Here is a 227821-nt window from a genome sequence, read left to right as displayed (position 1 = left end):
ACACCGTCGATCGCCGTCGCTCGGGTCTTTCCTGGCGATCAGGCAGGCTCGCTTATCAAGGGTTACAAAGTGCCGCGCGGCACCACACTCACCTCCGCGGTTGCCGAAGGCGAGAAGACTGCCTGCACTTTTACAAGTGGTCAGGATGTCACCGTCTGGCCGGTGCGCATCAGGGAGGCCCGCCTGACGGGCGTGCCGCCCGATATTCCATCGTTGAGCCGCTATGTGCCACCCGACCGGCAGGTGCGGGGAGCACTGCGTCTTAAGCTCGAGACCACAGGCGAAATGAGCTTCTCGGACATCGCGGGTCTCGACCGGCTTCCGGTGTATCTCGCCGGTGACGAACAGGTCGCATCGCATCTTTACGAGTTGGTGCACGTGTCCAGTCTGGCGACCGTAATCGCGGCGCCCGGCCAATTCGGATCGACGTCGCATCGTCCGTGCTTCGTGACGGAGAACGCCGTCGAGCACGACGGCTTGGGCACTGATCAGAACCTGCTGCCGCTGACCTGGGCGAAATTCCACGGCCACAATTTGCTGCACGAGTACTTCGCATGCCCGGCGCGTTTCTGGTTCTTCGCCCTCAATGGATTGGCGCGTGGGCTTTCGAGCATCGACAAGCGCGAAGCGGAGATCGTGATCCTCCTCGATCGCCCGCCGGGCCATTTGGCCAATCTGGTCGATGCATCGCGTTTCGCGCTGTATTGCACGCCGGTCATCAATCTGTTCCAGAAGCATACGGACCGCGTCAGGCTCGAGCCAGGCGACACGGAATGCCATGTGGTGCCGGCGCGCCTTGCGCCGCTCGACTACGAGGTGTACTCCGTGCAGACCGTCTTTGGGCAGGTTGGCATCAATTCGGAAGAACTGTCCTTCAGACCGCTCTATCAAACGCTGAATAACGACGAGGGCAACTACGGCCGCTACTTTTCGATCCGCCGTGAACGAAGGCTTCACTCCGATTCCGCGCGCCGCTACGGGACACGCACGCCGTATATCGGCACGGAGCTATTCCTGTCGCTGGTGGATCAGAAAGAGGCGCCGTATCCTGAGGGTATCCGCTATATATCGGTCGATGCACTGGTGACGAATCGCGATCTCGCGACGCTCGTGCCTCGTAACGGCGAGAACGATCTGGACGCAGGCGAGTCGTCCGGACCGATCGCGAGCATCGGGCTGATACGCGCGCCGAGCGCGCCGCGTCCGCCGTATGCGGATCGAGAGATGGCGTGGCGATTGATCCGGCAACTCAACTTCAACTATCTGGCGCTGGAAGATCTGGATCACCGCCCTGGTGGACAGGCGCTGCGCGACCTGCTGCGTCTGTACGTGATGGACGACGACAGCGATTATCAGCGTCAGATCGAAGGACTCGTCGGCGTGAAGACGCGACCGGTGACCCGCAAGCTGCCCGGCAAGGGACCGATGACCTTCGGACGCGGTATCGAGTGCGCGTTGACGATCGATGAAAGCGGCTTCTCAGGCGCGAGTCCGTATCTGTTCGGGTTGATTCTCGAGCAGTGGCTCGCGCGCCATGTGTCGATCAATAGCTTCACGCAAACGGAACTTCATTCCATGCAGCGCGGCCTGATCCACACGTGGCAGGTACGCACCGGCACGCGTGGGGTGTTGTGATGAAGCGCGTAACGCTCCCTGATCTGATTCGCGACAATACGCTGTCGTCCGAAATGCTCGAAACGCTGGAGGCCGAGCCGTGGCGTCATGGCTTTCTGGCCCTGTTGCGCAGGATCGCCGCGCATCCTGGCCTTGAAGCGATCGGGACCGCACGGCGCCCGGGCACCGAGCCGTTTCGTCTCGGACAGACGCCGACGCTCGCCTTCGCGCCGCGTGACATCGCGGGTGTCGATCGATGCGGCGAGCATCTGCGGATCAGCTTGTTTAGCTTAGGCATGCTCGGGCCGAACGGCCCGTTGCCTCTCCATGTAACGGAAATGGCGCGTGATCGTCAACAGGGACGCAACGACACGACCACCGTCGATTTCTTCGATATCTTTCATCACCGCGCGCTGGCGCTGTTCTATCGGGCATGGGCTTCAGCGCAAGCGGCTGCTGGTCTCGACCGGGTCGACGACGAAGGTTTCTCGTTCTATATCGCGAGCCTGTCAGGTCAGGATGCCAACGAGATGCGTGAGCGGGCCTTGCCGTCGCACGCGCGGCTGGCTGCGTCGGCGCATCTGGTGCGGGAGTCGCGAAATTCCGAAGGCTTGCGCGCCACTCTCGCACACTACTTCTGCGTGCCGGTCGAGATACAAGAGCGAATTTTTCACTGGATCGACATCGATACGAAGGACCAGGGCCGTATAGGTGCTGCCGGGCCGGGCGCGATGATGGGACGGGGCGCGATGCTCGGGCGCGTCGCGCCAGATCGGCAGCACAGGTTTCGAATCGTGATCGGGCCCGTGGATCTGCAGTCGTACCTGCGTTTCACGCCCAAAGGCGCGGATCTGCCGCATCTGGTCGAATGGGTGCGTGCCTTTGTCGGAAGAGAACTCGGATGGGAACTCGAGTTGCGCATCAATCCCGCGAGCGCACCGCCTGCGCAGATGGGACGCGAGCAGCAGATGGGCTGGTCCGGCTGGCTCGGCCGCCCGAATCCCGATCGGCCAATCAAGGGCATGGTCTTCGAGCCCGAACGTTATGCGCATCAGTTCAGGCGTCGCATTCCGACATACAGGTAAATCAAATGATGCCTCATACGGTGGACAAGAATCCGGCCGCCAAACAGAAGCGGCACCGCACGGACGCCGTGCAACCAGAGGACGTGCCCTGCGAATGGACGACGCCCGTTACGGACGTCGAACCGTGCGGGCCGGACCTCGAATACGACCACGACTTCGTCGTGCTGTTCGCCAGCACGGCGGCCAGGCAGGACGTGCAGTACGGGTCGTTCGTCGGCGCCGCCGATCCGATCAACTGGGGCGATATAGGTCGCGATTGCCAGCGTTTGCTTCGCCGCACCAAGGATATCCGAGTAGCCGTCCTGCACGCGCGCTGCCGGACACGCCAGGCGGGTGTGACTGGGTTGGCCGAAGGCGTGGGTCAGCTTGCTGCCTGGCTCCAGACGTACCCTGAGCAAGTGCACCCTTGCGAGGGGAAGGATTACGGGCGCGACGAAGTGCAGGAAATGCGCATGAACGCGCTGCTGGGATTGGTCGATCCGGAAGGGCTGATGGCCGACGTGCGCGAAATCGTGCTAGTGAATTCGACAGTTGCGCGTTTGCGCGTGCGTGATGTCGAGCGCGCCTTCGCCGTTCCGCGCCCGGCTGACGCGCTTGCGCTGGATTCCGTCGTGCTGCAATTGCGAGAATTGCGGATGCAGCAGTCCGCGACGATGACCGCGTTCGAAGTGACTTTGGCGCATCTCGACACGATCGATAAGTGGTGCGGTGAGGAGTTGGGTGACAATCGGCCCGACCTTGCGCCGTTGGTGAGGCTCTTGGATCTGTTCCGGCTTCCGATCGCCGACGAGGCAGAGCCCGCGACTCACGACGAGCCGCTCCCAACCGAGGTTTTGACGGCCGGAGTGGACGACGCGGACTCCGGCGTGTCAGACGAGGAGAGGGCGGCAGTCATCCCTGGCGCCGATGAAGTCCATACGGTTCATATCAAGACTCCGACGGGAGGCGTCACGCCGTCTGCGCCCTTCGTGCCGCACGCAACGTCACACGACAGGCAAAGCGCGTTGGCTTCAATTCGCGCGGCGCGGCTCTGGTTCGAGACGCATGAGCCCAGCAGTCCGATTCCAGTGTTGCTGAAACGAGCGGAAGCATTCGTGGGCAAGCGTTATTCGGACGTCGTAAACGCTATTCCGACTGAATTGCTGGCGGAGTGGGATATTTAGACAGCAGGCTTCTTGTTTGCCGCCACGAAATTGATTGCGATCAGCTCAGACCACTTTGAACTGATCGCTCGCAGCGTCGTTGCTCGACTTCGGCATGACAAAAGAAGCTGGCGGGTTGCGAAGTGGATGCGTGCGATTGACGCGAGTTCTCCTACGCCCGTTGCAAACTGCGACGAGAGACCGTCTTCCCGTGAGGAGCGAAAGACTCAATACCCGCCCGACTGCGGTTGCTTTCTCGGCGTGGCGTTGCACCGGTTTGCCCCGGCTACGCGTTCGTATCCCAAAGATCCCGAATCGGCCCGGCATCCGGCGCGGCAAGACCAAAGTGCCGATAAGTAAGCATCGTCGCGACGCGGCCGCGCGGCGTGCGCTGCAAAAACCCTTGCTGGATCAGATACGGCTCCAGCACGTCCTCGATCGTGTCGCGCTCCTCACCGATTGCCGCGGCGAGATTGTCCACACCGACCGGCCCGCCATCGAACTTGTGCAGGATCGCTTCGAGCAGCTTGCGGTCCATCAGATCGAAGCCGACGGGATCGACGTCGAGCATCTTCAGCGCTCGGTCGGCGACATCGGAGGTAATCATGCCGTCCGCTCTGACTTCGGCGTAGTCGCGCACCCGGCGCAGCAGGCGGTTCGCGATCCGCGGCGTGCCACGCGAGCGCTTCGCGATTTCCAGCGCGCCCTCGGGCACGATCTCGGCCTTCAACAGAGACGCCGATCGCGACACGATACGCGCCAGCTCGCTCGCGTTATAAAACTCCAGCCGCGACACGATGCCGAAGCGGTCGCGCAACGGATTCGTCAGCATGCCCGCGCGCGTGGTCGCGCCGACCAGCGTGAACGGCTGCAGATCAAGCTTCACGCTGCGCGCGGCCGGTCCTTCGCCGATCATGATGTCGATTTGATAATCCTCTAACGCCGGATACAGGATTTCCTCGACGACCGGCGAAAGCCGGTGAATCTCGTCGATGAACAGCACGTCGTTAGCTTCGAGATTGGTGAGGAGCGCGGCGAGATCGCCCGCGCGCTCAAGCACCGGGCCGGAAGTCTGCCGCAGATTCACGCCCATTTCCCGCGCGATGATATGCGCGAGCGTCGTCTTGCCGAGACCCGGCGGCCCGAACAGCAATACGTGATCGAGCGCTTCGGAGCGCCGCTTGGCCGCTTCGATGAAGATTTCGAGCTGCCCGCGCGCCTTTTCCTGCCCGATGTATTCGTCGAGCTTGTGCGGGCGCAGCGCGCGCTCGAACGCTTCCTCGTTCGGCGAGACGGGCTTGGCCGAGATGACGCGTTCGGCGGCGAGTTTGTCGGTTTCGATCATGGGTCGATTGTACAGCGAGGATTCTCGCGGCGAATCTGGCCGAATGGCCTAGGCCGTCACGCCTTCGAGAGCGCCTTCAGCGCCAGCTTGATGCCCTCAGACACCCCCGTGCCCGCCGGCACGTTCTTGACGGCGGCGAGCGCTTCCTTTTCGGAATACCCAAGCGCGAGCAGCGCGTTGAGGATATCGGATGCGTGATCGGACTGTGAAACCGTGCCCGCGATCGCGCCGAGATCCGCGCCGAGCTTGCCTTTCAGTTCGAGCAGCAGCCGCTCCGCCGTCTTCTTGCCGATGCCGGGCACGCGCGTGAGGCGCGCGGCGTCCTGCGTCGTCACGGTCTGCGAAAGCTCGTGCACGCTCATGCCCGAAAGCACCGCCAACGCCATCCGCGCGCCGATGCCGCTTATTTTCAGCAACTCGCGGAACGTCGAGCGTTCCTGCGCGGTGAGAAAGCCGTAGAGCAGATGCGCATCCTCGCGCACGATCAGTTGCGTGAGCAGCACGACTTTTTCGCCGGTGTTCGGCAGGTTGTAGAACGTGCTCATCGGCACGTCGATTTCATAGCCGACGCCGTTGCAATCGACGAGCAGGTGCGGCGGATTTTTTTCCAGCAGAACGCCAGCGATGCGACCGATCATGTGTTTGAACCAGGAAAAGTGTTATTAGCCGATGAGCCGGCCGCGACGCACGCGCAAGCCTTTCTTCGCAAGCCCCGGCGCGATGCCGCCCAACGCCGCGAGACCGGTGCCCCCGTGCGCGTGACAGATGGCCATGCCGAGCGCGTCGGCGGCGTCGGTGCTCGGCACGCCGGAAAGGCTCAAGAGACGCACGACCATCTGCTGCATTTGTTCCTTCGTCGCGCGTCCGTAGCCGACGACGGCCTGCTTCAACTGCAACGCCGTGTACTCCGCAACCGGCACGCCGCTCGCGACGAGCCCGCAAATGGCCGCGCCGCGCGCCTGCCCGAGCAGCAGCGTCGATTGCGGATTCACGTTGACGAAGACTTTTTCGATCGCGGCCTGATCCGGATTGTGCTGCGAGATGAGCGTCGAGATACCGCTGAAGATGGTGTTCAGGCGCGAAGGCAAGTCGGCATCGGCCGTCTTGATGACGCCGCTCGTCACGTAAGTGAGCGTATGCCCCGTCTTGTCGATGATGCCGAAGCCCGTCACGCGCAGGCCGGGGTCGATGCCTAGGATTCTCATTCGTTCGCGATGCGCGTAGTCCAAATCAAAAAGGCCTGCTTGCGCCGTTCTAGCGCAAACAGGCCAATCTTAAATGAAGCAGACGGGATTAATGACGGAAATGACGCGTGCCGGTGACGATCATCGCGACATTGTGTTCGTCGGCGGCGGCGATCACTTCGTCGTCGCGCATGGAGCCGCCCGGCTGGATCACGCAGGTCGCGCCCGCATTCACGACGACATCGAGGCCGTCACGGAACGGGAAGAACGCATCCGAGGCCACCGCCGAGCCGTTCAGCGTCAGACCGGCGTTCTGCGCCTTGATGCCCGCGATGCGCGCCGAATCCACGCGGCTCATCTGGCCCGCGCCGACGCCGAGCGTCATGCCGCCGCCGCAAAACACGATCGCATTCGACTTCACGTATTTCGCGACGCGCCACGCGAACATCAGATCGTCCATTTCCTTCGGCGTGGGGTGGCGCTTCGTCACGACGCGCAGTTCGTGCGGCTGCACGTTCTTCGCATCGAGCGATTGCACCAGCAGGCCGCCGCCGACGCGCTTCAGATCGAACGTGTTGTGACCGTCGCCGAGCGCGATCTGCAACAGGCGCACGTTCTGCTTCGCCGCGAACACGGCGCGGGCCGCGTCGCTGAACGACGGCGCGATCAGCACTTCGACGAACTGCTTTGCGACCGCTTGCGCGGTGGCTTCATCGACTTCGCGATTGAACGCGATGATCCCGCCGAACGCCGAGGTCGGGTCCGTCTTGAACGCCTTCGAGTACGCTTCGGCCGAATCTGCGCCAACCGCCACGCCGCACGGATTCGCGTGCTTGATGATGACGCACGCGGGCGCATCGAACGTCTTCACGCATTCCCACGCGGCGTCGGAATCGGCGATGTTGTTGTACGACAGTTCCTTGCCCTGCAACTGCTCGTAGTTCGCAAGCGCGCCGGCGGGCACCGAAAGGTCGCGATAGAACGCCGCGCTCTGATGCGGATTCTCGCCGTAGCGCAGATCCTGAACCTTCTCGAACGCCATGTTGAAGGTCGCCGGATACGTGTTGCGGCTCGCATGCTGCAGCTCTTCGGTGAGGCTCGTCAGATAGTTCGTGATCGCGCCATCGTATTGCGCGGTGTGCGCGAACACCTTCGTCGCGAGACGGAAGTTCGTCTTGTAGCCGACGGCATTATTGTTCGCGCGCATCTCGTCGAGCACGGCGGCGTAATCGGCCGGATCGACGACGACCGTCACGTCGCGATGATTCTTCGCCGCCGAGCGCAGCATGGTCGGGCCGCCGATATCGATGTTCTCGATCGCGTCTTCCAGTGAGCACTCTTCCTTCGACACCGTCTGCACGAACGGATAAAGATTGACGACCAGCAGATCGATGGTCGGAATATCGTGCTTTTCCAGCGCGGCCATATGCTCGGGCAGGTCGCGGCGCGCGAGAATCCCGCCGTGAACCTTCGGATGCAGCGTCTTCACGCGTCCGTCGAGCATTTCCGGGAAGCCGGTGTAGTCGGCGACCTCGGTCACGGGCAGGCCCGCGTCGGCGAGCAGTTTCGCGGTGCCGCCTGTCGAGAGGAGCTTGACGCCGAGCGCCGACAGCGATTTGGCGAAATCGACGATGCCGGATTTGTCGGAAACGGAGAGGAGCGCTTGCTTGATCATGATGAACACTGAAACCGAAAAGGGAAACCAGGCCGGACCAAGGCGCGCGCCTCAGTCCGCAGAATCAAATCAATCCGTGCTGCTGAAGCTTCTTGCGTAAGGTGTTGCGGTTGATGCCGAGATACTCGGCAGCGAGCGATTGGTTTCCGCCCGCCTGCTCGAGCACCACTTCGAGCATCGGTTTTTCCACGCACGAAATCACCATGTCGTATACGTCGTGCGGGTTGGAGCCGTCCAGGTCCTGGAAGTAGTTGTCGAGGCTCTGGCGGACGCATTGTTCGATGTTATGTCTGCTCATGCGGCAATCAGTCGGTCTGTCGTGTTGTTGTTCCCGCCGCACGATTCTTCCCCGTCCGCGTCTTCGGCGTCTCCGGACTCGTCCACATAGACGAGGCGGTCCGACAACGCCTTTTGCGCGTCAAAGAATTCGTTGACGGCGAGCAATTGTTCTTTGGTCGTGTCCAGCGTATTCATCCGGTGCCGGAAGGTGTTGGCGCCGGAAAGGCCGCGAGTGTACCAGCCGATATGCTTGCGCGCAGTCCGTACGCCCGTGAATTCCCCATAAAAGGCGTAGTGATCTTCGAGGTGTTCGTTCATCACCTGCTGGATCTCATCGATGCGCGGCGGCGGCAGGCGCTCGCCCGTCTTCAGAAAATGCTCGATCTCGCGAAACAGCCACGGACGACCCTGCGCCGCGCGGCCGATCATGATGGCGTCGGCGCCGGTCGCGGCGAGCACGTCGCGCGCTTTTTCGGGCGTCGCGATGTCGCCGTTCGCGACGACGGGAATCGTCACCGACGCCTTCACGGCCGCGATGGTGTCGTACTCCGCGTCGCCCTTGTAGAGATCGGCGCGTGTGCGGCCGTGGACGGTGAGCATCGAAATGCCCGCTTCCTGCGCGATCCGCGCAATGGTCAGCGCGTTCTTGTTCTCGCGATTCCACCCCGTGCGAATCTTGAGCGTGACGGGCACGGCGTCCGGACCCACGCCGACCGCCTGCACCACGGCTTCCACGATGCGCGCGACGAGCGGTTCGTTCTGCAGCAGTGCCGAGCCCGCCGCGACGTTGCAGACCTTTTTGGCCGGACAGCCCATGTTGATGTCGATGATCTGCGCGCCGTTCGCGACATTGTGGCGCGCGGCTTCCGCCAGCATCTGGGGATCGGCCCCGGCGATCTGCACCGAGATCGGCTCGACCTCGCCCGCGTGGTTCGCGCGGCGCATGGTCTTCTCGCTTTTCCACAACTGCGCGTTCGACGCGACCATCTCCGACACCGCGTAGCCCGCGCCCATGCGCTTGCAGAGCTGCCGGAACGGGCGGTCGGTGACGCCTGCCATCGGAGCGACGAACAGGTTATTGCGCAGGACGTGTGAACCGATGGTGGGCATGAAGGCTAAACGATCCGCGCTGCGTTTCCGGCAAAAGCCGGGTCAGGCGGATGCAACGTTGCTTAAGGGGAAACGCATATTTTAACGCGAAGAGCGTGCTGAATTTAAGAGCAATCGCATGCAAGTCTTTAAATCTTCTATGAAAGAAGGCGCGTTCATAGAGGATAAGTTCCTTCGTTTAGTGCAGACGGTTGCCTTTTTCCGTGCCGGATCAACGTCGCTGGCCGAACATCATCTGCCGGGCGAGCGCGGATTTCACCGGCGGAAGGAACTCGAGCGCGGTGAGGGCGAGACCGCGCATCGCGGCCAGCGGCGGAAAATCGACCGTGAAGATGCGTGCGAGCGTGTCGGTGGCGCCGATCGTCAGGCGCCGGTCGAGCGCGCGGCGCTGCGCGAAGCGGGCGAGCGCGAGCGGGCGCGGGCCGTCGGCGGACAACGCGTCGGTGAGCGCGAGCGCGTCGCGCAAGCCAAGGTTCAGACCCTGACCCGCGACCGGATGCAGCGTCTGCGCGGCATTGCCGATGGCAACGGTGCGCCTGTCGACGAGCACGTCGAGCGCGGTCAGGCCGAGCGGAAACGCCGCCCGCGACGCGATCCGCGTGAAGCGGCCCATCCGCGTGCCGAAGGCGGCGCCGAGTTCGGCGAGGAAAGTGTCGTCGTCGAGCTGCATGCGACGCGCGGCCTCGTCGGGCGTGCTGCACCAGACGAGCGAGTAGTCCGCGTGACGCTGACCGCCGCATGGCAGAAGCGCGATCGGCCCTTCGCTGGTGAAGCGTTCCCACGCGACATTCGCGCGCGGATCCGACACGCTCACCGTGCCGACAATCGCCGTTTGCCCGTAATCCCGCGCGCGGCGCTCGCCGGGCGCGGGAACATCGCTCTTCTGATACAGACCACCTTCGGCATTCACGAGCACTTTCACGCGGATCGTGCGTTCGCCGCCCGGCGACTGCAGCGGCAGCGTGACGCCGTCGTGATCCTGCAGCGGTGCGAGGGCGGAGGTATCGGTGCACCAATCGACGTTGGTCGCGCGCACCGCATCGGCGAGCGCGCCGACGAGCGAGCCGTAACGCACCACATAGCCCAGTTCGGGCAACTCGTGCTCGTCGTGCTCGATCAGCGTGCGGCCGAAGTGTCCGCGCTGCGATACGTGAATGCGGCGGATCGGCGTGGCGTCACTGGGGAAGCCGAGCGGCTGAAGCATCACGCGGCTGCCGTGCGACAGCGCGAGCGCGCGCGGATCGTTGGCGGCGGCATCGGGCGTGCGCGCGTCGATCAGCGCGATGGAGAGCCGCGATGTAGCACTGCGCCGCGCGAGCCAGCCAGCGAGCGCGAGCCCGACCGGCCCCGCGCCGACGATGGCGATGTCGTAGTCGAAATGCGGTTCGATGCCTTGGACGTCGCTCATGTTCAGTTTGCGTTTGAATCGCGCATCAGCGCTTCGATCTCGTCGGCGGCGACGGGCACCTCCCGCGTGATCAGCTCGCAGCCGCTTTCCGTGACGATGGCGTCGTCCTCGATGCGGATGCCGATGTTCCAGTACTGCTCCGGCACATCTTCGGCGGCGCGCACGTAGAGACCCGGTTCGACCGTGAGCGCCATGCCGGGGACGAGCATGCGCCAGGGACGCGCGCCTTGCTCGTCGAGCGGACCGTCGGCCTCGCGATATTCGCCCGCGTCGTGCACGTCCATGCCGATCCAGTGCCCCGTGCGATGCATGTAGAAGCGCGCGTAGGCGCGTTGCGCGAGGACGTCTTCGATGCTGCCGAACTTCGTCTTGTCGAGGATGCCGGTATCGAGCAAGCCTTGCGACAACACTTTCAACGCCGCCTGATGCGGTGCGTCGAAGCTCACGCCGGGGCGCGTCGCATCAACGGCTGCAGCCTGGGCCGCGAGCACGATGTCGTAGAGCGCTCGCTGTGCCGGCGTAAAGCGGCCGCTCGCGGGGAACGTGCGCGTGATGTCGGATGCGTAGCCGTCGAGTTCGCACGCGGCGTCGATGAGGATCAGGTCGCCACCGCGCGCGATCGCGTTGCCCGCCGGATAGTGCAGCACGCAGGCGTTCGCCCCCGCCGCGACGATCGATCCGTATGCCGGCGCCTGCGCGCCGTGTCGGCGGAATGTGTAAAGCAGCTCGGCTTCGATCTCGTACTCGCGCATGCCGGGGCGGCATGCGCGCATCGCGCGGCGATGCGCTTCGGCCGAAATCGATGCCGCGCGGCGCATGATGGCGATTTCATGCGCGTCTTTCACGAGGCGCATCTCGTCGAGAATCGGCAGCAAATGCTCCGCGCTGGCGGGCGCGCGCACGCCGCTGCGGCTCTGCGCGCGCACGGCGGCGAGCCAGTCGCGCACTTGCGCATCGAGTTCCTCCGATGTGCTTAGCGCGTAGTGCAGCGCGGGCTTGTCGGCGATGAGACGGGGCATTTCCTCGTCGAGCGCGTTGATGGGGAACGCGGCGTCGAAACCGAAGGCATCGCGCGCGGCGTCCGGGCCGAAGCGAAAGCCTTCCCACGTTTCGCGTTCCGCGTTTTTCTCGCGGCAGAAGAGGATCGATGCGGGCTCGCCTTCCTTCGCGCTCGCGTTCAGGACGAGCGTCGCCTCGGGTTCGTTGAAGCCCGTCAGATAGTAGAAGTAGCTGTCGTGACGGAAAGGGTAGTCCGTGTCGCGATTGCGCATGACTTCCGGCGCGGTCGGCACGATGGCGACGCCGCCGCCTCGCGCACGCAGCGCGGCGAGCACGCGCTCGCGGCGCGCGCGGTAAATATCGACGGCGATGGGACTGGCGAGTTCGGTCGGTGAGTTCATGCGCCGATTGTAGCGCCGGCTTCGCGATCACGGCATCCGGCCATTCGGCATAGGCCGAAACGCATCCGGGACGACGCCGCGTTGCCCGTAAATCTGCCTATGCCATTCGGGCGAATGGTTTCACGCGTGCCGCCGCCGCATACTTGTTTCGAAGGCGGCGCGGACGGCGGCGCGACTCATTCCCCGGCGGGACGATTGCGCACGCTGCCCGCGATCAGATCGAAGCGGAACAGCCGGCATTCGAGTGCGCCATTGAAAAGCGGCGTCTTCGTCGATTCACGCAGCCGCAACAGGCCCGGCAGCTTGCGGTCGGACGTGAGCACGTACGCCCGCCAGCCGGGGAAGCGCTGCTTCAGCGCGTTGCCGAACGAGACGAAGAATTCCGTGTCGGCCGGATCGGGCTGCGCGCGCGCGAATGCATCGTCGTCTTCGCGGCGGGAGCGCGGCGTATCGCGGATCTCGCCGCGCGGACCGCGCCCGCGCACTTCGATCCGTTCGCCGTACGGCGGATTCGCGAGGAGGATGCCCGGCGCGTCGGTGGGCGGGACCATGTTGCGGGCGTCGATCTGCTTGAGCGACAAATCGGTGATGCCCGCGCGGCCCAGGTTCGCGCGCGCCTTTTCGAGCATGTCGCCGGAAATGTCGCTGCCGAAGATGCTCAGCTCGGCTTGCGTGGCGCGGGCGGCACGGCGTTGTTCGAGAGCGGCCGTCTTGAGCTTCTGCCACATGCCCGGATGAAACGGCTTCAGCTTTTCGAAGCCGAAGCGCCGGTCGTTGCCCGGCGCGATGTTGAGCGCGGTTTGCGCCGCTTCGGCGAGGAAGGTGCCGCTGCCGCACATCGGATCGAAAAGCGGCGTGCCGGGCGTCCAGCCGGTGAGGCGCAGGATGCCGGCCGCAAGATTTTCGCGTAGCGGCGCGGCGCCTTTGTCCAGACGCCAGCCGCGCTTGAAGAGCGGTTCGCCGGAGGTGTCGAGATAGAGCGTGCACTCGTTCACCGTGAGGAACGCGAACACGCGGACGTCGGGCTGCGCGGTATCGATGCTCGGACGCGCGCCGGCGACGTCGCGCAGGCGGTCGCAAACCGCGTCTTTCACGCGCAGCGTCGTGAATTCGAGGCTCTTCACCGGCGATTTGATTGCGGTGAGATCGACGCGCATCGTCTGGCTGGGCGTGAACCATTGCTCCCAGCGTTGGCGATGCGTGAGTTCATAGATGTCCTGCTCGCTGCGATACGGGCCTTGCGCGACTTTCAGGAGCACGCGGCTCGCGATGCGCGAATGCAGGTTCGCCGCCATGCCCGCGACCCAGCCGCCCCGGAAGTGAACGCCGCCGGGCACTTGCGCGCCGACGATCAGCGATCCGCCGCCCGACAGCGGCGCGTTCGCCACATGACGCTCTCCGATCTCCGAAAGCTCGGCGGCGAGCGGCGCTTCGAGACCGCGCGGGCAGGGGACAAACCAGTCGAAGAGTGGGGAGGACATGAGCTGCTTTGAGGGACGTTTAAAGGCGGTATTGTACGCGCGTGCTTCACTGGGCCCGGACGTCGTCGCTCTATGCAAACTAACCGGCGCTTTTGCGATGGCGACGAATGCGAACCGTCGGCCGGTCGTTTCCGTCCTGCCGAATTCGGAAAGTTCGTCTGTTGCTACGTCGGCTAGATCTCCAGAGTTTGATTTGGCGAAACCCGCCAATCAAAGGAGATTCCATGCCGAACGTGTACGTTGAACCACTTCCGAAGCATCGCGAGGGAGCAATCGAAGGCTACGCACTCGAACTCTCAGCCACGCTACGACTGACCACCGTGGACTACAGGACGCAAGCGGAAGCGATAAAGGCCGCGCGAGCCAATGGCCATAAACCTTTGGTCGCGCGTGTGAGAAAAACGGACAAGGGCAATCCCGATCACTGGCGGGCAGCAGAATAAGTACAAGCCTTTGACCTTGCAGCCGCGCCCGGAATCCACCGGGGCGCGGCTGTCGGACCAGGCGGGTGGTTATTCCACCGCCTTCATCATGTCCTCTACCACCTTCTTCGCGTCCCCGAACACCATCATCGTCTTGTCCATATAGAACAGTTCGTTATCGAGTCCGGCATAACCCGCCGCCATCGACCGCTTGTTCACGATGATCGTCCGCGCCTTGTACGCTTCAAGAATCGGCATGCCGGCGATAACGGATTTCGGATCGGTCTTCGCGGCGGGGTTCACCACATCGTTCGCCCCAAGCACAAGCACCACATCCGTCTGACCGAACTCGCTGTTGATGTCCTCCATCTCGTGCACCATCTCGTACGGCACTTCGGCTTCGGCCAGCAGCACGTTCATGTGACCCGGCATGCGCCCCGCGACCGGATGAATCGCGTAGCGCACATCGATGCCTTTCTCCACGAGCTTGTCCGTCAGCTCCTTCAGCGCATGCTGCGCGCGCGCCACGGCAAGACCGTAGCCCGGCACGATCACCACGCTTTCCGCGTTGCCGAGCATGAACGCGGCGTCATCGGCGGAACCGGACTTGACCGGACGCTGCTCCGTCGAGCCGCCCACAGAAGCACCGCCCGCCTCGCCGCCGAAGCCGCCGAGAATCACGTTGAAGAACGACCGGTTCATCGCCTTGCACATGATGTACGACAGAATCGCGCCCGACGAACCCACCAGCGACCCCGCGATGATCAGCATCGGATTGTTCAGCGAGAAGCCGATGCCCGCCGCCGCCCAGCCCGAGTACGAGTTCAGCATCGACACGACCACCGGCATGTCCGCGCCGCCGATCGGAATGATGATCAGCACGCCCAGCGCGAACGCGATGATCGTCATGATGATGAACGGCAGCCACGACTCGGTGAGCATGAAGATCACGCCGAAGCCGATCATCGCGATGGCGAGCAGCAGATTGATCAGATGCTGCCCCGAGTACACGACCGGCGCGCCCTGAAACAGCCGGAACTTGTACTTGCCCGACAGTTTCCCGAACGCGATGACCGAGCCCGAGAACGTGATCGCGCCGACGAACGTGCCGATGAACAACTCGACGCGATTGCCGTACGGAATCGGCTCACCGAGCGGCGCGAGCCCGAACGCGGCCGGTTCGGCGACCACGCCATACGCGATACACACCGCCGCGAGACCGATCAGCGAGTGCATCGCCGCGACGAGCTCGGGCATCTTCGTCATCTCGACTTTCGCCGCGATGTACGCGCCCGCACCGCCGCCGACGATCAGCGCGACGAACAGCAGTGACAACCCGAGCGCCAGATTCGCTTCGAGATACGCGGCCTGCTTAACGATCAGCGCGAGCGTGGTGAGAATGGCGATTGCCATGCCCGCCATGCCGAACGTGTTGCCGATACGCGCGGTCTTCGGATTGGACAAGCCCTTGAGCGCCTGGATGAAACACACCGAGGCGACGAGATACAGAAGGGTGACGACGTTGAGGCTCATTTACGCGCCCTCCTTGACCGCAAGCTTCTTCGGCTCTTTCTTCTTGAACATCTCGAGCATTCGCCGTGTGACGAGAAAGCCGCCGAACACGTTCACCGCCGCAAGCAGCACGGCGAGCGTGCCGAAGAACTTGCCCGCGACACCGACCGTGAGGCCGACCGCGAGCATCGCGCCGACGATGACGATCGCCGAAATCGCGTTGGTCACGGCCATCAGCGGCGTATGCAGCGCAGGCGTGACGTTCCACACGACGTGATAGCCGACGTAAATGGCCAGCACGAAGATGATGAGGTTGATCACCGTGTGATTGATGACATCCATGTGCGTCTCCGTATCGGCGTTAAGCGGCCGCACGCGTGACTTGCCCATCGCGGCACTGGAGCGTGGCCGCGACGATGTCGTCCGCGAGGTCGATGTTGAGCGTGCCTTCCTTGGTGATGATGAGCTTCAGGAAGTCCAGAAGATTGCGGGCGTAGAGCGCGGAAGCATCGGCGCCGACCATCGAAGCGAGATTCGTGTGGCCGACGATATGCACGCCGTGCTTCATCACCACCTGATCGACTTCGGTGAGCGGGCAGTTGCCGCCTTTCCGTCCCTCGAACTCGGGTCCGCGTCCGGCGGCGAGATCGACGATCACGGAACCCGGCTTCATGTGCTTGACCGTTTCGATCGAGATGAGCGTCGGGGCGGGACGGCCGGGAATCAGCGCCGTCGAGATGACGATATCCGCCGCCTTCGCACGTTCGTGCACCTGCGCTGCCTGCCGCGCGAGCCAGCTTGGCGGCATCGGACGCGCATAACCGCCGACGCCGACCGCAGCCTCGCGTTCTTCATCGGTTTCGAAGGGCACGTCGACGAATTTCCCGCCGAGCGATTCGATCTGCTCTCGCACGGCCGGACGCACGTCGGATGCTTCGACGACCGCGCCGAGACGCTTGGCGGTGGCGATCGCCTGCAACCCCGCGACGCCCGCGCCGAGCACCAGCACGCGCGCCGCCTTGACGGTACCGGCTGCGGTCATCAGCATCGGCATGAAGCGCTGGTAATACTGGCAGGCGATCAGCACGGCCTTGTACCCGGCGATGTTCGCCTGCGACGAGAGCACGTCGAGACTCTGTGCGCGCGTGGTGCGGGGCGCGGCTTCGAGCGCGAACGCGGTGACGCCCGACGACGCGAGCCGCGCGGTGTTTTCAGTGTTGAAGGGATCGAGCATACCGATGAGCACGGCGCCCGGTTTGAGCATCGCCAGTTCGCTTTCGCTCGGCGATTGCACCTTGAGGACGATTTCGGCGGAAAAGGCCGTGGCCGCATCGACGAGATCCGCGCCCGCTTGCGCGAAGGCATCGTCGATATAGCTTGCCGGCAAGCCCGCACCGCTCTGGACAGAAACGCGATGTCCTTGCGTGACGAGCTTTTTGACCGTTTCGGGCGTAGCGGCGACGCGCGCCTCGTTCGCCCGCGTTTCAGCAGGCACTCCGATGTGCATCTTCAAATCCTCCTGTCTTTGTTGCCCTATTCGCCCCGGGGAAGGGTTAGGAAGGCTTAAGGCTGAGTAGTTATTTCAAATGCTGGAACTAACGGCTATCGCAACTGTAACCGAAGATTGCACCCGCAAGGATCCGATCCGGCACTTGTTCCATCCGCCCCACGTCAGCGCTTACCCCTAGAACGGGACGCGCGGGATCGTCGCCGGGACGGTAAAATATCTCGCCATGAAATCAGACACTTGGGCCCCGCACGTTACGGTGGCGGCAATCGTCGAGCGGGACGGAAAATTTCTCGTCATCGAAGAGCACACGTCCGCAGGGCTGCGAATCAACCAACCGGCCGGTCACCTCGAAGCGGGCGAAACGCTCGTCGAAGCGGTGATCCGCGAGACGCTGGAAGAAACGGCGCATCGCTTCGAGCCCGAGGCGCTCGTCGGCGCGTATATGACGCACTTCGCGCGACCGGGCCGCGACGTCACGTATCTGCGGTTCACGTTCTGCGGCAAATCGTTGGGCGAAGAAACCGGTCGTTCTCTCGACAAAGGCATCGTGCGCGCGATGTGGCTTACCGCCGACGAGTTGCGTGCGTCCGTCGAGCGGCATCGGACGGCGCTCGTGATGAAGTGTGTCGACGATTATTTATCCGGGCGGCGCGTGCCGCTCGATTTCATTCATACGCATTCGGTCGCGCCGGTGGTGCGGGCGTGATATCCCTATGAGCAAGCGAAGAGTGGTAGTGGGCATGTCGGGCGGCGTGGATTCGTCCGTGACGGCATGGCTGTTGAAGGAACAGGGCTACGATGTCGTCGGCCTTTTCATGAAGAACTGGGAAGACGACGACGACGGCGAATACTGCTCGACCCGGCAGGACTGGATCGACGTGGTGTCGGTCGCGGATCTGATCGGCATCGACGTCGAGGCGGTCAACTTCGCCGCCGAGTACAAGGACCGCGTGTTCGCGGAGTTCCTGCGCGAGTATTCGGCGGGCCGCACGCCCAATCCGGACGTGCTCTGCAACGCCGAAATCAAGTTCAAGGCGTTCCTCGATCACGCGATGTCGCTCGGCGCGGAAACCATCGCGACGGGCCATTACGCGCGCGTGCGCGAGCAGAACGGGCTCTTCCAGTTGCTCAAGGCCACCGATTCGACCAAGGACCAGTCGTACTTTCTGCATCGGCTGAATCAGGCGCAACTGTCGAAGACGCTGTTCCCGCTCGGCGAAATGCCGAAGACGAAAGTGCGCGAGATCGCCGCGCAAATCGGCTTGCCGAACGCGAAGAAAAAGGATTCGACCGGCATCTGCTTCATCGGAGAACGTCCGTTCCGCGAATTCCTGAACCGCTATCTGCCGACCAAACCCGGTCCGATGAAGACGCCCGACGGCAAGGTCGTCGGCGAGCATATCGGGCTGGCGTTCTATACGTTCGGGCAGCGCAAGGGCATCGGCATCGGCGGCGCAAAGGACGGCAGCGGCGAGCCGTGGTTCGTCGCCGGCAAGGACATGACGATGAACACGCTCTACGTGGTGCAGGGCCACGATCATCCGTGGCTGCTGTCGCCGACGCTTGTGGCGGGCAATACGAGCTGGGTCGCGGGCTTTGCGCCTGAAGAAGGCGCGGCGTGCGGCGCCAAGACACGGTATCGGCAGCAGGACGCGGCGTGCCGCTTTGCGCATGCGGACGACGGCCGCTTCGCTCTCCATTTCGACGACGCTCAATGGGCCGTCACGCCGGGACAGTCCGCCGTGCTTTATCAGGGCGATGTGTGTCTGGGCGGCGGCATCATCGAGCATGCGGCGGCGGGGCGGGAATCGACGCAAACAGCGGCGCTTTCCGCCGCGCGCTAGCATCGCCGGCAGCGATCGGACGAAAAGCCCTGACTTCGGTCAGGGCTTTTTAGTTTCCATCGGCTCGATAAAAGCCATTCTGATAAAAACTTTTTGATACAAGCGCTTGACCGTCTATCTAGTGATAGATAAATTACGCACGTCGACTTCATGGGCAATGAGGCAAGCGGACAAAATGGACAAGAACACGGTACGCGAAGCGCTTTTGGATCACGCCCAGACCTTGCTGATGACGCGCGGATACAACCGATTCAGCTATCGCGACCTGTCCGGTCTGGTCGGCGTGAAAACCTCCAGCATCCACTACTACTTTCCGACCAAGGAAGATCTCGCGCTCGAAGCCGTGAACGCATACAGCGCGGACGTGATGTCGTCGATCTACGCGATCGACAGCTCCGCCCCCGCCGACAAGAAGCTCGATCGGTACACGAAGCTGTTCGGGCGAATCATCGGCGGCGGCAATCAGATTTGCCTGTGCGGCATGCTCGCGGCGGACATCGAATCGCTGCCGGATAAGGTCCGCCACGTCGTGCAGTCGTTCTACAAGGCGAACGAAAACTGGCTGGCGAAAGTGCTTGCGGAGGGCGAAGCGCAGGACACGCTCGATGCCGGTGGCAAACCCGAGGCCGCGGCGCGCACCTTGTACGCCGCATTTCAGGGAAGCCTGCTCGCCTGCCGCCTGTTTCAGACACGCGCGCGGCTGGAAGAGATCGCCGACGCCTTCCGGCGGTAGATAAGGCTGTGGATAACCTTGTGAGAAACCGGTGAATTCACGGTTGGTTATCTATCGCTGAATAGATAGATTTTGACGGGCCAAGACAGTTTCCCGAGCGGCACCGTCTTTTCGTCCGTCGATATGGCGAAAGGCCGGGTGTTTCGGGAAGAAAGCGCCTGCATCGGACATTGAATAGTCGTATTGCAATTCAATATCTATCTAGTAGTAGATGCGGCTTAAAAGTTTCCGCCCCGCAGGCATCGCAGGCATCGCAGGCATTCCAGCGCTCCGGCTTCCCGATCAGACCGGCGCGGTATCCACGAACGACTGGCGCTGCGAGATACGCGCGTAGTACTTGTCGAGATTCGGATGCGCGTCCCGCCAGTTCAGATCGGGCATGCGGAAGTCGAGATAACCGAGCGTGCAGCCGCACGCGATATCCGCGAGCGTGAAGCGGTTCGCCGAGCACCACTGCTTCGAGCCGAGACCGCGCGCCATCGCGCGCAGGCCGTCCTCGATCTTGTGACGCTGGCGCGTCGTCCATTTTTCGCTGCGGTGCGCTTCTTCGCGCAAGACGCCTTCGAGACGGATCAGCACGGCGGCATCGAGCATGCCGTCGGCGAGCGCTTCCCAGCAACGCACTTCGGTGCGCTCGCGGCGCTCCTGCGGCAGCAGCTTGCCGACAGGCGTAAGCGTGTCCACGTACTCGCAGATCACGCGCGAATCGAACACCGCTTCGCCGTCGTCAAGAATGAGGCACGGCACTTTGCCGAGCGGGTTGTAGTCGTGGATCTTCGAATCGGATGCCCAGACGTCTTCGAGCACCAGTTCGCAATCGATCTTCTTTTCCGCCATGACGATCCGCACTTTGCGGACGAACGGGCTGGGATGCGAACCGATCAGTTTCATCATCTAATTTTCACGTTTGATTCGGAATGCGGGCGACGACGATCTTAACCGGGCGCGCACGAACCATCGGCAAATTAGAGATGGCTTGCGTCGCCGATGTCGTCTGCCGACAACATGAGGCGCGCCCGGCGCGGCGTGGATCATTGCGCGCTGGCAGTTGTCGCGCCGTTCGTGGACGGACACGGCAGAACCGGCGCGGCTGCGGGCTTCGCGTTCGCGCTGTTCTTGCCCTTCGCGGACGCGACCGGCGCGCTCGTCGTCGAGGGAAGCGCGCTCAGGCTGCGCACGCCCGCGGAGATCGCGGAGGCGAGCGTATCGACCGCCTTGCGATGACCTTCGACGAGCGCGTCGTAACCCGCGTCCACGCGTTCCTGCGCGACGGTCCGGCATGTCAGCACCGTATCCGATCCGGCGGCGCGCACGCTCCACACGGCATCGATCACAGCCTGCGAGCCGGGCCAGGATTCGAAGCGCCGCACGTTCACCTTCACGCGATACACCGGCACCGATTCCGGATGCGGCGTGCCATAAACGTCGATCGCGCCGAGCTGCTGCGTGAGATCGGCGGACAGCGCGCGCCGCACTTCGTCGCCGGGCAGCGACGCCCAGCGCTCATCTTCGAGCACGCGAACCTGCGCGGGACTCGTCTGCACCACCAACTGATTCTTCGTGACCTGCTGCGGCACGTCGACGGGCGCGAGCTCGAAATAGAACGACGCCTGCGTGGACGGCACGGGACGTGCATCGCCGCCGCCGAGCGTGTAGAAACGGCTCGCCGGCGAAGCGCAGGCGGTGAGCATCGCCGATGCGCTCAGGGTCAATATCAACGAGCCGAACTTCATGGTTTGTCTCCCGATTTTCCGCGCAAGAGCGATTCCGGATGGCGTTCCAGATAATCCGCGAGCGAGTTGAGCGATTGCAGCGTGCGCGTGAGTTCCTGCAGCGCCTGATGCACGTCCGACTGAAGCGGCGAGTCCGATTGCAGCGTCGACTGCGCCTGGCCGAAGGTCTTCTTCGCCTGCGTGAGCGTGTCGCGCATTTCCGGCATGACTTCCTTGTCGAGCTTGTCGAAGAGCGCGTTCGCGTTCTTCAGCGATCCGTTCAGGTTGGTGCCGATTTCGTCGAACGGAATCTTGTCGATCTTGCGCGCGATATCGGCGATCTGCAGTTGCAGTTCGTCGAGCGTGTTCGGCACGGTCGGCAGTTCGAGCGGATCATTGGCGACATTGACCTTCGCGGGCGGCGCCTTCGGGAAGAAGTCGAGCGCGATATACAACTGGCTCGTCAGCAGGTTGCCGGTGCGCAACTGTCCGCGCAGACCGCGCTTCACGAGCAGTTGCAGCATGTCCTGACTCGCCGTCGTACCTTGCTCCGGCAGCGCCTGCTTCGCGCGTCTGCCGAGACGATCGGGATAGAGATCGATCGTGACCGGCATCATGAACGCGTGCGATTTCGGATCGTATTGCACGCCGATACCCGTGACCTGCCCGAGCACGATGCCGCGGAAATCGACCGGCGCGCCGACCGACAACCCGCGCAGCGACTGATTGAAGTTCATCACGACATGCACCGGCTGGCCATCGGGGTCGCGCATCGCGTCGGCCTGATCGCCGGCGAGGCGGAACGTGGTGTTGTTCTGCGCCTGTGGTCCGGACTGCTGGTTCGGCGGCGTCTGGAACGCGATGCCGCCCAGCACGACCGTCGCGAGCGATTGCGTGTTGAGCGTGAAGCCGCTCGAATCGAGCCGCAGATCGACACCGCTCGCATGCCACCAGCGCGCGTTGCTGCCGACGTATTGATCGTAGGGCGAGGTGACGAACACCTGCAGCGTGACGCCGGTGCCGTCCTTGTCGAGCGAGAACGCGACGACCTGCCCGACCTGCACGCGCCGGTAATAGACCGGCGAGCCGATGTCGAGCGAGCCTAGCGACTCGCCGTGCAGCGTGAACGTGTGCCCCTTCTGGTCGCCGGTGACGGCGGGCGGTGTCTCCAGCCCGATGAAGTAAGTCTGGTCGTCGGTGGACTTGCCCGCATCGACGCCGATGTACGCACCCGACAGGAGCGTCGACAGACCGGTCACGCCGCTTGCCGCGACGCGCGGGCGCACGACCCAGAAGCGCGTGTCCTTCACGGCGAAATCGGTGGCTTCCTTGGTGAGCTGAACGTCGACGAGCACGCGCGAATGATCCTTCGACAACGTGATGGTCTTGACCGTGCCGATATCGACGTCCTTGAACTTCACCTTCGTCTTGCCCGGTTCGAGGCCTTCCGCGCTCACGAAGCTGATGGTCACGGTCGGTCCGCGGCTCGACACCGTCTTCACGACGAGAATCACGCCGATCAGCGCCGCGACGAGCGGAATGACCCACACCAGCGAGGGCAGCCAGCGGCTGCGCGGCTCGATCACGGGATCGGGCAGATTCGGCGGCAGGCCGCCGCCTTTGCCTTTGTTGCCGTCGCCGGGGTTGTCTGACGGCGGCGCCGGCTGCTTCGGGTCGTTCGGACCTTGGGCACTAGTCATATTTCTTTCCTGACGGTTCGATGTTGTCCCACATGAGGCGCGGGTCGAATTGCATGGACGCGATCATCGTCAGTACGACGACCGATGCGAACGCGAGCGCGCCCGGCCCCGGCGTGATGACCGCGAGCGACTTGAAGCGCACGAGCGCGATGGTGAGCGTGATCACGAAGACATCGAGCATCGACCAGCGGCCGATGCCTTCGACGATGCGAAACAGCGTCGTGCGCTGACGCGGCCGCCAGATGGAGCGCCGCTGCACGCTGATGGTGAGAAAGCCGAGCGTGGCGAGCTTCAGCATCGGAACGAGAATGCTGGCGACGAAAATCACCGCGGCGAGCGGATAGTCGCCGTCGTTCCAGAAGAGCGCGACGCCGCTCATGATGGTGTCGTCCTCGGAGCCGAGAATCGACGACGTGTGCATGATCGGAAAGAGATTCGCCGGGATATAAAGGATCGCCGCGCTGATGAGCAGCGCCCAGGTGCGCGCGATGCTGTCGGGATGGCGCCGGTGCACCACCGCGTCGCAGCGCTTGCAGCGTTGCTTCTCGACGGTGCGCGCAAGCGGCTGCACGAGCCCGCAGGCATGACACGACACGACGTTCGCGCGCGACGCCGTGGTGTAGTACGTCTCGCTGGCTTGCTCGCCGGTGGCCGGATCGGCCGGATCGATCGGATCGTTCACGATTTCTGCCTCGCTTCAGAGGGGATGCGCTTGCGGCCGTTCGCGCGCTGTGTCGCGTCGCGCCGGCCGAGTTCGGTCGCGATGTCCCAGAGCGCGCGCGGATCGAAACTCACGACGACCGCGAACATGAGCGTCAGCGCGCCGAACGCGAAGAGCGCCGCTTCGGGAATCACGCGCGCGATGCTGACCATCTTCACGAGCGTGACGAGCACGCCGAGCATGAAGACTTCGATCATGCCCCACGGACGCACGAACTGAATGCCGCGCAGGAGCGCATTAAAGCCCGGCGGAACGTAGCCCGAGCGCAGCGGCAGCAGCACATAAAGCAGCGCGAGCAGTTCGCACAACGGAAACAGAATGGTCGAGCAGAAGACGAGCACCGCCATCAGCTCCATCTGCTCGTTCCACAGCGCGACGATCGCGCCGATGAGCGTGGTCTGTGACGTGAGGCCGTTCGCGTCCAGCTCGACGATGGGAAAGCCCTGCGCGATCACGAACGTGACGAGCGCCGCGAGCGTCATCGCGCAGATTTTGTCGAGGTTCGACGAGATGCTGCGATAGAGCAGCGATCCGCATCGCGGACATTTCGCCGAAGTGCGCTGAGGCAGCGCACGTTTATGGAAGAGCGCGTCGCATTCGTGACACGCGATGAGGTCATCCGGTTCGTTCGCGTTCATGGTCGAGGCCCGAGACTTGTCGAGCATAGTGGTCGGGCGCCGCGAAGGCCGGCTCCGACGGAGCTTAGCAAGCCGTGGGCCAGCACAAAAAGTAACAGCATGGTATCAAATGGCGAGTCGCTGACGGATGTGGCGGGATGCTTCGTGCGCGCGGAATGAAATCGCCACTCCGCTCGTTAATACATTGATGCCGGAATCAAGCGCGGATCGCGCCGCTTGTTCGCGCCTTCATCGACCGTTGCACGCGTGGAATAGTTCGTTGCATGCGCGGCACCCGAAGGCTCCGCAACATGGTTCGATTGCCCGCAAAGCCGCGCCGGGACTGGCTTTGCGGGTTCGGTGCGGGCTTTTTCGCGCGCGCTGGCAATTCGTTATCGTTGATGTAGCATGGCGGCCTTGAACACCTGTCGTCGGCTGGCGACGGGGCAGGGCAACATCGAACATATGAGGTGAAAGGAAAATGGAAAGCACCGCTCGCATCGCGGCGACGCCGCCGGCGCAACGCTACAGCGCCACGGCGATCGGGCTGCATTGGCTGATCGCGTTGTTGATCGTGTGCGGCTTTTGGCTCGGCTGGATCATGACCGACATCCCGGGGTTCACGCCGACGAAGCTCAAATACTTCTCGTGGCACAAGTGGATCGGCGTGACGGTGTTCGCGCTCGCGCTTCTGCGCCTCATCTGGCGCGCGACGCATCAAGCGCCGCCGATGCCCGACGGCATGCCGCGCTGGCAGCACAACGCGGCGAATCTCGCGCATTTTCTGCTCTACCTGCTGATGCTCGTCATTCCCGCGTCGGGATATCTCTACAGCTCGGCGGCCGGCATTCAGGTGGTGTATCTCGGCGTGCTGCCGCTGCCGACGATCATCGGTCCGGACAAGGCGCTGAAGGCGACGCTGCGCATCGTGCATGTCGCGCTGAACTACACGTTGCTGTTCTTCGTCGTGATGCACGTGCTCGCTGCGCTGAAGCACCATTTCGTCGATCGCGACGGCTTGCTCGCTCGCATGCTGCCGTTCCTCAAGTAAGCGCATCGCATTGTTTCTTCGCCGTTGGCAGGGCGTTTCCCGGCGGCTGATTGTTATCGCGTTCTATTGACGTTTTCATAAATCATGACATCACCACAACGTTGCCTGAATCCAGCACGCGGCGATGATCGAAGGTCGGTGCTGAGCGCTTTTGAGTTTGTTGCGAGCAACGGTGTGCAACTCGTTGAGATTGTCGGGGCAGAAGTTCGCAATCGCATGACGCTTGAGCCATGCCCACAGGTACTCGACGGGATTGAGTTCCGGGCAATACGGTGGCAGAAAGGTGATCTGAATAAGGCCGTCGAGCGAATCCAGGTATTGGCGGACAATCGCGGCATGGTGAGGCCTGGCACCATCCCAGATGATAAGCAGCGGCTGCTTCAGATGGGCTTTGAGCGCCTTGAGAAACTCGACCACCTGTTCCTTCTTTACGCTACCTTCGTACAACCGAAACAGGTAGTTCGTGCGACTGAGGCCCGCGATCGCCGACACGTGGTGCCAGTTGAAATGAAACTGGATAACTGGCGTTTGCCCCTTCGGCGCCCAGGTGCGCACCCGTGTGGGGCGCTCGCTGATGCCGGTCTCGTCGATAAAGACAATCAATCGGCCTTCGCGCTTGGCTTTTTTTTAAGCGCGGGCCAGGTGTGCCGCTTCCAGTGGCGCACCGCTTCTTCATCGCGCTCGATTGCGCGCCGCTCAGGCTTCTGTGCGCTGAAACCAAGCGTCCCGAGAATGCGCCAGATTTGCGTGTGTCCGAACTCGACCCCATACATGCGCTTGATGAGCACGCCCACGCGCTTGAGCGTCCATAGCTCGGTGCCAAAGCCGTGTTCGGTCGGCTTCTGTAGCAATACCTGCCGTAGCTGCGCCAATTGCTGCGCATCAAGCCGCGCTGGACGACCTCGACCCGGCACCGCACGCAGCGCATCGATTCCGCCTTCATCGAGTAACCGCTTCCATGTGTACACCGTCTGTCGGGCTACCCCCACGGCAAGTGCCACCTCTGCCGGACCTTTGCCCGCCAAAAGCATCCGGGCGGCCCGCAAACGCTTCTTCGTTGCCTCGTCCAACGGCTTCGTTGCCATGGCGCGCATCTCCGATCAATCCGTCAGAGATATAACGCGCCAGCATCGAATCGGTTGTCATGTTTTACGGAAAACTCAATAATGATTTCCAATACCGGTTTGTTCGATCGGACCGTTTGAATAGGGCACACATGAAAGTGAAACTCAATCGTTGGATGCTGGCTACGGCGGCTTCGCTTGCTTTGGTCGCCGGCGCACAGGCGCAGGTGGATGCAAGCAAGAGCACGGTGATCGCCACCTCGAAGCAGATGAACGTCCCCACCGACGGCAAGTTCAACAAGTTCAGCGCGCAGATCGCCTTCGACCCGGCGAAGCCGACCGCGGGCACGGCGAACATCACGATCGACACCGGCAGCTACGACCTCGGCGACGACGACTACAACAAGCAGGTCCGCGGCGCGGAATGGTTCGATGCCGCCAAGTTTCCGACGGCGACCTTCGTCTCCAGCGCGATCGCGCCGGCCGGCGGCAACAAGTACAACGTGACCGGCAAGATCACGATCAAGGGCAAGTCGCAGACGGTCACGGTTCCGGTGACGGTCACGCAGCAGGGCGCGACGGAAACCTTCGACGGCGCGCTGCCGATCAAGCGCACCCAGTTCGATGTCGGGACGGGCGAATGGAAAGACACGTCGATCGTCGCGGACGACGTCGTCATCAAGTTTCACATCGTTGCCGCGAAGAAGTGAGCGGCGGTTTTGTCACACACGCATATTCAGCGTACCTAGTTAGTCAGGAGAAGAACTTGAAAAAGCTTTCGATCATCGCCGCGGGCGCGGTTGCACTGGGTCTGTCGTTCGGCGCGATGGCTGCCGACACGTACAAGCTCGACCCGAATCACACGTATCCGAGCTTCGAAGCCGATCACTTCGGCGGCGTGTCGACGTGGCGCGGCAAGTTCAACAAGAGCAGCGGCGAAGTCACGCTGGATCGCGCGGCGAAGACCGGCACGGTGAACGTGACGATCGACCTGTCGTCGGTCAACACGGGCAATCCGAAGCTGGACGAGCATCTGCAAAAAGCCGAGTTCTTCGATGTCGCGAAGTATCCGACGGCCGAGTACAAGGGCACGTCGATCAAGTTCGACGGCGACCAGCCCTCGGAAGTCATCGGCACGCTGACGATGCACGGCGTGACGAAGCCGATCAACCTGAAGGTCGAGAGCTTCAAGTGCTTCGTGAATCCGATGATGAAGAAGGAAGTGTGCGGCGTGGAAGCGACGACCACCTTCGATCGCGGCGACTTCGGAATGGACTACGGCAAGTCGTACGGCTTCAGCCTGAAGACGGTGCTGCATATTCAGGCCGAAGGCGTGAAGCAGTAAGTTCGACGCCTCAATGCAAAGCGGCCGGTCTGCGAAGACCGGCCGTTTTTTTACGCCCCTGCGAAGTGCGTGCGCCTCAAACCTGCGCGCCCGCGTTCGGGTCGTTCGGATCGAACTTGTCCTTCTTGTCCTTCACGAGATCCTCGCGCTTCACGCCGAACCACATCGCGAGTGCCGCCGCGACGAACACCGACGAATAGATACCGAACAGAATACCGACGGTCAGCGCCAGCGCGAAGTAATGCAGCGTCGGGCCGCCGAAGAAGAACATCGACAGCACCATCATTTCCGTACAGCCGTGGGTGATGATGGTTCGCGACATCGTGCTCGTGATCGCGTGGTCGATCACTTCCCGCACCGTCATCTTGCGCTGCTTGCGGAAGGTTTCGCGAATCCGGTCGAAGATAACCACCGACTCGTTCACCGAATAGCCGAGCACCGCGAGAATCGCCGCCAGCACGGACAGCGAGAACTCCCACTGGAAGTAGGCGAAGAAGCCGAGAATGATCACCACGTCGTGCAAGTTGGCGATGATGCCCGCCACCGCGTACTTCCATTCGAAGCGGAACGACAGATAGATCACGATGCCGATCACCACGCACGCGAGCGCGAGCAGGCCGTTCGTCACGAGTTCCTTGCCGACCTGCGGACCGACGAACTCGACGCGCTGCAGCTTCACTTCGGCGTTGTCGGTCTTGAGCGCGGTCATCACCTGGTCGCTCTGCTGCGCGGACGTCAGGCCCTGCTTGAGCGGCAGACGAATCAGCACATCCTGCGACGTGCCGAAGTTCTGCACTTGCGCGTCGGGGTAGCCGAGCCTCGACATCGACGCGCGCACCGGTTCGAGCTGCGCGGCTTGCGGATACTGCACTTCGACGACCGTGCCGCCGGTGAACTCCACCGACAGGTGCAGGCCGCGATGCATGAGGAAAAATACGGCCACGAGAAACGTCACGAACGAAATCACGTTGAAGATCAACGCGCGTTCCATGAACGGCAAGTCGCGGCGAATACGGAAGAATTCCATTGTCTATCTCTCCGGACTCAGCGGAATCAGCGGGACTCGCCCGGTTTCTGTTGATCGATGCCGGGGCCCGAACGACGGCGCACCGTCGGCTTGCCCGAGCGCGCTTGCGCCTGAGGCGCCGGGCGCGGCGCGGCCACTGCCGTCTTCGTCTTGCCCTTCGCGGTCTTCACGATTTCGTCGACAGGCGATTCGTCGCCGCGCTGTGCCGCGAGATAGGCCGCCGCGGCCGCTTCGGCGTTCGCGCCTTCCGGACGCCACACCTGACCGATCGCGAGCGACTTCAGCTTCTTCTTGCCGCCGTACCACAGGTTCACGAGCCCGCGCGAGAAGAACACCGCCGAGAACATCGACGTAAGAATGCCGATACAGTGCACGACCGCGAAGCCGCGCACCGGACCCGAACCGAACGCGAGCAGCGCGAGACCGGCGATCAGCGTGGTGACGTTCGAGTCGAGAATCGTCGCCCAGGCGTGTTTGAAGCCTTCCTGAATCGCGGTCTGCGGCGGCGCGCCGTTACGCAGTTCCTCGCGGATACGTTCGTTGATCAGCACGTTCGCGTCGATCGCCATACCGAGCGCGAGCGCGATAGCCGCGATGCCCGGCAAGGTCAGCGTCGCCTGCAGGAGCGAGAGCACCGCGACCAGCAACAGCAGATTGACCGACAGCGCCAGCATCGAAAAGACGCCGAACAGCAGGTAGTACGCGATCATGAAGATGGCGATCGCGGCGAAACCGTAGGTCACCGAATCGAAGCCCTTCTTGATGTTGTCCGCGCCGAGGCTCGGGCCGACCGTGCGTTCCTCGATGATGTCCATCGGTGCCGCGAGCGAACCGGCGCGCAGCAGCAGCGCGAGATCGGTGGCGGCTTGCGGGGTCGGCTGGCCGGTGATCGAGAAGCGGTCGCCGAGTTCGGACTGGATCGTCGCGACCGTCAGCACTTCGCCCTTGCCCTTTTCGAACAGGACCATGGCCATCGGCTTGCCGATGTTGTCGCGCGACACCGCCGACACCGCGCGGCCGCCGGCCGAGTCCAGACGGATATTGACCGACGGGCGCTGATGCTCGTCGAAGCCCGCCGAAGCGTCGATGATGCGGTCGCCGGTGAAGATCACCTGCTTGCGCAAGAGCACGAGGCGGTCGCCCTGCTTGAACGCTTCGTCGCCGGGCGGAACCGCGTCGTTCGGGCCGATGTAGGTGTTGACCGGATCGGCCAGGCGCGCTTCGAGCGTCGCCGTGCGGCCGATGATGTCCTTCGCCTTCGCGGTGTCCTGCACGCCCGGCAGCTCGACCACGATGCGGTCCGAGCCCTGCTGCTGGATCACCGGCTCCGCGACGCCGAGTTCGTTCACGCGGTTATGCAGCGTCGTGATGTTCTGCTTGAGCGCGCTGTCTTCGACGATCTTCTGCGCGTCCGGCGAGAACGTGCCGACCACCTGGAAACCGTCGCCGCCCTGGCGCGTCGTCCATTGCAGTTCGGACACGCCCGTCTGGAGCTGCGTGCGCGCGCTGTCCGCGCTCGCCTGATCCGAGAAGTTCACGACCACTGATTGCCCGACGCGGTTCACGCCGCCATCGCGGATATTGCGGTCGCGCAGATAGGTGCGCGCGTCGGCGGCATCGGAATCGAGCTTTTTGTTGAGCGCGCCGGCCATGTCGACCTGCAGCAGGAAGTGCACGCCGCCGCGCAGATCGAGACCGAGGTACATCGGCAGCGCATGCAGCGCCGTCAGCCAGCGCGGCGAGGCGCTCTGCAGATTCAGCGCGACGATGTACTGCGGATCGGTCGGATCGGCGTTCAGCGCCTTCGAGAGAAGATCCTTCACGTGCAACTGCGTGTCGGTGTCTTTCAGGCGCACGCGGATGTTCGCGTTCAGCTGCGAGTTATCGAAGGTGACTTCGTCGGCCTTGATGTTGCTCGCGGCGAGCGCGGCTTCGACGTTCGCAAGCGTCGAGGAATCGAGCTTGACCGTCGCCTTGCCGCTCGACACCTGAACTGCGGGCGCCTCGCCGAAGAAGTTGGGGAGCGTGTACACGAGACCGATGACGAGCGCCACCAGCATCACGACATACTTCCAGAGGGGATAACGATTCATGGGAATGGCCGACCGGAAAGTTGGCTTCGGAGGAGAGGGCGTCCGGCGTTATGCGCGATGAGCCGGTCGTGAAGACTCGGACGGCTCGGTGAGCGAGGCCGCGCCGGACGCGGTGGAACGAGTGGCCTTACAGCGACTTGATCGTGCCCTTCGGGAGAATGGTCGTCACGGCAGCCTTCTGGATGGTGATTTCCGTGCCTTCGGCGATTTCGACGCCCACGTATGCATCCGTGACCTTCGTGACCTTGCCGACGATGCCGCCGTTCGTCACCACTTCATCGCCCTTGGCCATGGCGGAGAGCATGTTGCGATGCTCCTTCTGACGCTTCATCTGCGGACGGATCATGATGAAGTACAGCACCGCGAACATCAGGATCAGCGGCAGGAAGCTCATCAGGCTCGATTCCGCGCCACCCGCGGTAAGGCCTTGTGCATAAGCATTGGAAATGAACGACACGTTGGTCTCTCCGTTAAAACGTCACAAATACGTTCGAAAAACTCGAATGGAAATTAGCCCGGTATTCTACCACTCGCGTATGCCGCGACACTCCGGGAATGCGCTTTGACATCAAGCCGTTACGACGCGCTTTCCCGGACTTTCGCGGCATTTCCCGCAAGCGGTAGAAAGGCGATTGTAATACTTGCCGCGCCGTTTCAAGACCTGGCTTAATCGACTCCGCGCGCGCGATTCTCCGCAAAGGTCTTGCGGAACGCTTCGAACGTGTGATTTTCGATCGATTCCCGCACTTCGCCGATCAGCTCCAGGTAGTAGTGCAGGTTGTGAATCGTGTTCAGTTGCGCGCCGAGAATCTCGCCGACGCGATGCAGATGATGCAGATAGCCGCGCGTGAAATTCCGGCACGTGTAGCAGCCGCAGCTTTCGTCGAGCGGCTTCATCGAGTTCTTGTGCGTCGCGTTCTTGATCTTGAGATCGCCGAAGCGCGTGAAGAGCCAGCCGTTGCGCGCGTTGCGCGTCGGCATCACGCAGTCGAACATGTCGACGCCCGCCGCGACGCCCGCGACGAGATCCTCCGGCGTGCCGACGCCCATCAGGTAATGCGGCTTGTCCGCCGGCAGCTTCGGACCGATGTGATTCAGCACGCGCATCATGTCTTCCTTCGGCTCGCCGACCGACAGCCCGCCGATCGCGAGGCCATGAAAACCGATGTCGGAAAGACCGGCGAGCGATTCGTCGCGCAGGTCTTCGAACATGCCGCCCTGCACGATGCCGAAGAGCGCGTTCGGGTTGCCGAGCTTGCTGAATTCGTCGATGGAGCGCTTCGCCCAGCGCATCGACATGCGCATCGAATCCGCGGCGTCCTTGTGCGAAGTCGGAATGCCGTTGGTCGAGTAGGGCGTGCATTCGTCGAACTGCATAACGATGTCGGAGTTCAGCACCTTTTGAATCTGCATCGACACTTCGGGCGACAGGAAGAGCTTGTCACCGTTGATCGGCGACGCGAACGTGACGCCTTCCTCCGTGATCTTGCGCAGTTCGCCGAGCGAAAAGACCTGGAAGCCGCCCGAATCGGTCAGAATCGGCCGGTTCCAGCCCATGAACTTGTGCAAGCCGCCGTGCGCGCCGATCACCTCCAGCCCCGGACGCAGCCACAGGTGGAACGTGTTGCCGAGGATGATCTGCGCGCGAATCTCTTCGAGTTCGCGCGGCTGGATCGCTTTGACGGTGCCGTAGGTGCCGACCGGCATGAAGATCGGCGTCTCGACGACGCCGTGATTGAGCGTGAGACGGCCGCGGCGCGCCTGGCCGTCGGTCGTCAGCAATTCGAACTTGAGCCCGTTCTCGGGCGGGGTATGGGTTGCGGTCATTTGAATTCCTGCCACTGGAAAACAGTCCAGCGCATTGGTTAAAAATCTAGTCGCGGCGCGTCAGCAGCATGGCGTCGCCGTAACTGAAGAAACGGTACTTTTCCTCGATCGCGTGCCTGTACGCATCGCGGATCGTTTCCATGCCGGCGAACGCGGACACGAGCATCAGCAGCGTCGATTTCGGCAGATGGAAGTTCGTCACCAGCCGGTCGACGACGCGAAATCCGTAGCCCGGCGTGATGAAGATATCGGTTTCGGCCTGCGTCGCCGCGAGCGGCCGGTCGGCTTGGGCCGCATCGCGCGCGGCGGCTTCGAGCGCGCGCATCGACGTCGTGCCGACGGCGATGACGCTATTGCCGCGCGCCTTCACCGCCGCGATGCGATCGACGAGCGATTGCGGCAGGTCGTACCACTCGCTGTGCATCTTGTGCTCGGCGATGTTCTCCACGCGCACCGGCTGGAACGTGCCCGCGCCGACGTGCAGCGTCAACGTCGCGCGCTCGACGCCGCGTGCATCGAGCTCGGCGAAAAGCGCGTCGTCGAAATGCAGGCCGGCAGTCGGTGCGGCCACCGCGCCCGGATTCGCCGCATACACCGTCTGATAGCGCGTTTCGTCGTAGGCGTCGGCGTCGTGCTCGATATACGGCGGCAGCGGCAAGCGCCCGTATTGCTCGATGAGCGTCAGGCATTCGGCCGGAAAGTGCAGCGTGTAGAACGGCTCGATGCGTTCGCCGACGGTCACATCGAATGCATCGGCGAGGCGGATCGTGGTGCCTTCACCCGGGCTCTTGCTCGCGCGAATCTGCGCGAGCGCCGTGGTCGCGCCGGTCAGACGCTCGACCAGCACCTCGACGCGCCCGCCGCTGGCCTTCTGGCCGAAGAAGCGCGCCTTCAGGACTTTGGTATCGTTGAACACCAAAAGATCGCCCGGCGCGATCAGATCGGGCAGTTCGGAGAAACGCCGGTCGATCAGCGTGGCGGGCGTGGCGCGGTTGTCCACCTCGAGCAGGCGGCTCGCGCTGCGCTCGGCGAGCGCGCTCTGCGCGATCAGCTCGGGCGGCAGATTAAAATCGAAATCGGAAAGCGTGAACATGGCGTGAACGAAGCGCGAACGACACGAGAAACGCGCCGAACAAACCTCATATTGTACTTGCGAAGAGAGTCAATGCCCTTGTCCGACCGCCGCCTGGCTTCCCCGACCGATGCGCTCCCGACTGCGGACGAAGCCGAAGCGCCTGTCGCGCGCAAGCGGGCGAAGACGGCCGAAAGCGCCGAGAAGAAGCCGAAACCCGTCGTCAGGACGGCGGACAAGCTCGCGAAGCTCGGCCTGAAATCCGACATCGATCTCGTGCTGCATCTGCCGATGCGCTATGAGGACGAGACCTCGCTCACGCCCATCGGCGAACTGATTCCGGGCGATATCGCGCAGACCGAAGGCGTCGTGTTCGACAACGAGATCGCGTATCGGCCGCGTCGCCAGTTGCTCGTGAAGATCAACGACGACGCCGGCGACGAACTCACGCTGCGCTTTCTCAACTTCTACGGCTCGCAGGTCAAGCAGATGGCCATCGGCGTGCGCCTGCGCGTGCGCGGCGACGTGCGCGGCGGCTTTTTCGGCATGGAGATGGTGCATCCGGCGGTGCGTCCCGTCGATGACGGCGCGCCGCTGCCACAAGCGCTCACGCCAGTTTATCCGTCGACGGCGGGCATCTCGCAGGCTTATCTGCGCAAGGCAATCGATTCCGCCATTTCGCGCGTGTCGCTGCCGGAACTGCTGCCCGAGCCGATCGCGCGCGCGCATCTCGCGCCGCTGAACGTGCCAGGCCTCCTCGATGCCGTGAAGACGCTGCATCATCCGCGCGCGGATTCGGATGAAACCGCGCTCATCGACGGCACGCATCCGGCGTGGACGCGTATCAAGTTCGAGGAATTGCTCGCGCAGCAACTGTCGCTCAAGCGCGCGCACGAGGAACGGCGCACGCGCGCCGCGCCCGCGATGCCGCGCCGCCTGCCGGACGATGACGCTTCGCTCGTCGTGAAGCTGTTGCGCGCCTTGCCGTTCGCGTTGACCGGCGCGCAGCAGCGCGTGGTGGCCGAAATCGCGGGTGAACTGACGCTCGCGCATCCGATGCAGCGTCTGCTTCAAGGCGATGTCGGCAGCGGCAAGACGATCGTCGCGGCGCTGGCTGCGGCGCAGGCCATCGATGCGGGCTATCAGGCCGCGCTCATGGCGCCGACCGAAATCCTCGCGGAGCAGCACGCGCGCAAACTGCGCGGCTGGCTGGAGCCGCTCGGCGTCACGGTCGCGTGGCTCGCGGGCAGCCTGAAGGCGAAGGAAAAGCGCGCAGCGACCGAGGCGGCGGCGCTCGGCACGGCGCAGCTCGTCATCGGCACGCACGCGATCATTCAGGATGCGGTGGAGTTCGCGCGCCTCGGACTCGTGATCGTCGACGAGCAGCATCGCTTCGGCGTCGCGCAGCGGCTCGCCTTGCGCGCGAAGGCGCTCAATGCGGCGGACGGCGCGCGCGATTTCCAGCCGCATCAACTGATGATGTCCGCGACGCCGATCCCGCGCACGCTCGCGATGACCTACTACGCGGATCTCGACGTCTCGACCATCGACGAACTGCCGCCCGGCCGCACGCCGATTCTCACCAAAGTGGTGTCGGACGGCAGGCGCGACGAGATCATCGGCCGTGTTCGCGAAGCGGCGCTGACCGGACGCCAGGTGTACTGGGTCTGTCCGCTGATCGAGGAGAGCGAGACGCTGCAGTTGCAGACGGCTGTCGAGACTTACGAGACGCTGGTCGCCGCGCTGCCCGAACTGCGCGTCGGGCTGGTTCACGGACGGCTCGCGCCCGCGGAAAAAGCGGGGGTGATGGACGCGTTCTCGCGCAACGAAGTGCAATTGCTCGTCGCGACGACGGTAATCGAAGTCGGCGTGGACGTGCCGAACGCGTCGCTGATGGTGATCGAGCATGCGGAGCGTTTCGGCCTCGCGCAATTGCACCAGTTGCGCGGTCGAGTGGGGCGGGGCAGCGCGGCGTCCGTGTGCGTGCTGATGTATGCGAACCCGCTATCGCAAACCGCGCGCGCGCGCCTGAAAACCATGCGTGAGACCACCGACGGCTTCGAAATCGCTCGCCGTGATCTCGAAATTCGCGGCCCCGGCGAGTTTCTCGGCGCGCGGCAATCGGGCGAAGCGATGCTGCGTTTCGCGAGTCTCGAAAACGATGGCTGGCTGATCGAGCCGGCGCGCGCCGCCGCCGACCAGATGCTCGCGCAATTCCCCGACGCGGTCACGCGGCACCTCGCACGCTGGCTGGGCGCGCGGGAGCACTATTTGAAGGCCTGACTGAACTCGCGCGGGCCATGTCGGTCCCTATTTAACCGACGCGGACCGGCGAATCGGCAGAAGTTGTCGAACGACGGTTGGCAGGTGTATAACTCAAACCTATTGAATCAACGTATTTCATTGGCCGCCAATGACCCTCACTGAACTGAAGTACATCGTCGCGGTCGCGCGCGAGCGGCATTTTGGTCGCGCGGCCGAGGCGTGCTTCGTCAGCCAGCCGACTTTGTCGGTGGCAATCAAGAAGCTCGAAGACGAACTCAATGTGCAGATCTTCGAGCGCGGCACGAGCGAAGTCAGCGTGACGCCTATCGGCGAACAGATCGTGACGCAGGCGCAGCGCGTGCTCGAACAGACGCTCGCCATCAAGGAAATCGCCAAGCAGGGAAAAGATCCGCTTGTCGGACCGCTGCGCCTCGGCGTGATCTACACCATCGGACCGTATCTGCTGCCCACGCTCGTCAAGCAGATGATCAAGTCGGTTCCGCAGATGCCGCTCATGCTCCAGGAGAATTACACGCTCAAGCTGATCGAGCTCCTGAAGCAGGGCGAAATCGATGTCGCGATCATGGCGCTGCCGTTTCCCGAAACCGGCCTGATGGTGCGCGCGCTCTACGACGAGCCGTTCGTCGTCGCGATGCCTTCCGGACACGCGTGGGAGAACCGCGCGAAGATCGATCCGGACGATCTCAAGCAGGAAACCATGTTGCTGCTCGGAAGCGGTCATTGCTTCCGCGATCACGTGCTCGGCGTGTGCCCCGAACTCATGCGCTTCTCGCAGAACGCGGACGGCATCCAGAAGACGTTCGAAGGTTCCTCGCTGGAGACGATCCGTCATATGGTCGCGAGCGGCGTCGGTATTACGGTGCTGCCGCGCATGTCGGTGAGCGAGGTGAGGCCGCACGCGGGAGGCATCGATTCCGGTCTGCTCAGCTACGTGCCGTTCGATGAGCCGGTGCCGGACCGGCGTGTCGTGCTCGCGTGGCGCAAGAGCTTCACGCGCATGCCGGCCATCGACGCGATCTCCGAAGCGATCGCCAATTGCGATTTGCCGGGCGTCAGGAAGCTGGACATGCCGGTGGCGGTGAACTGACGATGTTCGCGCGATTGGATGCGCAGTGGTTCTGACGAAACACGGCGCTTCTGACTTTCCTCTCTTTTTTGCCGATTGATTAGGTTGTCTAAGTAGTTCGTTCGGTCCGACTTCAGAATCCCGCCGAGAATGACTATCGAATAAATAAAATTAATCAAATTATAAATTTCGATAGTTCTCTGTAAGCTCCCTCTATCGGTCCCAAGACCACAACGGGAGAAACCATCATGTCGCAAGCGTTGAATCACATCGCACAGGCGGTCGAGCATATCGAAGCATCCAGCCGTCACGCGTCGCGCACGATGCGCGTCGCGCTTGCTTTCGGCATCGTCGCGATGGGCTATGGACTCGTCGTCGCGAGCGGTGTGGTCGGTGCCTGAAGATCGTCAAGACGCTCGAAAGTCTTGTCACGATAAGGCGTTCCCCGTTTCTCTAAGATAAACTGTCGAGCGCTCGAAGCGCCGCGCGACAAGGCGATGCAAGCGGCGCTCGCACCGTTCGAATCACTCTCTCACGGAGTCATCATGGCGAAGAAAGGCACTGCACCTGCCGTCAACATCGGCATCAGCGACAAAGACCGCAAGAAGATCGCCGACGGGCTGTCACGGCTGCTGGCCGATACATACACGCTCTATCTGAAGACCCACAACTTCCACTGGAACGTCACGGGTCCGATGTTCAACACGCTGCATCTGATGTTCGAGACGCAATACACCGAACTCGCGCTCGCCGTCGATTCGATCGCGGAACGCATTCGCGCGCTGGGCGTGCATGCGCCGGGCAGCTACAAGGAGTTCGCGAAGTTGTCGTCGATTCCGGAAGCGGACGGCGTGCCGGCTGCGGAAGAGATGATCCGCCAACTGGTGGAAGGCCAGGAAGCGGTGGTGCGCACGGCGCGCGAGATCTTCCCGGCGACCGAAGCCGCGAACGACGAGCCGACCGCCGACCTGCTCACGCAGCGCATGCAGACGCACGAGAAGACCGCGTGGATGCTGCGCGCGATGCTGGCCTGATACTTCTTCGGTTGCGAAGCGACGAAACCCCGCTCTCATGCGGGGTTTTTGCTTTTGAGGATGAACGAACGCGCTGATCTAAAATAGCCGGACCGCGTTTCTCTGCATCGACCTCCGCCATGCTCGCCCGTCTTCCGCTCTACATGCGCCTCGTGCGCCTCGACAAGCCCATCGGCAGCCTGTTGCTGCTATGGCCGACGCTCAACGCATTGTGGATCGCATCCGACGGCCGTCCGTCGCCGATGCTGCTCGTCATCTTCACGATCGGCACGATTCTGATGCGCTCGGCGGGCTGCGCGATCAACGACTACGCCGACCGCGACTTCGATCGCCACGTGAAGCGCACCGCCGAGCGGCCGATCACGTCGGGCAAGATCAAGGCATGGGAAGCGGTGGCGCTCGCGACGGCGCTCGCGCTCGTCGCGTTCCTGCTGATCCTGCCGCTCAACACGCTCACCAAGGAGTTGTCGGTGTTCGCGCTGTTCGTCGCGGGCACGTATCCGTTCACCAAGCGCTTCTTCGCGATCCCGCAGGCGTACCTCGGCATCGCGTTCGGCTTCGGCATTCCGATGGCCTTCGCCGCCGTGCAAAACCATGTGCCGATGCTCGCGTGGATCATGCTCGCGGCGAACGTGTTCTGGTCGGTCGCGTACGACACCGAATACGCGATGGTCGATCGCGACGACGACATCAAGATCGGCATCCGCACGTCGGCGCTCACGTTCGGCCGATACGACGTGCTGGCCGTCATGCTGTGCTACGCCGTGACGCTCGCGATCTATGTGGGTATCGGCATCGCGCTGGGATATGGCTGGCTCTACTGGCTCGGCTGGCTCGCGGCTGCGGGTTGCGCGGTTTATCACTACGGGCTGATTCGCAATCGCGAGCGGATGGCGTGCTTTGCCGCGTTCAAGCACAACAACTGGCTCGGGGGAATGTTGTTCGCGGGGATTGCGCTGCATTACGCGTTCTCGAATTGATCCCTTTTGCTGGATCGCGTGTCGCAACGTGTGCAAGGCGCGTTGCTCGAAGCGGCAGCTCGCCGCTTATGCCAGTCCGCGAAACAGTCTGAGAACGACAAAAGTGCTTTCATCGCGGGTTCGCGGCCTTATGTTTTGATAAGGTCGTAAGTCAGGCAAACGATTTATTCCTGGGCACGCTGAAAAGGACCCGTCCCACGGCGCCTGGTGATTCAGAACGAAAGCACTGTCTCTTCCTTCGACAAGCCGATCAGACGCCCAAGGCTTTCCGCGCGGCGACGATAGCGCGCAGGCACGCGCCTCGCGCTCGCTTAAGGCCTCTGCACGAAGAGCCGCCAACGCACCGCGCACGAATGCCGGTTTCCGCACGATTCCTCATTTCCTTAAAGATAGATACCTGCCATGTCCTTACCCGAACGTCCTATTGCTTTCGTCCTTGCCGCGTCGAATCACGGCACCATGATCATCAATCGAAACGATGTCGCCGTTCAGGATAATTTTGCTTATGGCGTGGGGCATCAATTACTCAGTACATCCAGTTTCGACGCCAGCGAAGTCTCGTTCGTGCTCGAGTTGCTGGCGCAGCGCCGCAAGTATTTCGGCGACGGCGTCTTTGCGATCGACGGCGGCGCCAATATCGGCGTGCATTCGATCGAATGGGCGCGTCGGATGTACGGTTGGGGCAATGTGCTGAGCTTCGAGGCTCAGGAAATCGTGTATTACGCGCTGGCCGGCAATCTCGCGATCAATAATTGCCTGAATGCGCGCGCGAAACTCACGGCGCTCGGCGAATCGGTCGGCCGGATCATCATCCCGCAGCCGGATTATTATTCGCCGGGAAGTTTCGGAAGTCTGGAACTGCGCGAGTTGGAAAACACGCTGAGTGTCGGACAAGACATTTCGTACGATCCGCGAAAAGGCGTTGCGGTGCCGATGATCAGCATCGATTCACTGGAGCTCGAACGCGTCGATTTCATCAAGATCGATGTCGAGGGCATGGAAATGGATGTGTTGAAAGGCGCAACTGAAACATTGAAACGCTGCGCGCCGGTCGTGCTGGTGGAAACGCTCAAAAGCGATGCGAAGTCGATCCGCGCGTTTCTGGCCAGCATGGGTTATGCGGATTTTTACACGGTGAATCCCAACCTGCTGGCCATCAGCGAGCGCGACCCCGTGCGCCAGAACATCGTGGAACGCGATAACGTCGTCTATATCGGCTGAAGCGGACAATCGCAACGAGCCGCGCCGTCGCTCAAGCCCCGCCCAACTCATCCCCCATCTCTTTCGCCCGCGCTTGCGCCGCCAGCGCGCCGCGCACGATCGCGTCCTTCACACCCTGCGCATCGAACGATGCGAGCGCCGCCGCCGTCGTGCCGCCCTTCGATGTCACGCGCTCGCGCAGCACGCTCGCCGGCTCGCCCGATTGCGCCGCCAGTTGCGCCGCGCCCGTGAACGTGGCGACCGCCAGCGCGCGGCCTTGCTCCTCGTCCATGCCGAGCTGACGCGCCGCTTCCTGCATCGCTTCGATGAAATAGAACACGTAGGCCGGGCCGCTGCCGGAGATCGCGGTGACGGCGTCCAGTTTCGCTTCGTCGTCGAACCAGACGGCCGTCCCGACCGCTTCCAGCACCTCGCTGCTGAGCGCCTTCGCCGCATCGCTCACGCCGGGCAGCGCGGCGAGACCCGTCACGCCCATGCCGATCAGCGCGGGCGTGTTCGGCATCGTGCGCACGATTTGCGTGTAGCCGTTCAGCCAGCGCGAGAGATCCGTCGCGCGGATGCCCGCCGCGATGCTGATGATCGTCTGCTTCGACAGATGCGGCGCGAGCGCTTCGGCCACGCTCTTGAGCACTTGCGGCTTCACGGCGAGCACGATCGCGTCGTAATCGGCGAGCTTCGCGTCGACGGCCGCGCCGGTCGCGATGCCGAACTGCTTCGCGGTGCGCGCGCGCGCTTCGTCGTTGATGTCGACGGCGTAGATGTCGGACGGCGCGACGCCGCGCTTGACGAGACCGCCGATGAGCGCCGCGGCCATGTTGCCGCCGCCGATGAATGCAATTTTCATGGTTGAGGTGAGGTCAGGTGGTGTAAGTGCGCGCGCCGAAAATCGCGCTGCCGATGCGCACCATCGTCGCGCCTTCGAGCACGGCGGCTTCGAGATCGGCGGACATGCCCATCGAGAGCGTGTCGAGATCGAGGCCATCGGCGCGCAGCGTGTTCATCAGATCGCGCAGGCGGGCGTGCGGCACGCGTTGCGCGTCGAGGGTATCGGCGGGCTCGGGAATCGCCATCAGGCCGCGCAGACGGAGGCCGGGCAGGGCGGCGACAGCATGCGCGAGCGCGGCGGCTTCCTCAGGCTCGACGCCGCTCTTCGACGCCTCGCCGCTCACGTTCACCTGGATGCAGACGTTGAGCGCGGGCGTGCCGTCGGGACGTTGCGCGGAAAGCCGCTCTGCGATCTTCAGCCGGTCGATGGAATGCACCCAGTCGAACTGTTCGGCGACGAGCTTCGTCTTGTTCGATTGCAGCGGCCCGATGAAATGCCATTCGATGTCGCCGCGCAGATCGGCGAGTTCCGCGATCTTCGCGATGCCTTCCTGCACGTAGTTCTCGCCGAACGCGCGCTGGCCGGCGTCGAAGGCGGCGCGCACGTCGTTCGCGGGAAAGGTCTTGGACACGGCGAGCAGCGTGACGGAAGCCGCATCGCGCGACGCGCTTTGTGCGGCCTTCGCGATGCGTTGATGGACTTCTTCGAGATGTTGAGCGATGGACATACCTGAGCCAGCCTAAAGAATCATCCGGCCATTATACGAAGCGCTCAACCGTACAGCAGATGCTCCAGCAGTTGAATCCAGTGCGTGACGGGCGTCGACGTGCCGCTTTGCAGATGCGCGATGCAGCCGACATTCGCCGACACGATCATTTGCGGCTCCAGCTTCTCCAGCCGATCGAGCTTCTGATTGCGCAGCGTGTACGAGAGCTTCGGCTGGAGGACCGAATACGTTCCCGCCGATCCGCAGCACAGGTGGCTATCGGCGGGCAGGCGCACTTCGAGCCCGAGCGCGGTCAGCAGATGCTCGACGTGTCCGCGAATCTGCTGTCCATGCTGCAACGTGCACGGCGGATGGAACGCCACGGTATGCACGCCGCGCCGGCGCGAAAGCGCGACGAGTTCCTCTTCGTACATCGGCAGGATTTCGGCGAGATCGCGCGTCAGATCGACGATCTTCTGCGCCTTCTCCGCATACGCCGGATCGTTGCGCAACAGATGCGCGTATTCCTTCACCGTCGCGCCGCAGCCCGACGCGTTCATCACGATCGCCTCGACGCCGCTTTCCACATACGGCCACCATGCGTCGATGTTGTTGCGCACGTCGTCGAGCGCGTCTTCGTTGTAGCCGAGATGCAGGCGAATCGCGCCGCAACAGCCCGCCGACGGCGCCGTGACGATCTCGATGCCGAGCGCATCGAACACGCGCGCGGTCGCGGTGTTGACGTTCGGCATCATCGCCGGCTGGACGCAGCCCGCGAGCATCAGCATCTTGCGTTCGTGCTTGTTCGTGGGCGGCGCGAGCGGCCGCTCGGGCACGGGAATCTTCGCGCGCAACTTGCGAGGGAGGATGCCGCGGAACTGCTGTCCGAGCTTCATCGCGGGGGTGAAGAGCGTGCTGTTCGGCAGGAAGCTCGCGAGCAGGCGCCGTTGCAGGCGATGACGCATCGGCCGCTCGACCTTCTCTTCGACGATCTTGCGCCCGATCTCGACGAGCCGCCCATACTGCACGCCCGATGGGCACGTGCTTTCGCAATTGCGGCACGTGAGACATCGATCCAGATGCAGTTGCGTGCTGCGCGAGACCGGCGCGCCTTCGAGCATCTGCTTCATCAGATAGATGCGCCCGCGCGGCCCGTCGAGTTCGTCGCCGAGTATCTGGTATGTCGGGCAGGTCGCCGTGCAGAAGCCGCAGTGCACGCACTTGCGCAGGATGGCGTCGGCTTCGTCGCCATCGGCCGTGCCGCGGATGAAATCGGCGAGATTGGTTTGCATCGAAGCGCCTAGAAGTCGGGATACAAACGCGCGCGGTTGAAGATGCGCGCCGGATCGAATGCGGCTTTCAATCCACGATGAATCTTCATCAGCGGCGCGGGCAGCGGCGTGAACACGCCTGCATTGCGATCGTAGGCGGAACCCGCGCGGAAGATCGTCGCGTGTCCGCCCGCCTGCTTCGCGCTGATGCGCACGGTCTGCGGATCGGTGTCGGTGATCCACCAGCGCTGCGCGCCGCCCCATTCCATCAGTTGCGCGCCCGGCAGATGCAGCGGCTCCGCGATCGACGGCAACGCGAGCCGCCACAGCGCCGAGCGCGGTTCGATCACCGCGAAGAACGGGTCCGTCTGTTCGCGCATGCCGATCCAGAAACGGTCCGCTTCGACCGCATCGACGACCTCGCCGCCGAGCGTATTGCGCGCCGTCTTCACGGCCGCTTCCGCGCCCGCGAGACGCAGCGCGAGCGTGCCGTCGCGCCACGCGCTGCCGCAGATCGGCAACGGATGGCCGCCCCATTCGTTGAGCTTGCGCACGCCATCGGTCGCGTGCATGTCGAACTTCAGCGTGGCTTCGGCGACGGGGCGCGGCAACACTTTGATCGACAGTTCGAGGATCAGCCCGAGCGTGCCGAGCGATCCCGCGAGCAGGCGCGACACGTCATAGCCCGCGACGTTCTTCACCACCTGACCGCCGAAATGCAGCACTTGCCCGTGCCCGTTCATGACGACCGCCCCGAGCACGAAATCGCGCGGCGCGCCGGTCCATGCGCGACGCGGGCCCGCGAGCCCCGCGGCGATGCAGCCGCCCAGCGTCGCATTGCGCCCGAAGTGCGGCGGCTCGAACGGCAGCATCTGGTTGTGCGCTCTGAGCGCCGCTTCGATTTCGGCCAGCGGCGTGCCGCTGCGCGCGGTGATGACGAGTTCCGCCGGGTCATACTCGATGATGCCGCGATGCGCCCGCGTGTCGAGGATTTCTCCCTGGAGCGTCTGGCCGTACCAGTCCTTCGTCCCGCCGCCGCGGATGCGCAGCAGCGTGCCGGATTCCGTGGCCCGGGCGATTCTCTCCGACCAGCCGGCGACGATGTCGTCCTGTTCCATGGGTGTTCCGCTAGTTCGTCGATTTCGGGCTTCGACTTCTGTGTCAGCTTTCTGACGGCTGTCCGGTCGATTGTACCGGCCGCTTAACGCTGCCGCACTCGGAGAAACATGGATAGCGGAACGCGCGCCGCGCCTCGTGAGAAATCAGAAACGCGGCAATTCGGGATGCGGCAACAGCCCGCCGCGCACATGCATCTTGCCGTACTCTGCGCAGCGCGCGCGCGTCGGGATGCCCTTGTCGGGGTTGAGCAGACCCGGCGGATCGAACGCGCGCTTGACCGCGAAGAACGCGTCGCGCTCTTCCGGCGAGAACTGCACGCACATCGAATTGATTTTCTCGATGCCCACGCCATGCTCGCCCGTCACCGTGCCGCCCAGTTCGACGCAACATTCCAGGATGTCGCAGCCGAACGCCTCGGCGCGATGCCATTCGTCGAGATCGTTGCCGTTGAAGAGAATCAGCGGATGCATGTTGCCGTCGCCGGCGTGGAACACGTTGATGCAGCGCAGCGCGTACTTCTTCTCCATCTCTTCGATACGCGCGAGCAGCGGCCCGATTGCCCGGCGCGGCACGGTGCCGTCCATGCAGTAATAGTCCGGCGAGATGCGGCCCGCCGCCGGAAACGCGTTCTTGCGGCCGGACCAGAACTTGAGGCGCTCGGCTTCGGAACGCGAAATCTGGATGCGCGATGCGCCGTGCTCGCGCAGGACAGCCGTCATGCGGACGATTTCCTCGGCGACTTCATCGTGCGTGCCATCGGATTCACACAGCAGGATCGCGGCGGCGTCGAGGTCGTAGCCCGCGTTGACGAACTCTTCGACGGCGCGCGTCGCGGGCTTGTCCATCATTTCGAGGCCGGCCGGGATGATGCCCGCGGCGATGATCGCGGCGACTGCGTTGCCGCCTTTCACGACGTCGTCGAAGCTCGCCATGATGACTTGCGCCGTTTGCGGCTTCGGGATCAGCTTGACGGTGATCTCGGTGACGATCGCGAACATGCCTTCGCTGCCGATTAGGACCGCGAGCAGATCGAGACCCGGCGCATCCGGGCCGAGCGAGCCGAACTCGACGACATCGCCGTCCATCGTCACCGCGCGCACGCGCAGGACGTTGTGTACCGTGAGGCCGTATTTCAGGCAGTGCACGCCGCCTGAGTTCTCGGAGACGTTTCCGCCGATCGTGCACGCGATCTGCGACGAAGGATCGGGCGCGTAGTACAGACCGTAGGGCGCGGCGGCCTCCGAAATCGCGAGATTGCGCACGCCCGGTTGCACGGTGGCGGTGCGCGCGTAGGGATCGACTTCGACGATCTTGCGAAAGCGCGCAAGCGACAGCACGATGCCGTGGCGGATCGGCATTGCGCCGCCGGAAAGGCCGGTGCCCGCGCCGCGCGGAACGATCGGAATGGAAAGACGCGCGCAGATCTGCACGACGCGCTGCACCTGCGCCTCGGTTTCAGGCAGCGCCACCGCGAGCGGCAGCCGCCGATACGCGGCGAGGCCATCGCATTCGTACGCGGCGGTATCTTCGTCGCGAAAGAGCAGACAGTGCGTGGGCAGCACGGCCATCAGCGCCTGCACGACCTCGCGTTGACGCGCGGCGAGCTGATCTTCGGTCAGCGCGGGCGCGTCCTCGTACGGCAGGTTGGGCGGCATCTGCTCGGCTTTGAGCTCGTCGGGTGCGTTCATGTCTCCTCCTTTTGATGCCTGCGCAGACAGTCGCGCTTATTTGATGCTTGCATCTTGCGCGACTTCGTCAGCCTTCGAAAGTGAAGATTTTCCCCGGGTTCATCAGGTTTTTCGGATCGAGCGCCTGTTTGATGGCGCGCATGGTCGCGATGGCGTCTTCGCCGTGCTCATCGATCAGGAAGCCCATCTTGTGCAGCCCGACGCCGTGTTCGCCGGTGCAGGTGCCGCCCATCGCGAGCGCGCGTCCGACGATGCGTCGATTGATGCGCTCCGCTTCTTCCAGCTCTTCGGGCTTCTCGGGATCGAGCAGCATCGCGACGTGGAAGTTGCCGTCGCCGACGTGCCCGACGATCGGGCTCGGCAAGTACGAGCCTCGCAGATCCTTTTCCGTTTCCTCGACACATTCGGCGAGACGAGAGATCGGCACGCAGACGTCGGTGGTGACGGCGCGGCAGCCGGGCTTCAGTTGCAGCATCGCGAAGTAGGCCGAATGGCGCGCGTTCCAGAGACGGCTGCGGTCTTCGGGGCGCGTCGCCCATTCGAAGTCCTCGCCCTTGTTCTCCGCGACGATGTCCTGCACGGTCTGCGCCTGTTCCTTGACGCCGGATTCGGTGCCGTGGAATTCGAAGAACAGCATCGGCGATTCGCGCAACGTCAGATTCGAGTGACGGTTGATCGCGCGCACGGCGAGCTTGTCGACGAACTCGACGCGCGCGATCGGCACGCCCATCTGAATGGTTTCGATGACGGCGCGCACGGCGTCTCCCATCGACGGAAATGCGCACACGGCCGCCGATATCGCTTCGGGTTGCGGATAGAGACGCACCGTGATTTCGGTGATGACGCCGAGCGTGCCTTCCGAGCCTACGAAAAGACGCGTGAGGTCATAACCCGCCGACGATTTGCGCGCGCGTGTGCCCGTCTTGATGACGCGGCCATCGGCGAGCACGACGGTGAGCCCGTGGACGTTCTCGCGCATCGTGCCGTAGCGCACGGCGTTGGTGCCGGAGGCGCGCGTCGCGGACATGCCGCCGATGCTCGCATCCGCGCCAGGATCGATCGGGAAGAAGAGGCCGGTGTCCTTGAGCGCTTCGTTCAGTTGCTTGCGGGAGATGCCGGGTTGCACCGTCACCGTGAGGTCTTCGGCGTTGATCGAGACGATCTGGTTCATCTCGGACAGGTCGATGGAGACGCCGCCCTGGACCGCGAGCAAGTGACCTTCGAGCGAGGAGCCGTTGCCGTAGGGGATGATCGGGACGCCGTGTTCGGCGCAGAGCTTCACGATGGCCTGCACTTCCTCGGTGCTGCGCGCGAAAACGACGGCGTCGGGAAGTTGCGGATCGAACGGCGATTCGTCGCGGCCGTGGTGTTCTCGTACTGCTTGCGCGGTTGAGATACGGTCGGCGAATTTTTGCTTCAGGGCTTCGAGCAGCGCGGCGGGGAAGGGGCGTTTTTCGAGCGCCTGGTGTTCGGTGGGGTGGTTCACAAGGTGTCTCCGGGCGGTGCGGATTTGCGTTCTTGATTGCGCGCTTGGTATGAGCGTTGCGGCTTTCCGCGTGATGCCTTTGCGACCGGGCCGTTTTGTCCAGGCTTGCGATCGGCGCGAAAGCCGTACGGTGTTTATCTCATTTTACGCCGTCGGGGGGAAGGTCGGCGGGGCGGGGTTTTCGGGGCGTTTTGGACGCGCGGGTCTGCCTATAATGGGTCGGGTTTTTGTCTGCTTATCAGGGAGTCAGCGATGGGTAACCGCTTGAGCAAGATCACCACGCGCACCGGCGACGATGGAACGACAGGATTGGGCGATGGAAGCCGCGTTTCGAAAGACGATGCGCGGATCGCCGCGATTGGCGATGTGGATGAGTTGAATTCGTGTATCGGCGTGCTTTTGTGTGAACCGATGCCTTCGGATGTGCGGGACGCGCTGACGCAGATTCAGAATGATTTGTTTGATCTTGGTGGGGAACTCTCGATTCCCGGGCATTCGATGATTCAGGAGTCGCATCTTGAACGGCTGGATGCGTGGCTCGCAGAGTACAACGCGACGTTGCCGCCGCTCAAAGAGTTTATTTTGCCGGGTGGGTCGAGGGGGGCTGCGCTGGCCCATGTCGCGCGGACGGTTTGTCGGAGGGCGGAAAGGGCGATTGTGGCGTTGGGGCGTGTAGAGACCGCGGGGGTTAATGAGGCGCCGCGGAGGTATGTGAATCGGCTTTCGGATTTGATGTTCGTGCTATCGCGAGTACTCAATCGCGTTGACGGTGGCGTTGACGTTCTATGGAACTCGCCGAGAGGGTCAAATGCTTAACTGTTTGCACCCGGTGTCTCATTGCTATTGCCGCCGTGCTTACTGAAATCCCAACTCCGACGACTTTGAAGTTGTCGGCATGCAGTTACTCAATGTCGCGTGGACGCGCTCATAGTTCGCTAATGCCGATTACCTGTTCCGCCGTCGGCGTAAGCGGTCGCGGCTCGATGCGACCGCTTACTGATTTTAATTGCCCCCGCCGCGTACTACTCGCCTCTGCTTGACCGCTTCTGCCAATCCCTCAAGCACCTTCACGCTTTCATCCCACCCAATACAAGCATCGGTCACGCTCTGCCCGTAGGTCAACTCGCACCCTTCCTTCAAATCCTGCCGCCCTGCAACAAGATGCGACTCCACCATCACCCCCACGATCCGCTCATCCCCAGCGGCGAGCTGCTTGCCGATATCCTCACAAACCGGAATCTGATTCTCATGCTTCTTGGAGCTATTGGCGTGACTCGCATCGATCATCAGCCGCGCAGCAAGACCAGCCTTCCCGATATCACTACAAGCCGCATCCACACTCGCCGCATCGTAATTAGGCGCTTTACCACCGCGCAAAATAATATGGCAATCCTCATTCCCCGCGGTGGAAACGATCGCCGAATGCCCGCCTTTAGTAACGGAGAGAAAATGATGCGGCTGCGACGCCGCCTTGATCGCATCGACAGCGATCTTCACATTCCCATCCGTGCCATTCTTGAACCCCACCGGACAAGACAAACCGGAAGCAAGCTCGCGATGCACTTGAGATTCGGTAGTCCGCGCCCCAATCGCCCCCCACGAAATCAGATCGGCGATGTACTGCGGACTGATCATGTCGAGATACTCGGTGCCAGCGGGAAGCCCAAGCTCGTTGATATGCATGAGCAACTCGCGCGCGGCCCGCAACCCGTCATTGATCTTGAAGCTGTTATCCATATACGGATCGTTGATGAGCCCCTTCCATCCAACGGTGGTGCGCGGCTTTTCGAAATACACCCGCATCACGATCTCCAGCTCGCCCGCGAACCGCTTGCGCTGCTCGATCAGCTTCCCGGCATATTCAAGCGCCGCGCGAGGATCATGAATCGAGCAAGGCCCGATGATCACGATCAACCGGTCATCCATCCCGTGAAGAATGCGATGCATCGACTGTCGCGCGTTGTAGATCAGTTCCGAAACCGGCTCGGCGCAGGGGAATTCGCGGATCAAATGCGCGGGCGGCGTCAGCTCTTTCAACTCGCGGATACGAACATCATCGGTATTGTGCGGGGGCATGTCGATTCTCCAACGGCAGCGTTCTAATCAAACTATGAGACCAAAAAAAACCGCCAGGCTTGCTGGCGGTTTTTTCGGGAATTCGGTCTGTTCAACCTGTGTACGACTCACCCCTCTCGATCCGCCAGCGGCTTGAGATGCCAAAAGAAATAAAAATAAAACTTGGCGGACATGATGGATCGAAGGTGTGTCGAAAAAGTTGTGACTGCTTTTATAACCGCAAACGCACGGCGCTGACAACCCTGCAACTACAAAAACGCGGACAATCCGCATCGGGCAGCGCGGCGGCGCCGCAAATAAACCCGTCCGATGCGGAAAACCCGCATGACAATCACACGGTCCCGCCGACCGTCATCTTCTCGATGCGCAACGTCGGCTGACCGACGCCCACCGGCACGCTCTGGCCTTCCTTGCCGCACACGCCCACGCCGCTATCGAGCGACATGTCGTTGCCGATCATCGTCACGTACTTGAGCGATTCCGGCCCGCTGCCGATCAGCGTCGCGCCCTTCACCGGATACGTGATCTTGCCGTTCTCGATCATGTACGCCTCGGACGCCGAGAACACGAACTTGCCGTTGGTGATATCGACCTGACCGCCGCCGAAATTCACCGCATACAAGCCGTTCTTCACCGAGGCGAGAATCTCCTGCGGGTCCTTGTCGCCGTTGAGCATGTACGTGTTCGTCATGCGCGGCATCGGCAGCGCGGCGTACGATTCGCGGCGCGCGTTGCCCGTCACCGGCATCTTCATCAGACGCGCGTTGAGCGAATCCTGGATGTAGCCCTTCAGGATGCCGTCCTCGATCAGCGTCGTGCACTGCGTCGGGTTGCCTTCGTCGTCGATGTTGAGCGAGCCGCGCCGATTCGGCAGCGTGCCGTCATCGACGACGGTGACGCCCTTCGCCGCCACCTGCTCGCCGATCATGCCCGCGAACGCCGACGATCCCTTGCGGTTGAAATCGCCCTCGAGCCCGTGTCCGACCGCCTCGTGCAGCAGCACGCCCGGCCAGCCCGGCCCGAGCACGACGGTCATCGCGCCTGCCGGGGCAGGGCGCGCTTCGAGGTTGACGAGCGCGGCATGCACGGCATCGTCGACGTATTTGTTCAGGATGGCATCGGTGAAATAGCCATAGTCGAAACGTCCGCCGCCGCCGCCCGAGCCGATTTCGCGCCGGCCATTCTGCTCGGCGATCACCGTCACCGATACGCGCACGAGCGGTCGCACGTCAGCCGCGAGCGCGCCGTCGCTGCGCGCGACCAGCACGACGTCATACTCGCCGGCGAGACCGGCCATCACCTGCGTGATGCGCGGGTCCTTGCCGCGCGCCATCTGCTCGACGCGCTCCAGCAATTTCACCTTGGCGTTCGCATCGAGCGAATGCAAGGGGTCGGCGGGCAGATACAGATCGCGCCCCGACACGCCCGTGAGCGTGCTCGCCGGCTTGATCTTGTGTTTGCCGCCGCCCGCTTTGGCGATCGCGCGCGTCGCGATCGCAGCCTGACGGATCGATTCGGGCGACAGGTCGTCCGAATACGCGAACGCCGTGCGCTCGCCCGACACGGCGCGCACGCCGACGCCCTGATCGATGCTGAAGCTGCCCGATTTGACGATGCCTTCTTCGAGACTCCACGCTTCGCTGCGCGTGGACTGAAAATAGAGGTCCGCGTAATCGACACGATGCGTGAAGATTTCCGCGAGCGTGCGGGTGATCAGTCCTTCGTCGAGGCCGTAGGGCGTGAGCAAAACGTCCTTCGCCGTGACCAGATTCCGAATGCCGGGTTCGATGATGTTCATGCGGTGCCTATTGCGTGTTCTGTGACGAGTTCGATGATATTTCAGACGAATTGCAGACTATTCTACGGTCTGCTCCAGTCGTTTCATGTGCGGGGAGAAACCCGCGTCTTCAAGTCATCAGTCGAGTTGATCCGAGTAAGCCGCGCGATCACCCGATCACGCGATGTCGATAAGCCGGCAAGCTCTGCCGCACGGCTGCGATGCGTTGCAAATCGATGCCGCCGATCACGACGCCCGGCCCTTCGTCCCGAACGTCGACGATTTCGCCCCACGGATCGATCAGCATGCTGTGACCCCACGTGCGGCGTCCGTTCTCGTGAATGCCGCCCTGCGCCGCGGCGAGCACGTAGCATTGATTCTCGACGGCGCGCGCCTTGAGCAGCGTCTCCCAGTGCGCACGGCCGGTCGTATAAGTGAACGCGGAAGGCACGACCATCAGCGCACAGTCGCCGAGCTTTCGATACAGCTCCGGAAAGCGCAGGTCGTAGCACACCGACAATCCCACGCGTCCGAACGGCGCGTCGAACGTCCGCACTTCGCTGCCCGGACAGATGGTGCGCGCTTCGTCGAACGATTCCTCGCCCTTTTCAAAATTGAACAGATGAATCTTGTCGTAGCGCGCCACCTGCGTGCCGCTCGGATCGAAGACGAGCGTCGTGTTCAGCACGCGGTTCTCTTCGGGCGAACGCAGCGGCAGCGTCCCGCCGATGATCCACACGCGATGCTCGCGGGCCGCATCGGACAGAAATTGCTGGATCGGACCCGAGCCGGGCGTTTCGCGGATCGCGAGCTTGTCGGTGTCCTTGAAGCCCATGTAGCAGAAATATTCGGGCAGCAGCACCAGTTGGGCGCCGCCGCGCGCGGCTTCGGCGATGAGGCGGCCGGCGTCGGCAAGATTGCGGTCACGGTCCGGCGTGCTGACCATCTGGAGCGCGGCGACCTGAAACGGGGCCGCGCTTTCGCTCGATCTTTCGCTCATGTCTCTATGCGCTGGTAGAAAAAAGGGGACGAAAACGGCGTCGCCGGGGCAGATGCAAACGCCCGTTTTCAGCGGGCAGCGGACGGAACCACGGCGGCGGCGGGTGTTTCGATCTTACCCTGATCGCCATTGAGCCGCTTAACGACGGGTTTGCTCCACGAGCCGGTGATCGAATAGTCGAGCGCAAAAGCTTTCTGAATCGATGCCGACAGCGCGATGTCCGCGGCGAGCACGCCGAGGCCGAGCAGCGGATTGATCACCGCCGCGCCGATCGCCGCCGCGCCCGCGCCGACCGTCGGCACCACCTTTACGTGGAGATCCTGGGTCTGCTTCGGCATATCGACGACGCCCTGCATCTGCACGCGCGCGGGCGACGTGACCATGAGGAAGTCGTCCGTGCGGCTGATGCCGTCGACGATCTTCGCATTGCCCGTGATCTTCTCGAACGGCAGCCCCTTGCCGACGACATCCTCGAAGTGCAGCGTCAGCAGATTGGCGAGACTGCGCAGGCTGAAGATGCCGAGCCACTTCGCCGCGCCCGGCGCACGCAAGATCTGGCCGTGACGCAGATCGACGGCGACGTTGCCATCGAGCGTATTCACATCGACGGCAGTCGGACCGCCGTTCCAGCCCGCGTGGCCCGAGACCGTGCCGCTGCCCGAATTGACGACATGCGGCGCGCCGAAGCGATCGATCAACTGTCCGCCGTTCTTCACGTCGAGCTTGAAATCGAGCGACGTGCGGCGCGGGATGGCGTCTTCCGTGTCTACCTTTAAGACGCCGCCCGGCAGCGTGCGCCACGTCGCGTTCGCGGTGAGCGTCGCGTCGGGGTTGATGAGTTCGAGCTTGTCGAGCGTCCAGATCGGCTCGTCGGCGATGACCTCGTTGTGCGCGTCGACTTCGAGCCGCCCGAGGCTGTGACCGCGAAACACGAGCTCGTTCACGATGAGATCGATCGTCGGCACATTGCGCGGCGGCTTCCTGATGACCGGGCCGACGGTATCGCCCGCCATCTTTTCCGGAATCACGACCTTCGCAAAACGTCCCTGCAGGGTGCCGGGGCTGTCTCTCGTCGCGCCCGGCGTCCAGGCGACATCGCCCGACACCTGATCCGACGCGATGTTCGCCTGCCACTTGCGATCCGCTCCGCTCGCGCCGATCGCGATGTTCTCCCAGCGCCGGTCGAGCAGCTTGAGCGTCGTGAAGTGGATGGCGGCGCGGGTCGGAATGAACTGCTTGACGTTCTCGCTCATCGGCGGGCGCGGCGCGTTCGCGGCGGCTGCCGCTTCCGGCGTCGCGGTGCTGGCGGCGCTGATGTCGGCGAAGGTCTTGCGCCATGCGTCGGCATCGAGCTCGTTCAGATCGGCGTCCACGCTGACGCCCTCGGCCGGCAAATCGGCGGGCTTGTTCACGCCGATCGCGCCGCGCACGACTTTCAGACGCGCGCGCATGTTCATCGGCTCGGCGGCGTTCTGCGGATCGATCTTGACCTGCGCGCGGCCGATCTGCTGCAACACGTAATGCGCCGTCACCGGCCCGAAGCTCAACTTTGCGTCGTGCAGATCCGACGCGCCGCCCGGCGCGGGCTGGAAGGTGAAGGAGAAGGGCATCGGCGTGCCTTGCGCCTTGCCGAACGGCGCGGGCAGATCGATGCCGAGACCCGTCAGATCCGAGTTCGCCTGCACGTTCGGCAGCGCGTTCTTCACGCCGTGCACGTGCAGTTCATAAGGCGCGGCGCCGTTGATGCGCTTCATGAATTCCGCGACCTGCGGCGTGATGCGCCGATTGAGCCGCGTGGCGGCATCCGCGCCGATGCGCCCGTTCACGTCGATCGCATAGCTGCCGTCGGGCTGTACGCCGCCTTTCGCGCGCACGTCGCCGCCGAGCAGTTGCGCAGTGAGGCCGTCGAGCGTCACGGTCTTGGCGGCGAAGTCGGCGCGGCCGCGCAGATGCGTGAGAGGCGGCAGATTGCCGTACGTGACTTCGTTGTCCGCGAAGGTGATCGAGCCTTTGTAATCGGGCTTGAGCGGCGGCAGCGGCGCGGGCGGACGGAAGCGCGGAATGCCGAGCGTGAGCGCGAGCGACGCGTCTCCTTTGGCGTCGATCTTGCGCGTCGCGTGCTTCGCCATCAGGCCGAGCGAGCTGTCGTCGACGTATTGCAGCATGTCGGCGAGCGGGCCGCGCGCGCGGCCGTCGATCCACAGCTTGGTCTCGCGATTGCCCGTATCGTCGATGCGCCCGACGACCTTCGAGACCTTCACGTTGCGGTAATGCCCCTTGTCGATATCGAAGCCGAGCTTGTTCTGCGCGAGCGTGAACGTGCCGTCGATGCCCTCGAATGCCGGCCAGAAGTTCGGCAGGCCGTTGGCCATCTTGCGCGGCGGAAACGGCGTCGGGTCGAACTTGCCGCCCGTGAACGGCGCGTTGATGCGGAAGATGCCCGCGTCGGGAAATTTCGCGTAGGGAAAGCGCGTGAGATCGCCGTGCACTTCGATCGTCCCGTTCTTCGCGACGCCCGCCTGCAGCGCATGGCCGAGATAGACGCGCACGCGCTCGTTCAGGCTCGTCGGCAGATAGCGCACGAGGCTCGTCACCTTCAGATGCGCGACCTTCGCCTTCAGATCGAGATTGCCGCGTCCGTGGCCCTGGTTCCAGTAATCGGCGGTGGCTTCGCCTTCGGCGTCGGCGTTCTTGACGCGCAGACGGTCGATATGGATCGTGAAGGCGCGCCGCAATTCGCCCGGCGCGATGGCATCCGCGACGGTCCAGTGCGCGTTGCCCCGCAGCGAGTCGAAGGTGAGACGCGGATCGTCGAACGCGCCGGGAATGATGACGGCCGCGTTCTTCGTGTCGATCGTGATCCTGCCTTCCTTCTCGTTCGCGTCGACGGTGCCCCACAGATTTTCGACGCCCGGAATGCCCGCACGCGGATGGTTGTTGATCGTGAGGCCGGGCGGCGGCTCCTGCGCCTGCACGCTCAGGCCTTCGAGATCGCCCTTGAACGCGTAATGCAGCAGCGGCGCGTCGCCCTTCGTGCGCTGTTGCTGCGCCTCTTCCTCGTTCTTCGGCGCGGCGCGCTCGGTGAAGATCGTGTAGTTCGCCACCTGGCCGCGCGGATTGAAGCGCACGAGCTCGTTGAGCACCCTCGCCGGCACGGGCAGCGCGCGCACGAATTCCGCGAGGATGCCGATATCGACGGAATCGCCCGTCAGCCGCACCAGTTGCCCCTTGCCGGCGCTCGGAGGCCGGAACGTGCCCTTCAGCGAGCGCGACACGAGCAGGCGCGCGACCGGCGTGCCGTCATCGAGCGGCGGCTGGCCGAGCTCCGCATGCAGGTCGCGCAGATTCAGCGTGTACTCGGTGTCGTTCTTCTCGATGCTCCAGCCGAAGCGCGCGATCGGCAGATCGAGACGCGGCTGCGTCGCGCGCACGCGCAGCGCCACGTTCGCGCCGGTCAGTTCGCCGGTCGCGTTCTGCAACTGGCCGCCCGCGAAGTTCAGCCAGATCTGGTTGTTGATGCGCCCGTCGTACATCTGGAACGGCAGCTTCACGTAGCGCGCGAGCATCGGCAAATCGACGGGGCCGGTCGACATGTAGAGACGGCCGGTCCAGTTCGCGGGCGCGCCCATCGCGGAAAATGGCTGATGACGGAAGTCCGCGCGAAAGTCGAGCGGGCCGTGCAAAACGTCGCCGTCGGCGGGGGCTTTGAGCGCGAGCCGATGGCGCGTACCGTCGTTGAGGATCGCGAGATTCAGGCGCTTGAACGCGATCTCGGGCGCTGAGCGTTGCGCGTCGCGCCAGCGCAGCGTGCCGTCGCGCAGAAGGATGCGGTCCTGGCCGAGCAGCCAGGTCGTGAACGCGTTCGAGCCGGTGCGATGCGTGGGCAGCGGCACGCCCGCGACGGACACCGCGCCGTCCGCATTGCGCGCGATGATCACGTCGGGACCATCGACGGTCAGGTCCGCGAGCTTGGGCCGCAGATGCAGCAGCGACGCCCACGCGATGCTCGCGCTCGCATGCGGCACGGCGAGACCCGGCGAGCCATCGGCGGCATCGATGCTCAGATTGTCGATATCGAGTGTCGGCGAAAGCCCGGACCATCGCGCGGAAATCCTGCCGATATGCAACTGCGCGTGGATCTTCGACGAGACGAGCTGCTCGATGCGCGGCCGGAACGAATCGACCTGCGGCATGACGACATAGCGCAGGCCGACATACACGCCCGCGACCACGAAATACGCGATGGCCGCGACGACGAGAATGATTTTGAAGACGCGTGAAAGCACGCGCTCGGCGTTGCCGCTGGGCTTGGCTTGTCCAACTTCGTTCGGGTCGACGGATCGTCTGCTGTCGGACATGCTGCGGCTGTCGGGCGATATGGTAGTTTTGCGTGTTTGACGCTGAAATGTAACACGGGCATCGCGGGGATGGCCGCGGCCCGTGCACTCGTGGATGCTCGCAAAGCCGCGCCCGGCAAGACTCGCGGCGCGTTGCGTGAAGTGCGATGTCTTACCGGAAGCAATGAGCGAACCCAACCTTTCATGACCGACGCCACTCTTCTCAGTTCCGACTATTCCAACTATGCGGCGCGCGCGTATGCGGCGCGGCCCGAACTGGCGTCGAATGTCGCGCAGTGGGCGCGCTCGCGCATCACGCGCGAATGGATCGAAGCGCGCCTCGATGCGCACTGCACGCCATGCACCGAAAACGGCGTGCTCGACGAAGCCGCGCTCAAGACCGCGCTGCGGCGTCTGCGAACCGACGTGTTCTGCACGGTGATGGAGCGCGATCTCGCGGGCGCGGCGGACGTCGCCGAAGTCACCGGCGCGATGACCGATCTCGCCGAAGTCACGGTGCAGCGCGCGCTCGCGGTGTTGTCGGCGGATCTCGAAGCGCTCTTCGGCGAGCCGCGCGGACCGGACGGCGAGCGGCTGACGCTCGGCGTCGTCGGCATGGGCAAGCTCGGCGGGCGCGAGCTGAACGCATCGTCGGACATCGACCTGATCTTCGTTTATGAAGAGGATGGCGAAACCTCGGGCGGCACGCGCTCCGCACTCCCGACGCAGGAATTCTTCACACGGCTCGGCAAACGTCTGATCGGCGCGCTCGCGGAGATCACGCAGGACGGCTACGTGTTCCGCGTCGATATGCGGCTGCGGCCCAATGGCGATTCCGGCCCGCTCGTGTGCAGCCTCGGCATGCTTGAAGAGTATTTCTACGTGCAGGGTCGCGAGTGGGAGCGCTACGCGTGGATCAAGGGACGGCTCGTTTCGGAGACGCAGAGCGATTCCGCGAAGCGCCTCGCGAAGCAGCTCGAAGCGATCGCGACGCCGTTCATCTACCGGCGCTATCTCGACTACGGCGTGATCGCGGCGATCCGCTCGCTGCATCAGCAGATTCGGCAGGAAGCGCGGCGGCGCGCATCGATGCGTCCCGACAAGGCCGACGACATCAAGCTCGGACGCGGCGGCATCCGCGAGATCGAGTTCAGCGCGCAGGTGTTCCAGTTGATTCGCGGCGGCCAGGCAGCGGATTTCCGCATTCGTCCGACGCTCGCGGTCCTCGAACGCGCCGCCGCTAACGGCCTGCTCGCGCCCAATGTGTGCGAGGCGCTGTCCGACGCGTATCTGTTCCTGCGCACGGTCGAGCATCGGCTGCAATATCGCAACGACGCGCAGACGCACGCGATGCCCGTCGCCCACGACGAGCGCACGCTGCTCGCGAAGTCGCTCGGCTTTGCTGACTATGCCGCGCTGATGGACAAGCTCGACACGCATCGCGAGCTCGTCGAGCAGCAGTTCGACGCGATCTTCGCCGACAAAGTGAGCGGGCAGGGCGGCTGCGGCGTCTCGGAGGATTCGGCGGCGTCGTGGATCTGGAGCAGCGCGCTCGCCGACGACTCCGCGCAGGAAGAGCTCGCCGCGCGTCTCGCGGAACTCGGCTTCGCGGACCCCGCGCCGGTGCTTTCACGTCTGACGGGCGTGTGGAATTCGGCGCGTTATGCCGGCTTGCCGTCGCAGAGCCGGGAGCGCTTCGACATCGTCGCGCAGCGGGCGCTCGAAGCCGTGCAGTCGATCGATGCGGGCAAGCGCGGCGACATCATCGTGCGTCTGTTCGATCTGCTCGATGCCATCGGCAGACGCGGCGCGTATCTCGCGCTGCTGACCGAATATCCGGCGGCGCTGGAGCGCGTCCTGTCGGTGCTATCGGGTTCGCGCTGGGCGGCGGGCTATCTGATCCGCCATCCGCAGTTGCTCGACGAATTGCTCGACGATGAAGCCATCGCCAGCCCGTTCGACTGGTCCGAGTTCAAGCGTTCCCTGATCGCGCGGCTCGACGCCGCCGAGGACGTCGAACATCAGATGGATCTGCTGCGTCACGCGCACCAGGCCGAAGTTTTTCGCATTCTGCTGATCGATCTCGCCGGCCATCTGAGCGTCGAGCATGTGAGCGACCGTCTCTCGGAACTCGCCGACGCCGTGCTCGACGTGACCGTGCGCACCGTGTGGAAGCAGTTCCCGAAGCGGCATCGCGAGACGCCGCGCTTTTCGGTCATCGCGTACGGGAAGCTGGGCGGCAAGGAACTGGGCTACGCGTCGGACCTCGATCTCATCTTTCTTTACGACGATGACGACGACGCGGCCTCCGACATCTACGCGATGTTCACGCGCCGCCTCATCACGTGGCTCACTGCGGCGACGGGCGCGGGCACGCTGTTCGATGTCGATTTGCGCCTGCGCCCGAACGGCGAGTCCGGCCTGCTCGTGACCGACCTCGCAACGTTTCGGCGCTATCAGATTCGCGAGGGCGACGCGGCGAACACCGCGTGGGTCTGGGAGCATCAGGCGCTTTCGCGCGCACGTTACAGCGCGGGCGACGCGGAAATCGGCGCGGAGTTCGAGAAGATTCGCGCCGACGTGCTCGTCATGGAGCGCGACGCCGCCGCACTGGCACGCGAGATCGCGTCGATGCGCCAGCGCGTCGCGGACGGCCATCCGAATCGCAGCGAGCTGTTCGACCTGAAGCACGATCGTGGCGGCATGGTCGATATCGAGTTCATCGTGCAGTACTGGGTGCTGCTGCATACGCGTGAACATCGCGCGTTTCTGCGCAACGCGGGCAACATCACGCTGCTCAAGATCGCCGCGCAAAGCGGATTGATCGCCGAAGATCAGGCCGATGTGATCGGCGCGGCTTACCGGCACTACCGCAAGCTTCAGCACACGTTGCGGCTCGACGGCATGGAGAAAGCGCGCGTCGATCCGGCCGAGGTTCAGGCCGAACGCGACGCGGTGACGGCGTTGTGGAATCGGGTGTTCGCCGTGGCGGGCTGAGCCCGGCGTTCAGGCGGCCAGCATTTCCTTCGCGTGCTTGCGCGTGGTCGCGGTGATTTCGAGGCCACCGAGCATGCGCGCCACTTCCTCGACGCGCCTGCTCTTGTCGAGCGGTGTCACCGTGCTCACGGTGCCGCCGGCATCGTCGGGAGACTTCGCGACCTGGAAATGCTGATCGCCGCGCGCGGCCACTTGCGGCAAATGCGTGACGCACAGCACCTGACGGTCGCGCCCGAGTTGATGCAACAGACGCCCGACGACTTCCGCGACACCGCCGCCGATGCCCGTGTCCACTTCGTCGAAGATGAGCGTGGGCGTCGGGCTCGCGGTGCTCGCGATCACGGCGAGCGCGAGGCTGATACGCGCCAGTTCGCCGCCTGACGCGACTTTCGCGAGCGGCCGCAACGCGACGCCCGCGTGACCGGCCACGCGGAACTCGATCTGCTCCAGCCCGTTCGCACCGCCTTCCGCGAGCGGCACGAGCGCGACGTCGAAGCTGCCGCCCGCCATCGACAATTCCTGCATGCCGGCGGTGACCGCGTTCGACAGATGCTTCGCGGCCTTTGCGCGCGCTTTCGAGAGCACTTTGGCCTGCGCCAGATATTCGGCTTTCGCTTTCTCTGCTGCGGCGTTGAGCGCGTCGAGATCGGCGGCGGCGTCGAGATCGGCGAGCTGTTGGCGGCGCGCGTCGTGTTCCTCGGGCAGCGTCTCGGGCTGAAGGCGGAACTTGCGCGCCGTCGAGTGCAGCTGATCCATGCGCCTTTCGACTTGCGCGAGCCGGTCGGGATCGAGTTCGAGCCGCTGCGCGTAGTGCGACAGCGAATACGACGCCTCCTGCAACTGGATTTCCGCCGGTTCGAGCGACGCGAGCACGTCGTTCAGCGCGGGATCGATATCGGCGAGACCGCGCACCTTCGAGATGATCGCGCCGAGCTGCGAGATCATCGCTTCGTCGGATTCGGAGAGCGCGCCGAGTGCGCCCTGCACGCCGTCGATGAGACTCGCCGAATGCGACAGCCGATGATGCTCCGCACTCACTTCTTCCCATTCGCCCGGTTGCGGCGCGAGTTTGTCGAACTCGCTCAGTTGCCACGCGAGACGCTCGCGTTCCAGTTGCAGTTCGCGGTCGCGGCTTTGCGCGGTCTCGACGGCCTGCTGCGCATCGCGCATGGCGCGCCACGCGCGATTCACCGCGCCGGCGGTATCGAGCAACTGCGCGTGCGTGTCGAAGAGTTCGCGTTGCGCGTCGGGACGCATCAGCAACTGATGCGCGTGCTGCCCGTGAATGTCGACGAGCATTTCGCCCACTTCGCGAAGCTGCGCGAGCGTCGCTGGCGTGCCGTTGATGAACGCGCGCGAGCGGCCGCCCGAATCGATCACCCGGCGCAGCATGACCGAGTCGCTGTCTTGCGACAGCGCGTGCTCGTCCAGCCAGCGCGTGACTTGCGGATGCGTGCCGAATTCAGCGGTGATATCCGCGCGCGCCTGGCCCGTGCGCACGACGCTCGCGTCGCCGCGGGAGCCGAGCGTGAGTGCGAGGGCATCGATCAGGATTGACTTGCCCGCGCCGGTTTCTCCCGAAAAGACCGTGAAGCCTGGATCGAAATCGATGTCCAGCGTGGCGACGATGACGAAATCTCGAATGGAAAGATGACGGAGCATGGACGCTTCGGGGAAGGGGAATTCGGGAAGTTCAGAGAGAAGAGGCGTCCTGCGACGGATGCTCGTTCCAGTGCAGCTTCTTGCGCAACGTCGCGTACGAGCTGTAGCCGACCGGATGCAGCACCGGCACCGTATGCTTCGAGCGCCGCACTTCGATCGCGTCGTTCAGTTCGACGGCGGTGAACGACTGCATGTCGAAATTCACGTTGACGTCCCGCCCGCCGATGATCTGGATGGTCACCTTCGAATCGTCGGGCAGCACGATCGGACGGTTCGACAGCGAATGCGGCGCGATCGGCACGAGCACGAAGCCCTGCAACTGCGGATGAAGAATCGGTCCCGCCGACGACAGCGCGTAAGCGGTCGAGCCGGTAGGCGTCGCGACGATCAGACCATCCGAGCGCTGGTTGTACATGAAGTGGCCATCGACCGACACGCGCAACTCCGCCATGCCGGAAAAGCCGCTGCGATTCACCACGACGTCGTTGAACGCCAGCGCGTGATAGATCGGCTTGTCGTCGCGCATGATGCGCGCTTCGAGCAGGCTGCGCTCCTCGCGCTCGAACTGGCCGGCGAGCATCTGCGGGATGATCTCCTGCATCGCCTTCAACGGAATGTCCGTGATGAAGCCGAGCCGCCCGTGATTCACGCCGATGAGCGGCGTCTTGTACGGCGCGAGTTGCCGGCCGATACCAAGCATGGTGCCGTCGCCGCCGAGCACGATCGCGACGTCCGCGCGCGCGCCCATCTCCGCGATGGAGAGCGCCGGAAACTCCGTCACCTCGACATCTTTCGCGGTGCCCGCCTCGAACACGACCTCGAAGCCTTGCTGCGCCAGAAGACCGGCGAGCGATCTCAGCGGCGCCTCGATGCCTGGCGTGTTGGTGCGCCCCACGAGGGCGACGGTCTTGAATTGGCCAATTTCCATGCCGGCATTACACCATAGTCAGAGAGCGAAAAGAACCGCGGGCGATGGCGGACGAGCGTGCTGCGACGGGACCGCACGACACCGCACGGCACGCCCGTCGTTTATCGCTAGAATGGAGCGGACGTTGAACGCAGCGCACACGGCGCGGCTCGCCGCCCTCCGACTCGTTGAGCTAAAATTTCCCCATGCTAGACCCACGTGCACAAACCCTCCTGAAAACGTTGATCGAGCGCTACATCGCCGAAGGTCAGCCGGTCGGTTCGCGCACGTTATCACGCCATTCTGGTCTCGAACTGAGCCCCGCGACGATCCGCAACGTGATGTCGGATCTCGAGGAGCTCGGTCTCGTCTCGAGCCCGCATACGTCGGCGGGACGCATCCCCACGCCGCGCGGCTACCGGCTCTTCGTCGATACGATGCTGACTGTAGAAGCGCCGCAAGACGAAGCCATGACCACCGCGGTCAAGACCCGCCTGCAGGGCGAGGAGCCGCAGAAAATCGTCGCGGCGGCGGCGAGCGTGCTGTCCAGTCTGTCGTCGTTCGCGGGCGTCGTGCTCACGCCGCGCCGCAGCCACATGTTCAAGCAGATCGAGTTCATGCGGCTGTCGGACAAGCGCATTCTGCTCATCATCGTGACGCCCGAAGGCGACGTCCAGAACCGCATGATGGCGACGCAGCGCGACTACTCGCCCTCGCAGCTCGTCGAAGCCTCCAATTACATCAACGCGCATTTCGCGGGCCTGTCCTTCGACGAAGTGCGCCGGCGCCTGCGCGAGGAAATCGACCAGTTGCGCGGCGACATGACCGCGCTCATGCAGGCGGCCGTGGTCGCGAGCACCGCCGAGACGGACCCCATGGACACCGTGCTCATTTCCGGCGAGCGCAATCTGCTCGAAGTGGCGGACCTTTCGTCCGACATGGCGCGGCTGCGCAAGCTTTTCGATTTGTTCGACCAAAAGACGAGCCTCCTTCAACTGCTGGATGTATCGAGCCACGCACAAGGCGTGCAGATCTTCATCGGCGGCGAGAGCAATCTCGTGCCGATCGAGGAAATGAGCGTCGTGACGGCGCCGTACGAGGTCAACGGGAAGATCGTCGGCACGCTCGGCGTGATCGGCCCGACGCGCATGGCGTATAACCGCGTGATTCCGATCGTGGACATCACCGCGCGCCTGCTCTCGATGTCCCTCAGTCATCAGTGACGCCATCTTGGCGCGGCACGCAAGGCTGCGCCACTAGGCCGTTCGGCCAATGATGCCCGCGTGAGGCCGCCGCTATAATGGTCTTCAACTTTTAGACGACCACCCTTCCGGCCCGCTTGCCCTATGCGTTTCGACCTCGAGTTGCCCTCGCAGCCCAGCGCTTCGCATCGCGTCGCGGTGCTGCTGATCAATCTCGGCACGCCGGACGCGCCCACGCCGCGGGCGGTGCGCAAGTATCTGGCGCAGTTTCTGTCCGATCCGCGCGTCGTGGAAATTCCGTCGCTCGTGTGGCAGGTCATTCTGCGCGGGCTGATCCTGCCGTTTCGCGGACGCGCGTCGGCCAAGAAATATGCGCAGGTGTGGATGCACGAAGGCTCGCCGCTGCGCGTGCATACGGAAAAGCAGGTCGAGGGTCTGCGGCGGCTGTTCGCGGCGAACGACTATCACGTGATCGTCGACTACGCGATGCGCTACGGGTCGCCCGGCATCGGCGCGATGCTGAATCAGCTGAAGCTCGAAGGTGCCGATCGCATTCTTCTCTTGCCGATGTATCCGCAATACTCGTCGTCCACGACAGCCACCGCGTTCGACGATGCCTTCGCCGCGCTTAAGCGCGTGCGCAATCAGCCGGAAATCCGCACGATCCGCCATTACGCGGATCATCCCGCGTATATCGGCGCGCTTGCCGAACAAGTGCGCGACTATTGGCGGCATCACGGCCAGCCGGATTTCGCCGCGGGCGACAAGCTCGTCCTGAGCTTCCACGGCGTGCCGAAACGCACGATGGATCTCGGCGACCCGTATCACGACCAGTGCCAGTCGACCGGCTCCCTGCTCACGGCCGCGCTCGGGCTCACGCCGGTGGAATGCCGCGTCACGTTCCAGTCGCGCTTCGGCCGCGCGGAGTGGCTTCAGCCGTACACCGCGCCGACGGTCACGGAACTCGGCGCGGGCGGCGTCGCGCGCGTGGACGTGTTCTGTCCCGGCTTCACGGCGGATTGTCTGGAAACGATCGAGGAAATCGGCATCGAGGTGCGCGACGAATTTCTGAAGGCCGGCGGCAGGCATTTCCACCGCATTCCCTGTCTGAACGCGACGCCCGCGTGGATCAAGGGGCTCGGCGAAATCGCCGCGCAGCATTTGCAGGGGTGGCCCGTACAGACCGTGCAGCCGCTTTCCGCGGTGGCCTGAGCACGGCTTTTTCAAGCATTCACCCATGAACTACAAGATTTCGACGGAACCTGGCGCGCGTTTGCGCATCGATAAGTGGCTTTGGGCGGCGCGTTTCTTCAAAACGCGTTCGCTCGCGAGCGATGCGGTGGAAAAGGGCCGTGTGAAGATCGGCGGGGCGAACGTGAAGCCGTCGAAGGACGTGCGTGTCGGCGATATCGTCGAGATCGATATCGAGCGGCTCGTCTGGCAGGTCGAAGTACGTGGGCTATGCGACGTGCGCGGCCCGGCGACGGTCGCGCAGACGCTCTATGCCGAAACCGAGGAAGGCCGAGCGAAGCGCATGGCCGAAGCCGAGCGTCGCAAGACGTTCCACGAACCCGCAGCCGGCTTGCAGGGCAGGCCGACGAAGCGCGACCGCCGGACTATCGACAAATTTTCTCGTTCGGATTGAAGTAACTTTCGATGGTCGCGTGAACGCCACCGTACTCGGTGTTACGGTCCGTCACGACGCCGGACATGCAGATGGTGGTCGTTCCCGCGACGAGTACCAGGGCGACCACCGCGATAGCAAAGGTCAGTTTCATGGTATCCCCGGAGAACGGGTTGCCCGGTCAGAAAGCGGCCGGTTCAGGAAACGGGCAAGGGCTGAAAGCGGATTGAAGCATTTCGTAGGATTAGGGTAAACGTGCGTCCTGCGGTGCTTGATTGAAGTGTAGGCGAGTCAGGGCTTTCCCTCAATCTGAAATTGCGCGCTGCGGCGAAGTGTGGGTTACCGGCCATTTCGGTGCCATCGGAACTCTTGAATTGGTCCGAAAAATTCGCGCAAAAGCCTTGAAAATATCTTCGACGCCCCAATTTCCGCCGCTAGTGCGAAAAACGCGATCCGGACTGCGCTCCGCCGCTTTCGCAACCGATTCAACTCAACAGCAATAGATATTGAGCGACATGGAAAACACGCAAGAGAATTCAGCGAGCCAGAACCCGACGCCCGCCGACGAGAACGCGCGCCAGGCCGCAGACACCACCAGCACGGCGCAAGCCGCACCGGCAGAAGCGGCTGCCACGCCGCAAGCTGCGCCGAACGAGGCCGAGGCCGCGTTGGCCGAAGCGCAGGCAACCATCGCGGCGCTCAAGGAAGACTTCCTGCGCGCCAAGGCCGAGACGGAAAACGTCCGCCGCCGCAGCCAGGAAGATGTCGCGAAGGCGCATAAATTCGCCATCGAAAATTTCGCGGAGAACCTGTTGCCGGTGCTTGACAGCCTCGAAGCCGCGCTCGCCGACCAGTCGTCGGATCTCGCCAAGGTCCGCGAAGGCGTTGAACTGACGCTGCGTCAGCTCACCGGCGCGTTGGAGAAGGGCCGCGTCATCGCGTTGAATCCTGTGGGCGAGAAATTCGATCCGCATCGCCATCAGGCCATTTCGATGGTGCCGGCCGAGCAGGATCCGAATACTGTCGTCACGGTGCTGCAGAAAGGCTATGTGATCGCGGACCGCGTGCTGCGTCCGGCGCTCGTGACCGTCGCCGCGCCGAAATAACGCGCGGTCGGTGTGCCGCGTTCCGGCCGCATTCGCGGTCTTCGGCGGCGCACGAAAAGATTGGCGCCGCACAAAAAAACTTATAGACCGCATCGCGTTCAGGGTCTTGAAATCGAAACCTGCGCTCTTATCTTGCGTACAGGTATGAATTTTGGGCGTTCGGCCCGGTAAATCGGCAAAAGCCGGCGTCAGGCACGACACACCGCCGCCGCAACGCCACTGCGATCAAAGCTAGGAGAGGATAAAAAATGGGCAGAATCATCGGCATCGACCTCGGCACCACGAACTCGTGCGTGGCGCTGATGGAAGGCAACCAGGTCAAGGTCATCGAGAACTCGGAAGGCGCGCGCACCACGCCGTCGATCATCGCGTACATGGACGACAACGAAATTCTCGTCGGCGCGCCTGCCAAGCGTCAGTCGGTCACCAATCCGCGCAACACGCTGTACGCGGTCAAGCGTTTGATCGGCCGCCGCTTCGAAGAGAAGGAAGTGCAGAAGGACATCAATCTGATGCCCTACAAGATCGTCAAGCACGATAACGGCGACGCATGGGTCGAGGCGCATGGCAAGAACCTCGCGCCGTCGCAGGTTTCCGCCGAAGTGCTGCGCAAGATGAAGAAGACCGCTGAGGACTACCTCGGCGAGCCGGTCACGGAAGCCGTCATCACGGTGCCGGCGTACTTCAACGACAGCCAGCGTCAGGCAACCAAGGACGCGGGCCGCATCGCCGGTCTGGAAGTGAAGCGCATCATCAACGAGCCGACGGCAGCCGCGCTCGCGTTCGGTCTGGACAAGGCCGAAAAGGGCGACCGCAAGATCGCCGTGTTCGACCTGGGCGGCGGCACGTTCGATATCTCGATCATCGAAATCGCGGACGTGGACGGCGAAATGCAGTTCGAAGTGCTGTCGACGAACGGCGACACGTTCCTCGGCGGTGAAGACTTCGACCAGCGCATCATCGATTACATCATCGGCGAGTTCAAGAAGGAACAGGGCGTCGATCTGAGCAAGGACGTGCTTGCGCTGCAGCGCCTGAAGGAAGCCGCTGAAAAGGCGAAGATCGAACTGTCGTCCACCGCGCAGACCGACATCAACCTGCCGTACATCACGGCCGACGCGTCGGGTCCGAAGCACTTGAACCTCAAGTTCACGCGCGCGAAGCTCGAAGCGCTCGTCGAAGAGCTGATCGAGCGCACGATCGAACCGTGCCGCATCGCGATCAAGGATGCGGGCGTGAAGGTCGGCGACATCGACGACGTGATTCTCGTCGGCGGCATGACGCGCATGCCGAAGGTGCAGGAAAAGGTGAAGGAGTTCTTCGGCAAGGATCCGCGCCGTGACGTGAACCCGGACGAAGCCGTGGCCGTTGGCGCTGCGATTCAGGGTCAGGTTCTGTCGGGCGACCGCAAGGACGTTCTGCTGCTCGACGTGACGCCTTTGTCGCTCGGCATCGAGACGCTCGGCGGCGTGATGACGAAGATGATCAACAAGAACACGACGATCCCGACGAAGCACTCGCAAGTGTATTCGACGGCCGACGACAACCAGGGCGCCGTGACGATCAAGGTGTTCCAGGGCGAGCGCGAAATGGCCGTGGGCAACAAGCTGCTCGGCGAATTCAACCTCGAAGGCATTCCGCCCGCACCGCGCGGCACGCCGCAGATCGAAGTGACCTTCGACATCGACGCAAACGGCATTCTGCACGTGGGCGCGAAGGACAAGGCGACGGGCAAGGAAAACAAGATCACCATCAAGGCGAACTCGGGTCTGACGGACGCGGAAATCGACAAGATGGTGAAGGACGCCGAAGCCAACGCCGAGGAAGATCACAAGCTGCGCGAACTGGCCGATGCCCGCAACCAAGGAGACGCGCTGGTCCACAGCACGAAGAAGGCCGTCGCCGAATACGGCGACAAGGTCGACGCTTCGGAGAAGGAAAAGATCGAAGCGGCGCTGAAGGATCTCGAAGAAGCGCTGAAGAGCAATTCGAGCGACAAGGCCACGATCGAAGCGAAGGTCGAGGCGCTGGCTCAAGCCTCGCAGAAGCTCGGCGAAAAGATGTACGCCGACATGCAGGCGCAGCAAGGCGCGGCTAGCGCGGCGGCCGGTGCGGCAGGCGCGGGCGCGTCGGCGGATGCGGGCGCGAGCCAGCACCACGACGATGTCGTCGATGCCGACTTCAAGGAAGTGAAGAAGGACTAAGCCGCAAGGGCGCGGGAGTGGCAACGCTCGCGCGCTTTTCGGTGGCAACACCGGGACGCGTGACGCGTCTTACGTGTAACGCGCCTGGCGAGCCTCACGGCTCTCCGGGCACGTTGTTTTTTCAGAGGCGCCTTGATTTAGGCGAGGCGCGCGAAGTTTTACGCGCGAGTCGAAGCAACGGACTCGCAGCATCTGACAGGAACCGTCGCGGGTAAGCGCGGCGGCATCGAACCGACATGGCGAAACGGGATTACTACGACGTTCTGGGCGTCGCGAAAAACGCGAGCGACGACGAGATCAAGAAGGCGTATCGCAAGCTCGCGATGAAGTATCACCCTGACCGCAATCCGGACAACAAGAAGGCGGAAGAGAATTTCAAGGAGGCGAAGGAAGCCTACGAAATGCTCTCCGACCAGCAGAAGCGGGCCGCGTACGACCAGTACGGCCACGCGGGCGTCGATCCGAACATGGCGGGCGCGGGCGCGCAAGGTTTCGGCGGTTTCGCCGATGCCTTCGGCGATATCTTCGGCGACATCTTCGGACAGGCCGCGGGCGGCGCTGCTCGCGGCGGACGCGGCGGACCGCAGGTGTATCGCGGCGCGGACTTGCGCTACAGCATGGAGATCACGCTCGAGCAGGCGGCGCACGGTTACGACACGCAGATCCGCGTGCCGAGCTGGGTGAACTGCAACGTCTGTCACGGCTCGGGCGCGAAGCCGGGCACCAAGCCGGAAACCTGCCCGACCTGTCACGGCCAGGGCCAGGTGCGCATGTCGCAGGGCTTTTTCAGCATCCAGCAGACGTGCCCGAAGTGTCATGGCAGCGGCAGCTACATCCCCGATCCGTGCGCGAACTGCCACGGCGCGGGCAAGGTGAAGGAAACGAAGACGCTGGAAGTGAAGATTCCGGCGGGCATCGACGACGGCATGCGCATCCGCTCGGCGGGCAACGGCGAGCCGGGCATCAACGGCGGCCCGAACGGCGACTTGTACGTGGAAATCCACATCAAGCAGCACACGGTGTTCGAGCGCGACGGCGACGACCTGCACTGCCAGATGCCGATCCAGTTCACGACGGCGGCGCTGGGCGGCGAGATCGAAGTGCCCACGCTGGCGGGCCGCGCGAGCTTCACGGTGCCGGAAGGCACGCAGTCGGGCAAGACGTTCCGGCTGCGCGGCAAGGGCATCAAGGGCTTGCGTTCGAGCATCGCCGGCGATCTCTACGTGCATGTGCAGGTGGAAACGCCGGTCAAGCTCACGGAGCAGCAGCGCGATCTGCTGAAGCAGTTCGAAAAGTCGCTGGAGCAGGGCGGCGCGCGGCATAGTCCGCAAAGCAAGAGCTGGTTCGACCGCGTGAAGAGCTTCTTCGACTGATGCGGTTGAGTGCGGTGTACGTCGTGCGAGCATGACGATGAAAACCGAAGAGCGCAGCGCGGTGTTCGCGCTGCTCGACGATTGCGATGCGACCGCCGAAAGGCGGTCGAGTCGTTTGTACACGGACTTCGCGCACGAACGCGTGTGCGTGGATGCGCGTGAGCTCGACGCGGTCTGCGGCGATATCGAACGCGATCTGCGAGGCGGTCTTCATGCGGTCGTCGTCGCGGATTACGAGTTCGGGCGCAATCTCCAGTTCGGCAGCATCGGACGCGGCGACGATCATGCGCTGCGCGTGCTCATGTTCCGCGAGTGCGCGCGTCTGTCGCGCGATGAAGTCGACGCGTGGCTCGCGTCCGAAGGCGATGACCTGACGGCAGGCGTCGCGGGCATCGAAGCGAGCGTCACGCGCGATGAATTCGATGCGTCGATCGCCGCTGTGCAGGACGCGCTTCGCGAAGGCGAGTCGTATCAGATCAACTACACGTTCCGGCTGAACTTCGATGTGTTCGGCGCACCGCTCGCGCTGTATCGGCGTTTGCGCGAGCGGCAGGCCGTGCATTACGGCGCATTGATCGCGTTGCCGGATGGCAGAACGGCCGTATCGTGTTCGCCGGAATTGTTCGTCGAAAAACAGGGCGATCTGCTGCGCGCCCGCCCGATGAAAGGCACCGCGCCTCGCGACGCCGATCCCGAGGCGCTGCGCCACGATCCGAAGAATCGCGCCGAGAATGTGATGATCGTCGATCTGCTGCGCAACGACATGTCGCGCGTGGCGGTCACGGGTTCGGTAAATGTGCCCGTGCTGTTCTCGGTCGAGCCTTACGCGTCGGTGTGGCAGATGACATCGACGATCGAAGCGCGCGTAATTCCCGGCACGTCGTTCGCCGGCATCGTGCGCGCGCTCTTTCCGTGCGGCTCGATCACAGGCGCGCCGAAGTATCGGACGATGCAGCTGATCGACGAAATCGAGAGCACGCCGCGCGGCCTCTATACAGGCGCGATCGGCTGGCTGGATGCGAGCGGCGATTTCTGCATGTCGGTGGCGATCCGCACGATCGTCGTCGATGCCGCGGGCAGGCGTGGCGTGCTCGGCATCGGCGCGGGCATCGTGCTCGATAGCGTCGCCGCCGACGAATACGAGGAGTGTCTGTTGAAAGCACGCTTCCTGACCGGTGCGGACCCCGGCTTCGAGCTTTTCGAGACTATCTATGCGACGCGCGATGAAGGCGTTCGCCACTACGCGCGCCACGTCGCGCGATTGACGGCGAGCGCCGCGTATCTCGGCTTTGCGTTCGACGAGCGCGCTCTCTCGGCTCAAATCGGGCAGCATTGCGCGGGATTCGACGCGGGCAAGCCGTACCGCATGCGCATCGCGCTGGACAAGAGCGGAGGTATCGCGATGACGAGCGCGCCGCTCGCACCGTTGCCGTCGGATACCGTGGATGTGTTGCTCGCATCCGATCGCGGCTTCGCGCCGCAGTCGTCCGGCGATCCGCTGCTGCGTCACAAGACGACGCGCCGCGCCGACTACGATCGCGCATGGAAAGCCGCCGAAGCCGAAGGCGCCTTCGACATGCTGTTCGTCAACGAACGCGGCGAGCTGACCGAAGGCGGCCGTTCCAGCGTCTTCGTGAAGATGGACGGCAAGTGGTGGACGCCGCCCATCGATGCCGGCGTGCTGCCCGGCGTGATGCGCGCGGTGCTCATCGACGAACTCGGCGCCGCCGAACGCACGCTGACGATAAACGACTTGCAGACAGCCGAAGACCTGCTCATCAGCAACGCATTACGCGGTGGCGTGAAGGCAAGGCTTCGGCGCTGAAGGCATCACCACTCGGCGACGCTGCCGTCCGCATGACGCCACACCGGATTGCGCCAGCGATGCCCCACCTTCGCCATCTCGCGCACCTTCTCCTCGTTCACCTCAATGCCTAATCCCGGCCCCTGCGGGATCGTCACCATGCCGTCTTCATACTTGAAGACTTCCGGATTCCTGATGTAGTCGAGCAGATCGTTGCCCTTGTTGTAATGGATGCCGAGACTCTGCTCCTGAATGAACGCGTTGTAGCTCACCGCGTCGATCTGCAGGCAGGTCGCGAGCGCGATCGGTCCGAGCGGGCAGTGCAGCGCGAGCGCGACATCGTAGGCTTCGGCCATCGTTGCGATCTTGCGGCATTCGGTCAGGCCGCCCGCATGCGACGCATCCGGCTGAATGATGTCGACATAACCGCCCGCCAGAATGTGCTTGAAGTCCCAGCGCGAGTAGAGCCGCTCGCCGAGCGCGATCGGCGTGCTCGTCTGGTTGACGATATCGCGCAGCGCCTCGACGTTCTCCGACAGCACCGGCTCTTCGATGAACATCAGCTTGAACGGATCGAGTTCCTTCGCGAGCACCTTCGCCATCGGCTTGTGCACGCGGCCGTGAAAGTCGACGCCGATGCCCACGTTCGGACCAACCGCTTCGCGCACGGCGCGCACGTTGTCGATGACGCCTTGCACCTTGTCGAAGGTATCGATGATCTGCAACTCTTCCGAGCCGTTCATCTTCACGGCCTTGAAGCCGCGATCGACCACCGCGCGCGCGTTGTTCGCGACATCGCTCGGACGGTCGCCGCCGATCCACGAATACACCTTGATCTTGTCGCGCACCTGGCCACCGAGCAGCGCGTGAACCGGCACGCCGTGATACTTGCCGAGAATGTCCCATAGCGCCTGATCGACGCCCGCGATCGCGCTCATGCCGATGGGACCGCCGCGATAGAAGCCGGAGCGATACATGACCTGCCAGAGGTCTTCGATATGGCGCGGGTCGCGGCCGACCAGATAATCGGCGAGTTCATCGACAGCGGCTGCGACGGTATGCGCGCGGCCTTCGACGACCGGCTCGCCCCAGCCGGTGATGCCTTCGTCCGTTTCGATCTTGAGGAAGCACCACCGTGGCGGAACGATGAAGGTTTCGAGCTTCGTAATTTTCATTGAGCGTCTCCTGAAGGGATCTACATGTTAGCAAAAAGCCGCTGTGTAGGCATATTAATAGTATTATTCAATTCTGAGCGAATGTTTCGAAACTTCAGTCGAATACTCCATAATCGTGGCCACACTAAAGGAGACCATCATTCACCGGGATCTACATGGCCGCGTGGCGCATGAACTGGGCATGGCGATTCTGCGTGGCGACGTCGCGCCCGGATCGCCATTGCCGCGCGAAGCGGAGTTGATGGAGCGTTTCGGCGTGAGCCGCACGGTGCTGCGCGAGGCGTTGCGCACGCTTACGTCAAAAGGGCTGATCGAGTCGCGGCCGAAAGTCGGCACGCGCGTGCGCGCGAAGGATGCCTGGAACCTGCTCGATTCCGACATGCTCGACTGGTACTCGCGCGTCGCGCCGCCGCTGCAATTCGCGCTCAAGCTTCAGGAAATGCGCGAGATGATCGAGCCGTACGCCGCCGCGCTCGCCGCCGATAACCACGAGGAACGCACGCGCGAGCGTCTGACACGCGCGCATCAGGCGATGGTCGGCGCGCAGAATGTCGAAGAATGGGTGCGCGCGGACCTCGATTTCCATCTGTGCGTGCTCGCCGCGTGCAGCAACGAATTGCTGATACCGCTCGGCGCGCTGATCGAGCGCACGCTGGAAGGCCAGTTGCGTCTGAACGCCAAGCGCGCCGATGTCTACAACGCGTCGCTCGCGGAACATACGGCCGTGTTTCAGGCGATCGTCGCGCGCGATTCGGCCGGTGCGCGCCGCGCAATGGCCGATTTGCTCGGCGTGACGCGCGGCAGGATCGAAGGCTAAAAAGCGTTCAGCGGAATCTTCAGATAGGTCGTGCCGTTGCCCGCCGCGTCAGGAAAGTGGCCGGCGCGGATGTTCACCTGGATCGCGGGCAAGATGAGCGTCGGCATGCCGAGGGTCGCGTCGCGTGCCTCGCGCATCGCGACGAATTCGTCCTCGGTCTTGCCGCCGCCGACGTGAATGTTCTTCTCGCGCTGCTCGCGCACCGTGCATTGCCACTGCGGGTCGCGCGTGTCGGGCGGATAGTCGTGGCAGACGAAGAGGCGCGTTTCCGGATCGAGCGCGAGCAGGCGCTGAATCGATCGATACAGCCTGCGTGCGCTGCCACCGGGAAAATCGCAGCGCGCGGTGCCGACGTCCGGCATGAAGAGCGTGTCGCCGACGAACACAGCATCGCCGATTCGGTACGCCATGTCGGCGGGCGTGTGGCCCGGCACGAACAACGCGGTCGCCTCGATCTCGCCGATCATGAAGCGCTCGCCGTCCGAAAACAGATGATCGAATTGCGAGCCGTCGAGTTGAAACTCCGGTTCGAGATCGAAAATCTTCTTGAAGACGCCCTGCACGGCGCGTATCGATTCGCCGATGGCGATCTTTCCGCCCAGCGTGCGCTTCAGATACGGCGCCGCCGAAAGATGGTCGGCATGCGCGTGCGTCTCCAGAATCCATTCCACGGAGAGCCGCTTTTCGCGCACGAACGCGACGACCGCATCGGCTGATTGCGTCGAGGTGCGCGCGGCTTTCGGATCGTAGTCGAGCACGGGATCGACGATCGCCGCTGCCGAACCGGCCTCCTTGTAGACGACATACGTCATCGTGCCGGTGTTGATGTCGAAGAAAGGCTGAGTGATGGCTTGCACGCTGACTCCCCCGGTTGTTGCCTCGCGTCCTGCTCTCGTCGCCCGGATCGATTGGGCGTGTTTGTCGGGATCGCGATACAGTGTAACCCTTTGCGCCGGACCCCAACGCGCCGGCGCTCACCTCCACGAAAGCTCGATCAAGAGGTTCGAATGCCGCACGTCCCGACTTCGCTCGCGTCGTCGTGGGGCGCGTGGGCCGTCTTCGTCAGCGTCCTCGCGACGCAACTCGGCGTGCCCGTCCCCGCCGCGCCGATGCTGATTCTCGCCGGCACGATCGTCGCCGCCGGCAACGCGCCGTTCTGGCAGATGCTCGCGGCCGCGGTGCTCGCCGTGCTCATCGCGGATTCACTCTGGTTCGCCGCGGGCCGCCTCTACGGCCGCCGCTTTCTCAATTCGCTCGTGCGCTTCTCGCTGTCCATCGATTCGACGCTGCGCACCGCGCGCCGCTGGTTCGAGCGCTTCGGCGTGCCGCTGCTCGCGCTGTCGAAGTTCGTGCCGGGGCTCGGGCTCGTGTCGGCGCCGCTGCTCGGCACCACGCAGATCGAAGTGCGCGTGTTCCTGTTGTGGGATCTGATCGGCGCGACCGCGTGGGCGAGTTTCTGGATGCTCGGCGGCGCGGCGCTGCAGGAACAGATCGGACGGCTCGTCGTGCTGGTGCGCGCCAACGGCACGACGGTGATCGACATTCTCGCGATGGTCGCGCTCGGCTTCCTGCTGTATCGATGGATCCGACGCGAGCAGTTTCGTCAGTGGCTCGCGAAGTATCACATCACGCCGGACCAGCTCGACTCGATGATGCGTTCCGACACGCCGCCCGTGATCTACGATGCGCGCCCGGCGGAGATTCGTCGCCGCGAGCCGTATCGCATCGCGGGCGCGATCGCGCTGGATCTCGATTCGCCGGATCGCGTCGATCAGTTGTATTCGGAGCACGAGGTGGTCGTGTATTGCGTGTGCCCGAACGAGGCGACCGCGAAGATCATCGCGCGGCAGTTGCGCGCGAAGGGTTTCAGCCATGTGCGGCCGCTGAAGGGCGGGCTGGATGCGTGGGAGAAGCACGGCTATCCGGTCGAACCGATGCCGGCGGAGCACCTTCGTGCCGCGTCCGGTCACGACGACGACATCGATCACGACATGGTCACGATTCGCGCGACCGCGCCGGAATGAGCTACGTCCGGCGCGCGGGACGGTTCACCAGCGCGATGCCCGCGAGCACCATCGCCGCGGCGACCATGAAACGCGCGGTGAACTGCTCGCCGAGCAGCAGCACGCCGAAGGTGACGCCGAAGATCGGCGTGAGAAACGAGAACACCGAGAGCCGCGACGCCATATAGCGCGTGAGCAGCCAGAACCATGTCAGATAGCTGATGAACGCGACGACGATCGCCTGATACGCGAGGCTCGCGATCGCGAGCGGCGAGACGGCGCCGACGTGTGTCTGTCCGATGCCCGCCGCGAGCACGAGCAGCAGCACCGCCGACACCGCCAGTTGATAGAACAACGTCTTGCTCGCGCTTGCATGCGAAAGCGACGACGCGCGCACGACGACCGTCGTCGCGGCCCAGAAGATGCCGGCCATGATGCCGAGCGCATCGCCCGCGATACCCCGCATCGTCGATGTGCTGTTCGGATTGCCGTGCAGAAAGCCGTCGGCGAATGCGAGCGCGATGCCGCAGAACGCGAGCACGATGCCGCACCACTGCGTGCGCGAAAGCCGCTCGCCCGCGACGAACCAGTGCAGGCCGAGCGCGGTGAAGCAGGGCGCGGTGTAGAGAAACACGGCCATGCGCGTCGCCGTGGTGAGACTCAGGCCGAAGAAAATGCAGACGAACTCGCCGCCGAATAGCAGACCCGCGAGGAGGCCGGCGGGCAACGTGTCGTCGCGCTGGAAAAGCGGCACGCCGCGCGTGCGCGTCCATATCCACACGAGGCATGTTGCGATCAGCGAGCGGATGCCGGCTTGCAGCATCGGCGGAATCGATGCGTTAGCTTCCTTGATCGCGACTTGCTGGAATCCCCACGCGCCGCACAGCGCGATCATCACGATGATGGCGGTGGCGTCGGGGGCGCGGCGCAGGGAGACGGACGGCGTGCTCATCGGCTGGCTCGGTAAGCGTGGCCGGAGAGGCCATGCACTGATTTGGAGCGTCGATTGTGCCAGCGAACGGCCTTCGATGAGCGAAAGGTCGTGATGAGCCCGTGGAGATTGCGCGCCGCGGCGAATGCGCGGCGCGTGATGTGCTGTGTGCGTTACGAATGCTTTTCGATCAGCTCGACCTTGTAGCCGTCCGGATCTTCGACGAACGCGATCACCGTCGTGCCGCCTTTCACCGGACCGGCTTCGCGCGTGACCTTGCCGCCTGCCTGGCGGATGCGCTCGCATGCGCCGGCGGCGTCGTCGACTTCCAGTGCGATATGGCCGTACGCCGTGCCGAGATCGTACTTGTCGGTGCCCCAGTTATAGGTCAGCTCGAGCACGCTGTTCTCGCTTTCCGGGCCGTAGCCGACGAACGCGAGCGTGTACTTGTACTCGGTGTTTTCGCTTTGACGCAGCACTTTCATGCCGAGAATGCGCGTATAAAAATCGATAGAACGCTGCAGGTCGCCGACGCGCAGCATCGTATGGAGGAGTCGCATGGTGGGGTTCCTGTTGTGTGTCGTTTGCGGGGGACAGGAAGGAAATTGTACCGTCGGCGCCCGCCGCACGCTGACGACGCATCAGAGCGCCGGCAGCAGATCCGGCGGATGATGCTTGAGCGTATGCCGCGCTTCGCGGAACTCGGGGAAGATGGACTCGACCGTCTGCCAGAAGCGCGGGCTGTGGTTCATCTCGCGCAGATGCGCGAGCTCGTGCGCGACGACGTAATCGATGATCGACATCGGGAAATGAATGAGCCGCCAGTTCAGGCGGATCTTGCCGTCGCTGGAACAACTGCCCCAGCGCGTCGCCGCCGATGACAACGCATACGCGCGATACTCGACGCCGAGCTTCGCCGCATACACCGCGAGCCGTTCGCCGAAGATGCGCTTCGCTTCCGATTGCAGCCAGCCCTGCACGCGATCCTTGATCTGCTGCGCGTCGGCGAGCGCGGGCAGCGCGAGCGAGAGCACGTTGGTCTTGTCGTCGAAGGACAGTGCGCTTGCCGTCGAGCCGAGCGACACGCTGATCGTCTTGCCGAGATACGGAAACTGCGCGCCATCCTTCCAGTCGATGCGCGGCAGCGCGCGCTGCTCGACGCGCGTCTGCCATTCGGTGAGCTTCTTGACGATCCAGTTCTGCTTGTCGAGGATCGCGCGTTCGATATCCGCGATCGTCACCCAGCGCGGCGCGGTGATCGCGAGCCCGGTGCCGTCGATGCAAAAGCCGATCGTGCGTCGCGCCGAACGCCTCAACCGATACTCCAGCGCGCCTGCCTTCAACGCGATGCGGCGCAGGCGCACGCCATCGGGCAGCGGTGTGGCCGGAGCGGGGGGCGTGAGAACGGGAACGGGATCGGCGGCGGGGACATCGCCGCGCAGCGGAGCGGGTCCGTTCGCGGGCGGCGCGCCGGAGTATGCCGGCGCATGCTCGAACGGCAGATCGAGTTGCAGGGTATCGAGCGCGACGGCGGGGCGCTGTCGCGATGGGGCTTTCTGCATCGGCTCGGCTTTGCGCTCACGGCGCAGGAATGACGAGAAGAATGAGTAAGGCACGCCGCGGCTCGATTCGAACGCTGCCGCTTCAGCGGCCCGCGCCCGCGGCGCCGGCTTCACCCGGCTGCGCGTTCGGCGCGGCGTAAGCGTGCGGATCGATGCGGCGCATTTCCGCCTCGATCCAGCTTTCGACGCGCGTGTTCACTTCCTCGGGCGTGAGGCCGGCTGTATCGATCGGCCTGCCGATCGACACCGTGACTATACCCGGATATTTGATGAAGGAATTGCGTGGCCAGACGTGACCGGCGTTGTGCGCGATCGGCACGACCGGCGCGCCGGTCACGACGGCGAAGCGCGCGCCGCCGGTCTTGTACTTGCCCTGGCTGCCGACGCGCGTTCGCGTACCTTCAGGAAACATGATGACCCACGCGCCTTCGTCCATGCGCGCGCGGCCCTGGCTCGTGACGGACGCGAACGCATCGCGTCCCTGCTTGCGATCGATATGGACCATCTTGAGCAGCCCGAGCGCCCAGCCGAAGAACGGCACGTAGAGCAACTCGCGCTTGAACACGTAGCAGAGCGGCCGCGGCATCAACGCGGGAAACGCGAGCGTCTCCCATGCGGACTGATGCTTCGACAACAGCACGGCGGGACCGTCCGGCAGATTCTCCATGCCTTCGATCTTGTAGCGAATCCCGATCAGATGCCGCAGCACGACGATGGTCGATTTGCACCAGCCGGCCGCCATCCAGTAGCGCTTGTCGGCGCGCATGAACGGAAACGCAATGAAACAGGCGATCGCGTACGGCGTCGTGTACACGATGAAGTAAAGCATCAACAGCAGCGAACGGATGAAGCGCATGACGTCTCGGTGTTACTGGGCCGCGGAGCGGTCCTGATGCCGTGCGAGGAACTCGAGCGCGAACGCGCGCAAGTCCTTGTGAACCACGGTGCCTTCGGGCAACTGGCCTTCCTTGAGCGTCTTTTCGCCCTTGCCGGTGAGCACGAGATGCACGGGAAAGCCGAGCGCCGCGCCCGCTTGCAGATCGCGCAGCGAATCGCCGACGACGGGCGTGTCTTCAGGATCGATCTCGAAGCGGTCGATGATCTGCTGCAACATGCCGGGCCTCGGCTTTCTGCAATCGCATTGATCTTCCGCCGTGTGCGGGCAGAAGAACACCGCGTCGATGCGCCCGCCGACGGCCGCGACCGCGCGATTCATCTTCTGATGCATCGCGTTCAGCGCGGCCATGTCGAAGAGACCGCGCCCGATGCCCGACTGATTCGATGCGATCGCCACGCGATAGCCCGACTGATTCAGGCGCGCGATGGCTTCGAGGCTGCCGGGAATGGCGACCCATTCGTCCGGCGACTTGATGAACGCATCGGAATCGGCGTTGATCACGCCGTCGCGATCGAGGATGACCAGTTTTCGGTTCATGACCATGGCGGCGCGTCAGGCAGCGAGCTTCGAAATATCGGCGACGCAGTTCATCTGCTGATGCAGTGCGTTGAGCAATGCGAGCCGATTGTTGCGCAGCGCGGGATCTTCCGCGTTCACCATCACGTCGTTGAAGAACGTGTCGACGCTCTCGCGCAACGCGGCGAGCGCGGTCAACGCTTCCGTGTAGTTGCGCACCGCGAGCTGGCTCTGCACGCGCGGCGTCACCTGCTCGATCTGCGCGTAGAGATTCTTCTCCGCCGCTTCGACGAGCAGTTCCTTGTTCACCGACGAAGGCGCGCCTTGCTCCGACTTCTTCAGGATGTTCGAGATGCGCTTGTTGGCGGCCGCGAGCGCCGCCGCTTCGGGCAGCGCGGCGAACTCGCGTACGGCATCGAGGCGCGCGACGATGTCGTCGAGACGCGTCGGGTTCAGGCTCAGCACCGCTTCGATATCGTTCGCTTCGAAGCCGCGTTCGCGCAACAGACCACGCAGGCGATCGAGGAAGAACGCGTAGATGGCCTCGGTCGAATCGGCGACTTGCGGCATGCCCGCGAACTGGCGTTGGGCGATGCCGACGAGATCGCGCAGATCGATCGGCAGCTTCTTTTCCAGCAGGATGCGCAGCACGCCGAGCGCGTGACGGCGCAGCGCGAACGGGTCTTTCTCGCCGGTCGGCGCGAGACCGATGCCCCAGATGCCGACGATCGTTTCCAGCTTGTCCGCGAGCGCAACCGCGGCGCCGACGCCCGTCGACGGCGTTTCATCGCCCGAGAAGCGCGGCTGATAGTGCTCCGAGCACGCGAGCGCGACTTCTTCCGGCTCGCCGTCGTGACGTGCGTAGTACGTGCCCATCGTGCCTTGCAGCTCGGGGAATTCGCCGACCATGTCGGTCAGCAAATCGGCCTTTGCGAGACGCGCGGCGCGGCGCGTGAGCGCGGCATCGACGCCGACCATCGGCGCGATTTCGCCTGCAAGCGCCTCGACACGTTCGACGCGTTGCAGCGTCGAACCGAGCTTGTTGTGATAGACGACGTTCGCGAGCAGCGGCACGCGGTCTTCGAGACGCTTCTTCTTGTCCTGCGTGAAGAAGAACTTCGCATCGGCGAGACGCGGGCGCACGACGCGCTCGTTGCCTTCGACGATCTCGTCGGGCGTCTTCGTATCGATGTTCGACACGATCAAAAAGCGCGAGCGCAGCTTGCCGTGCTGGTCCGTGAGTGCGAAGTACTTCTGGTTCGTCTGCATCGTGAGGATGAGACATTCCTGCGGCACCTGCAGGAATTCCTCGTCGAAGCGGCATTCGTAGACGACCGGCCATTCGACGAGCGCGTTCACTTCGTCGAGCAGCGCTTCGGGCATCACGACGCGGTCGTCGCCGGCGAACGCCAGAAGCTGCGTGCGAATCGATTCGCGGCGATCGTCGAAATTGGCGACGACGTGCCCTTTGCTGCGCAGCGTGTTGGCGTATTCGTCGGCGTTCGGAATCGCGACGAAGCCTTCCGACATGAATCGATGACCGACGGTCGTGTCGCCCGAATCGACGCCGAGCGCGCTCACCGGCACGACGTCGCGCCCATGCATGGCGACGAGGCGTTGCACCGGACGCACGAACTGCACGCTGGTGCCGTCCGGACGCTGGTAGGTCATGACCTTCGGAATCGGCAGCTTGCCGAGGGTTTCATCGAGCGCGGCTTGCAGACCGTCGGCGAGTGTCGCGCCGGGCGCGGCGTAGCGCAGGAAGAACGCTTCCGCCTTGCCGTCCTGCGCGCGCTCGAGTTCGGCGAGCGGGAAGTCGGGGAAGCCGAGCGCGGCGAGCTTCTTTGCGAGCGGCGGCGTTGGGTTGCCTTCCTTGTCGAGCGCGACCGTCACAGGCAGCACTTTCTCGCGCACCTGCTTTTCCGGCGCGACATCGCGCACGTTCCTGATGAGCACGGCGAGGCGGCGCGGCGTCGCGTACTTTTCGAACGCGGGCGCGCCGTCGATCAGATCGCGCGCGGCGAGACGCTCGACGATGCCATCGGCAAAAGCGGTGCCGAGACGCGCGAGCGCTTTCGGCGGCAGTTCTTCGGTGAGCAGTTCGACGAGCAGGGAAGCGTGGTTGGATTGCGTCATTGTTCTGTCGAGCCTCGTCAAACCTGTTCGTTGTTGCTGCGTTCGCCCGGCGGCGTGCTTTCCGGTTTCAGCGGCGGCGCCCATGCGGGACGCTGCGCTTCCTGCTCGTCGGTGACGAGATCGCGATCGCCTCGCACCGGATTGCCGAGCATCGGGAAGCCGAGCGCTTCGCGCGAATCGTAATAAGCCTGCGCGACGAGGCGCGACAACGCACGAATGCGGCCGATGTACGCCGCGCGCTCCGTCACGGAGATGGCGCCGCGCGCATCGAGCAGATTGAACGTATGACCCGCCTTCAGCACGAGTTCATACGCGGGCAGCGCGAGCTTCGCATCGATCATCTTCTTCGCTTCTTCTTCGTAGCTCTTGAAGAACGTGAAGAGCAGATCGACGTTCGCGTGCTCGAAGTTATACGTGGACTGCTCGACTTCGTTCTGGTGATACACATCGCCATAAGTCAGTTGACGCAGCACGCGGCCGTTCGGGCCGTCTTCTTCCCATTCGGTCCAGATGAGGTCGTACACGTTCTCGACCTTCTGCAGATACATCGCGAGACGTTCGAGGCCGTAGGTGATTTCGCCCAGCACCGGCTTGCAATCGATGCCGCCCGCCTGCTGGAAGTAGGTGAACTGCGTCACTTCCATGCCGTTGAGCCACACTTCCCAGCCGAGACCCCACGCGCCGAGCGTCGGATTTTCCCAGTCGTCCTCGACGAAGCGCACGTCGTTCTGCTTCAGATCGAAGCCGAGCGCTTCGAGCGAGCCGAGGTACAGATCGAGGATGTCTTCAGGCGCGGGCTTCAGCACGACCTGATACTGATAGTAGTGCTGGAGGCGGTTCGGGTTCTCGCCATAGCGGCCGTCCTTCGGGCGGCGCGACGGTTGAACGTAGGCCGCGCGCCACGGCTCGGGGCCGATCGCGCGCAGGAACGTGTGGACGTGCGAGGTGCCCGCGCCGACTTCCATGTCGATCGGCTGAAGGAGCGCGCAGCCCTTCTCGTTCCAGTAGGACTGCAGCGTCAGAATGATTTGCTGGAATGTGAGCATGATTGCCTTGTGCGGGGCGGACGCGGCGCGACCATCGTCGTGACGACGCGACTCGGAGGCTCGGCCAAAGTACTGAAACGGAGAATTTTAGCCGAACGGCAGGGCGGGTGCGGCTTTTTGGGAGAAGGGCGGGCCGCGCGAGCCGCGTCGCCCGGTGCGACGCGGCCGCGTTTCAGTCGATGTTCAGCGCGCGCCCGGACGTTTCCGGTTCGGCGCGAACGCGAACCCGAACGCGAGCAACAACAGCGATACCGCGATCACCGTCATGTTCCCGCTCGTCACATATGGCGTGCTGCCCGAGGTTCCTTGCACGTGCGCTTCGAGCACGCCAGTCGTGAAGGTCGGCAGCTTCGACACGACATCGCCGTTCGACGCGATCACCGCCGTCATGCCGGTGTTGGTGGCGCGCAGCATCGGCCGGCCGGTTTCGATCGATCGCATGCGCGCGATCTGTAGATGCTGATCGAGCGCGATCGTATTGCCGAACCACGCGAGATTCGTCGAGTTGACGAGAATGCCCGCGGGCGTTTCCTGCTCGCGGATCGTGCGCGCGATCTCTTCGCCGAAGATGTCCTCGTAGCAGATGTCGACGGCGACCGGCTGGTTGTGCACGATGAACGCCTTCTGCGCGATCGGCCCGCGTGCGAGATCGCCGAGCGGAATGCCCATCAAGCGCACGAACCAGTGAAAGCCGAGCGGCACGAATTCGCCGAAGGGCACGAGATGATGCTTGTCGTAGCGGTACACGCCGTTCACGTGCGGCGTGAGCCCGAAGAGGCTGTTGGTGAAATCGGTCGCGCGGCCGTCCGGGAGAATCGTGACGCCGATCGCGCCGAAGAGAATCGACGAATTCGTGTTGTCCGCGAAGTTTCGGATCGCGACGGCGAAGTCCTGAGGAATCTGCACGGACAAAACAGGCAGCGCGGTTTCCGGCGTGACGATCAGATCGGCCGGCTTCTCGGTGATGAGCCGCTGGTAGAGCGCGAGCGATTCATCGACGCCGGCCTGTTCGAACTTCATCTCCTGTTTGACGTTGCCTTGCAGGAGACGCACGTCGAGCGGCGCATTGGCGGGCGTCGTCCATTCGACGAGTGAGAGCAACATGCCCGCGACGATCAGCGCGATGGCCGCGATGCCCGGCGCGTAGGCGAGCCGTCGCGACTTGCGAAAGTGATGGATCGCCTGCACGATCAGCGCGGCGACGAGCGCGAGCACCCAGCCGACACCATACACGCCGACGATCGAGCCGAAGCCCTTGAGCGGTCCGTCGACTTGCGCATAACCGCTCGCGAGCCAGGGAAAGCCTGTGAACACGAGACCGCGCAGCCATTCGCCGAGCGCCCACGCGCTCGCGAACGCAAACGCGCCGTGCCACGTCGGCGCAAAGCGCTGCGATGCATCGATGTCGCGTGCGGTTGCGACGTCTTCATCGCCGAAGCGCGCGCGGCCCGCGACGAACGACCAGGCCACGCTCGACAGCGCCGGATAAATCGCGAGATACAGCGAAAACAGCGCGACGGCGGCCGCGGCGAGCGGCGCGGCCATGCCGCCGTAGACATGCATGCTCACGTAGAGCCACCACACGCCGGTCACGAAGTTGCCGAAGCCGAATGCCCAGCCGGTCGCGGCGGCGCTGCGCCAGTTGTCGGTGCGCGTGAGCCACGCGAAAAACAGCGCGAAGATGACGAGTTCGATCCAGCCGCCGTGCGGCGTCGGTGCGAAGGAGAGCGTATTGACGGCGCCGAGCACGGCGGCGACGAGGTAATGCCAGAAGGGCAATGCGCGCGGCGACTCGGCGATGACGGACGCGTCGCGTTGACGGGAGAGGAAGCGAAACGATGAATCGGCCATTGATGACGGTCGAGATGAAACGAAAGCGTGCGAAGGGAAGATGGCGGGCGCGGATTCGTTCCGACGCCCGCGACGCGCTTAGTCGCGCAATTCGTCTTCGTCGTCGCCTGCGTGATGATGTTGCTGCGCGAGATTCGGCACGCGCCGCACGAGAAGAACGTGAATCTGCCGGGCGTCGCCGCGCAGGATCTCGAACGCGAAATCGTCGATGCGCACCTTCTCGCCGCGATGCGGCACGCGCCCGAAGCGATGGGTGACGAGGCCGCCGATGGTATCGACTTCATCGTCGGAGTAATCGGTGCCGAATTCCTCGTTGAATTGTTCGATGCCGGTCAGCGCGCGCACGCGATACTTGCCGTCCGGTGTCGCGATGATGTTGCCGGCTTCTTCGTCGAAATCGTATTCGTCCTCGATGTCGCCGACGATCTGCTCCAGCACGTCTTCGATCGTGATGAGGCCCGCCACGCCGCCGTATTCGTCGACGACGATCGCGATGTGATTGCGGTTCACGCGAAAGTCGTGCAGCAGCACGTTCAGGCGCTTCGACTCGGGAATGAACACGGCGGGGCGCAGCATGCCGCGCACGTCGAATTCTTCTTCGGCGTAGTAGCGCAGCAGATCTTTGGCGAGCAGCACGCCGATGATGTTGTCGCGATTGCCTTCGTACACGGGATAGCGCGAGTGCGCCTTGTCGAGCACGAAGGGGATGAATTCGGCGGGTGTTTCCGCGATGTTGATGGCGTCCATCTGGGCGCGCGGAACCATGATGTCGCGCGCGCAGAGATCGGACACCTGAAAGACGCCTTCGATCATCGAGAGCGAATCGGCGTCGAGCAGGTTGCGCTCGTGCGCGTCCTGGAGCACTTCAAGAAGTTCGTCGCGCGATTCGGGCTCGTGCGAGATGAAATCGGTCAGGCGTTCGAGAAGAGAGCGCTTTTCCACGGGTTTGTCGGTGTGGCGTCGACTGGGATAGGGTTCGTTCATAGCGGAGCGCCCGGGAGTTCCCGGGCGCAGGTTAGCGGAAGTTTAAGCATACACCAAGGAAAAACGCGGGCTGGGTGGCGCGGCGGGCATGTCATGAGCCATGCTAGCCGATAAATATGCGAGAAGTATGTCCGACCGCGAGCGTTAGCCAAACGGACGATGCGCAGCGAGAAAGTCATACGGATGCAAAAAGCACGCGCGTCATTTATTCCCCTGCGCCTGACACCGCTTCAACAGCGCTTCGAGCGCCCGGTCCGGCATCCCGCTTTCGCGCAGCGCCTCGACGGTCCGGCTGACGTAATCCAGCGTCGTCCCGTAGCGGCCGCTCGCGCAGCCGAGCACGGTGCGCACGATCGGATCGGCGAGTTTGCCGGTATAGGAAGTCGCATCGCGGCGCATCACGAACGCAAGCGCCTCGACGCGCCGTCCGTCCGCGAGCGTGCAGGGCAGCCACGCGGGCCGGTACGAAGCCATTGCCATTTCGCGCCGCCACAGCACCTGAAGATGCTCGATCGCATCGGCGCCCGCGAGCCTGAACGCCATGCCGGTGCACGAGCCGCCGCGATCGAGCGCCAGCACGAGGCCAGGCTGTTCCGGCGTGCCGCGATTCACGCGCGACCACAGATAAAGCCCGCGATGGTAGCCATGCACCTTGCCGCGCACGGCTTCAAGCGTCGGCAAGCCGGGGTTCCAGATCAGCGAGCCATAACCGAAGAGCCATAAATCCGACGTCCGGTCCCAATGAACGAGCGCCGCGTCGCGCGACGCGGCCAGCTCCTCGTCTGTCAGCAGCGCGGATTCGCCGAGCGCGGGCGGATAGTCCGGGCAGGGCGCGGGCGTCGGGTCGGCTTCGGAAAGTGCGGATTGCGCGGGTTCGGGCGTCTTGTCGTTCACGGCGCGTTCAAAACATCGAGGACATCGACCGGCTTCAGGTCAAAGGCACGTAAGGATCGGAAAATCCCAGAGACTGCATGATATCCGTCTCGGTGGATTCCATCTCTTGCGCTTCGCTTTCGACTTCGTGGTCGTAGCCCTGCGCATGCAGCGTGCCGTGGACGATCAGATGCGCATAATGCGCGGCAAGCGGCTTGCCCTGTTCGTCCGCCTCGCGCTCGACGACCGGGCAGCACAGAATCAGATCGCCCGCGACGGGATCGTCCTCGGATTCCGCGTAGGCGAACGTGAGCACGTTCGTCGCGTAATCCTTCTGCCGATACGTGCGATTGAGCATCCGGCCTTCTTCCTCATCGACGAAGCGCACGGTCAGTTCGGCATCGGCGAAAAGCGCGGCCTTGATCCAGCGGGCGACCGTCGCGCGCGGCAGGATCGCCTTGTGCGACGGATACGCTTTCGCAGCCGGGAACTGCATCGTCAAAGCGAGGCGTGGCTTCATTCGGGTTTTTGCTGCAGCGACTGCGCGACGCGCGCGGCCTCGGCGATCGCCGCATCTTTCTGCGATTGCGCGTCGTAAGCCTCGACGATGCGCGCGACGAGCGGATGCCGCACCACATCCGCCGACGTGAAGTGCGTGATCGCGATGCCGCGCACTTCCGACAGCACGTGCTGCGCCTCGATCAGCCCGCTTTTGTGGCCGCGCGGCAGATCGACCTGCGTGGTATCGCCGGTGACGACCGCCTTCGAGCCGAAGCCGATACGCGTGAGGAACATCTTCATCTGTTCGGGCGTGGTGTTCTGCGCCTCGTCGAGAATGATGAACGCGTGATTCAGCGTGCGCCCGCGCATGTACGCGAGCGGCGCGATCTCGATCATCTGGCGCTCGAACATCTTTGCCGTCTTGTCGAAGCCGAGCAGATCGTAAAGCGCGTCGTACAGAGGACGCAGATACGGATCGACCTTCTGCGCTAGATCGCCCGGCAGGAAGCCGAGCCGCTCGCCCGCTTCGACGGCCGGCCGCGTCAGCACGATGCGCTTCACCTGATCGCGTTCGAGCGCATCGACCGCGCAAGCGACCGCGAGATACGTCTTGCCCGTGCCCGCCGGCCCGATGCCGAAGGTCACGTCGTGCGCGATGATCTGCTTCAGATACTCGCGCTGCGCGGGCGTGCGGCCGCGCAGATCGGCGCGCCGCGTGTAGAGCTTCGGACCGTGGTCTTCGTCGTCGCCGAGGTCGATCGTCGCGCTCGGTTCATCGAAAGGATGATCCGGATCGCCACGAAAACGCGGATCGATCTCGCCTTCTTCGCCGTTGGCTTCACGCGCATCCCTCGCGCGGCGCGTCGCATGGCGCGCCTCGACGAGTGCAAGCTGAATGTCGTCGACGGAAATCGGATCGCGCGCGCGGTTGTAGAAGTTCTCGAGCGCCGCGAGCGCGACTTTCGCGCCACGGCCACGAATCGCGATCTTGTGGCCGCGTCGCGAAAGCGTCACGTCGAGCGCCTGCTCGATCTGCCGCAGGTTTTCGTCGAGCGGGCCGCAGAGGTTGGCGAGCCGCGCGTTGTCCTCGCGCGGTGCGGTGAATTCCAGATGCTGCGTAGGAGCGTTCTTCAAGGTGAACTTGAGTTCCTTTCTTAGTGCGTCAGCTCGGGCGCCATGACCAGTTCGCCGCGCAGCGAATGCGGATACGCGTGCACGATCTTCACGTCGATCATCTGGCCGATCAACCGCGCGTGCGATTCGGCCGGCGCGGGGAAATTGACGACGCGGTTGTTCTGCGTGCGCCCGGCCAGCTCGTTCGGGTCCTTGCGCGCGGGCCGCTCGACCAGAATACGCTCGACTTTACCAACCATCGACGCGCTGATGCGCTGCACGTTTTCCTCGATGGTCGCCTGCAAATGTTGCAGACGCCTGAGCTTCACTTCGCGCGGCGTATCGTCGTGCAGATTGGCGGCGGGCGTGCCGGGGCGCGGGCTGTAGATGAACGAGAAGCTCGTGTCGTAGCTCATCTCGTCGACGAGCGCCATCATCTTGTTGAAATCGTCCTCGGTCTCGCCGGGGAAACCGACGATGAAGTCCGTCGACAGCGACAGATCCGGACGAATCGCACGAAGCTTGCGGATGACCGACTTGTACTCGATCACGCTGTAGCCGCGCTTCATGGCCATCAGAATGCGGTCCGAGCCGTGCTGCACCGGCAAATGCAGATGCGAGACGAGCTTCGGCACTTTCGCGTAGGTGTCGATGAGGCGCTGCGTGAATTCCTTCGGATGCGAGGTCGTATAGCGAATGCGTTCGATACCCGGCACCTCCGCGACGTACTCGATGAGCGTCGCGAAATCCGCGATGTCGTGCGAGCCGAGCGTCAGCGCGCCGCGATAGGCGTTCACGTTCTGGCCGAGCAGCGTCACTTCGCGCACGCCCTGATCGGCGAGGCCGGCGATCTCGGTGAGCACGTCGTCGAGCGGGCGCGAGACTTCCTCGCCGCGCGTGTAGGGCACGACGCAATAGCTGCAATATTTCGAGCAGCCTTCCATGATCGACACGAACGCGCTCGGTCCATCGACGCGCGCGGGCGGCAGATGATCGAACTTCTCGATTTCCGGGAACGTGATGTCGACCTGCGCGCGGCCGGTGGCGCGGCGCTGATCGATCATCGCGGGCAGGCGATGCAGCGTCTGCGGACCGAACACGAGATCGACATACGGCGCGCGCGCGACGATCGACGCGCCTTCCTGGCTCGCGACACAACCGCCGACGCCGATCAGCAGATTCGGGTTCGCTTCCTTCAGCTCGCGCACGCGGCCGAGATCGGAGAACACTTTCTCCTGGGCCTTTTCGCGCACCGAGCACGTGTTGAAGAGAATGACGTCCGCGTCTTCGGGCGTGTCCGTCTTGACGAGTCCTTCTGCCGCGCCGAGCACGTCGACCATCTTGTCGGAGTCGTACTCGTTCATCTGGCAGCCGAAGGTCTTTACATAAACTTTTTTGGTCATGAATCGTCGCCGGTCACAGTGGTTGATCTGGGGGCGCAGGTAAAGGGGATTGAAGGAGTTTCGCGGACTTCTACCGTGATCTGCCCGCTTTTTGCTGTAATTTAGCCCGATATTATAGCGCCGACGGCAATTTCTGACGCGATGGGCGCGGCTCGGGCGGATACGCCAGATCGCCGAGCAACTCGTGCGTCGTTTTCTCGAAACGCTCGACCAGAAAATCCAGCAGCACGCGCACGCGCGGCGCCATGTAGCGGTTCGCGTGGAAGAGGGCGTGCACGGCGGCCTCGTGCGTGCACCAGTCGGGCAGCACCATCTTCAGCGTACCGGCGCGTACGTCGGCGGCAATATCCCAGATCGATTTATGCGCGATGCCGTGGCCCGCGAGCGCCCACGCGCGGGTCATCGCGCCGTCGTTGGTTTCCCAGGCGTCCGCGAGCGGGATCGTGTACGCGTAGCGCTCGTCGCCGCGCACGAAATCGAGCTCGTTGAGCGGCCCGCTTGCCGTGACCACGACGACGAAATCGTGACCCATCAACTCGGCGGGCGTCCTGGGCACGCCCTTGCGCGCGAGATACTCGGGCGATGCGCATAGCACGCGTCGATTCGGCGCGAGCGCGCGCGCGGCGAGTCCGCTGTCGGGCGGTGCGCCGAAGCGAATCGCCAGATCGATCTCCTCCAGCAACAGATTCGACACCGAATCCGACAGCGTGAGCGCGAACCGCACGTCCGGATGCAGCGCGCTGAATTCGTCGATCCAGCCGCGCAGCATCGAGCGCCCGAAATTCGACGTCGCCGAGATGCGCACCTTGCCGCGCACGACGTTCTGGCCGGCCTGCAGCGCGGCTTCGGCGTCGTCGATCGCCTGTAGCGCGATCCGGCAGTGCTGAAGATACAGGCGGCCTTCGTCGGTGACGCGCAACTGGCGCGTCGTGCGCTCGAAAAGTCGCGTGCGCAGCGCTTTTTCCAGCTTGATGAGCCGCGCGCTCGCCGCAGCCGGCGACAGTCCGAGCTTGCGCCCCGCCGCCGACAGACTGCCCGCCGCGGCCGCTTCCACGAAAAGGCGCATGTCGCCGAGCCGATCCATCGTCATTTTCAAATCCAGTTTGATAATGATTCAAAGCCTAGACCAATTCTCAAAGCGACGCATAGCTCGCAAAATGCCGTCTAAGCGTTAACCCTTTGAGGAGCATTCGCGTCATGCAACTCGATCACGTCACCCTCGTCGCGCCCGACTGCGATGCGTTCATGCGCTTCTTCGTCGATATCGCCGGGATGCGAGTCGGGCCACGGCCGCCTTTCGGCGTCGGCGGCTACTGGCTTTATCTCGGCGCGCGGCCGGCGGTGCATCTGGTTGCCTCGGGCGTCGCGGATTCGTATGCGGCAAAAGGGCCGGGCGCAATGCGCATCGACCATCTGGCGCTGCGCGTCGACGACGAAGCCGAGTGGCGCGCATTGCTCGAACGTCTCGATTGCCACGGCTATGCCTACCAGTTCGCCGAAGTGCCGCTCGCCCGCGAGCTTCAGCTCTTTGTGCGGCTGGGCCCAGGCGTGATCGTCGAATTCGTGACCGCCCAATTCTGAACCGGAGCCACCATGCCTCTTCCCCTTCTTGCGCTGGCGATCAGCGCCTTCGCCATCGGCACGACGGAGTTCGTCATCATGGGCCTGCTGCCCAACGTCGCGCACGATCTGTCCGTGTCGATTCCGTCAGCGGGCCTGCTCGTCACCGGTTACGCGCTCGGCGTCGCGGTCGGCGCACCGCTGCTCGCCGTGCTGACGAGCAAGCTGCCGCGCAAGCTCGCGCTGCAAGGGCTCATGCTCGTGTTCATCGTCGGCAACGTGCTGTGCGCGGTCGCGCCGGACTATGGCCTGCTGATGGCCGCGCGCGTCGTGACGTCGTTCGCGCACGGCTCGTTCTTCGGCATCGGCGCGGTCGTGGCCGCGTCGCTCGTGCCGGCGGACAAGCGCGCGAGCGCCATCGCGCTGATGTTCACCGGGCTCACGCTCGCGAACGTGCTGGGCGTGCCGTTCGGGACGTTCATCGGTCAGGAACTGGGATGGCGCGCGACCTTCTGGATCGTCGCGGGGCTCGGTGTGCTTTCCGCGCTCGGCGTGACCGCGCTCGTGCCGAATCGCCACGATGCGGCGCCGAGCGGACTCGGACGAGAAGTGCGTGTGCTGCGCGACGGCCAGGTCTGGCTCGCGCTCTCGATGACCGTGCTCGGTTTCGGCGGCGTGTTCGTCGTCTTCACGTATATCGCGCCGATTCTCGAACAGGTCGGCGGTTTCTCGCCGCGCGCCGTCACGCTGATTCTGGTGTTGTTCGGCGTCGGGCTGACGATCGGCAATACGATCGGCGGCAAGCTCGCCGATCGCGCGCTGATGCCTTCGCTAATGGGCATTCTGTTCGCGCTCGCGATCATCATGGCCGTGTTCGCGAAGACGAGCCACAGTCAGATCGGCGCGATCGTCACGATTTTCGTGTGGGGTATCGCTGCGTTCGCGACGGTGCCGCCGTTGCAGGCGCGCGTCGTCGAGAAGGCGAAGGACGCGCCGAATCTCGCATCGACGCTCAATATCGGCGCGTTCAACGTCGGTAATGCAGGCGGCGCGTGGCTCGGCGGCGCGGTGCTCACGCACGGTCACGGTCTCGATGCGCTCCCGTGGGCAGCAGCGGCGGTCGCGCTCGCGGCCCTCGCGGTGACGTGGTTCGCCGGGCGGCTGGACGCGCCGCGCATTACATCCGAAGTAAAAGCAGCCGACGCTTGCTGAACGCTTATCATGTTGGCTCAACGTAATTCGAGCCAACATGATCGATCATCTCATCTGCGATTGCGACGGCGTGCTCGTCGATAGCGAAGTCATCGCGGATCGCGTGATGCTGGACGTCCTGACCGAGACGTTTCCGGGCATCGACTTCAAACCGGCCGTCAAGACGGCTTTCGGGCAGCAGACTTCGCGCTTCCTGACCTATCTGGAGACGAAGTTCGGCATCGTGATGCCGCCGGATTTCGTCAACACGATCGAGGCGCGCGTCGCGGTGGAACTCGCGCGCTCGGTCGGACCGATCGCCGGCGTGCGCGCGGCGCTCGAAGCGTGCGGCTTGCCGGTCGCGGTGGTGTCGAACAGCCGTCTTGAGCGCGTGCGCGCGTCGGTGCGGCGCGCGGGCCTGGACGAAGTCGTCGGCGCGCGCGTGTTCAGTGCGCAGCAGGTCGAACGGCCGAAGCCTTATCCCGATGTCTATCTGCTCGCGGCGCGCACGCTCGATGTCGCGCCCGAGCGCTGTCTCGTCGTGGAAGACAGTGTCGCTGGGCTGACGGCGGCGCGCGCGGCGGGCATGAAGACCATCGCGTTCGTCGGTGCGAGCCACATTCCGTCCGGTTACGCGCAGGTGCTGCGCGAAACCGGCATCACACGGATCATGGAGCACATGGACGAACTTCCCGGGCTCGTCGCCGCGGGCGTGCGCGGGGATTTCGGCGACGTGCTGTCCTGAGCGCTTAGCGACTCAGGCCGCTTCTTCCACGGTCTCGCGCGCCGCTGCGAGCGCCGTGCGGAATTCGACCAGTTCCGCGATGGTCAGCATCGGCAGGCGGTGCTCCTGCGCGAAGCGCTCGACTTGCTCGCCACGCGTCATCGTGCCGTCCGGGTTCATCAGTTCGCACAGCACGCCTGCGGGCTTGAGTCCCGCGAGAATCGCCAGATCGACGGTGCCTTCCGTGTGGCCGCGCCGTGCGAGCACACCGCCCGGCATCGCGCGCAGCGGGAAGACGTGGCCCGGCCGGACGATATCGCCAGGCTTCGCATGATCGGCGATGGCCGCGCGAATCGTCGTCACGCGATCCGCCGCCGACACGCCCGTCGTCACACCTTCCCGTGCTTCGATCGACACCGTGAACGCGGTGCCGTAGCGGCTGCCGTTGGCGGCGGCCATCGGCGGGAGTTCGAGCGCGCGCACTCGCTCGTCAGGAAGGCACAGGCACACGATGCCGCTGCATTCGCGGATCAGAAGGGCCATGGTGGCGTCGGTGAGTTTCTCGGCGGCGACGATCAGATCGGCTTCGTTTTCGCGATCGTCATCGTCCTGCAAGACGACGGGGCGGCCTTCGCGCATGGCGTCGAGCGCTGCGGCGATACGCGACGGAACGTCGAACGAAGCGAGCTGGGGAAGATCGGCAAAGGCGTCGTCAGCGATGACGGCGGGTGCGGCGAACGACAGGCTGTTGCTGGTTTGGGTCGGGGACATGTGAAACGCTCTCGCGAGAAAATTAAGCGAAAAACGTTTCAGGGCATTGCAAACAGACAGAACGACACCCCACGGCGACACGCCCGAAGGCGCGGCGTCGTCCGGTTCGGCGCGATGCAAGACTCGCCAAGGGGAACGGACATGACCATCTGCACATCTTCTCTCATCCGGACTGTGACCGTCGGCTCTGGCATCTCACCAGATCTGCTGACCCCGCGCATGTTACCGGCGCGGGCGCTCGCGGGCTCATGGTCCGGCCGCGAGGCCTCGCCATATACCGCCGGTGGGGAATTACACCCCGCCCTGAAGACGTACTGAATGCTGCGGGGCCGAAGCCTCGACAGCTTTTTTAGGATACCGCACGCCGACGATTTTTGCACCGCCGCATGGCGCGGCGTTCCGGAAAACGACATGAGCGGCTCGGCTTCGCTAGCTGTCGGCCCATACCTTCGCCGCGTGGACCGCGCGTTGCCATCCGGCGAGACAGGACTCGATCTCCGGTTCCGGCATCGACGGACTGAACCGGCGCTCCAGTTGCCATTGCGCCTTGAGTTCGTCGATATCCTTCCAGTAGCCGACCGCGAGCCCTGCGAGATATGCCGCGCCGAGCGCCGTCGTTTCTGCGATGCGCGGGCGTGCGACTTCGACGCCGAGGATGTCGGCCTGAAACTGCATCAGCAGATTGTTCGCGCAGGCGCCGCCATCGACGCGCAATTCGCCGATGCGCATGCCCGAGTCCGCTTCCATTGCCTTGAGCACGTCGAGCGACTGATAGGCGATCGAATCGAGCGCCGCGCGCGCGATGTGACCCGATGTCGTGCCGCGCGTGACGCCGAAGAGCGTGCCGCGCGCGCGCGCGTTCCAGTGCGGCGCGCCGAGCCCGGCGAATGCGGGCACGAGATAGACGCCGTCGCTATGCGGCACGCCGCGCGCGAGCGTTTCGATTTCGCTTGCGTGGCGAACCAGGCCGAGCCCGTCGCGCAGCCATTGCACGACCGCGCCCGCGATGAAGATGCTGCCTTCGAGCGCGTAATTGACCTGATCGCCGATCTGCCAGGCGATCGTCGTGACGAGGTTGTTGCGTGACTCGATCGGCTTGTCGCCCGTATTCATGACGAGAAAGCAGCCGGTGCCGTAGGTGTTCTTCACCATGCCGGAATCCGTGCACATCTGTCCGAAGAGGGCCGCGTGCTGATCGCCGGCAAGCGACGCGAGCGGGACGTCCGCGGCGAACACCGTGCCTCGCGTCGTGCCGTACACCTCGGACGACGCGCGCACTTCGGGCAGCATGCTGCGCGGTATGTCGAGCGCGTCGAGCAGTTCGTCGTCCCAGCGTCGCTCATGAATGTTGAAGAGCATGGTGCGCGATGCGTTCGTGATGTCCGTGACATGCAGACCCTGCCGCGTGAAATTCCATACGAGCCAGCTATCGACCGTGCCGAACGCGAGTCGTCCTTGTTTCGCCTTGTCGCGGGCGCCCTCGATGTTGTCGAGAATCCAGCGGATCTTCGTCGCCGAGAAGTATGCGTCGATGGGAAGTCCCGTCTTCGCGCGCACCATCGATTCGAGGCCGCGCGATTTGAGCTCGTCGCAGAGGCCGGCCGTGCGACGATCCTGCCAGACGATTGCGTTGTAGATCGGCTTGCCTGTCTCGCGGTCCCAGACGATCGTGGTTTCGCGCTGATTCGTGATGCCCACCGCCGCGATCGACGAAGCGCTCTCGCCCGCGCGTGTGACGGCTTCGGCGGCGACGCCGGCCTGCGTCGACCAGATCTCCTGCGGATCGTGCTCGACCCAGCCAGCTTGCGGATAAATCTGCTGGAATTCCTTCTGCGCCACGGACACGACGTTGCCGTTTCTATCGAACAGCATGGCGCGCGAACTGGTCGTGCCCTGGTCGAGCGCGAGAATGTACTGATCCTGCATGGTCTCCTCCGATTTGAGCCGACATCGACGCGTCGTGCCGCGCCAGCCGATGTCCGTCTGCGCAATCTATCGGAGTGAGGCCACGTGGACAACCTGGCCGAATGGCATAGGCCGCGTGACACATCTCGCTAGAACGTCATTCGGCCTATGCCGTTCGGCCGAGTAGCGCGACAGTTCCGTTCGTCCGATACTGGCGGCACGAAATGCGATCGAAGGTGAGTGCCATGCGAATGCTGTGGGTTTCAGGCGCGCTGAGTGCGGCGTTGCTGGCGGGCTGCGTGGGAACACCCAGTCTGGACGGAACGATGGGCGCGCCCTCGTTCAGTGCGCTGCAGGGCATGTGCGGGACGTCCCCAGTCGATTACGGCGCGGATGCGCAATCGGTCTACTCGACCTTTTACGACGCCTATGTGGCCGAGCGACGCGGTGGTCTGTCCAGGGAGCGATTCTGCGCGTTTCAGACGGCGATCGCCGAGCGATATCGCTCCTATCAGGCGAATCCCGGTCTGGAGGCGCAAAGCGCGTGGGCGAGTTTCTTCCTGGATCAGCGAGCACAGGCGCTGAGCTGGCGTGCCGCGGTCGACCCGACCCTGCGTGCCGGCTGAAGTGACTCGTTGAGAGATATGAGAGGAGGTGAAGCGGACGCGGCCGAGGGCCGCGTCCCGAGCCCTGCTACGCGTGCTACGAGTAACGCTTGAAAGCCTTGACGGTCGAATCGCCGGTGGCGGTGAGGCGCCATTGCTGGCGTCCGGATGCGAGATTTTCGAGTTGAACGAGCTGACGTTCGAGCAGAGCGTCGAGCTCCTGGCGTTCCATGTCGACCTGATTGGGTGCTTCCTGAACCAGTAGCAGCGTGGCAAATTCGTGCGGACTCAGCATTGTGTTCTCCATGACGACCGAACGGCATAAGCAGCCGGCTTTGTAAGCCGGATCTTTTTGCTTCGAAACGTTGTACGGGAAAACTGAAAAAACGCCGGGCAAACGCATTGAATTCTTGTACTGCGGATGCCGGGAATTGGGATTGTAGGCAAGTGTCTGACAAGTGCCAAATTCGCGTTGAAAATTTTCGCTTTGACTTTTTCCGGCTGCGGAAGCGGTCCATCGCTTACGCAAATTCGGAGAATCAACTTGAAGTTCGTGCGGCGGCGCACACAAGCAAGGTGCTCTGGAAGCGCACCGGTCGGTGCGAAGGCCCAGAAGGAATTCATGCGCCAATTTCATTAATTTATACGATAAATGAATTTGTTTCGGATTAAGCGGACAATGCAATATTCCTCTTTTGCCCGGCTGGCTCACATAATCGCCCGCCGTGTTCTGCCCGCAGGAATTTTGGACTTCATTCGATGACTCGCTTCAACTGGCAAAACCCCTATCCCACGCCGCGCCTGCCGGTGTTCGCCCGCAATATCGTTTCGACTTCGCATCCGCTGGCCGCGCAGGCCGGCCTGCGCATGTTGTGGAAGGGCGGCAATGCCGTCGACGCGGCCATCGCTGCTGCGGCGGCGATCACCGTGGTCGAACCCGTGTCATGCGGGCTGGGCGGCGACGCTTTTGCGCTGGTCTGGGACGGCCAGAAGCTGCACGGTCTGAACGCGTCGGGCGTATCGCCGGCGGCGTGGAACGTCGACTACTTCCGCCGCAAGTACGGCGAGGAGAATGGACTCGCCCGGCAACCCAAGCGCGGCTGGGACGCGGTGACGGTGCCAGGCGTCATCGCCGGATGGGAAGCGCTGCATTCGAAGTTCGGCTCGCTGCCCTTCGCGGACCTGATGGAGCCGGCCATCGAGATCGCCGAGCGCGGTCATGCGGTGGCGAGCATCGTCGCGTATAAGTGGGCGGCGGCGGTGCCCGAGCTCAAGGACCAGCCGGGCTTCGCGGATGTGTTCATGCCGCGCGGCCGCGCGCCCGAGGTGAGCGAACTCGTGCGCTTTCCTGGCCACGCGAAAACGCTGCGCCTGCTGGCGCAGCATGGTCCACGCGCGTTCTATGAAGGAGAGAGCGCCGAACGCATCGCCGCATTCGCACGGGAGGGCGGCGCCGCGCTGACGATGGACGACCTGCGCAGCTATCGCGCGGACTGGGTCGAGCCGATCAGCAAGGATTATCGCGGCTACACCGTGCATGAGATTCCGCCGAACGGGCAGGGCATCGCGGCGCTCATCGCGCTCGGTATTCTCGACAAGTTCGATGTGAGCGCGCTGAACGTGGATCGCATCGAGTCGCAGCATTTGCAGATCGAGGCGATGAAGCTCGCCTTCGCCGACGTCTATCGCTACGTCGCCGATCCGCGGTCCATGGAAGTGACGCCCGAGCAGATGCTCGACGACGCGTATCTGACAGAGCGCGCGAAGCTCATCGACCCGTCGAAGGCGACGCAGTTCGACTTCGGCATGCCGAAGGCGGGGGGCACCATCTACATGTCGGTCGCCGACGAGCGCGGCATGATGGTGAGCTTCATCCAGTCTAACTACATGGGCTTCGGTTCGGGCGTGGTCGTGCCCGATACAGGTATCGCGCTGCAGAACCGCGGCTGCGGTTTCTCGATGGACCCGAAGTCCGCGAACGTGGTGGAAGGCGGCAAGCGTCCGTTCCACACGATCATCCCGGCGTTCCTCACGCAGGAAGTCGATGGCAAGCGCGAAGCCGTCATGAGCTTCGGCGTGATGGGCGGCGACATGCAGCCGCAAGGACACCTGCAATCGGTCGTGCGGATGCTCGACTACGGCCAGCAGCCGCAGGCGGCGTGTGACGCGCCGCGCTGGAAGGTGAATCGCGATTTCACGATCGACATCGAGGCCACGCTCGATCTCGAAACCGCGCGTGCGTTGGAAGGCCTCGGTCACACGATCAAGTCCGTCGACGATCCGTACATGGACTTCGGTTCGGGCCAATACATCTGGAAACTCGATCGCAACGATCCCGAGCGCGGATATGTCGCGGCAAGCGACAGCCGTCGCGACGGACTCGCGGCGGGGTTCTAAAGCCATCATCGGAGACCGCACATTGAGCGGTCTCCGTTCATAAAAAAACCGCATCGATCGCTGCGACTTTGCAGGCGACAGGGATACGCACGCCCGTATCCACGATGCGGATGCAGGGGGAGGAGAAATCATGAACCAACAAACGTATGGAGCGCGCGATACACAGGGCGCAGCCCCGCCGAATGGCGAAACATCCGCGCCGAAAGCGGCGCCATCGAAGGCGATGATCCGCCGCATCGTGTTCTCGTCGTCAATCGGCAATGCACTCGAGTGGTTCGATTTTCTCGTCTACGGCTATTTCGCGACAGTCATCGCGAAGGCGTTCTTTCCGTCGAACGATGAATGGCTGTCGACCATGCTGGCTATCGGCACGTTCGGCATCTCGTTCCTGATGCGGCCGCTGGGCGCGATCGTGCTCGGCGTCTACGGCGATCGGAAGGGGCGCAAGGCCGCGCTCACGCTCGCCATTCTGCTGATGATGGTCGGCACATTCACGATGGCCGTGATGCCTTCGTATCAACACATCGGTGTCGCGGCGCCGCTGCTGATACTGCTCGCGCGTCTTGTGCAAGGCTTCGCGGTCGGCGGCGAGTTCGGCAGCGCGACCGCGTTCATGGTCGAGCATAAGCGAAGCGCGGCGCGGCTATTACGCGAGCTGGCAGTTCGCGAGCCAGGGGCTCGCCGCGATCATGGCTGCGGCGTTCGGCTCGGTTCTGAGCGCCTGGCTGCCGCAGCCGCAACTCGAAAGCTGGGGCTGGCGCATTCCTTTCGTCTTCGGACTGCTCGTCGGGCCGGTCGGCTACTACATCCGCTCGCACCTGGACGAAACGCCGGAGTTTCTCGCGACGCGTTCCGAAAGGAAGGACAACGCCCCGGGCGTCTCGTTCTCGAACCAATGGCTGAACCTGCTGCTCGCCGTGGGCATCGTGGCGCAATCGACAGTCGGCGTGTATGTGTTGCAGCTCTATATGCCGATGTACGCGGTCAAGCAGCTGCATCTTCCGGCGACGGCATCGTTCGCCGTCGTGGTGCTCAATGGCGGACTTCAGTTCATTTTTTCGCCGTTGATGGGCGCGCTCTCCGATCGGCTCGGGCGCATCCGCATCATGCTCGCCACGTCGATCTTCATGGGCGTAACGATTTATCCGATGTTTGCGTGGCTGCAGGCGCATCCGACGATTGCATCGCTCGTCATGCTGCAATCGGTAGCGGGCATTCTGAAGGCCGCGTATTCCGGTCCAATGCCCGCGCTCATGTCCGAGATCTTCCCGACGCGGGTGCGCTCGACCGGCCTGTCGATCGGCTATGCGCTCGGTGTCACGCTATTCGGAGGATTCGCGCCGACAATCGTCGAAGCGTTCATCCACGTCACCGGCGACAAGCTCGCGCCAAGCTACTACGTGTTGCTGGCCGCTGTATTGTCGGGCGTGTCGCTGGCGATCGTCGCCTGGCGCATGCGCGTGGCGCGTCGATCTCAGGCGTAATCGAAGCAAATGCCGTGGCTTAGTCGGCACGTTTCATGCTGGAGCGCATCCACACTTACTCGTCAGACGTTGTAAGAATTCGGCACGCGAGGAACCGGCGCGCCGCGCGCGAGTCTGTCCCCAAGTCTGCAAACTCATTGCAGGGCGGCTAAGATGGAAAAACTAGCCGCTGACACTTGAAGTTGAGGACGCCAGGACTGAATCGTTCACGGCGTCGCCTGAACCTCGGCCGGCTCTTGTCGGCCGATGGCGCGTTCAGTCCAGCCTGGGAGCGCGATAAATGCATACAGACAGTACACACGTGATGCCTTGGCGCATCGAAGATATCGATCTCTCGCGGATCGATCGTCAGAAGGCTGCATCCAACGAGCATCTTCTCTTGTTGTTGTGCGCCTGCTCGTTCATCGAGAGCGGCACCGATCTTTATACGAGCAATCTCAGCAAGTATTTTCACGACGATCCTGAGATCTCTGCGTGGCTGAACGATGAGTGGGAGCCCGAAGAGATGCAGCATGGAAGGGCGCTCAAGACTTACATCCACCACGTGTGGCCGGAGTTCGACTGGGACACCGCGTTCAGGAGTTTCTTCGACGAATACTCGCTCACCTGCTCCTACGAGGAGTTCGAGAAGAAGCGAGCGCTCGAAATGGTGGCGCGTTGCGTCGTCGAGACGGGAACCGCCACGCTTTATCGTGCAATCAACGATTGTTCGGACGAGCCGGTGCTGAAGGAAATCACCGACAACATCCGTACGGACGAAGTGCGGCACTACAAGCACTTTTTTCACTTCTTCAAGAAGTGGAACAAGATCGAAGGCAATGGCCGCCTGGCCGTGCTCGGCGCGCTCGTGCGGCGCGTGATGGAGTTGAAGAGCGAGGATTCGGAAATCGCGCTGCGGCACGTCTTCGCCGTTCGTTATCCTGAGCGTGCGCAGGATGCCGAGTACAACCGCGAACTTTCCGCGCGCGTGAATGCGCTCGTGCGGCGCAATCTGTCCGCGGATCAGGCCATCAAGATGCTGCTCAAGCCGCTCGATTTGCCCGCGCGCATTCAGCCCGGCGTGCACTATCCGCTCTCGAAGATGACGCAGTTGTTCTTCCGCTAACCTTGCTCGACGATGCCGGTTCAAAACCGGCATCTTTCCATGTCCGATTCCAACGCTCCGCAGCCGTCGCTCTCTTCACATACCGTTTTCGACGAGTGGCCGCCCGAGTTGCGTGCGCTCTTCGACGGTACGCTCACCGGCGTCGATACGGGTTTCACCGCGTCGCTATGCACCGCCGATCGCGCCCATCGCGTGCGAACCGCGCTGCTCGGCGCCGGCGAACTGCTTGCGCCCGATGCGCGCACGCTTGCCTTCGCGCTATGGCCGTCGTCGCGGACGGCGCAGGCCATTACCGCGACCGGACGGGCCACTCTCGCCTTCGTATTCGACGAGGCCTTCTATCAGGTGCATCTGGATACACGCCGCGTTCCGCTCGACGATGTGCCGCTGGCGTGCTTCGTCGGCACGATCGAGAGTGGTGAAGTTCAGCGGGTGGGATATGCGCGACTCACGAACGGAATCGTCTTCGAACTGACTGATGCGCAATCGGCGCTCGCGCGCTGGCGCGAGCAACTCGAATGGCTGAAGCGGGCGGCGAGCGCCGCCGCCTGAAACATCGCTTTAACGACTGCGATCGCCCGATCGCAACGCATCGCGTCGGCCGCTGAGCAGCGCGCCGGGATTGCCCGACGGCTTGCGCGAATTCGCGGCGTGACCGGTCTGCACCTGCTCCTGACGTCGCGGAGCCGGGCCCGCGTTTGCGCCCGGCTTGCTTTGCTTACTTTGATTGCGCGCTTCGCGTGAAGGCTGAGCGCTGCCATTGTTTGCCTTCGCCGGCCGCGCGCCGCGGGCCTCTCCGGTCGGACGGCCGCCTTCGCGGCGCGGCTCGCCATTGCGTCGCGCTTCACCGTTCGGACGTGCCTCGCCGTTACGCGGATTCTGACGCCCCTGACCCTGACCTTGTCCCTGGCCGCGGCCCTGACTACGGCGCTGGATCGGCTCCGGCTTCGCGTTCGGATCGGGTTCGAAGCCGGGGATCACCTCGCTCGGGATCGGCCGCTTGATGAGGCGCTCGATGTCCTTCAGCAACTGATGCTCGTCCACGCACACCAGCGATACCGCTTCGCCTTCCGCGCCCGCGCGCCCGGTGCGGCCGATGCGGTGCACGTAGTCTTCCGGCACGTTCGGCAGATCGAAGTTGACGACATGCGGCAGTTGATCGATGTCGATGCCGCGCGCCGCGATATCGGTCGCGACCAGCACCTGTAGCGTCTGATCCTTGAATTCGGCGAGCGCGCGCGTACGTGCCGACTGGCTCTTGTTGCCGTGAATCGCGAGCGCGCTGATGCCGTCGCGCGTCAATTGCTCGGCGAGGCGATTCGCGCCGTGCTTCGTGCGCGTGAAGACGAGCACCTGAAACCAGTTGTTGCCGCGAATCAGATGCGTGAGCAGTTCGCGCTTGCGATCGCGATCGACCGGATAAATCTTCTGCTCGACCTTTTCGGCCGTCGTATTGCGACGCGCGACTTCGATGAGCGCGGGCGAATCGAGCAGACTGTCCGCGAGCGCCTTGATTTCATCGGAGAACGTGGCCGAGAACAGCAGATTCTGACGCTTCGCCGGCAGACGCGCGAGCACGCGCTTGATGTCGTGAATGAAGCCCATGTCGAGCATGCGATCGGCTTCGTCGAGCACGAGAATTTCGAGTTGCGAAACGTCGATCGTCTTTTGCTGCATGTGATCGAGCAGACGCCCCGGCGTCGCGACGACGATATCGACGCCACGGCGCAGCGCGTCGATCTGCGGATTGATGCCGACGCCGCCGAACATCACAGTGGACTTGAGCTTCAGGTACTTGCCGTACGCGCGGACGCTTTCCTCGACCTGCGCGGCGAGTTCGCGCGTCGGCGTAAGGATCAGCGCGCGCACCGGGCGTTTCGCGCCGCCCGAGGCGGGCGCGAGTTGCGACAGGCGTTGCAGGATCGGCAGCGTGAAGCCGGCGGTCTTGCCCGTGCCGGTCTGCGCGCCCGCGAGCAGGTCGCCGCCTTTCAGGACGGCGGGAATCGCCTGGAGCTGGATGGGAGTGGGACTGGAATAGCCGAGTTCGTTGACGGCGCGAAGCAGAGGTTCCGACAGACCGAGTGAATCAAAAGACATAAATTGGATACTTATTCGTTGTGTCGAGCGGCGCGCATGCGAATCAGGCTGCGGCGAATCATGGTTCGGCCGGCAGAGCGCATGTGCATCGCTCGAAGAAAAATCGGGCGGCGGGCCATAGGCGATCAGCGATCGCCGGACGTTGCCGCGAGGTTCGACGTGCTATCAAGACACGTCATCTGGCGCTAAGTTGCATCGATGGACACTTCGACGCGGCGGCGCCCGTTTCAGCCGATGCTCACGCGACGTAGCGCGCGACGCTCACGAACTGACACAGGCTGCCTGCGAGCACGAACAGATGCCAGATTCCGTGTCCATGCCGAATGCGCTCGTCGTTGATGAAAAACCAGATGCCCGCGGTGTACACGACCCCGCCCGCCACCAGCCACGCGGTTCCCGCGGGCGGCAGCGCCGTCACGAGCGGATGAATGGCTACGAGCGCGAGCCATCCCATCAGCACGTACAGCACCATCGATACGCTGCGGGTTCGGCGCCCGAGCGTCAGTTCCTGCGTGATGCCGAGCACCGCAAGTCCCCAGCTCACGCCGAAGAGGGACCAGCCCCAGGGACCACGCAAGGTCACTAGTGTATACGGCGTGTAGCTGCCGGCTATCAACAAGTAGATGGCCGAGTGATCGCACTTTTGCAGTATCGCTTTCATGCGCGGCGTGCGCACGCAGTGATACAGCGTCGAGATGATGTAGAGCGCGCAGAGCATCGCGCCGTACACCGCGAAACTGACGACCTTGTAGGCGTCGCCGTCCAGTGCGCCCATTGTCACGAGCGTCGCCAGACCCGCCACCGACAGCAGCGCGCCGATCAGATGGCTGATGCTGTTGAAACGCTCGCCTGCGTGCATGAGTTGGATCCGCCAAAAGACAAGGGGCGCGGCCCCAACTACGAAGGCTGCGCCCCAAATGCGTATTGTACGCTCTATTGACGGATGGCCGCCGCGGACCTCAGTCGAGCGGCGCCGAACGCAGATTGCTCACCTGCTGCGGCGACACCGGCGTGCCGTGGTTGCCCCACGACATACGGATGTACGTCACGACCGCGGCCACTTCCGTATCCGACAGCGACTGCGCGAAAGGCGGCATCCCGTGCGGCATCGGATTGCCTTCCGTGCTCGGCGGATAACCGCCATTGAGCGTCATGCGGATCGGGTTGACGGCCGATGGCATCTGGATCGACTGGTTGTTGGCGAGCGGCGGATACGCCGGCGGCTTGCCAAGACCGGTTTCCTGATGGCACTTCGCGCAGTTTTCGGTGTAGACCTTCTTGCCCAGCGTGAGCAACTCGCCGCCGAACTTCTCGGACGTCTCGAGCTGCATGACTTCCGGCGCTTCCTTCTTCTGCGGGATCGACTTGAGATAGGTCGAGATCGCGTTGACGTCCGCGTCGGTCATGTACTGCAGGCTGTTGTGAACCACTTCAGCCATCGGGCCGAACACTGCGCCGCGTTGCGACACACCGGTCTTCAGCAGATCGTTGATGTCTTTCAGGTCCCAGTCGCCGAGGCCCGCTTCCTTGTTCGACGTGAGCGACGGCGCGTACCAGTTCTGCAGCGGGATCAGGCCGCCGGCGAAGGCCGCCGAGCTGACCGGGCCGCCCATCGCGTTGATCGACGTGTGGCACATCGCGCAATGGCCGAGGCCTTCGACCAGATACGCGCCGCGGTTCCATTCGACCGATTTGGTCGGATCCGGCTTGTACTCGCCTTCGCTGAAGAAGAGGGTGCGCCAGCCGATCAGCAGGTTGCGGTTATTGAACGGGAAGCGCAGTTCATGCGGACGGCTCGGCTCGGAAACGGGCGTCACGGAACGCAGATACGCATAGATCGCGTCGGAATCGGCGCGCGTGACCTTCGTGTAGCTCGTGAACGGGAAGCCGGGGTAGAGCAGGCTGCCGTCCTTCGAACGGCCCGTGTGCATCGCGCGATAGAAGTCGTCGGACGTCCACTTGCCGATGCCGTATTGGTCGTCAGGCGTGATGTTCGGCGTGAACATCGTGCCGAACGGCGTGGCCATCGGCAGGCCGCCCGCGAATTGCTTGCCGCCGCGCACCGTGTGGCACGCGATACAGTCGCCGGCGCGCGCGAGGTATTCACCTTGCTTGATGAGCGCGGCCTTGTCGGCCGGCGTCGCCGCGATGGCGCCGCCCGAATGCAGATTGTCGCCGCCCGACCAGAGAACGGCGGCGGCTGCGACGGCTGCCACCACGACAGCCGAGGAAAGTGCGAACAGGGACTTGCGTTTCATTATGTTGTCGCTCCAGACGCCTTATTGCAGTTCGCTGCCGCACTTGAGCGGCATCTTCAACGAGCCAGCAGGCGCGGGCACCGGGTTGGCGGGTGCGGTTTGCGTGGACAGCCATGCGGCGACGGCGGTCACGTCGTCATCCGTCAGGCGCGAGGCGATCTGCTGCATGCAATCGGGCGCCTTCGCGTGACGCGTGCCCGACTTCCATGCGCCGACTTGCGCGCTGATGTAGTCCGAATGCAGGCCGACGAGACCCGGAATGGCCGGCTGCATGCCGGTCAGGCCCTTGCCGTGGCAAGCCGCGCACGCGGGAATGTTTTTCGATGCATCGCCGTTCAGCACGATCTGCTGGCCGCGCGCGAGCGTCGTCGAGGAGACGTTCGTCTTGGCGGGCGGCGGATACGGCGGACGCTGATTCGAGAAGTACGTCGCGATCTGATGAAGGTAATCGTCCGAGAGATACGTGACGAGGTAGTTCATCGGCGGGTACTTGCGCCGGCCTTCGCGGAAATTCTGGAGCTGGTTGTACAGATAGTCGGCAGGCTTGCCGGCAAGACGCGGGAAGTAGTCGTTGTCCGTGCCTTCACCATGAACGCCGTGGCACGCCGTACAGCCTTGCACGCGCGCGGCCATCGTGTCCGGTGCGATCGGCTGGTTCTGCGCCTGCGCGGCGGAGCTGAAAACGCCAGCGCTGCCTACCAGAGCCGAGGCAAAAGCCATAGCGAGCAGCGGACGAAAAATGCGTCTTGAAAACACGCGACACTCCATGAAATTCGGGGACCTGCCGAGCTTCGTGCGGCTCGGTGCGAAGGTGGCGAACCACGGCCACGCAGGGGGCGGTGGGTGGCGGACCACGGCCACAGCGGCTCGACGAGCCTCTGATGCGACGCGGAATTCTATCATCGATGCATGATGATGACTATTTGACACAATCTCGCTCTAAGTCCCGCTGCAGCGCATTCGCGACAATATGCCGCGCGGCTCTTGACCGCCCGCGACGAACTTAATAGGCACGAATCGTCCATTGCGTTTCGACAAATATTCGACTCGACGCGGGAGCCGCCTGATCGATGTGCTTCATGCAGTTTCGGAAGCCCCCGGCAAAAATTCAAGGCGTTTCGACGACGTTCGATGCTGTGCTGCACCGTGGACGTTCGTTTAGACTCCGCAGACTTCCTTCGATGAGCTTCCTTTTGGCGATGCCCGCTCGCACCGCGACCGCTTCCGCATGATGAACGACGATCCTCTCTGGCTTGCGCAGACGGCCTTCGCGGCGCTCGCCGATCTCGCCTTTGCCTGCGCGCTCGGCGCATTGCTGCTGAATGGCTGGCTGTCGCGCGAACAGGCGTTCGCAGCCGTGTCGCCTGCGCGGCATGGCTGGCGGCGTGCCGCGCGCGGCGGTCCGATCGCCGCGATCGTGCTGATTTTGTGCAGCTTCGTCTCGCTATGGCTGCAATCGGCGGCGATGAGCGGCGCGCCGATCTCGCAAGCGGGCGCGTCGTTGTGGCTCGTCGCGACGGGGACGCATGCGGGCATCGGCTGGTTGGTCGCGCTCGTGGGCAGCGTGCTTTTGTTGCTCGCGGCGAGCGGCGCTTCGCTGTCGATGGCGCGGATCGGAACGGCAGTGCTTGCAGCGCTGATCGTCGCGGCGGGCAAGTCGGCGATCGGCCACGCCGCCGATGCAGGCGCGTTTTCTCTCGCGGAAGGCGTGCAAACGCTGCATCTGCTCGCGACGGCGGCGTGGGGCGGCATCGTCATCGCTGGAGCGTTCGTGTTGCCGGCGCTCGATACGTCGGTGGCGCGCGCGGTCCTGATTCGCACGGTCGCACGCATGTCTAAAGCGGCGTCGATCGCGGTCGCGCTGGTCATCCTGACGGGCGTGTTCAACGGGTGGCGCGGCGTCGGCGGTTCGCTCGCGGCGCTCACCGCAAGCGTCTGGGGTCACGTGTTGATTGTCAAACTCGCGCTGGTCGCGGCGGCGCTCGCGTTCGGCGCGCTGAATCGATGGTCGGCGCTGCCGCGTCTGCAACGCTCGGCATCGACGATGGACGCCCACACGGTCATCAACGTGATGCGTATCGAAGCCGTGATGATGGCCGGGGTTTTCGTGGCAGCGGCCGTGCTGTCGCACAGCGTGCCGGGATCGGCGCTCGCGGGCTGACGCCGCGTGCGCTTATTCGTAGCCGAGTTTGTGAGAGACGATCGGCGCGCAAAAGAGCGCCACCGCGCAGCCGATGATCTTCCCTTGCAACTCGACCAACGCCGTATGCGAGTCCGCGAAGAAGATAACTTCGAGCAACTGCGGCAGGCAGAACACGATCGCCGCGCCGATGAACCAGCGCGTCACCGCCGCGATGCGCCAGTTATGCTGCGCCCCGATTCCCGCCGCCACCACACGCGCCACGCCCAGCGCGACGAGTGAGCCCACGGCCAGTTGGGCTCTGACGTATTCATCGGGAAGGACGTGCCACATGATCGTTCTCGCTCTTTTTAGTGACTATTGGCAAGGGTACGCGCAGGAAGCTTGGCAGTATGTACGAAAAAACGCAGATCGTGGGCGCGCGGCATCGCTCAGAACGTATGCTCGGGGCCCGGGAAGGTGCCGTCCTTCACGGCGCGCACATACGCTTCGACCGCCGCGAAAATGCTCGACTGGCCTTGCATGAAATCCTTGACGAAGCGCGGCCGCTTGCCGTGGAAGATGCCGAGCATGTCGTGCAGCACGAGCACTTGTCCCGAGCAGTCGATACCCGCGCCGATGCCGATGGTCGGAATCGCGAGCGCCTCCGTGACGTCGCGCGCGAGCAGCGTAGGCACCGCTTCGATCACGATAAGTTGCGCGCCCGCGTCCTGCAGCGCGATGGCGTCGCGCTTCATCTGCTCGGCGGCCGCTTCGGATTTGCCCTGCACCTTGAAGCCGCCGAACGCGTGCACCGATTGCGGCGTGAGCCCGACGTGCCCGCACACTGGAATCGACCGTTCGACCAGAAAGCGCACGGTGTCCGCGAGCCACTCGCCGCCTTCGATCTTCACCATCTGCGCGCCCGCGCGCATCAGTTGCACGGCGTTCGCGTAGGCATCTTCCTTCGAGCCGATCGTGCCGAACGGCATGTCCGCGACGATGAGCGCGCTCCGGTTGCCGCGCGCGACCGATGCCGTGTGATACGCGATGTCGGCGAGCGTAACGGGCAGCGTCGTGCTGTGCCCTTGCAGCACGTTGCCGAGCGAATCGCCGATCAACATGACGTCGACGCCCGCGCGTTCGAGCAGCGCGCCGAAGCTCGCGTCGTAGCACGTGAGCATCGCGATGCGTTCGCCGGTCTCGCGCATGGTCTGAAGCTTGGGTACGGTGATCGTCGAGCGATTCGTTTCCTGCAGATACGTCATGATCGTTTCACTATAGAGTCGCTAAAGAGGGTGGCTGCGCGACGCGCTCAGACCGATACGCCTTTGACAAAGAATTCCTTGCGTCCGCGCATCGACTCGATGCGCTCGACGAGAAGCGCGAGATCGTCATCCGATGCAAGCGGGTTCAGATGCTCCGCATTCACCGTGAGCAACGGCGTCGCGTCATAGTGATAGAAGAAGTCGTTATACGCATCGCAGAGCGCGCGCAGATACGAATCGGAGATTTGCAGCTCCATCGGCAGCGCGCGTTTCTGGATGCGCGAGAAGAGCACTTCCGGGCTCGCCTGCAGATAAACGACGAGATCGGGCGCGGGCCCGCTCGAATGTATGCGCGAGGCGACGTCCCTGTATAGCTGAAACTCGTCGTCGGGCAACGTGAGACGCGCGAAGAGCTCGCTCTTCTGCGTGAGAAAGTCGGTCATCAACGCGGCGCCGCTCGTCACGATATCGGCGGCTTCCTGTGTCTGCGATGCGCGCTGCAACGCGAAGCTCAACTGCGTGGCGAGCGCGTGACGCGTGGTGTCGCGATAGAAGCGTTCGAGAAACGGATTGTCCTGCGGGCGCTCGAAGAGCGTGCGCATCGACCAGCGTTCGGCGAGCAGCGTAGCGAGCGTCGTCTTGCCGACGCCGATCGGCCCTTCGATCGCGATATAACGATGCGGCGGCCGCAGTTGCGGCGCGGTCACGGTGAGTGGCGGAACGCTCATCGGCAGTCTGTCTTGTCGTTGGAAGGGGTGGCGGCTGCGTCGGTGTCACGCGGATTCGCACCGACGATGCACTGGCACGTCGCGACTTTTTCGATGCGCTGATCGGTGACGCCCGCGATGAACGCATCGGCGCGGCCGCGCTGGGGAAGAATGAGATCGGGCTCGAGCTCGACGAGCGGCACGAGCACGAAAGCGCGCTCGGTCATGCGCGGATGCGGCACGACGAGATCCGCTTCGTCGATGCTCGATGCGCCGTACAGCAGGATGTCCAGATCGAGCGTGCGCGGCGCATTGCGATACGGACGCTCGCGCCCGAACTGCTCCTCGATGTGATGACACAGACGCAGAAGCGATCGTGCGGCGAGGCTCGTTTCGAGTTTGACGACGCAATTGAAGTAGTCGTCGCCCGATGCATCGACCGGCGCGGTGCGATAGACGCTCGATTTCGCGAGCACGGTGATCGTGTGCTGCTGGGCGAGACACACGACTGCGTCTTTCAGGGTCTGGCGCGCATCGCCGAGATTCGCCCCCAGGCCCAGATAAGCAATCGTCATGGCAGAAGTCCTACGCGTGGGTCACAGCGAAAAGCGGGAAAGCAGGATCGCTCTTCGCTACTGTAACCAAAACCGGCGTTACTCGTTGTCGGCGCCTTCGTGCTTGTTGGCCGCACTCGGGATCGCGTCGCCATCGTTTCCTTGTGCGGCCTGATCATCGGGCGCACCCGGCTCGCCCGGGCGACGTTTCGCGTTGCTGCGACGACGCCGCTTCTTCGGGCCGCTGCTGCGCTCCTTGCCGCCTTGCGACAGCAGCGTTTCGCGCTCGGCATGATCGGCGTCGATGAAGTCGCTCCACCACTGGCCGATTGCAGCATCGAGCTCGCCCGATTCGCAACGCAGTAGCAGGAAATCATACCCCGCTCTGAATCTTTGGTGTTCCAGCAGCTTGAGCGCGCTGCGGCCGCGCTTTTCCAGCCGATGCTGAAGACTCCAGATCTCGCGCATGTCCGACGAGTAGCGCTTGTGGATCGCGAGTTTCTCGGTCTGCATGTCGAGGACATCGTCCATCGCGCGATGCAATGCGGGCACCGGATATTCGCCGTTCGCGGTGTATTGCTGCCAGCGCGTCTGCACGTCGTGCCACAAGAGTGTCGCGAAGAGAAAGCCCGGCGAAACGGGCTTGCCCGCACGCACGCGCTCGTCGGTGCTCGTGAGCGCGAGCGTCACGAACTTCTCGCCGTGCGGCTGTTCGAGCACGACGTCGAGCAGCGGCAGCACGCCATGATGCAGGCCTTCCTGACGCAGCCGCGTGAGACACGCGAGCGCATGACCGGAGAGCAGCAGCTTCAGCATCTCGTCGAAGAGACGCGCGGCCGGCACGTTGTTCATCAGGTCGGCGAGGTCCTTGATCGGCGCGCGCGTGGCTTCGTCGATCTCGAAGCCGAGCTTCGCCGCGAAACGCACGACGCGCAGCATGCGCACCGGATCTTCGCGATAACGCGTGGCCGGATCGCCGATCATGCGCAACAGGCGCGCGCGGATGTCGGCCATGCCGTCGTGATAGTCCAGCACGGTTTGCGTGGCCGGATCGTAGTACATCGCGTTGATGGTGAAGTCGCGGCGCGTGGCGTCTTCGTGCTGCTCGCCCCAGACGTTGTCGCGCAACACGCGGCCGCTCGCATCGACGGCATGCGTGCGGCCGTCGAGCTCGCCGCGCCTGAGCCGTCGCGGCGGTTCCGAAGCCGGTTCGGGCGGGACGTCCATCAACGCGCGAAACGTCGATGTCTCGATGATCTCCTGGCCGAACTGCACATGCACGATCTGAAAACGCCGCCCGATGATGCGGGCGCGGCGAAAGAGCTTCTGCACCTGATCGGGCGTGGCATCGGTGGCGACGTCGAAGTCCTTGGGCGCGACGCCGAGCAGCAGATCGCGCACCGCGCCGCCGACGATGAACGCGCGATGTCCCGCGTGCTGCAGGCCATCGGTGACGCGGACCGCGTTCTTCGAGATCAGCGACGGATCGATGCCGTGAATGTCCGACGACAGGATGACCGGCACGTTCGGGTCGCGCTTCACGGGCGCGGCGGCCTTCTTGCGCGTGCTCTTGCGAGCGGGCTTGGCGTCGGGCGAATCAGCCGGGATGTCGTTCGCTGCGCTTTCGTTGGAGTCGGCGCTATCTTGCCCGAACAGCTTGCGGATAAGTTTTTTAATCACGTGTGTCGAACAGGTTCAGGATGCGCCAGCCTTTGGCTTGCGCATGCGCGCGCAGGGTGTCGTCGGGATTGGTCGCGACAGGATCGGTGACGCGTTCCAGCAGCGGGATGTCGTTGTGCGAATCGCTGTAGAAATAGCTGTGCTTGAAATCGGAAAGCTTCTTGCCGATGGATTCGAGCCATTGCTCGACCCGCACGATCTTGCCTTCGCGATAACTCGGCGTGCCGGTGGGCCGGCCGGTGAGCGCGCCGCGCGGATGGTCGTCCACGGTTTCCACTTCACATGCGATCAACGTTTCGATGCCGAAGGCTTCCGCGATCGGCGCGGTGATGAACGCGTTGGTCGCCGTGACGAGGCAGCAGAGATCGCCGTTGTCCTGATGCTCGCGCACCAGCGTGACGGCGGCCGGCACGATGCGCGGATTGATCACCTCGCGCATGAACTGCGCGTGCCAGTCGGTGAGTTGCTCGCGCGAGTACTTGGCGAGCGGTGCGAGCATCGCGTGCAGATATGCGTTGATGTCGAGCACGCCCGCCTTGTAATCGGCGTAGAAGGCATCGTTCTGACGCGCGAAGGATTCCGCTTCGACGATGCCCAGTTTCACCATGAAGCGGCCCCATTCGTGGTCGCTGTCGGTGGGGATGAGCGTGTGGTCGAGATCAAAGAGGGCGAGGTTCATGGGTGCGCATTTTACTTGAAGCGGGTCGGGGCGTTGTCCGGCGCGGCCGGGCCGGAATCGAGGGCGGCCGGATCGCCTGCCGCCCGTTCTTGCGCGGACACGGGAACGAGCGGCGCGGCGCGGCCGGTTTGCTGGAGCATCGTGCGCAGGAGCGGGCGCGTCACCGCGCGCTTTTGTTCCAGCGAGAAGCGGTCGAGTTCGTCGAGCAGGGCCATGAGGCTCGGCATGTCGCGCCGGAAGTGCGTGAGCAGATAGCCGGGCACGTCCTCGGCAAGCACGATGCCGCGTTCGCGCGCCGCGTGCTTCAGCACGGAGACCTTTGCTTCGTCGGAAAGCGGCTGCAGATGGAACACGAGACCCCAGCCGAGCCGCGTGCGCAGGTCTTCGCGCACGGTGAGCGCGAGCGGCGCGTCGTTGCCGGTCGCGACGAGCGCGCTCGTCGGATGCGCGCGCACTTCGTTGAAGAGATTGAAGAGCGCGATCTGCTGCGCGGCCGACAGGCGGTCGCAATCGTCGACGGCGTAGAGCGTGACCTGCGGATCGAAACCGAATGCGTTGAGCGCGCTTTGCGGGCCCAGATAGCGCGCGAGTCCGTTCGCCTCGTAGGTCAGCGCCTGCAGCAGGTGGCTGCGGCCGCTGCCCGGCTCGCCCCACACGTAGAACGTGCGGTCGGCGACCGGCCCGGCCGCGAGTGCGCCTTCGAGCTCACGCAGCCGCGCGATCAGTTCGTGATTGCCGGCGGCGAAAAAATTGTCGAAGGTAGCGGGCGGCGGCGTGCCCAGATCGAGCGTCAGTTGGCGTTGCACGGGAGATCGGTGTCGTCGGGCCTTGAGTCGGGCATATCTTGAAAACTGCCGGATGAGCTGCGGGTATACGCGCAAAGCCGCAGCGGAGCGCCCTGTGCGCCAATGGTTCGGGCGCCTTGGAGACCGCGTTCGATCTCGAAAAGAGCGCCTTCGCGATTTCTGGCGAACGCGGGAAAATCCAGTCTGCCGACCGTCGTCGGGTCATCATCGGGTAAAATCGCATTTTACCGACCTTCTCGCTTCCTCCCCATGAATCAACCGAAATCCGCTGCGGACGCCCAGGGTTTGTCGTATCGCGACGCGGGCGTGGACATCGACGCGGGCGACGCGCTCGTCGACCGGATCAAGCCGTTTGCCAAGAAAACATTGCGTGACGGCGTGCTGGGCGGCATCGGCGGATTCGGCGCGCTCTTCGAAGTGCCGAAGAAGTACAAGGAGCCGGTGCTCGTGTCGGGCACGGACGGCGTCGGCACGAAGCTGCGCCTCGCGTTCACGCTGAACCGGCATGACACCGTCGGTCAGGATCTCGTCGCGATGAGCGTGAACGACATCCTCGTGCAGGGCGCCGAGCCGCTCTTCTTCCTCGATTACTTCGCGTGCGGCAAGCTCGACGTCGATACGGCGGCGGACGTCGTGAAGGGCATCGCCACCGGTTGCGAGCTGGCGGGCTGCGCGCTCATCGGCGGCGAGACGGCGGAAATGCCGGGCATGTATCCCGACGGCGAATACGACCTCGCGGGCTTCGCGGTCGGCGCGGTGGAAAAGAGCAAGATCATCGACGGCAGCACGATCAAGCCGGGCGACGTCGTGCTCGGGCTGGCTTCGAGCGGGATCCATTCGAACGGTTATTCGCTGGTGCGCAAGATCATCGAGCGCGCGAATCCCGATCTGAACGCCGACTTCGACGGCCGCTCGCTCGCCGACGCGCTGATGGCGCCCACGCGCATCTACGTGAAGCCGCTGCTTTCGGCGATGCAAAGCGTGACCGTGAAGGGCATGGCGCATATCACGGGCGGCGGTCTGGTCGAGAACATTCCGCGCGTGTTGCGCGAAGGGCTCACGGCCGAGCTGGATCATCGCGCGTGGCCGTTGCCGCCGCTGTTCGCGTGGCTGCAGAAGCACGGCGGCGTCGCGGATGCGGAGATGCATCGCGTGTTCAATTGCGGCATCGGGATGGCTGTGATCGTCGCGGCGGAAGATGCGCAGGCGGCGACCGGTTTGCTTTCCGCCGCGGGTGAGCAGGTGTGGCAGATCGGCGTCGTGCGCGAGAGCAAGGAAGGGGAGGCGCAGACGGTGGTGGTGTGATATCGCCGGCTTGCGCTGACAAAAAACCCTCGCCATGTGCGAGGGTTTTTGTTTTTGAGCCTACGTTCGCGATATCCGCTCCACCGCCTCCAACGCCCTTTCCGTCGCATCCTCCGCGCAGCAATCCACGACGACACGCTCCGGCATCGCCCTCAACCACGTCAACTGACGCTTGCACAACTGCCGCGTCGCGAAGATGCCCTTGTCGCGCATCTCGTCGTAGCCGGTCGCGCCGTCGAGGTACTCCCACGCTTGCCGATAACCGACGCAGCGCATCGAAGGCATCGACAGATCGAGATCGCCGCGCGCGCGCAGCCGTCTCACTTCGTCGATGAAACCTCGCGCGAGCATCGCATCGAAGCGCGCGGCAATACGCGCATGCAGCACCGCGCGATCGGACGGCTCCAGCGCGATCGGTACGAAGCGATACGGCGCATCGACATGCTGGGTGCGTGGTGCGGCGAGGAGCGTGGACATCGGCTGTCCGGTCAGCATGAAGATTTCGAGCGCGCGCTGGATGCGCTGCGAGTCGTTCGGCGCGAGCCGCGCGGCCGTTTGCGGATCGACGGTTGCGAGCCGCGCGTGCAGCGCGGGCCAGCCGTCGCGTGCGGCATCGGCGTCGAGCGTGGCGCGCACGTCGGCATCGGCGGTGGGAAGATCGTTGAGACCTTGCGTCAGCGCCTTGTAGTACAGCATCGTGCCGCCGACCAGCAACGGCACATTACCCCGCGCGACGATCTCGCCGACGAGCCGCAACGAATCGGCGCGAAACTGCGCGGCGGAATACGTCTCGGCGGGATCGATGATGTCGATCAGATGATGCGGCGCCGCCGCGCGCTCCACCGCATCAGGCTTGGCCGTGCCGATATCCATCTCGCGATAGACGAGCGCCGAATCCACACTGACGATCTCGACCGGATGCCGCGCCGCGAAAGCGAGCGCCGCCGCCGTTTTTCCCGATGCAGTCGGCCCGAGCAGACAGGCCACACGCAAAGCGGTATCGCTCATTGTCCGCGCATGAAAAGGCGGTCGAGATCGGCGAGCGTGAGCTGAAACCACGTCGGCCGGCCGTGATTGCACTGATCGGCGCGCTCGGTCGCTTCCATCTGGCGCAGGAGCGCGTTCATCTCGTCGAGCGTGAGCCGGCGATTCGCGCGCACCGCGTTGTGGCACGCGAGCGTGCCCAGCAATTCGTGTTGACGCTCGGTGAGCACACGCGATCCGCCATAGGCCTGCAGGTCGGCGAGCACGGCGCGCGCGAGCGATTGCAGGTCGGCGTCCTTCAGCAACGCGGGCACCGCGCGGATCGCGATCGATGTCGGCGACAGCACCGCGAGATCGAAGCCGAGCGCATCGAGCGTGTCGCGCTCTTCCTCGACGATGCCGATCTCGACCGGTTCGGCCGTCATCGACACGGGAATCAGGAGCGGCTGCACGGCGATCGCGCCATCGGCGAGCGCGTGCTTGAACTGCTCATAGAGAATGCGCTCGTGCGCCGCGTGCATATCGACGATCACGAGACCGCGCGCGTTTTGCGCCAGCACGTAGATGCCGTGAATCTGGCCGACGGCGAATCCGAGCGGCTGTTCGCCGGCGTGATCGAGCGCGCTGTCGTTCGCGATGACCGGCGCCGATGGCCGCTCGTCCACGCCCGGATAAGGCGTGTCGATGGCAGTCGTCGCGTTCGGCGTGCCCGCGCCGATGTCCTTGCGCCCGAAGAGCGCGTCATACAGCGCAAGCGGCTGCGCAACCGGCAGCGTGCCTTGCGTCATGCGCGACTGGCGCATCCAGTTCGTGCCGTTCTCGCTCTTCAGATTGAGCATGTCGGGCGCGCCTGCGAATGGCTTCGCGCTGAACGACGCTGGGCCGGTCGGCTGCAACTGCGCCGCGTGGCCGCCCGAGGTAGTCTCCGGCGAAGCGCCCGCATGTCGCGCAAGTGCGCGCTGCACGGCGTGAAAGACGTACTGGTGAATCGAGCGCGAATCGCGAAAGCGCACTTCGATCTTCGACGGATGCACGTTCACATCGACGGATTCGGGCGGCAGATCGAGGAACAGCACGTACGCCGGATAGCGATTGCCGTGCAACACGTCCTCATACGCGGCGCGCACCGCGTGCGTGAGCAGCTTGTCGCGCACGAAGCGGCCGTTCACGAAGAAATACTGCTGGTCGGCGCGGCCGCGGCTCGCGGTCGGCAGGCCCGCGCAGCCGTAGACGGCGAGCGGCCCGGCGCGCTCGTCGAGCGGCAGATGCGCGGTTTCGAACACCTCGCCGAGAATCTTCGCGACGCGCGTCTGCGGATCGCTCGCGTTCCAGTGCTCGACGGCCTTGCCGTTATGCATCACCGAAATCGCGACGTCGGGCCGCGCGAGCGCCGTGCGGCGGATCACGTCGAGACAATGCCCGAGCTCGGTCTGCTCGCTCTTCAGGAACTTGCGGCGCGCGGGCGTGTTGAAGTACAGCTCGCGCACTTCCATCGTCGTGCCGACGGTGCCGGCCGCAGGCGAGATCGCGCCCGTCTGCGCGTCGATGCGCGTGGCGTGCGGGCAGCTATCGGTGCGGCTTGTGATGAACAGTTCGGCAACCGATGCGATCGATGCGATCGCTTCCCCGCGAAATCCCAGCGTCGCGACGGCTTCCAGTTCGGCGAGCGAGCGGATCTTGCTCGTCGCGTGGCGCATCAGCGCGAGCGGAAGCTCGTTCGGCGGAATGCCGCTGCCGTCGTCGGCGATCATGATGCGTTTCACGCCGCCTTCGTCGAGCGTGATGCGCAATGTTGTCGCGCCCGCGTCGAGCGCGTTTTCCAGCAATTCCTTGACGACCGACGCCGGCCGTTCCACCACCTCGCCCGCGGCGATCTGGCTGATGAGCTGGTCGGGCAGCGGGGCGATGGCACGCGAACGGCGCGCGCCGTCGGCGGTCAAATCGCCAGCGGAAGTTTCGTTGAGCTCGGACATGGCGAAATTATAACGATTCGCATCGTTTCGTCCGTTTCGTCCATTTCGTCCCGGACTGGCCGTCCATGCCCGCCAACGCACCGCACGATCACGCCGCGCTACGGTTTTTTAACCGGCCCGACGTACCGGTTCGGTATCATGACGCGACTCCCGCTTTCGATGCCGATGCGCCGCTTTTCCAGCGCCGGCTCAACTTTTTGAGGAAAGATTTTTGGACACGTTGCTGCAATTCCTGGGACTCATCCTTCACATCGACAAGTCGCTTGGTGTCTTCATCCAGAATTACGGCGCCTGGGTCTATGCGGTGCTGTTTCTGATCGTGTTCTGCGAAACCGGGCTCGTCGTGTTTCCGTTCCTGCCGGGCGATTCGCTGCTGTTTATCGGCGGAGCGTTCGCAGCGTCGCACGAGATGGATCTGGTCGCGCTGATCGTGCTGCTGCTCATCGCGGCGGTGACGGGCAACACGGTGAATTACTGGATCGGCCGCGCCATCGGGCCGAAAGTCTTCGACACGAACATTCCCGTGCTGGAGCGCTTCCTCGACCGGGCCGCGCTGCAAAAGACGCATAACTTCTATGAGAAGCACGGCGGCAAGACGATCGTGATTGCGCGTTTCGTGCCGGTCGTGCGGACCTTTGCGCCGTTCGTCGCGGGCGTTTCGTCGATGAGTCACGCGCGCTTTCAGTTTTTCAATATTCTGGGCGCGCTCATCTGGGTGCTGCTGCTGGTGCTGCTCGGCTATTTCTTCGGCAACATTCCGTTCATCAAGCAGTATCTGAACGTGATCGTGCTGGTGGGGATTGGTGCAGCCGTCGTGCCCGTTGCGATCGGCGCGCTCTGGAAGATGAGCCGCCGCAATTCCAAGGCTTGAGCTTGAGGGAGTTCCGCGAGACCGCCGAATGCCGATCTCGCGGGCGCTGCGCAGCCGCGTCAGGCGCGGCGGAACAGGCGGATGATGAAAAGCAGCACCACCGCGCCGACCACGGCTGTGATCAGCGTACCGAGGGTGCCGCCGCCGAACGAGAGGCCGAGCTTGTCGAAGATCCATCCGCCGATCACGCCGCCGACGATGCCGACGAGAATATCCACGATCACGCCGAAGCCCGTGCCGTTCATGATGAGACCGGCGAGCCAGCCAGCGACGCCGCCGATGATCAGACTAAGGATGATTCCGTGTTGCATGATTTGCATGAGTTGAGACTCCTGTCGAATTGATGATTGCGGGATGCAGTCGAAACCCGCATCCGGGCGCGGGCAATGTAGCGGAAATGTCCGTGACAGTGGCCCGCCAAATGTCAAGGATTGTCAATCTGGGCGAGCGTCGATGAACCGGACGACCGGCGACGCATGAACGCGGCCATTTACGTCAAAAATTTAGAATGCCAAAGCGTTTGGTCGGCCATTTTGCTGGGTGTGTCGTTTAGGTCACTGTGGCGAATTTGCTTCTGTAATGTTTTATGCTGGCGGGATCGTGTTTCTTCGGTATTTGAGAAGTGTGTGTGGTGAGCGGATGCGCGCGATGTCCGGACTGTGGATCGCGCTTGCATTCATGGCGCTGGCGTCCGGCTGTGGCATTCTCCGATGCGGCGGAACAGCGGTGTACGGGGTGGCGATAAGCGTCTGCGCGTGATGAAAACGCCGCGCCGACGAGCGCAACCGGCAAGTTGAAATAGTTCAAGACGACAAGCATGAGAAAGCTGGTGGTGATGCACAAGGAAGGTTTCGTAGCCGATTCGCGCGGGGCGATCGCGGGTCTGGCCCTCGTGGCAGCGACGGCGGCGGGATTGGCGGGCTGCACGTCGACGCCGCGCACGCCCGCGCCGATCATCGAAAATTCGGCGTTGAGCGCGCCGCCGGTCGTGCAGGGCACATCGCCCGGCGTGACGCCCGCACCGGTCGTGCCGCTCGGACCCACGGTTGCCGCGCCAGTCGAGCCGGGCTTTTATCGCGTGAAACCGGGCGACACGCTCTATGGCATTTCGCGCAACTTCAAGCAGAAGCCCGCCGATCTCGCCAAGTGGAATACGCTGCCGGAAAGCAGGCAGGTGAACGTCGGGCAGGTGTTGCGTGTCGCGCCGCCGGGCGCATCGACGACGGCTTCGGCGACGGCTTCGACGAGTGCGGGCGCGTCGGCGGCCACGTCGAAGACGGCGCAGCCGCCGCTTTTGCCGACTCCGGAGAAATCGACACCGGAGAAATCGGCGGCGCAGAAGCCCGCGGCAGAAAAGCCCGCTGCGGCGAACGAGGAGCGTCCATCCGCCGTCACCGCGACCGCGCCGAAGGGCACCTTCGTCTGGCCCGTCCACGGCGACGTCGTGCGCAAGTTCGGCGCGAGCGGCAACAAGGGCATCGATATCGAGGGCAAGGTCGGACAGCCGGTCAAGGCGGCGGCGTCGGGCAAGGTGGTGTACGCGGGCAGCGGCTTGCGTTCCTATGGGCGCATGATCATCGTCAAGCATGGCAACGACTATCTGACCGCCTACGCATACAACGAGAAACTGCTCGTGAAGGAAGGCGACACCGTGAAGCAGGGCGCCACCATCGCGGACATGGGCACCGGACCGAGCGGCACGCCGTCGTTGCATTTCGAAGTGAGAAAGTCGGGTGCGGCCGTCGATCCGATGCCGCTGCTCGGCGCGGCGGGTGGCTGATCCGGCGCGGCAGGAAGGGGATAGAAGGTGAAGAAGATCGTAATCGCCGCGCTGGCCGCGGCTTCGTTGACATCGCTTCTTTCGGGATGCGATCAGCAGCAGAGCGAGGAAGGGTTGAACAAGCTCAAGGCATTCTTCAATGCAGTGAAGCCGGATAACCTGCTGCTCAAGAACCTGCAGCCCGGCGTCACGACCGAGGCGCAGATCCGCGATCAGATGGGCGAGCCTGAAACCGAGCGCGCCTTCACCGACGGCAGCAAGCGCCTGGAATATCCGCGCGGTCCGGCGGGAACCAGCACCTATATGGTCGATATCGATTCGGACGGCCTCTTCGTCTCCGTGACGCAGGTGCTGACCGCGGAAAACTTCGCGAAGGTGCGGCCCGGCATGACGATGGACGAAGTGCGAAGACTGCTCGGCAAGCCGACCGAGATCGCGGAATATCGCCTGAAGAAGGAGCGCGTCTGGAGCTGGCACTGGCTCGAAGACGGCGTGAATCAGGACGCGATGTTCAACGCGCACTTCGGTCCTGACGGCATCGTCGTGACGACCTCGCGCTCCGAAGCGATCCGCGGCGGCCAGCGCTGACACCAAGCACGAGAAGATGAGCGATTACGTCATCTGCAACACGCGCCTTCGTCTGATGGACGAGGCGTCGCGTTATCGCGATCAGATGCTGCGCGATTCCGGCGAAAAAGCGCTCACTCGCTGGGAGTGCGACCGCGGGCATCGCTGGGACAGGACGGTCGGCGTCGCGCAGAACGTGCGCTGCATGAATTGCACGGCCGAGCGGCTCGAACGGGAGACGAAGCGCCTGCGCGAAGTGGCGCAGGTGCGCGGCGGCGCGTTGCTCTCGCGCCGCTATGTCGATGCCGCGACGCCATTGCGCTGGACATGCGCATACGGTCACGTGTGGGACGCGCTCCCCGACAAGGCGTCGCGTCACTGGTGCGTCGAATGCGCCGAAAGCCTTTTCGCGGACTTCCGCTGAGCGCTTCTCAGACGCCGTTCAGCGCCGCCACCAGTTCGTCCGTCGTCAGCAGTGCGTGCGCATAAGTGCGCGCGTTGATCTCATGCGCGGCATGCAGCGCTTCGTCGGAGAAGGCGGCGGTCGCGTCGCGCACCAGCGTCACGTGATAGCCGAGCTCGGCGGCGAAACGTCCTGTCGCTTCGATGCACGTGTTCGCGACCAGCCCGATCAGAATCACGTGCGACACGCCGCGCTGCTTCAGCAGGAAATCGAGGTCCGTGTTGGCGAAGCCGCTGCTCATCCAGTGTTCCTTGACGATCGTGTCGCCCGGATGCGGCGCGAAGTCGGGAAACCATTCGCCGCCCCATGTGCCTTTGCCGAAGATGAGCGACTTCGCCGCCGTCTGCAGATACGGCGTCGGATGCGTCCACGTATCGATGTCGCCCGGCTCGAAACGGCGATGCGGCACGATGAACACAGGCAGCCCGAGCGCGCGCACCGCCGACGTCACGCGCTTCAGGTTTTCATGCAGATGCGCCGCATTGCGCGTCTGCGCGACGCGTGGCCAGAGCTTGCCGCCATCGGCGAGAAAGTCGTTATAGGGGTCCACGAACAGCAGAGCCGTGCGGTCCTTCGGATAGGCGCTCATCGTCTGTCTCCGCTCGCAACAGTGAGAAGCGCGCGAACGCGCGCCGTCTCATGTTACGCGCGCATCGCGACGAAATCCGAAACCGTGCGACACCACGGATACCGCAAAAGAAAAAGCCGGCGGCTGCCGGCTTTTGAGCTTCTTTGTTGGGGCGCTGGCCTCTTTCGCCTGCTACTCGCCGCGTCGTCGATAAAAACTTGCGCTTTGGTTTTTTGTTCACGCGCTTCGCTTTTACCCGTCACCCGGTCGAGTGCCGCCCATCCTGTTCGTCGGTCTCTCAGCGCGTTCTGCTGCTTCCCCCCGTGCGCTGGAATAAGTATTGCCAAGCGCCATTCCTAAGAATGTACGGTTGCAAACACATCCGCAATTGATAAGCACATTGAGGGAAAGTACTGATCCCGCCGCGATATTCAGCCTGCCGACGAGACCGCCTGCGCGTGGCCGATGTCCGAACGCATGTTCGCCGAGACGAGCGATTGCGTGACCATGCGCGCTTCGGCCTGAGCGATGTGCTCGAGCGTCGCGACTTCGAGTTGCTCCGACAACACGGCGAGCGCGGCGCACAGGCGCGCGTGTTCATCGGCATCGAGCGTCCAGGCGCCGTCGGCGGAATGACGCGCATCCAGTTCCACCAGCGCCTCGTGCGCGAGCGTGATGTCGTCTTCGAACTCCGGCGCGTGGCCGAGCTGGCAAAGCTCCTCCGCGACCAGCATATGACGGCACAACGTCATGAAGAGCGGCTGCGAGCCGTGCCCGCGATCGAACGCGTCGAGCGCCGCATAGCAACGCAGCAGCATCGCGTCGATCATCGGTTCGCGCGCCGCGCGGCTGTACGTCAACGCGCGCAAGAGCGGTGACATCGCGGGACGGGCGGATTTCATGTTTGTCGATTTCTTCTTCACGGCAGGGCTCCCGAAAGAGGTGTTCGCGCGGGCCGGCGCAGTCTGCTGCGCCGGGACGCTGTATTTGCTGGATGCGTTTGGCGTGGAAAGCATCATCGCACCGGAAAATTAGCTCTGTCTTAAGGCGCGAGACCGCTCGCTCAGGCGGGCGTCAGCGTTTCGCCGGACACGTGCACCTTTTGGCCGACCGCCACGCCCGGCGCGGCTTCGTAGTTGAAGCTGCGCACGCTGCCGTCGTTCATGCGGACCTGCACCTGATAGGTCGTCGACTTGTGAACCACGTGTTCGATCTGGTTCCCGGCCAGGCCGCCGCCGATCGCGCCGATGATCGTCGCCGCCGTGCGTCCGCGGCCATTGCCGATCTGCGTGCCCGCGAGCCCGCCGACCACCGCGCCGCCGATCGCGCCGATGCCGGTCGTCGGCTGCGCGGCCTGCACGGCGTTGACGGCGGTTACTTCGCCGGCATACGGGTCGTAGGCGGGCGCGGGATTCGGCGTGTAGGACGTGTTTTCCTGAACCGGCGCGGGCCTGTGCACCGGCGTCGGATGATGTCCGCGCACGGCGCGCGGCAACGACGCAGGTTGCTGAGCCGCGGCCGGCGAAGCCTGCGTGACAGGCACGGCCTTGGCCGTCTGGGCATCGACGAGCGGCGAGGCCGTGACCGTCGTGGCGGTCGCCTTCGACGACGGCAGGAGGCCCGTCATCGCCGCGACGCCGGTGCCGCACGCGAGGATGATCGACACGGCGGCTGCCGCGACGAGCGGATGAATGCGGGACGGCTTCGTTTGAATTTCGGGAACGGCGTTCATGGCAAGCGACTCCTGTGGGTGCCTGCCAGCTATAACGCCGCCCGACGCAGGCGGTGCACGCGATTGCTGTGACATTTGTAAGCAAACGTCGCAGCGCGCACGGTTTCGAATCGGCTTAGGGCGAATACATATGTTGCAGTAATTTTGTTAATGGCAACATATGTATCATTTCACAAGGAACGAGGTCGTCATGAAATCCACGCCGCTGCTTTCATCGTCTGTCGCGTTCGCCGCGCTATCGCTCGTCACGGGCGCAAGCTACGGCCAGGACGGACAGCCGACGCTCGCCAAGATTCAGAGCGTCAACCTGATCGCTATCGGCCATCGCGAAACGTCGGTGCCGTTCTCCTATGTCGATGCGAACAACAACGTCGTCGGCTTTTCGCAGGACTTGTGCAACAAGGTGATCGATGCGGTCAAGGCGAAGACGAAGCACCCTGATTTACGCGTGCGCTTCATTCCGGTGACGTCGCAGAACCGCATCTCGCTCGTGCAGAACGGCACGGTCGATCTCGAATGCGGCGTGACGACCAATCTCGTGTCGCGGCAGAATCAGGTCGCGTTTTCCGACACGTTCTTCGTCGCGACGACGCGTCTGCTCACGAAGAAGGATTCGGGCATCAAGGATTTTCCCGATCTCGCGGGCAAGACCGTCGTGACGAATCAGGGCACGACGTCCGAGCGCATTCTTCGCAAGATGAACGAAGAGAAGAAGATGAACATGAGCATCATCAGCGCGAAGGACTACGGCGAGGGACGCGCGACGCTCGAAACCGGGCGCGCGGTCGCCTACATGATGGACGACGTGCTGCTCGCGGGCACGCGCTCGCTGACCGCGAAGCCGTCGGACTGGGTGCTCGTCGGCACGCCGCAGTCGTCGGAGGCGTACGGCTTCATGATGCGCAAGGATGATCCGGAATTCAAAAAGCTCGTCGATGACGCGATGAGCCAGGTGATGAAGGGCCCCGAGATCAAAACGATGTACGACAAGTGGTTCATGAAGCCCGTCCCGCCGAAGAACATCAACTTCGATTTTCCGATGAGCGAGACGATGCAGAAGCTCTACGCCGAGCCGAACGACAAGGCGTTCGAGTGACGATGCTTACTCGGCGAAGGGCAGATCGGTCTGCCCTTCGGCGCGCATGTCGAAGGTATTGAGCGTCATCGCGACGAGCGCGTAGTAGCCCAGCAAGCCGACGAGATTCACGACGACCGTATGACCGAAGCGCGTGACGGCGGCGTCGTAGGTCGCATCGCTCACGCGCTTCGTTTCGTAGAGTTCGGTCGCGAAATCGAAGATGAGTTTGTCGTCGGCATCGGCGAAAGCGGGCGTGTGGCCGCAGCGCAGGCCTTCGGCGATATCGGCGGGGAGACCTGCATCGAGCGCGATCGGATGATGGATGTGCCATTCCGCCTGCGAGCGCCAGCGCGCCGCGGTCACGAGAATCGCGAGTTCGGAAAGCCGTAGCGGCAGGCCCGTTTTGTAGCGGCAGAATGCGCCGAGTTTCTGCGCGTTCTGCGCGAGTTCAGGGCTGAAGATCCAGCCGAGAAACGGGCCGTTGAGATTGCCGCGCGGGCCGTTCAGGATGTCCTGCAACACGGCCTTTTGTTCGTCGGATGCGGTGGCGGGCTGGAAGTCGGGGAGTCGTTTGCTCATGATCATTCTCATGCGATGGCGGAAAGCGCGCCGTCGATTGCATCGGAAAGCCGCTCGACGATCGTCTCGATCTGTTCGGCCGTCGTGATGAACGGCGGCGCGATGAGCACATGATCGCCGATCCGGCCATCGACGGTGCCGCCCATCGGATAGACCATGAGGCCGCGCTTCATCGCCTCGCTCTTGATCACGGCGTGCAGCTTGTGCTTGGGGTCGAACGGCGTCCTGCTCTCGCGATCCCGCACCAGTTCGACGCCGGTGAAGAGTCCGCGCCCGCGCACATCGCCGATGAACGGATGATTCGCCTGACGCTGGCGCAATGCCGCGCGCAACTGCTCGCCGCGCGCCTTCACGTTGTCGAGCAGCTTGTCTTCGGCGATGACGTGTTGCACTTCGAGCGCCGCCGCGCACGCCGTCGCGTGACCGATATACGTGTGCCCGTGCTGGAAGAAGCCCGAGCCGCCGACGATCGTGTCGAATATCTCGTTGCTGACGAGCGTTGCGCCGATCGGCTGATAGCCCGCGCCGAGACCCTTCGCGATCGCGAGAATATCGGGCGATACGCCGTCTTCCTCGCACGCGAACAGATAACCGGTGCGGCCCATGCCGGACATCACTTCGTCCAGGATCAGCAGCACGCCGTACTTGTCGCAGACCGCGCGGATCTTGCGGAAGTACTCGCGCACCGGCGGCACCGCGCCCGCCGTCGCACCGACGACCGTCTCCGCGACGAACGCCGCCACCGATTCCGCGCCGAGTTCGAGGATCTTCGCTTCGAGCTCGTCGGCGAGGCGTTGCGCGAAGGCTTCGTCGGTTTCGTCCGCTCGTTGCTCGCGATACGCGAAGCACGGCGTGACGTGATGCGCCTCGATCAGGATCGGCAGGAACGGCTCGCGACGCCATGCGTTGCCGCCGATCGCGAGCGCGCCGAGCGTGTTGCCGTGATAGCTCTGCCGCCGGGCGATGAAATGCCGCCGTTCGGACTGGCCTTTCTCGACGAAATACTGGCGCGCGAGTTTGAGCGCGGCTTCCATTGCCTCCGACCCGCCGGACACGAAATAGACGTGACCGAGATTCTTCGGCGCGGCTTCGACGAGCAGGTCCGCGAGCGCTTCAGCGGGTTCCGTCGTGAAGAAGGATGTGTGCGCGTAGGGCAATTGCTGCACCTGGCGCTGGATCGCATCGATCACGCGCGGATGACTGTGACCGAGACACGAGACGGCCGCGCCGCCGCATGCGTCGATATAGCGCTTGCCCGTCGAATCGACGATCTCGATGCCGTCGCCACGAACCGCGACGGGAAGCTTGGCGCGCGGCGCGCGATGAAATACCGTGGACATGATCCCTGCCTTTTGAATGCGCTCGCAACACGCGATGTGTGCATTTAACGCTTCAACAACATTTGTTGTCAAGTGCGCGTGCATCGGCAACGTGTTGCGCGCCCGGTCAGCTCGCCGCGTAGGCGCCTTGCGAGTGCAGCGCGGCTTCGGCCTGCTCCAGATTGGCGACTGCATCCTTGCCTTCGAGCGCGAGCAGATGCGCGACGAGCATTTCCGCCAGCGCCGACGCCGCGACGAGCGACGGAAAGAACGACGGCGATTCGTGCGAGAAGATCAGCGTGTGATCCGCATTCAACGCGATGGGCGACACGGCGCTGTCCGTGAGCGCGATGAGTTTCGCGCCGCGTTCGATCGCCGCCTGCGCGACGCGCACGGCTTCGACGGAATACGGCGCGAAGCTGACGACGACCACGGCGTGCCGCTTTTCGATGCCCCGCAACTGCATTTCGAGCGTGCCGGCTTCGCCGCTGACGAGGCTCACTGACGGCCGGAACAGCCGATAACCGTAGAGCAGGCTGAACGCGACGGGATAGCACGAACGAAAGCCCGCGACGTGGACATGCGGCGCCTTCTTCAGCGTCTTCGCCGCATCGACGACGCTCGCAGCGTTTTGCGCGAGCGTGAGATCGAGGTTGTGCGATTGCGCTTGCGCGAGATCGCGGCTCAGGTGATTGTCGGCGCCGCTTTTGACGAGCGAGCGGGCGCGCGTCGTCAACGGTTCGGGACGCGTGCGGACGCGACTCACGAAGATTTCGCGGAGTTCGTTCCAGCCGGGAAAGCCGAGTTGTTGCGACAGACGGACCATCGCGGCGGGTTGGACCTTCGCGCGTTCGGCGACCTTGCGCATCGAGAGGACGGCGACCTCGTCGGGATAGTCGAGAAGGAAGGCGGCGCCGGCCTGGAATTGCGGGCTCAGGTCGGGAAAACGATCGCGGATGGTCGCGGCGAGTTGGTCGAAGGTGGGCACGTTCTGGATGCTTGAGGAAGCGATGCGCTATTTAAGCATGAGGGCGATGGGGAACGTGCGCGTGAGGAAGAAAGCAAAAAGCCGCTGTCCTTGTGGGACAGCGGCTTTTTCTTGAAGCTGGTGGCGAATCAGGGACTCGAACCCCGGACCTGCGGATTATGATTCCGTCGCTCTAACCGACTGAGCTAATTCGCCGAAAGAAGACGAGATTATGGCGAGCGTCGTACAGGCTGTCAACCCCTTCCACGCGAATTCTTAAGAACCGCGTGGAAGGGCAGGCGAAGCCCGCATCAATCCTCGTGATAGACATTCGACTTGCGCGTGTCCTTCACGAACAACATGCCGATCACGAACGTCGCCAGCGCAATCACGATCGGGTACCACAGGCCAGAGTAGATATCGCCCCTGGCCGCGACGATCGCGAAGGCCGTCGCCGGCAGGAAGCCGCCGAACCAGCCATTGCCGATGTGATACGGCAGCGACATCGACGTATAGCGAATCCGCGCCGGGAACATCTCGACCAGCATCGCCGCGATCGGCCCGTACACCATCGTCACGAAGATCACGAGGATCGTCAGCACCACGATCGCCATCGGCCAGTTGATGAGCGCCGGGTCGGCCTTCGCCGGATAGCCCGCGCTCTTCAGCGTGCCGGCCAGCGTCTTGTCGAACGCCGCGCCTTGAACCTTGGCGTCGGCGGCCTTGCCGTCGTACGTGTTCACGACCGTCTCGCCGACCTTGATCTGCGCCTGCGTGCCCGCGGGCGCCGCCACGTTCTCATAGTTCAGACCCGCCTTCGACAGCGCGCTCTTCGCGATATCACAGGAGCTCGTGAACTTCGCCGTGCCCACCGGATTGAACTGGAACGAGCACTCGTCCGGATTGGCGATCACGACGATCGGCGACTTCTGCGTCGCGGCTTCGAGCGTCGGATTCGTGTAGTGAGCGAGCGCCTTGAAGAGCGGGAAGAAGCTCAACGCGGCGATCAGACAGCCCGCCATGATGATCGGCTTGCGCCCGATACGGTCCGACAGCGAACCGAAGAACACGAAGAACGGCGTGCCGATCAGCAGCGCCACCGCGACCATGATGTTCGCGCTGGTGCCATCGACCTTCAGCGTCTGCGTCAGGAAGAACAGCGAATAGAACTGGCCCGTGTACCACACGACCGCCTGGCCCGCCGTCAGACCGAAGAGCGCGAGCAGCACGATCTTCAGGTTCTTCCATTCGCCGAACGCTTCCGTGAGCGGCGCCTTCGAGGTCTTGCCTTCCGCCTTGATGCGCTCGAAGACCGGCGACTCATGCAGCTTCATGCGAATCCACACGGACACGGCGAGCAGCAGGATCGACACGAGGAACGGAATGCGCCAGCCCCACGCGCCGAACTGTTCTTCGCCCATGATCGTGCGCACCGCGAGAATCACGATCAGCGAGATGAACAGGCCGAGCGTCGCGGTGGTCTGGATCCACGCCGTCCACGCGCCGCGCTTGTTCGAAGGCGCGTGCTCCGCGACGTACGTCGCCGCGCCGCCGTACTCTCCGCCGAGCGCGAGACCTTGCAACAGCCGCATCGCGATGAAGATGACCGGCGCCGCGATGCCGATCGTCGCGTATCCCGGCAGGAAGCCGATCAGGAACGTCGACAGACCCATGATCACGATGGTCACGAGGAACGTGTACTTGCGACCGACCATATCGCCGAGCCGGCCGAACACGATCGCGCCGAACGGACGCACCGCGAAGCCCGCGGCGAAGCCCAGCAAGGTGAAGATGAAGCCGGCCGTCGGATTGACGCCTGAAAAGAAAGTCTTGCTGATATAGACGGCGAGCGAGCCCGCCAGATAGAAGTCATACCATTCGAACACCGTGCCGAGCGACGAGGCGAAGATGACTTTCTTCTCCTCCGCCGTCATCGGTGCGTGTGACACGCGCCCCTCAACCGTAGCCATGTATCGTCTCCTGATTTGAATTTTCGAATACATCGGTCCGCGACTAGGCGGCTCCGGTGCAAAGATTATTGGAACGAAAACTTACGGCGTTCTGACGCGGTGACTGACGGGCAACATCGAGGCCATAACGGTGATGTTCGCGGAATTGGCAGGCATGTGATTCGAACGATCGTTTAAATTCTTTTAAGCTCGTTCTTCTCGCGCGGGCAAACGCGCTGCGCGAGACCTACGCTCAGGGTTTGTCCCGGGCAGGAAAAACCCGCTGGAGGCTCACCCTTACGAGGGTTCCGGCGAGTCTCGGGCTCTCCTGATACACATGATCCTCGATGGCGAGCGAGCCGCCGTGCATCGTCGCGATCTCCTTGACGATCGCAAGGCCGAGTCCGCTGCCATCGCCCTCGCGCCCGAGTATGCGATAGAAGCGTTCGACCACGCGCGTGCGCTCCGCCGCCGGAATGCCGAGGCCCGTGTCTTCCACTTCGAGATGCACGAGATCGAGATCGTTATCGTCGGTCCGCACGCGCACGGTGATGCGCCCGCCCGCCGGCGTGTAGCGGATCGCGTTGTCGATCAGGTTCGACAACATTTCCCGCAACATCACGACGTTGCCTTCCACTTCGACCGGAAACGGCGGCTCTTCATAACCGAGGTCCATACGCTTCGCGAGCGCGGCCTGCACCCAGTCGCGCACGGCGAGCCGCGCGAGATCGGTCAGCACGATGGGCGTGAATATCTGCCCCGTCGCACGATTCTCGGCGCGTGCGAGCGCGAGCAGTTGCGTCACGAGGCGCGCGGCATGCTCGGAACTCATCGCGATCTGTTCGAGCGAGTGCTGCACTTCCGTCGATACATCCTGGCGCATCGCCAGTTCAGCCTGCATGCGCAGGCCCGCGAGCGGCGTCTTCATCTGATGGGCGGCATCGGCGATGAAGCGCTTCTGGAACTCCATGTTCTGTTCGAGGCGCGTGAGCAGATCGTTGAACGACGCGACGAGCGGCGCGATCTCCGGCGGCGCGCTGCCCGCCTGGAGCGGCGAGAGATCGTCGGGGCGGCGCGCGCGGATGTTCGATTGCAGCGCATGCAGCGGCGCGAGCCCGCGCGACAGCCCGAACCATACGAGGATGATCGCGAGCGGCAGGATCACGAACTGCGGCAGGATCACGCCCTTGATGATGTCGTTGGCGAGCTGGCTGCGCTTGTCGAGCGTCTCGGCCACCTGCACGAGCACCGGTTGCGCGCTGTCCGGATCGCGGCCGGGCGCGAGGCCGGGCAGATCGACGGTCGTATAAGCGACGCGGATGTCGTTGCCGCGCAGCACATCGTCGCGAAACTCGACGATGCCCGGCTGCGGACGATCGTCGTCGTGCGGCAAGGGCATGTCGCGGTCGCCGCCGACCAGCTCGCCGCGCGTGCCGAGCACCTGAAAGAACACGCTGTCGACGTTATCGGCGCGCAGGAAATCGCGCGTCGCGTCCGGCAGCCGCAATTCGGCGACGCCGTTGACCGGCTGAATCTGGCGCGCGAGCACGTAGGCGTCGGCTTCGAGCGCGCGGTCGAACGGCCCGTTCGCGATCGACTTCGCGACGAGATACGTCACCGCGATGCTCATCGGCCAGAGCAGCAGCAGCGGCGCGAGCATCCAGTCGAGAATCTCGCCGAAGAGCGAGCGCGGATGCGTCTCGTCGTCGGGCTCGAGTTCGTCGGGCGGCGCGAAAGGGTTGGCATAGCGCGCGTCGCGCTGGGCGTCGGAATCGTCGGCGCTCGCTTTTGCGTGATTTTTCGACTCGGGCGATTCGGTGGAAGCGGGCGACGCCATGCAGGCTACTTATAGTGTTGGCCGGCGGCGACGCCCGACGGTTGCGGGCCCGCGCCGTTCGTGCCGGGCGCCGTGACGCCCGCTTTCTCAAGCGTGTAACCCAGGCCGCGTACCGTGATGATCTTCGCGCCGCTCGGCTCGATCTTTTTGCGCAACCGATGCACGTAGACCTCGATCGCGTTATTGCTGACTTCCTCGCCCCATTCGCACAGATGATTGACGAGTTGTTCCTTCGACACGAGCCGGCCGGTTCTTTGCAAGAGCACTTCGAGCACGCCGAGCTCGCGCGCGGACAGATCGATGACCTGATCGCCGATCGTCGCAATCCGCCCGACCTGATCGAAGGAGAGCGAGCCGTGCTTCACGACCGTCGGGCCGCCGCCCGCGCCGCGCCGTGTGAGCGCCCGCACGCGTGCTTCGAGCTCGTTCAGCGCGAAGGGTTTGGCCATATAGTCATCCGCGCCGAGATCGAGGCCTTTGACGCGTTCATCGACGCTGTCGGCGGCGGTCAGGATCAGCACGGGCATCTGCGAGTTGCGCGCGCGCAGGCGGCGCAGGACTTCGAGACCGGACATGAGCGGCAGGCCGAGATCGAGTATCAGCAGGTCGAAAGTCTGCAGGGAAAGCGCGGTGTCCGCCTCGACGCCATGCTTCACATGGTCGACGGCGTATCCCGATTGGCGGAGTGATCGGACGAGGCCGTCCGCGAGTATGCTGTCGTCTTCGGCAATGAGGATTCGCATCGTCGTGTGCGCCTTATATTGCCGGCACCGTTTGTCGCCCGGCGCGGCGGTCTCCAGGTGTTTCGTAGTTTTAGCGCGTCTCGCGCGGCGTGGAAAAAAAGCTGCGCCATGCCGTTGCATGCTTGCAAAAACTACTGTTTTTTTATACAGTGTCTGCGTGAGTGTGAAGCGTGGTTTCGTATGCTCGATCGAGCAACGGAAAAGCCCGTGAACACTGCCTCAGACGCCGTTCATCATAGCAAAGGACGATTCATGGAAGAAAGCAAGAAAGGCCCGGCTGGAATGACTGCGGAAAAGAGCAAGGCCCTGGCCGCCGCGCTCTCGCAGATCGAAAAGCAATTCGGCAAAGGGTCGATCATGCGGCTCGGCGCAGGTGAGGCGGTCGAAGACATTCAGGTGGTTTCCACCGGTTCGCTCGGACTGGACATCGCGCTCGGCGTCGGCGGCTTGCCGCGCGGCCGTGTCGTGGAAATCTACGGTCCGGAGTCGTCGGGCAAGACCACGCTCACGCTGCAAGTGATCGCGGAGATGCAGAAGCTCGGCGGCACGGCGGCGTTCATCGACGCAGAACACGCGCTCGACGTGCAATACGCGCAAAAGCTCGGCGTGAACGCGCAGGATCTGCTGATCTCGCAGCCGGACACGGGCGAGCAGGCGCTGGAAATCGCGGATGCGCTGGTGCGCTCCGGCTCCATCGACATGATCGTCATCGACTCGGTCGCGGCGCTCGTGCCGAAGGCGGAAATCGAAGGCGAAATGGGCGATTCGCTGCCGGGTCTGCAAGCGCGTCTGATGTCGCAGGCGCTGCGCAAGCTCACCGGTACGATCAAGCGCACGAACTGCCTCGTGATCTTCATCAACCAGATTCGCATGAAGATCGGCGTGATGTTCGGCAACCCGGAAACCACCACGGGCGGTAATGCGCTCAAGTTCTATTCGTCGGTGCGTCTGGATATCCGCCGTATCGGTTCGATCAAGAAGAACGACGAAGTCATCGGCAACGAGACGCGCGTGAAGGTCGTGAAGAACAAGGTGTCGCCGCCGTTCCGCGAAGCCATCTTCGACATCCTGTACGGCGAAGGCATCTCGCGTCAGGGCGAAATCATCGATCTCGGCGTGCAGGCGAAGCTGGTCGACAAGGCCGGCGCCTGGTACAGCTACAACGGCGACCGCATCGGTCAGGGCAAGGACAACGCGCGTGAATTCCTGCGCGAAAATCCGGACATCGCACGCGAGATCGAGAACAAGATCCGCGCATCGCTGGGTGTCGCCGCGCTGGGCGAGGCTGCTGTCGCAGGCGCTGCAACGGCCGACGACGAGTAAGCATCAGGCTTGAAGGACGATGCAGAAGCGTCGGTTCGGATCGAAGGCTGACACGGCGGATGGCGGAACCGAGAGCGGTTCCGACTCTGCTGACCGCTACGAACGAAGCAGCGAGCGGCGTGGTGCATCGTCGAAGTCGAGCGGCTTCAAACGCAGTAACAAGCAGCGCGCCGACGCGAAGTCATTCGCGTCGGCGCGTCGCGTTTTTGAGCCCGTGAACGACGGCGAAGAAAGCGATGATGCGAGCGATCGCGCCGCGCGTCTGGAGCAAGCGCGCGCGTTGCTGAAGCAGGCGACCGAGCAGCCGAAGGCACGTCCCGTTGATCGCGCGTCGCAGCCGGCCACGCCCGCAAGCAAACCCTCAGAACCCGATCTCACCCCCTTCACGGACCCGTTCGAAGACGCCGATCCTTTCGAGCCCTTCGAGCAATGCGCGCCTGCCGGGCCGGCACCTATCGAATCGGCTGAACCGGTCTACGGCCGCTCCACTCAACGCACCCGAAAGCCTTCGGCGACCGAAGTCAACAATCCCAAACGCCCGCAGCGCTCGCTGAAAGGGCGTGCGCTCGCATTTCTCTCGCGGCGCGAATACAGCCGGGCGGAGTTGTCGCGCAAGCTGCGTCCGTACGTCGATGAAGCCGATTTGCTCGAATCGCTGCTCGACAGCCTCGAACGCGATGGCTGGCTGTCGAACGAGCGCTTTGTCGAGAGCGTCGTGCATCGGCGGGCATCGCGAATGGGCGGCGGCAGGATCATCAGCGAGTTGAAGCGCCATGCCGTCGGCGATGAGCTCATCAGCGAAACCGCCGACAAACTCGCGCAATCCGAAACCGCGCGCGCCCAGACCGTGTGGGAGAAGAAGTACGGCGTGCCGCCCGAGACGCCTGCGGAACGTGCGAAGCAAGCGCGCTTTCTGGCCGCGCGCGGCTTTTCCAGCGGCACCATCGGGAAGATACTGAAGGGCGGCGACGAGGACTGGAGCGAAGAGATCGTCGACGATTGAATGTCGGCCTGTCTCAGCCGAAACCGCACGCACGTTTCATTCGTGGAACGCATGTCCGGCTCCAAATACCCAATATGCTAAAATTCCACGGTTTCCCCCGTACCGGCTCACTTCCAGCATGCCTCTCTCGCCTCCCGCTCCCCGACAGTTGCGCCACCGTCGCGCGATTAGGCTGGAAGCGTTCGAGCGTGACGACGGCCTCTGGGATATCGAAGCCTGTCTAACCGATGAGAAGCCGCGCGACTTTCGCCTCGCCACGGGCGTCCGGCCACACGGCCTGCCGATCCATGAACTCTGGCTGCGCATCACCATCGACCGCAAGCTCACCATCGTCGACGTCGAGGCATCGTCGGACTGGTCGCCGTATGGCGCTCTGTGCGCCGAGTCCAATCCGGTCTATCGCAAGCTCATCGGGCTCAATCTGCTCCAAAGTTTTCGCCGCGAAGCCAACAGGCTGCTGCGCGGCGCGGCCGGCTGCACGCATCTCACCGAACTGTGCGGCGTCCTGCCGACCGCAGCCATTCAGGCATTCGCCGGCGACGTCTGGAAGATCGAAGACGGCAATCCGTTCAATCAATCCGACGCCGCCAATCCCTCCACGACCGCACCGCAGGACGAGCCGCCGTTTCAGCTCGGCCGATGCCACGCGTTGCGTTTCGACGGCCCCGCGGTCAAAGAGTATTACCCGCGCTGGTTCGGCCACGCACCCGCCGGTCAAACGGACACCGGCACAACGGTACAGGACAGGCCGGAGACAAAGTCCGCCTCGTAGCGCGCAGGCAGCGCTTGCGCGCACGCATGGAATTCAAACAAGAATCGAAAAATAAGCGGTTCAAGCACATAGAAGTTCACTCCAACTCTCAGACTGAAGGAATCACGCATGAAGATTCACGAGTACCAGGGTAAGGAAATCCTGCGGAAATTCGGCGTCGCGGTCCCGCGCGGCAAACCCGTGTTCTCGGTGGATGATGCGGTCAAGGCCGCGGAAGAGCTGGGCGGCCCGGTTTGGGTCGTCAAGGCGCAGATTCACGCCGGCGGCCGCGGTAAGGGCGGCGGCGTGAAGGTCGCGAAGTCGATCGAGCAGGTCCGCGAATACGCGAACCAGATCCTCGGCATGCAGCTCATTACGCACCAGACCGGCGCCGAAGGCCAGAAGGTGAATCGCCTGCTGATCGAAGAAGGCGCGGACATCAAGAAGGAACTGTACGTCGGCCTCGTGCTCGACCGCGTTTCGCAGAAAGTCGTCGTGATGGCGTCGAGCGAAGGCGGCATGGACATCGAAGAAGTCGCGGAAAAGACGCCCGAACTGCTGCACAAGTTCGCCGTCGAGCCGTCGACCGGTCTGCAAGACGCAGACGCCGATGACCTCGCACGCAAGATCGGCATTCCGGACGCATCGATTCCGCAAGCGCGCGCGATCCTGCAAGGTCTGTACAAGGCGTTCTACGAAACCGACGCATCGCTCGCGGAAATCAACCCGCTGATCCTGACCGGCGAAGGCAAGGTCATCGCGCTCGACGCCAAGTTCAACTTCGATTCGAACGCGCTCTTCCGTCATCCGGAAATCGTCGCTTACCGCGATCTGGACGAAGAAGATCCGGCTGAAGTCGAAGCGTCGAAGTTCGACCTCGCGTACATCTCGCTCGACGGCAACATCGGCTGTCTCGTGAACGGCGCGGGCCTCGCGATGGCGACGATGGACACCATCAAGCTGTTCGGCGGCGAGCCGGCCAACTTCCTCGACGTCGGCGGCGGCGCGACGACCGAGAAGGTGACCGAAGCGTTCAAGCTGATGCTGAAGAATCCGAACCTCAAGGCCATTCTCGTGAACATCTTCGGCGGCATCATGCGCTGCGACGTGATCGCGGAAGGCGTGATCGTGGCGTCGAAGGCCGTGGACCTGAAGGTGCCGCTCGTCGTGCGCATGAAGGGCACGAACGAAGACCTCGGCAAGAAGATGCTGGCCGACTCGGGCCTGCCGATCATCTCGGCGGACAGCATGGAAGAAGCCGCGCAGAAGGTCGTCGCGGCAGCCGAAGGCAAGTAAGCGCGGTTTCGCTTACCGAGCCTAAGAGAGCGTTCCACCAGATACGAATGGCGGTCGCCGAGCGCGAGCTTTGGCGACGCCAAACGAACAGAGGTCACTACATGTCGATTCTGATCAACAAAGACACGAAGGTCATCACGCAGGGCATCACCGGCAAGACCGGCCAGTTCCACACGCGCGCGTGCCGCGAATACGCGAACGGCCGTGAGGCGTATGTCGCGGGCGTGAACCCGAAGAAGGCCGGCGAAGACTTCGAAGGCATTCCCATCTACGCGTCCGTCAAGGAAGCGAAGGCTGAAACCGGCGCGACCGTTTCGGTGATTTACGTGCCGCCCGCGGGTGCTGCCGCCGCGATCTGGGAAGCCGTCGAGGCCGATCTCGATCTCGCGATCTGCATCACGGAAGGCATTCCGGTTCGCGACATGCTCGAAATCAAGGACCGCATGCGCCGCGAAAACCGCAAGACGCTGCTGCTCGGACCGAACTGCCCCGGCACGATCACGCCGGACGAGCTGAAGATCGGCATCATGCCGGGTCACATCCACAAGAAAGGCCGCATCGGCGTGGTGTCGCGCTCGGGCACGCTGACGTACGAAGCAGTCGGTCAGCTGACGGCGCTCGGCCTCGGCCAGTCGTCGGCGGTGGGTATCGGCGGCGATCCGATCAACGGTCTCAAGCACATCGACGTGATGAAGATGTTCAACGACGATCCGGACACGGACGCCGTCATCATGATCGGCGAGATCGGCGGTCCGGACGAAGCGAACGCCGCTTACTGGATCAAGGACAACATGAAGAAGCCGGTCGTCGGCTTCATCGCGGGCGTGACGGCGCCCCCGGGCAAGCGCATGGGCCACGCTGGCGCGCTGATCTCGGGCGGTGCGGACACGGCGGACGCCAAGCTCGAAATCATGGACGCGTGCGGCATCAAGGTCACGAAGAATCCGTCGGAGATGGCGCGTCTGCTGAAGTCGGTTCTCTGACATCGAGCGGGCAATTTACGCGAGGGTTTGGTACTCTTACTGATTCCTTTCGTATATAAGCCAACAAAAAGCGAGGGAGCATTGCTTCCTCGCTTTTTTATTTCTGCCTCATGTTTGAATTCTTTTCGACGCTTCACTGGGGCGCGGTCGTCCAGATCATCGTGATCGACATCCTGCTCGGCGGCGACAACGCCGTCGTGATCGCGCTCGCGTGCCGTAACCTCCCGGATCAGCAGCGCACGCGAGGCATCGTGCTCGGCACGCTCGGCGCGATCATCCTGCGTGTCGTGCTGATCGCGTTCGCTGTGATGTTGCTCGACATTCCGTTCCTCAAGTTCGTGGGCGGCATGCTGCTCTTGTGGATCGGCGTGAAGCTGATGCAGCCGGATCACGACGAGCACGAGATCAACGCATCGGACCGTCTGTGGGCGGCGGTGAAGACGATCATCGTCGCCGATGCCGTCATGAGCCTCGACAACGTGATCGCGATAGCCGGCGCGGCCGAAGCCGCCGATCCGCGTCATCGGCTCGCGTTGGTGATCTTCGGACTGATCGTGAGCATTCCGCTCATCGTGTGGGGCAGCACGCTGGTGCTGAAGCTGCTCGACCGTTTTCCGGCGGTCGTGCTGGTCGGCGCGGGCCTGCTCGGATGGATCGCGGGGGGACTCATCATCGACGATCCGTTCATCGACCGATGGCCCGCGCTCAATACCGAGTTCGCCGGATATGCGGCGCGCGTCTCCGGGGCGTTCCTGGTCGTCGCGCTGGGCTGGCTGCTCAAACGTCGCGCGCTCGCCGAGGGCAATCGCGCGGCCGGCTGACCGCGCGTCCGCGAAATCTCCTAGGCCGTTCGGCCGACTGTTGCTCGTTGCGCTCCCTCAATACGATCGAAGCGTCCTGATCGCATCTCGCGGCAGGGCGCTTTTTGATTTCCTGGAGCAGCAATGACGACGATGGCTTGTGATTTGGACGCGCCGCGCGAACGGCGCGCATGGTGGTTCGGACGGCGCGCGGAAGAAGTGCAGACGCGCGGCTTTACGCTGATCGAACTGATGATCGTGCTTGCGATCGTCGGTGTGGTCGCGGCGTATGCGATACCCGCGTATCAGGATTATCTGGCGCGAAGTCGCGTGGGCGAGGGCATCACGCTCGCGGCGGCGGCGCGGCTCGGGGTGGCGGAGAACGCGGCGAGCGGCGCGGATCTCGCGGGCGGCTTTGCGTCGCCGCCGGGCACGCGCAACGTCGAGTCGATTCACGTCGATAGCGACACCGGGCAGATCACGATCGCCTACACGACGCGCGTCGCGCCCGAGGGTTCGAACACGCTCGTGCTCGTCCCTTCGACACCCGATAACGCCGATACCCCGACCGCGCGCGTCGCGCTGAGCCGCGGCGTCGTGCAAGCGGGATCGGTGACATGGGAATGCTTCGCGGCAGCGAAAACGGATTCGTCGCTGCCCGCGCCGGGCGCCGGCCCATTGCCTGCGCAAGCGGCGACGCTCCGCGCGAACCTTGCCCCGCCGGAGTGCCGCGCGTAAGCGGTGCGAAAGATCGCGACGTACGGGAAAGCGCGGCGGCAGGATTTACGGCGCCGCCGCGTCCATGCAGCGTCGTTTTTGCGAGAAAAGCAGCGATTTCGTAGCAATTCCGGCCGTTCGACGGACAGCGGGGGCAAAGTTTTGTATAGTGCGCCGGTTGCCGACGTTCCCTGTCCCTATGCCTTCCCAATACGCACGCTTTCTCTGTTTTGCTGTCCTGTGTCTTGCGTTGACGATTCCCTTCGCGGTCGTCAACCACACGTATCCGATTCCGACTTTCTACGCCGAATACAGCGCGCTCGCGCTCTATCTGGCGCTCGGCGCGACGGTCGCGCTGCTCGTGCGCGTGTCCGAGCCCAAAGTGCCGTTCGCGTCGCCGGTCGTCGCGCTGATGCCGCTCGCGTTCGGCGTACTGCTCGTCGCGCAGACGCTGCTGTTGCCGGTCGCTCAGCCATCGATGAACTGGCTCGGCGGCGCGTATCTGCTCGCGTCGTTCGTCGCGGTGCATACGGGCTTCGGACTCGTGCGGGCGGGGCTCGCGGAGAAGACGCTGAGAATCGGCGCGGCTGCGTTGATGGTCGGCGGACTGTTCGCGGTCTTCTGCCAGATCGTGCAGTTGCTGCATCTCGAAGTGAAGTTCACGCCGTTCGTGGTCGCGTACAACGTGATGGTCGAACGCCGTCCCTTCGGCAACATGGCGCAGGCGAATCACCTCGCGACCGTGATCGCGTTCGCGCTGGCGGGGGCGCTGTATTTCGTGCAGGCGCGGCGGCTCCCGATCGTGCTGTGGCTGATTCTGTCGGCGGTCTACTCGCTCGGTCTCGCGCTCACGGTATCGCGCGGGCCGTGGCTGCAGACAGCCGTGATCGTCGTCGCCGGATTCTGGATGGCCTTCGTGATCGGGCGTCCGGTCGCGTCGGAAGGTTTCGACGGGCCGGGCCGGCGCGATGTGCGCGCGTGGATCGTCCCGGTTCTGCTCGCAATCGTCTTCTTCGCCGTGAACGCGGCGGTGCGCTGGGCGAACGTGCGCTACGACTTCGGACTTGCGCAATCGGCGGCGGAGCGCATGCAGGAAGCCAGTCAGATCGCGCCGCGCCTGGCGCTCTGGAAATACGGCTGGACGATGTTCAAGACGCATCCGCTGCTGGGTGTCGGCTGGGGCGAGTTTCCCCGTTATCAGTTCGATCTCGTTCGCGATCTCGGCGGCGTGGAGATCGCGAATAACGCGCACGACATCTTCATCGACCTGCTCGCGAAAACGGGCGCGCTCGGCATGGCGATTCTCGTCGCGGGCATCGTGTTCTGGCTGATTCGCGTGCTGCGCGCGCCGCAGACGCCGGCGCGCATTTTCGCGCTGTCGCTGCTCGGCGTGCTGATGATGCACGCGCTCGTCGAGTATCCGCAGCAGTACATGTTCTTTCTGATGCCGGCGATGCTCGTCATCGGGCTGCTCGAGACGCGGCCGCTGCGGCTCGTCGCGCGTCCGCTGTCGTATGGCGTGTATGTCGTGCTCGTGCTCGGTGGCCTCGCGGCGCTCTATCCGACGCTGCGTGACTACAATCGCGCCGAAGTGCTCTATTACGGCTCGCGGCCCGCGGAGCAGTATCGCGACAATCCTTCGTTCCTGTTCACGGCATGGGGCGAATACGGTGCGGCGACGCTGCTGCCGATCAACGCGCAGAACGTCGAGGAGAAGCTCGCCGCGCACCGAAAGGCGATCGCGCTGTTGCCGGGCGAAACAGTGTTGCGCCGGTACGCGGTGCTCCAGGCGCTCGCCGGACAACGCGCCGAAGCGCTCGACACGATGGCGCGCCTGAAGATTTTCGCGATGCAGCTACACGACTGGCCAAAGCAGCTTGCTGCCGTCTACGATCTGGTCGATGAAGCCGGCACGTCGCTGGCTCCCTTCAGGGCGGATCTGGTGAAGGTGTATGGGGTGCCGGCGCAGAGTCAGGTGCCGTCGGCGGAAGACGACGAGGAGTGAGGAAGGTCAGGGTGCCGGCGCTGCGTGATCTGCCGCCACCCAGTCGCCCGACTTCCCGCCATGCTTCTCCATCACGCGCACGTTCGTGATGGTCATTCCGCGATCCACCGCCTTGCACATGTCGTAGATCGTCAGCAAGCCGACCTGCACGGCGGTCAGCGCTTCCATCTCCACACCGGTGCGCCCGACCGTCTCCACGCGCACTTCACAATGCACGCCGGGCAGCGCTTCATCGATAGTGAAATCCACCGCGACGCGCGTCAGCGCCAGCGGATGACACAGCGGGATCAGATCGGCGGTGCGTTTCGCGCCCTGAATCGCGGCGATGCGCGCGACGCCGAGCACGTCGCCTTTCTTCGCGCGGCCTTCGCGGATCAGCGCGAGCGTGCCGTCGAGCATCGCGATCGAGCCGCGCGCCACGGCGACCCGCCGCGTTTCGTTCTTCGCGCCGACATCGACCATGTGCGCCTCGCCGGCGGCATCGAAATGGGTGAGTCCGGACATAGCGTCTCCTTCGAATGGGCGCCTATCATACCAGCGTGATTTCGCGGTTTTTCACGAAACATCGCGCCGTCCGCGGCCACGCACGGCCGACGCTAGACGCCCCACACGCAACACTTGATACGATAAGCTCGTTTTAGTTTTCGAGCCGACCATCGGCGCTTCGACCGTTTCGCGCCATGCATCCGATACGTCCGAGCCGCGTGCTCATCTCCCTGCTGTGCGTCGCCCTCGCCATGCCGCCCGCGGCGCTGGCGCAATCGGGCTCGCCTTCTTCGAACGCGACCGGCACGCTCGCGGCGTCGCAATTGCGGTCATCGCAGGAAAATGTCGGTAGCGACGTGCCGGCCAATGTCGCGGAAGGCGTTTTCGGCGTCTACGGCGGCGCCGAAAGCCGCTTCGCGAATCGCCCCGGCACGATGTCCGGCCTGCGCGCGCCGCTTTCTTCGGTGCAGCTTCCGGATCTCGGCGATGGCTCCGGCGGCTCGCTCACCCCGCAGGCCGAGCGCAAGGTCGGAGAGCGGATGATGCGCGAAGTGCGCGCCGATCCCGACTATCTCGACGACTGGCTGCTGCGCGACTACCTCGATTCGATCTCGTCGAAGCTCTCCGCCGCCGCGGCCGTGCAGTATCTCGGCGGCTATCGGCCCGACTTCGACCTGTTCGCCGTGCGCGATTCGCAGATCAACGCGTTCTCGATGCCGGGCGGCTTCATCGGCGTGAATACGGGTTTGATCGCCGCGACGCAGACCGAGTCGGAACTGGCGTCGGTGATCGGCCACGAAATGGGGCACGTGCTTCAGCGTCACATCGCGCGCATGCTCGGCACGCAGGAAAAGAGCACTTACGCGGCGCTCGCCGCGATGGTCGCCGGCATGCTCGCGGGCCTGCTCGCGCATAGCGGAGATCTGGGCATGGGCATCGCGATGGGCGGCCAGGCGTTCGCCGTCGACAATCAACTGCGCTTCTCGCGCGCGGCCGAGCACGAGGCCGATCGCGTCGGCTTCCAGATGCTCGCCGCCGCCGGTTACGACCCGTACGCGATGGTCGCGTTCTTCGAGCGCCTCGACCGCTATTCGATGGCCGATAACGGCGTGCCGCCCTATGTGCGCACGCATCCGCTCACGACCGATCGCATCGCCGACATGGAAGGCCGCGCGCGGCGCGTGCCGTACCGTCAGCCGCGTCAATCGGCGGAATATGCGTTTGTGCGCGCCCGCGCGCGCGTGCTGCAGGTGAATTATGCGAGCGACTATCGCGAGGTCGCGAGCCGGCTCAAATCGGAAATCGAGGATCAGACGGCGCTCAACCCGGCGTCGAACTGGTATGGGATCGCACTCGCGCAATCGTTGATGGGCAATTACGACGCCGCCAGCGACGCGCTCGCCAAAGCGCGCAAGCTGTTCGAGGGCGAGGAGGCGAGCACGGCGGCGGCATCGGCGCAGGTTCGGCAGGAAGATCGCGCGCGGCCATCGCAGGAAACGGTCGCGACCGCGCCGCCCGTGACGTCGCGCAAGGGCGGCGATCAATCGCTGCGCAACGCGGACCCTTCGATGACCGCGACGCCGCTCAACAACGCACGCGCGGCGCTGAATCTCGGCAACGCGCCGCAGCCCGATTCGACGCCAGCGAAGCCGTCTCGCGCGAGCAGCGACATCGCTCTGCCGCCGGTTCACGTCGAAGGCCGGTCGGCGCCGGCGCAGAAACCGCAGCCCGCGCCGCCCGCGCTACGCAGCACGCCGAGCCTCGACGTGCTGGCGGCCGACATCGCGCGCCGCGCGGGCCGCAACGACGACGCTATCCGTCTCGCGGACATCGCGCAGAAACGCTGGCCGGAATCGCACGCTGCCATCGACGTGCATTTGCAGGCGCTGCTTTCCGCACGCCGCTTCGCCGAAGCGCAGACGCTCGCACGCCGCGGGACGCGCGCCGAGCCGGCGCGGCCCGACTGGTGGTTCTATCTCGCGCAGGCGAGCGCCGGTCTCAACGATCCGCTGCAACAGCATCAGGCGATGGCCGAGAAGTTCGCGCTGGACGGCGCATGGCCATCCGCGATCCGGCAACTGAAGGAAGCGCGCGATGTGAAGACCGCCAGCTTCTACGATCTCTCGACGATTTCCGCGCGCCTGCGCGATTTCGAGACGCGCTACAAGGAAGAGCGCGAGCTGGAGAAGAACAGCTAGATCAGTCTTTCTTCGCGGCGGCGCGGTCGGCGGGACTCGCCACGAAACCGAAGCGCGTCGCGACGTCGGCGCGCGCGATCGGCTGCACGGGCAGATCGACGCCATCGCGCCAATGGAACACGCCGCCCTTGCCCGCATCGTCGAGCGATGCGTGATTCGCGAACACTTCGATATCGTGATCGTGCAGGGCGGCCACGCGCGCGGGCGATGCGTCGTCGGAAAAGAGGATGCCGCCTTCGTCGTCGATGAACGCGTGCGCAGGCCCGAACGACGCCCCGGCCTGATCGGTCAGGCGCAATGCGCCGTCCGCCGCGTGCAGGCGCACGATCCACGGCGTGTACGCCAGTTCTACGTACACGCGCTGCGGTCCGTTCTGGAAGAACCACTGACCGTCGGCATCGCTCTCGTAGTTGCGATTGATGAAGCCCAGCAGCGCTTCATGCCGGATCGGCGTGCCGAGTTCGCCGGCTGCCTGCGCGGCGTCGTCGCGCATGCGCCACTGGCCGCGCCGGTCGAGCAGCAGCCAGCCTGTGCAATGCGGAACGTTGGGCCATTTGGCGAGCGCCTGCCTGACGATTTCATCCATGATGGTTCACGAAACGAAGTTCTCCAGATAGCCGAACACCCGCAGCGACAGCCAGTCGATCCGGCCGGGAAACGGCCCCGTCATGAAGCCGACGTGCCCGCCGTGATTCGGCTGGTCGAGCGTCACGCGCGCCGACACTTCGGCCACCGAAGGCAGCGCGAACTCGGGCAGGAACGGATCGTTGCGTGCGTTCAGAAGCAGCGCCGGCACTTCGATGTGCTTCAGATGCGCGCGAATGGTCGCCGTCGACCAATAGTGATTGGTGTCGCGAAAGCCGTGCAGTGGCGCGGTGACGACGTTGTCGAACTCGTAGAGCGTGCGCGCGGCGAGCACGGCGTCGCGATCGTAAAGACCGGGATACTGGCCGAGCTTCGCGAGCGCCTTCTTCTTCAGCGACTTCAGGAAGCTGCGCGTGTAGACCATGCCGAAGCCCTGCGAGATCGCGAGGCCGCCCGCGTGGACGTCGAGCGGCGCGGAGATGGCCGCGGCGGCACTGACGATCGACGCATCCTTGCCGTTTTTGCACAGCCAGTGCAGCAGCACGTTGCCGCCGAGCGATACGCCCGCCGCGACGATCGGCCCGGGATGCGATTGCGCGAGCCGACGCAGGATCCAGTCGACTTCGGCGCTGTCGGCAAGATGATAGAAGCGCGGCAGCAGGTTGAGCGGGCCGCTGCAACTGCGAAAATGCGGCACGACGCCGTGCCAGCCGCGCGCGCGGGCGGCGGCCATCATCGTGCGGGCGTAGTGCGAGTCGGAATTGCCTTCGAGGCCGTGAAAGAGCACGAAGAGCGGGGCGTTCGCGGCGGGTTCGTCGCCGGGATCGTGCGTGAGGAAATCGAGATCGATGAAATCGCCATCGGGCGTGTTCCAGCGCTCGCGGCGATAACTCACGGCGGGCTTGCGGCCGAACAGAGCAGGAACGATGGTCTGCGCATGGCTCGTCGGCAGCCAGCGCGGCGCGTTATAGAGCCAGTCCGAGCCCGGCAGCCCCGGCACGCGCGCGGTTGCCTTCAGTGCTACGGCAGGCGCTTTGTCCACGAATGACGAATCGTGTTTCAACAACGGATCGCGCTTCATGGCCCCTCCCCGACAAACGTCTTCTTCAGCGCTTCAAGTCTTCAGTGCAGCGGTCCCTGACCGTGACGCAGCTTCGCCGCGAACTGGCCCGCCGTTTCCATCGGCATCTCGCTCGCGTGAATATGCGCGATGCGCCATTCGCCGCGCTCGTGAACCATCACGTAAGTCGTGTAGATCATGCGCGGTACGCTCGCCGGCGTGGCCGGCTGATGCGCCTCGGCGATTGCATAAACGACCGTGCCCAGGCTGTCGTACACGCGGATATCGAGCGGCTCGATGGTTACCGCCTGCGTTTCGAATTGCTTGCCGAGACCGGCGCGGATGCTTTCCAGCCCGTGCAGATGCGTGCCGTCCGCGCAGACGCAGGCGGCGAAATCCTCGTCGATCCACAACGACATCACACTGTCGATGCTGTTGTCCGCGACTGCCTGATAGTAAGCGTTGAGAGTATCGGCGGCGGCTTCGAAGAGGCGGGCGAAACGTGGCATGGCTCGTGGGTCTCTGGCATTCGGTGCTGCGCGCCGCTCGAAGCCGCTGATGGCGGCAGGCAACGGAACGGCGCGCTGCATCGGTCATTGGTCAAAGCATGCCCCCGTTCGGAGACATTCGCGTGTCCGCACCCGCACACACGGCTGGAAACCGTCTTGTTGGACACGCGTTTCGACGCGTGAGCGCAACATCAACGATGCGCGAGCAGCATCCCTCGCAGATCGCCGAAGACCTGTTCGGCCGAGAGTTCGCGCAAGCAGTTCAGATGGCCGAGCGGACACTCGCGGGCAAAGCACGGACTGCATTCAAGATGCAGCCATTGTACCTTTGCGAGATCGGACAAGGGCGGCGTGTGGCGCGGATCGGTCGAGCCGTAGACCGCGACGAGCGGCCGGCGCGAGGCGGCCGCGACGTGCATCAGGCCGGAATCGTTGGTGACGACCGCGCTCGCCCGCGAAATGAGCGCGCACGCTTCGCCGAGCGAGGTCTGGCCGCACAGGTTGCGGACCATCGGCGCGCGCTCCGCGATGGCCTGCGCGATCGGCGCGTCCTTCTTCGAGCCGAGCGCGATGATGCGCGCATACGGGAACGACTGCGCGATGAACTGCGCGAGCGACGCAAAATGCTCCGGCGGCCAGCGCTTGGCCGGGCCGTATTCCGCGCCCGGACAAAACACGACGAGCGGCGCGCGCGTGTCGAGATCGAAGCGCGTCGAGACGCGCGCGGCCTCGTTCGGATCGGATTCGAGACGCGGCACGGGAAGCGTTTGTGCGTCGGGCGCCGCAGCCGCTTCGGGCTGGGCGAATCTGTCGACGAACGGCAGCTTCGCGCCCGGCGTGTAGGCGAGCGCGGCGTAGTGCGCGGTCATCGGCGGACGCTCGGTCTTCGGCGGATTCGCGTGGCGCACGTTCAAGAGCCCGTAACGGCTCTCGCCCTTGTAGCCGATGCGCAAGTTGATGCCCGCCATCCACGGAATCAGCGCGGATTTGACGGAGTTGGGCAGCACGTAGGCGGCGTCGTAGCCAACATCGCGCAAATCGCTCGCGAGCTGCCAGCGGCGCAGCAGTTGCAGCTTGCCGTGGGCGAGGTCCGTCGCGTAGACATCGCGGATCTCGGGCATGCGTTCCAGCACGGGCGCGACCCAGGTGGGCGCGACGGCATCGATCGCGATGCGCGGATGAAGCTTGCGCAAGAGCGTAAAGAGCGGCTGCGCCATCAATGCGTCACCGATCCAGTTCGGTGCTATAACCAGCGCACGGCGCATCTTTCGTTATCCGATCTCAAAATAAACGCGGCCCACCGCCTTGGGGCGGGCCGTCGATTGGTGTGGGTTGACGTGCGCCGATGCTGCGCGGCGCAAACGATCAGGGCGCGGCCGGCACCCGGCGGCTTTCAGTGGCCGCCCTTGAGCACTTCGCCGTCTTTCAGCTTGTAGCGCGTGCCGCAGTACGGGCAGCGCGCTTCGCCGTGCGTCACGTCGATGAACACGCGCGGATGCGTGCTCCAGCGCTGCATCTTCGGGTTCGGGCAGAAGGCGGGCAGGTCCTTCGCCGACAATTCCACCAGCGGCATTTCCTTCAGGTCGCTCATTGCTATCTCTTGTCAGATGTCCAGCGCGCGGCGAGCATTCGGCCCGCCGCGTCGCATGAGGTCGATTAAACCTTCGCGAGCCAGCTCGCGTACTTCTCGTTCTTGCCGCCGACGACGTCGAAGAACGCACTTTGCAGCTTTTCCGTGATCGGGCCGCGCGCGCCGGAACCGATGGTGCGGTTGTCGAGCTCGCGGATCGGCGTGACTTCGGCGGCGGTGCCGGTGAAGAACGCTTCGTCGCAGGTGTAGACCTCGTCGCGGGTGATGCGCTTTTCGATGACCGGGATGCCGAAATCGCGCGCGAGCGTGATGACGGTATCGCGCGTGATGCCGTCGAGGCACGACGCCAGGTCCGGCGTGTAGATCTTGCCGTTGTTCACGAGGAAGAAGTTCTCGCCGGAGCCTTCGGAGACGTAACCGTCCACGTCCAGCAGCAGGGCTTCGTCGTAACCGTCGGCGACGGCTTCCTGATTCGCGAGAATCGAGTTCACGTACCAGCCGGAGGCCTTCGCGCGCACCATCGACACGTTCACATGATGGCGCGTGAACGACGACGTCTTCACGCGGATGCCCTTCGCGAGGCCGTCTTCACCGAGGTACGCGCCCCATGGCCAAGCGGCGATGGCCACGTGGATCGTATTGCCCTTGGCCGAAACGCCGAGCTTTTCCGAGCCGACCCAGATGATCGGGCGGATGTAGCAGCTTTCCAGGTTGTTCGCCTTGACGACTTCCAGTTGCGCGGCTTCGAGCGTGGCGGCGTCGAACGGGACGTCCATCTGGAAGATCTTTGCCGAGTTCAGCAGGCGCTTCGTGTGTTCTTTCAGGCGGAAGATGGCCGTGCCCTGCGTGGTCTTGTACGCGCGAACGCCTTCGAAAACGCCCATGCCGTAGTGCAACGTGTGCGTCAGAACGTGGATCTTGGCATCACGCCAGTCGATCAGCGTGCCATCCATCCAGATCTTGCCGTCGCGGTCGGCCATTGACATACGGTTCTCCTAGCTGTCTCGGTTCAAGTGGGTTTCGGCAGGCCGCCCGCGTTCTGAAGGGCAGCGGCGCCCGGCGCGCTTTCTTGCGTGGATTCCGTGGGGAAGACGCGCGGCGAGGGCGCAAAGGCAGCGAAAGACCGTCATTTTAGCGTCTTTTCGCGACGAAACCGATCTTGGAGCGCCTTTCACGACGCTATAATTTGCCTTTCGCCGTCCGCTGAAAAAATAGCGGAACGAAACGGCGAAGCTCACCATTCCCGATTTTCCCGGTTTTTCCCGATCCATCGCGCAATCGATCGAGGCCGCGCAATGGCATCACGGGTTGTCCTGTTCGCCTCGCATTCGCTCATGCTCGACCGGCTGTCAGACACGAATCGCCGCGCGTTTTTCGAGGGCGTGCGCACCTTCTCGCCCGCCGTCCTGGCGACGTTCTCCTGGGGTCTCGTGACCGGCATCGCGATGACGAAGTCCGTGCTGACCGTGCCGCAGGCGCTCGGCATGTCGTTCGCGGTGTACGCGGGCTCGTCGCAACTCGCGGTGCTGCCGCTCTTCGCCGCGAAGCTGCCGCTCTGGACCATTCTCCTGACCGCCGCGATGGTCAATCTGCGCTTCGTCATCTTCAGCGCGGGGCTCGCGCCGCATTTCGCCTATCTGCCGCTCAAGCGCCGTCTGCTGCTCGGCTATTTCAACGGCGACATCATCTATCTGATGTTTTCGAAGCGGAATTTCCCGGTCGGCTGGCAGCCCGGCAAGGAAGCGTTCTTCTGGGGGCTGGCGGTGTCGAGCTGGTTGTCGTGGCAGAGCTCGTCGGTGATCGGGATTCTGCTCGCGAGCCTGATTCCCGATAACTGGGGCCTCGAACTCGCCGGCACGCTCGCGCTGATTCCGCTCATCGTTTCGGCGATCGCCACGCGCTCGACGCTCGCCGCCGTCGCCGTCGCCAGTGTGGTCGCGCTGCTGGCGTTCGATCTGCCGTATCGCTTCGGCCTGCCGCTCGCGGTGTTCGCGGCGTTGCTCGCGGGTACGCTCGCGGACGTGATCGCGGAACGCACGGGGCCGAAGCCCGTCGCCGGCAACAAGGACGACAAGCCCGCCGCCACGAGGCCCCTCCGATGAGCGCGCTGCACGTCTGGCTCGCGATTCTCGGCATGGGCCTCGTCACGGCGGTGACGCGCGCGCTCTTTCTGATCGGCGGCGAGCGCATGGTGTTGCCGCCGCGCGTGCAGCGCGTGCTGCGCTACGCGCCGGCCGCGGCGCTCGCGGGCGTCGTCGTGCCGGATCTGCTGGAGACGTCCACGGGCATCTCGCTCGCGCTGTCGAATCATGCGCTGTGGGCGTCGGCGGCCGGGCTCGCGTACTACCTGTGGCGGCGCGGCATGATGGGCACGATCGCCGTCGGCATGCTCGTGTTCACGCTGCTGCGCCTCGCGGCGTGAAGTCGTCGAGCATGATGAATGCGTCGTCGCCAAATACGCGTCATCAACGATTGCCCGCTAAAAGGCGTCAAGGCGATCGGTTAAAATGATGGTCTTTCCCGAGTGAGCGAGGTCGAAAGTGTGTCCGGCAGTCACCGCGCTACGATTTTCCAATCCGCCGCTCCCGGCTGCGTGCACGTGTCCGAGCACGCGCCCGAGCGCGTCTCGCGCGCATCTCCGGATTCATCTGTCCGATCCCTTTCTCCCGCTTCCGGCACGCGCGTTCGGCTTCACCGCGCGGCCTTCGCCTCCAGCCTGATCCGCGCGCGAGCCGTCCTGCCCGGCGGCCCGCACGCGGCGACTCCACGAACCGGCCGCCCCGACGGCCGTCCCCGCCCGAACCGCTTCTTTACCTACGTTGACTCCCATGACGAAAGTACTGCGTTTCACCGATCTGATCGCCGAAGGCAAAGTCTCCGGCAAGCGTGTGTTCATCCGCGCGGATCTCAACGTGCCGCAAGACGATAACGGCAACATCACCGAAGACACGCGCGTGCGCGCCTCCGTCCCGGCGATCAAGGCCGCCCTCGACGCGGGCGCGGCCGTGATGGTCACGTCCCACCTGGGCCGTCCGACCGAAGGCCAGTTCAAGCCGGAAGACTCGCTCGCGCCGGTCGCGGCGCGTCTGTCGGAACTGCTCGGCCGCGACGTGCCGCTCGTCGCCGACTGGGTCGACGGCGTTCAGGTCCAGCCGGGCAACGTCGTGCTGCTGGAAAACTGCCGCTGCAACAAGGGCGAGAAGAAGAACGACGACGGCCTCGCGCAGAAAATGGCGAAGCTCTGCGATGTCTACGTGAACGACGCGTTCGGCACCGCGCACCGCGCCGAAGCCACGACGCACGGCATCGCGAAGTACGCGCCGGTCGCGTGCGCGGGCCCGCTGCTCGCCGCCGAACTCGACGCGCTCGGCAAGGCGCTCGGCAACCCGAAGCGCCCGCTGGTCGCGATCGTCGCGGGCTCGAAGGTGTCGACCAAGCTCACCATTCTGAAGTCGCTCGCCGAGAAGGTCGATCAGCTGATCGTCGGCGGCGGCATCGCGAATACGTTCATGCTGGCGTCGGGTCTCAAGATCGGCAAGTCGCTCGCGGAAGCCGATCTCGTCGACGAAGCGAAGGAAATCATCGAGCAGGCGCGCACGCGCGGCGCATCGGTGCCGATTCCGAGCGATGTCGTGACGGCGAAGGAATTCGCGCCGACCGCGAAGGCGGAAATCAAGCCCGTCGCGGATGTCGCCGACGACGACCTGATCCTCGACATCGGCCCGGACACCGCCAAGGCGCTCGCGGCGCAGCTCGAAACGGCCGGTACGATCGTCTGGAACGGCCCGGTCGGCGTGTTCGAGTTCGACCAGTTCGGCAACGGCACGAAGACGCTCGCGCAGGCGATCGCCAGCTCGTCGGCGTTCTCGATCGCGGGCGGCGGCGACACGCTCGCGGCCATCGCGAAGTACAACATCGCCGACAAGGTGAGCTACATCTCGACCGGCGGCGGCGCGTTCCTGGAGTTCCTGGAAGGCAAGACGCTGCCCGCGGTGGAAGTGCTCGAGTCGCGGGCTTAAGGCGTTGACGGCCCGAGGCAATCCGGCGAAAGCAGGAAAGAAGGGCGCGCAAGCAGCCGGCGGCGCGCAAGACGAAGTGACGCAGGACGTGATCGACAGCGGCGCGCTCGATGCCGCCGCTGAAGCAGCGCTGGCGATCGCGGAAGCGGCTCAACCCGATCAGGCATCACCCGAAGGCGAAGCCGCGGCCGCAGTGCCGCCCACGCCTCCGGTCATCATCGGCGGCCTGCCCGCCCATGCACTGAAAGAAATCGACAAAGCGACGCCGGCACGATCCGGCGCGCGCGCGCAACCGGTGAGCAACACCTCGCCGCAAGCGCAACGTGCTCGCAGCGTAGTTACGGGCGATCCTACTGAGACGAGGAATTCCATGCATCGCGCTACAAAGATTGTTGCCACCATCGGCCCGGCTTCCACGAGCCCTGACATCCTGCTGCAAATGCTGCAGGCGGGTCTCGACGTCGTACGTTTCAATTTCTCGCACGGCACCGCCGACGACCACCGCCAGCGCGCGGAAATCGTGCGCGATGCGGCGCGTCAGGTGGGCCGCGAAGTCGCGATCATGGCGGACCTGCAAGGCCCAAAGATCCGCGTCGGCAAGTTCGAGAACAACAAGACGATGCTCGTCGCGGGCAATCCGTTCATCCTCGACGCCAACTGCCCGCTCGGCAACAACGAACGCTGCGGCCTCGATTACAAGGATCTGCCGCGCGATCTGCGCGCCGGCGACGTGCTGCTGCTCAACGACGGTCTCATCGTGCTCGACGTGACGCGCGTGATCGGCGAAGAAATCCACACGACGGTGAAGGTCGGCGGCGAGCTCTCGAACAACAAGGGCATCAACCGCCAGGGCGGCGGCCTCACCGCGCCCGCGCTGACCGAGAAGGACATGGAGGACATCAAGACGGCGATGTCGCTCGGCGCGGACTTCGTGGCGGTGTCGTTCCCGAAGAACGCAACCGACATGGAAATGGCGCGTCAGCTCGCGAACATCGCGGGCGCGCCGTACGGCATCAAGCCGAAGATGATCGCGAAGATCGAGCGCGCCGAAGCGATTCCGGCGTTGCAGGGCATTCTCGACGCATCGGACGGCATCATGGTCGCGCGCGGCGATCTCGCGGTGGAAGTGGGTAACGCGGCGGTGCCGGCGCTGCAAAAGCGCATGATCCGCATGGCGCGCGAGTCGAACAAGCTCGTGATCACCGCCACGCAGATGATGGAATCGATGATCCACGCGCCCGTGCCGACGCGCGCGGAAGTGTCGGACGTGGCGAACGCCGTGCTCGACGGCACCGATGCCGTGATGCTCTCCGCCGAAACCGCGGCGGGCAAGTATCCGGTGACGACCATCGAAACGATGGCGGCCATCTGCGTCGAAGCGGAGAAGTCGGAGGAGTCGCAGCTCGATCGCGATTTCCTCGACCGCACGTTCACGCGCATCGACCAGTCCATCGCGATGGGCGCGCTCTTCACCGCGTATCACCTGGGCGCGAAGGCCGTGGTCGCGTTGACCGAATCCGGCTCGACGGCGCTGTGGATGTCGCGTCACTGGACGCACGTGCCGATCTTCGCGCTGACGCCGCGCGTGTCGAGCGAGCGCACGATGTCGCTGTACCGCAACGTGACGCCGCTGCACGTCGATACCAACATGGACCGCGATACCGCGCTGAATCAGGCGCTCGAAGTGGTCGTGTCGAAGGGCTACGCGGCGCGCGGCGACATGGTCGTGCTCACCGTCGGCGAGCCGATGGGTCAGGCGGGCGGCACCAACACGCTGAAGATCGTGCGTGTGGGCGATCACTTCTAAGCGTTTTCGCGAAGTCCGGAGCGCCCGCCGCGCGAGCAGCGGCGGGCGCTCATCAAGCGCGCAAGACGACGCAGAGCGATGCGTCAGTCCACGCAACGATAAAGCCGAAAACCGCCCGAGAGCGGAATCGAGCGCGCTGCAGAATTCGTTTCACATCATGGAGTTTCACCACAATGCCTCTCGTATCAATGCGTCAACTGCTGGATCACGCGGCCGAACACGGCTACGGCCTCCCGGCATTCAACGTCAACAATCTGGAACAAGTGCAGGCGATCATGTCGGCCGCGAACGAAGTGAACGCGCCCGTCATCATGCAGGCGTCCGCCGGCGCGCGTAAGTACGCGGGCGAAGCGTTCCTGCGCCATCTGATCGAAGCGGCCGTCGAGTCGTATCCGCATATTCCGGTCGTGATGCATCAGGATCACGGCCAGTCGCCGGCCGTGTGCATGGCCGCGATCCGCTCCGGCTTCACCAGCGTGATGATGGACGGCTCGCTCGAAGCCGACGGCAAGACCGTCGCGTCGTACGAATACAACGTCGCGGTGTCGAAGCAGGTCGTGGAGTTTTCGCATTCGATCGGCGTCACCGTCGAAGCGGAGCTGGGCGTGCTCGGCTCGCTCGAAACGATGAAGGGCGACAAGGAAGACGGCCACGGCGCCGAAGGCACGATGACGCGCGAGCAGCTTCTGACCGACGTCGAGCAGGCCGCCGACTTCGTGAAGCAGACGCAGTGCGATGCGCTGGCGATCGCGATCGGCACGTCGCACGGCGCGTACAAGTTTTCGAAGAAGCCGACGGGCGATATTCTCGCCATCGACCGTATCCGCGAAATCCACCAGCGCATTCCGAACACGCACCTCGTGATGCACGGTTCGTCGTCGGTGCCGCAGGAGCTGCTCGCCGAGATCCGCGAGTTCGGCGGCGACATGAAGGAAACCTACGGCGTGCCGGTCGAAGAGATTCAGGAAGGCATCAAGCACGGCGTGCGCAAGGTGAACATCGATACCGATCTGCGCCTCGCGATCACCGGCGCGATCCGCCGCTATCTGTTCGAAAATCCGTCGAAGTTCGATCCGCGCGATTACCTCAAGCCCGCGCGCGAAGCGGCGAAGGAAATCTGCCGTCAGCGCTACATGCAGTTCGGTTGCGAAGGCATGGCGGGCAAGATCAAGCCGGTTTCGCTCGACAAGATCGCCGAGAAGTACAAGTCCGGCGCGCTCGCGCAGATCGTCAAATGAGCGCGAAATAAGCCTGATCTGAGCCAGGCGTTATTTGTAAAGTAAAATCAACGGGTTCCGGGTTCGGAGCCCGTTCGCTTTTTTTCTCTCTTTCCGCGCTCGAAGGCAAAGTGCGGCGTTCACCATTTCAGAACCCTTCCGGTACATGACGATGTCCACGCTATACGAATCCACGATCAAATCGCTGCCGCTGCTCGGCCGCGGCAAGGTCCGCGACAATTACGCAGTCGGTCAGGACAAGCTCCTGATCGTTACGACCGACCGCCTTTCCGCATTCGATGTCGTCATGGGCGAGCCAATTCCGAACAAGGGCCGCGTGCTGAACACGATGGCCGATTTCTGGTTCGAGAAGCTCGGTCACATCGTGCCGAACCACAACACGGGCATCGATCCTTCGACCGTCGTCGCCGCCGATGAAGTCGGGCAGGTGACGGGCCGCGCGGTCGTCGTGAAGCGGCTCGAACCGATTCTCGTCGAAGCGGTCGTGCGCGGTTATCTCGCGGGCAGCGGCTGGAAGGACTATCAGGCGACGGGCGCGGTGTGCGGCGTCGAGCTGCCGCCGGGCCTGCAGAATGCGCAGAAACTGCCCGAGCCGATTTTCACGCCCGCGGCGAAGGCCGAAATGGGTCATCACGACGAAAACATCACCTACGATGAGATGGAACGCCGCATCGGCACCGAGCTGTCGGCGACGATCAAGCGCATCTCCATCCAGTTGTACAAGGAAGCGGCCGAGTACGCAGCGACGCGCGGCATCATCATCGCGGATACGAAGTTCGAGTTCGGCCTCGACAACAAGGGCGAGCTGTATCTGATGGACGAAGTGCTGACCGCGGATTCCTCGCGCTTCTGGCCCGCCGACGGTTATCAGGTCGGCACGAATCCGCCGTCCTTCGACAAGCAGTTCGTGCGCGACTGGCTCGAAACGCAACCGTGGAAGAAGGAGCCGCCCGCGCCGAAGCTGCCCGACGACGTGATCGCGAAGACGTCGGAAAAGTATCAGGAAGCATTGCAGCGTCTCACTGGCAAGACTTTGTCGTAATTCGATACGTGCCGCTTCCGGGAAGCGGCACGCGCATTTCAAGGGAAAAGGAATGAGCGAAGTACAGACCGGCGCCCACACGCATGAAGCGCCGCTCGTCGGCGTGTTGATGGGCTCCAGTTCCGACTGGGACGTGATGAAGCACGCCGTCGCGATGCTTCAGGAATTCGGCGTGCCGTACGAGGCGAAAGTCGTCTCGGCGCATCGCATGCCGGACGAGATGTTCGCCTACGCCGAAAGCGCGCGTGAGCGCGGCGTGCGCGCGATCATCGCGGGCGCGGGCGGCGCGGCGCATCTGCCGGGCATGCTGGCCGCGAAGACCACCGTGCCGGTGCTCGGCGTGCCGGTGGCGAGCAAGTATCTGAAGGGCGTCGATTCGCTGCACTCGATCGTGCAGATGCCCAAGGGCGTTCCGGTCGCGACCTTCGCCATCGGCGAGGCGGGCGCGGCGAACGCGGCGCTGTTTGCGGTGTCGATGCTGAGCGTCGCCGACGCGAAATACGCCGACGCGCTGGCCGCATTCCGTGTGAAGCAGAATCAGGCGGCGCGGGACATGGCGCTGCCGCCGCTTTGATGACCTCCCGCGCAGACCGCGCGTCGCGCAATCGCTGATGCCCACAGCCAGCCACCCAAGCCCACGATGAACCCACAAAATTCCCCGATCTCTCCCATCCTGCCGGGCGCATGGCTCGGCATGGTCGGCGGTGGCCAGCTCGGCCGCATGTTCTGCTTCGCCGCGCAATCGATGGGCTATCGCGTCGCCGTCCTCGATCCGGACGAGACGAGCCCCGCCGGCGCCGTCGCGGATCGCCACATCCGCGCCGCCTACGACGACCGCGCCGCGCTCACCGAGCTCGGCCGCCTGTGCGCGGCGGTATCGACGGAATTCGAGAACGTGCCGTCCGCGAGCCTCGAATTTCTTGCGTCGTGCACGTTCGTGAGTCCGGCCGCGGGCTGCGTGGCGATCGCGCAGGATCGCGTCGCGGAGAAGCGCTTCATCGCGGCAGCGGGCGTGCCGGTCGCGCCGCATGTCGTGATCGAATCGCCGCAGGCGCTCGCCGCGCTGCCCGACGAGAAGATCGCGGCGGTGCTGCCGGGCATTCTCAAGACCGCGCGTCTCGGCTACGACGGCAAGGGACAGGTCAGCGTGCGCAACGTCGCGGACGTGCGCCACGCGTATGCGTCTCTGTCGGGCGTGCCGTGCGTGCTCGAAAAGCGCATGCCGCTCAAGTACGAAGTGTCCGTGCTGATCGCGCGCGGCGGCGACGGCAAGTCGGCGGTGTTCCCGCTCGCGCAGAACGTGCACGTGAACGGCATTCTCGCGAAGACGGTCGTGCCCGCGCCCGATGCGTCGGCTTCGCTCGTCGCGCAGGCGCAGGACGCGGCGCTCACCATCGCCGCGAAGCTCGGCTATGTGGGCGTGCTGTGCGTCGAATTCTTCGTGCTGGAAGACGGCACGCTCATCGCCAATGAAATGGCGCCGCGTCCGCACAATTCCGGCCACTACACGGTCGATGCCTGCGCCACGAGCCAGTTCGAGCAACAGGTCCGCGCGATGACCGGCATGCCGCTCGGCGATACGCGCCAGCATTCGCCCGCCGCGATGCTGAACCTGCTCGGCGATATCTGGTTCGACGGCGACAAGGCCCGCTCGCCCGCATGGACGGAAGTCGCGGCGATGCCGGCCGCGCGGCTGCATCTGTACGGCAAGGAAGATGCGCGCCGGGGCCGCAAGATGGGCCACATCAACTTCACGGCGGCGACGCTCGAGGAAGCGCGCACGGCGGCGCGTGACTGTGCGCGCATGCTGCATATCACGCTCGATTGAGCCTTTGTAGTAGAAGCAATGACCATCATCTATCCGAGCGCGGCGCAGATCGACGAAGCCGCCGCCTTGCTCGACGCGGGCGAACTCGTCGCGTTTCCGACCGAGACGGTCTACGGGCTCGGCGGCGACGCCGAAAATCCCGACGCCATCGCGCGAATTTATGCTGCGAAGGGCCGTCCGGCGAATCATCCGGTGATCGTGCACCTCGCGCCCGAAGCCGATCCGGGCTACTGGGTGCGTGAGCTGCCCGCCGACGCGCAGAAGCTCATCGATGCGTTCTGGCCCGGCCCGTTGACGTTGATTCTCAAGCGCGCGGCGCATATTCCGGCGGCGGTCAGCGGCGGCCAGGATTCGGTGGGCGTGCGATGCCCGTCGCATCCGGTGGCGCAGCAACTGCTCTCGGCGTTTCATGAGCGGCGGATGGGCACCGGCAAACAGGGCGGCGTCGCGGGGCCTTCGGCCAACCGCTTCGGTCATGTCAGTCCGACGACCGCGCAGCACGTGCGCGACGAGTTCGGCGGCGCGGTGCATGTGCTCGATGGCGGAGCGGCGGATGTCGGCATCGAATCGACGATTCTGGATCTGTCGCGCGGGTTTCCGGCGCTGCTGCGGCCGGGGCATGTGAGTCCGCGGCAGATCGCGGATGTGATCGGTATTGCGCCGAGGTTGCCGGATGGATCGGATGCCACGGCGCCGCGCGCCTCGGGGACGCTGAAGGCGCACTACGCGCCGCGCACGCCGTTGGCGCTGTTGCCGTTTGCGTCGATCGAGCCATTGCTCGCGGCGTTCGATCGATCGCGTGGCGGAAGAGTTGCGCTGGTGGCCCGGCCGTCGAGCGCGGGCGAATGGGCGCATGCGGGACATGTGCATTTCGTCGCCGCGCCGGAGGATCCGCAGAGTTATGCGCGCAACTTGTATGGCTTGTTGCGTGCGCTGGATCGGGCGAATGTCGAGCGGATTCTGATCGAGAAACTGCCGGAGACGGTGGAGTGGGTCGCGGTGAACGATCGGCTGGGGAGGGCGGCGGCGGCGTTTGAGGAGGACGCGTGACGCGTCGCTGAACGTTCTTTCGAAAGCACCAAAACAAAACCGCTCGGTCGATTCGACCGAGCGGTTTGCTTTTCGCGCAGCGCTTCGTACGCTTACTTCCCCAACCCGGACTTCGCAACCACCTGCTCCGCCGCCTGCGCATAGAGCGCACCCAGATGCGTCGTCGGATGCACGGTGTCCGCGTACATATACGTCTGGTCCGCACCCGCGACGGTCAGCGTCTCCGGCGAACAGAACAGCGAGGTGGCGAACGCTTGCGGATTCGGCTCGCCGAACTTCTGTGCCGCCGCAGCCATCGCTTGCAGATTACAGGCCGTCCCGGTGTTCGACACGGTGAAGCCGAACTGCTGGAAATTCGCCGTGACATTGGCGAGCACCGGCACGATGTCCAGATAGATCACCTTCGACATCAGTCCCGACTGCGTGAGCGCTGCCGCAAGCGCCTGGTTGAAGCCAGCCGATGCCTGTGAGAGCAGCGCGCGATTGGCGGCCGAACTCATCATGCCCTGCGGCGTGGTGCCAATGTCCGGCACGTTCGACACCAGTACATGCGTCGCGCCGCTCTGCAGGACTTTGCCGATCACGCCAGCGAGGTCGATTGCCGCCTTGCCGATCGCCGCGCTCGCCTGTGCCGGTGTGATCGCGCCGGCCACGGCCAGCTGGAAGTTATAGAGGATGTCGTTGCCGCCGCCGTTGACGATCACGAGCTGATTCGAATTGAAGCTGCCGTGCGCGGTGAGATAGTTCTGCACCTGTTGAACGATCGGCACCGTGAGTGCGCCCGTGTAGTTCGCGGGATCGTTCGACACGTGATTGATCCCGATCGGATTCGTCACGAGCGAGCCGCCCTGCGCATAGCCGAGACCCGCTTGCGTGGCAGGCGGCGTGCCGAAGCCGCCCGTCATCGCGGGCGTGAGCGTATCGCCGTAATACTGCGCGACATTCTGCACCCAGACTTGACCCGGATTCGTCGTGAACCGGCCGCCGCCGAAGTTCGCCGCCGCGACCGGCGCGTACGTGCCGACGTCGGAAAGACTGTCGCCGAACGAAACGACCTGCAGCTTCACGCCGCCCGCTGGCGTGGAATTGTTGTCATCGCCGCCGCCACCGCACGCGGCGATCAGGGCAAAGGCCGCGCTGGCCGTCGCGACTTGGGCAAAGCGCACCAGTGCGGCGCGCGTCGAGCGTTGCTTCTTCATGGACCTCGTCTCCCTTCTTCGGTGTTTTCTAGTTCGATTGCGGCGCCTGACCGTGTGCGGTCCGCACGCCGCGTACCTGCGAGTTTAAGCGATGCCGCACGCCCGCCCGATGCACACCCGCACCGGGCCAGCGGCGTGCCCGACAGCGTACACGCCGCGCGCATCTTCCCGGGTGTCACTTCCTAGAAGAAATCTTCGGTCCCTTCGGGCGTTCGTGCCTGGGAGCGGCGCGCTCAGCCGATACCGCGAGCGCCGTTCAATCCGCCGCGCCCGGCTTGCGCGCGCCTTCGTAGACCCATTCGAGCAGCGCATCGTGCGCGGCGCGCGCGGCTTCGGCGCGCGGATCGTTGATGAAGCTCACGACGACATAACTCTCGCCGTTCGCCGCGCCGACATAGCCCGCGATCGCCCGCACGTCGCGCAGCGTGCCGGTCTTGATGTGCGCATTGCCGAGCGCGCCCGCATTGGTGAGGCGGTTGCGCATCGTGCCGTCGACGCCCGCGACGGGCAGCGATTCGACGAACACCTGCGCGACCGGACTCGCGTTCGCCGCCATCAGCAGATCGGCGAGCGAGCTCGCGGAGATGTGCTCGTCGCGCGAAAGACCCGAGCCGTTGTCGAGCGTGAGGCCGCTCATCGGCAGGGCGCTGCGCTTCAGGAACGCCTGGATCGCCGTTGCCGATTTCGCGGTGGTCGCGGGCGGCTTCGCTTGCGCCGCGCCGATCGTGAGGAACAGGTTGCGCGCCATCACGTTGTTGCTGAACTTGTTGATGTCGCGCACGACGTCCGACAGCACCGGACTCCGATGCGTGCCGACGAGCCGCGCATTCGACGGCGTCGCGCCTTCCCGTGTCGAGCCCTGGAACGTGCCGCCCGCCTGCTTCCAGAGCGCGAGGAAGCCGCCCGCGAAGAACGTCGAGTGATCGAGCGCGGCGACGTTGATCGTGCGGGAGCCGCAACGCAACGGATAGTCGCCGATGAACGATGCCTGCACGAAGCCGCCCTGCGTCTGCGCGACGCTCGGCGAAGCCGCCTGGAGCGAGCCGGTACACGCGCCGCGCGTGACGCGCAGTTCGTTGTCGATCTGCAACTGCGCGAGTTGCGGCAGCACGTCGATGGAGACTTGTCCGTCTGGGCTCGGCGTCAGCGTGAAGGACAACGACTTGAATGCGTACAGCAGCGGGTCCGGGCCGACGTTGTAGGGCGCGGAGTCATCGTTGTCGAAGGCGGGCAGATCGCGCGTGGAGGCGTCGAAGTAGCGCTTGTCGAGCACGAGCGCGCCATCTATGCCCGTGATGCCGTTCTTGCGCACCTGTTCGACGAGATCGATCAGTTCTTCCGGCACGAGCTTCGGATCGCCGGTGCCCTGGATATACAGATTGCCGTGCAGGACGCCCTGTGCATCGACTTCGCCGTCGGCATACGCGGTCGTTTTCCAGCGATAGTCCGGGCCGAGCATCGAGAGGCCGGCGTAGGTGGTGACGAGCTTCATCGTCGAGGCGGGCAGCATCGGCTCGTTCGCGTTGACGGAGACGAGCGGCAGCGGCGCGCCGACGCGCTGCACGACGACGCTCATCGACGAAAGCGGCACGTGCGCGTGCGCGAGCGCCGTCATCACCGATGCGGGCAGCGGACCGGCGGGCACGCTCGCCTTCGCGGCGCGCTCGGCCTTCGCGCGCTTCGACTTGGCCCCGCCGATTGCCGCGCGCTGCGGCGCGTGACCTTGCGAATCGGCCTTCGAGCCGCCACCGCGCGCATTTGCATCGGGAATATGACCGAGCGCGATGCAGGCGAAGGCTGCGGCGAGCGCGAAGGAAGAGAGACGGGAGGACACGGAACGAAAAACAGGCGGCATGGACGAGCGTTGTTATTGGGGCTGATGACGGGCGGCGGCGCGCGGGAAGCGGCTATTGTAGACAAGCTGCCTTGCGGAAATCGTACGGATGGAAAATCGCCGGGCGATGCGGAATCGGGCGCGACACGTCGTTGTCTTCCGAAAGTGGACGATCCGCGCGGTTAAGTCCCGTTTAAGCCTGTGGCGAGCCTGCGCGGCTACAATGGGTCGCGGCTTTGAGGCTGCCCATGTAACCACGAACAGACATGTGCCATGCGAATCCTGCTTGTCGAAGATGACCGGATGATTGCCGAAGGCGTACGCAGGGCGCTGCGCGCGGACGGCTTCGCAGTCGACTGGGTGCAGGACGGCGAGGCCGCGCTGACCGCGGTCACGGGCGAGTCTTACGACCTGATGCTGCTCGACCTCGGTCTGCCCAAACGCGACGGCCTCGACGTGCTGAAGACATTGCGCGCGCGCGCCAACTCGCTGCCGGTGCTGATCGTCACGGCGCGCGACGCCATCGCGGACCGCGTGAAAGGGCTCGACGCCGGCGCGGATGACTACCTCGTCAAGCCCTTCGATCTCGACGAACTCGGCGCGCGCATGCGTGCGCTCATTCGCCGACACGCGGGGCGGGGCGAGTCGCTCGTGCGGCACGGTGAGCTGACGCTCGATCCGGTCGGACATCAGGTGACGCTCGCGGGCGCGCCGGTATCGTTATCGGCGCGTGAGTTCGCGCTTCTCGAAGCGCTGATGGCGCGGCCCGGCGCGGTGCTGTCGAAGAGCCAGCTCGAAGAAAAGATCTATGGCTGGGGCGAGGAAATCGGCAGCAACACCGTCGAGGTGTACATCCATTCGCTGAGAAAGAAGCTCGGCGCCGATCTCATCCGTAACGTGCGTGGCCTCGGCTACATGGTCGCGAAGGACGCCTGATGCGGTCGATCCGCCGGCAATTGCTGATCTGGCTGCTCGCGCTCGTGATCGTCGGCGTGGGCTTTGCAGGATGGCTCATCTACCGGCAGGCGCTCGCGGAAGCCAACGAACTCTTCGATTACCAGTTGCAGCAGATCGCGGCCGCGCTGCCGTCCGAGCCGTTTTCTTCGGTGCTGAGTTCGCGCAGCGAGAGCGACGAGGGCGTCGTCATCCAGATCTGGAATCGCAACGGCGTGCTGATGTACTACTCGCATCCGCGCGTGCCGCTCGCGCCGCACGCCGAACTGGGTTTCTCCACCGAATCCACGCCGCGCGGCGAATGGCGCGTGTATAGCGCGATCGTCGGCGACAACGTCGTGCAGCTTGCGCAGCCGCTGTCGATCCGCAATCGCGTCGCGGCGGGCGTCGCGTGGCGCACGCTGTGGCCGCTCGTGCTGCTGCTGCCGCTGCTCGGGCTCGCGATCTGGGTGATCGTCGGGCTCGGCCTCGCGCCTTTGCAGCGCGTGACGCGTGCGCTCGATACGCGTCATCCCGAAGCGCTCGATCCGCTCTCCGATCAACGTCTGCCGCAGGAAGTGCGGCCGGTCGTGCGCGCGTTGAATGCGCTGCTTTCGCGGCTGTCGGCTGCGCTCGATACGCAAAAAGCCTTCGTCGCCGATGCCGCGCATGAACTGCGCACGCCGCTCGCGGCAGTGCAGATTCAGGCGCAGCTCGTCGCGCGCGCGCAGGACGACGAAACGCGCCGCGAGGCGCTTGGGGATCTGCATGAAGGCATCGCGCGCGCCACGCGGCTCGCGGAGCAATTGCTCGCGCTCGCTCGATCGGAGCCGGACGGCAAGGGCGTCGAGACGCAAGTCGATCTGCGGGAACTGCTCGAAGCTTGCGTGCGCGGTTGCGTGCTGGTCGCGCAGGAGCGCGGCGTCGATCTCGGCATCGAGGCGAGCGAACCGGCAACCGTGAAGGGCGATGCGGATTCGCTGCGCGTGATGTTCAACAATCTCATCGATAACGCGACGAAGTACACACCCAAAGGTGGACGCGTGGACGTCTGCCTGATGATGCGGGACGGGCGTTCGGTCGTCGAAATCTCCGATACCGGGCCGGGCATTCCGCAAGAAGAACGCGAACGCGTGTTTGACCGGTTCTATCGCGTGGGAGAGGGCGCGAATCGCGCGCGCACCGACGTGGCGGGCAGCGGGCTCGGGCTTGCAATCGTGCGTCGCATCGCGGTTCAGCACGGCGCGGCGGTGTCGCTCGGACAATCGGAAGCGGGCGGGCTCAAGGTCATCGTGACGTTCTGATGCCGCGTTCGCGCCGCTTCTCTTGGCGGCAGATCTTTCGGACTTATCTTCTTCGATCGAGCGTTCCCGATCACTAATATCGCTCTTGTTGTTTGAGTGGTCTGGAGCAGGAAGCAGCAGTTGGAAGGTCGCAGTAAAGACGTTGAAGTTGAAGTAGTAGCAACGCAGTTCGAAGTAATGCAGTGAGTTCTACGCAGTGCAGCAGTACCCGCAGTAAGTGCAGTAGAAGCAAGCCGCAGTACCAGGGGCGTCTGTTCACAGACGCCCTTTTTCGTTTTTTAAGAAAGGATTAAGCGACACCCCGTAATCTTGCTCCATCGAATCAGCGCGCTCTCCAATAGCGCATCCCCTCGTCAGGAGCACACGATGAAAGCGAAGATCCTCACCCGCAGCGCCGTCGCAGCGGCCGTTGCAGTTGCCTTGTCGGCGGGCTACGTGGCTGGACACAACAACGTGCCGGCGCCGCAGGTCATCGCGCCAGCCGCGGCGGCGATGATGCCCGCCGAAGCCGCAGCAAAAACAGGCATTCCTGACTTTTCCGGTCTCGTCGAAACCTATGGTCCGGCGGTGGTGAACATCAGCGCGAAGCACGTCGTCAAGCAGACGTCGAATCGCCGCGGCCAGAATCAATTGCCGATGGATCCGGACGATCCCCTCTATCAGTTCTTCAAGCGCTTCGGTGGCATGCCCGGCTTCGGCGGCGGCGATGGCGGTCCCGGCGCGGATCGTCCGAGCGAAGGTCTCGGTTCGGGCTTCATCGTGAGCAGCGACGGCTACATCCTGACGAACGCGCATGTCGTCGACAACGCCAATGTCGTGACCGTGAAGCTGACGGACAAACGTGAATATCGCGCGAAGGTCATCGGCGCCGACAAGCAATCGGATGTCGCCGTGCTGAAGATCGACGCGAAGGATCTGCCGACCGTGAAAATCGGCGATCCCAACGGCAGCAAGGTCGGTCAGTGGGTCGTCGCGATCGGCTCGCCTTACGGTTTCGACAACACCGTGACCTCGGGCATCATCAGCGCGAAGTCGCGCGCGCTGCCCAACGAAAACTACACGCCGTTCATCCAGACCGACGTGCCCGTGAATCCGGGCAACTCGGGCGGCCCGCTTTTCAATCTGCAGGGCGAAGTAATCGGCATCAACTCGATGATCTATTCGCAGACGGGCGGCTTCCAGGGCCTTTCGTTCGCCATCCCGATCAATGAGGCGATCAAGGTCAAGGACGCGCTCATCAAGACGGGTCACGTCGATCGCGGCCGTCTCGGCGTGACGGTGCAGGGCATGAACCAGACGCTCGCGAACTCGTTCGGCATGAAGTCGCCGCAAGGCGCGCTCGTGAGTTCGGTCGAGCCGGGCGGACCGGCCGCGAAGGGCGGGTTGCAGCCGGGCGACGTGATCACCGCGCTGAACGGCGTGCCGGTGACTGATTCGACCTCGCTGCCGTCGCAGGTCGCGGGACTCTCGCCGGGCACCGCCGCGAAGGTGACGGTGTGGCGCGACAAGGGCGCGAAGGATCTTTCCGTGACGATCGGCGCGCTCAAGGATGCGAAGACCGCGAGCGCGAACACGGGCGGCGACGACGGCGCATCGGCGCAGGACGCGCGGCTGGGCGTCGCGGTGCGCCCGCTCACGCCGGAAGAGAAGCAGAGCGACTCGCTCTCGCGCGGCCTGCTCGTGCAGCAGTCGAACGGCGCAGCGGCGAACGCGGGCATCCAGCCGGGCGATGTGATTCTCGCCGTGAACGGCCAGCCGGTCACGTCGGTGCAACAGTTGAAGTCGATGGTCCAGCGCGCGGGCGACAGCATCGCGCTGCTGATCCAGCGCGACGATGCCCAGATCTTCGTTCCGGTCGATCTCGGCTGACGCGCGTCCGCAGGCCTGTGCGATGCGGGCACGAACCATGCTCCACGGTTCCCTGGTGCCCCATCGCGTGAAATCGACGCATCGGGCGTGACGCCGCCGGCTCCCGGGCGCGGCGGCATCGGACAAAGGAGCAGAAATATGACGAGCAAGACCACGGGCAGGCTGGCGGCCGCAGTTCTCGTTGCGGCGATGAGCGCCGGCATGGCGGGCGGCGCCTGGGCGCAGGCATCGGGCGGCACGACGAGCGACATGTCGAGCGCGGGCAACACCAACGGCGGCGGCCTGCCGCAGATTCAGCAGCAAGGCGACGTCTCCTATACGTCCGGCGGCGTGGGGCTCGACGAGTCGCGCGCATTGTTGCGTGAACAGGCGCACTGGCCACTGTCGCTGCGCTTCACGGGCCCGACCGCCGATTACCTCTCGGGTGTGCACGTACGCATCGTCGATGGCAAGGGCGGCGAAGCGCTTTCCGCCGAGTCGATGGGACCATATATGCTCGTCAAGCTGCCGCCGGGCAGCTACACGGTCTACGCGAAGTATAAGGATCAGGAGAAAAAGCAGGCAGTGACGATCGCCGGGCCCGGCAAGGCCAAGGCGGCGTTCCACTGGAACATTCAGTAAGCGCGGGCGTCCAAAGGGGATACGCCCGGGGCATCGAAAGCGCTCACGCAGAATCGGAAGTTTGTCTCATAATTAAGCCGCGGGCGTCTCGATGACTCGTGGCTTTTTCTTGGGATGTCGGTTTTCACGCGGGAGGGGCAGCACGATGGGCACGGAACTGAACGACAGGCACCAGACGGCGCATCACATCGAGATCACGCTGAATGGCCGCCGCTGCCGCGTGATTCATCAGGGCGTGACCTACGCCGATACGCACGCGTCCCTCACGCTCATCGAGCCGGGCGCGGAAAACGTGCACTACTTCCCGCGCGCCGACGTGAACATGGCGCGTCTGGAACGCTCCATCCACACCACGGATTGTCCGATCAAGGGCCAGGCCACGCATTATCATCTGCTGACCGAAGACGGTCCGGTGGAGAACGCCGCGTGGAGCTACGAATCGCCGCTCGACGCCGCCGTGAAAATCAAGGGCTATCTCGCGTTTTACGTTTCGCGTGTCGATCGTATCGACGAAACGTCATAGGCGCGCAGCCGAACAGACACCTCACGCCCGCTCGGCCATAACGAACGCATGCGATCCTTTTGCCGGAGGCTCGAATGGAAGTCACCGATGCATTGTGCGTTCCGCTCGACCCGGCGCATGTCCGGGAGGCGCTCTCCGATCTCGCGCTGCTGCGCGCGAGCCTCGACAATTGCGAGTCGTTCACGCGCACGCCCGGCGGCGAGTATGTCCTCACGCTGACCGTGCCGCTCGGCGCGCTGCGGGCGCGCTACGAGATCCGCGCTCATGCCGCCGGGCGCACGCGTCAGGCGGGGCATGCGGAAAGCGAGACCGCCCAATCCGACGATGCCGTGTACGCCCGCACGTTGAGTTTCAAGGCGCGCGGCGAGGGCGTCGGCTCCTTGCGCGGGCAGATCGCGGTCGCGTTGAATCCGGACGACGATGGCGGCGCCACCTGGATCGAATACACCGTCTGGGCGACGGTATCGGGGCCGCTCGCCGGCCTGCCTGCCCGCCAGATCGAAAACGCGCTGCGCGAAGGCGCCGACGAATTCTTCGCCGAATTCTGCGAAGTGGTGCGCGCGAAGCACGCCTTGCCGTCGATGCGCGCGGCGGGCGAGCGCGCCGAGCGCCGGCACGTGTTCTTGCGACCGAGCGCGATGTCGGCGGCATTCTCGCGTCGCTCGGGCGCGATGCGCGCACCGTCCGCCGATGCTCACGCAAGCGGCGTGCTGCGGCATCGTCTGCACGGGCATGCCTTCGGGCATCACGAGCGCGATCATTCCCACGATCCGCATCCGCTCGGCTTGCCCATCTGGGCCTGGGCGGCGATGCTCGTGTGCGTCGCGCTGTTCGCGTATCTCGCGCAGCACATCGGGCTGCAATGACCGGCTACGTCCCGCGAAACGCCCGTCGATAAGCCGACGGCGAAGTCTTCAGCGTCTCCGCAAACTGCTGGCGCAGCGTCGCGCCGGTGCGAAAGCCGCTTCGTTCCGCGATGCGATCGATCGGCAGGTCCGTATCTTCGAGCAAGCGCTGCGCGAGCGCGACACGTTGCCCGACGAGCCACGCGCCGACCGTCGCGCCGGTCGTTTCCCGAAAGCGCCGCGTAAAGTTGCGACGGCTCATGGCCATGCGCGCGGCGAGCGCATCGAGTGAATGATCCGTTTGCAGATTGGCGCGCAGCCAGTCGAGCAGTCCGGCGAGCTTTTCGCCGTTCTGGCGTTCGGGAACCGGCTCGTCGACGAATTGCGCCTGCGAGCCCTGCCGATGCGGCGGCACGACGAGCCGCCGCGCGATCTGATTCGCCGCGTGCGAGCCCGCCAGCCTGCGCAGCACGTGCAGGCAGCAATCGAGTCCGGCTGCGGTGCCGGCCGAGGTCGTGATGTTTTCATCGTCGATATAGAGCACGTTCGGATCGAGCCGCACGCGCGGATAGCGCCGCGCGAAATCGTCGGCCCACGCCCAGTGCGTGGTGGCCGCGCGGCCGTCGAGCAGGCCCGCCGCCGCGAGCACATACGAGCCGAGGCACAGTCCGACGACATGCGCGCCGCGTGCGTGCGCCGCGCGAAGCGCATCGAGCAGCGCATCGGGCGGCATCTCGTCCGGATCGCGCCAGGACGGCACGATGATCACATCGGCGTCGGTGAGGGCGTCGAGCGAATGCCGGGCCGCGATCGTGAAGCCGGCGGATGTCGCGAGCGCGTGCGGTTCGGCCGCGCAGACGCGAAAGTCGAACGACGGCACGCCGATCCCGCCGCGCTCCTCGCCGAACACGATGCACGGCACCGCGAGATGAAACGGGCTGATGCGGTCGAACGCGACGACAGCGATCGAATGGCGGGTCATGCGCGGCTCCGGCAAAACATCGAATAGATGCATTTTGGCCCGATTCCGATGAAAGTTGGCGATCGGGCCACTTCTGGACATCGCGCGGGCGCGGCGACAATGCTTCGACCATCCACGAAGGAGTTGACCATGCCGCGCCGCGCCCTGATCGTCATCGATGTGCAGAACGAGTACGTCGATGGCAACCTGCTGATCGAATATCCCGATGTGAACGTGTCGCTTGCGAATATCGCGCGCGCGATGGATGCCGCCGAAAAGCACGGCGTGCCGGTGGTCGTCGTGCAGAATTTCGCGCCGGCGAGCGCGCCGATCTTCGCGCGCGGCTCCGCGATGGCCGAGCTGCACGAAACGGTGGCGTCGCGGCCGCGCGCGCATTACGTCGAGAAATCGCTGCCGAGCGCATTCGCCGGCACCGATCTCGCCGACTGGCTGACGGCGCACGACATCGACACGATCGTGATCGCGGGCTACATGACCCACAACTGCGACGACTCGACCGTCAAGCACGCGGTGCATGCCGGCCTCGCGGTGGAATTCCTCGTGGATGCGACCGGCGCCGTGCCCTACGAAAACAGCGCGGGCCGTGCGAGTGCGGAAGAGATTCACCGCGTGTTCACGGTGGTGATGCAGTCGCGTTTCGCCGCCGTGCTCGGCACGGATGACTGGATCAGCGCGCTGGAAAGCGGCGAGCCGCCCGCGCGCGACAACATCTACGCGTCGAACCAGCGAGCACGCGCCGCGAATTCAGGTCGTTAAGAGGAGGGCCGGGCTGCAACGCAGCGCGTCGAAGCACGCGTCGATGAGCGCTTCGGCATCGCGCTCCGGATGGACGAGGTCCGGCAGCATCAGCGAATCATGCAGGATGCCGGTGAAAAGGCAGTGAAGCATGGTCGTCGCGCGGTTCGTGTCGAGCGTCGCGGGAAGCTGCTTTTTTTCGACGGCATTGCGTAGCGCGCGTTCGATGCGCTCCATGCCGTCGCGCATGTTGTTCTGATGCCGCTCGCGCACCGGTCCCATTTCCTCGACGAACTCGCATTTCAGAAAGAGGATGTCGAAGACGCGGCGGCGCTGCTCGTCGGTCGTGATGTTGCGCATGCACCAGACGAACAGCTCCCGAAGGCGCGTGAGCGGGTCTTCTTCCTTGCCGTCGAGCGTGGTTGCGACGAGCTCGTCGAGCGGCAGCAGGCTGCGGTCGAACATCGCGTTGAAGAGATCGCCCTTGTTGGCGAAATGCCAGTAAATCGCGCCGCGCGTCACGCCCGCCGCCTGCGCGATATCCGCGAGCGTCGTGCGCGATACGCCTTTCTCATAGAAGACGCGCTCGGCCGCGTCGAGAACTCGATTGCGCGTCGCCTGCGCTTCTTCCTTGGTTCGTCTGACCATATCGTGCGGCCTTTCGGGCCGTCTGCTCCAGCTCTTGCTGCCGTTGAACGGGCGCGTCGCGCGCCCCTTGTCTAAGGTTGGCCGACCGAAGTCGGACGCCTGAACGAGTTGTTTCTCGCTTCAAATGGGGATAAACGTGTACGCGTTTATACATTCATCCACGAATGTATATACAATACCACCCGTCCACCGATATTCACAAATTTCAGCCGCGGGCGAGCAGATTCCGAATTAAGCTTTCGTTTCCATTGCGCGTTCGGCCTTCCTTGGGCCACTGGCGGCGCTTCAGAGCGTCGCGCACGTGCATGAAATGCCGGCCGCTGGCCGGCGTCACCGCTCAATCGTCGGATAAGTTTTGTTTATTGGAAGCGTCCTGAAGGACGCTCGTGCGCGGCATTGCCCGGGGAAGGCCGCCGCGCACTTACTTCACTCTCAGTCTTAGACAGAGGTCGCTCCATGCGCGTCGAACGGATTCCACTCCGCTTACTCACCGCCGCGACGGCTGCCGTGTTCCTGGCAGCGTGCGGGCAAAAACAATCAGCGCCTCCGCCGCAAACGCCCGAAGTGGGCACCGTCACCGTGCAGCCGACGAGCGTGCCGGTCGTCGTCGATTTGCCGGGCCGCACCAACGCCTACCTCGTCGCGCAAGTGCGCGCCCGGGTCGATGGCATCGTGCTGCGCCGTGAATTCACGGAAGGCTCCGAGGTCAAGGCCGGCCAGCGGCTCTACAAGATCGATCCGGCGCCGTACATCGCCGCGCTGAACAACGCGAAGGCGACGCTGGCGAAGGCGCAGGCGAACGTCGCGTCGCAGAACGCGCTCGTGTCGCGCTACAAGATCCTCGTCGCGGCCAACGCGGTGTCGAAGCAGGACTACGACAACGCCGTGGCCTCGCAGGGCCAGGCCGTTGCGGATGTCGCCGCGGGCAAGGCATCGGTCGATACCGCGCAGATCAACCTCGGCTACACCGATGTCGTCTCGCCGATCACCGGCCGCACCGGCCTGTCGCAGGTCACGCCGGGCGCGTATGTGCAGGCGAGCGCCGCGACGCTCTTGACCACCGTGCAGCAGCTCGATCCGATCTACGTCGACCTGACGCAATCGAGCGTCGAGGGCCTGCAACTGCGCAGGCAGATCCAGGAAGGCCGCCTGCAGACCGAAGGCATCCACGCCGCGAAGGTCACGCTCGTGCTCGAAGACGGCCGCACCTACACCGAGCAGGGCAAGCTGCAGTTCTCCGACGTGAGCGTCGATCAGAGCACCGGCTCCGTGACCGTGCGCGCGATCTTCCAGAACAAGGACCGCGTGCTCCTTCCGGGCATGTTCGTGCGCGCGCGCATTCAGGAAGGCGTGAACGATCACGCGCTCGTCGTGCCGCAGATCGGCGTCACGCATGACCAGAAGGGCACGCCGACCGCGCTCGTCGTCAACAAGGACGGAAAGGTCGAACTGCGCCAGCTCGTCACGAGCGCCACCTACGGCAACAACTGGGTGGTCGACAGCGGCCTGAACCCGGGCGATCGGGTGATCGTGAACGGCGTGGAAAAGGCGAAGCCCGGCATGCAGGTGAAGCCGGTCGACGCGAAATTCCCGTATCCGGCGTCGGACGCACAGGCAGCGCAGGCGCCGGGCGCATCGGGCGCGCAGGGCGCCGCCGCCGCTCCGGCGAACGCAAGCGGCGCGAGTGGTGCGCAGGCTGCATCGGCCGCTTCGGGCGCGCAATAAAAGGGAGCCTGTTACATGGCAAAGTTTTTTATCGATCGACCGATCTTCGCGTGGGTGATTGCGATCATCCTGATGCTGGCGGGGATGGCGTCGATCTTCACGCTGCCGGTCGCCCAGTATCCGACGATCGCGCCGCCTGCGATCCAGATCAGCGCGACGTATCCGGGCGCATCCGCGAGCACCGTCGAAAACACGGTGACGCAGGTGATCGAGCAGCAGATGACCGGCCTCGATCACTTGCTGTATCTGTCGTCGACATCGGATGACTCGGGCACGGCGACCGTCACGCTGACGTTCGCGGCGGGCACGAACCCCGACATCGCGCAGGTGCAGGTGCAGAACAAGCTGCAGCTCGCCACGCCGCTCTTGCCGCAAGTCGTGCAGCAGCTCGGCACGAAGGTCACGAAATCGAGTTCGAGCTTCCTGCTCGTGCTCGCGTTCGTGTCCGAAGACGGCAGCATGAGCAAGTACGACCTCGCGAACTACGTGGCGTCGAACGTGGCGGATCCGCTCTCGCGTATCGACGGTGTCGGTACCACGACGCTGTTCGGCTCGCAGTACGCGATGCGCGTCTGGCTCGATGCGACCAAGCTCACGAACTACGCGCTCACGCCCGTGGACGTGAAGAACGCCATCAACAATCAGAACGTGCAGGTGGCGGCGGGCGGTCTCGGCGGCACGCCGGCGGTGGCGGGGCAGATGCTCCAGGCGACCATCACGGAAGCGACGCTGCTGCGCACGCCCGAGCAGTTCGGCAACATCCTGCTGAAGGTGAATCAGGACGGCTCGCAAGTGCGCCTGAAGGATGTCGCGAAGATCGACCTCGGCGGCGAAAACTACAACTTCGACACGAAGTACAACGGGCAGCCGACGGCCGGCTTCGGTATCCAGCTCGCGACGGGCGCGAACGCGCTCGCCACGGCGAAGGCGGTCCGGGCCAAGATCGACGACCTGTCGAAGTACTTCCCGCACGGCCTCGTCGTGAAGTATCCGTACGACACGACGCCGTTCGTGCGCCTGTCGATCGAGGAAGTGGTCAAGACGCTGATCGAAGGTATCGTGCTCGTGTTCCTCGTGATGTATCTGTTCCTGCAGAACCTGCGGGCGACGATCATCCCGACGATCGCGGTGCCGGTCGTTCTGCTCGGCACGTTCGCGATCATGTCTGCGGTGGGCTTCTCGATCAACGTGCTGTCGATGTTCGGCCTCGTGCTCGCGATCGGTCTGCTCGTGGACGATGCGATCGTGGTCGTGGAAAACGTCGAGCGGGTGATGTCCGAGGAGCATTTATCGCCGCGCGAGGCGACCCGCAAGGCGATGGACCAGATCACCGGCGCGCTGATCGGCGTGGCGCTCGTGCTGTCGGCGGTGTTCGTGCCGGTGGCGTTCTCGGGCGGCTCGGTCGGCGCCATTTACCGGCAGTTCTCGCTGACCATCGTCGCGGCGATGGTGCTGTCCGTGATGGTCGCGTTGATTCTCACGCCGGCGCTGTGCGCGACGATCCTGAAGCCGCATCCGGAAGGGCATCAGCCCGAGAAGAAGGGCTTTTTTGGCTGGTTCAACCGCACCTTCAACAAGAGCCAAGCGAAGTACCACAGCGGCGTGCAGCACGTGATCCGGCGCTCGGGCCGCTGGCTGATCATCTATATCGTGGTGATCGTCGCGGTGGGCATGCTGTTCCTTCGTCTGCCGAAGTCGTTTCTGCCTGACGAAGACCAGGGCACGATGTTCGTGCTCGTGCAGGCGCCGGCCGGTTCCACGCAGGAATACACGGCGCATGTGCTGAAGGACGTGCAGGAATATCTGCTGAAGGACGAGAAGGCGATCGTCGAATCGGTGTTCACGGTGAACGGCTTCTCGTTCGCGGGCCGCGGCCAGAACTCCGGTCTCGTGTTCGTGCGGATGAAGGAATATGCGGACCGGCAGCACAGCGACCAGAAGGTGCAGGCGCTCGTCGGGCGGATGTTCATGCACTTCGCGCCCTACAAGGACGCGATGATCTTCCCGGTCAATCCGCCTTCGATTCCTGAACTCGGCACCGCGGCGGGCTTCGACTTCGAGCTGCAGGATCGCGGGGGCCTCGGCCACGCGAAGCTGATGGAAGCGCGCAACATGCTGCTCGGCATGGCATCGAAGGACGCGACGCTCGCGCAGGTGCGCCCGAACGGCCTGAACGACACGCCGCAGTTCAAGGTGAACATCGACCGCGAGAAGGCCAACGCGCTCGGCGTCGCGATTTCGGACATCGACCAGACGTTCTCGATCGCGTGGGCGTCGCAGTACGTGAACAACTTCCTCGACGTCGATAACCGGATCAAGAAGGTCTACGTGCAGGGCGACGGTCCGTTCCGCATGAATCCGGAAGACATCAACAAGTGGTACGTGCGCAATGGCGCCGGAACGATGGTGCCGTTCGGCGCGTTCGCGACCGGCAACTGGACCTTCGGGTCGCCGAAGCTCGAGCGTTACAACGGCATCTCGGCGGTGGAAATCCAGGGCGCGGCAGCTCCTGGCAAGTCGACCGGCCAGGCGATGACGGCGATGGAAGCGATCGCGGCGAAGCTGCCGGCGGGTATCGGCTACGAGTGGACGGGTCTGTCGTATCAGGAACGCCAGTCGGGTTCGCAGGCGCCGATCCTGTACGGCATCTCGATCCTCGTCGTGTTCCTGTGTCTCGCGGCGCTGTACGAAAGCTGGTCGATTCCGTTCTCGGTCATCATGGTCGTGCCGCTCGGCGTGCTCGGGGCGCTGCTCGCCGCGACACTGCGCGGTCTGGAGAACGACGTGTTCTTCCAGGTCGGTCTGTTGACGACGGTGGGCCTGTCGGCGAAAAACGCGATTCTGATCGTGGAATTCGCGCGCGAGTTGCGCATCCAGGGCATGTCGACCGTGGAAGCGGCGATGGAAGCGGCGCGCCTGCGGTTGCGCCCGATCCTGATGACGTCGCTCGCGTTCATTCTCGGCGTGATGCCGCTCGCGATCAGTAACGGCGCGGGCTCGGCGAGCCAGCACGCGATCGGCACCGGCGTGATCGGCGGCATGTTGACCGCGACCTTCCTTGCCATTTTCATGATCCCGATGTTCTTCGTCGTGATCTCGAAATTCAGCAAGAGCAAGGACGTGCCGTCGCCGGGTACATCGGGCGATATCGAAGGTCCGCATGGCGGCTCGCAGAATGGCTCCCGATAAGGAAGGACATAGAAATGCTTAAACATTCCTTGATCGCGGCCGCCGTAGCCGTATTCGCCGCGGGTTGCACGCTCCAGCCGAAATACGAGCAGCCGGCGGCGCCCGTCACGCAGACGTTTCCGGAGGGCGGCGTGTACGCGCACCAGCCGGACGCGTCGTCGTCGGCGAGCAATGGGCGCAGCGCGAACGGGCAGAGCGCGCCGGAGATCGGCTGGCGCGATTTCTTCGCCGATGCGCGTCTGCAGAAGATCGTCGAGCTCGCGCTGAAGAACAATCGCGACTTGCGCGTCTCGGTGCTCAACGTCGAGGCGGCGCGCGCGCAGTATCAGATCACGCGCGCCGGCCTGTTCCCGACGCTCGACGCAGCCGCGTCGCAGAGCAAGCAGCGCACGCCGCGCAATCTGTCGTTCTTCGACCAGACGATCTCGAACACGTATTCGGTCGGCCTGAACGCGTCGTGGGAAATCGACTTCTTCGGGCGCATCCGCAGCCTGAAGGATCAGGCGCTCGCGCAATATCTGTCGACTGCCGAATCGCGCAAGGCGGCGGAGATCGCGCTGGTGTCGTCGGTGGCGGATCAGTATCTGACGATGATCGCCTACGACGATCAGCTCACCGTCACGCTGAACACGCTGAAGACGGCGCAGGAGTCGTTCCGCATCACGAAGCTGCAGTACGACAACGGCACGGGCACCGAACTGGACTTGCGCCAGTCGGAAGGCGTCGTCGAAGAGGCGCAGGCGAATCTGCAAACGCAGTCGCGTTTGCGCGCGCAGGCGGAAAACGCGCTGGTGCTGCTCGTGGGCGAACCGTTGCCCGCGGATCTGCCGCCCGGCATGCCGCTCGACACGCAGAACCTCCTGTCGGACATTCCGGCGGGCCTGCCGTCCGATCTCCTGACGCGCCGTCCCGACATCGCGGCGGCGGAGCAGTCGCTGCTCGCGGCCAACGCGAACATCGGCGCGGCGCGTGCGGCGTTCTTCCCGCGCGTTTCGCTGACGGGCAGCTTCGGCACGCTGTCGCCGACGCTCGGCGGTCTGTTCAAGCCCGGTTCGGCTGCGTGGTCGTTCGCGCCGCAAATCACGGTGCCGATCTTCGAGGGCGGCCAGAACAAGGCCAATCTCGATCTCGCGAACGTGCAGAAGCGCATCGAGATCGCCAACTACGAGAAGGCGATCCAGACCGCGTTCCGCGAAGTCGCGGACGGCCTCGCGGCACGCGGCACGTTCGACGAGCAGATCAAGTCGCTCGAGCGCTTCGTGAATTCGCAGAGCCGGCGTCTGGAGTTGTCGGACTTGCGTTATCGCAATGGCGTGGACAGCTATCTCGCGGTGCTGACCGCGCAGACGGCGCTGTACGAAGCACAGCAGTTGCTGATCACCGCGCGGCTGAACCGCCTCACCAACCTCGTCGATCTGTATCAGTTCATGGGCGGCGGATGGATCGAGCGTGCCGGCGAAGCGCCGCGCCCCGCCGATGCGCCCGTCGACTACGGCTCGCAGAGCGCGCCGCCGCAGCCGGCCTCGGCGCCTGCGGCGAGTTGATCCGCCCGACGTGATTGAAACGAAGCCCGGCCGCGCGCCGGGCTTTTTCTTGCGTGCTTTTCGGCGTTCGCGGCAAATCGGTCAGCCAAAAAAAACGCCGCGGTTTTCACCGCGGCGCCCAACGCAAACACCCAGCAAGCACTTCCAGGGTTACGACATTTTTAGTGCGCGTCGCCCGCGTGGGCCGCGCCTTCGAACTCGTGCGCGGCTTCACGCGCATCACGCCGCGCGTCGCGTTCCTTGCGCACGCCGTTGAACACGATGTTCAGCACGACCGCCGATACCGACGCCAGCAAAATCCCGCTATGGAGAATCGGCTCCAGCGCGTGCGGCAGTTGCGTGAAGAACTTCGGCGCGACGACCGGCACCATACCCATCCCGACGCTCACCGCGACGATGAACAGGTTGTGCTGGTTCTTCGAGAAGTCCACGCGCGACAGCGTCTTGATGCCGTTTGCCGCGACCATGCCGAACATCACGATGCCCGCGCCGCCGAGCACGAACGGCGGCACCGAAGCGACCACCTGCGCCATCTTCGGGAAGAGGCCGAGCACGACGAGAATCACGCCGCCCGTTGCGCAGACGAAGCGGCTCTTCACGCCCGTCACGCCGATCAGACCGACGTTCTGCGAAAAAGACGTATGCGGGAACGAGTTGAAGATGCCGCCGATCAGCGTGCCGAGTCCATCGACACGCAGGCCGCGCACGAGCGCTTTCTGATCGACCGGACGCTCGACGAGATCGCCGACCGCGAGGAACATGCCCGTCGATTCGATGAAGGTGACGAACATGACGATGACCATCGTCGCGACGGAGAGCGCATCGAAATGCGGCATGCCGAAGTGGAACGGCAGCACGATGCCGACCCACGGCGCGTGCGCGACGCCATCCATGTTCACGCGGCCGAGCAGCGCGGCGATCACGAAGCCCGCGACGATCCCGAGCAGCACCGAGATATTCGCGATGAAACCGCGCGCGAACTTGTTGATGAGCAGGATCAGCGAGAGCACGACGAGCGACAGCAGCAGAAACACCGGATTGCCGTATTCGGGATTGCCGATGCCGCCCGCCGCCCAGTTGATGCCAACGCCCATCAGCGAGAGACCGATCACCGCGATCACGGTGCCGACCACGACCGGCGGGAAGAATCGCAACAGCTTGCCGATCATCGGCGCGAGGAAGATGCCGATCACGCCCGCCGCGATAGTCGCGCCGAACACGTCGAGAATGCCGAGCGAGGGGTTGGTGCCGATCGCGACCATCGGGCCGACGGCCGCGAACGTGCAGCCCATGATCACGGGCAGGCGAATGCCGAAGATCCACAGCCCGAGCGTCTGAATCAAGGTGGCGACGCCGCACGAGAACAAGTCCGCGCTGATGAGGAACGCGACCTGGTCTTTTGGCAGTCCCATCGCCGCGCCGAGGATCAGGGGCACCGCGACCGCGCCCGCGTACATCACGAGAACGTGCTGTATGCCGAGCGTCAGCAGTTGACCGGCGGGCAGCCGTTCGTCGCACGGATGCACGGACGGGTTCACCGAACTTGAAGCCATGTCTCTCTCCTATATCACCTTCCATTTGAATGGCCTCCAAGTTAAGTGCATCGGAACCCACGAACAAGACCACGCGGCGCTATACGTCGCGTTCGCCCGTCGATATGGCTTTCGTGAGCCACCGGTGGCGCGAACATGCGCAAGTCCTTGCTGCAAAGGGTTTGACGCACATCGCCGGAATTTCGTCGCGTGACGAAAGGCCGCTTTCTTCGAGCGCTCGTTATGATGTTCATCACGCCGCGCGTATAGTCCGTTTTTCGTGTTCATCGCGCGATCGCGGGGTATACCCGCGTTTTACGCGTTTTCCCTAACGTCTTTTCAGACTCGGAATCCCATGCGTTTTTTAGGCATCGATCTCGGTACGGGCTCCCTGAAACTCGCCATCGTCGATGAAGACGGGCGCGAAATCGCATCGTCGAGCGCGGCGTATTCGGTGACCAGCGCGCAGCCCGGCTGGGCCGAAACCACGGTCGATGCGTGGTACTCCGCGCTCGTCGGCGCCGCGTCGCGTTTGCCGGCCGATGAGCGCGAAGCGGTAAGCGGAATCGGCTTTTCCGGGCAGATGCACGGCGTCGTGCCGACTGCCGCCGACGGCCACGCGCTGCGCGCCGCGATGCTCTGGCCCGACACGCGCGCCCGCGATCTGCTCGACGCATGGCCCGCGCCGCAGCCGAATCCCGTTGCGCCCGGCATGGCGGGGCCATTGTTGCGCTGGCTCGTGTCGCACGAACCGGAGATCGCGAACGCCACGCGCTGGGCGTTACAGCCGAAGGACTGGTTGCGCGCGAGGCTCGGCGGAAGATTTGTCACCGATGCATCCGATGCCTGCGCGACCGCGCTCGCGGCGCCATCGGGCGAATGGAACGATGCGCTCATCGATACGCTCGGCCTGCCGCGCACATGGTTCGCGCCGCTGGCGGCATCGCATGAGAGCGGCGGCGCGTTATCGGGCGAAGCGGCGGCGGAACTGGGCTTGCGCGCGGGCATTCCGATGGCCGTCGGCGCGGGCGATACGCCGTGCGCTGCGCTCGGCAGCGGGCTGTCGGCCGACGGCGACGCGTTGCTCACCACCGGCACCGGCGGCCAGATCGTCGTGATGTGCGCCGCTGCGCCCGCGCCCGTGCACGGCCTGCACACGTATCGTGCGGCGACGGGTGCGTGGTATCGCATGGCGGCGATGCAGAACGTCGGCGTCGCGCTGGAAGCGGTGCGCGGCTGGCTCGGCTACGTGTCGTGGCCGCAAGCCTACGACGATGCGTTCGCCGCGAACGCCAGCGCATCCGTGAGCTTCCTGCCGTACCTGAGCGGCGAACGCTCCCCGTGGATGAACCCCGGCGCGCGCGGCGGCTGGCTCGGACTCGGCCTCGACGACACGCGCGCCACGATGATGCGCGCCGCGTTCGAGGGCGTGGCATTCGCCTTGCGTGCCGGACTCGACGCGATTCGCGCGAACGGCACGCCGCTCGATTCGATGCTGCTCGCGGGCGGCGGCTCCGTCGATGCCCGCTGGCGGCAGTTGCTCGCCGACGCATTGCGCGTCGAGCTGCACGCCGTCGACTGCCCGAACGCGGCGACGCGCGGCGCGGCGATCCTCGGCGGCATCGCGGCGGGCCACTGGCGCATCGACGATCTCGCATCGCTCGCACCCACGGCGACGCTCGTCGCGACGCCGCATGCGAACGCTTCACTCGACGCACGGCTCGCGCGTTTCATCGATCTGTACAGGCGTACCGAAGACTGGTTCACGATCGGGCGCGAGTCCGCTTAAACTTTCTTACCTTTAATCCCGATGCAATCCGCATCGGGGAGCATGAAGCGTCGCTTCATATGAGCGGTAACCGAAGCGCGCTTCTTCGAGACCACATCGAACTCAGCCATGCCCGCACCTTCGCCGTCACATCCCGATTTCCGCGCGCGCGCGTTCCTGCTCGACCACGCGTTGCGCACGATGACCTTCTATCACCCGCACTGCATGGATCCCGCGGGCGGCTTCTTCCACTACTACAAGAACGACGGCACGATCTACGACCGCGTCTCGCGACATCTCGTATCGAGTACGCGCTTCGTCTTCAACTACGCGATGGCGTACAAGCACTTCGGTCTCGATGAATATCGCGGCGGCGTGGCGCATGGCATCGAATACCTGCGCGAGTTTCATCGAAATCCGCAGACGGGCGGCTATGCGTGGACGCTGAACGGACGCGAAGTCACCGATGCGACCAACCATTGCTACGGCCTCGCGTTCGTCGTGCTCGCCTATGCGAAGGCGGTCGAAGCGGGATTCGACGAGGCGCGCGCTTATCTCGACGAAACCTGGAACCTGATGGAGACGCGCTTCTGGGATGCGCAGCACGGCCTTTACAAGGACGAAGCGAGCGCCGACTGGCAGGTGTCCGACTATCGCGGCCAGAACGCGAACATGCACGCCTGCGAGGCGCTGCTGGCCGCGTTCGAAGCGACGGGCGAAGCGCGCTATCTCGACCGCGCGGCCCTCCTCGCCGACAACATGGTGAACCGTCAGGCCGCGCTCGCGGGCGGGCTCGTGTGGGAACACTACAAGCCGGACTGGTCGATCGACTGGGACTACAACAAGGGCGATCGCAGCAACATCTTCAGGCCGTGGGGCTTTCAGCCGGGGCACCAGACCGAATGGGCGAAGCTGCTGCTGATCCTCGACCGTCATCGGCCCGAGGCGTGGCACGTCACGCGTGCGCGCGAACTGTTCGACCGCGCGCTGGAACTGTCGTGGGATCACGAGCACGGCGGAATGGTGTACGGCTTCGATCCCGACGGCAAGTTCTACGACGAGGACAAGTATTTCTGGGTGCAGGCGGAATCGCTCGCGACGGCCGCGCTGCTCGCGGACCACGCGCAACGCGACGGCGACGCCGCGCTGGCCGTGCGTTACTGGAACGATTACGACCGCCTGTGGGCGTATAGCTGGGAGCATTTCGTCGATCACAAGTGGGGCGCGTGGTATCGCATTCTCACGCGCGATAACCGCCAGTACAGCGACGAGAAGAGCCCGGCCGGAAAGGTCGACTATCACACGATGGGCGCATGCTACGAAGTCCTGAACGTCGTGCGCTGAAACAGAATCGGCATTATCGAAACTCAAGGAGCTGAACGATGAAGACGAAAGCAGCAATCGCATGGGAAGCCGGCAAGCCGTTGACGATCGAGGAAGTCGATCTCGAAGGCCCGCGCGCGGGTGAAGTCCTGATCGAAGTCAAGGCGACGGGCATCTGCCACACCGATTACTACACGCTGTCAGGCGCGGACCCGGAAGGCATCTTTCCGGCAATTCTCGGGCATGAAGGCGCGGGCGTCGTCGTGGATGTCGGGCCTGGTGTCGGCACGTTGAGAAAGGGCGATCACGTCATTCCGCTGTACACGCCGGAATGCCGCCAGTGCAAGTTCTGTCTGTCGCGCAAGACGAATCTCTGTCAGGCGATTCGCGCGACGCAAGGCAAAGGCCTGATGCCGGATGCCACGTCGCGTTTCTCGCTCGACGGCAAGCCCTTGTTCCACTACATGGGCACATCGACGTTTTCGAACTACATCGTCGTGCCTGAAATCGCGGTCGCGAAGGTGCGCGAAGACGCGCCGTTCGACAAGATCTGCTACATCGGCTGCGGCGTGACGACGGGCGTCGGCGCGGTCGTCTATTCGGCGAAGGTGGAAGCGGGCGCGAATGTCGTCGTGTTCGGTCTCGGCGGCATCGGGCTGAACGTGATTCAGGGCGCGAAGATGGTGGGCGCGGACAAGATCATTGGCGTCGATATCAATCCGGGCCGGATCGAGCTCGCGAAGAAGTTCGGCATGACGCACTTCATCAACCCGAAGGAAGTCGAGAATGTCGTCGACCATATCGTGCAGCTCACCGATGGCGGCGCGGACTATTCTTTCGAGTGCGTCGGCAATGTGAAGCTCATGCGTCAGGCGCTCGAATGCACGCACAAGGGCTGGGGCCAGTCGTTCATCATCGGCGTGGCGGCGGCGGGCGAAGAGATCAGCACGCGCCCGTTCCAGCTCGTGACGGGCCGCGAATGGAAAGGCTCCGCGTTCGGCGGCGCGCGCGGGCGCACGGACGTGCCGAAGATCGTCGACTGGTACATGGAAGGCAAGATCAATATCGACGATCTGATCACGCATCATCTCAAGCTGGAGCAGATCAACGATGGCTTCGACCTGATGAAGAAGGGCGAGTCGATCCGTTCCGTCGTCATCTATTGAGCGAGGAAAAGGCCATGCTGGAACTCGTGGAAGAACATCGATGCTTCGACGGCGTGCAGCGCATCTATCGGCACGAATCGCAGACTATCGGCTTGCCGATGCGTTTCTCCGTCTTTTTGCCTGCGCGGGCGTCGTCCGGAAAGGTGCCGGCGCTGTTTTATCTCGCCGGCCTCACCTGCACGGAAGAGACGTTTCCGATCAAGGCGGGCGCGCAGCGTTATGCGGCGGAACACGGTATCGCGTTGATCTCGCCGGATACTTCGCCTCGCGGGGCGGATATTGCGGGCGAGAAAGATGCGTGGGATTTCGGCGTCGGGGCGGGCTTTTATGTCGATGCGACGCGCGAGCCTTGGGCGCGGCGTTATCGGATGTACTCGTATGTGACGCAGGAATTGCGCGAGACGGTGCTCGCCGAGTTGCCGGTTCGCGAGGATCGCATCGGCATCTTCGGGCATTCGATGGGCGGTCATGGCGCGCTTGTGCTCGCGTTGCGCAATCCTGATCTGTACAGGTCGGTGTCGGCGTTCGCGCCGATCGCGGCGCCTTCGCAGTGCCCGTGGGGCGTGAAGGCGTTCTCGGGCTATCTCGGCGACGATCGCGAAGCGTGGAAGCACTACGATGCGAGCGAACTCATCAAGGGGGATGCCGCGGCGCGGTTCGAAGGCGGTATTCTCGTCGATCAGGGATTGGCGGATCAGTTTCTTGCCGAGCAGTTGCATCCGGAGGTGTTGGAGCGCAATGCGCTGGGGGCGGGGCACGAGGTGATCGTGCGGCGTCATGAAGGGTATGACCACGGGTATTTCTTTATTTCGACTTTCGTCGGGGAACATGTCGCGCATCATGCGCGGGTTTTGTGTCGTTGAGTCTTTTGGTCTTGCCTTCGCTTTCGCTTTCGTGGAATCCCGGTTTCGCGGTGGTCTATTAGCTCTGCCCCTCCCCGGGGCGGGGGTGTAGTGGTTCAGTATTCTTGGACACCGATTACGCAGTTTCCACCTTTAAATCCTCGAACTCGGCCGGCGGCATGTGACGCGCGGCCGAGTGCAAGCGTTCCTGGTTGTAGTACATCAAGATGTAAGTCAGCACATCGGCGCGAGCCTCGGCGTGATCACGGTATGCGTGCTCGCCGATGCATTCTCCTTTGAGCGTACAGAAGAAGCGCTCGACGACGGCGTTGTCCCAACAGTTTCCTCTGCGGCTCATGCTCTGCACGATCTCGTGCTCCTTAAGAAACTGCTGGAACGTCAAACTCGCATAGTTGCTTCCTTGGTCCGAGTGGAACATCAATCCCGGTTCGGTACGCCGCGTTTGAATGCGACCTGTAACGCGCCAATCACCAAGAACGTGTCACAGGAACCCGAGGTCGCCCAGCCGACTACACGCCGGGAATACAGATCGATCACCACAGCCAGATACATCCAGCCCTGCTGCGTCCAGATATACGTCACGTCGCCCGCCCAGAACCGGTTTGGAACCGTCACGGTGAATGCCCGATCGAGCCGGTTTTGCGCAATCGCCGATGCTTGCGTGCGCTTCACATAACGATGCGTGCGACGTACCCGCGCCTGCACACCGCCTTCGCGCATGAGGCGACGCGCACGCTCGCGTCCCACCGCATGGCCCCGACGCTTCATTTCCTGCGATATGCGCCGACTGCCATAGCTTTGCCGCATCTGCGCATGAATCGCCTGCACCTCGCGCACCAGCCCCGTACGTACCGGACGTGCCTTGCCCTGCCGTGCCTTCCATGCGTAGTAACTGCTGCGCGCCACGCCGACTACACGACACAGCGTCGCTGTCGGATATGCCTTCTCTGCCTGCCGGATCACTTCGAATCGCGGTCCAGTTCCTTGACAAAGAAGGCCGTGGATTTTTTTAGAATGTCGCGCTCCCGTTCGAGCTCCGCCACTCGTTTCTCAAGTGCTCGAACCCTTAGCTGTTCAGCGCTGCCGCCCTCGGCTGCGCTCACCGGTGCACCCGCAACCGGCCGGCGATTGCCGATCCAGCGCCGCAACGCCGTCCCTCCAATGCCCAGCGCCTTCGCCGCCTTCGTCACCGTGTAGCCCTGCTCCAGCACAAGCGCCACTGCCTCGCGCTTGAATTCCTCTGAAAATTCTCTTCTGCCCATTTGACACCTCGCTGGTCGATCAAAGTCTACCTTTCGAAGTGTCCAAGATTGCTAGACCACTACACAAGCTAGTGGTGTTAGGGCGCTGGTTCAGCACGAAAGAGCTTCGGCACAGCGCTACGCGCTGCCGTTGGGTATGCGAGGGAAACCATCGAAGAAGAAGCGCGCGCACCCGATTGACCCATCGGCCGCGAAGCGGGCTGGAGCTATTTGGTGCTGAACCAATGAAGCACGCGGCGCGATGAGTCAGACCGTGCGCGATCCAAGCCCCGCGAGACCTACGAGGGCACTCGCTACTGCCGGGCCATTAGGCCAATCGCCTGTGCCGCGGCCGGTGTGAAGTGCTTAGGCTGGGGAAAGCTGTTTCTTTGGTTACTTTCTTTGCAGCAGCAAAGAAAGTGACTGCCGCCCCGCACAGGGGCAGTGCTAATAAACCAACACGAAAACGGGATCCGGCGACAACAAAAACAAACCCCTCAATGCCCCCGCCGCCCCACCAGACTACCGCCATAAACGATCGCAGCAAGCATCGTGATCCAGAAGCTCGTCGGCCAGTCGGTGTAATACGCGAGCGTGAGCCCAACCCACGCCTGCCCGAGCGCAAACACGGCCGCGAGCACCAACCCCGACGACAACCGCGTCGTCACATTCTGCGCTGCGGCCGCCGGCCCGACCATCAACGCAAACACCAAAAGCACGCCCACGATCTGCGTACAAGCCGCGACCGCGAGCGCGGTGATCGCGAGAAACAGCACCGAGACGAGCCGCAACGACACGCCTTTGGCCTCCGCAAGCTCCGGCTGCAGCGACGCAAACAGCAAGGGCCGCATGATGAAGCCGAGCGCCCCAAGACTCACGATGGCAAGACCAGCCAGCACGATCAGCGTCTCATGGCTAACACCGAGCACGTTGCCGAAGAGCAAAGCCGTGGCCTGCGTCGCATACGCGGTGAAGAAGTGCAGAAACAACAAGCCGAAGCCAAGCGATAGCGAAAGAATCACGCCGATCGCCACATCGCGGCCCGAGAGGCGTTCGCCGAGCGCGCCCATGCCGACGCCGGCCGCGAGCGTGAAGCCCACCATTCCCCAAAGCGGCGACATGCCGAGCAGCACCGCACCCGTCGCGCCGGTAAAGCCGACGTGCGACAGCGCGTGACCCGCGAAGGTCTGCCCGCGCAGCACGAGAAAATACCCGACGATCCCCGAAAGCACCGCGACGATCCCCGACGCCGCGAATGCATTCACCATGAAGTCATATTCGAACATTGTGCTTTCTACTTGGCGTGGCTGTGACCGTGATCGTGTGCATGGCCGTGGTCATGCTCGTGTTCGTGTTCATGCTCCTCGCCTTCCTCGTGCGCGTGATCGAGCTTGTCGATCTCGACATCGCCCGACATCACGAAGATGCGCCCATTCACGCGCATCACGTCGATAGGCGACCCGTACAGCCGCGACAACACGGGCTTCGAGATGACTTCATCGACGGTACCGAGCGCGGCGCGCCCGCTGCCGAGATACAGCACGCGGTCGAGCGAATTCAATAGCGGATTGAGTTCGTGCGCCGAAAACAGCACGGTGATGTTCAGTTCGCGCTGAACGCGCCGCACGAGTTCCACGACACCCGTCTGATGACGCGGATCGAGACTGATGAGCGGCTCGTCGAGCAAGAGCAGACGCGGATTGCCGAGCAGACATTGCGCGAGCAACAGACGCTGGCGCTCGCCGCCCGACAGTTCCGACAACGGACGCGAAGCCAGTTGATGCGCGCCGACGAGTTCGAGCACGCGCTCGACGTCGGCGCGGATGCGCGCGTTGCGATGCGGCAGGCCCCAGTGATGTCCGTCGGCGGCCATCGCGACGAAATCGCGGCCCAGCACGCGCCGGTTGGCGAGTCCGGTGCGAATCTGCGGCATATAGCCGATCGACGGATTGCCGCGCTCGACCGCTTCTCCGTTCACGCGGATCGTCCCACTCTTCAGCGGCACGAGCCCGAGCAGCGCGCGCATCAGCGTGGTCTTGCCCGCGCCGTTCGGCCCGAGCACGCCGATGAACTCGCCATTGCGAACAGTGAAGCTCGTGTCGTTGAGAATCTCGCGCCCGCCGAGCGCGAGCGTCACGCGATCGACTTCGAGCGCGGCTTGCGGCGTTGCGGCGGCGTTCATCGTTGCCATCCTTGCAGCGCGCCCGACAGCGTGTCGAGTTGCGACTGCATCCATTGCTGATACGTCAGTTTGGCGGGCAGGGTCTCAGTCACGCTGATGCTCGGCACATGCGCGTCCTTCGCGATGTTGAGCATGCGCTTCGTCAGCGCGCCGGTCGCCTGGCTGTTGTAGATGAGCACGTGCACGCGGCGCTCGCGCAGATCCTTTTCGAATGCGGCGATATCGGCGGGGCTCGGCTCGGTCTCGTTCATCGACGCCATCTGGAAGCGCAGGTTGCGCATCTCGAAGCCGATGGCATCGGCCATGTAGCCGAACACCGGCTCGGTCGCGGTGACGGGAACGCCCTTGAAGCGCGACTTCAGTTGCGCGACGCTCGCGTCGATCGGCTTCATCGAATCGAGAAAGGTCGCGAGGCGTGCGTCGTAGTCGCTCTTGTGCGAAGGGTCGGCGCTCACGAGATACGCGCTCACCGCCTTCGCGACCGCAGGCATCGTCGACGGGTCGTACCAGAGGTGCGGATTGTCGCCGGACTTCTTGCCGACGAGCTTCGCCGCGACGATCACCGTGCGCTTCTCATTGCTCTTCGATGCGGCGAGCAGCTTGTCCATCCACGGATCGTAGTCCGCGCCGTTGTAGACGACGAGCGCCGCGTGCTGCAACGCGCGCGCGGTCTTCGGGCTCGCTTCGAAGAGATGCGGGTCTTCGTCCGGATTGCTGAGGATGCTCGTCACCTGCACGTGATCGCCGCCGAGCTGGCGGATGATGTCGCCGTAGAAGTTCTCCGCCGCGACGACCGGCACGCGCGCGGTCTGTGCCGATGCCGTGTTGCACAAGCCGAGCGCGATGGCGAAGCAGGTCAGGACGTGCGCGAATTTCATCGATTTCCTTTCTGGCTGAGTTGTTCTCGACGTGACGCGACTCATGCGCCGCGATGCTTTCTCTGGCAATCGGCGCAGAGTCCGCTCAGTTCGACGACCTGGTGATGCACCTGAAAGCCATGCGCGGGCGGACTCGCGGACAGCGACGAAGCGAGTTCGCGGCCCTGGATTTCGAGCGTCTCGCCGCATTCGTCGCAGATGAGGAACTGGCTCTCGTGCGGCTTGCCGGCGTCGCAACACGCGATGAACGCGTTCTTCGATTCGATGCGATGCACGAAGCCGTTCTCGACGAGAAAATCCAGCGCGCGATACACGGTGGTCGGCGGCACGCGCGCGCCGCGCTGCGGCTCCATCGCGTCGATGAGGTCGTAGGCGCCGATAGGCCTGTGCGCCTTCAGCACGAGTTCGTAGACCTGGCGGCGCAGCGGCGTGAGCGCGACGCCGCGCTCGACGGCGAGCACTTCGGCGCGGGCAAGCATGGTTTCGACGGATGCGGTCATGTCATGTCGGCCGCCGAGTGTGGCATGTCTGAGGACGGGTGTGCCCTAGACGCGCACGACGGCATAGATCGGCAAAAGTTGGATAGATACAATATATCATATCGGGGCATAGGCTGTTGATCGACTTCGCACTGGATCTGAATGTCATGGAAAAAGCTCTAGCGCTGCCCGAACGTTCGCGCCAATGACTGCATGGTGAGGAGTGGCCGCGAGATTCGATAGGGCTTCGGTCAAAAGCGCGAGCGACGTGCACTGCGCATCCGCCGCGAGCGTGGCGGGATGTCACTCCCTCTGGAAGATGCAGTCATGCGCTTACCGTAAATCCGTCTCCGAGCTCCGCACCAAAATTACCGAAAGCCCGAAGCCCGCGCTATGAAAATCAACGGAACCGTCAGTGAAATTGAAGTAATAAAACGTGCCCGGCATGGCTGCTGTCGAGGTCCAGAAATTTGCGCCTTCGCCGAAGTCGGACAGCGCGATACCGGGAAACGCTCTGGTATCGATCTTGGGACCGTTGCATGTGTGCATGCGAAGCGTGCCCAGTTCACGGCCGGTGGGTATGCGCCATCCTGGACCTGCCCGTTGCGCCGCCTGCCGCGCCTCGTTCTGACTCAAACCTGTTGGCCGGCCCGTGCATTGTTGCCCGTCTTTCCTCCATTTCCTGCCGACAGCACATCGTTTCCAGGTCAGGCCGGTTTTTCGGTTGATCGCCACATCGCCTTGCAACACGAGATCTCTATCTAAGCCGCGAATGCAGGCAGCCATGCCCCCGGACGATGTCAGAAATGACAAAAGGAATACCAACGACAAGCACCATCTCATTTTTGCGGTCTTCATCCTGCTTGCTTCATTTCAAAGGTGAGAACAGCCTGCCGGCACGTGCGTCGTGCATGATCGCGTAGATAAGCGGGTCGTTTGTGACGCGAATGCGGCCAGTTTGTACGAGCCTGTGTCCGACCAAGGTCGCGCCACGGACAAACTGACAGTTGTCAAAGCAACTCAATGTTCCGCTGCTCGCGCCATCCTGATATCGGACGATCGGTTCCCCGTCCTTGTTCGTGCCCATGTACCAGACCAGAACTAGGTCTTGGGTTTCGCCTTTGTCCGCGGGCACTTTCGCATACTCGAACGCATCGTCCTTCCGACCGACGTAATAATGATCGGGCATCGACGATAGCGATGCGCGCTCCGGAGACGATCGTTCGACTGCAGGGTTCGCAAGTGCCGTGCGTGCAACGAACAGCGCTGAAAGCACCACCAGCCGGAGCGTCGGAACGCGAGGAAGCAGGCTCATGTGTCGACACATCACATGCGAGCTTGCTGTCGACGCGGATTGCCATCGAGGCTCCTGGCATCGAGATCGATATGCTCAGCCCGAGCAAATTCCTCCATGGTTCGCCACTTCACGACCCCGTTGGGCAATCCGTAAGCGAGTTCGTTGTCTTTCGGCGCGTCGTAGGTATCCGGCGTGCTCGAAAAGCGCGTCTTCCGCCATGCCAGTGCGACGAGCTGTTTTCCTCCCCCTGGCTGCACTTTGAATACGCGCATCCATACGGGATGCTCGTCGAGCGTGGATACGTCGGAGCTTTCGTCATCGTGCATGGCGGAGGCTCGCGTCCAGCCGACAATAATGGTCCTCACGGTCCTTCCGGTTCGATCCAGTTGCTCCTGCCGGCGGACCCGTTTGCCCAGCAGTTCGAAGCGGGACACCGGTATGTGCGAGCCGGCCAGAAAGTATTCCGCGACTACCCAGTCCCCACCCGAGGAAACGATAGGCACGTCCCGGCGGCGGGCATAAGCATAAATTTCGGTCAGGTGCGACAGTAGCGTCTGCGGAACCTGAGCACTGGGAAAGGAGTAGCGGGCCGGCTTGAAGTCGCCAGTTTCGGAAGCGATCGAGTTGGCGACATTCATATCGAGCTTCAACTCCTGAGGTTGCAAACTGATCGAGATGAGCCGCCCGTGTGCGACGCGCGCGACATAGGACGGATGCGACGATTGAACCGTCCTGATCGATTGCGCGGTCGACGTCGAAGGTGCAGCGCCAGCATGTTTCGATAGGGCGATGAATGCGACCGCAAGCAACAGCGCCTTGAGCCAGAATTTCATTTTTCGGAATCCTCAATTACTGGAAGGTGAACGATATATCGTTCTGTGGCGGAAGAGCAGCGATTTCCCATCGCGTACTTGACTTCCTCGATGCCGCTGTTGCCTGCTTGGCACAACCATTTGATTGCCTCCCGGCAATTCACGGATGTGCCGGATCCGTTCGCATACAGATAGGCAACGATCATCGCGGCTTCCACGTCACCATGTTCGGCGGCGCTCAGGAACCAGGCGAATGCTCTCGTCGAATCTTTGGCGGCGCGCTTGCCTGTCAGGTATGCCGCTCCGATATCGAATCGCACGTCGTTCGTCATCGGTCGATCCGTCTGCTCTTCATGCGGAGCAGCGTCGCTGTCAGTGCGCGGCCTTTTCTCGTTGGAGCGAAACGCGACCGCGTTTTCGATGTCAGTCCAAGTGACGATGTTTTGCGGTACCCCACTTTCGGACGCACATGAGGCCGGTCGAGCCAAGGCTTCCTGGCGCAAGTTCAGAAGCATCAAGCAGAGCACGGCGTGCAGTAACGTGCGCAAGATCGAGGTCAGGTTTGACGCGGGCGAGCGAATCATTTCAAGTCTGCGACGAAAAGCTTCCGGTACATGTGCCGGGCCGCTGGAAGACATGACTTCAGCTCTTCGATCATGTTGCGCGCGACGATGCGCTTCGTGTGCACGAACGCCTGTGGCGAATAGCCGGCGAGCCGCTGCGCCCAGTGCAGCGCTGTGGACGTTAGATCCTGGTCACGCACTGCCGAATTGATAAGGTTGTACTGCATTGCGGTAATCGCGCCAATTTCCCGGCAGCCGTAGATCATTTCGGTGGCCACGCCGTACGAGGCAAAGTGTCTAAGAATAGTCGCGCCTACCGCACACCCCGAGCCGTGCGTGAGTTCCGGTTCACCGAAACGCGCGCCGTATGCGGCGACTCGAACGTCGCAGAGCAGAGCAAGCTGCAGGCCTTGCCCTTTAACCTCGCCTTGAGCGGCCGCGACGATGGGTTTCGGACAATTCAGCAGCGCAAGGAAGAGCGTGATGATGCTGTCCAGCCAGGCGTCAATATCGGCTTCGCAGCGGATCCTGCAGACATCGCGGATGTCTCCGCCGCCGCAGAACGACGCCCCGTCGGGACCTGAAAGGATCAGTGACGAAACGTCGGAATCGCGGCTTGCAGCCTCGATTGCGCGGACGGTTCTCAGGCGTGCATCGATATCCAGGAAGTTGGCGGGGGTGGAGCCATCCAGCGTCAACTGAACGACCTTCGAAGAAGGATGTTCGACGTGAACGAGATTCTCGGTGAAGCTGATTGTTTCCACAGTCTCCTCCAGACTGACGAGTCTCCGCGTGAACGTAGCCTATCAGGCAACATGCACCGGATTGTCGAATGCAAGGCGAAAATATACTTCGGATGACAAAATAATGCAGCGTTGCATCCAAACGGGATGAACGCTGCAGGTGGGGGATTGAATGCTTAACGCGTCAGACCAGACAGACCCTTAACCGAGAGCGACGTCGCGAACCGGTCCGCCCGTGGCCGTCTCTGCCGTTTGTCCGCGCCATAGGACGCGTTCAATGGCCGGATCGTTGAACTCCTCACGTTCGTGAATGCTTCGACGGTTGTCGGCGATCAGCAAATCACCTTCTGTCCAGTAGTGTGTGTAGGTATAACGCGGATTTTTGAAGAAGTTCGACAACTCAGTGAAAAACTTCTGCGTTTCATACGTCGAGAATCCGACGATGCGCGGTTCCCAGCTCGCCGGTTGGCCCTCGTCGAAGGGGAAATAAAGCAGCATCTTCCTCACCCATCCAAGGTCGGTAAAGACTGGCACCTTGAACCACCCATCCGGCGAAACGTCTACGTAGTAGCCACGCTCGGTCACGCGCACTTCGAACGTCTCGTTTTCGAGTACGTCGCGCAGGTGGGTCGGCATCTCCTCCACGGCGAGAACGTGATCCGTCACGAGTGTCGCGCCGCGGAATTTCATATTCTTGATGCGTGCGCCATAGAGGAAGACAAGATCGACCTGACTCAGCAGCAGACCGCCGTCCGCGTGGTAAGGCAACTGACCGCGTCCGGTGACGATCTTCTTCTTGTCGCCGTCGAGCTCGAGGGTGTCCCGATAGCCGTAGCCGACCTTTTCACGCTCATTCACGTACGCGATGATATTGCCGTAAGCCGAATACAGCTTCAGGAAATCCTGCTTTTGAAGGTCGAGACCCCTGATCAGCGCAAATCCCTTTTCTTTCAGGATCTCCTTGATGTCCCGGGGATCGGCACCGAGAAAGGCGTCCCGGTTCATCAACGCACCGAATCCCGAAGGCAACAGCGATTCCTTTTCGTAAAGACGTACACGTCTATCCATTTGCTTCTCCTTTATTGAGGCGAAAAAGTACTTCGGTAGAATTCCATCGACCGCGACGCTGCGCCGCCGTGGTCGCGGATGAGCAACCGCAACTACGTGGTGTAGTGGCTGTTCAACTCGACATATGCGGGCGACAGATCGCATCCCAGCACCTCGGCGCGACCACTTCCGACGGCGAGGTCCACGTGGATATCGAGGTAGCGCGAGGCTTTCATGGCGTCGCGTACAGCCCGAACACGCTCTTCGCCTGACGACGGATAGACACTGATGCCGCAGATCGAAATGCGCGTGCGCTCCGGATCGATGAGGTATGAGCGATTACATTTGCCGATGGCCATCGCGACTCTGCCCCAGTTGGGGTCGTTGCCGTGAATGGCGGTTTTGACAAGCGGAGAGTTGGCGATTGACTTGGCCACCGCCTTGGCGACAGCATCCGATTCCCCATGTTCGACGATCACCTTGAAGATCTTTGTGACGCCCTCACCGTCGCCCATGACCATCATCGCGAGGTGCGACGCCGCATCGAGCAGTGCCTCCGTGAAGGCATACGGGTCGACCGGACCGGCAAGTCCGTTGGCGAAGATCGCGCAACTGTCGCTCGTCGACGTATCCGAATCGACCGTGATGCAGTTGAACGTTTTGTCCATGACCGCGACAAGAGTCGACTGCAACGCGGGTTGAGCGATCGCCGCGTCGGTAAAGAAGTACACGAGTAGCGTCGCCATGTCCGGCTCGATCATGCCGACGCCCTTCGCAATTCCGACGAGCACGCTGTTCCCGACCGGAATGCAAACCGCCTTTGCGGTCGTGTCGGTGGTCATGATCGTTTCGGCAAAGGCGCGAAAGTCCGCTGGCGCTGTCATTTGATCCCGATCGGACGGCAGTACCTGCGCAATCCTGTCGACAGGCAATCGCCTTCCGATGACGCCGGTCGCCGCGCATTGCACTTCATCGGGCGCAACGGCGAGTTGTTCGGACAAACGCCGAACAAGTGCCTCCAGGTCTGCCACGCCCTGCGGGCCAGTCGCGACGTTGGCGTTTTTGGAAACGACGAGCAGCGCGCGCGCCGAGCCATGAACCAGTTGCTTACGCGACGCTCGCACCGCCGGACTGGCAAAGTGATTCCTGGTATAGACGCCGGCCACTGTGCAAGGGACATCGCAGAACATGACGGCGACGTCGCGCGACGCGTCCTTGATACCAGCGGAGGCGACGAATGTTCTGAAGCCGCGCGGCGTCGGCGAGACGCCGTTCAATGGCAGCGAAACGAAATCACGGTCTTTCATCAGGCACCCACGCTCACGTCGTTTTCACCGAGCACTCGCGCGAAATGTGCATGCGGGCTACGCGCCGCGAAGGCGGCCTTATGAACGCGTTTGGATGCAGCGGCGGACTGCAGCAGCACGTCGCGCATGCTTTGCACGATGGTCTGCTTGGTCGCTCGATAGGGCACCTGCGGATAGGCTGCCAACTCTTCTGCCCGAGCTATGGCGTCGCGCAGCAATTGTTCCGGTGTCGACAGCCGGTTGACGATGCCATATGTCATGGCTTTTTCCACATCAATTGATTCGCAAGCGAACACGATTTCCTGCATAGCCACGTAGCCAATGGCGTGCCGCAGGATCGCCGCGCCAACCGAACAGCCAATACCGTGCCGCAACTCCGGCATGCGGAACTCCGCCGACGTGGCGGCTTGCCGCCAGTCGAACATCAACGCGAACTGAAATCCCATGCCGATGGCGTAACCATCGATTGCTGCGACGGTGGGTTTGTCGACAAGCAGCACACTCGAATACAGGTCGGTGATTCTATCGATCCAGCGATCGACTTCGACGCCGCCCTTCATTAGTTTGACTTCGTTGAAGTCACCGCCTGCACTGAAGGAGCGGTCCGGACCGCCCGTCACGACGACAGCGCTAACAGACGGGTCCGTATTCGCTCGTGCGAGCGCACTCTTGATGCTGTTTTCGAGTTCCGCGCTGAAGGGATTCATTCGGCTTGAGTGATTCAGCGTCACGACGCGGACTGCTCGTACGTCGGTTTCTACGACCAGCGACATCGGCCTTCTCCTGTTGAAATGCCGTTAATGCGTGTGCGAATCTGCGTTGGGCAGCGATTCTTCGCCGGACAGATAGGCCCGGTACTTTCGATAGGTGTATTTCGTCTTTGCGGCGTAGTCGGTGGTGTCGACGCCGATGTGAGCCGCGAAGATGCTGTTGACCGAAGACCCTTCATGGATTCCGATCTTGCGTCGCCAGACGATCTCGTCAGGAAGCAGTGCGTTCTCGGCGGCGCATTCGCGCAGCATGACCTTGACTTCGTCGTCCGAGATCTTCATTTCCGGCGCGAGATTGAGCGCGAATGTCATGAGACGCGTCGTCCAGAACGGGTGGTGCACCTCGAGCCCGTATCGATTGGCCCCGAATTGCGAAAACTCACCCGTCCAGCGGGTCCGGTAGATCTGCCGCCATAGTTCGGCGTTCGCGTCATTGGGCGCGCTTCCGGCCTTGAGTACGCCGCCGAACAGCAGATCGGAGCCGTAGCCTGTGACGACCCGGCCGCCCGTGCCTTCCAGCGACCGGTACAGGCACAGGAGACTGGCCTGGATCTCGGCCGACAAACCGTCGAATATCTCGTTGTAGTAGATGGCTTCGTGGGCGCCCCGGAGAATTGCATCGTCTCCAAAGGTCAACTCGCGATGCGTGGTGGCGACGTGACGCGCGACCGTCTGCGCAAACGGAAATTCGTTGCTGGTTCCGCTTCCGATCGCGAACGTGCCGATGTCCGGTCGATGGCGTGTGGCGATGGCCGTGACCATGCTCGAGTCCAAGCCGCCCGAGAGGGGAATCGAAACCGGCCCGCTGGCACCCGTAACGTGCCTCACCGAACCGGAAAGCAGAGAATAGGTCAGCTGTCGCGCGTGTTCGCGTTTGATGCGCTGGGGTGTCGCGAGCCTTAGCGTCAGATATTGGCGTGCGTTGATGATCGAATGACCACGTGCGTCGAAACCGAATGAGCAGACGGACCCTGCGCGGATGCGTTCCGCGTTGCGAATTGGCAGAAACGTGTCCGCCCGGTCGTCGTGCGCGATGACCTCATTCTCGGGCAGGAAGTCGAATTCGCCAGGCCCGCATAAACCGACATTCTTGAGTTCGGACGTCACCCACAAGGCGCGGCCGCGCACGACGTGAACGGGTTGCAGGCCGAGTGCGTCCGTGGCGACCGTCAGTTTGCCCCGAGGCCCGAAAGTCAGGAGGGTGAAGGGGCCTTCGACCAGCGAAAGAATAGCGTCGCCGTAGGCTTCGACAAGGATTACAAGCAACTGAACCACGTTCGCCGATAGCGCTTCTGCCGTCACCAGGTTCGCAAGCGAGCGCAATTCATCCGCGTTGGTGGGTCGGCCGATAAGTACGTGAGTCTGATTATTTTCGACATGCATAATCTCCGATTGATGAGTGCCGCTCCATTTTTTAAACCAGAATTGCCAGCCTGAAATCTCGAGCAAATCTCCTTGGCAACGTAAATCCGCGAGAGAAGCCGTAAGCGGCCGGGCCGCATTGGGAGTGGCGACAAACGAGAACGTCATGATATTAGTTAGTTGAGCGCTTGCACGCGGAACAAGTCGTTATAGAAGCGCGGTTATGATCGTTGATGAGGGAATAACTTGAGCATTACTTAGCGTCATTCACCTGTCGAACAGAATCGGCTGCGAATTTAAAGCGATAACCGCTGGCGAGCCTACGAGAGGCAGCAGAACTCAGTCGATGTCGACGACGCGAGTGTCGTAACTGTGGTGCACGCCCGAATCAACAGGGTTGCCCGATTCCTCTATAGGTCATGTAGCCTCAGCGCGAATGCATTGGAAAATAATTTCTTGCGTTCGCCTGATTGCCCGTGTGCCCCCGGGTATTGCCGACGTCAATCAGCATGGAATGTCTCATTTTGGCTCTCTAGAACGCTCTAATAAGGCTTTTTTGATGGCATGTCGATGAGGCGTTTCACATCGCATGCGTTTGGTGCAGTTAATTAAAGCATGACTCACTACGTCGAAAAGTAGTTTTGGCTTGCAAAATTTTGTATTTGCACGAGGCCGAGACCATTTCTGCGGATTGGATTAATTCCAAGATGAGTATGCTGCCAAAAAGCTTATTTTTAAGCGGCATTTCCTAATCGCATTTGATCGATATTTAGCCTGAGCGATAATATGAAAATAATTGGCAGATAATGAATATTTGATTTCAAAGCGTTAGCTGCTCCTTCCAACGCGGTACGCCGATTGCTTCCCCGCCACACACCAAAAGGGTTTTCCCGACCGTTACCGGCCGTTTGCGCGTCGCAACATCGAAACCTGTGCCGATGCCTTGACACGATCACGCGCAGCGCCGATCATTCGATCAAACAGAGAGCAATTGTTCATTCGCAGAGCGTTCGCTCACGCGAGTGACGATTCGAAGAATCGGAGACATCGGTGAGACTGAAAGACAAGGTCGCGATCATCACGGGTGCGGCGAGCGGCATCGGCGAGGCGGTCGCGCGGCGCTATCTGGAGGAAGGTGCGCAGGTCGTCGTCGTCGACGTGAAAGACGAGCACGACATGGCCCAGCGCTTCGCGGATGTCTCCGCGCGCGTGCTCGCGCTCAAGGCCGACGTCACACAGCGCGAAGACATAGAACGCATCGTGGCGCGCAGCGTCGAGCGTTTCGGCGGCATCGACATCCTCTTCAACAACGCGGCGCTCTTCGACATGCGCCCGATCCTCGATGAATCCTGGGACGTCTATGACCGCCTCTTCGCGGTCAACGTCAAGGGCATGTTCTTTCTCATGCAGGCGGTCGCGAAACGCATGGTCGAGCAGGGCCGCGGCGGCAAGATCATCAACATGTCGTCGCAAGCGGGACGGCGCGGCGAAGCGCTCGTGTCGCACTACTGCGCGACCAAGGCGGCGGTCATCAGCTATACGCAATCGGCGGCGCTCGCGCTTGCGAAAGAGCGCATCAACGTGAACGGCATCGCGCCCGGCGTCGTCGATACACCGATGTGGAAGGAAGTCGACGCGCTCTTCGCGCGCTACGAGAACCGTCCGCTCGGCGAGAAGAAGCGGCTCGTCGGCGAGGAAGTGCCGCTCGGACGCATGGGCTTGCCCGCGGACCTGACAGGCGCGGCGCTCTTTCTGGCGTCAGCGGATTCGGATTACATCACCGCGCAGACGATCAACGTCGATGGCGGCAACTGGATGAGTTGACGCGGCTTGAAGCGCGGGAAGCACCGTCTATAGTGAAACGGCGTCGAGTCGAAGGCGCCAGGGTAACGAAGGCAGGCGCGGCAAGGAATAACCCGGCAACACGCGATCCCCGATCGCGCACCCTCAAAAGCAGGCAGCGGCATACACGGCGTTTGCGGTCATGCATCGACTGTCCGCTGTGCCCGTGCAAACAAAAAGGAGACGAACCCATATGAAACGCACTCAACGCATCGTTCGAGCACAACCGCGCGCGCGTCGCGCCCCGTTCGTGACCGGGGCGCTCACGGCCGCGCTGGCCGCGGCCGCGCTCGTGCCGCTGTCGGCGCATGCTGCGACCACCATCACGATCGCGACGTTGAACAACCCGGACATGATCGAGCTGAAGAAGCTCGCCCCTGCCTTCGAGAAGGCCAATCCGGACATCCAGCTCAAATGGGTGATTCTCGAAGAAAACGTGCTGCGCCAGCGCGCGACGACCGACATCACCACCAACAGCGGCCAGTTCGACGTGATCACCATCGGCACGTACGAGGCCCCGCAATGGGGCAAGCGCGGCTGGCTCTCGCCCATGACAGGCCTGCCCGCCAACTACGATCTCGACGATGTCGTGAAGACCGCGCGCGACGGCCTCTCGTCGGGCGGCGTGCTCTATGCGCTGCCGTTCTACGTCGAAAGCTCGATGACGTACTACCGCAAGGATCTGTTCCAGGCAGCCGGCCTGAAGATGCCCGACCAGCCGACCTACGACCAGATCAAGCAGTTCGCCGACAAGCTCACCGACAAGTCCAAAGGCCAGTACGGCATCTGCCTGCGCGGCAAGGCGGGCTGGGGCGAGAACATGGCGTTCGTGTCGACGGTCGTGAACACGTTCGGCGGCGAATGGTTCAACGAGAAGTGGCAGGCGCAGCTCGACACGCCCGAATGGAAGAAGGCCGTGGGTTTCTACGCGGACCTGCTGAAGAACGACGGGCCGCCGGGAGCGAGCTCGAACGGCTTCAACGAGAACCTCACGCTGATGTCGTCGGGCAAGTGCGCGATGTGGATCGACGCAACGGTCGCCGCGGGCATGCTCTACAACAAGTCGCAGTCGCAGGTGTCGGACAAGATCGGCTTCGCGGCCGCGCCGATCGCCGTCACGCCGAAGGGCTCGCACTGGCTGTGGTCGTGGTCGCTTGCGATCCCGAAGACGTCGAAGCAGCAGGACGCCGCGAAGAAATTCGCCGCGTGGGCGACGTCGAAGGAATACATCGAGATGGTCGGCAAGGACGAAGGCTGGGCGTCGGTGCCGCCGGGTACGCGCAAATCGACCTACGCGCGCCCCGAGTACAAACAGGCCGCGCCGTTCGGCGACTTCGTGCTGAAGGCGATCGAAACCGCGGACCCGAACGACGCGACGCTGCACAAGGTGCCGTATAGCGGCATCCAGTTCGTCGGCATTCCGGAGTTCCAGTCCTTCGGCACGGTGGTCGGCCAGTCGATCGCGGGTGTCGTCGCGGGTCAGACGAGCGTCGACAACGCGTTGAAGGCCGCGAATGCCGCCGCGGATCGCGCCGTGAAGCAGGCGGGCTATCAGAAGTAAATCTTCCGCAGCACACGGGCCGCGTCGCCTGATGCGGCCCGCCAGCATCATCATCGAGAGGTGAAACGATGAGTCAACTGAATCCCCCCATCACCGATCATCATCTGGAGGAGTCCGCCGCCGAACGCGACAAGCGGCGTGCGAAGTCGGTGCGATGGCTGATCTCGCCATCGACCGGACTGCTCTTTCTGTGGATGGCCATTCCGCTCGCGATGACGATCTGGTTTTCGTTCTCGCGCTATAACCTGCTGAACCCCGATGTCAAAGGCTTCGCGGGCTTCGACAATTTCGAGTTTCTCATTACCGATCCGGCGTTCGGCCCATCCATCGGCCATACGCTGACGCTGATCATTTCGGTGCTCGTCATCACGGTCGTGGGCGGCGTGCTGCTCGCCGTGCTGTTCGATCGCAAGTTCATCGGTCAGGGCATCGCGCGTCTGCTCGTGATCGCGCCGTTCTTCGTGATGCCGACGGTCTCCGCGCTCATCTGGAAGAACATGATCCTGCATCCGGTGTACGGCCTCATCGCCAGCCTGATGCGCTCGATGGGCATGCAGCCGATCGACTGGTTCGCCGAGTATCCGCTGTTCGCGGTGATCGTGATCGTTGCGTGGCAATGGCTGCCGTTCGCGTTCCTGATTCTATTCACGGCGATTCAATCGCTCGATCAGGAGCAGAAGGAAGCGGCGCGCATCGACGGGGCGGGTCCGTTCGCGATGTTCTTCTTCATCACGCTGCCGCACCTGAAGCGCGCAGTCGCCGTGGTCGTGATGATGGAAACCATCTTCCTGCTGTCGATCTTCGCGGAAATCTACACGACGACGGGCGGTGGCCCCGGCACCGCGACGACCAACCTGTCGTACCTGATCTACGCACTCGGCCTGCAGCAGTTCGACGTCGGTCTCGCATCGGCGGGCGGCATTCTCGCGGTCATTCTCGCCAACATCGTCGCGTTCTTCCTCGTGAGAATGCTCGCGAAGAACCTCAAAGGGGAGTACGAGTCATGAGCACTCAAACCGTTACGGGAGCGCCGCGGACCACCGCGCTCGGTCACGCGAAGAACATCGTGCCCGGCATCGTCGCGTGGCTCTTTTCGATCCTGCTGTTCTTCCCGATCTTCTGGATGACGATCACCGCGTTCAAGACCGAGCAGCAGGCGTATTCGTCGTCGTTGTTCTTCACGCCGACGCTCGATAGCTTCCGCGAGGTGTTCGCGCGCAGCAACTACTTCGGCTTCGCGTGGAACTCGGTGCTGATCTCGGTGGGCGTCACGCTGCTCTGTCTGATCCTCGCCGTGCCGTGCGCCTACGCGATGGCCTTTTTCCCGACCAGGAAGACGCAGTCGGTGCTCCTGTGGATGCTGTCCACGAAGATGATGCCGTCGGTCGGCGTGCTCGTGCCGATCTATCTCCTGTGGAAGAACACGGGCCTGCTCGACACCGTGTCCGGGCTCATCATCGTGTACACGCTGATCAACCTGCCGATTGCCGTGTGGATGGCCTACACGTACTTCAACGAAGTGCCGAAGGACATTCTCGAAGCCGGCCGTATCGACGGCGCGACGACGTGGCAGGAGATCGTCTATCTGCTGATGCCGATGGCATTGCCCGGGCTCGCATCGACGGGTCTGTTGCTCATCATCCTGTCGTGGAACGAGGCGTTCTGGAGCATCAACCTGTCGAGTTCGAACGCGGCGCCGCTGACGGTGTTCATCGCATCGTATTCGAGTCCGGAGGGTCTCTTCTGGGCGAAGCTCTCGGCGGCTTCGCTGCTCGCGGTCGCGCCGATTCTGATCGTCGGCTGGGTCTCGCAGAAGCAACTGGTGCGCGGCCTCACGTTTGGCGCGGTGAAGTGAGGATGCGAGCGTGAACCTCACTCCATCCCACGAGGCCAATCTCGAAGACCGCCTGCTGATCTGCGATTGCGACGGCGTGCTGATCGACAGCGAAGCGGTGGCGGCGCGCATGCTCGTCACCGAGCTGGAGGCGCTGTGGCCGGGCGTCGATGTCGAGCCGGTCGTGATGCCGCTGCTCGGCCTGCGCATCGAGGCGGTGCTCGCGAGCGCCGCCGACACGGTGAATCGCACGCTGACGCACGATCAGGTCGTCGCGATCCGGCGCGCCGTCGAAGTGGCCGCGATCGAGGCGCCGACGGTGCCGGGCATTGCCGAGGCGCTCGCGGCCGTGCCGTTCACCAAGGCGTGCGCGAGCAACAGCTTTTCGACCTATGTCGATGCCGTGCTGAAACGCACGGGCCTCCTGCGCTTCTTCGGCGAGCGGCGTTTTTGCGCGGACATGGTCGCGAATCCGAAGCCCGCGCCCGACGTCTATCTCGCGGCGGCGCGCGCGATGCGCATCGATCCGCTGCGTTGCCTCGTCGTCGAAGACAGCGTGACCGGCGTGACGGCGGCGAAGGCGGCGGGCATGCCGGTGCTCGGCTTCATCGGCGGCGGGCACGCGACCGAAGGACAGATCGGCGCGCTCGAAAGAGCGGGCGCGCACAAGGTATTCGACGACATGACGCGCTTGCCTGCGCTCGTCGAGCAATGGCTGCAGAACGCGACGTTCGAACTCAGATAGCGACAAGCGCTCGGCGCATCGCTAATGAAGACTGGAGACACACACCATGGCTAGCCTGACACTTCGCAACATCAGCAAGCGTTATGAAGAAACCGAGGTGATGCGCAACATCAACCTCGATATCAACGACGGCGAGTTCGTCGTGTTCGTCGGCCCGTCGGGCTGCGGCAAGTCGACGTTGATGCGCATGATCGCGGGTCTGGAGGACATCAGCGGCGGCGACCTGATGATCGACAACGCGCGCGTCAACGAATTGGCGCCCGCGAAGCGCGGCATCGCGATGGTGTTCCAGTCGTACGCGCTGTATCCGCACATGACGCTGTACGACAACATGGCGTTCGGCCTCAAGCTCGCGGGCGAGAAGAAGCCCGCGATCGACGCCGCCGTGAAGAACGCCGCGAAGATTCTGCACATTGACCATCTGCTCGATCGCAAGCCGAAGCAGTTGTCCGGCGGCCAGCGACAGCGCGTGGCGATCGGGCGCGCGATCACGCGCAAGCCGAAGGTGTTTCTGTTCGACGAGCCGCTCTCGAACCTCGACGCCGCGCTGCGCGTGAAGATGCGCCTCGAATTCGCGCGCCTGCACGACGACCTCAAGACGACGATGATCTATGTGACGCACGATCAGGTCGAGGCGATGACGCTCGCGGACAAGATCGTCGTGCTGTCGGCGGGGAACATCGAGCAGGTCGGCACGCCGAACACGCTGTATCACGCGCCGGCGAACCGTTTCGTCGCGGGCTTCATCGGCTCGCCGAAAATGAACTTCCTGTCGGGCACGGTCGCGCAGATCCAGAACGACGGCGTGCTCGTGAAGTACGCGACGGGCGAGACGCAACTCGTCGGCGTGCTGCCCGGCAATGCGAAGCCGGGCGACGCGGTGACGGTCGGCGTTCGTCCCGAGCACTTGCAGCCGACCTCGCCGGGGTCGGGCGATTACGGCATCTCCGCATCGGCGATGACGGTCGAAACGCTCGGCGACGCGGCGTATCTTTATGCTGAAACGGACGTCGCGCCGGACGGGCTGATCTCGCGCATTCCGCCGCTCGAGAAGCACGCACGCGGCGAGAAGCTGAAACTCGGCACGGCGCCGGAGCATTGCCATCTGTTCAATGCGGAAGGGCAGGCGTTCACGCGCAGGATCGTCGATGCGTGGCTGCGGGAGCACGCGACGGCAGCGTGATGCTCAACTGATCGCACACGAGCGGCGTCGTTCGAAAGAGCGGCGCCGTTGTTTTTTGCACGACTCGCACACGCGCGATAATCTCTCTTTCGACCCGCCACACTCGATGGCCGGCGCCGACTCCACACGATATCGCCATGCCCGTCCTGAACGAACTCTTCGTCTATCCGATCAAGTCCTGCGCCGGCATTTCGCTGCGCCGCGCGATGCTCCTCGACACGGGTCTCGAATACGACCGTCACTGGATGGTGACCGATCCGGCTGGCGCGATGTTCACGCAACGTTCGCATCCGCGCATGGCGCTGATCAAAACCGCGTTCGATGGCGACGATCTCGTCATCGACGCGCCCGGCATGCCGGCGCTTCGCACGCCGCTCTCGGCCGAAGCGCTCATCGATGCGCGGCCGATCCGCGCGACCGTATGGCGCGATACCGTCGCTGCACTCGACACCGGCGAACATGCCGCGCAATGGTTCAGCGAGTTTCTCGGCATTCCCGCGCTGCTCGTGCGGTTTTCGCCGTCCTCGCGTCGCGATGTCAGCGACGAATGGACCGCGCCGCACAGCACGCATACGCGTTTCGCGGATCAGTTTCCGCTGCTGGTGGTCGGCCAGGCATCGCTCGACGATCTCAACGCGCGTCTGTCGGTGAAGGGCGCGCCGGGCATCGGGGCCAATCGCTTCCGGCCGAATCTCGTGATCGGCGGGCTCGATGCGTACGAAGAGGATTTTGTCGGCGACATGCAGATTCGCGTGCCGGGACGCGACGTGCAACTGCGGCTCGTGAAGCTCTGCACGCGCTGTCCGATTCCATCGATCGATCAGGACACGGGCGCGCACGATCCGTCATGGCCGCACGAGCCGCTCGACACGATGAGCGCGTATCGCGGCAGCGATCAGTTCGACGGCGCGCTCACCTTCGGCAAGAACGCGATCGTCCTGAAAGGCGAGGGTGTCGCGCTGGAGGTCGGGCAGGAAGTGGAAGCGGAAATCGACTTCTGACGATTCACGCGTCGAGCGCGGCTTTCGCGCACAACTCATCCGTCACGAGCCCCGACAACCATTTCCCCTTCAACGCAGCGATCAGCGCTTCGCGCTTGCGCTCGCCGCCCGCGAAGCCGATGGTCGGGCGTTTGGGCGGTGTATCGAGCTTGAGGCTCGTCACGCGCGCGCCGGTTTTCGATGTCACGCGCTTGCCGTGCGCATCGATCGGCAGGCCGAGCCATTCGGCCACGGCGCCCGCCGACATCAATTCGTCGACTTCCGTGCGCGTGATGAAGCCGTCCTGGTGGAGCGGGCAGTTCACGCCCACGTTGCCAATGCCGACGAACGCCACATCCGCCTGCTGCGCGAGTTCGCTGACGATGCGATACAGCCGGTGATTGACCCACTGCGCGCGTTCGGTTTCGCTGTCGGCCATGAGCGGCGCGGGTAGCATGAAGTGCTTGCCGCCGGTCTTTTCCGATAGCTGCTGCGCGACGTCGTAACGATTCGACGATCCGTCCTGCGCGATTGCGCCGACCATCGAGACGAAGCGATGCTGCGGCCGGTCGATCTGCCCGATCTGTGCGACGCAGGCCTTCAACGTGCGCCCGCTGCCGATCGACACGACGAGCGGTTTCTCTTCGAGCAGATAGCGCTCCATCACCTGCGCGCCCGCGACGGCGAGTTTGCGATCGACCTGTTCGGGCGCGTCGCCGTCGATGGGGACGACTTCGCACATCGCGAGACCGTAGCGGTCGCTGAGCGCTTTCGCGAGCGACAGACAGTCTGCGATGCGATGATCCACACGCACGCGGATCAGGTTCTTTTCGACCGCGAACGCGACGAGCCGCTGCGCCACCGGACGCGAGATCTGCAGCTTTTCCGCGATCTCGTTCTGGGTGTTGCCGGCGACGTAGTAGAGCCATGCTGCGCGCGTCGCGAGATCGAGTTTTTCGGTGGATTTGGGCACTGGTGGTCGAGTGTCTTGTCTTCTGCTTAAGTTGTAGTTCTTATTGGGGCATCGCGGGCCTGAAATCAGAACCACGAATCAAAACACGGCCCGCATGAAACAAAAAACGCTAGGCGGCTCGCGGCGGCATATGGGTCATATCCCCCCGTCCTGCGAGCAGCCCCTCCACGGAGATATCTTCGTCGATATCTTCCCAATGCAGGCCGGTGCCACTGAAGCTGATTTCGTATCGCTGCCGTTGATCCGGCGTGGCGTGAAGCAACCGGGGGAACCACGCGAGGGGAACGCCGAGCGTACGGCCATCCGAAAGTTCGACCCACATCGTGTAGTCGTCGAAGCGAACCTCTTTAGCCGAAGTACTCATTCCAAGCCCTCACAATTTCGTCACGACGACCTTCTACCACCAGCAACAGTTCAGAAAGTGTACGTCGATCGAAGCCAGCGCTGCTTGCTACGTGCACGTTCGGATCGAGCCAGAATTTGGCTTCGCCGTTCGCGCAGCTTGCGTGAATGTGCACCGGCTCACGCGGATTTCCCTCGTTGGAGAAGAAGTGAAATCGTACACCCTTGTATCGAAAAACCGTCGGCATCCAGATCCTTTACCTTTCACGCGCAGGCTCAAGCCAACCTCGGCCGCGCCGGATCAAACAACGGCCTCACATGCTGATAAAGCTCGCGAAACCCCTTCAATCGCTGCCGCAACATCTCATGCCGCTCGGAGTTCGGCGTGAACTCCTGCTTGATCTCGGGCTTGGCGAGCACCGTCGCCGGATCGCCGCCCGCCGCGAGCCACCCGAGCCGCGCCGCGCCGAGCGCCGCCCCGGTCTCGCCACCGCCGTGCGTGCGCGTCGGCGTATCGAACGCATCGGCAAACATCTGCGCCCAGTACGCGCTGCGTGCACCGCCGCCGAGCATCGACAACGCCCGCGCCTGCGTGCCCGCCGATTGCAGCGCATCCAGACCATCGGTCAAAGAAAGCGTCACGCCTTCGAGCACGGAATAGCCGAGCAACGCGCGATCGGTCGCATGCGTCATGCCGAAGAACACGCCCTGCGCGTACGGATCGTTGTGCGGCGTGCGCTCGCCGCTCAGATACGGCAGGAACAAAGGTGCGGAAGGCAGCACATCGGCGGGCAAGGCTTCGATTTCCGCGAGCAAGGTCGGCTCGTCCGTCGACGTCAGCTTGCACACCCAGCGCAGACAGCTCGCTGCCGACAAAACCACGCTCATCTGATGCCAGCGATCCGGAATCGCGTGACAGAACGCATGCACCGCCGATGCCGGATTCGGCCGGAAGCGATCGCCGATCACGCACAGCACGCCCGATGTGCCGAGCGAGAGAAAACCATCGCCCGGATCGGTCGCGCCGATACCCACCGCGCTCGCGGCATTGTCGCCGCCGCCCGCCGCGACGACCACGCCTGCGCCCAGGCCGAATTCGCGCGCGAGTTCCGGCCTCAGCGTGCCCGACGGCTCGCTGCCCTCGGCCAGCGATGGCATCTGCTGGCGCGACATACCGCACGCGGCGAGCAGCTCGTCGGACCAGTCGCGGCGCGCGACATCAAGCCAGAGCGTGCCCGCGGCATCGGATGGATCGGACACCTTCGTGCCCGTCAGATGCATCCGCAAATAATCCTTCGGCAAGAGCACGCACGCGGTCTGCTTGAAGATCTCGGGTTCGTTGTGCGCGACCCAGAGCAGCTTCGGCGCGGTGAAGCCCGGCATCGCGAGATTGCCGGCTATCTCGTGCAGATTCGGCGCGCGCTCGTAGAGTTCGGCGCACTCCTTGTCGCTGCGCATGTCGTTCCAGAGAATCGCGGGGCGCAGCACGTTGTCGTGAGAATCGAGCAGCACCGCGCCGTGCATCTGGCCCGAGAGGCCGATGCCGCGCACCTGCGCGAATTCATCGGGAAACTTCTCGCGCAGCTTGAAGAGCGCGGCGCGCGTGCCTTCCCACCAGTCGAGCGGATTCTGTTCCGACCAGCGCGGCTTCGGACGCGATACGGTGAACGGCGTGCCCGCCGTGCCGATGACGCTGCCGTCGCTCGCGAGCAGCAGAACTTTCACTTCGGAGGTGCCGAGGTCGATGCCTAAGTACATGAACGGACCCTTTGTCGTTGCCGGGATCGACCCGGCCAAAACCCAAGCGTGGCGCCAATGTAGCGGGAGGCGCTAATTTAACGCCACGCGAAGCGCCGCGCCATGGGCACATTACCCGAGCGACGCGGCGCTGGTTTGAACTCGCGTTTAGGACGGCGATAACACCGGGCTTATGGTCGGTTGGCAAGCCACGCATCGACCTTCGAAATCGCGTTGCGCATCACGCGCTCCAGACCCTCGGTCTGCGCCATGCTGCCCCACAGAAGCTTGTCGGCCGTGAACGCCTTGACCGGATCGGGCGCCGTGAAGAACGCATGCGCGACCGCCGGGTCCATCACGCCGTCCTGATAGGTGTAAGACAGCTTGCCTTCGTGCCAGCGTTCGAGAAAGCGGAAGAAGAGCGCGGGCAGGATGGCGGTCGAATCGGGATCGACGTTGCGCGTGAAGCATTCGGAGAGCGTCGGCGCGATGAAGCCCGGCAGCTTCGAGAAGCCGTCGGCCGCGACGCGCTGATTCGTGTCCTTGATGTACGGATTGCTGAAGCGATCGAGCACGACATCGCGATACTTCGCGAGATCGATCGGGCTGGGCGTGAGACAGGGGATCACGTCGTCGGTGACGTAGGCGTCCGCGAGCGCGCGAATCTCCAGGTCCTGCGTGCCTTCGTGGATGTATTGCAGCCCGACGAGCGTGCCCGCCCACGCGATGCAGCTATGGCTCGCATTGAGGATGCGGATCTTCGCTTCCTCGTACGGATGCACCGATTCGACCATCTCCGCGCCGACCTTCTCCCACGCGGGCCGCCCGGCGATGAAGTTGTCTTCGATCACCCACTGGATGAATTTCTCGCCCATCACCGGCGCTTTATCGTCGAAGCCCGTTGCGGCCTTCACGCGCTCGGCGACGTCGGGCGTCGGACGTGGCGTGATGCGATCGACCATCGCGTTCGGACAAGACGTGTTCGCGATCATCCAGTCGCGCAACGCGGTCTCGCCGCGCCGCTCCAGGAATTCGAGCATGCCCGCCTTGAAGCGGTCGCCGTTGCTGCGCAGGTTGTCGCAGTTCTGCAGCGACACCTTGCCCGCGCCGTTTTTCATGCGCGCGTCGAGGATGGCGGCGAGCGCGCCGTAGATGGTCGTCTTCGCGCCTTTCAGGTCGGCGGCGAGATCGGCGTTGGCGGTGTCGAGCTTGTCGTGCTCGTCGAGGTAATAACCGCCTTCCGTGACGGTGAACGACACGATCTTCGTCTTCGGGTCCGCGCCCGTCGCGATCAGTTCGTTCAGATCGGCGGACCACGGCACGACCTTTTTGATTGCGCGGATGGTCTCGTATTCGCGCTCTCCCTTGGGCGTGACGGTTTCGAGCGTGTACTCGCCGTTTTGCGCGGCGAGCGCATCGAGCACGGCGTTCATGTCGCCGCGAATATTGCCGACGGCGAGCGACCAGCTTTGATCTCCCGTCTCGTTCAGTCGATGCAGATACCACGCCTGATGCGCGCGATGAAAAGACCCGGCGCCGATGTGCAGGATCACGTTGGCTTCGCTAGTCATGTCGTCTCTTCCTTCTGATTGGCGGTGCGTCCGTTCTTCGCGGACGGCTGGTCGCGATGGCGCGCGAGGCGCTCAAGGCGGTGGAGGTGAGCATTTGCTCTATCGATGATCGAATGATCGTATTCGCCCGGACGAAAGTCAAGGCGCGATGCTTCCTGCGACGCCGCGCAATTTACGCGCCTCGCGGCGGGCGATCCGCCGTCGATGCGGGCGGCGTGGGAGCGCTGCGGCGCACAAATTTCTTCGCCGAAGACGGATCGGGAATAACCCGTATAGGCAACCCGACGGGCGATGAACGATGGTGTGTGGGTCAATTGCCTTTAAACATAGGCACGGAACGCGGGAGCGGAGACGTGAGGTCGCCCTGCGTGAGGGGCCTCTATAGGCGGCTCGACGATCAACGGGGTTGCGGCGGGTTTGCGTAATACGGGGTGATGCTACGGCTTGGCGGGTGGCTTTGTTTTTAGGATGCTTTGACGCGCGGCGGGGTTTTCGCCGGATCCCGTATTCGTGTCGGTCTATTGGCACTGCCCCTGTGCGGGGCGGCACCTACTTTCTTTGCTGCTGCAAAGAAAGTAGGCAAAGAAAGCAGCTCGTTTAAGCCCGCGGTCACACGCAGTTTGGCCATGCTTGCCAGCGGCCCGTGGCACTCGCCTAAGTGTCGCCTCCAAAGGCCCAATCGGGCTTGGCTCGCGCACGGTCTGACAAGCTAGTTGTTTTAGGGCGCTGGTTCAGCACGAAAGAGCTTCGGCACAGCGCTACGCGCTGCCGTTGGGTATGCGAGGGAAACCATCGAGAAGAGGCGCACGCGGACCCGATTAACCGGTCGGCCGCGTAGCGGGCCGGAGCTCTTTGGTGCTGAACCAGTTTGTTGAGTGGTGCGATGTGTCGGACCGTGCGCGGTCCAAGTCCTTGTCTGCTTGCGGGGGCACTCGCTACAGCCGGGCCATTAGGCCAATCGCCTGTGCCGCGGCCGGCGTGAAGTGCTTAGGCTGGGGAAAGCTGTTTCTTTGGTTACTTTCTTTGCAGCAGCAAAGAAAGTGACTGCCGCCCCGCACAGGGGCAGTGCTAATAGACCGACACGCTAACGGGATCCAGCGAAGAAAAACCCCTACCGCCCATGAAACGCCGGATGCGCATCAAACACCGGCCCCTGCACGAAGTGCACATCAAACTGCTGCAACGCATTGAACTGCGCTTCATCACCGACATTGGAAAAGATGAGCGGAATCTTCAACCGATTCGCATACCCCACAAGATGCTTCACAACAGAATCGCGTAATGCCGCGCCGGCATCCATCTTGATGAAATCGAGCCGCGCCATATCCGACACCGCCATGATCTGTCCGGCATTGGGCAGATTCCCTGCGACCTTGAACCCGTAACGCTGATAGCTCTTGGTGAGATAACCAAGAAACGTCTTGTGAGCGACCGCCGCAGCCGGCAACTCGATCACCACGCGCGACGGGCTCAGCCCGAACTCCATCAGCACCGAAGAGAAATGCAGCCCGTGGTCGTACTTCACGCTTTTCAACAGCCGCTCGTGCACACGCAAAAACAAAAGCCCCGGCCGATGCGGCCCGAAGAAATTGAACGCATGCACCGCGCGCGATAGCCGGTCGAGCGCGACCAGCTCGCGATCGTCTTCGAGTTGCCCGAACGGGTCGCGCGGGGCATCGCCCTGAATCAGCGTCAATGCCTGTACGCCGAGTTCATCGCCGAAACGCTCGGCGCTCTCCGGCGACGCGCTCAATGTCTGCGGAAAGCTATGCGTGCCGACATCGAAGATCGGCTCGTAAGCGCTCGAAATGCACAGATCGCGGTAACGCGCGATGGCCTCGCCGGCATGCTCGTTTTGACCAAGCGCGACATGCGCGCCGAGAAACGGATGTTCCGCGGCGCGGGCGACAAGTTCAGGCAAGGACGGGGCGATCATGGATGGCGCATTCGTGTCGTGAGGCGTGCCGTACCAGGCGATTTTCATTGGAAGGATCGATGGTATCAGCGCGCAACACCGCGTCCAGCACCAAATTCACATATTGATATGCCGAAGGAAGCGCGTCGATTAAGGGTTTACGAGAAATTTCACTAATCGTAATTGGTTTTACCATGCGTAAAACGCGATGACAGCGTGCCGCGCTCGCCGTCGTCGCCTGACCTGTCGTACTTTTCGTCGAGGATTTCGACCATGCCAACGTTCGAGACGCATACGGACGCGAATCAGCACTATCAATCCGGCTTCGCCAACGACTTCGCCACCGAGGCGCTGCCGGGCGCGCTGCCGATCGGCCGCAACTCGCCGCAGCGCGCGGCGTACGGTCTGTATGCCGAGCAGCTTTCGGGCACGGCGTTCACCGCGCCGCGCGCCCACAATCGCCGCTCGTGGCTCTATCGCATCCGTCCCGGCGCCGTGCACAAGCCGTTCACCCGCGTTCCCGCCGACGCGTTGCGCGCGAAGCTCGTCGGCAATTTCGCCGATGTGCCGCCGACGCCGCCCAACCAGCTTCGCTGGGACCCCCTGCCGATGCCCGCCGCGCCGACCGATTTCATCGACGGCTGGGTGACGATGGCCGGCAACGGCGCCGCCGAATCGATGAGCGGCTGCGCGATTCATCTCTACGCCGCGAACCGGTCGATGCAGGACCGCTTCTTCTATAACAGCGACGGCGAACTGCTGATCGTGCCGCAGCAAGGCCGCCTCGCGATTTCGACGGAACTCGGCAAGCTGGACGTCGAACCGTTTGAAATCGCGGTGATTCCGCGCGGCGTGCGCTTTTCCGTTGCGCTGCCCGATGGCGACGCGCGCGGCTATATCTGCGAGAACTTCGGCGCGCTCTTGCAGTTGCCCGATCTCGGTCCTATCGGCTCGAACGGGCTCGCGAATCCGCGCGACTTCCTCACGCCGCAGGCCGCCTATGAAGACCGCGAGGGCAAGTTCGAGCTGGTCACGAAGATGAACGGCGTGCTGTGGCGCGCGGACATCGGCCATTCGCCGCTCGATGTCGTCGCGTGGCACGGCAACTACGCGCCGTACAAGTACGACTTGCGCCACTTCAACACGATCGGCTCGATCAGCTTCGATCATCCCGATCCGTCGATCTTCCTCGTGCTGCAATCGCCGAGCGACACGCCGGGCGTCGACACGATCGACTTCGTGATCTTCCCGCCGCGCTGGCTCGCGGCCGAGGATACGTTCCGTCCGCCGTGGTTCCATCGCAATGTCGCGAGCGAGTTCATGGGTCTCGTGCACGGCGTCTACGATGCGAAGGCCGAAGGCTTCGTGCCGGGCGGCGCGAGTCTGCACAACTGCATGTCGGGACATGGGCCGGATGCCGGGACGTTCGAGAAGGCATCGGCGAGCGATACCTCGAAGCCCGCGAAGGTCGACGCCACGATGGCCTTCATGTTCGAGACGCGCACCCTCATCAAGCCGACGCAGTTCGCGCTCGAAACCGCGCAACTGCAGGCGAACTACTACGAATGCTGGCAAGGCCTCACGAAACACTTCAACCCGGAGCAACGATGAACGACGCGCTGAAGGCCACACTCGCGCCTGCCCTGAAGAGCTGGATCGAATCCGCGAACGATCCTGCAAGCGACTTCCCGATCCAGAACCTGCCGTTCGGCATTTTCAGCGACGCGGTGCGCGCGCAGCCGCGTGCGGGCGTCGCGATCGGCGACTGGATCGTCGATCTGGCCGCGCTCGAACGGGCGAATCTCCTCGATGCGCACGGCACGTTCGACAAGCCGCGTCTGAACGACTTCATCGCGCTCGGACGCGAGACATGGCGCGACGTGCGCATCGCGCTGTCCGCCTTGCTCGCGCAGGGCAACGCGACACTGCGCGACGACGAAGCGCTGCGCCGCCACGCGCTCGTGCCGCGCGCCGGCGCGACGCTGCATCTGCCGGTGGAGATTCCGGGCTACACGGATTTCTATTCGTCGAAGGAGCACGCGACCAATGTCGGCTCGATGTTCCGCGATCCGAAGAACGCGCTGTTGCCGAACTGGTCGGAGATGCCGATCGGCTATAACGGGCGCGCTTCGTCGGTGGTCGTGAGCGGCACGCCGGTGCGTCGGCCGAACGGACAGATCAAGTTGCCGAACGAGGATCGCCCGATCTACGGCGCGTGCCGCAAGCTGGATATCGAGCTGGAGACGGGCTTCATCATCGGTCGCGGCAATGCGCTCGGCGAGCCGATCGCGTGCGAGGACGCCGAGGCGCATATCTTCGGCATGGTGCTGCTGAACGACTGGAGCGCGCGCGATATCCAGCAATGGGAATACGTGCCGCTCGGGCCGTTCAATTCGAAGGGATTCGCGACGACCATCTCGCCGTGGATCGTCACGCTCGATGCGCTCGAGCCGTTCCGCACCGCGACGCCTGCGCAGGAGCCGGAGCCGCTCGCGTATTTGCGTCATGAAGGCGATCATGCGTTCGACATCGAGCTGGAAGTGACGCTAAGGGCCGAAGGCGTGCAAAAGCCGACGATCCTTTCGCGCACCAACTTCAGGCTGATGTACTGGTCGATGGCGCAGCAGCTCGCGCATCACACGGTCGGCGGATGCAATACGCGCGTCGGCGATCTGATGGGCTCAGGGACGATCAGCGGGCCGACGCCCGAGTCGTGCGGCAGCCTGCTCGAGAGTACCTGGAACGGGCAGCGGCCCGTGAAGCTGGAAGACGGCGGCGAGCGCGTGTTTTTGCATGATGGTGATGAGGTTACCCTACGAGGGTGGTGTCAGGGGGAAGGGTTTCGGGTTGGGTTTGGCGATTGCGCCGGGCAGGTTTTGGCAGCGCGGGATTGAGGTTTGTTCTTTTCGCCGGATCCCGGGTTCGCGGTGGTCTATTAGCACTGCCCCTCCCCGGGGCGGGGGTCACTTTCTTTGCTGCTGCAAAGAAAGTAACCAAAGAAAGCAGCTCGTTAAGGCCCAAGGTCACACGCAGTTTGGCCATGCTTGCCAGCCCGCGGCGGCACTCGCCTAAGTGTCGCCCTCGAAGGACTAACCGGGCTTGGCTCGCGCACGGTCTGACGAGCTATAAGTTTTAGCGCGCTGGTTCAGCACCGAATAGCTTCGGCACAGCGCTACGCGCTGCCGTGGGGTCTGCAGGGGAAACCATCGAAGAAGCACGCGCAGACCCGACTAACCCATCGGCCGCGTAGCGGGCTGGAGCTATTTGGTGCTGAACCAGTGAAGCACGCGGCGCGATGTGGCAGACCGTGCGCGGTCCAAGCCCCGCGAGACCTACGAGGGCACTCGCTACAGCCGGGCCATTAGGCCAATCGCCTGTGCCGCGGCCGGTGTGAAGTGCTTAGGCTGGGGATAGCTGTTTCTTTGGTTACTTTCTTTGCAGCAGCAAAGAAAGTGACTGCCGCCCCGCACAGGGGCAGAGCCAATAGACCGACACGAAAACGGGATCCGGCAAAAACCTTCGCATCCCATACCAACCCCAACCCCTACCGCGAGAAACGAGTCGCGTCGCTGCGCCGCTCCCACCAAACCGCGACCAGAAACGCACCCGCGGCCACGGTCAGCACACCAATCAACGCATCAGCGCCGACGCGCTGCATCAGCGTCCCGGCGATCATCGGCCCGCCGAAGCTCGCCACGCTCCAAGATGCGCCGACGATAGCCGTCGCCGACACGAGCATCGGACCGCGAAAGCGTTCGCCGCACGCGACGATCGACAGCGTGTAGATGCTGCCCGCCGCCGCACCGATCACGAAGAGCAGCGGCCAGCAGATCCACGGATGCGACATCGCCCAAGGCAGCAGCGGCAAAAGCACAACCACAACGACGCCCGCGCCCGCATGCACCTTCGCGCGCCCGATGCGATCGGCGAGCCAGCCGATGGGAAACTGCATCGTCGTGTCGCCCAGCAGGATCGCCGAGGCGAACAGCACGCCGACATCCTCGCCAATGCCGTGCGACATCGCGAAGAGCGGCATCAGCGAGAGCGCGAGCGTATCGAAGAGGGCGAAAAAGCCCGTGCCGATCACGAGCGCCGGCATGCGCGGCAGCACCTGCCGCCAGTCGCCATGTTCGTCGTCACCGCCGCCGGAAGCGAGCGACTGCGGCGTACCGCGTATCGACGCGAGCACGGGCAACGCCAGCAGAAAAATCGCGCCGCAGATCGCAAAGCGCATCGAATGCAGTCCGCCGATCACGCTGACGAGCACCGGACCCGTCATCTGGAAGAGGGTGAAGTTGGTCGCGTAGATCGCGACGACGCGGCCGCGCGTCGAATCGTCGGCGAGTTGCGTGACCCACGCCTCGCCGATCGTGAAGAGCAGCATCAGCGCAGCGCCGCACAGAAAGCGCAGCACCGCCCACAGCCACAGATCGACGGTGAACTGCATCGCGATGGTCGAGAGCGCCGCGACGATCACCGTGCCGACGATCGTCTCGCGCGCGCCGCAACGCGCGGCGACGCGGCTCGCGAACGGCGCGACGGCGAGTCCGCCGCCCGCCTGCATCGCCGTCATCAGCCCGACGATGCCGGTGCCGTAACCCGCCTGCACGAGCGCGAGCGCGGTCAACGGCAACGTCGCGCCCAGGCCGAGGCCCACCACCGCGACGCTCAGGATCAGCGCGAGAAAGTCACGCGAGAGGATGCCCTTCATGCAGCGTGGCGCTCGCCGGAAATCAGGCGGCCTGTCCGATCGAAAGACGGCGCGCACGCTTGTCGAGCGTCGCCGACACCAGCGTGAGGCCGAACGCGCTCGCCGCCATCAGAATGCCGACCCACGGCAGCGACGTGAGCGGCGCGCCCGCGCTGATCACGCAGCCGCCGAGCCACGCGCCCGTCGCGTTGCCGAGATTGAACGCGCCCTGATTCAACGTCGATGCGAGATTGGGCGCATCGCTCGCGCGATTCACGATCAGCATCTGCAGCGGCGGCACGATCGCGAACGCGAGCACGCCCCAGAAGAAGATCGTGATCATCGCTAAGACGGGTTCGTGCATCGTGCCGGCGAAGATCGTCAGGATCGCGACGATCGCGAGCAGGAACGTCAGCAGCGAGCGCAGCAGCTTCCAGTCCGCGAGCTTGCCGCCGAGCGTGCTGCCGACCGTGAGGCCGAGACCGAAGAGCAGCAGCACGTACGTGACCGCGTGCGGCGAAAAGCCGGTGACGTCTTCGAGAATCGGCGTGATATACGTGAACACCGAGAAAAGACTGGCCGACGCCAATACGCTGATGCCGAGGACCATCAGCACTTGCGGATTCTTGAGCACGTCGAATTCGCGCAGGATGCTCGTGTCGCGCATCTCGATGTGCTTCGGCAGGCACACGGCGAGCGCGCCCGCCGCCGCAATGCCGATCAGCGTGACGACCCAGAACGTCGAGCGCCAGCCGGCAGCCTGGCCGAGCGCCGTGCCGAGCGGCACGCCGAGCACATTGGCGAGCGTGAGTCCGGTGAACATCAGCGCGATGGCCTGCGCGCGGCGGTTCGGCGCGACGAGATCGGCGGCGACCACCGAGCCGATGCCGAAGAACGCGCCGTGGCAGAACGCGGTGACGATGCGCGCGCCCATCAGCACCCAGTAATTCGGCGCCAGCGCGCACAGCATATTGCCGACGATGAACACGCCGATCAGGCTCATCAGCGCCTTCTTGCGCGGCATCTTGGCCGTGATCACCGCCAGAATCGGCGCGCCCACCGTGACGCCGAGCGCGTAGCCGGATACGAGCATGCCCGCCGCCGGGATCGTCACCGCGAGATCGCGCGCGACGTTGGGCAACAGGCCCATGATGACGAATTCGGTCGTGCCGATGCCGAACGCGGCAATGGCGAGAGCGAAAAGAGGCAGAGGCATGGTGGAGGCGGACGAAGTGTCACGTCTGGGCGCATCGTCGGATTGAGCGATGCAGGCGCCGAGGCGGAGTTGAAGGCTCGGATTGTACCGAAAGGTAATTTTCGATGCTGGTATAAACCCTGATAAGCGTCGGCCCGCAACACGCCGCGCCTGAACGGATATTCTTTTGCACGCGGCGACGGCGCACGGCTCTTGCCGATGCGACGCCGCCATGCGTCAGATGTTTCCGGTAACACCCTCGCGGCCGCGCATTCCTTGCGCGTCGCGGGCGCCGGAGAGTGTTGGAAAAACGCTGCAACTATCGAACGAAAATGTCACCGACAAAAATCTGTATCCGCTTCGCGCTCGCATCCACGATGCTCCTCGGCGCACTCGCGCACGCCCAGAGCGACGCCGCCGGCCCCATCGCCACAGAGGCGGGCGCGCTGCATTTCCTGCGCGACGAATCCGGCATGGCCGCGCTCATCGGCACCCAGGTGTTCGATCGCTTCGACGCGAAGCGCATCGCGCATTTCGATGAGACCTCCGGCGCGAGCGACACCGTCACGCGCATGCTCGTGCAATCCGACACCGGCCCCGTGCTCTACGATTTCCGCCGCAATCCGCCGCTCGTGCAACGCGTGAGTCAGCGCATGACCGTCAGGCGCGTGTTCTGGCAGGGCGAGGAAGTGGTGATGCAGTCGAACCTCGGCTGGTTCGGCTTCCAGCGCGGCAAGCTCACGAAGCTGCAATCGTCGACGACGATCTATCACTGACCGGAAACACGCGCTCGCCGGCGATCACGTACAGCGCTTCGGCGCGCACTTCGCCGTTCACCTCGAAGCCGCCGGTGAACGCGCCGAACGCGGGCAGCACGCCCGCGCGCGCGCCGAAGCGAAAGCACGGCAGCCGCACGCTGTCGATGCGCGTCGCGAGCCGGTAGACCGGGTGTTCGTGTCCGGCGAGCGCGTAGGCGCCATCGACCGTCTGCGGATGATGACAAAGCGCCCACGGTCCGAGCGCGTGCGGTTCCTTCACGACATCGACGCCGAACATGGCGGGCAGCGCGCCCGCGTGTTTGTCGTGATTGCCTTCGACCAGCACGAGTTCCAGCGCGCGATGTCTTGCGCGCCACGCGGCCAGCGCGTCGAGCGTTTCGTCCGCGTGCGATTCGCGCGCGTGCAGCAGATCGCCGAGAAAGACGATCGATTCCGGCCGATGCGCCGCGACGAGCGCATCGAGCCGCGCGAGGCTCTCGCCGGTCGTGCCGACGGGCACCGGAATGCCGCGCGCGCGGAACACGGCGTCCTTGCCGAAATGCGCATCGGCGATGAAGAGCGTGTTCAGACGCGGATCGAACGCCGCGCGATCCGCGGAGAGCACGAGCGCGTGGCCGTTGATATCGATGGTCAGGGCTTCGATGGCCATTTATCCCTTTGCCGCCTTCTCCAGATCCGCGAGCATGCGCTCGACGCGATCCGACAGCTTCTCCGTGCTCACCTTTTCCCGCAAGCGCGCGACGATCAGAGGGAACGCGAAGGGCGTCGGCTTCTTCGGGTGCATGAGCGCGAGTCGGCTCTCGCTCATGCGCTGCAACGCCGCGCGGATGCGGCCCAGCTCCAGTTCCTGCAGCATCACTTCCTGATCCGCCTGCGCGAGCAGCAGATTGTCGCTGTCGTGTTTGCGGAAAACTTCGTAGAACAGTCCGCTCGACGCCTGCAACTGGCGCGCGCTTTTCTGTTGTCCCGGATGGCCCTGATAAATCAGCCCCGACACGCGTGCGATTTCCCGAAAACGCCGCGCCGAGAGTTCGGATGCGTTCAGACTCGCCAGAATGTCGTGCTCCAGATTCTCCGGCGAAAAGAGCCCTTCCGCGATGAGCGTCTCCCAGTCGAACGGCCGTGCCGACAGCAGCTCGAAGCCGTAGTCGTTCATCGAAATGGAGAACGTGCCGGGCTGATCGCGTGAAGCTCGCCAGCCGAGCAGTGATCCCAGACCGATATGCGCCATGCGTCCCGCGAACGGATAACAGAAGAAGTGATGACCTTCGCGCGAGCGCACCAGTTCGACGACCAGCACGCCCGGCCCCGGCAGCGCCGACCACTTCGCCTGCAGGTCGAGCAGCGGCCTCACGGCGCGCATTTCGGGCTCGTCGTAGATGCCGTCGTTGGCGCGCGCGAGCATCACGAGCGCGGCGTCCGCGAGTTCCGACGAGAGCGGCATCTTGCTGCCCGCCCATTGCGGCATCGCACCGCGCGATGAACTCGCGCGCTTCACGTAGGCGGTCATGTCGCGCACGCGCACGAGTTCGAGCGCGCGTCCGCCGAAGGTGAAGACATCGCCGGGTTTCAGACGCGAGATGAACGACTCCTCCATCGCGCCGATGCGCCCGCCCGTCATATACGCCACGTTGATGGTTGCGTTCGCGACGATCGTCCCGACGTTGTTGCGATGGCGGCGCACGAGATCCTCGCGCGGCACGCGATACACGCCGTCATCGCCCTTCACGACGCGATGAAAGTCCGGATACGCCCCGAGCGATGCGCCGCCGCGCTCGACGAACGTGAGCGCCCAATTGAACTCGGGCTCCGTCAGATCGCGATACGCATACGCCGTGCGGACTTCGTCGAGCATCGCGGCAGACGTGAAGCCGCCGCCGATCGCCACCGTCACGAGATGCTGCACGAGCACGTCGAGCGGTTTCAAAGGCATGTCGCGGCCTTCGATGCGGCGTTCCTCGATCGCCCAGCGCGCCGCCGCTGCTTCGACGAGTTCGAGCGCGTGCGTCGGCACGATCGTCACGCGCGACACGCGGCCCGGCGCGTGGCCGGAGCGTCCCGCGCGCTGCATGAGCCGCGCGACGCCCTTCGGCGAGCCGATCTGGAACACCCGATCGACCGGCAGAAAATCGACGCCCAGATCGAGACTCGACGTGCACACGACCGCCTTCAGTTGCCCGTTCTTAAGACCCAGTTCCACCCAGTCGCGCACTTCCTTGTCGAGCGAGCCGTGATGCAACGCGAGCAGACCGGCCCATTCCGGCCGCAATTCGAGCAGCGCGCGATACCAGATTTCCGATTGCGAGCGCGTGTTGGTGAAGACGAGCGAGCTTTGCGCATGCTCGATTTCATCGGCGACGGGCCCGACTTGGCGCACGCCGAGATGCCCGCCCCACGGAAAGCGCTCGATGGTTTCCGGAATCAGCGTATCGACGACGAGCGTCTTCGGCTGCGCGCCGCGCACGACCACGCGCGGCGTCTTCACGGGATGCAGCAGCGCATCGTGCGCGAGGGCGAGATTGCCGAGCGTCGCGGACAAGCCCCAGATCTGCAAGTCCGGCCGCCAGCGCGCGAGCCGCGCGATCGCGAGTTGCGTCTGCGTGCCGCGTTTGTTGCCGAGCAACTCGTGCCATTCATCGACGACGATCATGCGCAGGTGCTTCAGTTCCTCCTGCGCATTGGCGCGCGTCAGCATCAGCGTGAGGCTTTCGGGCGTCGTCACGAGCGCGGAGGGCATGCGTCGACTCTGACGCGCGCGTTCCGTCGATGACGTGTCGCCGGTACGCAGTCCGACCGTCCACGGCACGGACAGCGCAGTCACCGCGTTTTGCAGCGCGCGGGCGCTGTCGGCGGCGAGCGCGCGCATCGGCGTGATCCAGAGAACGGTCAGCGGCGCGGGCAGCGCGTTCGGTTTCGGCGGCGCGTGGGCGTAGGCGGCGAGTGCGCCGAGCCACACGGCCCAAGTCTTGCCCGCGCCGGTCGTCGCGTGAAGCAGGCCGCTCGCGCCGCGTGCTATCTCGCGCCACGCTTCGCGCTGAAACTCGAACGGCTGCCAGCCGCGCTCGTCGAACCAGCGCGCGATGCGTGCATCGATCGGCGTCGCGGCCTGCGTCGCGTCGTAGGCGAAGGGCGCGGGCGTGAACGAATCGGCGGCTGCATCGAGCTTCGCCTGCGCCGCTCGCGTGCGCGGTATGCGGCGGGGACGCGGCGCGCGCCGCTTTTCCTTGTCCTTGTCCGATGGCTCGGGCGCGCTCATGCCGTCGCCTCGTTCAGAAAGCCCTTGAGCATGTCGAGCGTATCGGCGTCTTCGATCTTCTTGTCGGTGCGCCAGCGCAACATGCGCGGAAAGCGCACCGCGATGCCCGATTTGTGCCGCGGGCTCGCCTGGATTCCTTCGAAGCCGATCTCGAAGACGAGCGTCGGCGTGACGCTGCGCACCGGTCCGAACTTCTCGATGGTCGTCTTGCGCACGATCGCATCGACCTGGCGCATTTCTTCGTCGGTGAGTCCGGAATAGGCCTTCGCGAACGGCACGAGCGTGCGCGCGCCGTCCGCTTCGTCCCAGACGGCGAAGGTGAAATCCGTGTAGAGACTCGCGCGCCGTCCGTGGCCGCGTTGTGCGTAGAGCAGCACGGCATCGATCGCATACGGATCGATCTTCCACTTCCACCACGTGCCCGACGCCTTCGTGCGCCCGACGCCGTACATCGACGCGCGTTCCTTCAGCATCAATCCTTCGACGCCACGCGCGCGGCTTTCGTCGCGCAACGCGCCGAGCGCTTCCCAGTCCGATGCGACGACCATCGGCGATACGCGCAGCACATCGACCGCGAGCGACGACGCGAGCGCATCCAGGCGGGCGCGTCGTTCGTGCAGCGGCGCCGTGCGCAGATCGCGGCCATCGGCTTCGAGCAGATCGTAGGCGAGCAGCGCGGCGGGCGAATCGGCGAGCACCTTTTTGGTGAGCGACTTGCGCGTGATGCGAGGCTGCAGGCGCGCGAACGGCAGCGGCGCGTTCGCGCCCGGCTCCCACGCGAGAATCTCGCCGTCGATCACGGTGCCGTCGGGCAGCGCGGCGCCGAGCGATGCGAGCTCGGGAAAGCGCTCCGTGACGAGATCCTCGCCGCGCGACCAGATCCACACGCGGCCCGCGCGCTTCACGAGCTGCGCGCGTATGCCGTCCCATTTCCATTCGACGATCCAGTCGCCGGGCGAGCCGAGCGTCGCCGGATCGGCCTGCAGAGGATGCGCGAGGAAGAACGGAAAGGGCAGGCCGATATCGCTTTCGTGGGGCGTATCGACATCGTCGCCTTCAGCGGCCGGTGCGATCAGCCGCAGATATCGGGCCGCGCTCGGCGCCTGCCGGGAATCGGTCCAGCCGACCATGCGTTGCGCGATGCGCTTGTGATCCACACCCGCGACTTCGGCCAGCGCCCGCACGACGAGCTGCCGCGCGACGCCCACGCGAAAGCCGCCGCCGATCAGCTTCGTCAGCAGAAAGCGCTCGCTCCAGTTCAGCTCGTCCCAGTAGCTCAGAAGCTTGTCGCGCAACTCGGCCGGGTTCGCGCCGCGCAACGTCAGCACGCGTTCCTCGATCCACTGCGCGAGCCCGAGCGACGATTCGCCCGACGCAGGCGGCAGCACATGCGCGATGGTTTCCGCGAGATCGCCGACCGCCTGATAGGACTCCTCGAAAAGCCACTCCGGCAGGCCCGCGCGCTCGCGGGCGAATTCGACGAGCAGGCGCGTGGGGACCGACTGGCGCGGCTTGCCGCCCGCGAGAAAGTACGACGCCCACGCCGCATCTTCGGGCTGCGCGCCGGAGAAATACGCGATCAGCGCTTCGAGCTTTTCGTTGGTCGATGTCGTCGCATCGAGCGCGGCGTAGAGCGTCGCGAAGCGCTTCATGATGCCTCGGCAGTGTCGGCTTCGACGGCATCGTCGCCGTATTCGGTCTTGAACGCGCCCGCGTCCAGTCCCTGCTCGCAGAGCCAGCGCACCATCGGCTCGATCTGGCCATGCGTGACGATCACGCGTTGCGCGCCCGTCGCACCAATCGCGAGTTGCAGGCCGGGCCAGTCGGCGTGATCCGAGAGCACGAAGCCGCGATCGACGCCCTTGCGCCGCCGCGTGCCGCGCAGGCGCATCCAGCCGGACGCGAAGGCGTCGCTGTAATCGCCGAAGCGGCGCATCCAGGTGCTGCCTTGCGCCGACGGCGGCGCGACGATCAGCGCGCCCTTGAAGGCGGCCTTGTCCTTCGCGGCGATTTCGCTGACGAGGCGCGTCTGCGGCAGCGCGACGCCCGCCTGTGCGTACGCGCGATTGAGCGGCTCGACCGCGCCGTGGCAGAAGATCGGACCGATCGCCGCATCGACGCTCGCCAGCACGCGTTGCGCCTTGCCGAACGAATAGCAGAACAGCACCGACGCGCGCCCCTGCGCCGCGTTGTGCCGCCACCACGAGTCGATGCCGTCGAAGACGTCGCGGGAGGTGTCCCATCGGTAGATCGGCAAGCCGAAGGTCGATTCGGTGATGAACGTATCGCAGCGCACGGGCTCGAACGGCGCGCAGGTCGGATCGGGCTCGACCTTGTAATCGCCGGACGCCACCCACACGCGCCCCTTGTATTCGACACGCACCTGCGCCGAGCCGAGCACGTGTCCCGCCGGATGCAGCGACACGCGCACGCCGTTCACGTCGATCGCTTCGCCATAAGCGAGGCCTTGCAGATCGATGCCCGGCAGCCTCGACAGCAATACGCCGATGCCCGCTTCGGCCGCGAGATAGTGCGCGTGGCCGAAGCGCGCATGATCCGCGTGCGCATGCGTGATGACCGCGCCTTCGACGGGCCGCCAAGGGTCGATATGGAAGTTGCCCGGCACACAGAAAAGCCCTTCGGGCCGCGCGACGATGAGATCGGAAGAAGTGTCCACTGATCGATAAGGGTTGCGTGTGATGACAGCCGCGTGACATGCGTGCCGTCGGGCTACGTGGAGGTGTTCGATTCTGGCAACAAAAGCACGTCACGTGCCCGTCATGGCGCTTTCATGAATCGCGTCTAGGGTGTAAAAGTTTATTTGACCCGGGCGTTTTGCTTAGCGACTCGTTCGGGCCGTTTGTTAGCGAAACACGCGCGCACGGGGCGCGCGCGCCGCGGTCTTCTTCATATGCCGAACATGGACACGATGGTTGCGCCGACCGCCGCAGAAGCGGTCTGGATCGTCAGGCTCCAGGGTCATCCGCAGTATGACTTCGTGCGCCTGAAGCGGGTATTCACCGACTTGGGCTCGCGCCATCAGGTCGTGCTCGTCGACGTCCGGAAGCTTCTCGCGTGCGCCAATCGCGACGACACGGATTACGTGCTCAAGGCCGTCGATGACTGGCACGCGGGCAAGGTGCGCGGCATCCGCGAGTTCCTCGACCCGGACAATCCGCGCGTACCCGAAATGCCCTACGTGACGATCAGCGTGCGGCGCTCGCCGGGGCTGCTCGGACTTCTGGGCGTGAATCGGGAAGGCGTGGTCGCGTTTCGCAACGGGCAGCATCGCGCGCGCTACATGGCGCACGCCGGCGCGCTGTGCATGCCGGTAGAGGTGCACGAGCGCGAGGCGGTCTTGCTGCGCGAGATGTGCGCAGCGCCGGATGCGTCGGGTGCGGAGTACGGAGAGATTTGAACGCGAAGACGTTCGGTTGCGCGGAGGAGATGGGCCAGACCGTGCGGACGCCGTCCGGCCCTTTGGGTTGAGATGTCGTCAGTTCGCGGTCGCCGACGCGCCCTGCATCGTTTGCAAGGTCATGACGGACTGCAAGGGCGCTCGCATGGTCTCGTCGGGCCGCGTGCCTTTGGCGGCGAATTCGCGGCTCAGATAGTCCAGCGCGTAGTCGATGAAATAGCGCGTCTTCGCCGGCAGATACTGCCGTCCGGGATAGACGATCGACACTTTTACGTCGGGGTCGTCGACCGAGTAGTCATCCAGCAGGCGAACGAGCGTGCCGTCTTCGAGATCCGAGCGCACGATGCCTTCGGCGACGATCGAGAAACCCATGCCTTTCAGCGTCGCGAGACGCACCATCAGCCCGTTGTTGACCGTGTACACCGGCGCGAGCGTAATCTGTTCGGTGTCGCCGAGGCGATGCCGGAAGTGCCAGGTCTGACTACGCATCTCGTTCGGCAGTCCGACGGAAGGCAGCGATTGCAAATCGGCGGGTGAATTGGGCATGCCATGTTCGGCGATGAATGCTGGCGTCGCGACCGGCACCAGCGCGTTGGTTCCAACCGGCCGCTCGATGAGCGCCGTGCTCGACACCATGAAAGCCGTGACGATGCCGAGGTCGAATCCGTCCTCGACGAGGTCAACGTGTCGCTCTGCGAGGGTCAGGCGCACGTTTACTTTTGGATAGATTTTTCGAAAGCCGTCGATGAGTGGAGTCAGCGTGAGCAGGGAAAGCGCGCTCGAGGAGACGACGCGCAGCGTGCCGCTCGGCTCACCCTCGGTGTGCGTGACGGTCGATTCGAGATGATCCAGTTCTTCGAGCAGCGCGCGGCAGCCTTCGAGATAACGCGTGCCGGCTTCAGTGAGCGACAGATTGCGGGTGGTGCGGTTGATGAGGCGAGTCCGCAGATGTGCTTCGAGCATGGCGATTGCCCGAGTGACCAGCGCATTAGAGACGTCGAGTTGTTGTGCGGCGCGGCGGAAACTTTCCGTATCCGCTACGCGCACGAAGACGCGCATTGCATGAATCTGGTTCATCTTGGATTACCTCGCAGTTGTACTACATGGATCTGGATTCGTGCTTGCGTTACGCGCGGGTGTCCAGTTTCGGTGATCTATAAAACCGATAATATTAAGAGAAACACAGGATTGCAATACCTAAACAAAAAGGTTTTTGAATTCGACGACTTAATTTTTTGAGAAAACGTTTGGCCCTGCTTTAAAAGCCCGGACCCAATCAGGAGTGGGCTCTGCAGTCTGTCCATATTTTGTCGCAAACCTTGATATATAAGGATTTTCGGCGAGTCAGATAGGGAATTGATTCATTTTTTTATGATATATGTAGCGCTCTCTTAAAATATCGAATTTTGTGCTGCGCCCAGGCCATTTAGAGAATTGATATATGAGGAAGCAGCTGTGAGTGATTTTATTTATTGATGTGTAGCTCGCGATAAATATTCTTGCTAAAGGATTACCGTCGGGAACCGGTTTCGATCCAGATAATGACCGTCGCGTCATTTTGGTGAGCCGATAAAAAGCCGGACTTCACTATTGAGAACTCGCTCGTCGCGCAGCCTGAAGTTGCTCTATTTTTCCGCCTCGCGATCAGCTACTCATTCGTTTTTTGAAGGTGTGCCCGATTCAAATCGACGGCGCTAGTGGCACGTTAATTGGCGCGCTTCGCCCGATCTAGGTATATCCCATTCGCGCTATTCATTTTCACGCCCGGCTTTTTACGGCGATCCGCGGTTCTTCGCGAGCATCGGGCGCTGCGGACGCTACGGACGGACCGGTACGAAACGACAGGCGTGCTCCTTGCGCGATAATCGGCGGACACACAAGGAGGCTCTGTTCATGGCTCAATCCAATCCGACGACCGTCACGCTGCCGACAGGCGAAGCGATCCCGAAGCTCGGCCAGGGCACCTGGGAAATGGGCGAGCGGCCCGGCGCGCGCAAGAGCGAAATCGCGGCGCTGCGCGAAGGCGTCGATCTCGGCATGACGCTCATCGATACCGCTGAAATGTACGGCGACGGCGAAAGCGAGAAGCTCATCGCCGAGGCGCTCGGCGACCGGCGCGACGAGCTGTTCATCGTCAGCAAGGTGTATCCGCATAACGGCAGCGAACGCGGCGTGCAGGCCGCGTGCGAGCGCAGCCTGAAGCGTCTGAAGACCGATCGCATCGATCTCTATCTGCTGCACTGGCGCGGCGGCGAGGATCTCGAAGGCGTGGTCGCGGGTTTCGAGAAACTAAAGGGCGACGGCAAGATTCGCCACTGGGGCGTGAGCAACTTCGACACCGACGACTTGGAAGAACTCTTTTCGATCGATGGCGGCGATGCCTGCGCCACCGATCAGATTCTCTACAACGTCGCGCGGCGCGGACCGGAATTCGATCTGCTGCCGTGGCTGCGCGAGCGCCGCATGCCCGCGATGGCGTACAGCCCCGTCGATCATGCGCGCCTGCCGCGCGGCGGCGCACTCGAAAAGATCGCGGCGGCGCGGGGCGTGTCGGCGTTTCAGATCGCGCTCGCGTGGGTGCTGCAACAGCCGCAGGTGTTCGCGATTCCGAAGGCGGCGGACGTCGCGCACGTGCGGGAGAATCGCGCGGCGCTCGACCTTCGTCTGTCCGCCGATGAACTCGCGGACATCGATCAGCAGTTCAAACCGCCGAAGTCGAAGCGCTCGCTGGAAATGCTTTGATGCCGCGCGGGATCAGGTGCACGCGTGATGCGCGTGCACCGAGCCGAGCACGGCGACTTCGGCGGGCGTGCGCCGGAGATCGGCTTCGCTGACCTGCTTCGCGTCGGCGAGGAAGTCATCGACGATCGACGATACCTGCGTATCCGGCAGGCACAGCGATACGCGCCTCGTCTCGCCAACCGGCAGCGATGCGCGCTGCGACAGAAACAGCACGCCATATTGATAACCGCGCACGATGCCGCGCACCGCGCCCACGCATTGGCCCTGCGACGCGTTGTCGGACTTGGCGGTGCATTGCTGCACGAGTGCGTAAGCGGAGAAGGTCGGATCGGCTGAGCCGGACGCTGGCGCTTGCGGCGCGGTCTGCGCCTGCGCGGCCATTGCGGCGCTCAAGGTGAAGGCACAGAGCGCGACGGAAAGGGCGGGTTTCATCGGTTGAATCCTCGTTGTTGTTGAACATCGAACCGATGAGAGACGCCCGAACCCGCTTTGGTTCCGATGAATGGCGGCAGCGCCTCCGAACTCAGCGCTCCTGACGCTGCAGCGCGCGCAATTCGTCGATGGGAATGTGGCAATGGATCGCGTGCCCGTCGGATGCGTCGCGGCACGGCGGCGTTTCAGTCTCGCAGATCGCGCCGATCTTGCGCGGGCAACGCGTATGGAACACGCAGCCCGAAGGCGGATTCGCTGCGCTCGGCAATTCGCCCGTCAGCCGGATGCGCTTCGCGTGCGTTCCGTCGATCGACGGCACCGACGACAGCAATGCTTCGGTGTACGGATGCTGCGGTCCGTCGAAGACCGCGGCGGCGCGCCCGATCTCCATGATGCGCCCGAGATACAGCACCGCGATGCGGTCCGACAGATAGCGCACGACATGCAGATCGTGCGAGATGAACACGTAGCTCACGCGCCGCTCGCGCTGCAAATCCGCGAGCAGATTGAGGATCGCGGCCTGCACGGAGACGTCGAGCGCGGATGTCGGCTCGTCGCAGACCACGACGCGCGGATCGCCCGCGAACGCGCGTGCGATCGCGACGCGCTGCTTCAGTCCGCCCGACAATTGCCGCGTGCGCGAGCCGAGATAACGTGCCGGCAGGCGCACGGCTTCCGTCAGCGTATGCAGGCGTTTTTCCTTTGCTTCGCCATGCAGCGCCGCGAGCTTCGACAGCGAACGCGCGATCAGTTGCCGCACGGAATGCGCACGGTTCAGCGCGGAATCCGGATTCTGGAAAACGATCTGCAGCGACTTCACCTGCTCGTCGCTGCGCTTGGTCACGCGCTCGGCCAATGCTGCGCCGTCGAGTTCGAGCGACGCGCCTTTATC

The 227821-nt window shown here is 63.7% G+C and carries 204 protein-coding genes, 1 tRNA gene, 2 pseudogenes and 1 riboswitch (2 of these 208 only partly in view); of the genes and pseudogenes, 87 read left to right on the top strand and 120 right to left on the bottom strand.

Annotated features, from left to right (window positions below; all coding sequences use genetic code 11):
- The 3 genes in view from tssF to ACEN42_RS13645 are tightly spaced (at most 5 nt apart) and all read left to right on the top strand, a layout consistent with a single transcriptional unit that may run on beyond the window.
- Window positions 1-1635: the 3' portion of a type VI secretion system baseplate subunit TssF gene (gene tssF / locus ACEN42_RS13655; RefSeq protein WP_371880206.1), read on the top strand. 258 nt of this gene lie to the left of the window's left edge; 1635 of the gene's 1893 nt are visible here — the last part of the coding sequence; its start codon lies beyond the left edge, outside the window; the stop codon is at window positions 1633-1635.
- Entirely contained in the window at window positions 1635-2699 is a 1065-nt protein-coding gene (gene tssG / locus ACEN42_RS13650; RefSeq protein ID WP_371880205.1) for a type VI secretion system baseplate subunit TssG, read from the top strand. The genes tssF and tssG overlap by 1 nt, the downstream gene beginning before the upstream one ends.
- Before the next feature lie 5 nt (window positions 2700-2704).
- Complete coding sequence (locus ACEN42_RS13645; protein WP_371880204.1) at window positions 2705-3862, top strand: ImpA family type VI secretion system protein; 1158 nt, start codon at window positions 2705-2707, stop codon at window positions 3860-3862.
- Window positions 3863-4127: 265 nt separating this feature from the next.
- Here the strand turns inward: ACEN42_RS13645 and ruvB are convergent, their stop codons facing one another.
- The 9 genes from ruvB to ACEN42_RS13600 form a co-directional block, all read right to left on the bottom strand.
- Window positions 4128-5186 carry a Holliday junction branch migration DNA helicase RuvB gene (gene ruvB, locus ACEN42_RS13640; protein ID WP_238285106.1) on the bottom strand — a complete coding sequence of 353 codons (1059 nt, stop codon included), beginning with the start codon at window positions 5184-5186 and terminating at the stop codon, window positions 4128-4130.
- 56 nt (window positions 5187-5242) lie between these two features.
- Complete coding sequence (gene ruvA / locus ACEN42_RS13635) at window positions 5243-5824, bottom strand: Holliday junction branch migration protein RuvA (protein WP_187607495.1); 582 nt, start codon at window positions 5822-5824, stop codon at window positions 5243-5245.
- A gap of 24 nt (window positions 5825-5848) precedes the next feature.
- Complete coding sequence (ruvC, locus tag ACEN42_RS13630; RefSeq protein ID WP_187607496.1) at window positions 5849-6391, bottom strand: crossover junction endodeoxyribonuclease RuvC; 543 nt, start codon at window positions 6389-6391, stop codon at window positions 5849-5851.
- An 88-nt stretch (window positions 6392-6479) separates the two neighbouring features.
- Window positions 6480-8045, bottom strand: coding sequence for a bifunctional phosphoribosylaminoimidazolecarboxamide formyltransferase/IMP cyclohydrolase (purH, locus tag ACEN42_RS13625; RefSeq protein WP_035497949.1), 1566 nt, complete (start codon window positions 8043-8045; stop codon window positions 6480-6482).
- 64 nt (window positions 8046-8109) lie between these two features.
- Complete coding sequence (locus tag ACEN42_RS13620) at window positions 8110-8343, bottom strand: Fis family transcriptional regulator (RefSeq protein WP_008351548.1); 234 nt, start codon at window positions 8341-8343, stop codon at window positions 8110-8112.
- A complete protein-coding gene (dusB, locus tag ACEN42_RS13615) occupies window positions 8340-9434 on the bottom strand; it encodes a tRNA dihydrouridine synthase DusB (RefSeq protein ID WP_371880203.1) in 1095 nt (364 codons plus the stop codon). Before dusB ends, ACEN42_RS13620 begins: the two co-directional genes overlap by 4 nt.
- A 211-nt stretch (window positions 9435-9645) precedes the next feature.
- Window positions 9646-10842: a UbiH/UbiF/VisC/COQ6 family ubiquinone biosynthesis hydroxylase gene (locus tag ACEN42_RS13610; protein ID WP_371880202.1), complete on the bottom strand. Its 1197-nt coding sequence runs from the start codon at window positions 10840-10842 to the stop codon at window positions 9646-9648.
- A gap of 2 nt (window positions 10843-10844) precedes the next feature.
- Window positions 10845-12242 carry an aminopeptidase P N-terminal domain-containing protein gene (locus ACEN42_RS13605; RefSeq protein WP_371880201.1) on the bottom strand — a complete coding sequence of 466 codons (1398 nt, stop codon included), beginning with the start codon at window positions 12240-12242 and terminating at the stop codon, window positions 10845-10847.
- Window positions 12243-12418: 176 nt separating this feature from the next.
- Window positions 12419-13723 (bottom strand): class I SAM-dependent RNA methyltransferase, encoded by a 1305-nt coding sequence (locus ACEN42_RS13600; RefSeq protein ID WP_035497699.1) that lies wholly within the window; start codon window positions 13721-13723, stop codon window positions 12419-12421.
- A 224-nt stretch (window positions 13724-13947) separates the two neighbouring features.
- Between ACEN42_RS13600 and ACEN42_RS13595 the strand changes: the two genes are divergently transcribed.
- Window positions 13948-14166 (top strand): hypothetical protein, encoded by a 219-nt coding sequence (locus ACEN42_RS13595; protein ID WP_371880200.1) that lies wholly within the window; start codon window positions 13948-13950, stop codon window positions 14164-14166.
- A gap of 69 nt (window positions 14167-14235) precedes the next feature.
- On the opposite strand, the gene ACEN42_RS13590 is transcribed toward ACEN42_RS13595, so the two are convergent.
- The 3 genes from ACEN42_RS13590 to ACEN42_RS13580 are packed head-to-tail and all read right to left on the bottom strand — an operon-like array spanning window position 14236 to window position 17164.
- On the bottom strand, window positions 14236-15678 hold the full coding sequence (locus tag ACEN42_RS13590; RefSeq protein WP_371880199.1) for an NAD(P)(+) transhydrogenase (Re/Si-specific) subunit beta: 1443 nt from the start codon (window positions 15676-15678) through the stop codon (window positions 14236-14238).
- Window positions 15679-15999: an NAD(P) transhydrogenase subunit alpha gene (locus ACEN42_RS13585; protein ID WP_035497951.1), complete on the bottom strand. Its 321-nt coding sequence runs from the start codon at window positions 15997-15999 to the stop codon at window positions 15679-15681.
- A gap of 19 nt (window positions 16000-16018) precedes the next feature.
- A complete protein-coding gene (locus ACEN42_RS13580; protein ID WP_035497703.1) occupies window positions 16019-17164 on the bottom strand; it encodes a Re/Si-specific NAD(P)(+) transhydrogenase subunit alpha in 1146 nt (381 codons plus the stop codon).
- 226 nt (window positions 17165-17390) lie between these two features.
- Here ACEN42_RS13580 and ACEN42_RS13575 point away from each other — a divergent pair, with 226 nt between their 5' ends.
- The 3 genes from ACEN42_RS13575 (at window position 17391) to ACEN42_RS13565 (ending at window position 19744) form a co-directional block, all read left to right on the top strand.
- Window positions 17391-17873, top strand: coding sequence for an NUDIX hydrolase (locus ACEN42_RS13575; RefSeq protein WP_250483058.1), 483 nt, complete (start codon window positions 17391-17393; stop codon window positions 17871-17873).
- 7 nt (window positions 17874-17880) lie between these two features.
- The gene (mnmA, locus tag ACEN42_RS13570; RefSeq protein WP_371880198.1) at window positions 17881-19011 is read left to right on the top strand and encodes a tRNA 2-thiouridine(34) synthase MnmA; all 1131 of its coding nucleotides are present in this window, start codon (window positions 17881-17883) and stop codon (window positions 19009-19011) included.
- A gap of 175 nt (window positions 19012-19186) precedes the next feature.
- A complete protein-coding gene (locus ACEN42_RS13565; RefSeq protein ID WP_371880197.1) occupies window positions 19187-19744 on the top strand; it encodes a TetR/AcrR family transcriptional regulator in 558 nt (185 codons plus the stop codon).
- Between the two features lie 282 nt (window positions 19745-20026).
- Here the strand turns inward: ACEN42_RS13565 and ACEN42_RS13560 are convergent, their stop codons facing one another.
- The 5 genes from ACEN42_RS13560 to ACEN42_RS13540 all read right to left on the bottom strand — a co-directional run bounded on the left by ACEN42_RS13560 (window position 20027) and on the right by ACEN42_RS13540 (window position 24515).
- On the bottom strand, window positions 20027-20638 hold the full coding sequence (locus tag ACEN42_RS13560) for a glutathione S-transferase N-terminal domain-containing protein (RefSeq protein ID WP_238209746.1): 612 nt from the start codon (window positions 20636-20638) through the stop codon (window positions 20027-20029).
- A 137-nt stretch (window positions 20639-20775) separates the two neighbouring features.
- Window positions 20776-21477 (bottom strand): membrane integrity-associated transporter subunit PqiC, encoded by a 702-nt coding sequence (locus ACEN42_RS13555; RefSeq protein WP_371880196.1) that lies wholly within the window; start codon window positions 21475-21477, stop codon window positions 20776-20778.
- Window positions 21474-23156 carry an intermembrane transport protein PqiB gene (locus ACEN42_RS13550; protein WP_187607507.1) on the bottom strand — a complete coding sequence of 561 codons (1683 nt, stop codon included), beginning with the start codon at window positions 23154-23156 and terminating at the stop codon, window positions 21474-21476. The genes ACEN42_RS13555 and ACEN42_RS13550 overlap by 4 nt, the downstream gene beginning before the upstream one ends.
- Window positions 23149-23838 carry a paraquat-inducible protein A gene (locus tag ACEN42_RS13545; RefSeq protein WP_371880195.1) on the bottom strand — a complete coding sequence of 230 codons (690 nt, stop codon included), beginning with the start codon at window positions 23836-23838 and terminating at the stop codon, window positions 23149-23151. Before ACEN42_RS13545 ends, ACEN42_RS13550 begins: the two co-directional genes overlap by 8 nt.
- On the bottom strand, window positions 23835-24515 hold the full coding sequence (locus ACEN42_RS13540; protein WP_187607509.1) for a paraquat-inducible protein A: 681 nt from the start codon (window positions 24513-24515) through the stop codon (window positions 23835-23837). The genes ACEN42_RS13545 and ACEN42_RS13540 overlap by 4 nt, the downstream gene beginning before the upstream one ends.
- Before the next feature lie 460 nt (window positions 24516-24975).
- Here ACEN42_RS13540 and ACEN42_RS13535 point away from each other — a divergent pair, with 460 nt between their 5' ends.
- Window positions 24976-25545 (top strand): cytochrome b, encoded by a 570-nt coding sequence (locus ACEN42_RS13535; RefSeq protein WP_238209750.1) that lies wholly within the window; start codon window positions 24976-24978, stop codon window positions 25543-25545.
- Window positions 25546-25635: 90 nt separating this feature from the next.
- Here ACEN42_RS13535 and ACEN42_RS13530 read toward each other — a convergent pair.
- Window positions 25636-26630, bottom strand: a protein-coding gene (locus tag ACEN42_RS13530; protein WP_371880194.1) for an IS630 family transposase whose coding sequence is annotated in 2 segments (ribosomal slippage) — window positions 25636-26165 and window positions 26165-26630 — 996 coding nt in all. Because the reading frame shifts where the segments join, the coding sequence is not laid out codon by codon here.
- 131 nt (window positions 26631-26761) lie between these two features.
- Here ACEN42_RS13530 and ACEN42_RS13525 point away from each other — a divergent pair.
- Entirely contained in the window at window positions 26762-27319 is a 558-nt protein-coding gene (locus ACEN42_RS13525) for a YceI family protein (protein WP_187607511.1), read from the top strand.
- 56 nt (window positions 27320-27375) lie between these two features.
- Window positions 27376-27954: a YceI family protein gene (locus ACEN42_RS13520; protein WP_187607512.1), complete on the top strand. Its 579-nt coding sequence runs from the start codon at window positions 27376-27378 to the stop codon at window positions 27952-27954.
- 76 nt (window positions 27955-28030) lie between these two features.
- Here ACEN42_RS13520 and secF read toward each other — a convergent pair whose 3' ends face one another.
- From secF to queA, 5 genes are all read right to left on the bottom strand, one after another.
- Window positions 28031-28981: a protein translocase subunit SecF gene (gene secF / locus ACEN42_RS13515; RefSeq protein WP_187607513.1), complete on the bottom strand. Its 951-nt coding sequence runs from the start codon at window positions 28979-28981 to the stop codon at window positions 28031-28033.
- Between the two features lie 26 nt (window positions 28982-29007).
- Window positions 29008-31074 (bottom strand): protein translocase subunit SecD, encoded by a 2067-nt coding sequence (secD, locus tag ACEN42_RS13510; protein ID WP_187607514.1) that lies wholly within the window; start codon window positions 31072-31074, stop codon window positions 29008-29010.
- A 127-nt stretch (window positions 31075-31201) separates the two neighbouring features.
- Window positions 31202-31531 (bottom strand): preprotein translocase subunit YajC, encoded by a 330-nt coding sequence (gene yajC / locus ACEN42_RS13505; protein WP_035497714.1) that lies wholly within the window; start codon window positions 31529-31531, stop codon window positions 31202-31204.
- A 209-nt stretch (window positions 31532-31740) separates the two neighbouring features.
- Window positions 31741-32901: a tRNA guanosine(34) transglycosylase Tgt gene (tgt, locus tag ACEN42_RS13500; protein ID WP_238285080.1), complete on the bottom strand. Its 1161-nt coding sequence runs from the start codon at window positions 32899-32901 to the stop codon at window positions 31741-31743.
- 46 nt (window positions 32902-32947) lie between these two features.
- Window positions 32948-33994 carry a tRNA preQ1(34) S-adenosylmethionine ribosyltransferase-isomerase QueA gene (queA, locus tag ACEN42_RS13495; RefSeq protein WP_371880193.1) on the bottom strand — a complete coding sequence of 349 codons (1047 nt, stop codon included), beginning with the start codon at window positions 33992-33994 and terminating at the stop codon, window positions 32948-32950.
- A 3-nt stretch (window positions 33995-33997) separates the two neighbouring features.
- On the opposite strand from queA, the gene recG reads away from it, so the two are divergent.
- The 6 genes from recG (at window position 33998) to ACEN42_RS13465 (ending at window position 40560) form a co-directional block, all read left to right on the top strand.
- The gene (gene recG / locus ACEN42_RS13490) at window positions 33998-36256 is read left to right on the top strand and encodes an ATP-dependent DNA helicase RecG (protein WP_187607517.1); all 2259 of its coding nucleotides are present in this window, start codon (window positions 33998-34000) and stop codon (window positions 36254-36256) included.
- A 130-nt stretch (window positions 36257-36386) separates the two neighbouring features.
- Window positions 36387-37346 (top strand): hydrogen peroxide-inducible genes activator, encoded by a 960-nt coding sequence (locus ACEN42_RS13485; RefSeq protein ID WP_187607518.1) that lies wholly within the window; start codon window positions 36387-36389, stop codon window positions 37344-37346.
- A gap of 227 nt (window positions 37347-37573) precedes the next feature.
- Window positions 37574-37726 (top strand): hypothetical protein, encoded by a 153-nt coding sequence (locus ACEN42_RS13480; RefSeq protein WP_371880192.1) that lies wholly within the window; start codon window positions 37574-37576, stop codon window positions 37724-37726.
- 144 nt (window positions 37727-37870) lie between these two features.
- A complete protein-coding gene (locus ACEN42_RS13475) occupies window positions 37871-38359 on the top strand; it encodes a Dps family protein (RefSeq protein WP_035497719.1) in 489 nt (162 codons plus the stop codon).
- Between the two features lie 119 nt (window positions 38360-38478).
- The gene (gene ubiA, locus ACEN42_RS13470) at window positions 38479-39339 is read left to right on the top strand and encodes a 4-hydroxybenzoate octaprenyltransferase (protein ID WP_187607520.1); all 861 of its coding nucleotides are present in this window, start codon (window positions 38479-38481) and stop codon (window positions 39337-39339) included.
- Window positions 39340-39741: 402 nt separating this feature from the next.
- Window positions 39742-40560 (top strand): FkbM family methyltransferase, encoded by an 819-nt coding sequence (locus ACEN42_RS13465; RefSeq protein ID WP_374191183.1) that lies wholly within the window; start codon window positions 39742-39744, stop codon window positions 40558-40560.
- 31 nt (window positions 40561-40591) lie between these two features.
- Here the strand turns inward: ACEN42_RS13465 and proC are convergent, their stop codons facing one another.
- The 6 genes from proC to ACEN42_RS13435 form a co-directional block, all read right to left on the bottom strand.
- Entirely contained in the window at window positions 40592-41404 is an 813-nt protein-coding gene (proC, locus tag ACEN42_RS13460) for a pyrroline-5-carboxylate reductase (protein ID WP_371880190.1), read from the bottom strand.
- Window positions 41405-41417: 13 nt separating this feature from the next.
- Entirely contained in the window at window positions 41418-42113 is a 696-nt protein-coding gene (locus tag ACEN42_RS13455) for a YggS family pyridoxal phosphate-dependent enzyme (protein ID WP_187607523.1), read from the bottom strand.
- A gap of 44 nt (window positions 42114-42157) precedes the next feature.
- Window positions 42158-43384, bottom strand: a complete 1227-nt coding sequence (gene glcF / locus ACEN42_RS13450) for a glycolate oxidase subunit GlcF (RefSeq protein WP_238209763.1) — start codon at window positions 43382-43384, stop codon at window positions 42158-42160.
- Window positions 43385-43392: 8 nt separating this feature from the next.
- Window positions 43393-44481 (bottom strand): glycolate oxidase subunit GlcE, encoded by a 1089-nt coding sequence (gene glcE / locus ACEN42_RS13445; protein ID WP_187607524.1) that lies wholly within the window; start codon window positions 44479-44481, stop codon window positions 43393-43395.
- 144 nt (window positions 44482-44625) lie between these two features.
- Entirely contained in the window at window positions 44626-46137 is a 1512-nt protein-coding gene (locus tag ACEN42_RS13440; protein ID WP_035497956.1) for an FAD-linked oxidase C-terminal domain-containing protein, read from the bottom strand.
- A 100-nt stretch (window positions 46138-46237) separates the two neighbouring features.
- On the bottom strand, window positions 46238-47656 hold the full coding sequence (locus ACEN42_RS13435) for an FAD-binding oxidoreductase (protein WP_371880189.1): 1419 nt from the start codon (window positions 47654-47656) through the stop codon (window positions 46238-46240).
- Between the two features lie 252 nt (window positions 47657-47908).
- Here ACEN42_RS13435 and ACEN42_RS13430 point away from each other — a divergent pair, with 252 nt between their 5' ends.
- Window positions 47909-48472 (top strand): cob(I)yrinic acid a,c-diamide adenosyltransferase, encoded by a 564-nt coding sequence (locus ACEN42_RS13430; RefSeq protein ID WP_371880188.1) that lies wholly within the window; start codon window positions 47909-47911, stop codon window positions 48470-48472.
- 186 nt (window positions 48473-48658) lie between these two features.
- On the opposite strand, the gene aroG is transcribed toward ACEN42_RS13430, so the two are convergent.
- The 4 genes from aroG to ACEN42_RS13410 all read right to left on the bottom strand — a co-directional run bounded on the left by aroG (window position 48659) and on the right by ACEN42_RS13410 (window position 56867).
- Window positions 48659-49732: a 3-deoxy-7-phosphoheptulonate synthase AroG gene (gene aroG, locus ACEN42_RS13425; protein ID WP_371880187.1), complete on the bottom strand. Its 1074-nt coding sequence runs from the start codon at window positions 49730-49732 to the stop codon at window positions 48659-48661.
- A 331-nt stretch (window positions 49733-50063) separates the two neighbouring features.
- Entirely contained in the window at window positions 50064-51530 is a 1467-nt protein-coding gene (gene tldD / locus ACEN42_RS13420) for a metalloprotease TldD (protein ID WP_035497732.1), read from the bottom strand.
- A 148-nt stretch (window positions 51531-51678) separates the two neighbouring features.
- Window positions 51679-52509 (bottom strand): carbon-nitrogen hydrolase family protein, encoded by an 831-nt coding sequence (locus ACEN42_RS13415; RefSeq protein WP_371880186.1) that lies wholly within the window; start codon window positions 52507-52509, stop codon window positions 51679-51681.
- Window positions 52510-52577: 68 nt separating this feature from the next.
- On the bottom strand, window positions 52578-56867 hold the full coding sequence (locus ACEN42_RS13410; RefSeq protein ID WP_371880185.1) for a YhdP family protein: 4290 nt from the start codon (window positions 56865-56867) through the stop codon (window positions 52578-52580).
- Between the two features lie 183 nt (window positions 56868-57050).
- Here ACEN42_RS13410 and glnE point away from each other — a divergent pair, with 183 nt between their 5' ends.
- Window positions 57051-59843 carry a bifunctional [glutamate--ammonia ligase]-adenylyl-L-tyrosine phosphorylase/[glutamate--ammonia-ligase] adenylyltransferase gene (gene glnE, locus ACEN42_RS13405; protein ID WP_371880184.1) on the top strand — a complete coding sequence of 931 codons (2793 nt, stop codon included), beginning with the start codon at window positions 57051-57053 and terminating at the stop codon, window positions 59841-59843.
- Between the two features lie 9 nt (window positions 59844-59852).
- Here glnE and recN read toward each other — a convergent pair whose 3' ends face one another.
- Window positions 59853-61505: a DNA repair protein RecN gene (gene recN / locus ACEN42_RS13400; RefSeq protein ID WP_371880183.1), complete on the bottom strand. Its 1653-nt coding sequence runs from the start codon at window positions 61503-61505 to the stop codon at window positions 59853-59855.
- Between the two features lie 31 nt (window positions 61506-61536).
- Entirely contained in the window at window positions 61537-62433 is an 897-nt protein-coding gene (locus ACEN42_RS13395; protein ID WP_035497738.1) for an NAD kinase, read from the bottom strand.
- A 185-nt stretch (window positions 62434-62618) separates the two neighbouring features.
- Between ACEN42_RS13395 and hrcA the strand changes: the two genes are divergently transcribed.
- From hrcA to ACEN42_RS13380, 3 genes are all read left to right on the top strand, one after another.
- Window positions 62619-63635 carry a heat-inducible transcriptional repressor HrcA gene (gene hrcA, locus ACEN42_RS13390; RefSeq protein ID WP_187607532.1) on the top strand — a complete coding sequence of 339 codons (1017 nt, stop codon included), beginning with the start codon at window positions 62619-62621 and terminating at the stop codon, window positions 63633-63635.
- 123 nt (window positions 63636-63758) lie between these two features.
- On the top strand, window positions 63759-64826 hold the full coding sequence (hemH, locus tag ACEN42_RS13385; protein ID WP_371880182.1) for a ferrochelatase: 1068 nt from the start codon (window positions 63759-63761) through the stop codon (window positions 64824-64826).
- Between the two features lie 25 nt (window positions 64827-64851).
- Window positions 64852-65259 (top strand): RNA-binding S4 domain-containing protein, encoded by a 408-nt coding sequence (locus tag ACEN42_RS13380; protein WP_238209779.1) that lies wholly within the window; start codon window positions 64852-64854, stop codon window positions 65257-65259.
- On the opposite strand, the gene ACEN42_RS13375 is transcribed toward ACEN42_RS13380, so the two are convergent.
- Window positions 65231-65392 (bottom strand): hypothetical protein, encoded by a 162-nt coding sequence (locus ACEN42_RS13375; protein ID WP_181291003.1) that lies wholly within the window; start codon window positions 65390-65392, stop codon window positions 65231-65233. The genes ACEN42_RS13380 and ACEN42_RS13375 overlap by 29 nt on opposite strands.
- A gap of 361 nt (window positions 65393-65753) precedes the next feature.
- Here ACEN42_RS13375 and grpE point away from each other — a divergent pair, with 361 nt between their 5' ends.
- From grpE to pabB, 4 genes are all read left to right on the top strand, one after another.
- Window positions 65754-66344, top strand: coding sequence for a nucleotide exchange factor GrpE (gene grpE / locus ACEN42_RS13370; protein ID WP_238209780.1), 591 nt, complete (start codon window positions 65754-65756; stop codon window positions 66342-66344).
- Window positions 66345-66592: 248 nt separating this feature from the next.
- On the top strand, window positions 66593-68548 hold the full coding sequence (dnaK, locus tag ACEN42_RS13365) for a molecular chaperone DnaK (RefSeq protein ID WP_187607536.1): 1956 nt from the start codon (window positions 66593-66595) through the stop codon (window positions 68546-68548).
- 236 nt (window positions 68549-68784) lie between these two features.
- Window positions 68785-69921: a molecular chaperone DnaJ gene (dnaJ, locus tag ACEN42_RS13360; protein WP_035497750.1), complete on the top strand. Its 1137-nt coding sequence runs from the start codon at window positions 68785-68787 to the stop codon at window positions 69919-69921.
- Window positions 69922-69958: 37 nt separating this feature from the next.
- Complete coding sequence (gene pabB / locus ACEN42_RS13355) at window positions 69959-71746, top strand: aminodeoxychorismate synthase component I (RefSeq protein ID WP_371880181.1); 1788 nt, start codon at window positions 69959-69961, stop codon at window positions 71744-71746.
- Window positions 71747-71751: 5 nt separating this feature from the next.
- Here pabB and dgoD read toward each other — a convergent pair whose 3' ends face one another.
- A complete protein-coding gene (dgoD, locus tag ACEN42_RS13350) occupies window positions 71752-72900 on the bottom strand; it encodes a galactonate dehydratase (RefSeq protein ID WP_187607537.1) in 1149 nt (382 codons plus the stop codon).
- A gap of 181 nt (window positions 72901-73081) precedes the next feature.
- On the opposite strand from dgoD, the gene ACEN42_RS13345 reads away from it, so the two are divergent.
- Complete coding sequence (locus ACEN42_RS13345) at window positions 73082-73717, top strand: FadR/GntR family transcriptional regulator (protein WP_238285007.1); 636 nt, start codon at window positions 73082-73084, stop codon at window positions 73715-73717.
- Here ACEN42_RS13345 and ACEN42_RS13340 read toward each other — a convergent pair.
- Window positions 73714-74574, bottom strand: coding sequence for an MBL fold metallo-hydrolase (locus tag ACEN42_RS13340; RefSeq protein ID WP_250483077.1), 861 nt, complete (start codon window positions 74572-74574; stop codon window positions 73714-73716). The genes ACEN42_RS13345 and ACEN42_RS13340 overlap by 4 nt on opposite strands.
- Before the next feature lie 150 nt (window positions 74575-74724).
- Here ACEN42_RS13340 and ACEN42_RS13335 point away from each other — a divergent pair, with 150 nt between their 5' ends.
- Complete coding sequence (locus ACEN42_RS13335; protein ID WP_238285001.1) at window positions 74725-75741, top strand: DedA family protein/thiosulfate sulfurtransferase GlpE; 1017 nt, start codon at window positions 74725-74727, stop codon at window positions 75739-75741.
- A 1-nt stretch (window position 75742) separates the two neighbouring features.
- Here ACEN42_RS13335 and ACEN42_RS13330 read toward each other — a convergent pair whose 3' ends face one another.
- The 14 genes from ACEN42_RS13330 to ACEN42_RS13265 form a co-directional block, all read right to left on the bottom strand.
- On the bottom strand, window positions 75743-76672 hold the full coding sequence (locus tag ACEN42_RS13330) for a DMT family transporter (RefSeq protein ID WP_187607539.1): 930 nt from the start codon (window positions 76670-76672) through the stop codon (window positions 75743-75745).
- 152 nt (window positions 76673-76824) lie between these two features.
- A complete protein-coding gene (gene gloA, locus ACEN42_RS13325; RefSeq protein ID WP_238209787.1) occupies window positions 76825-77211 on the bottom strand; it encodes a lactoylglutathione lyase in 387 nt (128 codons plus the stop codon).
- A gap of 81 nt (window positions 77212-77292) precedes the next feature.
- Window positions 77293-78213, bottom strand: a complete 921-nt coding sequence (locus ACEN42_RS13320; protein ID WP_371881128.1) for a M48 family metallopeptidase — start codon at window positions 78211-78213, stop codon at window positions 77293-77295.
- Between the two features lie 82 nt (window positions 78214-78295).
- A complete protein-coding gene (locus tag ACEN42_RS13315) occupies window positions 78296-79069 on the bottom strand; it encodes a 1-acyl-sn-glycerol-3-phosphate acyltransferase (protein WP_187607540.1) in 774 nt (257 codons plus the stop codon).
- Between the two features lie 12 nt (window positions 79070-79081).
- The gene (gene gmhB, locus ACEN42_RS13310; RefSeq protein WP_187607541.1) at window positions 79082-79654 is read right to left on the bottom strand and encodes a D-glycero-beta-D-manno-heptose 1,7-bisphosphate 7-phosphatase; all 573 of its coding nucleotides are present in this window, start codon (window positions 79652-79654) and stop codon (window positions 79082-79084) included.
- Between the two features lie 9 nt (window positions 79655-79663).
- Complete coding sequence (gene glyS, locus ACEN42_RS13305; protein WP_371880180.1) at window positions 79664-81763, bottom strand: glycine--tRNA ligase subunit beta; 2100 nt, start codon at window positions 81761-81763, stop codon at window positions 79664-79666.
- Window positions 81764-81780: 17 nt separating this feature from the next.
- Complete coding sequence (glyQ, locus tag ACEN42_RS13300) at window positions 81781-82809, bottom strand: glycine--tRNA ligase subunit alpha (protein ID WP_075583802.1); 1029 nt, start codon at window positions 82807-82809, stop codon at window positions 81781-81783.
- A gap of 183 nt (window positions 82810-82992) precedes the next feature.
- A complete protein-coding gene (gene lnt, locus ACEN42_RS13295) occupies window positions 82993-84660 on the bottom strand; it encodes an apolipoprotein N-acyltransferase (protein WP_371880179.1) in 1668 nt (555 codons plus the stop codon).
- Window positions 84661-84738: 78 nt separating this feature from the next.
- Window positions 84739-85644, bottom strand: a complete 906-nt coding sequence (locus ACEN42_RS13290) for an HlyC/CorC family transporter (protein ID WP_035497772.1) — start codon at window positions 85642-85644, stop codon at window positions 84739-84741.
- Between the two features lie 201 nt (window positions 85645-85845).
- The gene (locus tag ACEN42_RS13285) at window positions 85846-86538 is read right to left on the bottom strand and encodes a gamma-glutamylcyclotransferase (RefSeq protein ID WP_371880178.1); all 693 of its coding nucleotides are present in this window, start codon (window positions 86536-86538) and stop codon (window positions 85846-85848) included.
- 34 nt (window positions 86539-86572) lie between these two features.
- The gene (ybeY, locus tag ACEN42_RS13280; protein WP_371880177.1) at window positions 86573-87037 is read right to left on the bottom strand and encodes an rRNA maturation RNase YbeY; all 465 of its coding nucleotides are present in this window, start codon (window positions 87035-87037) and stop codon (window positions 86573-86575) included.
- Complete coding sequence (locus ACEN42_RS13275; protein WP_371880176.1) at window positions 87034-88152, bottom strand: PhoH family protein; 1119 nt, start codon at window positions 88150-88152, stop codon at window positions 87034-87036. The genes ybeY and ACEN42_RS13275 overlap by 4 nt, the downstream gene beginning before the upstream one ends.
- A gap of 20 nt (window positions 88153-88172) precedes the next feature.
- Complete coding sequence (gene miaB, locus ACEN42_RS13270; RefSeq protein WP_371880175.1) at window positions 88173-89534, bottom strand: tRNA (N6-isopentenyl adenosine(37)-C2)-methylthiotransferase MiaB; 1362 nt, start codon at window positions 89532-89534, stop codon at window positions 88173-88175.
- A 112-nt stretch (window positions 89535-89646) separates the two neighbouring features.
- Window positions 89647-90618 (bottom strand): LysR substrate-binding domain-containing protein, encoded by a 972-nt coding sequence (locus tag ACEN42_RS13265; RefSeq protein ID WP_371881127.1) that lies wholly within the window; start codon window positions 90616-90618, stop codon window positions 89647-89649.
- A 113-nt stretch (window positions 90619-90731) separates the two neighbouring features.
- On the opposite strand from ACEN42_RS13265, the gene ACEN42_RS13260 reads away from it, so the two are divergent.
- The 3 genes from ACEN42_RS13260 to ACEN42_RS13250 are packed head-to-tail and all read left to right on the top strand — an operon-like array spanning window position 90732 to window position 93030.
- A complete protein-coding gene (locus tag ACEN42_RS13260; protein ID WP_371880174.1) occupies window positions 90732-91115 on the top strand; it encodes a VOC family protein in 384 nt (127 codons plus the stop codon).
- Window positions 91116-91127: 12 nt separating this feature from the next.
- Window positions 91128-92306, top strand: a complete 1179-nt coding sequence (locus tag ACEN42_RS13255) for an MFS transporter (RefSeq protein WP_371880173.1) — start codon at window positions 91128-91130, stop codon at window positions 92304-92306.
- A 37-nt stretch (window positions 92307-92343) separates the two neighbouring features.
- Window positions 92344-93030, top strand: a complete 687-nt coding sequence (locus tag ACEN42_RS13250; protein WP_238209801.1) for an HAD family phosphatase — start codon at window positions 92344-92346, stop codon at window positions 93028-93030.
- 12 nt (window positions 93031-93042) lie between these two features.
- On the opposite strand, the gene ribB is transcribed toward ACEN42_RS13250, so the two are convergent.
- Together ribB and glpK are read right to left on the bottom strand one after the other, a co-directional pair.
- Window positions 93043-93780: a 3,4-dihydroxy-2-butanone-4-phosphate synthase gene (ribB, locus tag ACEN42_RS13245; protein ID WP_371880172.1), complete on the bottom strand. Its 738-nt coding sequence runs from the start codon at window positions 93778-93780 to the stop codon at window positions 93043-93045.
- 151 nt (window positions 93781-93931) lie between these two features.
- Window positions 93932-94095: riboswitch (FMN riboswitch) on the bottom strand.
- Between the two features lie 114 nt (window positions 94096-94209).
- Window positions 94210-95706, bottom strand: a complete 1497-nt coding sequence (gene glpK, locus ACEN42_RS13240) for a glycerol kinase GlpK (protein WP_371880171.1) — start codon at window positions 95704-95706, stop codon at window positions 94210-94212.
- Window positions 95707-95930: 224 nt separating this feature from the next.
- On the opposite strand from glpK, the gene ACEN42_RS13235 reads away from it, so the two are divergent.
- Window positions 95931-96311 (top strand): hypothetical protein, encoded by a 381-nt coding sequence (locus ACEN42_RS13235; RefSeq protein ID WP_238284956.1) that lies wholly within the window; start codon window positions 95931-95933, stop codon window positions 96309-96311.
- A 76-nt stretch (window positions 96312-96387) separates the two neighbouring features.
- Here the strand turns inward: ACEN42_RS13235 and ACEN42_RS13230 are convergent, their stop codons facing one another.
- Window positions 96388-96585 carry a hypothetical protein gene (locus ACEN42_RS13230; RefSeq protein WP_035497782.1) on the bottom strand — a complete coding sequence of 66 codons (198 nt, stop codon included), beginning with the start codon at window positions 96583-96585 and terminating at the stop codon, window positions 96388-96390.
- Between the two features lie 464 nt (window positions 96586-97049).
- Between ACEN42_RS13230 and ggt the strand changes: the two genes are divergently transcribed.
- The 4 genes and pseudogenes from ggt (at window position 97050) to ACEN42_RS13210 (ending at window position 101828) form a co-directional block, all read left to right on the top strand.
- Window positions 97050-98687, top strand: coding sequence for a gamma-glutamyltransferase (ggt, locus tag ACEN42_RS13225; RefSeq protein WP_371880170.1), 1638 nt, complete (start codon window positions 97050-97052; stop codon window positions 98685-98687).
- A 130-nt stretch (window positions 98688-98817) separates the two neighbouring features.
- Window positions 98818-100171: pseudogene (locus ACEN42_RS13220) on the top strand (MFS transporter).
- Between the two features lie 280 nt (window positions 100172-100451).
- The gene (locus ACEN42_RS13215; RefSeq protein WP_371880169.1) at window positions 100452-101276 is read left to right on the top strand and encodes a ferritin-like domain-containing protein; all 825 of its coding nucleotides are present in this window, start codon (window positions 100452-100454) and stop codon (window positions 101274-101276) included.
- Window positions 101277-101315: 39 nt separating this feature from the next.
- Complete coding sequence (locus ACEN42_RS13210) at window positions 101316-101828, top strand: hypothetical protein (RefSeq protein ID WP_187607557.1); 513 nt, start codon at window positions 101316-101318, stop codon at window positions 101826-101828.
- Between the two features lie 9 nt (window positions 101829-101837).
- Here the strand turns inward: ACEN42_RS13210 and ACEN42_RS13205 are convergent, their stop codons facing one another.
- The 4 genes from ACEN42_RS13205 to ACEN42_RS13190 form a co-directional block, all read right to left on the bottom strand.
- A complete protein-coding gene (locus ACEN42_RS13205; protein ID WP_371880168.1) occupies window positions 101838-103373 on the bottom strand; it encodes a DEAD/DEAH box helicase in 1536 nt (511 codons plus the stop codon).
- A gap of 238 nt (window positions 103374-103611) precedes the next feature.
- Window positions 103612-104232: a hemolysin III family protein gene (locus ACEN42_RS13200; protein WP_187607559.1), complete on the bottom strand. Its 621-nt coding sequence runs from the start codon at window positions 104230-104232 to the stop codon at window positions 103612-103614.
- A 100-nt stretch (window positions 104233-104332) separates the two neighbouring features.
- A complete protein-coding gene (locus tag ACEN42_RS13195) occupies window positions 104333-105631 on the bottom strand; it encodes a cytochrome c (protein ID WP_035497788.1) in 1299 nt (432 codons plus the stop codon).
- A gap of 21 nt (window positions 105632-105652) precedes the next feature.
- A complete protein-coding gene (locus ACEN42_RS13190; protein WP_035497789.1) occupies window positions 105653-106399 on the bottom strand; it encodes a cytochrome c in 747 nt (248 codons plus the stop codon).
- 463 nt (window positions 106400-106862) lie between these two features.
- Here ACEN42_RS13190 and ACEN42_RS13185 point away from each other — a divergent pair, with 463 nt between their 5' ends.
- Window positions 106863-107792 (top strand): CopD family protein, encoded by a 930-nt coding sequence (locus ACEN42_RS13185; RefSeq protein ID WP_371881126.1) that lies wholly within the window; start codon window positions 106863-106865, stop codon window positions 107790-107792.
- A 12-nt stretch (window positions 107793-107804) separates the two neighbouring features.
- On the opposite strand, the gene ACEN42_RS13180 is transcribed toward ACEN42_RS13185, so the two are convergent.
- The 7 genes from ACEN42_RS13180 to hda form a co-directional block, all read right to left on the bottom strand.
- A complete protein-coding gene (locus ACEN42_RS13180) occupies window positions 107805-108104 on the bottom strand; it encodes a hypothetical protein (RefSeq protein ID WP_187607560.1) in 300 nt (99 codons plus the stop codon).
- A gap of 98 nt (window positions 108105-108202) precedes the next feature.
- Window positions 108203-109018 carry a 3-methyl-2-oxobutanoate hydroxymethyltransferase gene (panB, locus tag ACEN42_RS13175; protein WP_035497791.1) on the bottom strand — a complete coding sequence of 272 codons (816 nt, stop codon included), beginning with the start codon at window positions 109016-109018 and terminating at the stop codon, window positions 108203-108205.
- A gap of 47 nt (window positions 109019-109065) precedes the next feature.
- Window positions 109066-109746, bottom strand: coding sequence for a deoxynucleoside kinase (locus ACEN42_RS13170; protein WP_035497792.1), 681 nt, complete (start codon window positions 109744-109746; stop codon window positions 109066-109068).
- The gene (folK, locus tag ACEN42_RS13165) at window positions 109743-110300 is read right to left on the bottom strand and encodes a 2-amino-4-hydroxy-6-hydroxymethyldihydropteridine diphosphokinase (protein ID WP_187607561.1); all 558 of its coding nucleotides are present in this window, start codon (window positions 110298-110300) and stop codon (window positions 109743-109745) included. The genes ACEN42_RS13170 and folK overlap by 4 nt, the downstream gene beginning before the upstream one ends.
- Window positions 110301-110378: 78 nt before the next feature.
- Entirely contained in the window at window positions 110379-111959 is a 1581-nt protein-coding gene (gene pcnB / locus ACEN42_RS13160; protein ID WP_035497794.1) for a polynucleotide adenylyltransferase PcnB, read from the bottom strand.
- On the bottom strand, window positions 111952-112638 hold the full coding sequence (locus ACEN42_RS13155) for an HAD family hydrolase (RefSeq protein WP_371880167.1): 687 nt from the start codon (window positions 112636-112638) through the stop codon (window positions 111952-111954). Before ACEN42_RS13155 ends, pcnB begins: the two co-directional genes overlap by 8 nt.
- A gap of 11 nt (window positions 112639-112649) precedes the next feature.
- A complete protein-coding gene (gene hda / locus ACEN42_RS13150) occupies window positions 112650-113444 on the bottom strand; it encodes a DnaA regulatory inactivator Hda (RefSeq protein WP_371880166.1) in 795 nt (264 codons plus the stop codon).
- Window positions 113445-113693: 249 nt separating this feature from the next.
- Here hda and purM point away from each other — a divergent pair, with 249 nt between their 5' ends.
- Window positions 113694-114749 (top strand): phosphoribosylformylglycinamidine cyclo-ligase, encoded by a 1056-nt coding sequence (purM, locus tag ACEN42_RS13145; protein WP_250483095.1) that lies wholly within the window; start codon window positions 113694-113696, stop codon window positions 114747-114749.
- 60 nt (window positions 114750-114809) lie between these two features.
- On the opposite strand, the gene miaA is transcribed toward purM, so the two are convergent.
- Window positions 114810-115757, bottom strand: a complete 948-nt coding sequence (gene miaA / locus ACEN42_RS13140) for a tRNA (adenosine(37)-N6)-dimethylallyltransferase MiaA (protein ID WP_371880165.1) — start codon at window positions 115755-115757, stop codon at window positions 114810-114812.
- The gene (mutL, locus tag ACEN42_RS13135; protein WP_371880164.1) at window positions 115754-117706 is read right to left on the bottom strand and encodes a DNA mismatch repair endonuclease MutL; all 1953 of its coding nucleotides are present in this window, start codon (window positions 117704-117706) and stop codon (window positions 115754-115756) included. The genes miaA and mutL overlap by 4 nt, the downstream gene beginning before the upstream one ends.
- A 211-nt stretch (window positions 117707-117917) precedes the next feature.
- Here mutL and ACEN42_RS13130 point away from each other — a divergent pair, with 211 nt between their 5' ends.
- Window positions 117918-118577 (top strand): DedA family protein, encoded by a 660-nt coding sequence (locus tag ACEN42_RS13130; protein WP_187607567.1) that lies wholly within the window; start codon window positions 117918-117920, stop codon window positions 118575-118577.
- Window positions 118578-118636: 59 nt separating this feature from the next.
- On the opposite strand, the gene ACEN42_RS13125 is transcribed toward ACEN42_RS13130, so the two are convergent.
- On the bottom strand, window positions 118637-118888 hold the full coding sequence (locus ACEN42_RS13125; protein WP_371881125.1) for a GlsB/YeaQ/YmgE family stress response membrane protein: 252 nt from the start codon (window positions 118886-118888) through the stop codon (window positions 118637-118639).
- A gap of 506 nt (window positions 118889-119394) precedes the next feature.
- On the opposite strand from ACEN42_RS13125, the gene ACEN42_RS13120 reads away from it, so the two are divergent.
- Genes ACEN42_RS13120 through ACEN42_RS13110 form a run of 3 tightly spaced genes read left to right on the top strand, consistent with a single transcriptional unit; the run spans window position 119395 to window position 121348 of the window.
- Window positions 119395-120357 carry a peptidoglycan DD-metalloendopeptidase family protein gene (locus ACEN42_RS13120; protein WP_371880163.1) on the top strand — a complete coding sequence of 321 codons (963 nt, stop codon included), beginning with the start codon at window positions 119395-119397 and terminating at the stop codon, window positions 120355-120357.
- A gap of 27 nt (window positions 120358-120384) precedes the next feature.
- Window positions 120385-120945 (top strand): outer membrane protein assembly factor BamE, encoded by a 561-nt coding sequence (gene bamE, locus ACEN42_RS13115; RefSeq protein ID WP_187607569.1) that lies wholly within the window; start codon window positions 120385-120387, stop codon window positions 120943-120945.
- Window positions 120946-120961: 16 nt separating this feature from the next.
- A complete protein-coding gene (locus tag ACEN42_RS13110) occupies window positions 120962-121348 on the top strand; it encodes a hypothetical protein (protein WP_187607570.1) in 387 nt (128 codons plus the stop codon).
- 7 nt (window positions 121349-121355) lie between these two features.
- Here ACEN42_RS13110 and ACEN42_RS13105 read toward each other — a convergent pair whose 3' ends face one another.
- On the bottom strand, window positions 121356-121976 hold the full coding sequence (locus ACEN42_RS13105; protein WP_187607571.1) for an isochorismatase family cysteine hydrolase: 621 nt from the start codon (window positions 121974-121976) through the stop codon (window positions 121356-121358).
- A gap of 410 nt (window positions 121977-122386) precedes the next feature.
- Window positions 122387-122878 (bottom strand): hypothetical protein, encoded by a 492-nt coding sequence (locus ACEN42_RS13100; protein ID WP_371880162.1) that lies wholly within the window; start codon window positions 122876-122878, stop codon window positions 122387-122389.
- Between ACEN42_RS13100 and ACEN42_RS13095 the strand changes: the two genes are divergently transcribed.
- Window positions 122856-122990 carry a hypothetical protein gene (locus tag ACEN42_RS13095; protein WP_255503957.1) on the top strand — a complete coding sequence of 45 codons (135 nt, stop codon included), beginning with the start codon at window positions 122856-122858 and terminating at the stop codon, window positions 122988-122990. The genes ACEN42_RS13100 and ACEN42_RS13095 overlap by 23 nt on opposite strands.
- Before the next feature lie 28 nt (window positions 122991-123018).
- On the opposite strand, the gene ACEN42_RS13090 is transcribed toward ACEN42_RS13095, so the two are convergent.
- Window positions 123019-123687, bottom strand: a complete 669-nt coding sequence (locus ACEN42_RS13090; protein WP_371880161.1) for a glycine zipper 2TM domain-containing protein — start codon at window positions 123685-123687, stop codon at window positions 123019-123021.
- A gap of 190 nt (window positions 123688-123877) precedes the next feature.
- On the opposite strand from ACEN42_RS13090, the gene ACEN42_RS13085 reads away from it, so the two are divergent.
- Complete coding sequence (locus ACEN42_RS13085; protein WP_371880160.1) at window positions 123878-124783, top strand: glutamate/aspartate ABC transporter substrate-binding protein; 906 nt, start codon at window positions 123878-123880, stop codon at window positions 124781-124783.
- 6 nt (window positions 124784-124789) lie between these two features.
- Here the strand turns inward: ACEN42_RS13085 and ACEN42_RS13080 are convergent, their stop codons facing one another.
- The 7 genes from ACEN42_RS13080 to ACEN42_RS13050 form a co-directional block, all read right to left on the bottom strand.
- On the bottom strand, window positions 124790-125344 hold the full coding sequence (locus ACEN42_RS13080) for a carboxymuconolactone decarboxylase family protein (protein WP_371880159.1): 555 nt from the start codon (window positions 125342-125344) through the stop codon (window positions 124790-124792).
- Window positions 125345-125352: 8 nt separating this feature from the next.
- The gene (locus ACEN42_RS13075) at window positions 125353-126684 is read right to left on the bottom strand and encodes an aspartate aminotransferase family protein (protein WP_371880158.1); all 1332 of its coding nucleotides are present in this window, start codon (window positions 126682-126684) and stop codon (window positions 125353-125355) included.
- Between the two features lie 106 nt (window positions 126685-126790).
- On the bottom strand, window positions 126791-127651 hold the full coding sequence (locus ACEN42_RS13070) for a MurR/RpiR family transcriptional regulator (protein ID WP_371880157.1): 861 nt from the start codon (window positions 127649-127651) through the stop codon (window positions 126791-126793).
- A 118-nt stretch (window positions 127652-127769) separates the two neighbouring features.
- Window positions 127770-127846 (bottom strand) — tRNA-Met (locus ACEN42_RS13065).
- A gap of 95 nt (window positions 127847-127941) precedes the next feature.
- The gene (locus ACEN42_RS13060) at window positions 127942-129600 is read right to left on the bottom strand and encodes an MFS transporter (protein WP_187607578.1); all 1659 of its coding nucleotides are present in this window, start codon (window positions 129598-129600) and stop codon (window positions 127942-127944) included.
- Between the two features lie 232 nt (window positions 129601-129832).
- Entirely contained in the window at window positions 129833-131416 is a 1584-nt protein-coding gene (locus ACEN42_RS13055; protein ID WP_371880156.1) for a sensor histidine kinase N-terminal domain-containing protein, read from the bottom strand.
- Between the two features lie 5 nt (window positions 131417-131421).
- Window positions 131422-132159, bottom strand: coding sequence for a response regulator transcription factor (locus ACEN42_RS13050; protein ID WP_238209841.1), 738 nt, complete (start codon window positions 132157-132159; stop codon window positions 131422-131424).
- A gap of 252 nt (window positions 132160-132411) precedes the next feature.
- Between ACEN42_RS13050 and recA the strand changes: the two genes are divergently transcribed.
- The 8 genes from recA to ACEN42_RS13010 all read left to right on the top strand — a co-directional run bounded on the left by recA (window position 132412) and on the right by ACEN42_RS13010 (window position 141037).
- Window positions 132412-133482: a recombinase RecA gene (gene recA, locus ACEN42_RS13045; RefSeq protein WP_035497811.1), complete on the top strand. Its 1071-nt coding sequence runs from the start codon at window positions 132412-132414 to the stop codon at window positions 133480-133482.
- 19 nt (window positions 133483-133501) lie between these two features.
- The gene (gene recX, locus ACEN42_RS13040) at window positions 133502-134485 is read left to right on the top strand and encodes a recombination regulator RecX (protein ID WP_371880155.1); all 984 of its coding nucleotides are present in this window, start codon (window positions 133502-133504) and stop codon (window positions 134483-134485) included.
- A gap of 118 nt (window positions 134486-134603) precedes the next feature.
- Window positions 134604-135257, top strand: a complete 654-nt coding sequence (locus ACEN42_RS13035) for a DUF2889 domain-containing protein (RefSeq protein WP_371880154.1) — start codon at window positions 134604-134606, stop codon at window positions 135255-135257.
- Window positions 135258-135365: 108 nt separating this feature from the next.
- The gene (gene sucC / locus ACEN42_RS13030) at window positions 135366-136532 is read left to right on the top strand and encodes an ADP-forming succinate--CoA ligase subunit beta (protein WP_187607583.1); all 1167 of its coding nucleotides are present in this window, start codon (window positions 135366-135368) and stop codon (window positions 136530-136532) included.
- A 101-nt stretch (window positions 136533-136633) separates the two neighbouring features.
- Window positions 136634-137515, top strand: a complete 882-nt coding sequence (gene sucD / locus ACEN42_RS13025; RefSeq protein ID WP_035497975.1) for a succinate--CoA ligase subunit alpha — start codon at window positions 136634-136636, stop codon at window positions 137513-137515.
- Between the two features lie 110 nt (window positions 137516-137625).
- Window positions 137626-138336: a TerC family protein gene (locus tag ACEN42_RS13020; protein WP_371880153.1), complete on the top strand. Its 711-nt coding sequence runs from the start codon at window positions 137626-137628 to the stop codon at window positions 138334-138336.
- 123 nt (window positions 138337-138459) lie between these two features.
- Entirely contained in the window at window positions 138460-139053 is a 594-nt protein-coding gene (locus tag ACEN42_RS13015; protein WP_187607585.1) for a pilin, read from the top strand.
- A 178-nt stretch (window positions 139054-139231) separates the two neighbouring features.
- The gene (locus ACEN42_RS13010) at window positions 139232-141037 is read left to right on the top strand and encodes a PglL family O-oligosaccharyltransferase (RefSeq protein WP_371880152.1); all 1806 of its coding nucleotides are present in this window, start codon (window positions 139232-139234) and stop codon (window positions 141035-141037) included.
- 6 nt (window positions 141038-141043) lie between these two features.
- Here ACEN42_RS13010 and moaC read toward each other — a convergent pair whose 3' ends face one another.
- The gene (gene moaC, locus ACEN42_RS13005; RefSeq protein ID WP_371880151.1) at window positions 141044-141541 is read right to left on the bottom strand and encodes a cyclic pyranopterin monophosphate synthase MoaC; all 498 of its coding nucleotides are present in this window, start codon (window positions 141539-141541) and stop codon (window positions 141044-141046) included.
- Window positions 141542-141717: 176 nt separating this feature from the next.
- On the opposite strand from moaC, the gene ACEN42_RS13000 reads away from it, so the two are divergent.
- Window positions 141718-143721, top strand: a complete 2004-nt coding sequence (locus ACEN42_RS13000; protein ID WP_371880150.1) for a M48 family metalloprotease — start codon at window positions 141718-141720, stop codon at window positions 143719-143721.
- A gap of 1 nt (window position 143722) precedes the next feature.
- Here the strand turns inward: ACEN42_RS13000 and ACEN42_RS12995 are convergent, their stop codons facing one another.
- The 6 genes from ACEN42_RS12995 to ACEN42_RS12970 all read right to left on the bottom strand — a co-directional run bounded on the left by ACEN42_RS12995 (window position 143723) and on the right by ACEN42_RS12970 (window position 148452).
- Window positions 143723-144307 carry a DUF2946 family protein gene (locus tag ACEN42_RS12995; RefSeq protein ID WP_371880149.1) on the bottom strand — a complete coding sequence of 195 codons (585 nt, stop codon included), beginning with the start codon at window positions 144305-144307 and terminating at the stop codon, window positions 143723-143725.
- 6 nt (window positions 144308-144313) lie between these two features.
- Window positions 144314-145387 carry a YheT family hydrolase gene (locus ACEN42_RS12990; protein WP_187607590.1) on the bottom strand — a complete coding sequence of 358 codons (1074 nt, stop codon included), beginning with the start codon at window positions 145385-145387 and terminating at the stop codon, window positions 144314-144316.
- 41 nt (window positions 145388-145428) lie between these two features.
- The gene (locus ACEN42_RS12985; RefSeq protein ID WP_187607591.1) at window positions 145429-145875 is read right to left on the bottom strand and encodes a nuclear transport factor 2 family protein; all 447 of its coding nucleotides are present in this window, start codon (window positions 145873-145875) and stop codon (window positions 145429-145431) included.
- 191 nt (window positions 145876-146066) lie between these two features.
- Window positions 146067-147140 (bottom strand): lipopolysaccharide heptosyltransferase II, encoded by a 1074-nt coding sequence (gene waaF / locus ACEN42_RS12980; RefSeq protein WP_035497822.1) that lies wholly within the window; start codon window positions 147138-147140, stop codon window positions 146067-146069.
- Between the two features lie 128 nt (window positions 147141-147268).
- On the bottom strand, window positions 147269-147466 hold the full coding sequence (locus ACEN42_RS12975) for a zinc-finger domain-containing protein (protein WP_008351333.1): 198 nt from the start codon (window positions 147464-147466) through the stop codon (window positions 147269-147271).
- A 65-nt stretch (window positions 147467-147531) separates the two neighbouring features.
- Window positions 147532-148452: a branched-chain amino acid transaminase gene (locus ACEN42_RS12970; RefSeq protein WP_371880148.1), complete on the bottom strand. Its 921-nt coding sequence runs from the start codon at window positions 148450-148452 to the stop codon at window positions 147532-147534.
- Window positions 148453-148800: 348 nt separating this feature from the next.
- On the opposite strand from ACEN42_RS12970, the gene ACEN42_RS12965 reads away from it, so the two are divergent.
- From ACEN42_RS12965 to ACEN42_RS12925, 9 genes are all read left to right on the top strand, one after another.
- Window positions 148801-149568: an AzlC family ABC transporter permease gene (locus tag ACEN42_RS12965; RefSeq protein WP_238210521.1), complete on the top strand. Its 768-nt coding sequence runs from the start codon at window positions 148801-148803 to the stop codon at window positions 149566-149568.
- Window positions 149565-149888, top strand: a complete 324-nt coding sequence (locus ACEN42_RS12960) for an AzlD domain-containing protein (protein WP_238209858.1) — start codon at window positions 149565-149567, stop codon at window positions 149886-149888. Before ACEN42_RS12965 ends, ACEN42_RS12960 begins: the two co-directional genes overlap by 4 nt.
- A 406-nt stretch (window positions 149889-150294) precedes the next feature.
- A complete protein-coding gene (locus tag ACEN42_RS12955) occupies window positions 150295-151485 on the top strand; it encodes a phosphoglycerate kinase (protein WP_035497825.1) in 1191 nt (396 codons plus the stop codon).
- A gap of 4 nt (window positions 151486-151489) precedes the next feature.
- A complete protein-coding gene (gene pyk / locus ACEN42_RS12950; RefSeq protein ID WP_371880147.1) occupies window positions 151490-153292 on the top strand; it encodes a pyruvate kinase in 1803 nt (600 codons plus the stop codon).
- A gap of 173 nt (window positions 153293-153465) precedes the next feature.
- Window positions 153466-154530: a class II fructose-bisphosphate aldolase gene (gene fba, locus ACEN42_RS12945; RefSeq protein ID WP_035497826.1), complete on the top strand. Its 1065-nt coding sequence runs from the start codon at window positions 153466-153468 to the stop codon at window positions 154528-154530.
- Between the two features lie 151 nt (window positions 154531-154681).
- Window positions 154682-155572, top strand: coding sequence for a phosphoribosylaminoimidazolesuccinocarboxamide synthase (locus ACEN42_RS12940; protein ID WP_187607595.1), 891 nt, complete (start codon window positions 154682-154684; stop codon window positions 155570-155572).
- Between the two features lie 52 nt (window positions 155573-155624).
- Complete coding sequence (purE, locus tag ACEN42_RS12935; protein WP_187607596.1) at window positions 155625-156146, top strand: 5-(carboxyamino)imidazole ribonucleotide mutase; 522 nt, start codon at window positions 155625-155627, stop codon at window positions 156144-156146.
- Between the two features lie 66 nt (window positions 156147-156212).
- Complete coding sequence (locus ACEN42_RS12930; protein ID WP_238284890.1) at window positions 156213-157400, top strand: 5-(carboxyamino)imidazole ribonucleotide synthase; 1188 nt, start codon at window positions 156213-156215, stop codon at window positions 157398-157400.
- Window positions 157401-157418: 18 nt separating this feature from the next.
- Window positions 157419-158450 (top strand): L-threonylcarbamoyladenylate synthase, encoded by a 1032-nt coding sequence (locus ACEN42_RS12925; RefSeq protein WP_371880146.1) that lies wholly within the window; start codon window positions 157419-157421, stop codon window positions 158448-158450.
- Window positions 158451-158542: 92 nt separating this feature from the next.
- Here ACEN42_RS12925 and ACEN42_RS12920 read toward each other — a convergent pair whose 3' ends face one another.
- Complete coding sequence (locus tag ACEN42_RS12920) at window positions 158543-159649, bottom strand: SGNH/GDSL hydrolase family protein (protein WP_187607599.1); 1107 nt, start codon at window positions 159647-159649, stop codon at window positions 158543-158545.
- Between the two features lie 256 nt (window positions 159650-159905).
- Window positions 159906-161504 (bottom strand): D-alanyl-D-alanine carboxypeptidase/D-alanyl-D-alanine-endopeptidase, encoded by a 1599-nt coding sequence (gene dacB / locus ACEN42_RS12915; protein WP_371880145.1) that lies wholly within the window; start codon window positions 161502-161504, stop codon window positions 159906-159908.
- Window positions 161505-161756: 252 nt separating this feature from the next.
- Here dacB and ACEN42_RS12910 point away from each other — a divergent pair, with 252 nt between their 5' ends.
- The 6 genes from ACEN42_RS12910 to ACEN42_RS12885 all read left to right on the top strand — a co-directional run bounded on the left by ACEN42_RS12910 (window position 161757) and on the right by ACEN42_RS12885 (window position 167599).
- Window positions 161757-162419, top strand: a complete 663-nt coding sequence (locus tag ACEN42_RS12910) for a response regulator (protein WP_371880144.1) — start codon at window positions 161757-161759, stop codon at window positions 162417-162419.
- Complete coding sequence (locus ACEN42_RS12905) at window positions 162419-163720, top strand: ATP-binding protein (protein ID WP_238284873.1); 1302 nt, start codon at window positions 162419-162421, stop codon at window positions 163718-163720. Before ACEN42_RS12910 ends, ACEN42_RS12905 begins: the two co-directional genes overlap by 1 nt.
- A 366-nt stretch (window positions 163721-164086) precedes the next feature.
- Window positions 164087-165589, top strand: coding sequence for a DegQ family serine endoprotease (locus tag ACEN42_RS12900; protein WP_238209868.1), 1503 nt, complete (start codon window positions 164087-164089; stop codon window positions 165587-165589).
- Between the two features lie 138 nt (window positions 165590-165727).
- Entirely contained in the window at window positions 165728-166210 is a 483-nt protein-coding gene (locus tag ACEN42_RS12895) for a carboxypeptidase regulatory-like domain-containing protein (protein WP_371880143.1), read from the top strand.
- A 145-nt stretch (window positions 166211-166355) separates the two neighbouring features.
- On the top strand, window positions 166356-166733 hold the full coding sequence (locus ACEN42_RS12890) for a DUF427 domain-containing protein (RefSeq protein WP_371880142.1): 378 nt from the start codon (window positions 166356-166358) through the stop codon (window positions 166731-166733).
- Between the two features lie 74 nt (window positions 166734-166807).
- On the top strand, window positions 166808-167599 hold the full coding sequence (locus tag ACEN42_RS12885; RefSeq protein WP_371880141.1) for a CoxG family protein: 792 nt from the start codon (window positions 166808-166810) through the stop codon (window positions 167597-167599).
- 4 nt (window positions 167600-167603) lie between these two features.
- On the opposite strand, the gene ACEN42_RS12880 is transcribed toward ACEN42_RS12885, so the two are convergent.
- Window positions 167604-168560 carry a helix-turn-helix domain-containing protein gene (locus ACEN42_RS12880; protein ID WP_371880140.1) on the bottom strand — a complete coding sequence of 319 codons (957 nt, stop codon included), beginning with the start codon at window positions 168558-168560 and terminating at the stop codon, window positions 167604-167606.
- 123 nt (window positions 168561-168683) lie between these two features.
- Between ACEN42_RS12880 and ACEN42_RS12875 the strand changes: the two genes are divergently transcribed.
- Window positions 168684-169316 carry a cysteine hydrolase family protein gene (locus tag ACEN42_RS12875; protein WP_371881124.1) on the top strand — a complete coding sequence of 211 codons (633 nt, stop codon included), beginning with the start codon at window positions 168684-168686 and terminating at the stop codon, window positions 169314-169316.
- On the opposite strand, the gene ACEN42_RS12870 is transcribed toward ACEN42_RS12875, so the two are convergent.
- Window positions 169305-169943, bottom strand: coding sequence for a TetR family transcriptional regulator (locus tag ACEN42_RS12870; RefSeq protein WP_187607607.1), 639 nt, complete (start codon window positions 169941-169943; stop codon window positions 169305-169307). The genes ACEN42_RS12875 and ACEN42_RS12870 overlap by 12 nt on opposite strands.
- 456 nt (window positions 169944-170399) lie before the next feature.
- On the opposite strand from ACEN42_RS12870, the gene ACEN42_RS12865 reads away from it, so the two are divergent.
- Genes ACEN42_RS12865 through ACEN42_RS12855 form a run of 3 tightly spaced genes read left to right on the top strand, consistent with a single transcriptional unit; the run spans window position 170400 to window position 176401 of the window.
- Window positions 170400-171668, top strand: a complete 1269-nt coding sequence (locus tag ACEN42_RS12865) for an efflux RND transporter periplasmic adaptor subunit (RefSeq protein ID WP_187607608.1) — start codon at window positions 170400-170402, stop codon at window positions 171666-171668.
- 15 nt (window positions 171669-171683) lie between these two features.
- Window positions 171684-174857 (top strand): efflux RND transporter permease subunit, encoded by a 3174-nt coding sequence (locus ACEN42_RS12860; protein ID WP_187607609.1) that lies wholly within the window; start codon window positions 171684-171686, stop codon window positions 174855-174857.
- A gap of 14 nt (window positions 174858-174871) precedes the next feature.
- Window positions 174872-176401 carry an efflux transporter outer membrane subunit gene (locus ACEN42_RS12855; protein WP_187607610.1) on the top strand — a complete coding sequence of 510 codons (1530 nt, stop codon included), beginning with the start codon at window positions 174872-174874 and terminating at the stop codon, window positions 176399-176401.
- A gap of 161 nt (window positions 176402-176562) precedes the next feature.
- On the opposite strand, the gene ACEN42_RS12850 is transcribed toward ACEN42_RS12855, so the two are convergent.
- Window positions 176563-177954 carry a nucleobase:cation symporter-2 family protein gene (locus ACEN42_RS12850; RefSeq protein ID WP_187609841.1) on the bottom strand — a complete coding sequence of 464 codons (1392 nt, stop codon included), beginning with the start codon at window positions 177952-177954 and terminating at the stop codon, window positions 176563-176565.
- 334 nt (window positions 177955-178288) lie between these two features.
- Here ACEN42_RS12850 and ACEN42_RS12845 point away from each other — a divergent pair, with 334 nt between their 5' ends.
- The 4 genes from ACEN42_RS12845 to fghA all read left to right on the top strand — a co-directional run bounded on the left by ACEN42_RS12845 (window position 178289) and on the right by fghA (window position 183053).
- Entirely contained in the window at window positions 178289-179722 is a 1434-nt protein-coding gene (locus tag ACEN42_RS12845; RefSeq protein WP_371880139.1) for a xylulokinase, read from the top strand.
- Between the two features lie 108 nt (window positions 179723-179830).
- Window positions 179831-181045 carry an AGE family epimerase/isomerase gene (locus ACEN42_RS12840; protein WP_371880138.1) on the top strand — a complete coding sequence of 405 codons (1215 nt, stop codon included), beginning with the start codon at window positions 179831-179833 and terminating at the stop codon, window positions 181043-181045.
- 38 nt (window positions 181046-181083) lie between these two features.
- Window positions 181084-182190 (top strand): S-(hydroxymethyl)glutathione dehydrogenase/class III alcohol dehydrogenase, encoded by a 1107-nt coding sequence (locus ACEN42_RS12835; RefSeq protein WP_371880137.1) that lies wholly within the window; start codon window positions 181084-181086, stop codon window positions 182188-182190.
- Between the two features lie 14 nt (window positions 182191-182204).
- Window positions 182205-183053 carry an S-formylglutathione hydrolase gene (gene fghA / locus ACEN42_RS12830; protein WP_371880136.1) on the top strand — a complete coding sequence of 283 codons (849 nt, stop codon included), beginning with the start codon at window positions 182205-182207 and terminating at the stop codon, window positions 183051-183053.
- 115 nt (window positions 183054-183168) lie between these two features.
- Here the strand turns inward: fghA and ACEN42_RS12825 are convergent.
- The 14 genes and pseudogenes from ACEN42_RS12825 to ACEN42_RS12760 form a co-directional block, all read right to left on the bottom strand.
- Window positions 183169-184315: pseudogene (locus ACEN42_RS12825) on the bottom strand (IS3 family transposase).
- Between the two features lie 476 nt (window positions 184316-184791).
- Window positions 184792-185580, bottom strand: a complete 789-nt coding sequence (locus ACEN42_RS12820; RefSeq protein ID WP_371880135.1) for a metal ABC transporter permease — start codon at window positions 185578-185580, stop codon at window positions 184792-184794.
- 8 nt (window positions 185581-185588) lie between these two features.
- Window positions 185589-186476: a metal ABC transporter ATP-binding protein gene (locus ACEN42_RS12815; RefSeq protein WP_371880134.1), complete on the bottom strand. Its 888-nt coding sequence runs from the start codon at window positions 186474-186476 to the stop codon at window positions 185589-185591.
- A complete protein-coding gene (locus ACEN42_RS12810; protein ID WP_371880133.1) occupies window positions 186473-187354 on the bottom strand; it encodes a metal ABC transporter solute-binding protein in 882 nt (293 codons plus the stop codon). The genes ACEN42_RS12815 and ACEN42_RS12810 overlap by 4 nt, the downstream gene beginning before the upstream one ends.
- A 41-nt stretch (window positions 187355-187395) precedes the next feature.
- The gene (locus ACEN42_RS12805; protein WP_238284843.1) at window positions 187396-187854 is read right to left on the bottom strand and encodes a Fur family transcriptional regulator; all 459 of its coding nucleotides are present in this window, start codon (window positions 187852-187854) and stop codon (window positions 187396-187398) included.
- 312 nt (window positions 187855-188166) lie between these two features.
- The gene (locus ACEN42_RS12800; RefSeq protein WP_371880132.1) at window positions 188167-188691 is read right to left on the bottom strand and encodes a DUF1566 domain-containing protein; all 525 of its coding nucleotides are present in this window, start codon (window positions 188689-188691) and stop codon (window positions 188167-188169) included.
- Between the two features lie 10 nt (window positions 188692-188701).
- Window positions 188702-189148, bottom strand: coding sequence for a hypothetical protein (locus ACEN42_RS12795; protein ID WP_371880131.1), 447 nt, complete (start codon window positions 189146-189148; stop codon window positions 188702-188704).
- 11 nt (window positions 189149-189159) lie between these two features.
- Window positions 189160-189963, bottom strand: a complete 804-nt coding sequence (locus ACEN42_RS12790; protein ID WP_371880130.1) for a hypothetical protein — start codon at window positions 189961-189963, stop codon at window positions 189160-189162.
- The gene (locus ACEN42_RS12785; RefSeq protein ID WP_371880129.1) at window positions 189960-190526 is read right to left on the bottom strand and encodes a tetratricopeptide repeat protein; all 567 of its coding nucleotides are present in this window, start codon (window positions 190524-190526) and stop codon (window positions 189960-189962) included. The genes ACEN42_RS12790 and ACEN42_RS12785 overlap by 4 nt, the downstream gene beginning before the upstream one ends.
- Window positions 190523-191269, bottom strand: coding sequence for an enoyl-CoA hydratase/isomerase family protein (locus ACEN42_RS12780; protein WP_238284835.1), 747 nt, complete (start codon window positions 191267-191269; stop codon window positions 190523-190525). Before ACEN42_RS12780 ends, ACEN42_RS12785 begins: the two co-directional genes overlap by 4 nt.
- Window positions 191270-191449: 180 nt before the next feature.
- Entirely contained in the window at window positions 191450-192316 is an 867-nt protein-coding gene (locus ACEN42_RS12775; RefSeq protein WP_371880128.1) for a TauD/TfdA dioxygenase family protein, read from the bottom strand.
- 92 nt (window positions 192317-192408) lie between these two features.
- Entirely contained in the window at window positions 192409-193602 is a 1194-nt protein-coding gene (gene argJ, locus ACEN42_RS12770; protein ID WP_371880127.1) for a bifunctional glutamate N-acetyltransferase/amino-acid acetyltransferase ArgJ, read from the bottom strand.
- Complete coding sequence (locus ACEN42_RS12765) at window positions 193602-194375, bottom strand: enoyl-CoA hydratase/isomerase family protein (RefSeq protein ID WP_238284818.1); 774 nt, start codon at window positions 194373-194375, stop codon at window positions 193602-193604. The genes argJ and ACEN42_RS12765 overlap by 1 nt, the downstream gene beginning before the upstream one ends.
- A gap of 24 nt (window positions 194376-194399) precedes the next feature.
- A complete protein-coding gene (locus ACEN42_RS12760) occupies window positions 194400-195821 on the bottom strand; it encodes a carbapenam-3-carboxylate synthase domain-containing protein (RefSeq protein ID WP_374191182.1) in 1422 nt (473 codons plus the stop codon).
- Window positions 195822-196784: 963 nt separating this feature from the next.
- On the opposite strand from ACEN42_RS12760, the gene ACEN42_RS12755 reads away from it, so the two are divergent.
- The 7 genes from ACEN42_RS12755 (at window position 196785) to ACEN42_RS12725 (ending at window position 203900) form a co-directional block, all read left to right on the top strand.
- Complete coding sequence (locus ACEN42_RS12755) at window positions 196785-197558, top strand: L-iditol 2-dehydrogenase (RefSeq protein WP_187607372.1); 774 nt, start codon at window positions 196785-196787, stop codon at window positions 197556-197558.
- A 211-nt stretch (window positions 197559-197769) separates the two neighbouring features.
- Window positions 197770-199137: a sugar ABC transporter substrate-binding protein gene (locus ACEN42_RS12750; protein WP_187607371.1), complete on the top strand. Its 1368-nt coding sequence runs from the start codon at window positions 197770-197772 to the stop codon at window positions 199135-199137.
- Between the two features lie 68 nt (window positions 199138-199205).
- Complete coding sequence (locus ACEN42_RS12745) at window positions 199206-200144, top strand: carbohydrate ABC transporter permease (protein WP_035497854.1); 939 nt, start codon at window positions 199206-199208, stop codon at window positions 200142-200144.
- 56 nt (window positions 200145-200200) lie between these two features.
- Window positions 200201-200992: a carbohydrate ABC transporter permease gene (locus tag ACEN42_RS12740; protein ID WP_371881123.1), complete on the top strand. Its 792-nt coding sequence runs from the start codon at window positions 200201-200203 to the stop codon at window positions 200990-200992.
- A 10-nt stretch (window positions 200993-201002) separates the two neighbouring features.
- Window positions 201003-201716 (top strand): HAD family phosphatase, encoded by a 714-nt coding sequence (locus ACEN42_RS12735; RefSeq protein WP_371880126.1) that lies wholly within the window; start codon window positions 201003-201005, stop codon window positions 201714-201716.
- Between the two features lie 46 nt (window positions 201717-201762).
- On the top strand, window positions 201763-202899 hold the full coding sequence (locus tag ACEN42_RS12730) for an ABC transporter ATP-binding protein (protein WP_187607369.1): 1137 nt from the start codon (window positions 201763-201765) through the stop codon (window positions 202897-202899).
- Window positions 202900-203036: 137 nt separating this feature from the next.
- Window positions 203037-203900, top strand: coding sequence for an MOSC domain-containing protein (locus ACEN42_RS12725; protein ID WP_371880125.1), 864 nt, complete (start codon window positions 203037-203039; stop codon window positions 203898-203900).
- Between the two features lie 4 nt (window positions 203901-203904).
- Here the strand turns inward: ACEN42_RS12725 and ACEN42_RS12720 are convergent, their stop codons facing one another.
- From ACEN42_RS12720 to ACEN42_RS12695, 6 genes are all read right to left on the bottom strand, one after another.
- Complete coding sequence (locus ACEN42_RS12720; RefSeq protein ID WP_187607367.1) at window positions 203905-204852, bottom strand: sugar-binding transcriptional regulator; 948 nt, start codon at window positions 204850-204852, stop codon at window positions 203905-203907.
- Between the two features lie 109 nt (window positions 204853-204961).
- Entirely contained in the window at window positions 204962-205216 is a 255-nt protein-coding gene (locus tag ACEN42_RS12715; RefSeq protein WP_187607366.1) for a DUF2442 domain-containing protein, read from the bottom strand.
- On the bottom strand, window positions 205200-205442 hold the full coding sequence (locus ACEN42_RS12710; RefSeq protein ID WP_187607365.1) for a DUF4160 domain-containing protein: 243 nt from the start codon (window positions 205440-205442) through the stop codon (window positions 205200-205202). The genes ACEN42_RS12715 and ACEN42_RS12710 overlap by 17 nt, the downstream gene beginning before the upstream one ends.
- A gap of 28 nt (window positions 205443-205470) precedes the next feature.
- Window positions 205471-206952, bottom strand: coding sequence for a xylulokinase (gene xylB / locus ACEN42_RS12705; protein ID WP_035497860.1), 1482 nt, complete (start codon window positions 206950-206952; stop codon window positions 205471-205473).
- A gap of 170 nt (window positions 206953-207122) precedes the next feature.
- Complete coding sequence (gene dalD, locus ACEN42_RS12700; RefSeq protein WP_371880124.1) at window positions 207123-208502, bottom strand: D-arabinitol 4-dehydrogenase; 1380 nt, start codon at window positions 208500-208502, stop codon at window positions 207123-207125.
- Window positions 208503-209613: 1111 nt separating this feature from the next.
- Window positions 209614-210438, bottom strand: a complete 825-nt coding sequence (locus ACEN42_RS12695) for an EAL domain-containing protein (RefSeq protein WP_187607396.1) — start codon at window positions 210436-210438, stop codon at window positions 209614-209616.
- Between the two features lie 252 nt (window positions 210439-210690).
- On the opposite strand from ACEN42_RS12695, the gene hmgA reads away from it, so the two are divergent.
- Together hmgA and fahA are read left to right on the top strand one after the other, a co-directional pair.
- Window positions 210691-212028: a homogentisate 1,2-dioxygenase gene (gene hmgA / locus ACEN42_RS12690; RefSeq protein WP_238209900.1), complete on the top strand. Its 1338-nt coding sequence runs from the start codon at window positions 210691-210693 to the stop codon at window positions 212026-212028.
- Window positions 212025-213311 (top strand): fumarylacetoacetase, encoded by a 1287-nt coding sequence (fahA, locus tag ACEN42_RS12685; protein ID WP_371880123.1) that lies wholly within the window; start codon window positions 212025-212027, stop codon window positions 213309-213311. Before hmgA ends, fahA begins: the two co-directional genes overlap by 4 nt.
- A 650-nt stretch (window positions 213312-213961) precedes the next feature.
- Here fahA and ACEN42_RS12680 read toward each other — a convergent pair.
- Both ACEN42_RS12680 and ACEN42_RS12675 read right to left on the bottom strand, forming a co-directional pair.
- The gene (locus ACEN42_RS12680) at window positions 213962-215128 is read right to left on the bottom strand and encodes an MFS transporter (protein ID WP_371880122.1); all 1167 of its coding nucleotides are present in this window, start codon (window positions 215126-215128) and stop codon (window positions 213962-213964) included.
- A gap of 22 nt (window positions 215129-215150) precedes the next feature.
- Window positions 215151-216323, bottom strand: a complete 1173-nt coding sequence (locus ACEN42_RS12675) for an MFS transporter (RefSeq protein WP_371880121.1) — start codon at window positions 216321-216323, stop codon at window positions 215151-215153.
- Between the two features lie 311 nt (window positions 216324-216634).
- Here ACEN42_RS12675 and ACEN42_RS12670 point away from each other — a divergent pair, with 311 nt between their 5' ends.
- Window positions 216635-217078: a hypothetical protein gene (locus ACEN42_RS12670; RefSeq protein WP_371880120.1), complete on the top strand. Its 444-nt coding sequence runs from the start codon at window positions 216635-216637 to the stop codon at window positions 217076-217078.
- Here the strand turns inward: ACEN42_RS12670 and pdeM are convergent.
- From pdeM to ACEN42_RS12650, 4 genes are read right to left on the bottom strand one after another with little or no spacing between them, the layout of a single operon-like run.
- Window positions 217041-217730 carry a ligase-associated DNA damage response endonuclease PdeM gene (gene pdeM / locus ACEN42_RS12665; RefSeq protein WP_371880119.1) on the bottom strand — a complete coding sequence of 230 codons (690 nt, stop codon included), beginning with the start codon at window positions 217728-217730 and terminating at the stop codon, window positions 217041-217043. The two genes, ACEN42_RS12670 and pdeM, sit on opposite strands and share 38 nt — an antisense overlap.
- A complete protein-coding gene (locus tag ACEN42_RS12660) occupies window positions 217731-220337 on the bottom strand; it encodes a ligase-associated DNA damage response DEXH box helicase (protein WP_371880118.1) in 2607 nt (868 codons plus the stop codon). It lies immediately after the preceding gene.
- On the bottom strand, window positions 220334-221989 hold the full coding sequence (locus tag ACEN42_RS12655) for an ATP-dependent DNA ligase (protein ID WP_187607355.1): 1656 nt from the start codon (window positions 221987-221989) through the stop codon (window positions 220334-220336). Before ACEN42_RS12655 ends, ACEN42_RS12660 begins: the two co-directional genes overlap by 4 nt.
- Window positions 221986-223014, bottom strand: coding sequence for a ligase-associated DNA damage response exonuclease (locus ACEN42_RS12650; RefSeq protein ID WP_371880117.1), 1029 nt, complete (start codon window positions 223012-223014; stop codon window positions 221986-221988). Before ACEN42_RS12650 ends, ACEN42_RS12655 begins: the two co-directional genes overlap by 4 nt.
- A 234-nt stretch (window positions 223015-223248) precedes the next feature.
- Here ACEN42_RS12650 and ACEN42_RS12645 point away from each other — a divergent pair, with 234 nt between their 5' ends.
- Entirely contained in the window at window positions 223249-223755 is a 507-nt protein-coding gene (locus ACEN42_RS12645; RefSeq protein ID WP_035497871.1) for a plasmid fertility inhibition factor family protein, read from the top strand.
- Between the two features lie 78 nt (window positions 223756-223833).
- On the opposite strand, the gene ACEN42_RS12640 is transcribed toward ACEN42_RS12645, so the two are convergent.
- On the bottom strand, window positions 223834-224832 hold the full coding sequence (locus tag ACEN42_RS12640) for a LysR family transcriptional regulator (RefSeq protein WP_238209914.1): 999 nt from the start codon (window positions 224830-224832) through the stop codon (window positions 223834-223836).
- Between the two features lie 816 nt (window positions 224833-225648).
- On the opposite strand from ACEN42_RS12640, the gene ACEN42_RS12635 reads away from it, so the two are divergent.
- Window positions 225649-226497 carry an aldo/keto reductase gene (locus tag ACEN42_RS12635; protein WP_371880116.1) on the top strand — a complete coding sequence of 283 codons (849 nt, stop codon included), beginning with the start codon at window positions 225649-225651 and terminating at the stop codon, window positions 226495-226497.
- A 12-nt stretch (window positions 226498-226509) separates the two neighbouring features.
- On the opposite strand, the gene ACEN42_RS12630 is transcribed toward ACEN42_RS12635, so the two are convergent.
- Together ACEN42_RS12630 and ACEN42_RS12625 are read right to left on the bottom strand one after the other, a co-directional pair.
- Complete coding sequence (locus tag ACEN42_RS12630; protein ID WP_238209917.1) at window positions 226510-226929, bottom strand: hypothetical protein; 420 nt, start codon at window positions 226927-226929, stop codon at window positions 226510-226512.
- 91 nt (window positions 226930-227020) lie between these two features.
- Window positions 227021-227821, bottom strand: partial view of an ABC transporter ATP-binding protein gene (locus ACEN42_RS12625; RefSeq protein ID WP_371880115.1) — the end only. 1269 nt of this gene lie beyond the right edge of the window; only the last 801 of its 2070 coding nucleotides appear in the window; the start codon falls outside the window, past its right edge; the stop codon is at window positions 227021-227023.

The organism is Caballeronia sp. S22, from assembly GCF_964261745.1.
GTDB classification, from domain to species: Bacteria; Pseudomonadota; Gammaproteobacteria; order Burkholderiales; family Burkholderiaceae; genus Caballeronia; species Caballeronia jiangsuensis.
Note: the sequence above shows the minus strand (reverse complement) of the source record. Positions and strands in the feature narration are given on the sequence as shown.

Excerpts from the sequence above, each read along its gene's own strand:
- tssG (WP_371880205.1), top strand. The coding sequence starts at position 1,635 with ATGAAGCGCGTAACGCTCCCTGATCTGATTCGCGACAATACGCTGTCG.
- ACEN42_RS13645 (WP_371880204.1), top strand. The coding sequence starts at position 2,705 with ATGATGCCTCATACGGTGGACAAGAATCCGGCCGCCAAACAGAAGCGG.
- ruvB (WP_238285106.1), bottom strand. The coding sequence starts at position 5,186 with ATGATCGAAACCGACAAACTCGCCGCCGAACGCGTCATCTCGGCCAAG.
- ruvA (WP_187607495.1), bottom strand. The coding sequence starts at position 5,824 with ATGATCGGTCGCATCGCTGGCGTTCTGCTGGAAAAAAATCCGCCGCAC.
- ruvC (WP_187607496.1), bottom strand. The coding sequence starts at position 6,391 with ATGAGAATCCTAGGCATCGACCCCGGCCTGCGCGTGACGGGCTTCGGC.
- purH (WP_035497949.1), bottom strand. The coding sequence starts at position 8,045 with ATGATCAAGCAAGCGCTCCTCTCCGTTTCCGACAAATCCGGCATCGTC.
- ACEN42_RS13620 (WP_008351548.1), bottom strand. The coding sequence starts at position 8,343 with ATGAGCAGACATAACATCGAACAATGCGTCCGCCAGAGCCTCGACAAC.
- dusB (WP_371880203.1), bottom strand. The coding sequence starts at position 9,434 with ATGCCCACCATCGGTTCACACGTCCTGCGCAATAACCTGTTCGTCGCT.
- ACEN42_RS13610 (WP_371880202.1), bottom strand. The coding sequence starts at position 10,842 with ATGAGCGACGTCCAAGGCATCGAACCGCATTTCGACTACGACATCGCC.
- ACEN42_RS13605 (WP_371880201.1), bottom strand. The coding sequence starts at position 12,242 with ATGAACTCACCGACCGAACTCGCCAGTCCCATCGCCGTCGATATTTAC.
- ACEN42_RS13600 (WP_035497699.1), bottom strand. The coding sequence starts at position 13,723 with ATGTCCTCCCCACTCTTCGACTGGTTTGTCCCCTGCCCGCGCGGTCTC.
- ACEN42_RS13595 (WP_371880200.1), top strand. The coding sequence starts at position 13,948 with ATGCCGAACGTGTACGTTGAACCACTTCCGAAGCATCGCGAGGGAGCA.
- ACEN42_RS13590 (WP_371880199.1), bottom strand. The coding sequence starts at position 15,678 with ATGAGCCTCAACGTCGTCACCCTTCTGTATCTCGTCGCCTCGGTGTGT.
- ACEN42_RS13585 (WP_035497951.1), bottom strand. The coding sequence starts at position 15,999 with ATGGATGTCATCAATCACACGGTGATCAACCTCATCATCTTCGTGCTG.
- ACEN42_RS13580 (WP_035497703.1), bottom strand. The coding sequence starts at position 17,164 with ATGCACATCGGAGTGCCTGCTGAAACGCGGGCGAACGAGGCGCGCGTC.
- ACEN42_RS13575 (WP_250483058.1), top strand. The coding sequence starts at position 17,391 with ATGAAATCAGACACTTGGGCCCCGCACGTTACGGTGGCGGCAATCGTC.
- mnmA (WP_371880198.1), top strand. The coding sequence starts at position 17,881 with ATGAGCAAGCGAAGAGTGGTAGTGGGCATGTCGGGCGGCGTGGATTCG.
- ACEN42_RS13565 (WP_371880197.1), top strand. The coding sequence starts at position 19,187 with ATGGACAAGAACACGGTACGCGAAGCGCTTTTGGATCACGCCCAGACC.
- ACEN42_RS13560 (WP_238209746.1), bottom strand. The coding sequence starts at position 20,638 with ATGATGAAACTGATCGGTTCGCATCCCAGCCCGTTCGTCCGCAAAGTG.
- ACEN42_RS13555 (WP_371880196.1), bottom strand. The coding sequence starts at position 21,477 with ATGAAGTTCGGCTCGTTGATATTGACCCTGAGCGCATCGGCGATGCTC.
- ACEN42_RS13550 (WP_187607507.1), bottom strand. The coding sequence starts at position 23,156 with ATGACTAGTGCCCAAGGTCCGAACGACCCGAAGCAGCCGGCGCCGCCG.
- ACEN42_RS13540 (WP_187607509.1), bottom strand. The coding sequence starts at position 24,515 with ATGAACGCGAACGAACCGGATGACCTCATCGCGTGTCACGAATGCGAC.
- ACEN42_RS13535 (WP_238209750.1), top strand. The coding sequence starts at position 24,976 with ATGGAAAGCACCGCTCGCATCGCGGCGACGCCGCCGGCGCAACGCTAC.
- ACEN42_RS13525 (WP_187607511.1), top strand. The coding sequence starts at position 26,762 with ATGAAAGTGAAACTCAATCGTTGGATGCTGGCTACGGCGGCTTCGCTT.
- secF (WP_187607513.1), bottom strand. The coding sequence starts at position 28,981 with ATGGAATTCTTCCGTATTCGCCGCGACTTGCCGTTCATGGAACGCGCG.
- secD (WP_187607514.1), bottom strand. The coding sequence starts at position 31,074 with ATGAATCGTTATCCCCTCTGGAAGTATGTCGTGATGCTGGTGGCGCTC.
- tgt (WP_238285080.1), bottom strand. The coding sequence starts at position 32,901 with ATGACCGCAACCCATACCCCGCCCGAGAACGGGCTCAAGTTCGAATTG.
- queA (WP_371880193.1), bottom strand. The coding sequence starts at position 33,994 with ATGTTCACGCTTTCCGATTTCGATTTTAATCTGCCGCCCGAGCTGATC.
- ACEN42_RS13485 (WP_187607518.1), top strand. The coding sequence starts at position 36,387 with ATGACCCTCACTGAACTGAAGTACATCGTCGCGGTCGCGCGCGAGCGG.
- ACEN42_RS13480 (WP_371880192.1), top strand. The coding sequence starts at position 37,574 with ATGTCGCAAGCGTTGAATCACATCGCACAGGCGGTCGAGCATATCGAA.
- ACEN42_RS13475 (WP_035497719.1), top strand. The coding sequence starts at position 37,871 with ATGGCGAAGAAAGGCACTGCACCTGCCGTCAACATCGGCATCAGCGAC.
- ubiA (WP_187607520.1), top strand. The coding sequence starts at position 38,479 with ATGCTCGCCCGTCTTCCGCTCTACATGCGCCTCGTGCGCCTCGACAAG.
- ACEN42_RS13465 (WP_374191183.1), top strand. The coding sequence starts at position 39,742 with ATGTCCTTACCCGAACGTCCTATTGCTTTCGTCCTTGCCGCGTCGAAT.
- proC (WP_371880190.1), bottom strand. The coding sequence starts at position 41,404 with ATGAAAATTGCATTCATCGGCGGCGGCAACATGGCCGCGGCGCTCATC.
- ACEN42_RS13455 (WP_187607523.1), bottom strand. The coding sequence starts at position 42,113 with ATGTCCATCGCTCAACATCTCGAAGAAGTCCATCAACGCATCGCGAAG.
- glcF (WP_238209763.1), bottom strand. The coding sequence starts at position 43,384 with ATGCAAACCAATCTCGCCGATTTCATCCGCGGCACGGCCGATGGCGAC.
- glcE (WP_187607524.1), bottom strand. The coding sequence starts at position 44,481 with ATGGAACAGGACGACATCGTCGCCGGCTGGTCGGAGAGAATCGCCCGG.
- ACEN42_RS13440 (WP_035497956.1), bottom strand. The coding sequence starts at position 46,137 with ATGCCGCCCAACCTGCCGTACGAGGACGCGCCCGCGCTGACCGAAGAT.
- ACEN42_RS13430 (WP_371880188.1), top strand. The coding sequence starts at position 47,909 with ATGGGTAACCGCTTGAGCAAGATCACCACGCGCACCGGCGACGATGGA.
- aroG (WP_371880187.1), bottom strand. The coding sequence starts at position 49,732 with ATGCCCCCGCACAATACCGATGATGTTCGTATCCGCGAGTTGAAAGAG.
- tldD (WP_035497732.1), bottom strand. The coding sequence starts at position 51,530 with ATGAACATCATCGAACCCGGCATTCGGAATCTGGTCACGGCGAAGGAC.
- ACEN42_RS13415 (WP_371880186.1), bottom strand. The coding sequence starts at position 52,509 with ATGAGCGAAAGATCGAGCGAAAGCGCGGCCCCGTTTCAGGTCGCCGCG.
- ACEN42_RS13410 (WP_371880185.1), bottom strand. The coding sequence starts at position 56,867 with ATGTCCGACAGCAGACGATCCGTCGACCCGAACGAAGTTGGACAAGCC.
- glnE (WP_371880184.1), top strand. The coding sequence starts at position 57,051 with ATGACCGACGCCACTCTTCTCAGTTCCGACTATTCCAACTATGCGGCG.
- recN (WP_371880183.1), bottom strand. The coding sequence starts at position 61,505 with ATGCTCCGTCATCTTTCCATTCGAGATTTCGTCATCGTCGCCACGCTG.
- ACEN42_RS13395 (WP_035497738.1), bottom strand. The coding sequence starts at position 62,433 with ATGGAAATTGGCCAATTCAAGACCGTCGCCCTCGTGGGGCGCACCAAC.
- hrcA (WP_187607532.1), top strand. The coding sequence starts at position 62,619 with ATGCTAGACCCACGTGCACAAACCCTCCTGAAAACGTTGATCGAGCGC.
- hemH (WP_371880182.1), top strand. The coding sequence starts at position 63,759 with ATGCGTTTCGACCTCGAGTTGCCCTCGCAGCCCAGCGCTTCGCATCGC.
- ACEN42_RS13380 (WP_238209779.1), top strand. The coding sequence starts at position 64,852 with ATGAACTACAAGATTTCGACGGAACCTGGCGCGCGTTTGCGCATCGAT.
- ACEN42_RS13375 (WP_181291003.1), bottom strand. The coding sequence starts at position 65,392 with ATGAAACTGACCTTTGCTATCGCGGTGGTCGCCCTGGTACTCGTCGCG.
- grpE (WP_238209780.1), top strand. The coding sequence starts at position 65,754 with ATGGAAAACACGCAAGAGAATTCAGCGAGCCAGAACCCGACGCCCGCC.
- dnaK (WP_187607536.1), top strand. The coding sequence starts at position 66,593 with ATGGGCAGAATCATCGGCATCGACCTCGGCACCACGAACTCGTGCGTG.
- dnaJ (WP_035497750.1), top strand. The coding sequence starts at position 68,785 with ATGGCGAAACGGGATTACTACGACGTTCTGGGCGTCGCGAAAAACGCG.
- pabB (WP_371880181.1), top strand. The coding sequence starts at position 69,959 with ATGAAAACCGAAGAGCGCAGCGCGGTGTTCGCGCTGCTCGACGATTGC.
- dgoD (WP_187607537.1), bottom strand. The coding sequence starts at position 72,900 with ATGAAAATTACGAAGCTCGAAACCTTCATCGTTCCGCCACGGTGGTGC.
- ACEN42_RS13345 (WP_238285007.1), top strand. The coding sequence starts at position 73,082 with ATGGCGATTCTGCGTGGCGACGTCGCGCCCGGATCGCCATTGCCGCGC.
- ACEN42_RS13335 (WP_238285001.1), top strand. The coding sequence starts at position 74,725 with ATGCCGCACGTCCCGACTTCGCTCGCGTCGTCGTGGGGCGCGTGGGCC.
- ACEN42_RS13330 (WP_187607539.1), bottom strand. The coding sequence starts at position 76,672 with ATGAGCACGCCGTCCGTCTCCCTGCGCCGCGCCCCCGACGCCACCGCC.
- gloA (WP_238209787.1), bottom strand. The coding sequence starts at position 77,211 with ATGCGACTCCTCCATACGATGCTGCGCGTCGGCGACCTGCAGCGTTCT.
- ACEN42_RS13320 (WP_371881128.1), bottom strand. The coding sequence starts at position 78,213 with ATGCAGAAAGCCCCATCGCGACAGCGCCCCGCCGTCGCGCTCGATACC.
- ACEN42_RS13315 (WP_187607540.1), bottom strand. The coding sequence starts at position 79,069 with ATGCGCTTCATCCGTTCGCTGCTGTTGATGCTTTACTTCATCGTGTAC.
- gmhB (WP_187607541.1), bottom strand. The coding sequence starts at position 79,654 with ATGGTCATGAACCGAAAACTGGTCATCCTCGATCGCGACGGCGTGATC.
- glyS (WP_371880180.1), bottom strand. The coding sequence starts at position 81,763 with ATGACGCAATCCAACCACGCTTCCCTGCTCGTCGAACTGCTCACCGAA.
- glyQ (WP_075583802.1), bottom strand. The coding sequence starts at position 82,809 with ATGCTCACATTCCAGCAAATCATTCTGACGCTGCAGTCCTACTGGAAC.
- lnt (WP_371880179.1), bottom strand. The coding sequence starts at position 84,660 with ATGGCCGATTCATCGTTTCGCTTCCTCTCCCGTCAACGCGACGCGTCC.
- ACEN42_RS13290 (WP_035497772.1), bottom strand. The coding sequence starts at position 85,644 with ATGAACGAACCCTATCCCAGTCGACGCCACACCGACAAACCCGTGGAA.
- ybeY (WP_371880177.1), bottom strand. The coding sequence starts at position 87,037 with ATGAAGCCACGCCTCGCTTTGACGATGCAGTTCCCGGCTGCGAAAGCG.
- miaB (WP_371880175.1), bottom strand. The coding sequence starts at position 89,534 with ATGACCAAAAAAGTTTATGTAAAGACCTTCGGCTGCCAGATGAACGAG.
- ACEN42_RS13265 (WP_371881127.1), bottom strand. The coding sequence starts at position 90,618 with ATGGATCGGCTCGGCGACATGCGCCTTTTCGTGGAAGCGGCCGCGGCG.
- ACEN42_RS13260 (WP_371880174.1), top strand. The coding sequence starts at position 90,732 with ATGCAACTCGATCACGTCACCCTCGTCGCGCCCGACTGCGATGCGTTC.
- ACEN42_RS13255 (WP_371880173.1), top strand. The coding sequence starts at position 91,128 with ATGCCTCTTCCCCTTCTTGCGCTGGCGATCAGCGCCTTCGCCATCGGC.
- ACEN42_RS13250 (WP_238209801.1), top strand. The coding sequence starts at position 92,344 with ATGATCGATCATCTCATCTGCGATTGCGACGGCGTGCTCGTCGATAGC.
- ribB (WP_371880172.1), bottom strand. The coding sequence starts at position 93,780 with ATGTCCCCGACCCAAACCAGCAACAGCCTGTCGTTCGCCGCACCCGCC.
- glpK (WP_371880171.1), bottom strand. The coding sequence starts at position 95,706 with ATGCAGGATCAGTACATTCTCGCGCTCGACCAGGGCACGACCAGTTCG.
- ACEN42_RS13235 (WP_238284956.1), top strand. The coding sequence starts at position 95,931 with ATGCGAATGCTGTGGGTTTCAGGCGCGCTGAGTGCGGCGTTGCTGGCG.
- ACEN42_RS13230 (WP_035497782.1), bottom strand. The coding sequence starts at position 96,585 with ATGCTGAGTCCGCACGAATTTGCCACGCTGCTACTGGTTCAGGAAGCA.
- ggt (WP_371880170.1), top strand. The coding sequence starts at position 97,050 with ATGACTCGCTTCAACTGGCAAAACCCCTATCCCACGCCGCGCCTGCCG.
- ACEN42_RS13215 (WP_371880169.1), top strand. The coding sequence starts at position 100,452 with ATGCATACAGACAGTACACACGTGATGCCTTGGCGCATCGAAGATATC.
- ACEN42_RS13210 (WP_187607557.1), top strand. The coding sequence starts at position 101,316 with ATGTCCGATTCCAACGCTCCGCAGCCGTCGCTCTCTTCACATACCGTT.
- ACEN42_RS13205 (WP_371880168.1), bottom strand. The coding sequence starts at position 103,373 with ATGTCTTTTGATTCACTCGGTCTGTCGGAACCTCTGCTTCGCGCCGTC.
- ACEN42_RS13200 (WP_187607559.1), bottom strand. The coding sequence starts at position 104,232 with ATGCACGCAGGCGAGCGTTTCAACAGCATCAGCCATCTGATCGGCGCG.
- ACEN42_RS13195 (WP_035497788.1), bottom strand. The coding sequence starts at position 105,631 with ATGAAACGCAAGTCCCTGTTCGCACTTTCCTCGGCTGTCGTGGTGGCA.
- ACEN42_RS13190 (WP_035497789.1), bottom strand. The coding sequence starts at position 106,399 with ATGGAGTGTCGCGTGTTTTCAAGACGCATTTTTCGTCCGCTGCTCGCT.
- ACEN42_RS13185 (WP_371881126.1), top strand. The coding sequence starts at position 106,863 with ATGAACGACGATCCTCTCTGGCTTGCGCAGACGGCCTTCGCGGCGCTC.
- ACEN42_RS13180 (WP_187607560.1), bottom strand. The coding sequence starts at position 108,104 with ATGTGGCACGTCCTTCCCGATGAATACGTCAGAGCCCAACTGGCCGTG.
- panB (WP_035497791.1), bottom strand. The coding sequence starts at position 109,018 with ATGACGTATCTGCAGGAAACGAATCGCTCGACGATCACCGTACCCAAG.
- ACEN42_RS13170 (WP_035497792.1), bottom strand. The coding sequence starts at position 109,746 with ATGAGCGTTCCGCCACTCACCGTGACCGCGCCGCAACTGCGGCCGCCG.
- folK (WP_187607561.1), bottom strand. The coding sequence starts at position 110,300 with ATGACGATTGCTTATCTGGGCCTGGGGGCGAATCTCGGCGATGCGCGC.
- ACEN42_RS13155 (WP_371880167.1), bottom strand. The coding sequence starts at position 112,638 with ATGAACCTCGCCCTCTTTGATCTCGACCACACGCTCATCCCCACCGAC.
- purM (WP_250483095.1), top strand. The coding sequence starts at position 113,694 with ATGAATCAACCGAAATCCGCTGCGGACGCCCAGGGTTTGTCGTATCGC.
- miaA (WP_371880165.1), bottom strand. The coding sequence starts at position 115,757 with ATGAGCGATACCGCTTTGCGTGTGGCCTGTCTGCTCGGGCCGACTGCA.
- mutL (WP_371880164.1), bottom strand. The coding sequence starts at position 117,706 with ATGTCCGAGCTCAACGAAACTTCCGCTGGCGATTTGACCGCCGACGGC.
- ACEN42_RS13125 (WP_371881125.1), bottom strand. The coding sequence starts at position 118,888 with ATGCAACACGGAATCATCCTTAGTCTGATCATCGGCGGCGTCGCTGGC.
- ACEN42_RS13120 (WP_371880163.1), top strand. The coding sequence starts at position 119,395 with ATGAGAAAGCTGGTGGTGATGCACAAGGAAGGTTTCGTAGCCGATTCG.
- ACEN42_RS13110 (WP_187607570.1), top strand. The coding sequence starts at position 120,962 with ATGAGCGATTACGTCATCTGCAACACGCGCCTTCGTCTGATGGACGAG.
- ACEN42_RS13105 (WP_187607571.1), bottom strand. The coding sequence starts at position 121,976 with ATGAGCGCCTATCCGAAGGACCGCACGGCTCTGCTGTTCGTGGACCCC.
- ACEN42_RS13095 (WP_255503957.1), top strand. The coding sequence starts at position 122,856 with ATGTTTGTCGATTTCTTCTTCACGGCAGGGCTCCCGAAAGAGGTGTTC.
- ACEN42_RS13090 (WP_371880161.1), bottom strand. The coding sequence starts at position 123,687 with ATGAACGCCGTTCCCGAAATTCAAACGAAGCCGTCCCGCATTCATCCG.
- ACEN42_RS13085 (WP_371880160.1), top strand. The coding sequence starts at position 123,878 with ATGAAATCCACGCCGCTGCTTTCATCGTCTGTCGCGTTCGCCGCGCTA.
- ACEN42_RS13080 (WP_371880159.1), bottom strand. The coding sequence starts at position 125,344 with ATGAGCAAACGACTCCCCGACTTCCAGCCCGCCACCGCATCCGACGAA.
- ACEN42_RS13075 (WP_371880158.1), bottom strand. The coding sequence starts at position 126,684 with ATGTCCACGGTATTTCATCGCGCGCCGCGCGCCAAGCTTCCCGTCGCG.
- ACEN42_RS13060 (WP_187607578.1), bottom strand. The coding sequence starts at position 129,600 with ATGGCTACGGTTGAGGGGCGCGTGTCACACGCACCGATGACGGCGGAG.
- ACEN42_RS13055 (WP_371880156.1), bottom strand. The coding sequence starts at position 131,416 with ATGGCGTCGCCCGCTTCCACCGAATCGCCCGAGTCGAAAAATCACGCA.
- ACEN42_RS13050 (WP_238209841.1), bottom strand. The coding sequence starts at position 132,159 with ATGCGAATCCTCATTGCCGAAGACGACAGCATACTCGCGGACGGCCTC.
- recA (WP_035497811.1), top strand. The coding sequence starts at position 132,412 with ATGGAAGAAAGCAAGAAAGGCCCGGCTGGAATGACTGCGGAAAAGAGC.
- recX (WP_371880155.1), top strand. The coding sequence starts at position 133,502 with ATGCAGAAGCGTCGGTTCGGATCGAAGGCTGACACGGCGGATGGCGGA.
- ACEN42_RS13035 (WP_371880154.1), top strand. The coding sequence starts at position 134,604 with ATGCCTCTCTCGCCTCCCGCTCCCCGACAGTTGCGCCACCGTCGCGCG.
- sucC (WP_187607583.1), top strand. The coding sequence starts at position 135,366 with ATGAAGATTCACGAGTACCAGGGTAAGGAAATCCTGCGGAAATTCGGC.
- sucD (WP_035497975.1), top strand. The coding sequence starts at position 136,634 with ATGTCGATTCTGATCAACAAAGACACGAAGGTCATCACGCAGGGCATC.
- ACEN42_RS13020 (WP_371880153.1), top strand. The coding sequence starts at position 137,626 with ATGTTTGAATTCTTTTCGACGCTTCACTGGGGCGCGGTCGTCCAGATC.
- ACEN42_RS13015 (WP_187607585.1), top strand. The coding sequence starts at position 138,460 with ATGACGACGATGGCTTGTGATTTGGACGCGCCGCGCGAACGGCGCGCA.
- ACEN42_RS13010 (WP_371880152.1), top strand. The coding sequence starts at position 139,232 with ATGCCTTCCCAATACGCACGCTTTCTCTGTTTTGCTGTCCTGTGTCTT.
- moaC (WP_371880151.1), bottom strand. The coding sequence starts at position 141,541 with ATGTCCGGACTCACCCATTTCGATGCCGCCGGCGAGGCGCACATGGTC.
- ACEN42_RS13000 (WP_371880150.1), top strand. The coding sequence starts at position 141,718 with ATGCATCCGATACGTCCGAGCCGCGTGCTCATCTCCCTGCTGTGCGTC.
- ACEN42_RS12995 (WP_371880149.1), bottom strand. The coding sequence starts at position 144,307 with ATGGATGAAATCGTCAGGCAGGCGCTCGCCAAATGGCCCAACGTTCCG.
- ACEN42_RS12990 (WP_187607590.1), bottom strand. The coding sequence starts at position 145,387 with ATGAAGCGCGATCCGTTGTTGAAACACGATTCGTCATTCGTGGACAAA.
- ACEN42_RS12985 (WP_187607591.1), bottom strand. The coding sequence starts at position 145,875 with ATGCCACGTTTCGCCCGCCTCTTCGAAGCCGCCGCCGATACTCTCAAC.
- waaF (WP_035497822.1), bottom strand. The coding sequence starts at position 147,140 with ATGCGCCGTGCGCTGGTTATAGCACCGAACTGGATCGGTGACGCATTG.
- ACEN42_RS12975 (WP_008351333.1), bottom strand. The coding sequence starts at position 147,466 with ATGAGCGACCTGAAGGAAATGCCGCTGGTGGAATTGTCGGCGAAGGAC.
- ACEN42_RS12970 (WP_371880148.1), bottom strand. The coding sequence starts at position 148,452 with ATGTCAATGGCCGACCGCGACGGCAAGATCTGGATGGATGGCACGCTG.
- ACEN42_RS12965 (WP_238210521.1), top strand. The coding sequence starts at position 148,801 with ATGCTCGACCGGCTGTCAGACACGAATCGCCGCGCGTTTTTCGAGGGC.
- ACEN42_RS12960 (WP_238209858.1), top strand. The coding sequence starts at position 149,565 with ATGAGCGCGCTGCACGTCTGGCTCGCGATTCTCGGCATGGGCCTCGTC.
- ACEN42_RS12955 (WP_035497825.1), top strand. The coding sequence starts at position 150,295 with ATGACGAAAGTACTGCGTTTCACCGATCTGATCGCCGAAGGCAAAGTC.
- fba (WP_035497826.1), top strand. The coding sequence starts at position 153,466 with ATGCCTCTCGTATCAATGCGTCAACTGCTGGATCACGCGGCCGAACAC.
- ACEN42_RS12940 (WP_187607595.1), top strand. The coding sequence starts at position 154,682 with ATGTCCACGCTATACGAATCCACGATCAAATCGCTGCCGCTGCTCGGC.
- purE (WP_187607596.1), top strand. The coding sequence starts at position 155,625 with ATGAGCGAAGTACAGACCGGCGCCCACACGCATGAAGCGCCGCTCGTC.
- ACEN42_RS12930 (WP_238284890.1), top strand. The coding sequence starts at position 156,213 with ATGAACCCACAAAATTCCCCGATCTCTCCCATCCTGCCGGGCGCATGG.
- ACEN42_RS12925 (WP_371880146.1), top strand. The coding sequence starts at position 157,419 with ATGACCATCATCTATCCGAGCGCGGCGCAGATCGACGAAGCCGCCGCC.
- ACEN42_RS12920 (WP_187607599.1), bottom strand. The coding sequence starts at position 159,649 with ATGAAGAAGCAACGCTCGACGCGCGCCGCACTGGTGCGCTTTGCCCAA.
- dacB (WP_371880145.1), bottom strand. The coding sequence starts at position 161,504 with ATGCCGCCTGTTTTTCGTTCCGTGTCCTCCCGTCTCTCTTCCTTCGCG.
- ACEN42_RS12910 (WP_371880144.1), top strand. The coding sequence starts at position 161,757 with ATGCGAATCCTGCTTGTCGAAGATGACCGGATGATTGCCGAAGGCGTA.
- ACEN42_RS12905 (WP_238284873.1), top strand. The coding sequence starts at position 162,419 with ATGCGGTCGATCCGCCGGCAATTGCTGATCTGGCTGCTCGCGCTCGTG.
- ACEN42_RS12900 (WP_238209868.1), top strand. The coding sequence starts at position 164,087 with ATGAAAGCGAAGATCCTCACCCGCAGCGCCGTCGCAGCGGCCGTTGCA.
- ACEN42_RS12895 (WP_371880143.1), top strand. The coding sequence starts at position 165,728 with ATGACGAGCAAGACCACGGGCAGGCTGGCGGCCGCAGTTCTCGTTGCG.
- ACEN42_RS12890 (WP_371880142.1), top strand. The coding sequence starts at position 166,356 with ATGGGCACGGAACTGAACGACAGGCACCAGACGGCGCATCACATCGAG.
- ACEN42_RS12885 (WP_371880141.1), top strand. The coding sequence starts at position 166,808 with ATGGAAGTCACCGATGCATTGTGCGTTCCGCTCGACCCGGCGCATGTC.
- ACEN42_RS12880 (WP_371880140.1), bottom strand. The coding sequence starts at position 168,560 with ATGACCCGCCATTCGATCGCTGTCGTCGCGTTCGACCGCATCAGCCCG.
- ACEN42_RS12870 (WP_187607607.1), bottom strand. The coding sequence starts at position 169,943 with ATGGTCAGACGAACCAAGGAAGAAGCGCAGGCGACGCGCAATCGAGTT.
- ACEN42_RS12865 (WP_187607608.1), top strand. The coding sequence starts at position 170,400 with ATGCGCGTCGAACGGATTCCACTCCGCTTACTCACCGCCGCGACGGCT.
- ACEN42_RS12860 (WP_187607609.1), top strand. The coding sequence starts at position 171,684 with ATGGCAAAGTTTTTTATCGATCGACCGATCTTCGCGTGGGTGATTGCG.
- ACEN42_RS12855 (WP_187607610.1), top strand. The coding sequence starts at position 174,872 with ATGCTTAAACATTCCTTGATCGCGGCCGCCGTAGCCGTATTCGCCGCG.
- ACEN42_RS12850 (WP_187609841.1), bottom strand. The coding sequence starts at position 177,954 with ATGGCTTCAAGTTCGGTGAACCCGTCCGTGCATCCGTGCGACGAACGG.
- ACEN42_RS12845 (WP_371880139.1), top strand. The coding sequence starts at position 178,289 with ATGCGTTTTTTAGGCATCGATCTCGGTACGGGCTCCCTGAAACTCGCC.
- ACEN42_RS12840 (WP_371880138.1), top strand. The coding sequence starts at position 179,831 with ATGCCCGCACCTTCGCCGTCACATCCCGATTTCCGCGCGCGCGCGTTC.
- ACEN42_RS12835 (WP_371880137.1), top strand. The coding sequence starts at position 181,084 with ATGAAGACGAAAGCAGCAATCGCATGGGAAGCCGGCAAGCCGTTGACG.
- fghA (WP_371880136.1), top strand. The coding sequence starts at position 182,205 with ATGCTGGAACTCGTGGAAGAACATCGATGCTTCGACGGCGTGCAGCGC.
- ACEN42_RS12820 (WP_371880135.1), bottom strand. The coding sequence starts at position 185,580 with ATGTTCGAATATGACTTCATGGTGAATGCATTCGCGGCGTCGGGGATC.
- ACEN42_RS12815 (WP_371880134.1), bottom strand. The coding sequence starts at position 186,476 with ATGAACGCCGCCGCAACGCCGCAAGCCGCGCTCGAAGTCGATCGCGTG.
- ACEN42_RS12810 (WP_371880133.1), bottom strand. The coding sequence starts at position 187,354 with ATGAAATTCGCGCACGTCCTGACCTGCTTCGCCATCGCGCTCGGCTTG.
- ACEN42_RS12805 (WP_238284843.1), bottom strand. The coding sequence starts at position 187,854 with ATGACCGCATCCGTCGAAACCATGCTTGCCCGCGCCGAAGTGCTCGCC.
- ACEN42_RS12800 (WP_371880132.1), bottom strand. The coding sequence starts at position 188,691 with ATGAAGACCGCAAAAATGAGATGGTGCTTGTCGTTGGTATTCCTTTTG.
- ACEN42_RS12795 (WP_371880131.1), bottom strand. The coding sequence starts at position 189,148 with ATGAGCCTGCTTCCTCGCGTTCCGACGCTCCGGCTGGTGGTGCTTTCA.
- ACEN42_RS12790 (WP_371880130.1), bottom strand. The coding sequence starts at position 189,963 with ATGAAATTCTGGCTCAAGGCGCTGTTGCTTGCGGTCGCATTCATCGCC.
- ACEN42_RS12785 (WP_371880129.1), bottom strand. The coding sequence starts at position 190,526 with ATGATTCGCTCGCCCGCGTCAAACCTGACCTCGATCTTGCGCACGTTA.
- ACEN42_RS12775 (WP_371880128.1), bottom strand. The coding sequence starts at position 192,316 with ATGGATAGACGTGTACGTCTTTACGAAAAGGAATCGCTGTTGCCTTCG.
- argJ (WP_371880127.1), bottom strand. The coding sequence starts at position 193,602 with ATGAAAGACCGTGATTTCGTTTCGCTGCCATTGAACGGCGTCTCGCCG.
- ACEN42_RS12765 (WP_238284818.1), bottom strand. The coding sequence starts at position 194,375 with ATGTCGCTGGTCGTAGAAACCGACGTACGAGCAGTCCGCGTCGTGACG.
- ACEN42_RS12750 (WP_187607371.1), top strand. The coding sequence starts at position 197,770 with ATGAAACGCACTCAACGCATCGTTCGAGCACAACCGCGCGCGCGTCGC.
- ACEN42_RS12745 (WP_035497854.1), top strand. The coding sequence starts at position 199,206 with ATGAGTCAACTGAATCCCCCCATCACCGATCATCATCTGGAGGAGTCC.
- ACEN42_RS12730 (WP_187607369.1), top strand. The coding sequence starts at position 201,763 with ATGGCTAGCCTGACACTTCGCAACATCAGCAAGCGTTATGAAGAAACC.
- ACEN42_RS12725 (WP_371880125.1), top strand. The coding sequence starts at position 203,037 with ATGCCCGTCCTGAACGAACTCTTCGTCTATCCGATCAAGTCCTGCGCC.
- ACEN42_RS12715 (WP_187607366.1), bottom strand. The coding sequence starts at position 205,216 with ATGAGTACTTCGGCTAAAGAGGTTCGCTTCGACGACTACACGATGTGG.
- ACEN42_RS12710 (WP_187607365.1), bottom strand. The coding sequence starts at position 205,442 with ATGCCGACGGTTTTTCGATACAAGGGTGTACGATTTCACTTCTTCTCC.
- xylB (WP_035497860.1), bottom strand. The coding sequence starts at position 206,952 with ATGTACTTAGGCATCGACCTCGGCACCTCCGAAGTGAAAGTTCTGCTG.
- dalD (WP_371880124.1), bottom strand. The coding sequence starts at position 208,502 with ATGACTAGCGAAGCCAACGTGATCCTGCACATCGGCGCCGGGTCTTTT.
- ACEN42_RS12695 (WP_187607396.1), bottom strand. The coding sequence starts at position 210,438 with ATGATCGCCCCGTCCTTGCCTGAACTTGTCGCCCGCGCCGCGGAACAT.
- hmgA (WP_238209900.1), top strand. The coding sequence starts at position 210,691 with ATGCCAACGTTCGAGACGCATACGGACGCGAATCAGCACTATCAATCC.
- fahA (WP_371880123.1), top strand. The coding sequence starts at position 212,025 with ATGAACGACGCGCTGAAGGCCACACTCGCGCCTGCCCTGAAGAGCTGG.
- ACEN42_RS12680 (WP_371880122.1), bottom strand. The coding sequence starts at position 215,128 with ATGAAGGGCATCCTCTCGCGTGACTTTCTCGCGCTGATCCTGAGCGTC.
- ACEN42_RS12675 (WP_371880121.1), bottom strand. The coding sequence starts at position 216,323 with ATGCCTCTGCCTCTTTTCGCTCTCGCCATTGCCGCGTTCGGCATCGGC.
- ACEN42_RS12670 (WP_371880120.1), top strand. The coding sequence starts at position 216,635 with ATGTCACCGACAAAAATCTGTATCCGCTTCGCGCTCGCATCCACGATG.
- pdeM (WP_371880119.1), bottom strand. The coding sequence starts at position 217,730 with ATGGCCATCGAAGCCCTGACCATCGATATCAACGGCCACGCGCTCGTG.
- ACEN42_RS12660 (WP_371880118.1), bottom strand. The coding sequence starts at position 220,337 with ATGAGCGCGCCCGAGCCATCGGACAAGGACAAGGAAAAGCGGCGCGCG.
- ACEN42_RS12655 (WP_187607355.1), bottom strand. The coding sequence starts at position 221,989 with ATGAAGCGCTTCGCGACGCTCTACGCCGCGCTCGATGCGACGACATCG.
- ACEN42_RS12645 (WP_035497871.1), top strand. The coding sequence starts at position 223,249 with ATGCCGAACATGGACACGATGGTTGCGCCGACCGCCGCAGAAGCGGTC.
- ACEN42_RS12640 (WP_238209914.1), bottom strand. The coding sequence starts at position 224,832 with ATGAACCAGATTCATGCAATGCGCGTCTTCGTGCGCGTAGCGGATACG.
- ACEN42_RS12635 (WP_371880116.1), top strand. The coding sequence starts at position 225,649 with ATGGCTCAATCCAATCCGACGACCGTCACGCTGCCGACAGGCGAAGCG.
- ACEN42_RS12630 (WP_238209917.1), bottom strand. The coding sequence starts at position 226,929 with ATGAAACCCGCCCTTTCCGTCGCGCTCTGTGCCTTCACCTTGAGCGCC.